The following is a 218339-nucleotide window of genomic DNA, read 5'->3' as shown; positions in this document are numbered from 1 at the left end:
CAGCGCGAGCGCGGCGAAGGCCGCAAGTGCGGCCGCCTGCACGGGGAGCACTCCCGGTCGGCGGAGCTCCCCGCGCAGCGCGCCGAAGGCCAGGTAGCACACGGGCATGACGACGAGGAGGCTCGCCGGGAACTTCAGGGACGGGGCGCCGTCGACGAAGGTGACGGCCACCAGCGCCAGGCCCAGCCAGGTGGGCCAGCGGAGTACGAGCGCTCGCAGAACGCGTGAGGGGCGGCCCGGCGCGGTGGCGCTGCCGGCGGTCACCGGGGTCGTCTCGGCACGGCTGCCGCAGGTACGGTCGGTTGTCATGCTGGCTCCAGGGCGGGACGGCGGGAACGTGGTGCGTCACGTGCACTGTCCCGCCGGACCGGTGGCCCACGCTCGTCCCGGCCGCAGCCATGTCCCGAACCTTGGGGTACCGGTCCTTCCGGCATAAGGTCTCCGGTATGACGGTTCGGCGGATGGTGGTGGTCGGTTACGACACGGCCGAGTTGCTCGACATCGCCTGCGTGACCACCACCCTCGCCATGGCGAACCGGCTCGGCTCCCCCGCCCGCCCGTACGACGTGGTCCTGGCGGCACCGGGAGGCGCGCCGATCGTGTGCGGCTCCGGACTCACTCTCCACGCCCAGGAGTCACTGGAGCGACTCGTCGGCCCGCTCGACACCTTGATCGTCTCGGGTGGCGTGCGGTTCGAGAAGGCTGCCGCCGACGCCCGGCTCGTGGGACACGTCCGCCGGCTCGCCACAGAGAGCCGGCGGGTGGCCTCCGTGTGCACGGGAGCGGCGGTCCTCGCCGCGACCGGGCTCCTGGACGGCCGTCGCGCCACGACCCACTGGCGGTTCGCGGCCCGGCTCGCCGCGAGCCACCCGGAGATCACCGTGGACGCGAACCCGATCTACATCCGCGACGGTGACGTCTGCACCTCGGCGGGCATCACCGCCGCGCTCGACCTCACCCTCGCGCTCATCGAGGAGGACCACGGCGCCGAGCTGGCCCGCCAGGTCGCGCGCGATCTGGTGACCTACCTGCAACGCCCGGGCAACCAGGCGCAGGTGAGCCTCTTCACCGCCGTTCCCCCACCCCGTGACGACCTGGTACGGCGGCTCGTCGACCACATCAGCGGCCACCCGGACGGCGACCTCAGCACCTCGGCGCTGGCCGCTCTCGCGGGGGTGACCCCGCGCCACCTCACCCGTTTGTTCCTGGAACACCTCGGTGAGGCGCCCGGCCGGTTCGTACGCCGGGCCCGCGCCGAGGCCGCCGCGCAGCTCCTGGCGACGACCGCGCTGCCGATGGCGAGCGTGGCCGCCAGGTGCGGCTTCGGCTCCGCCGAGACCCTCCGACAGGCCTTCACCAGCCGTTACGGCATCCCCCCGTCGCGGTACCGGGAAGCCCACACCACGCGCCGGCCGTCGCACTGAAACCGGCCGTGACACAGCGGGCTTGAGGGGCGGGAACCTCAGCACGCCCCGTCGTACGCGGCTGCGCCCCGTTGCCCATGCGGCAACGGGGCGCAGCCGAGACCGGCGGCGAGGGGCGCGGGTCAGACGGCGCCCCGCCAGGAGCCGGTTTCGCGGCCGCGGTCCTCGATGTACTCCTTGAACCGCTTCAGGTCTCCGGTGATCTGCCGCTTGACGAAACCGAGCTTGTCGCCGACGTTCTCGGCGAAGCCGTCCGGGTCGTAGTCGAGCTGCAGCATCACCTTGGTCCGGACATCGTCGAGGCGGTGGAAGGTGACCACCCCGGCCTGCTTGACCTCCCCGCCCAGGGTCGTCCACGCGACCCGCTCGTCGGGGATCTGCTCGGTGATCTCCGCCTCGAACTCCCGGGTGACACCGCCGACCTTCGCCACCCAGTGCGTCATGGTGTCCGTGCGCTGGTCGATGCGCTCCACACCGTCCATGAAGTTCGGGAAGGTCTCGAACTGGGTCCACTGGTTGTAGGCGGTGCGCACGGGGACGTCGACCTCGACGGACTCTTCGACCTTCGACATGTCACAACTTCCCTTCTGTTCGAGGAGGCCGGCTCGCGCGGTGCCCGGGCCGGCCCAGGGGCTTCGACCCCTGTCCGCGCCCATGCCCGGGTGCATCGACTCCATGCGGGCGGTGACGTCAGCCGCCCACGTGGATGCCGGGGCGGCGGTCGGGGTCGGGTTCGTGGCTGCGGATGATCTCGCGGGTGACGGGCGCGGTGTCGCCGCGGCCGAGGAGGAAGTAGCGGAACATGTGCAGCAGGGGGCTTCCTTCGGCCCAGGCGAAGTAGCAGTGCGGTTTGACACCGGTGGTGTCGCGCAGTGCGAGGAGGATGGCCGCGATGGCGTTCGGGGCGGCCGGCGCCTCGGCGCGCAGGATGCGGTAGGGGCCGACCTGAACGCCCTGGACGGTGAGGGTGTCGCTGAAGTCGGACGGGTCGACCACGTCGATCTCGAGGAACAGTACGTCGGCGCGGCCGGGAACGGGGTTGGTGCCGCGCTGTTCGTGCTCCTTGGCCGAGTACTCGGCTTCGTCGCCGGCCTGACGGCGGTTGGCGATGATGTTGATGGCCTGGTCGTAGGCGAGGGTGTCGGTGAGGAAGCGGCGTGCATCGGCGTCGAAAACGATGCGGTCGGCTCGCAGTTCTGTGGTGCGGGAGACGCGCGAGATGAGGGAGACGACGATGATGCCCAGGATGAACAGGCCGGAGATGGCGATGCCGTCGGGTTTGTCGACGATGTTGGCGACCAGGGCGTAGAAGAGGATCCCGGTGAGCAGCGCGAAGCCGACGGCCGTCGCGCGCTTGCGGCGGCGTACGACCGAGACGGTGACGGCGAAGGCACCCGAGACCATCATGGCCAGGATGCCGGTGGCGTAGGCGCCGGCCTGCTTGTCCACGTCCGCGTCGAAGGCGAGGGTGATGATGACGCACAGGGCGGTGTAGACGATCACCACGGGGCGTACCGCGCGTCCCCATTCGGGGGCCATGCCGTAGCCGGGAAGGTAGCGCGGGACGATGTTGACCAGCCCCGCCATCGCCGAGGCGCCGGCGAACCACAGGATCAGGATGGTGCTGATGTCGTAGACGGTGCCGAACGCCTCCCCGACGTGCTCGTGCGCGAGCCAGGCCAGCGCTCGGCCGTTGGCCGCGCCTCCCGGTTCGAACTGCTCGTGGGGGATGAGGAGGGTCGTCACGAAGCTCGCGGCCAGCAGGTAGACGCTCATGATGAGCGCGGCGGTGGTCAGCAGCTTGCGGGTGTTGCGGATCCGCGAGCGCAGCCGCTGCTCTTCGTCGTCGCCGTCGGCGGCCACGAGCGGCATCATGCTGACGCCGGTCTCGAATCCCGAGAGGCCGAGGACCAGCAGCGGAAACGCCAGCAGCGCCGGCCCCGCCAGATGGCCGAAGCCGCCTCCCCCTTCGGTGAGGGCGTCCATCCAGGCGGACCACACGGAGGGCGTGCTGAGCACTTCCGCGAGGCCGACGCCGATGACCACGGCGTTCAGCGCGAGGAAGACGGCCACGAGGGGGATGGCCACCTTGACCGCCTCGCTGAACCCCAGGAGGAACACCCCGCCGAGCACGAGCAGCAGGACGACGGTGAGGGCCACTTCGTGGCCGTGCAGGGCCTGGGGGAAGAACGGGTTCTCCACCACGTGCACGGAGGCGTCCGCGGTGGACAGGGTGATGGTGATGATCCACGAGGTGGCGACGAACCCCAGCAGGACCAGTACGAACAGCTTGCCGCGCCAGAAGGGCAGCAGGTCCTCCAGCATCGCCACCGACCCGGCGCCGTGCGGACTCTCCTTGGCCACGCGCCGGTACATCGGCAGCATGCCCAGGAGCGTCAACGCGACGATCAGCAGCGTCGCGAGGGGCGAGACCGCCCCTGCCGCGAGCGCGGCGATGGCCGGTACGTAGGCCAGGCTGGAGAAGTAGTCCACGCCGGTCAGGCACATCACCTTCCACCAGGCGTGCGGCTCCGCGTGCGCCTCACCGGCCGCCGGCCCGACCGGCTGCACCTGATGGCGCAGCATCCACCGCGCCAGGCCACCGGTCGGCTGGGTACGGAGGGCCGGGGTGTCCACCACCTCCGGCACAACCGGTCCGTTCACGTCGTCGTTCATGTCCCCCATCACTTCCACTCGCTGCGCAGCGCTCTCGCACACCGTCCGCGCCCACCACAGGACGCGATCACTGAGTATGCGGCTTCCCGCCACCGCCACCGTCTATCACCAGCAGAAACACACCGCAGCATCGGCGCCGCGCCCGCGTTCGCGCCGGGGGCGGCGCCCCGACGGGGGCCCGGGCCCCTGACCTGCGCCGGGTGCCTCACCGCCGGGCAGCGCTCCTATGCTGGTGAACGTGGGCAGTGAGCCACGGACGACGGCGGCGCAGCCGGCCCTCCGCACCGTCCGGCAGGCGCGGAACGCGATCGCCCGGGAGGCGTGGGGGGAGGCGTACGCCCTGCTCGGCGGCGTGGCGCCGGACCGGCTGGCCCCCGACGACCTGGCCGCGCTGGCCGACGCGGCCTGGTGGACCGGCCGGGTCGAGGAGTCGATGGCCGCGCGGGCCGCCGCGTACGCCGGCTACGCGGCCGCGGGAGCCGCCCGGCGGGCCGGGTACTGCGCCTGGATGATCTTCTACGAGTGCCGGCTCGCCGGACGGACCGGGGCGGCGGCCGGCTGGCTGCGCCGGGCCCGTCAACAGCTCCGCGGCGAACCCGAATGCGTCGAGCAGTGCTTCCTGGCCTGGGTCGAGGCGCGGGAGGCCCAGGAGCGCGGTGCCTTCGAGGAGGCGACGGCCTCCGCCCACCGGATGGCCGCCGTGGCCCGCAGGTGCGGCAGCCCCGACCTGTACGCGTTGGGCCTCGAGGCGCAGGCCGCGGTCCTCCTCGCGCGGGGGCGGGTCGCCGACGGGCTCGGGGTGCTCGACGAGGCCATGTGCGCCGCCGCGGCCGGGGAACTCAGCTCCTTCTTCACCGGCTGGGTCTACTGCCTGGGCCTGCAGCAGTGCATGGCGTGCGCGGACTTCGGGCGGGCCGCCGAATGGACCGAGGCCGCCATGGCCTGGTGCGCCTCCATGCCCCACGAGAACAACTTCCGGGGCCTGTGCCGCGTCCACCGGGTGGAGGTGCTGGAGCTGCGCGGCGCCTGGCCGCAGGCCCTGACCGAGGCCGAGCGGACCTGTGCGGAGCTGCTGCCGAACGAACCGCGGATCGCCGCCGAGGCCTGCTACCTCACCGGCGAGATCCAGCGGCGGCGCGGCGCGTACCCGGAGGCGGAGGCGGCCTACGCCCGGGCACACGAGCTCGGCCGCGATCCGCAGCCGGGGCTTGCCCTGCTCCGGCTGGCGCAGGGCAAGGCCGAGGCCGCGGCCTGCGCCCTGTGGCTGCCCACCAGGGCGGCGCGCGCACCGCGCGAGGCCGCCGATGCCGCCGATGCCGTAGATGCCGTCGAGGCGGGCCGTACGGCCGAGGGCGGCGACCCGGGGCGGCCTCTCGAACGGTGCCGGCTGCTCGCCGCCCGCACCGAGGCGGCCCTCGCCCTCAACCGGGTCGACGCGGCCCGAGAGGCGGCCCAGGAGCTGGCCCGCCTCGCCGACTCCTGGCAGCGGCGGTGCGCCTCCGCCGCCACCCCCGTGCACGCCGGCGCCGCTGCGGCGGGCGGCGCGGTGGCCTTCGCCGAGGGTGACCTGGCCACCGCCCTGCCGCTGCTGCACCGGGCACTGGCGCTCTGGCTGGAGCTGGTGGTTCCGTACGAGGCCGCGCAGGTGAGGATGACCCTCGCGGCCGCCGACCGGGCGGCGGGCGACCTGGACGGGGCCCGCATGGAGCTGCGGGCCGCGCAGGCGGTCTTCGAGGGGCTCGGCGCCGTGCCGGACGCGCGGCGGGCGGCAGCCCTCCTCGCCGGGACGGCAGAGTTCCGCGCCGGGGAGCTGACCGCACGGGAGACCGAGGTGCTGCGGCTGGTGGCACGGGGCGGAACGAACCGGTCCATCGCCGCCCAGCTGACGATCAGCGAGCACACCGTGGCCCGCCACCTGAACAACATCTTCGCCAAGCTCGACGTCTCGTCCAGGGCGGCGGCCACCGCCTACGCGTACACGCACGGCCTGGTCTGAGCGCCCGCCGGTCCCGCATGGGCTGTTCCGCCCACGGCCCGCTCACCCGAAATGGGTGGTTCCGGCGATGCGCGGCCGCCCGCCCGGCGCCTACAACGGAAAGCGGACCAGGAGACAACAGAAGGCACACGAACGAAGGCAGGTGGCGGCCATGACCACCAGCACCAGCACCAACCCCGGAACCAACCCCGGAACCGCCATGGTCGCCCCGCCGGTGGAGCACCTGCGCGAGAGCGTCCGCGGCGCCGTCACGACACCCGCGGACCCCGGCTACGAACAGGCCCGCAAGGTCTACAACGCCGTGCACGACAAGCACCCCGCGGTCGTCGTCAGCGCAGCCGACGCGGGCGACGTGATCGAAACCGTCGGCTTCGCCCGCGAGCACGGCCTGACGCTCGCCGTGCGCGGCGGCAGCCACAGCGTGGCCGGCCACGGCACCTGCGACGGCGGCGTGGTCCTGGACCTCGGGCGGATGCGCGGCATCCGGGTCGACCCGCAGACCCGCACCGCCCGTGCCCAGGGCGGATGCACCTGGGGCGACTTCAACCACGCCACCCACGCCTTCGGACTGGCCACCACCGGCGGGGTGGTCTCCACCACGGGGATCGGCGGCCTCACCACCGGCGGCGGCATGGGTTACCTCGCCCGGCGCTGCGGCCTGGCCTGCGACAACCTGATCTCCGCCGACGTCGTCACGGCCGACGGCAGCTTCCACGTCTGCACCGAGGACCGCGAAGCGGACCTGCTGTGGGGGCTGCGCGGCGGAGGCGGAAACTTCGGAGTGGTCACGTCCTTCGAGTACCGGCTGCACCCGGTGGCCGACATCCTCGGCGGCCCGACCTTCTACCCCCTCGACGGCGACGTCATCCGCCGCTACCGGCGGCTGATCGAGGACTCGGCGGACGAGCTCGGCGCCCTGCTGGTGGTGGGGCTCGGCCCACCGGTCCCGTTCCTGCCCGAGCGCTGGCACGGGCGGCCGCTGTGCGGCGTGATCGTGTGCTGGACCGGCCCCGAGGACCAGGACGACCGGGTGCGGGCCATGCTCGCGGAACTCGGCCCGGTGCTGGGGCAGTACGTCGGCCGGATCCCGTACCCCGTGATCAACACGCTCTTCGACGAGCTGGTGCCGCCGGGCCTGTTCCACTACTGGAAGGCGACGCTCAGCGAGGACCTGCCCGACGGCGCGATCGACGTGCACGTCGAGTTCGGGGCCACCACCCCGTCCATCCAGAGCGTCACCACCGTCTTCCCGATCGACGGCGCGTGCGGACGGGTGGGACCGGCGGACACGGCGTTCTCCTACCGCGGCGCCCGGTTCTCGACCGCGCTCAGTCCCACCATGACGACCCGGGAGGGCATCGACGCACAGAGGCAGTGGGTCCGCGACTACCACGCGGCGCTGGAGCCGTACTCCGCCGAGGGCGGCTACGTGAACTTCATGGACGGCGACGACCAGGGCAAGGTCCGCGCCAACTACCTGGACAACTACGTACGTCTGCGCGAGCTGAAGCGCCGCTACGACCCGGACAACCTGTTCCGCCTCAACCACAACATCGCCCCTTGAGGTGTCCGGTCCGGCGGGGACCGCATGCGGCAAGGGCCGCGTGCGGTCCCCGGAGCGGGGGCAACGTTCGTCGTCGCGCCCCTAGGAGGCGGCGAGGGCCTCCAGGGCCGGGACCGTTTCGGCCGGCGTCGGCAGGGCGGCGTTCTCCGCCCGGAGGCGGGCGGCGGCCTCGCGCAGGGCCGGGTCGGTGATGAGGCGGGTGAGGAGCGCGGCGTCGACGTCGTCGGAGGCCGAGCGCAGGGCGGCGCCGGTCGCCGTGAGGGCGTCGGCGTTGGTGAAGTGGTCGGCGCCCTGCGGGAGCAGGAGCTGGGGCAGGCCGGCCTGCAGCGCGGTGAGCAGGGTGCCGGAGCCGCCGTGGTGGATCAGGGCGTCGGAGGCGGTCAGCAGTTCGGCGAGCGGGATCCAGGGCAGCGGGCGGACGTTGTCCGGGAGGGTGCCGAGCGGGGTGAGGTCCGCGTCGCCGACGGCGAGCAGGAACTCGGCGTCCACCGAGGCCGCGGCCTCGATCAGGCGGATGATGGCGCGGACGCCGTCCATCTCGGTGAGCACGGTGCCCAGGGTGACGGCGACGCGCGGGCGGGTGCCGCGGCGCAGCAGCGCGGTGGGGACGGTGCCGCCGCCGTTGTACGGGAGGTAGCGCATCCGCAGGCCGCCCGGGTCGCCGCCGAGCGAGGCCGGGACGATGTTCAGCGCGGTGGGCGCGGCGGGGCCGGCCACCCCGTGCTTCTTGTACACCTCCGTGAAGTGGGCGGCGAGCCGGGTGACCATGTCGAGGCCGGAGCTGACGCCGAAGTTCTGGATCACCGAGGGGATCTTGAGCTTGGCCGCGACCAGCGGGGCGGAGGCCTGGAAGGAGTCGTAGACCAGCAGGTCGGCGCCCCAGCTGTCCGCGGTCTCCAGCAGGCCCTCCACGGTGGCGCGGGAGACGAGGGCGAAGATGCGGGCCGCCCGGTCGAGGATCTGGTCCGGGGTCAGTTCGGGGGAGACGTAGCGCACCTCCTCGCCGGTGGACTGCTCGAACACCTCGCGGATGGTGCGGCCGTCGCCGATCTCGACGATCGGGAAACCTGCCTGGCGGAGCTGGTTCAGCGGCTGCGAGCTCGCGAACAGCACCTCGTGGCCGGCGGCGCGCAGGGCCTGCGCCGTCGGGATCATCGGGAAGAGGTGGCCGGCCGCCGCCGGGCCGGTGAAGAGAATGCGCACGGTTTCTCCTTGCAATGGTCTGCCGGTGGAGCACGAGACATGCGGGCTCGCCCCTGTCCCCTCTGGTGAACCGGCGGGAAGTCGCGCCGTGTTCCCCGAAGAGGGTCGATAATCGGACGTTCTGGTACGGGCATTGTCGGACATGGCGCGATGTGTACCTCGTGGAGCCGACGGTGCCCGGGGGGAACTGCGTCATCCGCCGGTGCGAACGGGTTCCACCTCGTCGAGGAACTCGGAAACCCGGGCGTTGAAGGCGCTCACGGGGATGCCGTGTGCGGCGCCGGGGACGATCTCGGTCCGCACGTCCGGCATCAGGCGTCGCGCGCGGGCCTCGGCGCGGCGGGAGTCCATGACGCGGTCGGCGCCACCCAGGACGACGAGGGCGGGCACGGCGACCGAGCGCAGCTCCTCATCGGTCATGCGCTGCGGCTGCGGCAGCCGGATCCTGAACCCGCGGATCGCCTCCAGTGACAGCCGCGCCCCCACCTCGGCCTCCTCGGGGGCCGCGCCGGTCTCGCCGATGAGGCGGGTGAACCAGCGGCGCTGGAGGTTCTCGGAGCCGCTCGCGAAGGCGGCGACGGCGCCCAGCAGGAAGCCGGGCTTGAGCGGGGCCAGGGCCCGGGGCGGTTCGTACACCGCGACGGAGGCGACCCGCTCCGGGGAGCGTACGGCGTGCCGGAGCGCGACCGCACCGCCGTAGGAATGCCCGATCAGGTGCACGCGTTCCAGGCCCAGTCCGGAGAGGGTCTCCTCCAGCCAGACGGCCGTATCGGCGGCGTCGCCGATCTCGCGGCTCTGCGTGCTGTATCCGGGCTCGCCCACTCGGTCGACGGCCAGCACGCGGCGCCCTTGCCGGGCCAACGGGGCGACGTGCGGGGCCCATTCGGCGGGTGTCGCGCTCTGCCCGTGCAGGAGCACCACGGGTATCCGGTCACCCGCACCGTGGACGTGGACCCGGGTCCTTCCGAAACCGGTCGGGACGTCCCGCTCCTCACGCGGCTCGGGCCAGTACTCCATCGCCCGGTCGTAGGCGGTCAGGACACGCGTCCGCGCAGCGTCGTCGGTGAAGCAGCCGATCCGTCCGGTCATCGTTCGCCCTCCCCTGTCCGGCGGCCCGTGCGGCCCCCCGCGGATTCGATCTTCGCACCGGCCGACCGGGGCCGGTCCGCCGGGGGCGGGAAGCCCGGTCCTACCACTCCCAGCGCACCTCGGGCCGGTAGGGGTGGCACGCCCGCAGGCCGAGGTGGGGGGCCGGCAGCGCCAGGTCGTCCTGGTGGAGGCACCGGTCGCCCGTTCCGATCCTGCCGTCGGCGTCGTGCCACCAGATCTGGCCTTCGGATCCGTCGCAGGACGAGACGCCGAGCCTCGGGGTGGCGGTGAGGCAGGCGCCGGACGCGGCGGCGATGACGGTGCCGCCCACGAAGGTCCACCGCTGGGCCGGGCCGCCGTCGCAGTCCTCCGTCGTGACCGCGCCGGCCGCGGCGGCCGGGCGGACGTCGCGCGCGAGACAGCGCTCGACGGCGGTTTTCGTACCGGTACGGCCCATCGCCGACATGATCTCCCCGGGGCGGGGACGCCGGTGCACCCTGCGGTGCTCCCTCGCCATCCACTGCCGAAGGTTCCAGCCAAGGGGCCGCCCGGACGGGCAGGGCGCCGTGAGGCACCCCGCGTAGGCCGTGTAGGCGTCGTACACGGCCCGTTTGTCGCTTCGCTGCCGCGCCGTCAGGTTCGACGGAAGCACCCGCAGGCCATATCCGACGTAGGGCGAGACGGCGGGGCGGGCGGGGGTGCGGAACGCGGCCCTTCTGAAGAACCGCCCCGTGATCTCGTGGTCGCTGTGATCTGCCGGATGCGGCGGGCCGACCCCGAGCGTGGCGCTGTCGTAGTCGAGCGTCAGGACGCGTTCCGCCTTCCGCAGCGCGAGCAGGTCGGCCAGCACCGCGGTCAGCTCCTGCGCCGTGTAGGACTGCGTGCCGTCCACCGGCCTCATCGTGCCGATCTGGCCGCGGAACAGCTTCAGCAGGCTCTGCCGCGCGTACTGCGGGCTGCCGGTGCCCTTCGGGAACCCGTCGGGCAGCCGGAGGAAGACGAGCCGTACGTCGGGCCGGCCGGTGAGGACGACGGACACGAGGCTGCGCCCCCGCACGGTGAGATCGGCCCGGCGCCAGCGGTCGGGGAGCCCCGCCATCCTCGCGTAGGCCGCCCGCAGCCCCTGCTCCCGGCGCCGAACGTAGGAGTCGCCGGTGAACGGGTGCCCGGCGTCGCCGGCCGTCAGGTACACCGTGCCGACGGAACACCCGGCGCGTATCAGCCGCTGGGTCTCGGGGCCCATGAAGAGCAGGTCGTCGTCCTGGTGGGCCACGCCCAGCAGCGTCGGCCGGCACCCGGTGTCCGGCTCCGCGCCGCCCCGGAGCGCGGCGGGCCGCACCCCGTGGGCGTGCCCGGCCCCCGTCTGCAGGAACGGAGCGATCCCCCCGAGTACGACACCCAGCGCCACCGGGAGCATCCGCCAACGCAGCCGCCGCGCCCTCCGCGCTGCGCGGTCCGGGCCGTCTCGCGGGCCCCCGCACGTACTGCTGCGGAGTGGCTCAGACCTCACGCCGGACCCCTTCGGTGGACTCGTCGCTCCACTCGCCCATGCGGCACCGGGCGTTCCCGTTGTGTGTGATGTGTCCGACGCTACGAGCGGGAACGGCTCGGCTGCCACCCGGGCGCGGCCGTTCGGCGGACGGGCGGTCCGTGTCCGGCGGTGCGGGCGTACTCCGTTCGGCGGCCTCGCAGCACGTTTCGTTCGAACGATTGGGAACAGACGCGCTCCTGACGCCGATACCGAAGGAGCGCGCGATGCCGAAGTCTTTCCACCTCCCGGGCCCTGCGCACAGGCACTGGGCCTGGCAGTCCGATGCCCTCTGCCGGGAAGTGGGATCCGAGCAGTTCTTCGGCCCCTGGAACGAACCGCGCAGGGACCGTGAGCAGCGCGACGCGCAGGCCAAGGAGCTGTGCGCGTCCTGCCCGGTGCGGAAGGTCTGCCTGCGGCACGCGCTGCTGACCGGTGAGCCCTATGGCGTTTGGGGTGGCTTGACGGCCAAGGAGCGTCGGCGGCTCCGGAGCGACGTGTAGCCGAAATCCCGGGGCACGCAGGCGCGTACGCAAGAGCGAGAGAGCGAGAGAGGCGGAGAGATGGAGATTTCCGGACTGATCAGCGCCCTGGTCATCGGTGTGATCATCGGTGTCCTGGGCCGGCTCGTGCTGCCGGGCAGACAGCGGATCGGGGTGCTGTGGACCATCGTCGTCGGTATCGCTGCCGCCCTGGTGGGTACTGCTCTCGCCCGCGCCATGGGCGTGGGCTCCACGGACGGGGTCGACTGGCTGGAGTGGCTGATTCAGATCGCGCTCGCCGCCCTGGGTGTGGCGGCGCTCTCCCGGGCCAAGGGCCTGCGATGAAGCGAGCCGCTGTCGGGGGGAGCCGCCTGCCGCGCAACATACGTCCGCCGTCGGGCAGTTGGTTCCGGCGCCGGCCTGTTTGAGGCACGGACGGACGGACATACGCGCCAGGAGGAAGTCATGGCCAACGCACGTGACGAAGAAGAAGAGAAGAAGGCGGGCGAGAAGCAGCCGCTAAGGGCTGCCTCGGTGATCAGAGCCGCGATGGAGCAGCTCTCGGAGCTGCTGTCGCAGCCGGCCGAAGGAGTCAGTTCCTGCGAACGCGGCGAGGACGGTGCCTGGCAGCTGTCGGTCGAGGTCCTCGAACTGTCCCGCGTTCCGGACACGATGAGCTTGCTGGCCTCCTACGAGGTCGAGGTCGATGCCGAGGGCGAGCTCATCGGCTACCGGCGCACCCGCCGTTACGAGAGGGGTCGTGCGGATCGCCGCTGACGTGGCGGTCCCCCCATGTCCCGGCCCTGTCCCCAAGAGACGAAAGGGATCCGGAAGTTATGACTGTCGTTCCTGCCCAGCCCGCTCCGGCCGCCTCGGGCGGCGGCTCCAGCGGCCTCTACGACGTTCTCGAACTGGTCCTTGACCGCGGCCTGGTGATCGACGCCTTCGTGCGCGTCTCGCTGGTCGGCATCGAGATCCTCAAGATCGACGTGCGCGTCGTCGTGGCGAGCGTGGACACCTATCTTCGGTTCGCCGAGGCGTGCAACCGCCTCGACCTGGAAGCCGGACCGCGCAAGAGTCCGGGCCTGCCCGACCTGGTGGGCGAGGTCACCGAATCCGGGGCGCGCGGAAAGACGAAGGGCGCGCTGAGCGGCGCCGCGCAGACGATATCGGACGCCTTCAGCCAGGCCCGCGAGGAGGCCTCGGAGGAGAAGACGGAAAGCCGGCCCCGCAGTCGGCGCACCACCGCCCGCCGGGAGGAGAAGGAATGAGCACCTACGTCTACGGCATCACCCGCGCCGATCGGAACCTGCCCGCGCCCCTCGAAGGGATAGGGGAGCCACCGCTGCCCGTGCGTGCGGTGCGCAGCGGGAAGCTGGTGGCGCTGGTCAGCGACGCGCCCGCCGAGCTGAAGGCGAAGCGGCGGGACCTGCTCGCCCATCAGCGGGTGGTGATCCAGGCGGGCGGGGGCGGACCGGTCCTGCCCTTGCGGTTCGGCGGGGTCTCCCCCGATGACGACACGGTCACCTCCGTCCTCGAGCAGCGGCAAGAGCGCTATCTGGAGCGGCTGGCGGAGCTGGAGGGCAAGGACGAGTTCAACGTCAAGGCGTCACACGAGGAGGAAGCCGTCCTCTTCGCCGTGGTCAGCGCGGACCCGGAGCTGCGCAGCCTGCACCAGGCCAACCGGGCGGCCGGTGGCGGGACGCACGAGCAGAAGCTGGCGTTCGGTGAACGCCTGGCCCGGGCCGTCTCCGTACAGGAGCAGACGGACGCCGCGCTGGTCGAGGAGACGCTGCGCCCGTACGCGGCAGCCATGAGGCACGGCCCCGAGGGAACGGGCTGGCTGGCGAACCTGTCCTTCCTCGTGGCGCGGGAGCAGCGGGACAAGTTCCTGGAGGCGGTGCGCCGCCTCCACGAGCAGCACGAGCACCTCCGGATGCAGGTGACGGGGCCGCTGCCCTCCTACAGCTTCGCGGATGCGGAATAGCCGTGGGTCTCCTCAAGGAGGTGCTCCTGCTGCCCGCCGCCCCGATCCGGGGAACCGCCTGGGTGCTGCAGCAGGTGGTCGCCGAGGCCGAGCGGCAGTACTACGACCCGGCCCAGGTCCACAGGGAACTCGCCCGTCTGGTCTCCGCGTTCGAGGCCGGCGAGATGGACGAGGCCGAGTTCGACCGCCGGGAGGACGAGCTCCTGGCACGACTGGAAAGCAGGACGCAACCGCGATGAACAACCGTGTGACGATCGGCCTGGCCGTGGGTGCGGGGTACCTGCTGGGGCGCACCGGGAAGGCGAAGCTCGCCTTCACCGTGGGAACCCTGGTCATGGGCAGGAAACTCAAACCCGACGCGGAGGCCCTGGCTTCGTTCCTGGGCGGCCGGCTGAAGGACCATCCGCAGTTCAAGGAGATGCGCGAGCAGCTGCGCGAGGACCTGCGGGGGGTCGGGTCCGCTGCGGCGGGCGCGCTGGTGGACCGGCAGCTGGAGGCGGTCGCCGACCGGCTGCACAACCGGACCCGGAGTGTGCAGGACCGTCTGGCGGGGGTCGCCCCCGGCAGGGGTGATGACGGTGACGGCTCCGACGAGAGCGCGGAGCAGACCGGGAGCCGGCCGAAGAAGGCCGCGGCGCGGCGGCCCGCCGCGAAGAAGTCGGCGTCCCGGTCCTCGGCCGCCTCCCCCCGGCGCGCGGGCGGCAAGGCCCCGTCGGCCGGCGCGTCCGCCGACGGATCCGGGGGAAGCGGAACCAGCCGGCGCCGGGCCGCCAAGCGGACGGGCGGCGGCCGTGGCGAAGGGAGCGACGATGGCTGAGCCGACGTCAACGCTCACCAGGCTCAAGGACAGCCCCGCTGCCGACCGGGTCAAGGAGGAGCTGGAGGCGTACCTCATGGCCCAGGCGGAACGCCTCCTGGTCGGCGCGGGAAGGAGCCTCGGCCGCTCCGCCGCGCACCTGAACGACATCGCCGACGGCACGAGCCCCGGTCTGAGGTCCCTCGCCCTGGACGGTGCCCGCAAGATCGCCCAGGGGAAGGGGCCCGTCCGCGCTGCCGTCGAGCTGGGGGCCAAGCGCCTGAAGGACGGGGCCGGCCGCGCCCTGAGCCGCCGGCTGGGGAGCCGGGGCGAAAAGGGTGAAAAGGGCGGGAAGGATGGGAAGGGCGGGAAGGGCAGCAGCAGGAACCCCACCGTCATCCTGGAATCGGTCGATGTCGGGGTGGATGTCCGGGACGCCTACAACCAGTGGACCCGCTACCGCGACTTCCCCGCATTCGCCCGGGGCGTCACGAGCGTCTCCCCCACCGGCGACACGACCAGTGACTGGAACGCCAAGGTCTTCTGGTCCAGCCGCTCCTGGACCGCGCACGTCACCGAGCAGGTCCCCGATGAGCGCATCGCGTGGACCTCGGAGGGCGCCAAGGGCGCGACGCGGGGGGTGGTCACGTTCCACGCCCTCGCGGACGGCCTGACGCGGGTACTCCTCGTTGTCGAATACCACCCGCGGGGACTGTGGGAGAAGACGGGCAACCTGTGGCGCGCCCAGGTCCGTCGGGTCCGTCTGGACCTGAAGAACTACGCCCGTTTCCTCGCGCTCGAGGGAGAACAGCCCGACGGCTGGCGGGGCCGGATCGAGGACGGCGAGGTCGTCACCTCCCACGAGGACGCCCTCGCCGAAGAGGACGAGGGCGTGGAATTCGAAGACGAGGCGTACGACGACCCGGACGACCCGAACGACGTGCCCTACGGGGACGACGGCTTCGAGGACGTCGAGGACCCGGAGGACGAGGAGGGCTACGACCCGGATGACGAGGTGGAGGCCTACGACGAGGAGACCGACGCCGAGGACGCCGAGCCCGAGGACGCCGAACCCGAAGAGGCACCGGCGGGCCGCCGCGGGGGGCGTCGCCGGTCATGACCATGCCCTCCGGCCTGCCGCGGCCCTACGACGACGGCTCCAGCGCCAACCTCGCCGACATCCTCGAGCGGGTCCTCGACAAAGGTGTCGTCATCGCAGGCGACATCCGTATCAACCTGCTCGACATCGAACTGCTCACCATCAAGCTGCGCCTCGTCGTGGCCTCGGTGGATCGGGCCAAGGAAATGGGGATCGACTGGTGGGAGCAGGACCCGGCCCTCTCCTCCCAAGCCCGTCGGCGCGAGCTCGGCCGGGAGAACGAAGAGCTTCGGCGGCGCGTCGCGGAGCTCGAAGAACGTCAGGAGCGGGCATGAGCGGGCCGCAGTTGTTCTACGTGTACACCGTCGTCGAATCCGGGGCCGCCACACCGGACACCCGTGAGATCGGTGGTCTCTCGGGCTCGGGCGTCACGGTGGTGGACGACGGTGTGCTGGCCGCCGTGGCCGAGCCGGTCGATCCCGCCGAGTACGGCGAGACCGCGCTCCCCCGACGGTTGGAGGACCTGGACCGGCTCACCCATCTCGCCCGGACCCACCATCAGGTGGTCGCTGCCGTCGGGGGCTCCGTCACCACGGTGCCGCTGAGACTGGCGACCGTATGCCGGGGCGAGGAGGGTGTCCTGCGGCTGCTGGCCGAGGGGCGCGAGCGGCTCTCCCACGCCTTGGCACGGGTGGCCGGTGCCGAGGAGTGGGGAGTGAAGCTGTACTCGGCGGACTCCGCCCCGGCGGCGACCACCGCTCCCGCCCCCGACCGGCCGGGCACGGCGGCCGGTCCGCCCGAGGGCGGCACGGGGGCGGGGTCGGGGCGGGACTACCTGCGCCGGCGCCTCGGCGACCGCCGCCGCCGCGAGGAACGAGCCGGGCTGGCCGCCGCGACAGCCGAGCAGCTCCATCGGCAACTGGCCGCGAGGGCGTCCGGGTCGGTGCTGCACGCTCCGCAGCAGGCCCAGCTGTCCGGGAGTCCGGACACCAACGTCCTCAACGCCGCCTACCTCGTTCCCCGGGACGCGCGCCAGGCCTTCCTGGACACCGTCCCCGGCCCCGCCGACCTCCCGAGCGGTCTGCGCCGCGAGATCACCGGACCGTGGGTCCCCTACTCCTTCACCCAGGCGGCCGCCGACGACCCGCACGGGCAGGAGCGATGACCGGCGAAGAGGTCGCCCTCGTGGACCTCCTCGACCGCTTGCTGGCCGGAGGGGTGGTCCTGGCCGGCGACATCACCTTGAGCATCGCCGACATCGACCTCGTCCGCATCGACCTCAAGGCCCTCATCAGCTCGGTCAACGACGCCGTGCCCTCCCCCTGGAAGCAGGTGAGCGCGTGAGCACCCCACGACGAGTGGAGCTCGACCCCGATACCGTCGAACGCGACTTGGCCCGGCTGGTGCTGACCGTCGTGGAACTGCTGCGGCAGCTCATGGAGCGTCAGGCCCTGCGCCGGGTCGAAGTCGGCGATCTGACGGAGGACCAGGAGGAACGGCTCGGTCTGACCCTCATGCTCCTCGAAGACCGCATGGAACTCCTGCGGACGCGCTTCGGCCTGGAGCCGGAGGACCTCAACCTCGATCTCGGCCCGCTCGGCAAACTTCTCCCGTGAACGCGATTACCGCACACGGATCCGGCTACACGCGCTACATGACTGCATCAGAGAAGCCCGACAACGCAAAGACCACCGGCGGCAGTTCGCGTTCGTCTTCCAACGGGACGACCACCCGCGGGCGCGCCACCGGCGCCGCCCGGGCCGCGACCGGTTCCGCGGCCGACGCGAAGGAATCGGTGACCGGCTCGCTGACGGCCCTGCCCGCCCCTCTGGCCGAGAAGACGCTCGCGGCCGCCCAGGCCGTACGGGGCACCCTCGGCAACCTCGGAGGGGTGTGGGCGGTGGTGAAGGCCCGCAAGGCGGTCACCGCCATCACCGCCGGGGGCACGGCGGCCGTCCTCACCGGCACGTACGCTCTCGGCCGCCGGGCGGGGCTGCGCCGGCGCGGTCCGCTCTCCCGGCTGACCGGCGGCCGTATCTGAGTCCGGCCCCTGCCGGGGGACCTCAGCGCACCTCGAGGACCACGAGGCAGGTGTCGTCCGCGAAGTCCCCCCGCGGGTAGAGCTCCATGACCGAGTCCAGGATGCGCTGGGCGCCGAGGCCCGAGCAGCTCTCCAGGCGGCGGCGCAGCGTGGCGATGCTGTCCGTGATGTCCTCGTCCCGGCGCTCGATGAGGCCGTCGGTGTACAGCAGCAGGACGTCGCCCGGCCGCAGCTCGACCCGGGCCGTCGCGTACCCGTCCCCCGGCAGCAGGCCCAGCAGCGGCCCGCGGTGCGATGTGTCCAGGGTCGTCGCCGTACGGCCACGGAGCAGCAGCGGCGGTGGATGGCCCGCGCAGGCCCAGGTCAGGCGGCGTCCCTCGTCGATGTGCCCGATGATGGCGGTGGCCGTCTCGGCGGTCGGGTCGGCGCAGATCAGCTCGTTCAGCCAGGTGGTGAGGTCTCCGGCGTCCGTACCGGGCGTATGGGCGAGACCGGCCAGTGCGTGCCGCTGCTGGGCCATCCGTGCGACCGCCCCCAGGCCGTGCCCGCACGCGTCGCCGACCGCGAGCAGGATGCGGCCGTCCGGAAGCAGCCGGCACTTGTACCAGTCGCCGCCGACAGCGGCGTCCGGCTCGGCCGGCAGGTAGGCCGCCGCCACGATGTACCCCCGCTCCGCGAGCTCGGAGGAGTGGGTGGGCAGGAGCGCCTCGCGCAGCGCCGCGGCGACCCGGTGCTCGGCCGCCGCCTCCTCGCGGAGGGTCTCGGTCTGGCGCCGGGTGGCCGCGAGCCGCTGCCTGCTGCGGACCTGCGGGGTCAGATCCCGCGCGATCAGGTACAGCGCCCAGGGCAGCCCGTCGGTGTCGATCACCGGCCGGCCCACGACGTGCAGGTGGCGGACGTCGCCGTGCACGCTGAAGCGGATGTCGGTGCCCGGTGGCTCCTCGCCGTCGAAGAGAGCCCTCAGCAGCCGGCCGAACCGGGGCACGTCCTCGATGAGCACCGCGTCGCACAGTTCCGTGAGGGTCATCCGGCCCTCCGGCCCGGTACGGAAGATCGCTGCGAGCCCGTCCGACCAGGTGGTGGTGCCGGCGAGCAGGTCGAAGTGGCCCCAGCCCATGGTGGCGATGTACTGGGCCTCGAGGGACATGAGCTCGGTGTGCGCCCGCGCGGGCCGCCAGGTCGCGAGCACCTGGCCGCCGCAGGAGGCGGCGTCGTACAGCAGCGTCGTACGGTGCAGGCGGCCGCTCTGCCATTCGGTGTAGTCGACGGCGTGTGCCTTGAGGGCGCGGCCGGTGTGCAGGACGCCCGTGAGGGCGGCGAGCAGACCGGCTCCCTCGGCGCCGGGTCGCGCCGCCAGCAGCCGCTGGCCCACCTGCCGGTCGGGCGGGTCCAGCCACTCCGCGGACCGCACGTGGTTCCCCGCCCGGACGATGAAGTCGACGGTACGGTCGTCGCCGTCCCGGACGGGCTCCAGCAGCGCGGCCGACACGGGGATGGCGGGCAGCGTGGCGCACACGCAGGCCCAGGGATCGTGCTCCGCGGAGGCATCGACGCACGAGTGCCCGCGCTCTTCGCTGCCTCCGCAGGCACAGGCCTGCGGCGGGGGCTCCTGCCCCTCGGGCACCGGGCCGGGCGTGTCGGGGGCCTCCCGCCGGACCCCGGCACTTCGGCTCGCCGCCGCCCGCAGCGCGGCCACCTCGCGTGCGATGAGCAGTTTGAGTTCCTGGGGGTCCCCGGGAACGGCCGGACTCATCAGGGGCCCGCCTTCCGGCTGGATCGTCCTCCGGGCAGGGCGGATGTCGTGGGTCGTCCGGTGGGGGGCACACAGCCATGCTGCTGGCAGGAAGCGGATGCCGCACGCGGGAATCCGCCAGTCGGATGTGACGCAGTGCACACCGGGAGCTGTTTGGAACGCCCCGGGCCGGACAGACGCGGACTGTCGGCGCGTTGTCCCTTTGAGCGGTGTGGCAACCGGCGAAATCGGTGGCCCCACGCGGTTCTCGTTCCCCCCGGGACCGCGTGCGGCCACCGCTCTGTCCCCGGCGGGCAGCCGCTACCCGGGGAGGCGGAAGCCGTTGAAGAGGCCGTCCATGCCGCGCAGGGCCAGGCGGTCGGGGACGGCGCGGACCGCGAGGTCGCGGGCGGCCGCCGCGAGCGGGTTGCGGAGGGCGCCCAGGCGGCCGACCCGCCGGGCGCGGACGCGTACGGCATCCGTGCGGTCGAGGCGGGCGGCGGTGTACGCGGCGAGGGCGGCCGGGACGGAGTCCGCGTTCTTCACGTTGTTCGCGCTGTCTGCGCTGTCTCCCGGTGGAAGCAGATGGGCGAGGACGACCGCGTCCTCGATGGCCTGGCAGCCTCCCTGGCCGAGGTTGGGGGCCATGGCGTGGGCTGCGTCGCCGAGCCAGGCGATCCGGCCGTGGTGCAGGCTGGGGAGCGGGGCGGCCAGGTCGTAGAGGTCGTTCTGGAGGACGTCGGCGGGGTCGAGGCGGCTGACTCGGTGCAGCAGGGCCGGGATCGGGTCGTGCCACGAGCCGAAGCGGCGCCGCAGTTCGTCCCGGGGGTCGGCCGACCGGGTGCCGGCCGGGACGACTGCGGTGGCGTAGAGGTACAACCGTCCGTCGGAGAGCGGCGTGACGCCGAACCGCCGGCCCCTCCCCCAGGTCTCGCTCATGGCCGATATCCCGAGGTCCGGCGCGTGTACGAGGGTCCGCCAAGCGGTCTCGCCGAGGTAGTGCAGGCCGGCGTGGGCGGGGAAGTACGCGCGGCGCAGGGCGCTGTTGATGCCGTCGGCGGCGACGACCAGGTCGGCGGAAAGGTCCGGGCCCCCTTCCGTACGGACGGTGGGGCAGCCCGCAGGGTCGTCGACGGCGGTCACGGCGGTGCCGAACCGGATGGCCCCCGGGGGCAGGGCGGCGGCCAGGGCGGCGGTGAACTCAGGGCGCGGGACGGCGATCGGGGCGGTGCCGTACCGGACCGCCATGTCCGCGGTGCCGGACCGGGTGAGCCACCGGCCGTCGGAGCGGCGCACGCCCATCGTCGCGGGTATGGCGCTGCCGGCAGCGCGGGCGGCGTCGACACCGATGGCATCGAGTGCGCGCAGGGCGTTGGGGGCGAGGCCGATACCGGCACCGGTGGTGGGGGCTTCGGGGGCGCGTTCGCAGACGGTGACGCGCCAGCCGCGGCGATGCAGTGCGAGGGCGGCGGTGAGGCCACCGATACCGGCCCCGGCCACCACGGCATGACGTTCGGGCATCAGCACCTCTTCGTTCGGGTCGGGTCGGACACCACCCTCTACGGCGCGCCTCACCCTACGCCGCCGCCCGCTCGGGCCCTCGGCCGGGTGACCGGGCGTCAGGAGGCCGCTGCCGCGGGCGTTCGGGCGGAGGCGGGTTCCCGGCCCGCGGTCCGGGCCGGGGGCCTGCCCTTCATCAGCGGTGCGGTGGCCAGGGCGCCGGCGGCGCCGAGGGAGGCGCTGCTCATCCGCCGGTCAGGGCGGGGATCGTCGCGAAAAAGAGGACCGGCAGGACGGCCGCGCCGGTGAGCTGGAGCAGGGTCTGCGCTGCCCCAGCCGGTCTCCGGAGCGCGGCCGACTCGCCGTGGCCGGGGCGGCGTCAGCCGAGGGCGCCGAGCAGCTCGTTGCACGCCTGCTGGCAGGAGCGGCACGCCTCCGCGCAGATGCGGCAGTGCTCGTGCATGTCCGCGTGGCGGCCGCACTCGTCCGCGCAGGCTCCGCAGGCGGCGGCGCAGGCGGTGAGGATCGCGCGGGTGATGTTGGCGTCGTAGCCGGTGTGGCGGGAGAGGACCGACGCGGTGGCGCCGCAGATGTCGGCGCAGTCCATGTCGGTACGGATGCACTTGGCAAGGTCGCCCACCATGCCCTCGCTCAGGCAGGCGTCCGCGCACGCGGTACAGGCCTGGGCGCAGGCGATGCACTCCTCGATGCAGCGGGTGAGCTTGCGCTGGTCGACGTCGCCGAGGTCGGCGGGGTAGGTGGCGAGCATGTTCTTCACGGTGCTGGACATCGCGGCAGCCTCCTTTGCGCCGCGGGCGGCGGGCCGGGCGGCCGCGCCTGGAAGAAACCCCCGGCTTGCTGCGGCTCACCACCAGCGTGGCGCCAAAACGCGCCCGGGGCACCCCAGGGAGACGAGGTGCCCCGAGCGGAGGCGCGGCGCGGTGTGCGCTGGCTGTCGACGGGTGGGCGGTGGGTACCGGCGGTCGGTGCCGGTGGTGGGCGCGGAGCACCAGCCCGGGCGGGGCGCGGCCCCGGTGTGTCAGTGGCCGGCGCGGAAGGAGCGCAGCCGCAGGCTGTTGCCGACCACGAAGACGGAGGAGAAGGCCATGGCCGCTCCGGCGATCATCGGGTTGAGCAGTCCGGCCGCGGCGAGCGGCAGGGCGGCCACGTTGTAGGCGAAGGCCCAGAACAGGTTCGTCCGGATGGTGCCGAGGGTCTTGCGGGCCAGGCGGATGGCGTCGGCCGCGGCCCGCAGGTCGCCGCGGACCAGCGTCAGGTCGCCGGCTTCGATGGCGGCGTCGGTGCCGGTGCCCATGGCCAGGCCCAGGTCGGCATGGGCGAGGGCGGCCGCGTCGTTGACGCCGTCTCCGACCATCGCCACGCTGCGGCCCTCGGCCTGCAGCCGCTTGACGACGTCGACCTTCTCCTCGGGCATGACCTCGGCGATGACCTCGTCGATGCCGACCTCTGCGGCGACGGCCCGGGCGACGGCCCGGTTGTCGCCGGTGAGCAGGATCGGGGTCAGCCCGAGGGCCCGCAGGCGGCGGATCGCCTCCGCGCTGGTGTCCTTGACGGCGTCGGCGACTTCCAGGACGGCGCGGGCCCGCCCGTCCCAGGCGACCGCGATCGCGGTCCGGCCGGCCGCTTCGGCGGCTGCCTTGGCCCGCGCCAGGGCGGTCGGCAGGTCGATGGCCCACGCGGCGAGGAGCTTCTCGCGGCCGACCAGCACGGCGTGTCCCTCGACGATGCCCTGGACGCCGAGGCCGGGGACGTTCGCGAAGTCCTCGGGGGCGGGCAGCGAACCGGCCTTGGCGGCGGCGCCGGTGGCGACGGCCTGGGCGATCGGGTGCTCGGAGGCGTGCTCCAGGGCGCCCGCGAGGCGCAGTACCTCGGTTTCGTCCTCGCCGTCGGCGGTGTGCACGGCGAGCAGGGTCATCTTGCCGGTGGTGACGGTGCCGGTCTTGTCCAGGACGATGGTGTCGACCTTGCGGGTGGACTCCAGTACCTCGGGGCCCTTGATCAGGATGCCGAGCTGGGCGCCGCGGCCGGTGCCGACCATGAGGGCGGTCGGGGTCGCCAGCCCCAGGGCGCAGGGGCAGGCGATGATCAGTACGGCGACGGCGGCCGTGAACGCGGCGGTCAGGCCGGCGCCGGAGCCGAGCCAGAAGCCGAGCGTGGCGAGCGCGAGGGCGATGACGACCGGCACGAACACGGCGGAGATCCGGTCGGCGAGGCGCTGGGCGGCGGCCTTGCCGTTCTGCGCGTCCTCCACCAGCTTGGCCATCCGGGCCAGTTGGGTGTCGGCGCCGACTCGGGTGGCCTCGACGACCAGGCGGCCGCCGGCGTTGAGGGTGGCGCCCGTGACGGTGTCCCCGACGGTGACCTCGACCGGGACCGATTCTCCGGTCAGCATCGAGGCGTCCACGGCGGAGGATCCCTCGACCACGATGCCGTCGGTGGCCACCTTCTCCCCCGGGCGGACCAGGAAGCGGTCACCGGCCCGGAGTCCGGCGGTCGGTATGCGTTCCTCGCGGCCTGCGCGCAGGACGGTGACCTCCTTAGCGCCGAGTTCCAGCAGTGCCTTCAGGGCGGCGCCGGCCTTGCGCTTGGAGCGGGCCTCGAAGTAGCGGCCGGCCAGGATGAAGGCGGTGACGCCCGCCGCGGCTTCGAGGTAGATGTTCCCGGCGCCGTCGGTACGGGCGATGGTGAGGGCGAAGCCGTGCGTCATGCCGGGGGTGCCCGCGGTGCCGAAGAACAGCGCCCACAGCGACCACAGGAACGCGGCCGACGTGCCGACGGAGACCAGGGTGTCCATGGTGGCCGCCCCGTGCCGGGCGTTGGTGAAAGCGGCCCGGTGGAACGGCCAGGCCGCATAGGTGACCACCGGCGCGGCCAGCGTGAGGGAGAGCCACTGCCAGTACTGGGTCTGCAGGGCCGGGACCATCGCCATGGCCACGACCGGTACGGAGAGCAGGACGGCGGTGATCAGCCGCTGCCGCAGCGGCCGCAGCGCGTCCGCCTCCTCGGGCGCGGCACCGGCAGGGCCGGATCCGGGAGCGGTGGAGAGGCCGGTGGAGACGGGGGCGGGCTCTGCGGCGGTGTAGCCGGTGGCCTCCACGGTGGCGATGAGGTCCGCGACGGAGACGGCGCCGCCCCGGTAAATAATCTTCGCCTTTTCGGTGGCGTAGTTGACGCTCGCCTCGACACCGTCCATCCGGTTCAGCTTCTTCTCGATGCGGGCCGCGCAGGAGGCGCAGGTCATCCCGCCGATGGCGAGTTCGACCTCGGCACTGCCGGGAATCGTGGTCGTCATCACTGCTCCTCGAACGGTGGAAACGATGGGAAACGCGCCGGACCCTCGGGCCGGCCGGCCGACGGGCCCGGCGCGGTTGCGCGGTGGGACTCAGGCCGCCCGGCCGGTCAGTTCGTAACCGGCCTCGTCGATCACCTTCGCCAAGAGGGCGTCGTCCGGTTCGCCGGCCGTGGCCACGGTGACCTGGCCGGCTGCGAGGTCGACCTCCACCGAGACGACACCGGCGAGGGCGCCGATCTCCCGGGTGAGGGTCGCCTTGCAGTGGCCGCACGTCATGCCGGCGACGTCGTAGACGGTGGCGGTCGCCTGCGGTGCGGTCAGGGTCCCGATGCCGGCAACGGGGGTCGCGGTGGTCGAGCAGGTGCCTTCGGTGGAGCAGCAGGACATGGCGGGGACCTTCCGTAGAGTCTCGATACCCTGGGGGGGTATCTCGGTTGACGCCTCAAGGTATACCCCCTACCCGTATTGTTGGCAACTCCCGACGCACCTCTTGCCAATACCCCCCAGGGGTATATGCTCGGCCGAGACGTGGGCTCACCGGCCCACCACACCAGAGGAGTTGCCATGAACACCGCCCTGAAGATCACCGCTTTCGCGGCCGCTCTCACCGCGTCCTTCGGCGCCGCCTACGGCATAGGGGCGGCAGCAGGGCCCGACGCGACGGCCGCCCGGGCCGCCACGCACTCCACGCACCCCGCAGGCGCCGCACGGCAACCCGGCGACCTCGAAGCAGGCGGGGAATCACCCGCCGGCGGACTCCAGGTCTCCGAAGCCGGGTACACGCTCGACCTCCGCACCCCGCGCCTGAACGCGGGACAGCCGGGCGAACTGCGCTTCGTCATCCGCGACCGGACGGGCGGGCCGGTCACCGACTACCGGCGCGAGCACGACAAGGAACTCCACCTGGTCCTCGCCTCGCGCGACCTGGCGACCTACCGCCACCTCCACCCCACCCGGGCGGCCGACGGCACCTGGAGCACACCGGTCGCCCTCCCCGCCGCCGGCGACTACCGCGTCTTCGCCGACTTCACCCCCGCCGGCTCGGACGCCCGGAACCTCACCCTCGGAGCGGACCTCGCCGCCTCCGGCCCCTACCAGGCCGCCGCCCCGTCCCAGCCCGTACGCACCACCACCGTCGACGGCTACACCGTGGCCCTCGGCGGCGACCTGCGGCCCGGTGCGCCGGGAGAGCTCACGCTGGAGGTGAGCAAGGACGGCCGCCCCGTCACCGACCTCCAGCCCTACCTCGGCGCGTACGGCCACCTCGTCGCCCTGCGCGCCGGCGACCTCGCCTACCTCCACGTCCACCCGAACGGCGCGCCCGGGGATGGCGCCACCCGGCCCGGCCCCGGCATCTCCTTCACCGCGACCGCCCCCAGCCCGGGCACGTACCGCCTGTTCCTCGACTTCCAGCACCAGGGCACCGTCCGCACCGCGGCGTTCACCCTCGACGCGGGCCCGACCACCGCCGCCGACCAGCCGCGAGAGCCGCGCCGGCCCGAACCGGCCCAGGCACCGGACAGCCACCGCCACTGACGGCCTGGGCCGTCGGGAGGTGATGCGGGGTTCACGAGCGTCGCGAGCATCGCACCGTCGCTTCGGCCGGCGCAGTGGGCTGCCGGTCTTTCAAAATGCCGGCTACAGGCGGCTCCCGCATGATGACTGCTGTGTACGACACGCACAGGGGACCGATCGCGCTGTCGGTCGTGGTTCCCATCTTCAACGAGGAGGAGGCCCTGCCCGCTCTGGCGGCGCGGCTCCGGCCGATCCTGGAGGGGTGCCGCGAACCGTACGAGGTCGTCGCCGTGGACGACGGCTCGACCGACGGCACACCCGGCCTGCTGGAGGACCTGCACACGGTCTGGCCCCAGCTGCGCGTCGTGACCCTCCGGCGCAACAGCGGCCACCAGGCCGCCCTCACGGCCGGGTTGCACCGCGCCCGCGGCGCCTACGTGATCAGCATCGACGCGGACCTCCAGGACCCGCCGGAGGTCATCCCCCACATGGTCGCCCTCGCCCGGGGAGACGGCCTGGACATCGTCTACGGCGTCCGTGACGACCGCTCCACCGACACCGGTTTCAAACGCCGGACGGCCGCCGTGTACTACTGGCTGATGCGCCGCCTGGCGGGCTCTTTCGTGCCCGCTCACGCCGGTGACTTCCGCCTGCTGTCCCGCCCCGTGGTGGACACGCTCAAGGCCCTTCCCGACCAGCAGCAGGTCTACCGGCTGCTGATCCCCTGGCTCGGATTTCCCAGCGGACAGATCACGTACCACCGCGCGGAGCGCGTGGCCGGCACCACGAAGTACCCCCTGCACAAAATGATCCTGCTGGCGTCCGACAGCGTCACCAGTTTCTCGGCACTGCCGCTGCGCCTGGCGACGGCGATCGGCGGCGCCAGTCTCGTCGTCTGCCTCGCTTTCCTCGTCTGGGTCCTCGCCGCGCACGCCACGGGAAGCACCCTGCCCGGCTGGACCTCTCTGATCATCACGGTCCTTTTCTTCGGAGCCGTCCAGCTCTTCTGCCTGGGAATGCTCGGTGAATACGTGGCCCGCATCTACACCGCGCTCCAGGCACGGCCGACCTATTACGTCGCCCGCGACACCGACGAAGAAAAGTGTTAGCAGGTACCCGTCGTCACACCAGTACCCCGGCGAAAAACATCGCCCCCAGAAGGGCATATTGCATCGCGCAGCACACCAGCAACGGCACCTGGACCCAGCGGGGCATGTGCCTGACCCAGATGAGCCCGACAAACATCTGCGCATGATTGCGATACCACGACTTTTCCGCGCCCGCGAAGAACGGCAGCAGGAAAATGCCCACCGTCAGGATCAGGGCGGCCCATTCCTCGACGTCGAGCCGATGGTTCCGGACGAGTCGAACCGCGGCGGTCGCGAGGACGAGCAGGACGAAGGCGGTGTTCAGCCAGAGCTGGGGCCTGTGTGCGGCGAGGCTGTGCTCCATCAGCCACGACAGGTGCCCTTGGGGCTTGTACCAGTCGCTGAACGGAAAAGCGTACGCCTTCCTCATCTCGTCGAACGGCTGCCGCAGGTCGCCCTGCCCGTAGCTGGATCTCTGGATGATCTCGTACGCGTCCCAGTGGCCCGTCGCCTGCCATGCCATCCACTTGGCCCACAATACGCCGCAGCCGGCGAGAGCCGCCGTCGCCACGGCTTTTGCAATCCTTACCGGCCATGTGTCCCTTTGCCACGCGAAGAGCGCGCTCAACAGCAGCATGCCGACCGCGACAGCGCCGACGAGATGGCTGGAGACCGCCACGAAACCACCGGCAGCAGCGATCGCCCAGGAACCGCGTTTCACCCCGGCGATACAGACGAGCAGCCCCAGCGTTCCGGCGGCGATCGGGAACATCGCATGGAAATAAATACCGCCCGGAAACACCGTACCGATGGCGAGGGTGAGGCCGGTGGCCCAGGTGAGCCGGGCGCCGAGCAACCACCACAACACCGCGAACATGCCGAACAACGACAATTCGGTGACGACGACGGCAGCTGGCTCATAGGAGAGTCCCGTGGCGGAAACCGCCCGGACCGCCATGGGGTACGCGGGGAACCAGGCGGCGTTCCCGCACATGACATCGGGAAAGTTCGCGTAGCGGTCCCGGCACCGGAACATCTCGTAGCCGGTCCTGGCGATGGAGAGGTAGTGCCCGGAATCCCAGCGATGGCGACCCGCCGTGGACCAGAAAGCCACCTTCGATCCATCACCGGCGACGGACTCCTTCGCGACCATCCAGGTGAGGAGGTTCGCAGCCAGCCAGGCGACCACCGGCGGAAGCACGTCGCGGCGCCGACCCCGGCGCGCCGGCCGAGCGGTCGGGTCCGCCACCGCGGCCTCAGGCATCGGGCACCGCGCCGCTCACCGGCCCGGGACCGGCAGCGCTCGCCGGCTTCGCCTCGCTGTCATTGCGGGATGCCACGGGCATGGGGAATCCGATCATCTCCAGCTCCGCGATCGTCTCGTCGGTGAGCCAGCGCCGCGCTTCACGCCCAGTCTGGCGAACGCCTCGCGGAGCTGCACGCGGAAGTACTCCGGCGGCCGACCGCTCCACTCCTGCTCGCGGTGTCCCCCTGCCGGAGTACTCGCCCCCGGCAAACCGCGCCTACGGAACCGGCCCGGGCACCCTGCGGGCGTCCCACCCGGAAAGTATGATCAAGGAATGTCTGACATTACCGAGACCACGCCCGGATGGCTGACCACGGACGAGCTGGAAACGGCCCGGGCCCGGATGCCCATCCTGTACGTGGAGGCCGTGCCCGTGCGCGTGGACGACAGCGGCGAAGTCTCCAGCATCGGGCTGCTGCTGCGCATCGGTCCGGACGGAACGGTCAGCCGAACCCTCGTATCGGGCCGCGTCCTGCACCACGAGCGGGTCCGCGACGCGCTGCTGCGCAACCTGGAGAAGGACCTCGGCCCGGTGGCACTGCCACGCGTCCCCGCCTCCCTCCAGCCGTTCACGGTCGCCGAGTACTTCCCCACGGCGGGCATCACCTCCTACCACGACCCGCGCCAGCACGCCGTGTCCCTCGCCTACATCGTCCCGGTGACCGGCGACTGCCGCCCGCGGCAGGACGCGCTGGACCTGGTCTGGTTCAGTCCGCAGGAAGCGGCCTCCCCCGCCGTACAGAGCGAGATGCCGGGCGGGCACGGGGTGCTGCTGAAGCAGGCCCTCGCGCACGTGGGACATACGTACTGAGCGAGTAACGGCACGGGCCCGAGATCGACCGTGACGCTTGTTCATCACAGTCGTTGAAGCCGTAGGTCAGCGAAGTGCACAAGACCCCGAGCAGGTCTCGGGGTCTTCGTGTGTGCGGGGTCCCGGCCTACGACGCCGCGCCGCCGAGGCCGGCCGCACCGGGGCCCCGGCAGTCACCTCGGGCCGGCCGGCGGATACCAGGCGGGCCACGGCGGAATCTGCGGTGCACGGCGCTTGCGGGCTTCGCGCATGAGGAACGTGGCTCCCGAGACGAGTGTCGCGGTGAACGACAGCACCACGATGGCCGGCCGCCAGAGGTTCGGGCCGATCACGGCCAACCACAACGCCGCAGAACCCCCAGCCAGCAGTACCAGCAAGGGAATTCTGGCCACGTGCGGCAACCTGCCGCTCACCAAGGCGAAGACGCACCCGAGCACCGCACCGGGCGTGACGACCACGAAGAGGCCGACGATGAGAAAGACGAACGCGGCAATGATCATGTTGCACTGACCTCCTGGTCGCATGGCGAACCCGCCACGAGGGCGCACGGATTCACATCCGCGTCGCGTCCGCAGGTTCTTCCCGGCGGCCATACTGCCAGAGTGTTTGAACGCGTTCAACGCCACCCCGGCCTGGCACGTCCCTCGCGCGGCGCCCCCTGACGGAGGGGAGCCATCCAGCCAATCGAATGGCATGCTCCTGACATTTCAAGGTCCTTGTGGCACGTTCCGTGCGTGCCCTGATCCGGGCACTCAGCCCTCCCCCGGTCATCGCCGCGGCCCTCCGCCCCCGCCGACCGGGCGCACGCCGGCGCGGCCCGCCCCAGGCCTCGCTTTACCCCACAAGGACGTGGCAAAGAGGAGCGACATGAAGAAGTTCTCGACATGGCCGGGTGTCACCGCCCTGGCGGCCGCGCTGGTCGTCGGCGGTTCGACGGCGGCGGTGGCCCTCGGTCCCACCGCGGACCAGCGGGTGGACGGCGTGATCGTGGTCGCGGGCAACACCTGCACCTGGAGCAACGCCCGCACCAGCGCCAGTCCGCCGAGCGCCCTGACCGTCGACCGCACCAGCATCAACGCGCCCGGCGGCAACCTGGCGTGCAGCGGCGGCATCACCGCCACCCTCAACAACGACCCGGCCTTCACCTTCGACGACGCCGGCGGCACCGCGAAGACGGACGCGATCGACATCTCGGGCAAGCAGAGCTTCATCTCCTGTCGCTTCAAGGCCGTGAACATCGTGTGGAACCGCGACGGATCCACCCGCAAGTACGTCAACCAGGCCTTCACGGCGACCAAGGTGTCGGGGAGCTTCCTGTGCCCCGGCTCCGTGACCACGGCCGCCGGCGAGGCCTCCATGCTGTTCCACTGACGCCGCTCGCGCCGCAGCCCCGCAACGGGCTGCGGCGCGTTCCGAGATCGGAGATCACGTTCCGACGAGCAGGCGGCGGCCCCGCCGGAGGCCTCACCCGGCGTCGAAACCGGCCCAGCGTCCGAGGGCGAACCCGCCCGCTTCCCGGCGGACTTCCACGGCACCCGCGCCGCCGAAGTGGGCGGGGACGAGCAGTTCGCGTTCGGCCGCGGCACGTTCGAGGATGCGGCGGCGGCTCGCGGCGGCCTGCGCGGCGTCCAGGCAGAAGCAACTGTTGCTGTCCGGGTCGAGGATCTGGACCGGGCTGTGCAGCAGGTCACCGACGAAGACGGCCCGGTCGGAGCCGGAGGCGAGGCGCAGCACGGACGAGCCGGGCGTATGGCCGGGCGCGGACTCCAGGGTGAGGTGCTCGTCGATGCGGTGGACACCCTGCCACAGCACGGCCTGGCCGGCCCGGTGGACGGGGGCCACGCTGTCCTCGTAGATGAGCCGGTCGTCCTCGCGAAGGCCGTTCCCGTAGCCGTTGTCCGGGCCGAAGTGGGTGTCGTCCTCGGCCGGGATGAGGTACTGGGCGTTCGGGAAGGCCGGCACCCACTGGTCCTCCTCCCCCTCGACACCGACGGTGTTCCAGCCGACGTGGTCGCCGTGGAGGTGGGTGTTGACGACCACGTCCACGTCCTCGGGCCGGACGCCGAGACGGGCCAGCCGGGCCGGGAAGTCCCCCTCGCGCCGGTGGAACAGCGGGGAACCGGGCCGCTCGCGGCCGTTGCCGACGCCGGTGTCGACCAGGATGGTCCGGCCGCCGCTGCGCAGGACCCAGGTCTGCAGCGCGACCACGGCGAGGCCGGTGTCCGTTTCCAGGTGGTGCGGCGCCAGCCAGTCCTCGTTGTCCGTCCACGTCCCGGCCGCCGCGTCGGGGACGAGGTCGCGGGCCGGGACGAAGGCCCCCTGCCACTCCGTCACCCGGCTGATCTCGACATCGCCCAGGACGATGGTGTTCACCGGTGCCTGTGCCTGTGCCTGCGCCTTCTTGCTCTGGTTCGTCATGAGTTGGACTCTAGGAAGGGGGAATGAGCACCTCAATGCCTGCTTCACTCAGGTGAATACGCAAGGCTCTCACTCCCGCGCCTTCGCGATACTCTGCAGCGATGGACGTGGTGAGCGACGCGATCTCCGCCGTACGTATCGGGCAGCCCTCCTCCAACCGGGTCCAGGCGGACGGGAGTTGGTGCGTGCGCCTCGCGCCGTACGACGGCGCGGGCTTCCACGTGGTGCTGGAGGGCAGCTGCTGGCTGCTGCCCGACGGCGGTGCGCCCCTCGTCCTGGGCCCCGGGGACGCGGTGCTGCTGCCGCACGGGGCGGGGCACGTGATCGCCGACTCCCCCGCCGGCCCCGCGGCCGTGGCGCGGGCGGTGTCGTTCGAGGGCTGGGCCGACGGGAAGTTGGCCGGGCGGCCCCCGGCCGGGTCCGGTGGGGTGCGGATGCTGTGCGGGAAGTACCGGCTCGACCGCAGCCGGGTGCATCCGCTCATGCTGGAGCTGCCGCAGGTGGTCCATCTGCCGAACCGGGTGGGCAGTCATCCCGAACTGCGCTCTGCGATAGAGCTGTTGGGGCGCGAGCTGGACGCGCGGGGACCGGGGTCCTGCATCGCGGTCCCGAGCCTGCTCGACCTGCTCCTCGTCTACATGATCCGGGCCTGGATGACGGAGGGCTCGGCCGGTGTCTGGCCGGCGGCCCTGGGCGATCCCGTGACGGCGACCGCCCTGCGCGCCCTGCACACGGATCCGGCCGCGCCTTGGACCAACGACCTGCTGGCCGCCGAGGCGGGCGTGTCCCGGCCGACGCTGGCGCGCCGGTTCGGCTCCCTCGTCGGCCGGTCCCCGATGGCGTACCTCACCTGGTGGCGCCTGACGTACGCCGCCACCCTGCTCCGCGACACCCCCGACTCCCTCGCCACCATCGCCCGCCGGGTCGGCTACGGGACCCCGTACGCCCTCTCGCACGCCTTCAGCCGGGAGTTCGGGACGACGCCGGGGCGCTACCGCGCCGGGCGGCGGTGACGCGGCAGGCGAGCCCCGTGTCAGTGCCGCCGTCTAGGCTGACCGGATGAACGCGATAGAGATCGTTGCCGAACGAGGCGAGTGGCGTGGCGGGTTCGAGGAGCGGGTGCTCGCCGGATACCGGGCGGCGGGGTGTTCCGAGCCGCTGGCGCGGGCTCTTCTGGAACGGGCGGTCACGGGGATCGACGGCTGGACGGTGGCCACGGACGGCACCGGGTGGATCGCGGTCGGGGTGGCGGAGGACAACGGGGCGACCGTGGGACGGATCCACGACCTGACCGTGCCGCACGGGCGCGAGTGGGCCGAACGGTGGTGCGCCGAGCACGGCGCGCAGCGGGTGGAGGTCCGGCTGACCGGTGGACCGGGTGTGTTCGCCGACTACCCCGTGCGGGGACAGAACCGGATGCGCGCCGCGGCCGAGCGGCCCGAGCTGCCGCCGGGCCTGACGGTCCGCAGGCTCACCGAGGAGGAGTACCCGGGCTGGTACGCCGCTGAGGAGGCGGCCTACATCGCGGACATCGTCCGGGCCGGAGCCCTGACCCCGGAGCAGGCCAAGGCGAAGTCCGATCAGGACTTCGCCCGGTACCTCCCGCAGGGTTACCGCACCCCGGGTCACGCCTTCTACGCCATGGAGGCCGAGGGGCAGGTCGTCGGCACCGGCTGGGTGAACCACGGGTTCCTGCCGGGCGTGACCTTCGGCTTCTCGCTGGATGTGCACGAGGAGCACCGCGGCAAGGGGTACGGCCGGGCCGCGATGGCCGTGGGCGAGTGGGCCACCCGGCAGGGCGGCGACGAGGCGATGATGTTCAACGTCTTCGGCGGCAACGAGGTCGCGATGAGGCTGTACGACAGCACCGGCTTCGCCGTGCTGGACGAGTACCGCTCGATCGACCTCGTCTGAGCTGCCGCGTGGCACCGCCCGGGGCGCGGCACCGTCCGGGGCGGGCGCCGAGCCCGCTGCTCAGCCCGCGTGCCCGGATGCACGGTCGCCGGTTCGGCCCGGCCGGTCCTCGGTCCACGGGCGGAGCTTCTCCGGGTTGCGGATCGCCCAGATGTGCGTGATGCGGCCACCGGTGAGGCCGAACGCCGCCACGGTCGCGGTGGTGCCGGAGTGCCGGGCGACCAGGCCCGGCCGGCCGTTGACCGTCCGCTCCAGGAGGGTCAGGCCGGGGGCCTTGCCGGCGATGTGGATCAGGTACTGGGCGATGCGCTCGCCGCCCTCGACGGGGCGGAGGGCGGCGCCGACCAGTCCGCCGCCGTCGACGGTCATCGTGGCGTCGGGATCGAGGAGGTCGACGAGGGCCCTGATGTCCCTGACCTCCCACGCCTCCTTGAAGCGCCGCACCAAAGCGGCCTGCCCGCCCGTCGCGGCCGCCGGCTGCCGTGCGGCGCGGGTGCGCCGACGGGCCGAGGAGGCCAGCTGCCGGCAGGCCGCCGGTGTCCGGCCGATGATCCCGGCGACCTCGGTGAAGGGGTACCGGAACACGTCGTGCAGGATGAACGCCACGCGTTCCGCCGGCGTCATCGACTCCAGTACGACGAGGAAGGCCATGTGCACCGACTCGTCGAGGGTGACCCGGTCCGCGGGGTCGGCCGGTTCGGCGCTGCCGCCGCCGGCGGGCCCGCCGATCCATTCCGTACGGTCGGGCAGTGGCTCGGGAATCCATTCGCCGACGTAGCGCTCGCGCCGGGCGCGCGCGGAGCCGAGCAGGTCCAGGCAGATGCGGCTCGCCACCGTCGTCAGCCAGGCGCCGGGCGACTCGACGGCCTCCTGCTGCTGTCGCGACATCGCGTACCAGCGGGTATAGGTCTCCTGCACGGCGTCCTCGGCCTCGGCCAGCGAACCGAGCAACCGATAGGCGAGGCCGGTCAGTTGGCGCCGCTCACCGAGGATCACGCTCAGGGCCGGCTCGCACCGGTCGTGGCCCGGCTCGGCTTGGGTGCTCATGGTGGCGGCCGCTCCCGCTTCTTCTCGTTCGTTCCCGGCTCCCGCCGCTTCGGCGGGAAGAGCGCGCTTCGCCTCACATTTCGCGGGCCTGCGTCGTCGGACTGTCGAGACAGTACCGATCCACCGCCGCGAGGCAGAAACGGGGACCGCATCATGGTCATACGGGCAAAGGCAGAACGGCGCAGCCGCACGTTCCTTCAGGTCGCGATCGCGCTGCAGACCCTGGGCATCTTCTTCCAGGCGGTCACCGCCGGGCTGCTGCTGGCCTCGCCCCACGGCGAGGTGCTGCACGGTGTCGGCGCCCGCGTGATGTACGGCGCGTCGATGCTGTACGTCCTGGCCGCGATCCTGGCGTGGCGGCCGGGCGGCGGGTCCCCGCGTCCCGTCCTGTACGCCTCCGGCTTCCTCGTGCTCGCTTCGGTGCAGGTGGTGCTCGGTATCGCGCACGTGGTGTCGCTCCATGTACCCCTGGGTGTGCTGATGTTCGGACTGAGCGTGTCGGCTCTGGGCCACGCGCTGTCCGGCCGCTCGTCGCTGCGCGGCGCGGGTACCCGCGCGTAGCCCCGGCCCGGGGCGGGACCGGCCTCCGCACCGGGGGTCAGGGGGTGGCCGAGACGCGGAGCAGGTTGTGGTCCGAGACCGCCGTGTCGAGGGGGAGGGCGTCGGCGGCGGCCGCGCGGAAGTGAGGGGCGCCGAGGAAGACGTAGTCGAGCTTCTTCGCGCCGAAGGTCGTCTCGCCCGACCGGCAGGCGGACGTGGTGGCGGGCGGGCAGACGACGGGGTCGAAGAACTCCGGGTCGCTCTCGTCGGCCTCGGTGAAGAGACCGTCGGCGCCGTCCCCCCGCTCCGGCCGGTAGAAGCGCGACAGGGTGGCGGTGCGCGGGGAGTGGTTGAAGTCCCCGCCGAGGACGACCGCGAAGCCGTCGCCGAGCCACCGGCGGGCCTGCGCGGCAAGTCGGTCCGCCTCGGGCACCGCCAGGGTGCCGTCGTCCCAGTACAGGTGCACCGAGCAGGACCAGGTGGGCCTGTCCGCCAGGTTGGCCAGGGCGCACGGCACCGTGATCGGCTCGCGCTCGCCGCCGACCGTCAGGTCGAGCGCGGCCGTCGCCGAGACCGGGCCGCGCACGAAGACGGCGTTCCCGTAGGCGTGGCCCTCGCAGATGGCCGGGTTCCCGGCCGGGAGGGTGGCGGAGTGGAACCCCGCGAAGCCGAGCGGGGCCAGCCGGTCGAGGAGCGCGCGGTGCTGGTGCTCGCACACCTCCTGGAGGAAGAGCTGGTCGGCACCCCAGCCGCCCGGATCGGCCTCGGCGGCGACGGCCGCGATCCGGCGGGCCGGGTCGTAGGGGGCACGGGAGCACATGTTGCCGCAGATGTTGTAGCTGGTCAGCCGCACCGTCCCGGCGGCCGCGACGGCGGCGGCCGGAGCCGCCGCAGCGGGCGGTCCGGGCGGGGCGAGGGCGCAGAAGGCGGCGGCGACGACAACGGCGAGGAGGGCCAGGGTGACAGGGGCTCGGCGCACACCCGTGATGCTTCCCGCGGGTGCACCGCCCACGCCAACTCCGGTCGCTTGCAGGGAAGAAGACCCTGCCGGACATGTTCGCAGTAGCTAGTGCTGCTCCGCGGAAGTTCGTGGAGGGGTGTTGATCACGCTGTCTTGAGCGGGGTGCCGTCGTAGGTCCAGCGGTAGGGCTTGGCGGTCTGGTTGTGCCCGATGACGTGACTGTCCATCTTGTCGATCAGGTCGTCGCGACTGGCGAAGTTCCCGTGTCGGAGGACGCGACGGGCCAGGGCGGAGAAGAACAGCTCGACCTGGTTGAGCCAGGAGGCGTGTGGCGGTGTCCAGTGCACGTGCCAGCGCGGGTGGGCGGCGAACCATGCCTTCGTGTGCTTGGCGGTGTGGGATGGAGCCGTTGTCCAGCACTGCATGGATTTGCTTGCTCGGGTCGATCACCGCGTCGAGACGGTCGAGGAAAGCGGTGAAGGTGGCCGCATCGTTGCGGACGATGGGCTCGGTGAGTACCTCGCCGGTGGTCACGTCGAGGGCGGCCACGATCGAGGCAGTGCCGTGCCGGTGGCACTCGAACTCCTGGCGGACAGGGGTGCCGGGACAGGCTGCGCTGGTGGGGTGCTTGCGCGAGCGGGCGGCGATCGCGGTCTTCTCATCGACCGACAGCACCACCGCTCCGGCGGGCGGGGTGCGATACAGCTGGCAGCCGCGGCCCGGTCCCAGAAGTCGGGGGTGTCGCGGCGGGTGAGCCAGCCGCGCACCCGGTGCGGTTTGAGGTCCAGGTCCGCAAGGATCCGCCCGACCTGGGATGCGGAGATCGCCGCGAACACGGTGCCCGCCACCCGCGCGGCGATCGTGCGGTGGGACCACGTCGATTCCGGGTGCGGTGGCGCGCTGGTGGCGGCGGCCACCACCGCCACGCGAACCTCGCACCCGTATGTCCTGGGCCGCCCCGACCGCTTCGCGTCCTCGAGCCCGTCCGGGCCGCCGACGGCGAAGCGGCCTCGCCACTTGCGCGCCGTGTTCACCGAGATCTCCAGCTCCCGCGCGATGGCACCGTTGGCCAGCCCGTCCGCCGCTGCGAGCACGATCCGTGCTCGCAGGACCTGCCGGATGTGCGCGGTCGCCGATGCCGCCAGCTTCTCCAACCGCGCCCGCACCGGCTCGGTGAGCTCCACCGCGACCGCCCTCACCCCCGTCATCGGCCCCACCCCCTCCACCACCGACCGAGACGGTGATCATGGCGCAGGGTGGCAGAAGCCTGCAGGATGGGACCGTGCCGAAGAACCCGCCGCCATCGATGCAGGTCTCACTGCGTCAGCGTCTGAACGATCACGCCCGCGCCCACTGGCCGCAGTTGACCGGCGTAACGGTCCGCTACCGGGCAGGATTCGCCCACGTCGCAGGGGAACTGCCCGACGAGGACCCACTGCCGCTGTGCCGCCTGCGTTTCACAGGCGTCCTGCACACCTGGGGCTTCGCGCTCTACCTCGCCAGCCGTGACGGCTACGAGGACAACATCCTGCCCAGCGGCTCACCGGCGGGATCTCCCGAGGAAGCACTGGACTGTGCCTGCGCTCTGTACCTCGGCAACCCCACTGGGCGGATCCTGCCCGCCCCATCGACCCCGGCGCTCCAGTCATGAAGCTCCCCGCGCTGCCCGCAGGGGTCACGTGGCACGACACGGACACGGCTGTCTTCCCCTACGCGGCCCGGGTCGAAGGACGTTGGTGGGTCCTGCGGCTCAACGACTTTCCCGAGCATCCGCTCTATACCCTGTTCATCGACGCACAGGTCATCGGTGACATGGACGACGACCCGGACGCCTGGCGGTCGCTGTCCCGGGCAACTCTCCCCGTCCTCACCACACCGGACCGTACGGAGATCCTCCGCCTCATGGCCGGCCTCGGCCCTTACGGAGCCGAGGCCGGCACCCCGTGCACGGGCGACTGGTGCACCTGCAGCATCCTCACCGACGAATACGCCGCAAGGCCCAACACCCCTCCACGAACTTCCGCGGAGCAGCATTAGGGGTGTCTGTCCATGGGCCGTGTGCTTGGTCGCCGGCCGTGAGCTCCGTCGCGTCGGGCCTGGTTCAGGAAGTCGATCACTCGCGCCTCCGAACGGAGAATCCGCTCTCGCTGTTCAGGAGGAAGAGAGGCGAGGAGGTCGACCAGGACTCGCTCCCGAGGGACATGGACCATGTTGCCGGAGTAGATCCTGCAACCCGCACACCAGGCGAGTCCGATGCAGCGCTCGAACATCGAGGACGCGGGCGGATGGAAGCGATGGCGGTACGAACGGACGGGCGTTCCGCAGGCGGCGCAGACTCGTCGACCGCCGTCGGGAATCGTGGGCCAGTTCCCGACCTTTTGCCAGGGCTGTCGCCCGGCCGGTGCTCTTCACGTCGTCATGCGAGCATTCTCCCTCACAGAGATCCGCCAGACACAGCCGTCCGGGCATCAGTCCACCGCAGAGGTCCCCCCTTGTGGCCCGCGTTCACGGAATCCGCCCACACCTACCGGCTGCACGAGCTAGGTACCGCCCCGCCCCCGGCCGGCCCGGGCCGGCGGGTCGGTGCGGGTCGACAACGACGCGTGCCAGCCCGGGGGTTCGGTGCGCGGTCCGGGGGTGGCGCGGCGGCCTCCCGTGGCGAAGAAGGCCGACAGGGGGAGCGTGGCCGCGCCGACCGTGACCGCGTCAGCGCCCAGCGAGCCGAGGCCCACCGTGACCCGGCCGGCGGGATGGCGCAGGGCGTACCGGGTCGCGTGCTCACGGACCGAGGGCAGGAGGTGCGGGCCCAGCAGCAGACCGGCCCAGCCGCCGATCAGGATGCGCTCCGGCCGGAACAGGTTGATCAGGTCCGACAGGCCCGCGCCCAGGTACTCCGCCGTCTCCTCCAGGAGCTCCAGGGCCACCGGATCCGCCGCCTGCGCCGCCGCGAGGAGTTCCGAGAGCGCTTCCTCCTCGTCCGGGGCCGCGGGGCCCGCAGGGCCGCCGCCCCGCTCCGTCCACCGGGCGAGCAGCGACTCCGCGCCGGTGTAGGCCTCCAGGCAGCCCAGGGCCCCGCAGCGGCAGCGGCGGCCGCGTACCGAGACGGTCAGGTGGCCCCACTCCAGGGGGGTGCCCTCGGTGGTCCCGCCGTCCGGCGAGCCGCCGGTGATCAGGCTCGCGCCGACGCCGGAGCCGAAGAGGACGACGACCGCGTCCCGGGCCCCGCGCCCGGCGCCGAACCACATCTCCGCCTGGCCGAGCGTCCGCGCGCCGTTGTCGATGAGGTACGGGACCTCCGCGGGCAGCGCCCCGGTGGACCGCAGCAGCCGCTCCAGCGGGACCGCGTCCCAGCCGATGGTCTGCCCGTGCACCACGGCCCCGCCCGGCGCGTCGCGGTCGACGATGCCGGGCACGCCGACTCCGACACCGAGCAGCCGGTCCGTGCCGACCCCTGCCTCGGCGAGCACGGTGGCGATGCCCTCCCGGATGTGGTCGACGATGGGACCGACGTCGTAGCAGCCGCGCGGCAGCAACGGCTGCTCGGTGCGGGCCAGTTCGGTCAGGGTCAGGTCGAACAGCTCGACCCGGACCCGGGTTTCGCCGACATCGACGCCGATCAGGTGGGCGCTGCCGGGGGTGACGCGCAGCAGCGTGCGGGGACGGCCTCCGTCGGAGTCCACGACCCCGGCCTCCTCGAGCAGTCCGTCCGCGACGAGTTCGCCGACGACGTTGCTGACGGACCCGGAGCTCAGACCGGTCGCCGGCCCGAGTTCCTGACGGCTCATCGGGCCCCCGAAGTACAGCCGTTGGAGGACGGCACTGCGGTTGCCGCGCCGCAGGTCCCGTACCGTGCGTCCGCTACGCCCTGTGGTCATCTGGCCCCTTCCGCCGTCACGTTCAGCGTGACACCGCTCGCAACATACCCTTGCGCGACCTCTTGACGCGACCCTTCCGCACGGCTTAACTCACGTCCTAAATTAAGGCCTGGAAGCAGGCGGTTCCCGCGGCCCCGCTCCACCGGTCATCCGGCCCGATCCGCCCACCGGCCTTCCCCCGCCCCCTCGAAAGGGAACCGAGCCGCCATGCGCAGAACCAGAACCGGTGCCGCAGCCGCCCTCGCCACCCTGCTCGCCACCGCCACCGCGTGCGGCGGCGGCTCCGCCGACAGCGGCGGCGGCTCGAACACGGCCCCCCGGGAACTGACGTACTGGGCCTCCAACCAGGGCGCCGACATCCCCGCCGACCAGGCCGCGCTCGGCCCGGAACTGAAGAAGTTCGAGGAAGAGACCGGCATCAAGGTCAAGCTCGAAGTCATCCCCTGGTCCGACCTGCTCAACCGGATCCTCGCCGCCACCGCCTCCGGCCAGGGCCCCGACGTCCTCAACATCGGCAACACCTGGTCCTCCTCCCTCCAGGCCACCGGCGCCCTGCTGCCCTGGGACGCAGAGAACTTCGAGGCCATCGGCGGCAAGGACCGCTTCGTGGCGTCCGCCCTCGGCTCGGCGGGCGCAGCCGGCCGGGACCCGGCCGCCGTCCCCCTCTACTCCATGTCCTACGCGCTCTACTACAACAAGAAGATGTTCAAGGAGGCGGGCATCGAGAAGCCGCCGGCCACCTGGGACGAGATGGTCACCGTCGGCCGGAAGCTGAGCAGGGACGGCACATGGGCCCTGGGCGCGGAGGGTTCGAACCCCAGCAACAACATCCACCAGGTCTTCGTCCTGTCGCAGCAGCACGGCGCGTCCTTCTTCGATGCCGCGGGCAGGCCCACCTTCGACACCCCGGGCAACGTCGACGCCGTCAAGCAGTACGTCGACCTGATGGCCAAGGACAGGATCATCGCGCCCGGCAACGCCGAGTACGACAAGAACCAGTCCCTCCAGGACTTCGCCGGCGGCAAGACCGCGATGGTGCTGTGGCAGAACGCGGCGAGCTCCTTCAAGGCCCACGGCATGAAGGAGGGCGACTGGGGCACCGCACCCGTTCCCGTCCCGGCCGGCGGCGTCCCGGGTTCCGGCAAGAACGTCAACTCCATGGTCGCCGGCATCAACCTGGCCGTCTTCAAGAACACCGACAACCTCGACGGGGCACTGAAGTTCGTGAAGTTCATGACGAGCGACGAGGAGCAGAAGATCCTCAACCGGACCTACGGTTCCATCCCGCCGGTCAAGGCCGCCCAGTCCGACCCCGCCTTCGCGAACGAGGACCTCGCCGTCCTGCGCACCACCCTCGCCACCAGTGCCGCCCCGCTCCCCCAGGTCCCCGAGGAGTCGCAGTTCGAGACCGCGGTGGGCACGGCCGTCAAGGAGCTCTTCGCCGACGCCGCGGCCGGCCGCCCGGTGACCGCCGAATCGGTCAGGGCCAGACTCACCAAGGCCCAGCAGATGATGGCGGGTTGAGGCATCGGACATGACCTCCGTGCCCACGGCCCGCCGGACCGCCGTGCCCTACCTCCTCCTGCTGCCCGCCCTGCTCCTCGAACTGCTGATCCACCTCGTCCCGATGGTGACGGGCATCCTGATGAGCTTCCGCAAGCTCACCCAGTTCTTCCTCCGCGACTGGAACCGGGCGCCCTGGACGGGCTTCGACAACTACGGCCTCGCCGTCGACGTCAACCGGCCCGCCGGCCGGGCCCTCCTCGATTCCTTCGCCACCACCTGCCTGTTCACCCTGCTGTCCGTGGGCCTGTGCTGGCTGCTGGGCACCGCGGCGGCCGTGTTCACCCAGCACGGCTTCCGCGGGCGCGGCTTCCTGCGGGCCCTGTTCTTCGTCCCCTACGCCCTGCCCGCCTACGCGGCGGTGATCACGTGGGCCTTCATGTTCCAGCGGGACAACGGCCTGGTGAACCACGTCATCCACGACCAACTCGGCCTCGGCGGCGCCGAACACACCTTCTGGCTGCTCGGCGACAACAGCTTCTGGGCCTTGCTGACCGTCTCCGTCTGGAAGAGCTGGCCCTTCGCCTTCCTCGTCGTGACCGCCGCCCTCCAGAACATCCCCGCGGACCTCTACGAAGCCGCCGCGCTCGACGGCGCCGGCATCGGGCAGCAGATCCGCCGGATCACCCTGCCCTCGCTCGGGGCCGTCAACCGGGTCCTGGTCCTCGTGCTGTTCCTGTGGACCTTCAACGACTTCAACACCCCCTTCCTGCTCTTCGGCAAAGCGGCCCCCGCGGCCGCCGACCTCATCTCGATCCACATCTACCAATCGAGTTTCGTCACCTGGAACTTCGGCACCGGCTCGGCCATGTCGGTCCTGCTGCTGCTCTTCCTGCTCCTCGTCACCGCCGGTCACCTGCTCCTGACCAGCCACGGCCGGAAGGACGCCGATGCCCGCTAGTACGCCTTCCTCGCGGGCCGCCCGCCGCACCCGCGGCCCGCTCGACCCGCCCGCCTCCTTCCGTGCGCTGCGGGCCGTCTTCCTCACCCTGCTCGCCGCCTTCACCCTGCTGCCGGTCTTCGTGATGGTGACCAGCTCCCTCAAGCCGCTGCAGGACGTTGCCGGACGGTTCCGGTGGATCCCCAGCGGGCTCACGCTGCGCCCCTACGTCGACATCTGGCACACGGTCCCGCTCGCGAAGTACCTGGTGAACTCGCTGATCGTGGCCGGCAGCGCCACCGTCGCCTCCGTCGTCATCGCCGTCTTCGCGGCGTACGCCGTCAGCCGGTACCGCTTCCGCGGCAGGCGCCTGTTCACCGTGACCGTGCTGTCCACCCAGATGTTCCCGGGGATCCTCTTCCTGCTTCCGCTGTTCCTGATCTTCGTGAACCTCGGCAACGCCACCGGGATCGCCCTCTACGGCTCCCGCGGCGCCCTGATCCTCACCTACCTGACCTTCTCGCTGCCCTTCTCCATCTGGATGCTCATCGGCTACTTCGACTCGGTGCCGCGCGACCTCGACGAGGCGGCCACCGTCGACGGCTGCGGCCCCCTCGGCGCCCTCCTGCGCGTCGTCGTCCCCGCCGCCGTGCCCGGCATCGTCGCCGTCGCCGTCTACGCCTTCATGACGGCCTGGAGCGAGGTCCTCTTCGCCTCCGTCATGACCAACGACACCACCCGCACCCTGGCCGTCGGCCTGCAGGGCTACTCCACGCAGAACGACGTCTACTGGAACCAGATCATGGCCGCCTCGCTCGTCGTCAGCATCCCCGTCGTCGCCGGATTCCTTCTGCTGCAGAAGTACCTGGTGGCCGGACTCACGGCAGGAGCCGTCAAATGACCCTCTCCGGAACCCTCCCCGCCAGCGGTGCCGACGCCCTCGACCTCGCCGCCCTGCCGCGTGACTTCCTCTGGGGCACCGCCACCTCCGCCTACCAGATCGAGGGCGCCGTCGCCGAGGACGGCCGCGCCCCCTCCATCTGGGACACCTTCTCCCGCACCCCCGGCGCCATCGACGGCGGTCACACCGGCGACACCGCCTGCGACCACTACCACCGCTGGCCCGAGGACATCGCCCTGATGCGCGAGCTCGGCACCAACGCCTACCGGCTCTCCGTCGCCTGGCCGCGCGTCGTACCCGGCGGCGACGGTCCCGCCAACGCCAAGGGCCTCGACTTCTACGACCGCCTCGTCGACGGGCTGCTGGCCGCCGGGATCCAGCCCTCCGTCACCCTCTACCACTGGGACCTGCCGCAGGCCCTCCAGGACCGGGGCGGCTGGCCCGAACGGGACACCGCCGAGCACTTCGCCTCGTACGCGGGGCTCGTCGCCGCGCGCCTCGGTGACCGCGTCACCCAGTGGGCCACCCTCAACGAGCCGCTGTGCTCCGCGTGGATCGGCCATCTGGAGGGCCGGATGGCCCCCGGACTGACCGACCTGACCGCCGCCGTGCGCGCCTCGTACCACCTCCTGCTCGGCCACGGCCTGGCCGCCCGCGCGGTCCGGGCCGCCGCGCCCGCCGCCCGGATCGGCATCGTCAACAACCTCTCCCCCATCACACCCGCCACCGCCTCCGCGGCCGACCTCGCCGCCGCCCGCCGGATGGACGGCCACGTCAACCGCTGGTGGCTCGACCCCGTCCACGGCCGCGGATTCCCCGACGACATGCGGGAGGTCTACCGGGTCGACCTCCCCGAGCGCGCCGGCGACGCCGGGACCATCGCCGCCCCCCTCGACTGGATCGGCCTCAACTACTACTTCCCGCAGGTCGTCGCCGCCGACCCGGAGGGCCCCGCCCCCCACGCCCGTCAGATCGCCCGCCCCGGCGTCCCGCGCACCGGCATGGACTGGGAAGTCGACGCCGACGGCCTGGAGACCCTGATCATGCGCCTGCACCGGGAGTACGGCCCACGGCCCATCCACATCACCGAGAACGGCTCCGCCTACCCCGACGCACTGGCCCCCGACGGCACCGTCCACGACCCCGAGCGCACCGCCTTCCTCACCTCCCACCTCGCCGCCTGCGCCCGGGCCGCCCGCCGGGGCGCGCCGGTGGCCGGCTACTACGCCTGGTCGCTGCTGGACAACTTCGAGTGGGCCTACGGCTATGACAAGCGGTTCGGGCTGGTCCACGTCGACTACGCCACGCAGCGCCGCACCGTCAAGTCCAGCGGCCGGCACTACGCCGGGATCATCGCCGCCCACCGGGCCGGCTGACCTCCTCCCCCCCGGACGGCCCGGAAGGCGCGGGGCGGCTTGCGGCCGCCCCGCGCCTTCCGGTTCCACGGTCAGAGGGTCACGGGATCACGGGGTCACGGCGTCACGGCGTCACGGGTAGAAGACCACCGTGGAGGGCGTGGTCGAGGTGCCGGAGGTGGGCGCGCCCGTGCCGTTGACCACGTGCTCGTACTGCCCGTTGCCGCCGAGCGAGACGACCAGCAGGTCGTGGAACCTCACGCCCGGCTTGACCGGGACCTCGAAGCCGTGGTCCTGGCGGATCGTCGGGTCGACGTTGTAGTAGCAGTAGCTGCCCAGGCCCCAGCCCTCGTGGACGGAGACCGAGTCGGCCACCTTGTAGGCCGCGAAACCCTTCACGGAGCCGTTCTGGACCGCTGCCTGATCGGGGGCGTCGTACGCCTTCTCGTTCTGGAAGAAGATCGTCCGGCCGCGTTCGCCGTTCCACTCCACGTCGTACTTGTTGAAGTGCTCGACGAAGAGCCCGGTGGCCAGTACGTCGTCGCCGTTGACCCGGAAGCCGTAGTCGGAGCGGTTGGTCTCCCAGCCCACCCCGTCGCCGTGGTCGGCCCGCCAGATCCAGGTGTGGTCGACGATCGTGTCGTGGCTGTTGACGACCATGCCGACCGTGGCCTTGCCCGGACCCGCGCCGCCGACGCGGATGAAGACGTCCTGGACGGTCGTCGGATCGGCCGCGTGGTCGCCGGCGGCGCCGGCCGGGCCCACCTCCAGCAGCGTCGGCGAGTTGACCGGTCCCGCGTCGATCAGGAGACCGGCCAGCCGGACGCCGTCGACATCGGCGACCCTCATCGCGGTCACGCCGTTGTCCGGGACGATGGTGGCCAGGCCGAGACCGAGGACCACCGTGCCGGGACGGTTCACCTGCAGGGTCCGGTCGACGTGGTAGACGCCCGGGGTGAACAGCAGGTTCAGGCCTTGGGTCAGCGCCTGGTTGATCGTCGCCGCGCTCGCGCCCGGCTTGACCACGTAGAACTGGTTGAGCGGGATGGAACTGCCCTTCGGGGCGGTGCCGTTGCCCCAGGAAGTGCCGCGCGCGTTGACGCGCTTCGCCGGGACGAAGACCTTGTAGTCGGCGCCGTCGAGGTAGAGGAAGGGCTTCTCACGGGAGACCGGCGTGGTGTCCAGGGTGGTGTACGGCGGATTCGGGAAGCCCTGGGCGGGTGCGCCCGGGGTGCCGGAGAAGACCTGGTTCCAGACGCCGTTGGACCAGCCGCCGATCGAACTGTCACGGGTGTACCACTGCTGCTGCGAGTAGTTGCCCACCTGGCCGTCGATCTTCGAGTCGGCGATGTAGCCGCCGGAGGCCCAGCCGTAGCCGTTGGGGGCAAGGTTGAGTCCGCCCTTGACGTGCATGCGGCGGAACGGCGCGGCCTGGGAGACGGCCCAGCGGTCGGTGCCGCTGACGGGATTGAGGGCCAGGTTCTCGGCGGAGCGCCAGAAGTTCTGGGTGGCGTTGCCGTTGAACCAGCCCGCGTCGACGGTGACGTCGCCGTTGATGGTGGTGTCGTCGGGGTTCAGGCCGAGACCGGAGACGGCGGTGTAGAAGCCGATCTGGGCGTTCAGGCCGTTGTAGGTACCGGGCTTGAAGAGGAACTGGTAGCGGCCTGAGCCGAACTGCGCGGACTCCTGCTGCCGGAAGACCTGGTCCAGCCTGGCCTGGATGTCGGGGGTGGAGGGGTCGAAGACGATGACGTTGGGGCCGAGGTCGCCGCCGCCGGGGAGGGCCGGGCCGGTGCCCGTGGTTCCGTAGACCTGGAACTCCCAGAGCGAGTAGCCCCATTCGGTGGCGCGCTGGGTGCCGTGGACCCGCACGTAGCGGGCGGTACCGCTGATGTCGAGGGTCTGGCCGCCGCCGGTGGCGCTGGTCGTGGAGTAGGCGGTGGTCCAGTCGGTGCCGTTCTGGGACAGCTCGATCCGGTACGCCGTCGCGTAGGCGGTCTCCCAGCGCAGCAGCACCTGGGTCAGCTGGGCGGGGGCGCCGAGGTCGACCTGTATCCATTGCGGGTCGGCGAACCGGCTCGACCAGCGGGTGCCGTTGTCGCCGTCGACGGCGGCGGAGGCCGGGGTGCCGGCGCCCTCGGTGCTGGAGGCGGTGGCGGGTTTGCCCTGCGAGAGCAGGACGGGGGCCGCCTGCGCGGTGGTGCTGCCCGGCAGCAGCACGAGGAGGGCGGCGACCAGGGCGGCGGCGAGGGCCGCCGCCAGGGATCGTGGCGGAGGGGAGGAGGCAACGGGCATGTGGGGGCTCCTGACGTCTTGGATCCGGGGGGATCGAAGCGTGAGTGAACTGCCCGTCAGGGAGGCCGTCAAGGGTTCCGGCGTTCATGAAACGAACGCCTGGCGGTGCGTCATGCACCGCGCAGCGCTGTGAACTCGGAGTTTCTTCAATCCTTGTGAAAAGTGTTGACGGAAAAATCCGTCAGCACTGTACTGGGGATCCCTACCGCCGCTCAGCCCAGCTGCGGCCACCGCGCCACTGACAGGCGAAGCAGGGGACGAGGGTTCAGGAACTGGCCCGTTAGGGAACGTCGATACCGCGATGCGTTCGATGCTTGACGCCGAAACCCGCCGCCGCGCCGACGGCCACCAGCGCGGCGGACCACGCCAGCCGGGCGTGCCGGGACGCCCAGGCCTGGGCGGAGCGCGGGTGGGAGCGCGCGTCGAACTCTCCGTGCGCCCCGAAGTCGCGGGCGGGTGAGCCCGCGCCGTCCAGCGGGCGCCAGAGGTTGGACGGGCGCCCGGGCGGCGCGGGCGCGTCGGTCTGCTGGGCGTCGTAGCCCGTCCGGGCCAGGTAGCGGTCGAGCAGCCCGGCCGCCACCCGGTTGGCCAGCAGCGTGGCGAGGGTCGAGGCGCCGACGTAGTACTGCTTGCGCCCGGGATGCGCGGCGGCGTGGACGACGGCCCGTGCGGCCACTTCGGGCTGGTAGATCGGCGGGACCGGCTGCGGATGGCGGGGCAGCCGGGAGAGCACCCAGGAGAACTGCGGGGTGTTGACGGCCGGCATCTGCACGACGGTGATGCGGACGCGGCTGCCGGCGTGCAGCAGCTCGGTGCGCACCGAGGAGGTGAATCCGTTGACCGCGTGCTTGGCGCCGCAGTAGGCCGACTGCAGCGGGACCGACCGCTCCCCCAGCGCGGAGCCGACCTGCACCACCGTGCCGCGGTCGCGCGGCACCATCCTGGCCAGGGCGGCCCGGGTGCCGTTGACGTAGCCGAGGTACGTGACCTCCGTGACGCGGCGGTACTCCTGCGGTCCGATCTCGGCGAACGGCGCGAACACGGAGACGAACGCGACGTTCACCCACACGTCGATGGGGCCGAAGACCCGCTCCACCTCGTCCGCGGCGGCCTCCACGGCCCGGTCGTCGGCCACGTCGGCCGGCACGGCGAGCGACCGGCCGCCGAGCTCGCGCACCTCGGCCGCCGCGGCCTCCAACCCGGCGCGCCCGCGGGCGATCAGCGCGACGCGGTCGCCCCTGCGGGCGAACTCCCGGGCGGTGGCCCGGCCGATGCCGCCGCTGGCCCCGGTGACCACCACGGTCCTGGCCGCGCTCTGGGTCATGGGTGCCGCTCCTCCCGCCGACGCTCGCGTCACAACTCCCGCAGGGCGGGCAGCAGTTCCTTCTCCGCCCAGTGCAGGAACGGCTTCTGCTGGTCGCCGCCGATCTGGACCAGGGCCACTTCCGTGAAGCCGGCGTCCACGTAGGCGCGGACGGCTTCGACGACTGCGGCCGGATCGTCGCCGCAGGGGATGGTGTCCGCCACGTCCCCGGGGCGGACGTGTTGCGTCGCCGCGGCGAAACCGCCGGGTCCGGGAAGTTCGGCGTTGACCTGCCAGCCGCCCACGGACCAGCGGAACTGGTCGTGGGCGCGGCGTACGGCCGCCTCGCGATCGGGGTCGAAGGAGACGGGCACCTGCCCGAGGCACGGTTTGCCGGCACCGCCGTGCTCGCCGAACGCGGTGACGATGTCGCGTTCGGGCTGGACGGCGACGAGCGCGTCGCCGTACCGCCCCGCGATCTCGCAGGAACTGGCACCGGACGCGGCGATGGCGAGCGGCGGGGGCGTGTCGGGAAGGTCCCACAGCCTGGCGTCGTCCACGTCGAAGTGCGTGCCGTGGTGGGTGACGCTCTCCCCGTCCAGGAGGGCGCGCACGATCCGCACCGCCTCCTCGAACCTCTCCAGCCGTACCTGCGCCGCCGGCCAGCCCGCGCCGACGATGTGCTCGTTGAGGTTCTCACCGGATCCCAGCCCGAGCCGGAAGCGCCCCTGGGCGAGGAGTTGCATCGTGGCCGCCTTCTGCGCGACCACCGCCGGGTGGTAGCGGAAGGTCGGGCAGGTCACGAACGTCATGAGGGGGATCCGGTCGGTGGCCTGCGCGGCGGCGCCGAGGACGCTCCACGCGTACGGAGAGTGGCCCTGGGAGTCGAGCCAGGGGAAGTAGTGGTCCGAGGTGACGGAGAAGTCGAAACCCGCGCGCTCGGCGCCCACGACGTGGTCCACCAGGTCCCGCGGTCCTGCCTGCTCGGTCATCATCGTGTATCCGATCTGCACCATGTCCCGCTCCTTGCCGTTGGCGCCCGCCCGAAACACCCGGTCTTGGGTGGGGCTGCCGCGAAAGTCGGGCTCCTGTGGCCGGGAAACGACGTTTAAGCCTCCGCTGACCGTGCAGGCGCGGTGAGGACACCATCCATCACCCGAGGAGGAGCACAGTCATGACCGACGTCTCGCGCCTGCCGGGCCGAGCGGAACACGAATGGGCGTGGCAGGCGGCGGCAGCCTGCCGGGGCGCGGGGTCGGAGTGGTTCTTCCACCCCGAGGGCGAACGCGGCGAGGAACGCTCCGTCCGTGACGAGGCGGCCAAACGCATCTGCGGCTGGTGCCCGGTGCGCGACCAGTGCCTGCGGCACGCGCTGCGCGTGCAGGAGCCCTACGGAGTGTGGGGCGGGCTGACCGAGGAGGAACGCCGCCGGGCCCTCGCCTCGACCCGGGTGAGCGCCGGGGCCTGAAGCTGCACGGCGGACCGGAACCGCCGGGGCGCCTCGGACACCGCCGCTGCGCGTGATCGCCACCGGCCCGGGCACGCCCACCACGGCGTCGGACCCGGGCGGCCGCCGCCCCCAATTATCTTGACGTCAAGATTTACTTCGGGCAGGCTACTGCCGAAGTATCTCGACATCGAGATACTTGGTGCGGGGGAGCGGAGGCCCGGGATGTGGCGGCGGGGTACGGGGGACGGGAAGGGCCGGACGGCGGGCTCCGGGCTGGTGGCACAGTTGCGCAGGCCCCCGGGAGGCCGGGACGCGCGGATCATGCTGCTCGCCCAGCTGCTGGACCGGACCGGTACCGGCGTATGGGCCGCGTCCTCGGTCCTCTTCTTCACCTTCGTGGTCGGACTCGACGCCCGGCAACTGGGCCTCCTGCTGGGCGCGGCCGCGGTCGCCGGCATCGCCGGCTCGCCGCTGGCGGGCCACCTGGCATGCCGCTTCACCGTCCGGTCGCTGCTGATCGGCTGTCACGTCCTGCGCCTCGGCACGCTCTGCGTGCTGCTCGTGGCCACGGACTTCCGGGTGCTGCTCCCCGTCGTCGCCGTCACCTGCCTGGGCGACCGGGCGGCCAAGACCCTGGAGATGCTGTTCGCCACCCGTGCGGCGGGCGACCGGCGCGCCACCTACCAGGCTTTGTCGCGCAGCACGGCGAACGCCGGCTACGCACTCGGCGCGGGCATCGCGGCGGCCGGCCTGGCCCTCGACACCCGCGGCGCCTACCACGCCCTGATCCTGCTCAACGCGGCGTCCTTCCTGGCGGCCGCGGCGCTGGTGTGGCGCACCCGGGAACCGCACGGCCACGGCCGCGTGGCGGCGCGGGCCGGTGGCACCGGGGCAGGGCAGACGGAGGAAGTACCGGGGACGGAAGGGCCGGTGACGGCCGGCCGGCAGACCGCGACGAGCCCGTGGCGGGACCGCGGCTACCTCCGGTTCGTCCTGCTGGACATCCCGATGAGCCTGGACGACTCGATCCTCAATGTCGGCCTGCCGCTGTGGCTGGTGGAACACACCGGAGCGCCGCACGCGCTGGTCCCCGGCGTCCTGATGGTCAACACCGTGCTGGTCGTCGTACTCCAGTTGCGCGTCTCGGCGAAGGTGCGGGAGCCGCGCCAGGCCGCGGCCGCGGTCGTCGCGTACGGGCTGACGATGCTCGCCTGCTGCACCGTCCTGGCCGCCAGCACGGGCGCCGGCGCCTGGGCCGCTTCCCTCGCCCTGCTCGCCTCGGCGGCCCTGGTCACCGCGGCCGAGCTGATCCGCTCGGTGAGCTCCTGGGAGCTGGCCGTCTCCCTCGCTCCCGCGGCGGCGAAGGCCTCGTACCTGGGAGTGGCGGGCATGTCCCAGTCCGTGCAGAAGGCGGTCGGGCCGCTGCTGCTGACCGGCGCGGTCATGGCCGCCGGGCCCGCCGGCTGGCTCGTGCTGGGGACGGCGGTCGCCGGGCTGTCGCTCGTCCAACGGCGTGCCAGTCTGGGCCGGTTGGACGCGCTGCGCGCCCCGGACGGCTCCGCCGCGCCGGTGCGGGCAGGGGTTCCGGTCGAGTCGGAGGGGTCCGGCCAGAGGTCAGCGGCGGGGTGACCACAGAGCCGTCAGGCGCCCGCTGCCGGGGGTCAGGGCCCAGCCTCCCGGCAGATCCACCACCACGACCCCCGAGGTCGGGAAGCCCTCGCCGAGCTCCTCCAGCAGGTCGGCCGGGCCGGAGCCGCACAGGCCGCGGGCCAGCTGGTGGATGCCGGGATTGTGGCCGACCAGCATCACGCTGCCGAGGCCGGCCGCCCGCTCCGCCAGCACGGTGACCAGGACGTTCAGTTCCGCCTTGTAGAGCCTGCCGTCGTAGACGACCGACGGCGGGTCCGGCAGCGCCGGTGCCAGCAGCTGCCAGGTCTGGCGCGTCCTGCGCGCCGGGGAGCACAGAGCCAGGCCGGGCTCGAAGGGGGACTCCGCCAGCCAGCTGCCCGTCCGGGGCGCGTCGGCCCTGCCGCGCTTGCTCAGCGCACGCTCGAAATCCTCGACGTCCACGTCCTTCGGTACCGCTTTGGCGTGACGTACCAACAACAGTCGGCACCCGGCGGTCACTTCGGAGACCGAGGACGTCGTGTGGGGCGCGGGGCCCGAGGGCATGGCCGCCTCCTTCGCCGCAGGGGTACGGGTACACCGTCATGGTGCGGTGAGCCCGGAAGGTACGCACCCGCAGGTCCGGGTGCGGGGCTACGCTCCGAACAATGGAACGCGCAGAAGTACTCAAGCGAGTGATCGGCATCCTCACCGAAGCCCAGGAGATCCGCAGGGCCGTCGAGACGGGGCAGAACGGCACCGACGACGGCGAACCCGGCGACCTCGGGGAGCGGGCCACGGCCACAGTGGCCACGACGCTCCTCAACGAGATGCTGCCGTCGATCAGCGTGCCGGCCGACGCGTCTCCGCAGGAGGTCGCGGCGCTGGTGGCGCAGGCCCTGGGGCCGGCCCTGCACACGATGGTCTCCGGGTTCAGCCTGGCGTTCACCAGCCTCGCGATCGCGCACGACAGCGGCCGGACGGACGTGTCGGCGATCGAAGTCCTCCAGGAACTCGCCCTCGAGGTCGAAGCGGGGACCTACGACGAGGGTCCGTAGCACCGCAGCCCTCCGCGAACCGCCGCGAACCGGAACGGAACGGGACGGGACGCGGGCCCCGGGGCGCAGGCCCCGGGGCGCCGTCGGTCAGCCCGCGTCGTCCCGCTCGCGGGCCATCTTCCGCTCCTGCATCCTCCTGAGGTCCTCGGGGCTCTTGCCCGCGACCGGCTTGCTGGCCCCCGGGTGTACCGGGTCCGGGCCGGGGTGCTCCGGCATGTGCTCCTCCAGGCCCTTGCCCTGCTCCTGACCCTTGTTCTTCTCGTCCTTCATGGCTTGCGCTCCCTCACAGCTCGCATCGAGAGGACCCTCCGGTTGCTCCTGGGCCAGTCGGTCCTCCTCAGGTGATCAGGTGATGGGTTCCGGGGCCGGTACCGGCCCGGGCAGGGGGCCCGGCTGGGGCTGCGGCCCGGGGTTCGGGGCGGGCGGCGGTTCGGGATCGGGCTCGGGCTGCGGCGGGGCCGGAGGAACCGGATCCGGGCCGCCCGGCCCCGGTACGGGGCCCGGCAGCGGGCCCGGCCCCGGACCGGGGCCCGGCCCGGGCGCCGGGGTGGGACTGGGAGGGACCGGGTCGTTCGGCGGAGTCCCCACGGCTTCTCCTCTCCGCCCCGGTTCGGGGCGCGACGGCCCCGACCAGGGGCGCGATGTCTCCTGCCGCGCGTGTACCCGCCCCGCGGAGCCGTAGACGGATCCGGTGCAGTCCGTTGCCCGCAGCCGCGCCCGGGGGCGGAGGAAGATCCGCTCCGGAGTGCGTCATCCGGGGCCGTCCCGGGAAGGCGTCCCCGCATGCCGGAAATGATCAGCAGCCTCGCCACCCGTGTCGCACGCCGCCGCCGCGAGCCGGTCGCCGTCCAGGCCCTGCGGTCCACCGCGGCGGCCGTGATCAGCTACGTGGTCGCGCTCCGCCTGAGCAGTGAACCGAATCCGCTGACCGCCCCCCTGACCGCCCTGCTCGTCGTCCAGGTCACTCTGTACTCGACGCTGACCACCAGCATCCGCCGGGTGAACTCCGTGGTCGTCGGCGTCCTGATCGCGATCGGTTTCAGCGTGCTGGTGGGTCTCACGTGGTGGAGCCTCGGCCTGCTGATCCTGGCCTCCCTGGTGGTGGGCCACCTCGTACGCGTGGACGAGTTCGTCCCCGAGGTCGCGATCAGCGCCATGCTCGTCCTCGGCGTCACCCAGGTGGCGAACACCGCCTGGGACCGGGTCCTGGAAACGGTCATCGGCGCGGTGATCGGGCTGCTGGTCAACCTGCTGGTGGCGCCGCCCGTCTGGGTCGGCCCGGCGGGCACCGCGATCACCGATCTGGCGCTGCGCATGAGCCGGCTGCTCGACCACCTCGGCGAGGAACCCCTCGGGCCGGCGAAGGTCGAACAGGCCGCGGCCCGGCTCCACGAGGCACGTCGGCTCGACAACGACATCGCTCAGGTCGACGCCGCCCTCCGGCAGGCCGAGGACAGCCTCCGGCTCAACCCGCGGGTCAAGGAGGGCCTGCTCTTCCGGCTGGTGCTGCGCACCGGCCTGGACACCCTGGAGATCTGTGCGGTGGTGCTGCGCGTGGCCTGCCGGACGCTCGCCGACCTGGCCAGGGCCCGTCCGCAGGACCCGCTCTTCGACACCGGGACCGCGGCCGCGCTGCGGGAGGTGCTGCGCCACACGGCGATCGCCGTGGAGAGCTTCGCGCAGCTGATCACCGCGCAGGTCAGTGCCAACGCGGAGGAAGCGGAGGCGCGCCTGACCGGTGAGCTGGCGGTGGCCCGGGCCCACCGGGACCGGCTCGCGGACCTGCTGCTGGCCGCCGCCCGGGAGGATCCGGCGCACTGGCAGCTGCGCGGCGCGCTGCTCAGCGAGATCGACCGGGTCCTCGACGAGCTGGACGTCGACAAGCGGTCGCAGCGCCTGCTGGAGGAACTCGACCGTCAGGCCGCCCGCACGCACCGCCGGGGCGGCCTGCGGGGGCGCCTGTGGGAACGGTTGCGCGGGCTGCCGAAGTGAGGGCGGCGCGTGCGTGCCGGCTCGCCCGCGTGGCGGGTAGGCGCCCCCGTGAACGGGGCTGCGGGACGGGCTGGGCCGCCCCGGACTTCCAACCCACCTCCTCGGCAAGGACGCGCTGATGGACCCGACCCGGGCGATGGCCCGCCGCATACTGCGCGAGTACGGCGAGACGTACGCGCACGAAGCCGGCATCCGGCTGCGTGACACCCCGGCTCCGCTGTACCAGCTCCTGGTGCTGTGCGTGCTGCTGTCGGCGCCGATCCGTGCGCGGACGGCGGTCGCGGCGGCCCGGGAGCTGTTCGCGGACGGGCTGCGCACGCCGCGGCGGATGGCGGATTCGGACCGGCGGCAGCGCGTCGCCGCGCTCGGTCGCGCGCATTACCGGCGGTACGACGAGAGCACGGCCACCGCGCTGGGAGACGGGGCACGGCTCCTGCTCGAACGCCGGCACGGCGACCTGCGCACCCTCCGGGACGAGGCCGGCGGCGACCCGGCCCGAGTACGGGAACTGCTCCAGGAGGTACCGCGGATCGGGGCCACCGGCGCCGACATCTTCTGCCGCGAGGCCCAGGCCGTCTGGCCCGAGCTGCGCCCCTTCGCCGACGCGCGGGTGCGCGAGGCGGCGGCCGGAGTCGGCCTCCCCCACACGGCCCGCGCGCTGGCCGGGCTCGTCCGGCCGGGCGAGTTCGCCCGGTTCGCCGACGGGCTGGTCCGCATCGGCCTGACCCCCGACGCGGCCGACCGGCTGCGCGCGGCCTGACGGAGCCCCGCGACCGGACGCCCCGTGGCACCCGGGCCGGCGCGGCGGCACACTGAAGCTCCACGCCCCGCCCCGCCGCCCGTTCAGGAGTGACGACGTGCCCGTCCCGATCATCCTCGACTGCGATCCCGGACACGACGACGCCCTCGCGATCATGCTGGCGGCCGCCGACCCGGCCGTCGACCTGCTGGCGATCACCACGGTGGCGGGCAACCAGACGCTGGACAAGACCACGCTGAACGCGCGGCGCGTCTGCACGGTCGCCGGGATCACCGGGGTGCCCATCGCGGCCGGCTGCGACCGGCCGCTCGTCCAGCCGCTCGGCGTCGCGGCCGACGTGCACGGCGTCTCCGGCCTCGACGGGCCCCTGTTCCCCGAACCCACCGTCGGCGTGGTCCAGGAGCACGCGGTGGACCTCATCCACCGGCTGCTGGCCGGGCACGCCGAGCCGGTCACCCTCGTGCCGACCGCTCCGCTCACCAACATCGCCCTGCTGCTCACCCGTTATCCGCAGGACGCCGCGCGCATCCGCGAGATCGTGCTGATGGGTGGCTCGACGGAGCGCGGCAACCGCACCCCGGCCGGGGAGTTCAACGTCCTCACCGACCCGGAGGCCGCCGACATCGTCCTCCGCAGCGGAGTGCCCGTCACCCTGTGCGGCCTGAACGTCACCCACCAGGCGCTGGCCACGCCCGAGGTCGTCGCCCGCTTCGAGGGCCTGGGCACCCCGCTGGGCCGCACCTGCGCCGAACTGCTGACCTTCTTCGCGTCCACGTACCGCACGCTGTGGGGGTTCCCGAGCCCGCCCCTGCACGACCCGGTCGCGGTGGCCCGGGTCATCGATCCCGAACTCGTCCACTGCGTCGACGCGAACGTCGTCGTGGAGCTGAACGGCCGCTACACGCGCGGCGCCACCGTCGTGGACCTGCACGGCTCGACGGGCCGCCCGGTCAACGCCCGGGTCGCGATGACCCTGGACGCCGAGCCGTTCTGGGACCGCATGGTCGCCGCGGTCCGCCTCCTCGGAGCCCGTACGCAGCCGGCGGACCGTCAGCAGCCCTCGTAGGGCCCCGGAAGGGCGGTGGCCCGGCCGGGACCCCCGGCGGTCCTCGGCACCACCACCGGCCGCGTGGGCGCCCGCCGGGCCGTGCGTGGGGGAAGGTGGGGTTATGGTGCACGTACTGGGCAGCAGGATCCTGCTGCGCCCCACTGACCCCGAGCGCTCACGCGCCTTCTACGGCGACACCCTGGGCCTCGCCGTCTACCGCGAGTTCGGAACCGGGCCCGAGCGCGGCACGGTCTACTTCCTCGGCGGCGGCTTCCTGGAGGTGTCGGGCCGCGCCGAGGCACCGCCCGCGCCCGGGCTGCGGCTGTGGCTCCAGGTCGCCGACGCGCAGGCGGCGTACGAGGAGCTGCGCGGCCGGGGCGCGGAGGTGCTGCGGCCTCCGCTGCGCGAGCCCTGGGGCCTGATCGAGATGTGGATCGCCGACCCGGACGGCGTGCGGATCGCCGTCGTCGAGGTGCCGGCCGACCACCCGCTGCGCTTCCGCGAGTGAGCGGCGCACGGCGCGGTCCGGCGGGGTGGCTCTATCCAGAGGGGCACCCCCACGCGCACCTGGCACCGCTGCTGTTGGTGCTGACCTTCGCCAGCGGCCTGGTGGACGCGGTGAGTTTCCTCGGGCTGGGGCGGGTGTTCGTGGCCAACATGACCGGCAACGTCGTCTTCCTCGGCTTCGCGCTGGCCGGTACCGGCGGGCTGTCGGCTCCCGCTTCGGCGACGGCCCTGGCCGCGTTCACGGGCGGCGCGCTGCTCGGCGGCCGGTGGCGGCGGGACACCGGAGCGGCCCGGCTCCTCAGTCCCCTGGTGGCCGGGCAGGCGGGCCTGGTCGGCGTGGCCCTGGCGGCGCAGGCCTGGGGCCTCGGCCGGTACGCCGTCCTCGTACCGCTGGCGGCGGGAATGGGGCTGCAGAACGCGGTGGTGCACCGGCTCGGCGTACCGGACCTGACCACCACCGTGCTGACGCGGACCCTCACGGGGCTGGCCGCCGACCCCCTGTACCCGGCCGCGCTGCGGCGGGGCCTGTCGGTGGTGGCCCTCGCGTGCGGGGCGCTCGCGGGCGCCCTGGTCCACGCCGGTCCGGGGCCGGTCTGGGTCCTGGGGGCCGTGCTGGTGCTGCTGGCGGCCGTCGGGGTGGCGGCATGCAGGAGCGGCCGGAGCGCCGTGTGAGCGCCTGCCGGCTCTGCGCGGCCGGGGGTTCGGGCCCGGAGGGTGTATCCGCGAAGCCGCCGGGCAGGCGGGCCATGACAGACACCGTTCGATGGAGGGAGCTGTTCATTCATGTCCGAGAACGTCTGGGCCTACCGCGTCACCGTCGGCCGCATCGCCGATGTGGACCTGTCCGGCTACAAGGTGGAGGCGACCGACGGCAGCATCGGCAAGGTCGACAAGCACTCCGACGAGGCGGGATCCGCCTACCTGGTGGTGGACACCGGACCGTGGATCTTCGGCAAGGAGGTGCTCCTCCCGGCCGGCACGGTCATCGGCATCGACGGTGAGGAGAAGAAGGTCCACGTCGGACTGACGAAGGAACAGATCAAGAACGCGCCCGAGTTCGTACGGGACAAGCACCTGCACGACGAGCACTACCACCAGCAGCTCGGCGGTTACTACGGCATCCTGCCGCCGCTCTGACCCTCGCGCTCAGCGCCGCCCGGTCCGCGGTGTGGGGACGCCCGCACCGCGGACCGGTCCGGTCCGAGTCGCCCCTCAGCCGCCGCTGTCGATGCCGGTGACGGCCGGCGGGCCCAGAGGCGCGTCCCGCTCCGCGAGTCCCGCTTCCGCCAGGGCCGACGCGGTGATGTGGACGGCGGCGTCCTCGGCCCGGGCCCGGTCCGGCGCCTCGACCTCGAGCCGGACGCAGAACGTGCCGTCCTCGTTGACGGTGAGCAGGTCCAGCTCCTCCGCCTCTCCCAGGTCCGAACGCGCGGGGTCCGCCGGACGCAGCCGCTGGGCCAGCTCGGCCCGTACGGCGGCCGGTACGGCGGTGAGGAACGTGCCGGGAACGGTGATCACATAGGCAGTCACTGGCGACTCCTCGTAGGTCGGCTTGCGTACGCATACCCTGTGCCCCGGTGCGCACACCGGGCGCCGCGCCGCGGCCATACGGGACGCCTGCCCGGAATGCCGGGCACGACACACGGCGGGCGCGCCGGCAGCAGTCGTACGCCCGCACCGAAGGCCCGGTCCAGGCGGGCCGTCGCGGTCCGTGTGTGACCGAATCCGGCGGGTACACGCGGGACATGACCGTGCAGAAGACACCCGTGATTTCACTCGACTGCGCCGAGCCGGAGACGCTCGCCCGCTTCTACGCCGAACTGCTCGACGCGGAGATCAGGCCCGGACCCACCGCCGACGACGTGGAGGTCGTGGGGGCGGCGGGCGTCAGGCTCGCGTTCCGCCGTGACCTCGGCTTCGCCCCGCCCAGTTGGCCCCGCCCGGAGGATTCCCTCCAGGCCCACCTGCGGATCCAGGTGGCCGCCGCCGACCTCGACGAGGCCGAGCGGGAGGCGGTTTCGCTCGGCGCCCGCCCGGTCGGTACCGACACCGACGACGGGCCCCGGCCGGTACGCCTCCTCAGCGATCCCGCCGGCCATTCCTTCGCCCTGGCCGCGACCGGCCCCGCCGGCGAGCCCGGACCGGCCACGGGGTGAGATGCCGCCCGCCTGCCGGGCCCGGCCGTGCCCGGCCCGTACGGTGGCGGGATGGAGCAACGGATCAGCCTGATCACCCTGGGCGTCGCGGACCTCACCCGCGCCAAGGACTTCTACGCGGCGCTGGGTTGGCGCGGCACCGAGGTCGAGGAGACCGTCTTCCACCAGGCGGGGGGCCTGGCGCTGGTGCTGTGGGACCGCCGGAAACTGGCTGCGGACTGCGGTCTCGCCGACGTTCCGGACGCCTCCCACGCCCCGACGGCCGGCTTCGGCGGCATCGCCCTGGCGCACAACGTGCGTACGGACGCCGAGGTCGACGCCCTCCTCGACGCTGCCGAGCGGGCCGGCGGCACCGTCACCCGGCCCGCCGCCGTCAACGCGATCGGCTTCTACTCGGGCGTCTTCACCGACCCGGACGGGCACGCCTGGGAAATCGCCCACAACCCCGGTTTCACCCTGGCGGAGGACGGCTCCCTGATCCTGCCCGACTTCGGCGCACACCCGCAGGCGGACGGGCGGCCGAGTTGAGGGGATTGCCGGGCTCGTCCCTGTGTCGACCCTGCGGGCTTCCTTAAGGGAACTTGAAGAACGCCTCCAGGCGTCCCTTTTCGCTGGTCACCGGCCTAGGCTCGGGCGGACTCCCCTCGTCCCCCTCTCCTGTGAGGTGTTACCGGCATGAGCCGCAGCCGAACTCCCGAACCGCCGTCCCGCGTCGAGGCCCGACGGCGCAAGACCGTACGGACGCGGATCGTGCTGTCCGTCACCGCGGCGGCCGCGGCGGTGGCGGTGGGCGTCGCGGTGGCCGACTCCGACGGCGATGCCCGCGCGGACCGGGCCGGCGGCGCGGCCGGTACGGCCTCCGGGAAGGCGGGCGCCTCTGACGGGACGGGGGCGGCGACCCCCACGCCCGCCGCCTCCGTCCCTTCCACCGCCGCCGCTTCGGCCACGACGAGCCCCGCTCCCTCCGGCACGCCCGACGCCTCCGCCCCGGCATCCGCGGCTGCCAGCGAGCCCGTGGCCGCGGAGAGCAGTGCTCCGGCCAAGCCGGCGTCGTCCCCGGCCGGCAAGCCCACCCGCAAGCCCACCACCGCGACGGGCGGGGGCTCCGGCGGCACCGTCGACGGCAGCGCCGAGTCCGCGGTCCTGGCCCTGGTCAACAAGGAGCGGGCCGCCGCCGGGTGCGGCCCCCTGACCGTGAACGCCAAGCTGAGCGCCGCCGCTCGGACGTACAGCGACACGATGGCCCGCAGCGGCGTCATGTCCCACACCGGCCCCGACGGGTCCACCATGACCAGCCGGGTGGAGGCCGCCGGTTACGCGTGGTCCGGCCTCGGAGAGAACATAGCCCGCGGCCAGGCCGACGCCGACGCGGTCATGAACGCGTGGATGAACAGCTCGGGGCACCGGGCGAACATCCTCAACTGCAGCTTCAAGGAAATCGGCATAGGCGTCCACAAGGGCGACGGCGGCCCGTGGTGGACGCAGGACTTCGGAACCCCGAGGTAGCCGGACCCCGCACAGCCCCCCGCCGGCCGCCGCTCCTCCCCCACGGGCCGCCGGGCGGGCGTCCACGTCCTCCGACCCGCTCCCGGGTACGGGGGACGTCGGCGTTCCCGGGCGGGGTTCGCCGGCACCCGGGGGGCGCCCGTGACGGGCCGGTCCGCGCATCGGCCACTATGGGCCCGTGCCCCGAATTCCGCGCTACCTGCTCATATGGCTGTCGTGCACGGCCACCAGCGTGACGGCCGTGCTCGCCACGGTCCAGTTCGTGGTCGGTTCGACCCGGCATACGCCCCCGGTCGCCCGGTCCGCCCCGGCGGTCATCGACACGCCGCCGGCGTGGCAGGCGGCGCAGAGCCCCTCGCCGGGGCCGCCGTCGCCGAGCGCGAGCCCGTCGCCCACGGCGTCGCAGCGGCCGTCCCCCTCCTCCGTCGCCCCCACCCCTGCCAAGGCCTCGCAGGCCGGCCCCCGGCCCACCGCACCGAAGACCGCAGTCGACTGCGAGGACGGCGGAGCGGGCCTGCACACCGTCCCCTCGCAGGGCGGCAAGGCCACGGTGAGGTACGGGAGCAGGGGGGTGTGCCTGATCTCCGCGATCCCCGCCCTCGGGTTCAAGGCCACCACCTCCCAGACTTCGGCCGACACCCTCACGGTCACGTTCACCAGCACCGGCCACCGGTCGGTCATCACCGCGACGATCGACCCGGGCGCGAAGGCGAGTGTCCGCGAGTCCTCGTTCTGAGACCGGGCCACCCCGGCCGTTCCGGCCGATCCGCGCCGCTCGGCCACCCCGGCCCCTTTTGCTGCATTCACCGCCTTGTGGGCGCTGATGGACGAAGCTCCGCCGAAGCGGAAGGTGAGCTGTTCCTTAGGGCAACCTCAAGATCACGCCGAGACGGTTCCGGCGGCCCGGCGCGGTCCTATGCTCGCGTCAGCCGAGCGGCCCTCGGCGCCGGGGCGTGACACCCCGGCGGACCATCGGGCCGCCCGCTTCGACCGAGCCGGGGGGCTTCCTGCCCGTCCCGCAGTCCGCAACCGTGCCCTGGGGTGTCTTCGCCATGAGTCCTCGCATGCTCCGACCCGTCCGTGCCGACCGCCGTACGCCGCCGCCCCGTTCCCCGGCGCCGCTGGGGGCGCGGCGGCCGCTGGTCGCCGCGGCCGTGGTCGCGGCGGGGCTGACCGCCGCCTGCGGGCCCTCCTCCCAGCCCGTCGGGTCGGCGTCCGCCGCCGGCGCGTCCTCGCCGGCCCTTCCCTCGGGGACGGCGTCGGCGACCGCCTCCCCCGAGGCGTCCGCGAGCGCGTCCGTACCGGCGTCCGCATCCGCCACCGCCCTGCCCGCCTCCTCGCCCACTCCCCCGCCGGCCAAGACCGGTTCCGCCGCCCCGACGGGAACGGCCGCCAAGCCGTCCCGTACGTCCGCCGCCCCCGGACCGGCCCGGATACCGGGTCCCGGTTACGACGGTTCCGCCGACGCGCAGAAGCTGATCGACGCGGCGCTGCGCGCGGCCGCCTCCGACGGGCGGATGGTGCTGCTCGACTTCGGCGCGAACTGGTGCGGCAACTGCAAGGCGGCCGACAAGGTGTTCGGCCAGTCGCAGACGGCGGCGATCCTGGGGTCCTCGTACCACCTGGTCAAGGTGGACATCGGCGGCAACAGCGCCGCCAATTCGGCGCTGTTGCGCAAGTACAGCCCCTCGGGCGGGACCTACACGATGCCGGTACTGGTCGTGGTCTCGCCGTCCGGCACGGTGCGCACCGACACCCATGTGACGGGCAATCCGTCCCTGACCCCGGAAGGCATCAACTCCTTCCTGCGGCAGTGGGCGTCATGAGCCGGCCCATCCCCGAGGGGCCCGGGCGCGGGCGGCGCTCGCCTGTCTTCGCGGGCTTCACCGCCGCCCTCGTCTCCTTCGTGTCCTTCGCCGCACTCGCGGCATGCGGAGGACCACCCACCGCCGGCGGCGGCCGCCCCGTACCGACGACGCACTTCACCGAGAACGGGGTCACCGTCACGCTCTCGGTCTCCGACTGGCATGCCTCGCGGGGCACCCTCACCGCGGTGTTCACGCCCGAGGGCAAGGGCTTCCACCTCTACAGCACCGATCTGCCGCCCACCGGCATCGAGGGCGTGGGCCGACCGACCGCGATGGCCGTCACCGGGGCCCTCAAGGCGGAGGGCGGGCTGACCGCCGCCGCGGACGTACGGTCGATCAGCCTGCCCGGCGTCGACGCCCCGGTCCCGGTCTACCCGGACGGACCGGTCACCACCACCCTGCCCGTCCGCGCCGACGCCGACGGGGAGGCGACGGTGCTGTTCGGCTACGCGAGCTGCAGCGCACGGGACGGCTGCACCATTCCCGTCGCCGACCGTCCCGTGCACCTGAGCATCACCGGCGACGGCCCGGTGTTCGACTCCCCCTAAGGTGTCCCCATGCCGAGCGTCCTGATCGTCGAAGACGACCCCAGCATCCGCCAGTCACTCATCGAGGTCCTGGCGGAGCACGGGTTCGCCGTACGCAGCGCGGCCGACGGGTTCGGCGCGCTGCGCGAGGTCACCCAGAGCCCCTTCGACGCCGTGGTCCTCGACCTGGGACTGCCGGATCTGGACGGAGGGGACGCCCTGCGCATGATCCGGGGCATATCCTCCGTACCCGTGCTGGTGGCCACCGCCCGCGACGACGAGACGGAGATCATCAAGCTCCTCAACGCGGGCGCCGACGACTACCTGGTCAAGCCCTTCTCCGGGGGGCAGCTCATCGCGCGTCTCTCCGCCGTGCTGCGGCGCACCAGTCACCTCCCCCCTGCCGGCACCCCGGCGGGTGCTGCGGTGGCTGCGGCGTCGGAGCCGCTGCGCGCCACGACCGTGGGCGAGTTGACGGTGGACCCGGGCGCGCGCAGCGCGTACCTGGCCGGGCGGGAGCTCCGTCTCACCCGCCGGGAGTTCGACCTGCTGGCGTTCCTCGCCCACCACTGCGGTCAGGTCGTCTCCAAACGCCGTCTGCTGACCGAGGTCTGGCGCGAGCCGTACGTGGACGACCAGACCGTCGACGTACACCTGTCGTCCCTGCGTCGCAAGCTCGGGGAGCGGGCGGCGGCCCCGCGCTACCTGCTGACCGTCCGCGGCGTCGGCATCAAGCTGGTGGCACCGCGTTGAGGCGCTCACTGGCCGGAGTGGCGCTCGCCGTGACCTCCATGGTCGCCCTCTCCTTCCTCATACCGCTGGCCGCGCTGGTGATGTCGCTGGTCAAGGAGCAGGGCGTCACCGCGGCCGAGCAGCGGGCCGCCGCCCTGGCCCCCGTGCTCACCCTCACGACGGATCCGGCCGCCCTGCGGGAATCCGCCGCGAGCCTGGACGCGGCCGAGCACCTGGTCGTCCATCTGCCGGGTGCCGGGGCCCTCGGCAGCTCCAGGGCTCCGGCGGCCCTGCTCGAACGGGCGCAGCGGGGACGCGAGTCCATCTCCCAGGAGATTCCGGACGGCTGGATATGCCTTCAGCCGGTGGTGCTGCCCGGCGATCAGGTCGCCGTGATCGAGAACTTCGTCCCCGAGGCGGAACTGACCCGCGGGGTCAAGGAGTCGTGGGCGGTCATGCTGTTCCTCGCCGTGGGGCTGGTCGGCGGTTCCGTACTGGTGGCCGACCGCCTCGGCGCGAAGGTCGTCAGGTCCTCCAAGAGGCTCGCGCGGGCGTCGCGCGCCCTCGGCGAGGGCGACCTGGACACTCGCGTGGAGCCCATGGGCCCCAGGGAACTGCGCGACGCCGGAGTCGCCTTCAACGCGATGGCCCACCGGATGACGGAACTGCTCGCCGTCGAACGCGAACTCGTCGCCGACCTGTCGCACCGGCTGCGCACACCGCTGACCGCCCTGCACCTGGCGTCGGAGCGCATGGCCGGCACGCCCGAATCGGCCAGGGTCGAGGCGGCGGTCGGCGAACTGGAGGCCGAACTGCAGGCCATCATCGCCGCGGCGCGCACCCCGCTCGCCGTGGGCCCCATGGGCCAGGGCCTGCTCGGCACGGATCCGCCCGCGGGCCGGCCCAAGGCCGGCGCGGGTACGTCGGGTCCCCGCTGCGAGGCGGCCGACGTCGTCCGGCGCCGCACCGCCTTCTGGACGGTCCTGGCCGAGCAGCAGAACCGGGTCTGCTCCCTCGACCTCACCCAGGAGCCCACGGCGGTCGGGTTGTCCGACGACGACATCGCCGCCGTGGTGGACGCGCTCATCGGCAACGTCTTCCGCCACACCGCGCCCGGGACCCCGTTGGCCGTACGCGTCGCCCGCACGGCCCAGGCCGTGGAGCTGGTGGTGGAGGACGGCGGCCCGGGCATTCCCGACCCGGACCGGGCCCTGTCGCGCGGCAGCAGCACCGGTTCCACGGGGCTGGGTCTGGACATCGCGCAACGGGCGGCCGGCGCCACGGGAGGCTCGATGCGCATCGCCCGCGGCCCGTTGGGGGGCGCGCACATCACCGTGACGTTCGCCCTGGCCGCACCGGCCCCCTCCGGGCGCAGGCCGCGCAGACCCCGCACCGCCCGCCGCCGCACGGCCTGGCCGCTCAGTCGACGAGCACTCCGGGGTTGAGGATGCCGCGCGGGTCGAGCGCGCCCTTCGCGGCGCGCAGTGCCAGGGCGAAGGGGTCGGGGCGCTGCCGGTCGTAGTCCGGGCGGTGGTCCCGGCCGACGGCGTGGTGGTGGGTGATGGTGGCCCGGTGGCGGTGCAGGACCTCGCTCGCGACGGCCTTCAGGTCGTCCCAGACGGCGACCTCGTCGCCGGGGCGACCGGCGGCGAGCACGGTGAAGTAGGGGGCCGCGCCGTCGGGGTAGACGTGGGTGAGCCGGCAGTTGACGGTCGCGGGGTGCCCCGTGGCCTCGAGCGCCGCCGCGCCCACCTCGGTGCGTACCGCTGCGATCAGGGCCGGGATGCGGTCCCACGTGGCCGCCGTCTCGAAGGTCTCGGCGACAGCTCCCATCCTGGCCAGCCCGTCGCGGAGGTAGGGCATCCGCAGGAAGGCGGAGCGCCAGGCGGTCACGGCGGCGTCGGCCCGGCCGGCTTCCGCGCCGCCGCCGGCGGCGCTGCTCGCGGCGCCGCTCCCGCCGCGCCGGCCACCGTGGACACGGGCCAGGTCGACGGCCTGTTCGAGCCGGTCGGTGACGGGCGCGTCCGCCGACTCGAACCCCAGGACGAGTACGGCCGATCCGTCCTGCGCGGCGCCGGAGAGCGCCGCCTCGCCGGCGTCCAGCAGGCGGCAGTTGGCGGGGGCGAGGTCGGACTGCGCGAGGTCCCGGACCGCCCGGAGCGCGTCGTCGAAGTCGGTGAAGGCCAGTGCGGCGGACGCCTTGTGGCCGGGGCGTCGCTGAAGGCGTACCCATGCCTCGGTGATGACGCCGAGTGCTCCCTCGGAGCCGAGGAACAGGCGGTCCGGGGAGGGGCCCGCGCCGGAGGCCGGCAGCCGCCAGGAGGCGCTGGTGCCCGCCGGGGTGACGACGCGCAGGGACTGGACGAAGTCGTCGATGTGGGTCCGGCCCGTCGCGTAGTGGCCACCGGCGCGGGTGGCGAGCCAGCCGCCCAGCGTGGAGAACTCGAAGCTCTGCGGGAAATGACGCAGGGTGAGGCCGTGGGGGCGCAGCTGGTCCTCCAGGCTCGGACCGAGCGTCCCTGCCTGGACGCGGGCGGCCCGGCCGACGGTGTCGACCTCCAGTACGCGGCTCATGGCGGTCAGGTCGAGGGACAGCACGGCGCGATGGGCGTCGCCGCGGTACTCCACGCCGCCGGTGACGGAGGAGCCTCCGCCGTAGGGGACGACGGCGACCTGCCGCTCCCCCGCCCAGTCCAGCAGATCGGCCACCTCCCGATCGTCCCCGGGCCGGGCGACGAGGTCGGGGATGCGGCCGGGCCTGCCGCGCAGGGCCCGTGCGATGTCGCGGTACGCCTTCCCCATCGCGTGGGCGGCGCGGTCGTCGGGGTCGGCGGTGACCAGGTGGGCGAGGCTCGGCGGGGGCTGGACGGCCGGCCCGTCGATGCGCAGGTCGCGGACGCGCGGCACGGGCAGCGGGCGGGCGAGGGTGCCGGGGAGCAGGGCGCCCATCGCGGTGCATTCGGCGTCGTCGGGATGTGCGTCCGCCCAGCCCCAGCCCCACCAGGAGCGGGTGCGGGATGCGGGGTGCGTCGTGGTGCCGGCCATGGGTGCGCTCCGGAGGTCGGGGAGGACAGGAACTTACCTAGCGGTAAATTACTATCTGGTAAGATCAACGCATGGCAACCCCCCGCTCGAAGGCCGGCACCAAAGGCGTCCCGCAGCACCAGCGCAGGCAGCAGATCCTGGCCGCCGCCACGCAGGAGTTCGGCACGAGCGGATACGCGGGCGCGTCGCTCACCGCGATCGCGGGGCGCGTCGGCGTCACCAAGACACTGCTGCACCAGTACTTCGGGACCAAGGAGGAGCTGTACGTCGCCTGCCTCGTCCCCGTCGGGGACCGGCTCCTGGGCGCCATCCGGGAGGCGATGGGGCAGGGCGGAACCACGCCGGACACGCCCCTGCGGGTGCTCGACGGCATCTTCACCGCCCTGGAGGGCCGGCGCGAGGCGTGGTTCGTGCTCTACGACACCTCACTGCCCCCCGGCGGCGAGGCCGCCCGGCGCGCCGCGGAGTACTGGTCGGCCATCGACCGGCTGGCCGCCGGCGGCACCGCCGACCTGCTGCGCGCGACCGGATCCGGCGACCCGCTGGACGCCGACGCCCTGACCTGGGTATGGCGGGACCTGGTGGCCACCCTCGTACGGTGGTGGGTGAAGCACCCCGAGCAGTCCCCGGCGGCCATGACGCAGCGCTGCGCCCGCCTGTTCGCGGCAGCGGCCGCGCTCACGCCCGGCCCCGCCTCCTGACCCTCAAGACACCCCCTACTCGCCCCGCGCGGCTTTCGCGGCCTTCAGCTTGCGCCAGACCGTGCCCAGGGCCTCCAGGTCCTGCGCGTCCAGGAGTTCCGTGAAGACCGGCGCCAACGCCTCGCGCCGCGTGGCGTCCGCCGCGGCGAAGACCGTACGCCCGGCCGGCGTGAGCGAGACCTCCACCGACCGCGCGTCGCGCGCCGACGGGGTGCGCTCCACCAGGCCGCGGGCCTGAAGGGCGTCGACGACCCGGGAGACCTGGCTGCGGCTGAGCAGCGTGCTGTTGCCGAGGACGGAGGCGGGCACGGGGTCGGGGCTTGACGCCAGCCACAGCATGACCTCGAACCAGGACACGGGCAGGTCGTGGGCCTTCACGAGGGCCTTGTCGACGCGGTCCGTCATCGTCGTACCGGCCCAGACGAGCCCGTAGAAGGCGTAATCGGCCGCCGGCATCTCGGCCTCTGTGAGCTTCTTCGGCATGCCGCCCAGTCTAGGGGTTGCGTGCGCACGCACATAAATTTAAAGTGTGTGTGCACGCACATACATCTCCCCTTCTTGCGAGGTCCTCATGTCCACCACTCCCGCCACCGCTCTGCGTACCGTCCTGATCACCGGCACCTCCTCCGGCATCGGCCTGGCCGCCGCCGTCGCCGCGGCGCGGGCCGGCTGGCGCACCGTGGCCACCCTGCGCGACACGGGCCGGGCCGACGCCCTGCGCAAGGCCGCCGCCGAGGCGGGCGTCGAGATCGACATCCGCCGGCTCGACGTGGTCGACGAGGAGTCCGTCGCCGCCGCCGTGAACGGCGTGATCGCCGACTACGGCCGCCTGGACGCCGTCGTGAACAACGCCGGCGCCGGCCACCTCGGCACACTGGAACTCGAATCGGTCGCCGACGTCCGCGAGGTCACGGAGGTCAACTTCTTCGGCGTCCTGAACGTCTCCAAGGCCGCGCTCCCCCACCTGCGGGCCACCGGAGGCCGTCTGATCACCGTGACCAGCGTCGGCGGCGTCATCGGCCAGCCCTTCAACGAGGCCTACTGCGCGGCCAAGTTCGCGGTGGAGGGCTACATGGAGAGCCTGGCCCCCGTCGCCCGTACCGTCGGCGTGAGCGTGTCCGTCGTCGAACCGGGCGCGGTGGCGACCGAGTTCGTCAACAACATCGGGCTCGACCTCGACGCCCGGATCGCTGCGGCCGGACCGTACACCGACGCCCTGAGCCACTACATCGACCGCACGGTCGGCCAGTTCCAGGGCGACGCCGCCCAGACGCCGGCCGGCGCGGCCGAGGCCGTCATGGAGGCCCTGACCGCCGACCGCCCCGCCTTCCGCCTTCAGACCTCGCAGTGGGCCCGCGACTTCACCGGGACGAAGCTGGCCGACCAGGACGGCGAGGCCGTCCTCGGCATGACGGGAACCTGGGTCGCCTGACCGGCCCGCGGGATATTTCGCCGTTCGCCGAAATCCTGGGGCATCCTGGAACCATGAACGAGTCGCACCCCGAGCCGCCGGCGGACGCCCCGGCCCCCGCTGCCCGCCTGGCGGCCCTCGCCGCCGCCCTGGCCGACGAGACGCGGGCCGCCATCTGCATGACGCTGCTGGAGGGGCGCGCCTGGACCGCCGGCGAGCTGGCCCGGATCACCGCGGTGGCACCGTCCACGGTCAGCGGCCATCTGACCCGGCTGATCGAAGCGGGCATCTGCGTCACGGAACGGCAGGGCCGGCACAGTTACGTGCGCATCGCGGACGCCGCGACCGCGCGTCTCGTCGACGAGCTCGCCTCGTACGCGATTCCGGACCGGGACGCCGCGCACACGGTGCCCCTGGTCGCCGCACCGGACCCGCTGGCGCGGGCCAGGACCTGCTACGACCACTTCGCCGGGCGGTTCGGGATGGCGGTGACCGACGCCATGGAGAGGCGCGGACTGCTGAGCACGGAGGGCGTCTTCGAGCTGACGCAGGACGGTCGGGCCTGGTGCGCCGAGGCGGGCGTCAGCCTCGCCCACGAGGGGCGCAGGCCGCTGGCGAGCTCCTGTCTGGACTGGACCGAGCGCCGGCGCCACCTGGGCGGGGTGACCGGGGCGCGACTGTGCGCGCGGGCGCTGGAAGAGAAGTGGGTGGTCCGTCCGGCGGGCGGCGGGCGGGGGCTGGAGGTGACCGGGGCCGGCGAGCGGGCTTTCGCCGGCCTGCTGGGGCTCACGCCGGAGGCGTGGAACTGAGCCGCAGCGGCCGTGGCCCGCCGGACCGCATCCCGGTCATTATTTCGGTCGACACCGAAATGTTGCGCCCGTAGGGTGGGGGGATGACCTTCCGCTCGAGTCCCCTCCCGCCCGGCGTCCTCACGGTCGGCGCCGTTTCCTTCACGGTGTTCGCCTGGGCCTCGGCCTTCGTCTCCATCCGCAGCGCGGGCGCCGCCTACTCCCCCGGCGCCCTTGCTCTCGGCAGACTCCTGGCCGCCTCGCTCGTCCTCGTCGTCCTGCTGCTGGTCCGCCGCCAGGGCCTGCCGCCCCGCGAGGCCTGGCGCGGCATCCTGGTGTCCGGTGTGGTGTGGTTCTGCGGCTACACGGTCGCGCTGAACTGGGGTGAACGCCTGGTCGACGCGGGCACGGCCTCCCTGCTCGTCAACACCGGGCCCATCCTCATGGCCCTGCTCGCCGCCCGCCTCCTCGGCGAGGCGCTGCCGCCGCGGCTGCTGGCGGGCATGGCCGTCTCCTTCGCGGGCGCCGTCGTCGTCGGCCTGTCGATGTCGTCCGGGGAGAGCGGCTCCACCTCGGTGCTCGGGGTCGTCCTGTGCCTGCTCGCGGCCGTCGCCTACGCGTCCGGCGTCATCGCCCAGAAGCCCGCGCTCTCCTACGGCACACCCCTGCAGATCACCGCGTTCAGCTGTCTGACGGGAGCCGTGGCCTGCCTGCCGTTCTCGGGGCAGCTGCTCGCGGAACTGCCCGGGGCACCCGTGTCCGCGACCCTGAACATGGTCTACCTGGGCGTGGTGCCGACCGCCCTGGCGTTCACCACGTGGACCTACGCCCTGGCGCGGATGCCCGCCGGCAAGCTGGGCGCGACGACCTACGCCGTCCCCGCCATCGTCGTCCTGCTGAGCTGGGCGCTCCTCGGCGAGGTGCCCGCATGGCTGTCCCTCCTCGGCGGGGCACTGTGCCTGGCCGGAGTCGCCGTGTCCCGGTACGCGCCGCGCTCGTCGCGAACTCCCGTTGACGACAAGCGACTTCCCGCGGACAGGCCCTGACCGGATCGGCCCGTGTCCGCTTCCCGAACCGACTCCTCCCACGAAAGGCACTCCCCCATGAAGATCCTCACGGTCGGCGCCGGCGCCGTCGGCGGCTTCTTCGGCGCGCGGCTCGCCGCGGCGGGCCGCGACGTCTCCTTCCTCGTCCGCCCGGCGCGCGCGAAGGCCCTCGAGGCCCGCGGGCTGCGCGTCGAGGGCCAGGGCGAGAAGCTCCACCTCGCGCCGAAGCTGGTGACGGCCGACGCCCCCGGCGGGCCGTACGACCTGGTCCTGCTCTCCGTGAAGGCGACCGCCCTGCACACGGCCCTGGCGGACATCGAGCCCGCCGTCGGCCCGGACACCGCGGTGGTGCCCCTGCTCAACGGCTTCGCCCACGTGGACGTGCTCGTCGAGCGCCTCGGGGCCGCAGCCGTCCTCGGCGGCGTCGCGAAGGTGGTCACCACGCTGAACGCGGAAGGCGACATCCTGCGCATGGCTCCGCCCGCGGTCATCCTGACCGGCGAGATCGACGGCCGCGCTTCGGCGCGCGTGGACACGATCCGCACGCTCCTGGCCGACGCGGGCATCGACTCGCCCGAGACCGAGGACATCGTCGCGGCCATGTGGCACAAGTGGGTGTTCATCTCCACGCTCGTCGCCCTGACCTGCCTGATGCGCGGCACGGTCGGGGAGGTGAACGCCGTCCCGGGCGGAGCGGCCCTGGGACCGGCCCTGCTCTCCGAAGCCGCAGCGGTGGCCCGGGCGGCCGGCCACCCGGTTCCGGACGCCGAACTGGCCTTCACCACGGCGACCGTCACGACGCCGGGCTCCCCCCTCACGCCGTCGCTCTACCGCGACCTCGTCGCCGGGGCGCCGACGGAGGCCGACCACGTCCTGACCGACCTCACCGTCCGCGCCCGCGCGATGGGGGTGCCCACGCCGCTGCTCGACCTCGCCGCCCTGCACCTGCGCGTCCACGAGCACCGCCTCGCCGCGCAACGCCCCTGAGTCCCGCGGTACGCAGGCCAACGGCCTCGTCAGGCCGGGTGGCCTGCGTCCAGGTCCCGTACCTCCCGGTACCGGAGCAGCGGCGGGGGCGGGCCTTCGGCCGGCGGGCACACGGCCACGGGCTCCAGGAGGAAGCCCATGTGGTCGCCGCCGTCGATGCGGGCCCTGATCCGGCCGGTGAACCAGGTGTGCACCTCGTTCAGGACCGGACTGCCCTGCTCGCCCGGTTGCCAGCCGACGCGCGCGAACTTGTCGACGTCGTCGCCCGTCTCCTCCCCGAAGAGCTCCGCCAGCGCCCGCTGGTCCCGGCGGAGCAGGTGCACGGTGAGGTGGTCCGCCTCGCGCGCGACGCGGTAGGTGCGGTTGGCGACCGACAGCCAGACGGCGAAGGCCGGCGGGTCGATGGAGCACTGTGAGGCGAAGCCCACCAGGCAGCCCGCCCGCTCGTCACCGGACGCCACCGTGACCACGTACATCGGACCGTCGAGTCCGTCGGTGAAGGGGTCCAGGTCCGTCACGGTGTCTCCTCCCGTTCGCTCGGCCGGCCTCACGGCTCCGACAGGGGTGTGCGCAGCGCACTGCGCCCCTGGTCCCACGCTTCGCGGATGTGGGCCGCGAGGCGGTCCTCCAGCAGGACGGTCGCCGCGCACCCGAACGCGACGTCCGCCTCCAGGGCGGGCTCGTCGGCCAGGAGGCCGCCGATGACCTCATGGCGGACGACCTGTTCGTGGACCGCGTCGGCTTCGACGTGCTCGGCGTAGAAGTGCTCGGCGGCCGGCCCCGCTCCACAGCGCCGCAGCGCCTTGGCCAGACGCCTGGAGCCGGGCGACGAGGTGACCTCGACGTACGCGAAGTGGCCGACGAGGGCGCCGCGCAGCGCGCGGTGGAGCCCGAAGAGGGACATCAGGTTCACGGTCGCGAGGAGGGGGGCCGGCGCACGGTCCAGATAGCGGCCGTACTCCGGATCCAGCTCCAGGTCGCCCATCAGGTCCGCGAAGAGCCGTGCGTGGATGCGTTCGGCCCGGCCGGCGCCGAACTCGTCGTACTCGATGGCGACCATGGCGGCCTTGGCCCGCCCGGTGAGCCGGGGGATGACCCAGGCGTGCGGGTCGGCCTCCTTGAGGTGGTACAGGGAGCGCAGAGCCGCGTACTCGCGCAACTGCCAGAGCCGGCCCTCGGTTTCGAGGTGGTGGCTGAGGCTGCCGGAGAGGTCGACGGGCTCGACGAGGAGCGGGGCGAAGGCCTCCTCGACCGACCGGGGAGGGTCGGGCAGATCGGTGCGCAGGGCGTGGAGGAAGCGGGTTTCGAGCGCCTGGCGGAGCCGCAGCAGTTCCGGGTCCCATTCCCGCTCGTCGTCCACGCCGTCGAAGCCGCGGTAGTGCAGCTCGTAGAGGAGGTAGAGGGCGAGCTGGAGGTCCTCGCCCCACGGATCGGCCTTCAGAACGGACCCCATGGCGTACACGGGCGGGCCGCCGGACCGCAGGGCCCGCACCACGGCGTCGGACAGCTCGCCCCGTCCCTCGACCAGGCGGGGACCGGCGGGGGGCGCCACCGTGCTCGGGCCGGCAGGGGTCATCACGGGTTCCTTTCCTCGGGCGGCGGGGTGACTCGCTCGCGACGGCGGTGGCTGGTGTCGCACCAGGGGTAGGCACGGCTGCGACGGCAGGTGCACACCGCGACCATGAAGCGGTCGGACCGGGCGACCGTCCCGTCGTCCAGGACGATCTCGACCGGGCCCTCCACCAGGACCGGGCCCTGCGGGTCCACGGACACCCGGCGGGCGCCCGCCGGCGCGGAGGAGGCCCGGTCGGGGGCGCTGTCAGAGGTACTGGGCACGGATGATCACCAGCTCTTCCCGTTCCTCGGCTTCGGCCGCCAGTCCCCGCCGCTCCAGCCAGGCCCGTCGCGACCGCAGGACGGGGCCCCAGGGCACGGAGGTCCTCGCCGTGACGTCGGCGGTCAGCCCCGCCCCGGTCAGCAGGTCCACGGTCGTTCCGGCTCCGCACATCCCCGAATGCACCATGAGCAGGACGCCTCCGGGGCGGAGCATGGCCGGGGCGCTCGCGCAGATCCGGTCGATGACGTCCCGCCCGTCCGGGCCCGCGTCCCAGGCCCGCTCCGGGCCGCGCGACGGCAGCCCGTCCCCGGGGGCGGGCACGTACGGCGGATTGGCGACGATCAGGTCGAAGCGGCGCCCGGCGGTTCGTGCGGCGAAGTCGCCGTGCAGGACGTTGAGGGGCAGTCGCCGGTGCAGGGCGTTCAGCCGTGCGGTGACCACCGCGCGCCAGGAGACGTCGACCGCGGTGACCCGCGCTCCCCGGCTCGCGGCGTGCAGGGCCAGCGCACCGGTGCCCGTTCCGATCTCCAGGGCGTCCGTGCGGTGGTCCACCTCCTCCAAGGCGAGGGCCTCGGCGAGGAAACGTGTGTCCGCCTGCGGCTGGTAGACACCCGGGAGCGCGAGCAGGCCTGCGGGCAGCGGCATGCCCAAGGTCAGAGCCGTACTGGACACCTGCTACCTCCGCGATCATGTGCGGTCCCCTGCGGTGGGCCGCGGACGTGGACGACGACGCTGGGCGACTGCCCCAGCCTGAACTCCCCAGACGGAAAGCTGCCGATCTTCGGAGGATCCCACGGAGGCTTGAGCCCTGGACTGGAGGAAAATACGAGCGATGCCGGCGCACCGGTGGACTCTGCCCGGTGCCCCGCCGAACGTGACCCCTTCGGCCGGGCCACCGCCGAGGATTCCGCCGCTGTTTCTGTCACACGATCGGATGTCGTTACGGCCCCATCCGGTGGGACACGCCCCGACTCCCCCTCCCCCGGGGCCGGAGGCGTGCAAGGTGGGCCCACCTTTCGGCGCCCCGGCACCCTCCGCCGGCGCGCCCGTCGAGCAACGGAAGGGCCTGTATCCGATGGCGATGCCGATGGCGAGGACTCTGCTGCCCGCCCTGCTCTCCCTGGCACTGACGGGTGTCCCCGCGGTGCTCCCGAACGCCGAGGCAGCCGTGGCCTACGACGGCCAGACACGCCGCGAGACCGCCCTGTTCAGCGTGAAGTCCACCAACAACGCGGCGGCCCAGGCCTTCACGGTCTCCGGCACCCGGCTCTCCCGGGTCAGCGTCTACCTCGCCAGCGGCGCCTCGACCGGGACCGTGACCGCCCAGATCCGCCGGGTCCGCACCGACGCCGGGTCGGCGGTGGCCTCGCGGACCCTGAACCTGGCCACCCTGGGCGGAGCCGGCGCGGGCTGGGTCGAATTCCCGGTCAGCGCCGACGTCACGGCGGGCGCCACCTACTACCTGTTCCTCCAGGCGACCACGGCGGAGAGCAAGCCCATCGCCTGGTACGGCACCCGGCAGTCGGTACCGGGCTCGCTCACCAGCTGGAACTACGACCGGGCGTACTGGGGCGGCTGGCACGCCGACAGCTCCCGGCTGGCCTTCCACGTCAACCCCACCGGGAACGAGCGCTGCGGGGAGACGCAACCCTGCTACGTGCCCACCTCGGCGCTCGCCGCCCGTACGTCGGGGCTGCTGACCAACCGGGTGGCCACCGAGGCCGTCCTGCCGTCCTTCGCCGTCGGCGCCTCCTACGTCGACGGCAGCAACGTGCTGCGGCTGCCGTCCGGCCGGTGGCGGTACCTGCCCGCCGGCGCCTCCGCTTCCACCGTGGTCTCGGCGGACGACCCGGGCGCCCTGGCGCAGATCGGGGAGAGCCGCGCCTGGCTGGACTCCGGCCGGGTCCCGGGGACCACCGCCGCCCGGCGGGCCGCGACGCAGCGCGCCCTGCTGTCGATGCGGGCACTGCTCAAGCCCAACGGCGCGTTCGCCGCGGGGTGGTCGCCGGCGTGGGAGTACTCCTGGCCGCGGGACGGTGCTTTCGCGGCGGTCGCGTTCGCCGTCACCGGGCACGACGAGGAGGCGTACCGGATCCTCGACTACGACGCGCGCACCCAGCGGGCCGACGGGACCTGGGAGGCCCGTACCAAGCTGGACGGCAGCGGACCGCCCGACGGCCGCAAGTGGCAGCTGGACGGCAACGGCTGGGTGCCCTGGGCCACCTGGCAGTGGTACCAGGCGGCGCCGCAGGACGGGCGGGACGAGCGACTGCACGCGCTCTACCCGATGGTGCGCAAGGCGGCCGACTACGCCGCCCGCTCCCTCGGCCCGAACGGGCTGCCGCCGGCGTCCCCCGACTACTGGGAGCTGGACACCGCGACCACCAACATCGGTACGGCCGCCCCGCTCCTGGCCGGGCTGAACGCCTCGGCCGACCTGGCGGCCCGGCTGGGCATGTACGGGGACGCGGAGCGCTGGGGGGAGGCGGCCCGGCGGCTGTCCGCCGGTATCGCCGACGCCTTCGCCCCGCTGGGCTACCAGCGCACCATCGACGGCCGGCACGGCCGGGACAGTGCGGTGGCGTTCATGGCGCCCCCGTTCAACGCCGCCCCGCCCGGCCTGGGCGCGGCGCTGAACTCCACCTTCACGGCGCTGCGGCTCCCCAACGGCGGTGTCTCCCCCGGCAACGACCCGGATTTCAGCTGGGGATCGTACGCGTGGACGGCCAGTACCTCCTTCTTCGCCCTCGCCTGGTCGGGTACGGGCGAGCAGGAGAAGGCGGGCCGGGTGCTGGACTGGGTCCTGTCGAAGCGGAACGGGCTGGGCGAACTCCCGGAAACCGTGAACGGGGCCGGGCTGCCGTCCTCGGTCGCGCCCCTCGGCTGGACGGACTCGCTGGTCGTGCTCACCGCCCTGGCGCTGGAGGGCTCGCCGCAGCCCACCCCGCCGGCGCCGTCCGGCGGGCGATGAGAGACCGGGCGCCGCTCAGCGGCGGTGGATGCGGTCGACGCCGTACCACCGCGAGACGCAGGCGGCGACCCAGTCGCGCGCGTAGGCGGAGGTGAAGAAGGGCTCGGCGAGGCCGCCGGTGTACAAGGGCCGGTAGCCCACGTCGCGGGCGCCGCGGGCGGACTCCGCGCGGATGCGGGAGTCCTGGGCGTCCCAGGCCACGGCGTGGGTGACCGTGTCGGTGGTGAGGCGCTGGACGCTCGGGACGAGGGCCGCCAGCGTGACCAGCACCAGGACTCCCGCCCCCACGGCGGCCGGGCCGGTGTGGCGGCGGCGGGCCGGGAGACGGCCGGCCGCCCACTGGCCGAGCAGCGCACCGTAGGCGCACAGTGCCAGGTCCATCAGCACGAGGTGGCTGGTCCACGTACGGGCGTACGTCCAGCCGCTCGGGCCATAGCCGCTGCGCAGGCCCACGACCACCGCGAACGACCCGAGCGCCACCACGGGTACGGGGAGCAGCAGCAGGGCGAGCGCCGTCTTGCGGGGCACGGGCGCTCGCCGTCCCCGTCCGCGTCCGGCGGGTGCGGCGAGGCAGAGGCCGAGCAGGACGCCGACGGCGGCGGCTCCGAGGTGGGCCCACTGGCCGGCGATCGCGTCCCACATGCGCAGCCAGTCCCCGGCGGTGCCTCCGAGCTCGCCCGCCGAGAGCAGGGACTCCTTGGCCGGCTGCTGCGCCCGGCGCCACCGGGCACCCGGGGAGGTGTAGAGCACGACCAGTCCGCAGACGAGGCCGGAGCAGTAGCACAGGCACCAGGTGAACGGGTGCCACGTCCGGGCCAGTCGCAGGCGGGGAAGGGCGAGCAGGCCGGCCGCGGCCGCGAGCAGGCCGCTGACGAGCGCGAACGGCTCGCTGAGCGTGCCGAGCACGCAACCGGCGAGCAAGGCGGAGGCGAGGCCGGCCCGGCGCGCGCCGGGGCGGGGGCTGCGGGCGGTCCGGATGCCGAGCAGGAGCGTCCACAGGCCGATGACACTGGGGATGGTGTGGGAGATCGTTGCGGGAGCCCACAGCAGCACCTGGTAGCTGCGCGGGCCGCCGTAGTAGAGGAGCGCCTGGACGACCAGGGCGCAGGCGACCAGGGCCGGCAGGGCGGACGGCCGGGGCGTGCCGCCGCGGAAGCGGATGAACTCGCGGCCCAGCAGGACCAGTCCGGCCGTGAAGGTGACGGCGATGACGGTGGGCAGGACCTTGGGTCCGGCCAGTCCGTCGCCGTAGATGATCCCGCTCAGCAAGGCGTTGGCGATCCGGCCGTTCTGGGTGGTGTAGAAGTCGGCCGTGATGCCGCCGACCCCCAGGTCACGGGCCTTCCAGGCGACGCACCAGTCGTCGGAGGTGGGGCGTACGTAGAGTCCGAGGAAACACCCGACGGCGATCAGGCCGCCTGCGGCCACGGCGAGGATCGCGGCCACGGCCGGCAGCAGCCCCCGGAGCGCTCCGGGGGGCCGGGTCCCGGGCCGCCCCTCCTTCCCGCCCTCCGGCCCGCCCTCCGTCCGGTCCGCGCGCTCGCCTTCCGTCGCAGCAGTTCTCATGCACCAACCCTTTACAGCGAGGCGCAGTGGGATGACCTGACGATATGTCCGCCGATGGGGCACGGCCACTCGGCGGCCACCGGCGGGACACGGGTGCTCCGCTGGGGGGCGGCGGCCGGATCACCCGGGCGGTGGCCCTTCCGTGGCAGGGTCCGCACGGCTCTTCCAGGATGGGGACTCCGACGGAAGGAGTGGCGTTGTCCACGATCCTGCTCGTCCGCTGGGCGGTCGTCGCGGCGTCCCTGGCGGCCTCCGCGTTTCCCGTCCACGCCGCCGATCACCCCGCCGGCCGGTCCGCCGGTGACGAGCGGCCCGTGCTGTTCGTCAGGCCCCTCGGGCACTACGGCCGCGGCGAAGCGGAGGGCCTCTATCCGCCCGTGTCGCTGCTCGTCGCGCCCACCGTCGGCCTGCTCTCCAACGCGAGCGCCGCCGAGGGCATCTCGCCGTCCACCGCCCAGGGCTCGCGGTACGTCGCGCGGAGCAACGTACTGCGGTTGCCGTCCGGCCGCTGGAAGTACCTCCCCGCGGGCCGGACGGCCTCGGCCGTGGTGGACCCGGACGATCCGGCGGCCTGGCAGCAGATCGCGGAGAGCCGCGCCTGGCTGGCGTCCGGCAAGGTCCCCGGCAGAACGCCCGAGCAGCGGGCGGCGGCCGAGCGGGCGCTGCTGGCGATGCGCGCCCTGCTGCAGCCCAACGGGGCCATGGCGGCGGGGTGGACCCCGGGCTGGAAGTACAACTGGCCGCGCGACTCCAGCTTCGCCGCGGCCGCGTTCGCGCACACGGGCCACGACGCCGAGGCCTACCGGATGCTCCGCCACAGCGCCTCCACCCAGCGCGAGGACGGCACCTGGGAGGCACGGACGAAGCTCGACGGATCCGGCCCGCCGGACGGCAGACGGTGGCAGCTGGACGCCAACGGCTGGGTGCCCTGGGCCGCCTGGCAGTGGTACCGGACCGCGCCGCAGGCCGGCCGGGGCGAACGGCTGCGCGCGCTCTACCCGATGATCCTCAAGGCGGCCGACCGTGCGGCGGCCTCGCTGGCCGCGGACGGATTGCCCCCGGGCTCCCCCGACTACTGGGAGCTGGCGACGGCCACCGCGAACATCGGTACGGCGGCTCCCCTGCTCGCCGGTCTCAACGCGGCCGCGGACCTGGCCGTCGAGGCGGGCCGGCCGGACGACGCCCGGCGCTGGGCCGGTGCCGCGGGGCGTCTCTCGTCCGGGATCGCCGCGAAGTTCGCGCCCCTGGGCTACCAGCGCACCGCCGACGGACGGCACGGGCGCGACAGCGCGGTGGCGTTCATGGCGCCGCCCTTCAACGCGGCCCCGGCGGACCTGCCCCGGGCACTGGACACCACGTACGACGCCCTGCTGCTGCCCAACGGCGGCCTGACCCCGGGGAACGACCCCACGGCTCCGTGGGGCGGGGCCGCCTGGACGCCCAGTACCGCCTTCTTCGCGCTGGCCTGGGCCGGTACGGGGCAGACGGCGAAGGCCCGCGGGGTCCTGGACTGGGTCCTCGCCAAGCGCAATTCGCTCGGTGAGCTGCCGGAGAAGGTGGACGACGCGGGCCGGCCCGCGTCGATCGCGCCGCTGGCCTGGACGGGCGCCATCACGGTCCTCTCGCTCGTGGCACTCGACGGGACGGCCCTTCCCACCCCGCCCTTGCGGCGCTAGGTCCCGTCGACCCGGCCTGATCGGCGAAACAGCCCCTGGAGGCCTGAGGGCCGCCGGGTCAGACGGGGTCCGTCGCCCCGTCGGCCGGCGGCGGGGCGGTGCGGACGCGCTGCAGTGCGGCGAGGAGGCGCTCGTACGCGCGCCGCTCGGCCGCGACCGCGCGCCGCAGCGGCGGGTGGTGCGGATCGCGCCGTGCGCGGGCCTGCCCGGCTGCGGTGGCGCGGAGGGCCCGCGCCCGGTCGAGGGCGCTGACCGCCTCGGCGCACCGGGGGTCGAGGAGCCGGTGGTCCAGGACCTCGGCGAGGGCGAGGTCGGCCAGCGTGCCCAGGCGGTCGAGCGCGGCGGCGCAGGACGCGGGCGCCGACTCGTCGCAGGGCGTCTCGAGGGCCCGGGAGAGGGATCCCAGCCTCGCGTGGAGCTCCGGGTAGCCCCAGGCGGGCGCGGTGTCGTTGCGGCAGGCGGTGGCCAGGGCCGCGAGGGAGGCCACGGAGGCTATGGCGCGCAGGGTGCCCGTTCGCACGCACCGGTGGGATATGCGGAAGGGGGTCACGGGAAGCCCGATCGTCCGTTGGTCGGTGTCCGGCCGCCGTCGGCATGCGAAGGGGCCGGGCCGCCATCGTCACCCGTCCCGACCCGCGCGGCCACCCGGAGGCTCCGGCAGGCGCGCACGCCGCCGGGGCGGCGCCGACCTACGGCAGCGGCGCGACCGTCGAGGGCGGGACCGCCCGGTGCCACGGGGAGGCGGCCCCGCTGCCGGAGTGCTCGGATCCGGCCGCAGGAGCCGCCGTGACGACGTGCAGCTCGGCGTCCAGGCCGAGGGCCGCCGCGAGGGACGGACCGCCGGCCGGTGCGGCCAGGCCCGCAGGGGCGCCGGTGTACAGCATCTGGGACTCCTGCCAGGACGGCGGGCCGTCCGTGTCCGCCATTCCGATCGTGCCCGTGCCGGCGCGGCCCGCGAGCAGGTGGCCCGCGACGCCCACGGCTCCGTAGCCGGCCTCGCCTCCCGCCTCGGCGACCGGGGTGAACCCGGGCGCGGCGCCGCCCGCGGTGGCGAGGGTGGTCAGCACGGTGCCCGTGCCGGGCCGGCGGAAGTACAGGCGTACGCCCTCGCCCTCCGGGCTCGCCGAGAGCACGCCGGTGGTCTGCGGCAGCGCGCTCTGCACCGGGTCGCCGAGCGGCCCGCCGGGGGTCCGCTCGACCCAGGCCAGCACGGATCCGGTCGTCGCCGCGTACACGTGGCGCCGCCCCGACGCGTCGGTCGCGGTGACCGGGTCGCCCTGGAGACCCGCGCCGCCCAGGTCCCGCCACGCGCCGAACCCGCCGCCCGGGGTGTCCTGCGCGCGGGCGCGCAGGGTGCGCCGGGAATCGCGTACGTACACCGTCATCCGGCCGGTGCCGTCCACGGCGACGGCCGGTCCGCTGATCGCCGAGGTCACGGAGCGGTCGGCCTGGTCCGGACTGCCCAGCGACTGCCACGGCCCGAACAGCCCGTCGGGGGCGTTCTGGACGGCGTACACGAGGTCCCGGCCGTACTCCTTCGGGGCCGTGCCGAGCGTGGTGCGGGTGGCGAACACCGCGATCCTGCCGTCGGGGAGGCGGGCCGCCGTCGCCCCGGTGTCGAGGCCGGTGCCCGGGAGGAAGCGCGGGCCCTGCCAGGTGCCCTTCGGGCCGCTGCGCGACCAGTAGGCCATCCGGCCGTCCAGCACGGCGAAGGCCCACAGCCGGCCGGCCACACCTTCGGTCATCCAGGAGGTGCTGTCGCCGCGGCCGTAGCGGATGGTCTGGCTCCAGCCGGCTCCGGTGGGCCGGGTCGCGGTCTTGCGGTCGCCGCATCCGGCCGGGCTGCCGCACCAGTCCTGGTGGTCCGTCCAGGCGTAGGTCTTGAGGTAGCCGAGCTTCTCCTCGGCCGTCCGCGGGTCGAGCGTCGGGGGCAGCGAGCTGTTGGGGTAGCTCACGTAGTTCTGGACCGAGAAGTGCGGCCGGTCCGCCGACCGCGCGTAGCGGGCGGTGGCGGCCTGGACGAAGCGGGCGCCGTACATGTGGTCCTGGTGGTCCAGGAAGGCTCCGCTCTTCTCGGAGCGGCCGGGGGTGGGGTCCTGCGTGCGTATCGCGGTCGGCGCGTACATGCGGAACACCTGCGCTATGGCCTCTATCGCCTGGTCCCGGGTGTACGAGAACACCTGCTTGACCGGCGTCCCGGAGGTCAGTTGGGCGCCCAGGGCCGGTATCCGGCCGTCCCACAGGCCGCGCAGGCTGTCGGGGTTGTCGTCGGAGATGCTGCGGGCCTCGCGCAGCTGCATCCACACCAGATTGACCTCGGGCCTGGCGACGAGGACGTCCACCTCCGCGCTGCCCCCGCCGGCGGTGGGGACGGCCGTCCGCTTCCAGGCGCTGGTGCGGACTCCGGTGGCCATCTCCGCGTAGGCGGCCCGGATGCCGTTCTGCCGGGCCTCCGCGTAGGCGGCCCGGTCGGCGGGGCGCGCCGTGTCCTCCAGGTGCGGGCTGTGGGCCTCGTTGCGGCCGTCGGACTCGCCGGAGGTCAGGTAGACGGTGGTGACCTTCACGCCCGTCGATATGGAACGGCTCACATCGGGGTTCATGAAGAACAGGTCGTCGTCGGGGTGCGCGACGACCTGGAGGACGGAGCCCTCGGTGACGCTCGCCGGGACGGCCGCGGCGCGAGCGGCCGGCGACCGCTCGGCCTCGTCCACGTAGGCCCAGGCCGTGACACCGGCGACGCCGACGGAGAGCACGGCGAGCGAGGCCGCGAGGCGGGTGCGCCTGGCCAGGGACATCTGAAACGCCTTGAGGATCGGTCCGGTGCGGGAAATCCGCTGGGGAGTCAGTCGGTGTCCCGATGGCTCCACTGCTTCCGGAGACGACCGGCCGCCGATTATGCCTCACGTGGATCCGGCTGACACACCATCAAGGCGAATACGGGAGCGAATTGCCGCAAATAAGACATATCGCCAACTTACGCGCATCTACTGCCTTTTGAGGCGGTGTAACGGCGGGTCCACTCAGACCGGACCCGGATAATGGCACGACGCCGGGCCTATGCGAGACGGGGAGAAGAAGAGCCATGACGCTGAAGGAGGGCCAGCGGGTGAAGCTGGCCGCGGACATCGGGCTGACGGATGCGGTGGCGATGGCGGAGGGCCCCGCGACCCCGGCGGGGGCCGTCGCCGGGTTCCTGTCCTTGGCGGCCGGCACCGAGGGCACGGTCGAGAGGGTGGCCGAGGACCGGAATCCGGGCGAGGAGGTCCGCGAGTACGAGCGTCTCAAGTCGCTCCTGGATTCCTTCGGCCCCGACATGCCCCCGGAGAGCAGGCGACAGCTGGAAGAGAAGGTCGGCTCCCTGGAGCCCGCTTGGACCGCCTACCAGGAGAACGGGCCGCGCGTGACGGCGCGCGTCCGCTTCGACAACGGGTTCATCCTCGACGGCGCGCACGAGGACGTCTTCACCCCCGCCTGACCCCGGGGCATCCGACCCGCCGGCCCGGGGTAGACGCAGGCCGCGGGGTGCGGTCCTGGCCCTGATGGCTGCGACGGGGGCCGCATCCCGTCCGGCCCGCGCTCACCGCCGCCACGGAAGCGGCGGGCGCCGGGCACAGCGGCTACGCGAAAGACGGTGAGGGCCATGGCGCGTCCGGTGTGGGCGGGGGTTCTGTCGTTCGGGCTGGTCAGCCTGCCGGTCGGCCTCTACACGGCGACCGACAGCCACACGATCCACTTCCACCAGCTCCAGCGCGGCACCTCCGACCGGATCCGCAACCGGCGCGTGAACGAGCGGACGGGGAAGGAGGTCGGGCTCGACGACATCGTCAAGGGCTTCGACACCGGCGACGAGTACGTCCTGGTGGAGCCCGAGGAGCTGGACGACATCGCGCCCGGGCGCTCCCGCACCCTGGAGATCAGCGGGTTCGTCGACCTCGACCAGGTCGATCCGATCTTCTTCGACAAGACCTACTACGTCGGCCCGAAGGGCAAGGAGTACGGCAAGGTGTACGCCCTGCTGGAGAAGGCCCTCGCGAAAGCGAACCGGGCGGGCGTGGCGACCTTCGTCATGCGCGGCCGCGAATACCTAGTCGCGCTGAAGGCCGAGAACGGCCTCCTGACCCTCCACACGCTGCACTGGGCCGACGAGATCCGCGACCCCTTCGACGAGGTCCCCGACCTCCCCGAGAAGACCCGGGTCAGCGCGGGTGAGATGCGGATGGCCGAGCAGCTGATCGGCGCGCTGTCCGTGGACTGGGACCCCGAGGCGTTCCGCGACACCTTCCAGGAGAAGGTCGCCGCCCTCATCGAGGCGAAGAAGGCCGGCGAGAGCGTCGAGAAGGCCGAGCCCCCGGCCAAGGCCACGGGCTCCGTCGACCTCATGGAGGCGCTGCGCGCCAGCGTCGAGCGCGCCCGCAGCCCGAAGGACACCCGCGAGAAGGCCACGACGGCCTCGGGGAAGCGGGACGAGAAGCGGGACGAGAAGCGGGGCGGGAAGCCGTCGGGGACCAAGAAGCGGGTCACCTCCACGAGCGAACCGCTCCATGCCCTGACCAAGGCCGAGCTGTACCAGAGGGCCGCCGCCGCCAACCTCCCGGGCCGCTCGACCATGACCCACGACCAGCTCGCCGAGGCCCTGTCCGCCGGATCCCGGCGGTCCGGCAAGCGGTGAGGCCTGCCGGGCGGGGCCAGGGCCTGTCGTCAAACTCCCGTCTCGCCCGGAGGGCGGCCACGCGGCGTCTGGCGCGCGCTCTCGGCGTGCCGGGGGGAATCCCTCGTACTGGACGTCCGCGGAAGCGGCCCCGCGCCCTCGCCGTGAGACCGGCTCAGGCTTCCAGCCAGGCGCGCAGGAGGGACTCACGCACGCGCTCTTTCGGGGTCGTCTCCAGACCGTGCTCCCGGCCCCACGCCTCAATGGTCCGCGGGTCCGCCGTGCCTGCCACGAAGCGGGCGAGCAACTGCTGGGAGAGCGCCGTCTCCTCGGGTCCGTAGCCTCCGGAGGCCGCGGCGTACACCGTCACCTCTTCGTGCGCGTCCTCCGTCTGCAGGCGCAGCGTCATCTCGGGCGGCCGCTCTCCGGTGAAGGCGCCGATCGCGGCCGAGACCACCGATCCGACGAACTTCGAGGCGCGGCCCGACGCGCTTGCGGCGGGCACGTCCTCGACAGCCGCGGACCGCAGTCCCTCCCAGGACCACGTCCGGCGGCCGTCGGGGCCTTCGGCTTCCAGCCCGTCGGAGGTCAGCCGGACGAAGCTGCCCAGGGCGGACGGGGGCGACCCCACGTACACCGCGTCGGGAGTGACCCAGAACAGTCCGACCATCGCCACGAACGCACCCGCTCTCGCCGTACCGGCGGGCCCCGCGGGCCCGGCCCGTCACTCGTACCGGCCCTCCGGAAGGGAACGCCGCAGACACGCCGACGAGGGGCGGCCGGGTGCGGTTCCGCCCCCCACAGAGCGGAACCGCCCGCGCAGCGGCGAGCCCTTTGCCCGGTTTGTGAGAACCATTACGTTCTCGCCCGAATGGCGGACTTCCAGGGTCATCATGGGTGACCGGAACTGTCATCTACGCGCCCCTGCCGCGGCCCGCGAGCCGCCCGGCGACCGTCGGCGCCACAAGGAGAGACGTGCGACCTGCGGGCAGCTGGACGGGTAACTGGCGGATCGCGTTGCCGGTGGCGGGAGGTGCGGTCGTCCTCGGACTGGGCGGCCTCTACGTCGCCGGGCTGGCGGTCGGCGACGACGTCGCCTCCGGGACCCGGGTCCTGGGCGTGGACATCGGCGGCATGAGCCGGGCGAACGCGGAGAGCACGCTGGCCCGGGAGCTCGGACCGCGTGCCGGTGCGCCGATCCCGGCGCGGATCGGCGACCGCGTCGAGCAGATCTCCCCCGCCTCCATCGGCCTGTCCCTGGACGTCGCCGCGACCGCCGACCGCGTGGCCCGTACGGGTCACGGGCCGGCCGGTGTCATCAGCAGGCTCTTCGCCACCGGGGACCCGGACGCCGAGCCCGTGATCCGGACGGACGAGTCGACCGGCCGCGCAGGGGTCGAGCACCTCCGCGCGAGCACCGGGCAGCAGGTCCGCGACGGCTCCATCGCCTTCGACGCCGGCAGGCCGAAGGTGGTCGCGGCCCAGGACGGCGTCACCCTGGTCCAGGACGGGGCCCTCGACCTGCTCCGGAAGGCCTACCTGCGGCCGCGCCCGGACGCCGGGCCGGTCGTGCTGCCCGTTCGGCGCACCGAGCCACGCGCGGGGGCGGCCGAGACGGGACGGGCCCTGCGCGAGTTCGCGGAACCGGCGGTGTCCCGGCCCGTCACCCTCACCGTGGCCGGCACGCGCATCCCCGTCAGCCCCGTCGTCCTCGGCGAGCACCTGAAGATGCAGCCCGACTCCGCCGGCCGCCTCGTGCCGAGCCTGGACTCCGCCGGACTGCTCGCCGACCCCGCCGTGGCCGATCCGCTCGGGAAGGCCACCGAGCCGCCGCGCGACGCGGTGCTCGGCGTCGCGCCGGACGGCCGCGTCGTGGTCAGGGAACCGGGCCGCGCCGGCCGGCACGTCACCCGGGAGGCCCTCGGCCGGGCGGTGATGCCCCTGCTGACCCGCTCGGGCACCGACCGGAGCGCCGAGGTGGCCACCACGGTCATCCAGCCCGGGCTGAACGAAGCCGAGGCCCGGCGCCTCGGCATCAAGGAGAAGGTCTCCTCCTTCACCGTCCAGTTCCCGGCCGCCCCGTACCGGTCCACCAACATCGGCCGTGCCGTGGAACTGATCAACGGCTCCGTGGTCATGCCGGGGCAGGAGTGGAGCTTCAACCGCACGGTCGGCGAGCGCACCAAGGAGAACGGCTTCGTCGACGGCATCATGATCAACGACGGCCGGTACGTGAAGTCGCCCGGCGGCGGCGTCTCCGCGGTCGCCACCACGATGTACAACGCCATGTTCTTCGCCGGCCTCAAGCCCCTCGAGCACGGGGCGCACTCGTTCTACATCGAGCGCTACCCGGAGGGCCGCGAGGCCACCGTCGCCTGGGGCAGTCTCGACCTGCGCTGGCTCAACGACTCCGGTCACCCCATCTACGTCCAGGCGCAGTCGACCGACACCTCGCTGACGATCACCCTCCTGGGCACGAAGAAGTACGACGAGATACGCGCCACCAAGGGCCCGCGCACCCACGTCACCCAGCCCGCCAAGCTCACGGCCACCGGTCCGGAGTGCGAGGTCCAGACGCCTCTGGAGGGCTTCGACGTGACCGTCGGCCGGATCTTCGTCAAGGACGGCCGTGAGGTCAGGCGCGAGGAGCACACCACCCACTACACCCCGCGCGACGAGGTCGTCTGCGAGCCCGGGACGGCGCCCGGCACGGCGCCCGGCGCCACGCCGTCCCCGGCGGCGGACGCCCCGGCCACCGCCGCCGGCGCCGAGCTCCCGGCGCAGGGCCGGTAGGAGCAAGAAATCGTCACCTCAGGTGACCGTCGGAACGCACACGCGCCCGCCGGGCGCCTGTGAGCGCCGGAAGTGCTACAACTGGGGACGTGACCACCCTTCCTCGCCACCCGTACCGGGCCGTTCGGTGCGGTCACCCCTGAGCAAGGGATTCAAAAGCGTCGCCGGACAGGTGTTCGTCCTTCAGGTGGCGATCGTGGTGTTGCTCGCCACCGGTGCGCTCGTCGCCCTGCTCCTGCAGTCCCGTCACGATGTCGAGCGGGAGGCGCGCAACCGGTCGATCGCCGTCGCCGAGACCTTCGCCCACGCCCCCGACGTCCAGGAAGCGCTGCGGACGCCCGATCCGTCCGCCATCCTGCAACCCCTCGCCGAGGTCACCCGCAAGGCCGCCGGGGTGGACTTCATCGTGGTGATGGACACCCACGGGATCCGCTACAGCCACCCCCAGCCCGACCGCATCGGGAAGCGCTTCGTCGGCACCATCGAACCCTCGCTCGCCGGCCGGGTGCACACCGAGAGCGTCGACGGCCCGCTGGGCCAGGAGATCCAGGCGGTGGTGCCGGTCACGGCGCCCGACGGCCGGGTCGTCGCGCTGGTGTCCGCGGGTCTGACCGTGGAGCACGTCACCGGCGTACTGGACCGCCAGTTCCCGGTCATCCTGCTGGCCATCGCCACCGGCCTGGCCCTGTCGACCGCCGGCACGGCCCTGATCAGCAGGCGGCTGCGCCGCCAGACCCACGGGCTCGGCACCCAGGAGATGACCCGGATGTACGAGCACCACGACGCGGTGCTCCACTCCGTCCGCGAAGGGGTGCTGATCACCGACGGCGACGGGCGACTGGTCCTGGCGAACGACGAGGCCAAGCGGCTGCTCGGACTGCCCGAGGGGGCGGAGGGCCGCCGGATCGGGGACGTGCCGGGCCTGGACAGCCGGATGGCCGACCTGCTGCTCTCGGGCCGGGTGGCCACCGACGAGGTCCTGGAGGCGGGCGACCGGCTGCTCGTGGTCAACCAGCGGCCCACCCACCCCCGCGGCCGGGCCGAGGGCGCCGCCGTCACCATCCGCGACTCCACCGACATGCAGGTGCTCACCGGCCGCGCCGAGGCGGCCCGCAAGCGCCTGAGGCTGCTGTACGACGCCACTGTGGACATCGGCACCACCCTCGACGTGACGCGGACCGCCCAGGAGCTCGCGGACGTCGCCGTACCCCGGTTCGCGGACTTCGTCACGATCGACCTGGCGACCCCGGTGCTCGACGGCGACGAGCCCGGTGCCGACGCCGACATGCTGCGCACCGCGGTCAGCGGCATCCGCCCCGACCACCCGCTCTACCCCCTCGGCCGGCTGATCGACTTCAAGCCCTCCACCCCCCAGGCGCGCGGCTACGGCACCGGAGAGGCCGAGCTGGTGCCCGACCTGGCGGACGCCCCGGGCTGGCGCGCCCAGGACCTCCAGCGGGCCGAGGCCATCCTCGCCTTCGGGATCCACTCGCTCATCGCGGCCCCGCTCAAGGCCAGGGGCGTGGTCCTCGGAGTGGTCAACTTCTGGCGCGCCGCCAAGCCCGAGCCCTTCGACGAGGACGACCTCTCGCTTGCCGAGGAACTCGTCGCCCGCGCCGCCGTGGCCATGGACAACGCCCGCCGCTACACCCGCGAGCACACCCTCGCCGTCACCCTCCAGCGCAGCCTGCTGCCGCGGGCCCTGCCCGAGCAGAGCGCCGTGGACGCGGCCCACTCCTACCTGCCCGCGCAGTCCGGGGTGGGCGGGGACTGGTTCGACGTGATCCCGCTGCCGGGCGGCCGGGTCGCGCTGGTCGTGGGGGACGTGGTCGGGCACGGCCTGCACGCGGCGGCCACCATGGGGCGGCTGCGTACCGCGGTGCACAACTTCAGCTCCCTCGACCTGCCGCCGGAGGAGATCCTCGCCCGCCTGGACGACCTCGTACAGCGCATCGACCACGACGACGGGGACGACACGGACGGCGGCGTGCTCGGGGCGACCTGCCTGTACGCCGTCTACGACCCGGTGTCCCGCAACTGCGCCCTGTCCCGGGCCGGCCACCTGCCCCCGCTGGTGGTCGCCCCGGACGGCAGCACGCACTTCGTCGACCTGCCGGCCGGCCCGCCGCTCGGGCTGGGCGGCATGCCCTTCGAAACCGCCGAGCTGCACCTGGCCGAGGGCAGCCAGCTCGTCATGTACACGGACGGGCTGGTGGAGCAGCGGACGCGGGACATCGGCGAGGGGATGGAGCTGCTGCGCTCGGCGCTGGCCCACCCCGGCCGGGACCCGCACGAGAGCTGCCGGGCCGTCCTCGCCGCCATGCTGCCTTCGCGGCCGACCGACGACGTGGCGCTGCTCATCGCCCGGACCAGGACCCTCGGCCCCGACCGGGTGGCGCAGTGGGACGTACCGTTCCAGCCGAGCGGGGTCGGCGTGGTGCGCAACCTCGCCGCGGCGAAGCTCGAGGAGTGGGGGCTGGACGAGCTCGCCTTCACCACGGAGCTCATCCTCAGCGAACTGATCACCAACGCCGTCCGGCACGGCAGCGCGCCGGTACGGGTCCGGTTGCTCCACGACCACGTGCTGACCTGCGAGGTGTGGGACGGCAGCAGCACCGCCCCGCACCTGCGGTACGCCGCCACCACGGACGAGGGCGGCCGCGGGCTGTTCCTGGTGGCACAGCTCAGCGAGCACTGGGGTACCCGGTACACCCCCGAGGGCAAGGTGATCTGGGCGGAGCAGCCGCTGCCCGGTCCCTCGGGCGGCGTACCCCCGGAGGTCGACGGGGAGCCGGGACCGTAGCGTGAAGGCGTGCGCCCCCCGCGCCCCCTCTCCGCATCCGTGACCGCGGTCGCCGTCGCCGTCGCCGTGCTGTGCGCGAGCGCGACGCCCGGTTGCTCGCCGCCTCCTCCGCAGCGGGCCCGGGTTCCCGTGCGGGCCCCCTCACCGGTGCTCGCGGCGGAGGTCACGGACCCGCCCCCGGCGAAGCTGGGCGCGAGCATCCGGGCCGGTTGCCCGGTCCCGGCGGAGCGGCTGCGGCTGATCCGGATGAACCACTGGGGCTTCGACGGCAAAGTCCACCGCGGCGAGCTGATCGTCCACCGGGACGCGGTGAAACCGCTGCTGTACGTCTTCGGCCGGGCCTTCGAGGCACGCTTCCCGATCCGACGGATGCGCGTGGCGGCCGCGTACGGCGGCGACGACCGCGCGGCCATGGCGGACGACAACAGCTCCGCCTTCAACTGCCGGCCGGTGACCGGGGACCCCGGGAGGCAGTCGCGGCACGCGTGGGGCCTCGCCGTGGACATCAACCCGGTGGAGAACCCGTACGTGGACGTGCACGGGCTCCTGCACCCGGCGGCCGGCCGTCCCTACCTGCGCCGGGACCCGCTGCGCCCCGGGATGATCGCGGAAGACGGGGTCGTCGCCACCGCGTTCCGCCACGTCGGCTGGTACTGGGGCGGCCGTTGGTCCAACCCGGACTACCAGCACTTCTCGTCGGACGGCGCATAGGCGGTCTCCGACAGCGGTTCGGGCCGGCAACGCGGTCGCCGGCCTTGCGCCGCCGAGGGCCCCGCCGGTGTGCTGATCGGCGGGGCCCTCTTTCGCGGTCGGTCATCGGCTCCTCAGGGGGTCTCACCCCCTCGCGGCCGCTTTCGGGCCATCCGGAACCAGGCCGCCGTCGACAGGGTGCGGGGGGCGGATCGCGGAAGCGTCACCGCGCCGGTGGCGCCGGGCGGGCCGGGCCACGGGGCCTCGACCTCGTCGTGGAGGGCGGTGGTCATCGTCGAGGCGTGGGCTGCGCTGGTGGTCACGCGTACGGCTCCTGCCGAAATGGCGGCCGCGAGGAGGGAGGAGCGCTGCAGTCGGGTCATGGGCCTCTCCTGAGGGTGCGGGGGGTGCGGGGGACGGATGGCCGTTCCCCGGGACTGTGACTCCGGCGGCCTGCGTAGCCCGGAGGGTTGCGCCGGTGGGGCTGGTGGGGTGTGGCCTCGTGAGTCCATTGGGCCCCGGTGCGGGGCACTGCGTCACGCCACTGGACCTCGGGGCTTGACGGGCCGCGGGACCTGTCCGATCCTTCGCGCGGCAAGCCCGGGGGGCGCGGGAGCTGTGACCTCTGGCACCTCCCCTTGCCCTGGGGAGGAAGGGCTACCTAACTTGCATGTCATGGCTTCCGTTTCCCCCACTCCCGACACCCATCCGGACGAGTCCGGACCGGTCGATTTCGCCCTCGACCTCACCTCGCACGAGGCGCTCCGGCGGGTCCACGTCCTGGAGGCCATCGGCCCCGACTGGGACCCGATCGCGGTGCTGAGCGGGGAGGAGGCGGCGTACGACCTGCTCTACTCCGGGCTCGACGCGGAGCAGCAGCGCCTGTACGAGGAACTCGTGGCGGCGGGCGTGCTGCCCCGGCGAGGGGGCGGCCTTGCTGCCGCTTGATCCGCAGGCCGACATCGGGCGCCGGGCGTGGGTGGCCTGCCCGAGGTGTGACGACAGCCGTGGCTGCGAACCGTGCGGGGAGAGCCGTGCGTGCTCCGACCACTGGCGTTACATGCTGTCCCACACCGGCAGCCTCCTGCACCTGCAGTGCCCTTCCTGTACCCACGTCTGGGTGCACGAGAGCGGCTTCGGCGCCACCCGCTCCCTGTGGGACCGGGTCGTCAGCGGGTGGTCGCGCCGCTGAGGCCGGACCCGCGGAGCGGCCTCGTAGGCCGTCGGGGGCTTCGGGCCCGGGATGTGCGCCCTGCGGAACCGGGTCATCATGGCGGAAGCGGCCGGGCCCGCCTGCGGGGGCCCGGCACGAGAGGGACGGACCCCACGTCCCGGTCGGGAGGCGCAGCGTGGAACTGGACGAGTCGCGCAGGGCCTGGGCCGCGATCGCCACTGTCATCGCCGTCATCCTCGCGAACCTCCTGGCGATCATCCTGATGAACGCCCTCGGGCGGTGACCGGGTTCGCGCAGATCCGTGGCACCGCGGGTCAGAGGTTCTGGATCGGGACCGGGTGCGGGGTCGGGAGCGGAAGGGGGGACGGGTCCAGCCGGCCGGGCCTGTGCTCGCAGTACACCCTTCGCTCGTAGAACTTGCAGCCCGGCATGTTCTTCACGTCCTGAGGCGCGCCGCCCTTGCCACTGCCCGGGTCCTTGCCGCTGCCCGGGGTCTTGCCGCTGCTCCGGGCCTTGCCCGGCTCTCCCACGGGACCGCCCTTCACGTGTTCCCCGGGCTCCGCCCGGACCCGGTCCTCAAACGCCGGACGGGCTGAAAGGAGGCCCCGGCCCCGCGAGGCACGGTCATGCCACCACACCTCGGGGCTTGACAGGCAAGGGCCTCGTCGCCCCCGCGCCGCGGGACGGTCCGGTGCCGCCGCTCGGGGGAACACGCGTCCCGGGCCCGCCTGAGGACCGGCCGTGCCGGGCTCCGAGCTGGTTGGGTGGGCCGATGAAGTACTTCGTGACGGTACGGGCGAGCCAGGCGGACTACGACGCGATGGAGGGGAAGGAATCGCTCACCTCCCCCCGGTGGGGCCCTGACGAGATCACGGCCATGGTCGCCTTCATGAGCGAACTCAACTCCGAACTCGCCGCCTCCGGAGAACTCCTGGACGCGCAGGGGCTCACGGCACCCGCCGAGGCCCGGTTCGTCACCGGTTCTCCCGGCCGCGAACCGGTCGTCACCGACCATCCGTACACCGACACCGACGTGCTGACCGCGGGGTACTGGCTGCTGGAGTGCTCGGACCTGGACCGCGTCACCGAGATCGCGGCCCGGATCACCCAGTGCCCGGTGCCGGAGGGCTCCGCCGAGTACCCGGTGGTGATCCGCCCGGTCGGCGAAGCCCCGTCGGCATGAGCGCCGCATGAGCGGCAATCCCGACGACGCCCCGGCTCCCCCGCCCGCCGGTCCGGGGAAGGGGACCGCCGCCGGGCGCCCGGAGGTCTCCCGCGAGGAGTTCGACGCGCTCTTCGAGGCGGTCCGTACGTGGGGCCGGTGGGCCTCGGCCGAGCGCGGCGCCTGGAACGGGGTGACGGCGCGCCACGTACAGCGGGCCGCAGCCCTCGTCCGGTCCGGCACGGTCGTCCCGATGGGGCGGCCCTGGGACACCGTGGCCGGGCCGGACAATGCGAAGCCCGCGCTGCACTACATGTCCGAGCTCGGCGAGGGGGAGGCCTCGGAGCCCTCCACCTACAAGGACTTCCTCGGGGTGGACTATCACGGCAAGGGCGTGAGCCACCTCGACGCGCTGTCCCACATCGCGTACCGGGGGCAGCTGTACGACGGGCGCCCGGCGCGGGAGGTCATCGGGGCCGCCGGCGCCCGCTTCGGCGGCGTGTCGGCCCTCGGCGCCCTGGTGACCCGGGGCGTGCTCATCGACCTTCCCGCCGTCCTGGGGCTCCCGTGGCTGGAGCCGGGGCACGCGGTGCGCGCGCAGGACATCGTCGCGGCCGAACGGGCCCTCGGCGTGACGATCGGCGACGGCGATGCGGTACTGCTGCGGACCGGCCATTTCCGCCGCCGCCGGGAAGCCGGCCCCTGGAACCCCGACGCGGCGAGCGCGGGCCTGCACGTGGACGCCGTGCCGTTGCTCGCCGAGCGGGCCGTCGTGCTGCTCGGCGGCGACGGGGACAGCGACGTACGGCCTTCGCCCGTCGAGGGCCTGCGGTCGCCCGTCCACGCGCTCGCCATCGCCGGGATGGGGGTGCCGCTGCTGGACAACCTCGACCTCGAACCGCTGTCCGCCGCCTGCGCGGAGGCCGGCCGTTATGCGTTCATGCTCGTCGTGGCGCCGCTGAACGTCCCCGGCGGGACGGGCTCGCCCGTCAATCCGGTCGCGATTCTCTGAGTCGAAAAGTAGAAAATCGGAGGAATATACTCAAATCGGATGAAGCGCGATTATTCCGGTGAGGGAAGTGGTGCAGATGGGGGTCGTGTCGCACCACATCGGCCCCGTGCGCTCCCGTGACCGGTTCCTGCACGGCGACTCCGTCGAGTCGGTCCAGGCGAGCGTGAGAAGTCCGATCCTGAGCTCGTGGGAACGCAGCCGGCTCCTGGGCCTGTCACCGGACCAGTCCGAGCTCCCCTTCACGCAGGACTTCGAGGCGGACGGCCGGATCGTCCGCGCCGCCGAGCCCGTGCTCGACCGGCTGGAATCCATTTTCTCGGGCCGTCAGATGAACATCTGCCTCGCGGACGGCCACGGCACGGTGCTCCAGCGCCGCTTCGGAGACAGGTCCATGGTCCGGCACCTCCCCGCGATCCAGAGCGTCCCCGGTTTCGTGTTCGCCGAACGGTACGCGGGGACGAACGGCATCGGCCTGACCCTCGCCGAACGGCGGCTCTGCCAGGTCTACGGCGCCGAGCACTTCGCCGAGCGGTCCCAGTCGAGCGCCTGCACCGCCATCCCGGTCCGCGACCAGCTGAGCGGGCACATAGAGGGCGTCCTGTGCCTCGGTTACCCCCACACCGATGCGGATCCGGCCCTGGTCCCGCTGGTGCGCAGGGCGGCCGAGGCCATCGAACGACGGCTGATGGAGCAGAGTTCGGCGCGCGAGCGCGGCCTGCTGCAGGCGTACCTCGACGCCGGAATCCGTGCGCACGCCGGCGAGGGCGCGGGGAACGACTACGTCCTCGGGATGGACGAGCTGTTCCAGAGCGACCTGGACCGGACCGACGAGATGCTGCTCAAGCAGAAGGCCACGGAGCTGATGTCCGCGGCCCACCGGGCTGCCGCCGAGGTGTCCCTGTCCCACGACCGGCAGGTCACCCTCGTGAGCCGGCCCGTGACCAGCCCCTCCGGAGTGGAGGGTGTCGTCGTCGAAGCGCTCCTGCCCGGCGACTCGGAGCGGCACGCCCCCGCCCCGCCGGGCCGCCTCCACCCGCCCCCGGCGCAGGCCGGCGCGTCCGGCACGCCGGGCAGCGCCTCCGTCCCGGACTCCCCCACCGGCTCCGCCGAGGGCATGGTCCGGGGGCTCGTGCTCGTGGGCGAGCCGGAGGTCGGGAAGTACGCCATCGCGGCGCGACGGCGCCTGGAGTTGCTGGCCGAGGCCAGCAACCGCATCGGCACCACCCTGGACGTGACCCGCACCGCCCGGGAACTCGCCGAGACAGCGGTACCCCGCCTCGCCGACTTCGTCACCATCGACCTGCCCGAGGCCGTACTGCGCGGCGAGGAGTCCGCCCACCCCACCGCCGAAATGCACCGTACGGTGGTCCACGGCATCCGGGACGACTGCCCCTTCTACCCGGTGGGCTCGCACATCGCCCTTCGCCCGACCACCCCGCACATGCGTTCCCTGACCACCGGGCAGCCGGTGCTGGAGCCCGACCTGAGAGCCGCCCTCGGCTGGATCGCGCAAGATCCCGAGCACGCCGAACTGCTCCTGGCCCACGGCATCCACTCCCTCATCACCGTCCCCCTCCTCGCACGCGGCGTCATGCTGGGCATCGTCGGGTTCTACCGTTCCCAGGACCCCGCCCCGTACGGAGACGACGACCGCTCGCTGGCCCGGGAACTCGCCGCCCGCGCGGCCCTCTGCATCGACAACGCCCGCCGCTACACCCGCGAACACACCCTGGCCCTGGCCCTGCAGCGCAGCCTGCTGCCGCGCGGCCTTCCCGAACAGGGCGCCGTCGAGGTCGCCCACCGCTATCTGCCCGCCGAGTCCGGGGTGGGCGGCGACTGGTTCGACGTCATCCCGCTCTCCGGCACCCGCGTCGCCCTCCTCGTCGGCGATGTCGTCGGTCACGGCCTCCACGCCGCCGCCACCATGGGACGGCTGCGCACCGCCGCCCAGACGTTCGCCGAGCTGGAACTCGCCCCCGACGAGCTCCTCACCCAGCTGGACCACCTCCTGATGCGCCTCGACCGTGAGGCGGACCTGGAGAATCCGGCCTTCGGCAGCGCCGGCATCGTCGGCGCCACCTGCCTGTACGCCATCTACGACCCCACCTCGCAACGGTGCACGATGGCCCGGGCCGGCCACCCTCCGCCCGCGCTCGTCCGGCCCGACGGCCACGTCACGTTTCCCGACCTGCCCGCCGGCCCTCCCCTGGGCCTGGGCGGGCTGCCCTTCGAGTCGGCCGAGATCCCCGTCCCCGAGCACAGCAGGCTGGTCCTGTACACCGACGGGCTCATCAAAGAGCGCGACGGTGACGTCGACGTGGCCCTCGCCGATCTGCGCCGCGCCCTGGCCCACCCGGACCGCGACCCCGAGGACACCTGCCGGGCGATCTTCGACGCCATGGCTCCCGACCACCCCGCCGACGACATCGCACTCCTGGTCGCCCGCACCCACGCCGTGCCCGCCGACCGGATCGCCGCCTGGGACCTGCCCTCCGACCCGGCCCGTGTCTGCGACGTCCGGGCGGCCGCCATGGGACAGCTGGCCCGGTGGGGCCTGGAGGAGTCCGCTTTCGCCGTCGAACTGCTGCTCAGCGAGCTGGTCACGAACGCCGTCCGCTACGGCACCGGGCCCATCCGGGTGCGCCTCATCCGCGATCACGCCCTGATCTGCGAGGTGTACGACAACAGCAGCACCGCCCCGCGCATGCGGCATGCGGCCACCACCGACGAGGGCGGCCGCGGCCTGTTCCTGGTCGCGCAGCTGGCCCGGTCCTGGGGGACCCGCTACACCCCCCACGGCAAGGTCATCTGGGCCGAGTGCGCCGTGGACGGCCTGCCGGTGTGACCCGCGCGCCGGGCGTTCGGGCGTGGTAAATACCGGAGATACAGGGTCAGATCGGCATAGAATCCCCCTTGCAGTCGGGAAGAACTCGGAGGCCGACCCCCGGAGAAGTCTGTGCATGACGCTCCCGACCCCTCGACCAGCGACCCCCTCGTCCGCATGCGCGGCCTCGGCAAGCGGTTCGGCGGCACCCTCGCGCTGGCCTCGGTCGACCTCGACATCCACCGGGGCACCGTCCTCGCCCTGCTCGGTCCCAACGGAGCCGGGAAGTCCACCCTCATCAAGGTGCTCGCCGGGGTCCACCACGCCGACGAAGGCGAAGTGACGGTGGCCGGGCACCCGCTCGGCTCCCACGAAGCCACCCGGAAGATGTCCTTCATCCACCAGGACCTCGGTCTCGTCGAGTGGATGACGGTGGCCGAGAACATCGCCCTGGTCACCGGCTACCCGCGCCGCTGCGGCCTGGTGTCCTGGCGGCGGACCCGGGAGCGCAGCGCAGCCGCCCTGCGGATCGTCGCCGGGCACCTGGACGCCGACGCCCGGATCGCCGACCTGGCCCCCGCCGAGCGTTCCCTGGTCGCCATCGCCCGCGCCCTGGCGACGGAGGCCGAGCTCATCGTCCTCGACGAGCCGACCGCCACCCTGCCCGCCGCGGACTGCAGCCGGCTGTTCGGCGTCCTGCACGCCCTGCGCGACCGGGGGCACGGGATCCTGTACGTCAGCCACCGGCTCGACGAGGTGTACCAGGTCGCCGACGCGTTCGCCGTCCTGCGGGACGGCCGGCTGGTCGACCGGGGTCCGCTCACCGGCCACAGTCCGGCCCGTCTGGTGCGGGCCGTCGTGGGCCGTGAACCGGCCGGCCACGCGCCCGTCGCCGTCCCCGCCGGCGGCCCGCCGCGCCTGAGTCTCGACGGCGTGCGCACCGCCTCCTGCGGACCGGTCAGCCTCGACCTGCGGGCCGGCGAAATCCTGGGCCTGGTGGGCCTGACCGGCGCCGGCCACGCGGACCTCGGCCGCGCCCTCGCCGGGGCCCGGCCGATCCTCGGCGGGCGGGTGCTGCTCGACGGCCGTCCGTACCACCCCCGTACGGTCTCCGGGGCAGTCGACTCCGGCGTCGGTTTCGTCGCGGCCAACCGCCAGGAGGAGGGCTGCGCCCCGGAGCTGACCGTACGTGAGAACTTCTTCGCGAATCCCCGCGCGGTGGGTGTGCCGGCGTGGCGCTGGATCCGCCCGCGGCGCGAGCGCGCCGAGGCCACCGCTCTGATCGACCGGTTCTCGGTGCACCCGCGTGACAGCGAGGTGCCCATCGCCACCCTGTCCGGCGGCAACCAGCAGAAGGTCATGGTCGGCCGGTGGCTCCGGGGGACGCTGCGCCTGCTCGTACTCGAAGAGCCGACCGCCGGCGTGGACGTCGGCGCGAAGGAGACGGTCCACCGGCTGCTCGACGAGGCGCTGGCCCGCGGCCTGGCGGGTCTGCTGGTCTCCACCGATTTCGAAGAGGTCGCCGCCGTGTGCCACCGCGCTCTGGTGTTCGTCCGCGGGACGGTGGGCGCCGAACTGACCGGCGGTGCCCTCTCGGTCACCGAACTGACCCGGAGCGCCTCGGCCATGCCCCCCGTCACCGGAACCGCGACGAGCCGATGACCACCCCTCCCCCGCACCGATCCCTGCCGGCGCGCCCGCACGGGCACCTCATCGGCACCTACGGCCTCCTCACCCTGGCCGCCCTGCTCTTCCTGGTCTTCTCCCTCGCCCTGCCGGGGACCTTTCCCACGCGGGACAACATCACCTCGATCCTCTCCAGCCAGTCGATCCCCGCCCTCCTGGCGCTGGGCGCGACGATCCCCATCGCGTCCGGCAAGTTCGACCTGTCCCTCGGCTACGGGCTGGGACTCGCGCACGTCCTGGTGATGCAGCTCATCGTCAACGAGGGCTGGCCCTGGCCCCTCGCCTGCCTCGCCGTGCTCGCCGGAGGGGCGGTGGCCGGCGCGCTCAACGGCGTCATCGTCGAGTTCGGGCAGATCGACTCCTTCATCGCCACGCTCGGCACCGGCAGCCTGATGTACGCCGCCACCGGCCTGATCACCGAGGGCGGTCGGATCGTCCCCGGCCCGGACGGCCTGCCCGCCTCGTTCACAGGCCTCTACGACGCCCGGTTCCTCGGCCTGCCGGTCCCCGCCTTCTCCGTACTGGCCGTCGCGGCCGTCCTCTGGGTGGTGCTGGAGCGGCTGCCGTTCGGCCGGTACCTGTACGTCATCGGCTCCAACCCGCGCGCCGCCGGGATCATCGGCATCCCCACCCGTGCCTACTCCGTCCGCGCCTTCGCCGGATCGGGTCTGGTCGTCGGGTTCGCCGGTGTGCTGCTCGCCGCCCAGCAGCAGATCGGCAACCCCAGTGTCGGGCTGGAGTACCTGCTCCCCGCCTTCGTCGGCGCCCTGCTCGGGTCGACCACCATCAGACCAGGCCGCCCCAACGCGCTCGGCACCCTCGTGGCCGTCGCCGTGCTCGCCATCGGCCTCGCCGGGATCGGCCAGTTCGGCGCCCGGTTCTGGGCCACTCCGCTCTTCAACGGCGGCACCCTGCTCATCGCCGTCGGCCTGGCCGGCTATTCCGCCCGGCGCCGTCTGCGCGGCGGCGCCACCGCGTCCCGCCGGTCCACCGCCGGGGCATCCGCAGCGCCCCCGAAGGACAGTCCGCGCTAGATGACCTCGCCCACCTTCGTACGCGCACCCGCGTCAGGAGCACCGTGTACTCGAACCGCAAGACCACCGTCACCGCCGCGGCCCTGCTCGCGGCAACCGCCCTGGCCGCCGGCTGCGGGCGGGGGCCGTCGACCGGCACCGGGCCGGCGAGCGCCGGTTGCCCCACCGTCGTAGCGAAGGCCGCGGCGGCCGTCCAGCAGGCCGAGCGGACCGAGGGGTCGTGGACCGGCCCGACCAGCGGTCCCGCGGCGGTTTCCGGCAGGACCGTCGTCTACGTCGCGCAGACCATGACCAACCCCGGCGTCGCAGGCGTGGCGCAGGGCGTCGAGGAAGCCGCGAAGGCGATCGGCTGGGACCTCCGGGTGATCGACGGGGAGGGCACCCCCGCCGGTATCCAGGCCGCGCTCGGCCAGGCGATCACCCTGAAGCCTTCGGGCATCGTCATCGGCGGCTTCGATCCCCGTCTGACCTCGCAGCAGGTGGCGCGGGCCCGCGCCGCGCGGATTCCGCTCATCGGGTGGCACGCGGTGGATGCCCCGGGCCCGAGCGAGAACCCCCGGCTCTTCACCAACATCACCACGAAGGTGGAGGACGTGGCGAAGATCAGCGCGGACTGGATCATCGCCGAGTCCAACGGGAACGCCGGAGTGGTCCTCTTCACCGACGACTCGATCCCCTTCGCCAAGAAGAAGTCCGACCTGATCAAGAGGCAGCTCGCGACCTGCTCCGGCGTGAAGCTGCTGACGTCCGAGAACATCCCCATCCCGGACGCGAGCAGCCGCACCCCCCAGGCGGTCTCTTCCCTGCTGTCCCGCTTCCAGGACGAGTGGACGTACTCCGTCGCCATCAACGACCTCTACTTCGCCGACGCCGCCCCGGCCCTGCGCGCCGCCGGCAAACCGGGCTCCGGACCGCCCTTCAACATCGGCGCGGGCGACGGAGACCCGTCCGCCTTCCAGCGCATCGACAGCGGGCAGTTCCAGGCCGCCACCGTCCCCGAGCCGCTGTCCCAGCAGGGCTGGCAGATCATCGACGAATTCAACCGCGCGTTCGCCGGCCGCCCGGCCGGCGGCTACGTCGCCCCGGTCCACATCGCCACGTCCGACAACAGCGCCGACACCACCTCGTGGGATCCGCCCGGTTATCGCGAGGCGTACCGGAAGATCTGGCACCGGTAGTGACCGGACGGGGCGCGGTGCGGTGCCGGCCCGGGCGGGGTTTGTATCGGGCGGGTATCAGGGAGCGCTTCGTTGTCCATCGGATCTGCGCCCCGGGCCATGTCGGCCGTACGACGGGCCGGCTCGGCCCGGCGTCTGCCCTATCGTTCCTTCCAGGTCGCCGGCCGCGCGTGAGCGGACACGGGACCCGTGCCCGCCACCCGTCCGAACAGGAGTCGTCCGCCCGTGTCCTGGTCCGCCCCGGCTCCGGCCCCTCCGCCCACCGTGCGCGTGCTGCTGGTGGAGGACGACGAGCTGATGCGCCGTTCCTTCACCGTCGCCCTCGAGCGCTACGGCTACCGGATGACGGCCGTGGCCGACGGACTGGCGGCGCTGGAGCTCTTCCGCGAGGAGAGCTTCGACCTGCTGATCCTGGATGTGATGCTGCCCGGTCTGGACGGGATCGGCTTGTGCCGCAGGGTCCGGGAGACCAGCCTGGTGCCGGTCCTGATGATGTCGGCCCGCGGGGACGGGCTCGACGTCGTCGCCGGTCTGGAGGCCGGAGCGGACGATTACGTGGTCAAGCCCGTGGACACCTACGTGCTCGTGGCCCGCATCCGTTCACTGCTGCGGCGGGCGACCTACGCGCCCGTCCCGGGATCCGTACCTGAACAAGCCGCGGGCGACGCGTCGTCACCGTCCGGGGGCGACCTGCTGGTCTTTGGGGACCTCACCATCGACACCGGCGGCCTGGAGGTGTCCGTCTCCGGGAAGCCGGTGGCGCTGACCCCCACCGAACTGAAGCTGCTGCTGGAATTCGCCGCGCACCCGGGCATCGTGCTGGAGCGGCACACCCTGCTGCGGGACGTGTGGGAGTACGGCTGGGACGGCGACAGCCGGGTCGTGGACCTGTGTGTCCAGCGGCTGCGCGGCAAGCTGGGCCGGGACAGGATCGAGACGGTCCGCGGCTTCGGCTACAAGCTCAGGCGCTGAGACCGGTGGGCCCGTTCCACGCGCCGCGGCCGGCTGCCCGTGTGCCCCTGCGCTGGAAGATCGCCGCGCTGGCCGCCTCCACGGCCTGCCTCGTGGCGGCCGCGGTGGGCGTGCTGGTCCACCTGTGGACGGCGCACGACATCAGGGACCGGGCCGAGGCCCGCGCCTTCAACACCGTGTACTCGGCCATGGACATCTACCGGCGCACCGGAGCGCCGCCGGACGGTGCCGAGCTCGATCCCGCCGCGCTGCCCGCCGTACTGCGCCACCCGGCCGACAACGCCCGGCACACCGCCCCCGACGGGCGCGTCAACGGCAACGTGGGCCCGAGCGTCTGGGCCGCCCAGCGGGTCGGCGGCCCGGGAAGCCCGGTGCTGGCCGTTCAGATCAACATGGGCCCGGAGCTCTACGGGCTGCGCCGGCTGGACGTCAGCATGGCGGTGGCCTCGCTGGTGGCGCTCACGGCGGCCACTCCCATGGCGGTCTACGGGGCGGGACTGCTCGGCCGCCGGCTGAGGCGGGTCTCGCAGACCGCGGGCCGGATCTGCGCCGGTGACCTCGACGCCCGGACCGGGCCCACCAAGGGCCGCGACGAAGTGGCCGACATCGCGGCCACCGTCGACCTCATGGCGGACAGCCTCAGCCGGCGCCTGCGCACCGAGCGCCAGTTCACCGCGGACGTGGCCCACGAGCTGCGCACCCCGGTCGGCGGTCTGCTGGCCGCCGCCGACCTGCTGCCGAGCGGTGACACGGAGGATCTGCTGCGGGGCCGGGTGCGGGACCTGCGCGGTCTGGTCGAGGACCTGCTGGAGATCTCCCGGCTCGACGCCGGCGTGGAACAGCCGGTCCGCGCGCGCGTGCCGCTCGGGGCGGTCGTCGCCGAAGCGGTCGCGCGCACCGGGCTCGACACCGAGGTCGTCATCTCCCCTGAGCGGCCCGCGCCGCACGGGGAGGAGGTGGAGGGGGCGGAGGCGGAGGCGGAGGCGGAGGCGGAGGCGGCCGCGTCGGCCGTGGAGACCGACCCCCGCCGTCTCGAACGCATCGTCGCCAACCTCGTCGTCAACGCCCACCGGCACGGGGACGGCCCGGTCCGGGTGACCGTCGAGGGCCGTACGGTCGTCGTACGGGACCACGGGCGCGGCTTCCCCCACGACCTGTTGCGCCACGGACCCCGCCGCTTCCACACGGGCGCGAAGGAACGCGGCTCGGGCCACGGCCTCGGCCTGACCATCGCACTGGGCCAGGCCCGGCTTCTCGGGGCGGAGCTGCGCCTGGACAACGCCCCGGACGGCGGCGCCGTCGCCACCCTGCGCCTGCCGGCCGCCTGACCGGTCCCGCCCACCCCTACGCAACCGATACGAAGCGGAGCGGAGGCCGATACCCGGCGGCCGGGGCTCCGATGCGTTCTCCGGACAGTCTTCGACGTGCACCTTCCGGCACCCGAAGAGGAGTCCCCGTGACCGCCGAACCCCTTGGCACCCGCACGCCGTACCCGACCGGCAGGGCCGCGGCCGCCGCCGTCACCGATCTGTCGAAGGTCTACGGCAGCGGCGACACCCGTGTCGTCGCCCTGGACCGGGTCAGCATCGCCTTCCGGGAGGCCGAGTTCACCGCCATCATGGGCCCCTCCGGGTGCGGCAAGTCCACCCTGATGCACTGCGCCGCCGGGCTCGACTCGTTCACCTCCGGATCCGTACGCATCGGCACCACCGAACTGGGCACGCTCGACGACCGCGGGCTCACCCGATTGCGCCGCGACCGGGTCGGGTTCATCTTCCAGGCGTTCAACCTGCTGCCGACGCTGACCGCGCTGGAGAACATCACGCTGCCGCTGACCATCGCCGGCCGCCGCCCCGACCGGCAGTGGCTGGACCGCGTGGTCGCCATGGTCGGCCTCTCCGAGCGGCTCGGCCACCGGCCCGGACAGCTGTCCGGCGGGCAGCAGCAGCGCGTCGCGGTGGCCCGGGCCCTGGTCTCCCGCCCCGCGATCGTCTTCGGCGACGAGCCCACCGGCAACCTCGACTCCCGCGCCGGGGCCGAAGTCCTCGGCTTCCTGCGCGACTCGGTGCGCAGGCTCGGCCAGACCGTGGTCATGGTCACCCACGACCCCGTCGCCGCGGGCTACGCCGACCGTGTCGTCTTCCTCTCGGACGGCCGCCTGGTCGACGAGATGACACACCCCACCCCGGACCGGGTGCTGGACCGGATGAAGGCGTTCGACACCCGCTCACGCACCAGTTGAGCGTCTCTCGCCCCGCCCCGCCCCGCCTCTCTCGCCCCGCCTCACCTCGCCTCGCCTCGCGTCGCCACCGCACCAGTCGTCCCGCTCGTATCCGCCGAGCCCTCTCCCCAGGATCCGCACCCCCATGTTCCGTACCGCCCTGCGCAACGTATGCGCGTACAAGGCCCGCCTGCTGATGACCGCGTTCGCGGTCATGCTCGGCGTCACCTTCGTCTCCGGCAGCCTCGTCTTCGGCGACAGCCTGCACCGTGCCACCACCGCCCGGGCGACCGAGGGCTACGAGCGCATCGCCGTCAACGTCGCGGCAGACGGCCCTCCCGCCGGCGGCAGCGGCGGACCGGCCGGCATTGATGCCCCCACCGTGGCCGCCCTGGCCGGGCTCCCCGGCGTCGCCGTCGCCGCGGGCCGGGTCGACGGTTTCGCCGCCGTCGCCGATCGCGACGGCCGGCTGATCGGCCACGGCCCGTCGCACCAGGGCGGCAACTTCGCCCCGGGAGCGGACGGCACGGACCCCGCCTACCGCTTCACCCGGGGTTCCGGCCCGACCGGCGACGGCGCGATCGCCCTCGACGAGACCACCGCCGCGCGGGGCGGCTACCGGGTCGGTGACACCGTACGCGTCGGCACGAACAGCGGCGCCGCCTCCTACACCCTCAGCGGGGTCTTCCGCACCGACGGGACACGACTGCCCTCCGGGGGCAGCCTGACGCTGTTCGCCGGCGCCACCGCCCAGCGGCTGTTCCTCCAGCCCGGCCTCTTCCGGCACGTCGAGCTCACGGCCGCACCCGGCACTCCCCCGCACGAGCTCCTCGGCCGGGTCGAAGCGGTGCTGCCCCCGGGCACCAGCGCGGTCACCGGGGACCGGCTGGCCCAGATCGCGTCGAACCTCGCCACCACCGACGGCGACACCATGAGCCAGATCCTGGTGGGCTTCGGCGCGGTCGCCCTCTTCGTCGCCACCTTCCTCATCTCCAACACCTTCACCATGCTGGTCGCCCGGCGCACCAGGGAGTTGGCCCTGATGCGGGCCGTCGGCGCCTCGCGCAGGCAGGTGCGCCGCACCTTGCTGGCCGAGTCCCTCCTCGTCGGCGCGATCGCCTCCGCGGCCGGCCTCGCCGCCGGCACCGGGGTGGCCGCCCTGCTGCGGACGCTCCTGGCCCCCGCCGACGCCCCGGCCGGCCCGCTGGTCCTCACGCCGGGCACCGTGCTCACGTCCCTGCTGGCCGGCACCGCCCTGCCCGTGCTCGCCGCCTGGCTGCCGATCCGCCGGGCCATGGCCATCCCGCCCGTCGCCGCGCTCAGCGCCGCCGAGCCGACGGCGCCCGCGCGCGCCGGCTCGCTGCGGGACGGTCTCGGTGCCGCGCTGGTGCTGACCGGCACCGCCGCCGTGGTGTACGGGGCCCTCACCACGGGGAAGGACGCCCGGACCGTCATCGGGCTCGGTGCGGCGCTCGCCCTGAGCGGCACGATCGGCCTGATCCCGTTGCTGTCCCGGCCGTTCGTCGCGCTGCTGCGGCCGCTGCTGACCCGCCTCCACCCGGTGTGCGGCGACCTGGCCGCCCGCAACACCGTGCGCGACCCGCGGCGCACGGGCGCGACCGCCGCAGCGCTCGCCATCGCCCTCACCCTCTCCTCGGGCCTGTCCGTCCTCGGGGCCTCCGCCGCCCGCTACCTCGACCGCGCGACCACCCACGACTTCACCGCCGACTACCTGGTCGAGGCCGCCGAGGGCGGCATGCGGATGACCCCCGCCACCGCGGCGGCCCTCAAGAACCTGCCCGGCGCCACCTCCAGTCCGCTCAACCAGTCCACCGACTACCGCCTGGCGGGCGTCCCCTCCGTCCTGACCGGCGTCGACCCCGCCACCATTGGACGGCTGCTGCGGTACGACGTGGTCGAGGGCTCTCTCGACTGCCTCGCCGAGGGCCGGATCGCCGTGGCCGACTTCAAGGCCAGGGAGGCCGGCTGGCACGTCGGCCAGACCCTCCCCCTGCAGCGTCAGGACGGCCGGCCCGACAGCGTCACCATCGGAGCCGTCTACCGGGCGGACCCGCAGAGCAACCTGCTGCCGAGCATCACCGCTCCCGACTCCCTCGTCGCCCGCCACGACCCGGCCCCGCACACCGCCGCGGTCCTCGTCGCCATGGCCGGCGGGCCCGGCCGGGCCGCGCTGCGCGAGGTCACCCACGCCCTCGGCGACAACCCCGCCCTGGCCGTCCTCGACGAGGCGGGCCTCCGGGCCCAGGACAGCGGCGGCATCGGCGACCAGCTCAACGTCTTCTACGCCCTGCTCACCATGGCCCTGACGATCGCCGCACTGGGCATCGCCAACACCCTCGCGATGTCCGTCCTCGAACGCCGCAAGGAGATCGGCATGCTGCGCGCCCTCGGCCTCGATCGCGCCGGAGTGACCCGGATGATCCGCCTGGAGGCCCTGCTCCTCGGCGGCCTCGGCGCGACCCTCGGCACGGCCATGGGGGTCTTCCTGGGCTGGGCGCTCGGCCGCACCCTCCAGGAAAACGTCGTGGGCTACACCCTGGTCGTCCCCTGGGGCCGCCTCGCCCTCGGCGTACTCATCGCCCTGGCGGGCGCGTTGGCCGCCTCCCTCTGGCCGGCCCACAGGGCGGCCCGCGTCGACATTCCCGCGGCGACCACGGCCCCATGACCGGCCGCCCGTGAGGGGCCGGTCCGGCCTACGCCGCGCAGAACTCGTTGCCCTCCGGGTCCTGCATGACCCACCAGTGCCCGGCAGGTCCCTTGTCGAACTCGCGGACGCGGGTGGCCCCCAGCCCCTCCAGCCGGGACACCAGCTCGCCGAGGCCGCCGGGCTCGCTGTGGACGTCGATGTGCAGGCGGTTCTTGCCCGCCTTGCGCTCGGGCACGTCCTGGAAGAGCAGCCGCCGGCCGCGGCCGACTCCGCTGGTCGGGTCGAACGGGTCCTCGGGATGGCGGATCGCGGCGTAGCCCCGGAAGGTCTTGCGCCCGCGGTGCCGGGCGACCGCCTCCGCGCCGATGTGCCCGGCGGCGAGCAGCTGCTCGATGAGCGCGCTGGGGTCTTCCACCTCGTACTCCAGGGCCGCGGCCCAGAAGTCGGCGAGGGCGGGTGCGTCCGTACTGTCGATGACCAGCTTCCAGCTCAATGCCATGGAGCCAGTTATATCGGGCGGCTACGGCTGAGGGCCGCCGCCCGGGCGGCCTGGCCGCCCCTTGAAATACTCCGGCCATGGATACGAGGGCGAATATATGGGCGCTGCGTTCCGCGGAACCGGCGGACGTCGAGGCGATCGCGGAGCTGCGGGCCACGGTGATGCGGTCGGATCTGGAGCGGTTGGGACGGTTCGACGAGCACCGGGTCCGGCAGCGGCTGCGCGATTCCTTCTCCCCTCGGCACACGTCGGTCATCGTGGCCGACGGCGTCTTCGCCGGCTGCGTCACCCTGCGCCCGGCCGGGGACGGGAGGTGGCTGGAGCACTTCTACCTCGCCCCGCTCCTGCAGGGCCGGGGACTCGGATCGGCCGTGCTGCGAGCACTGCTGGAGCGGACCGACGCCGACGGCGTGCCCGTCCGCCTGAACGTCCTCCAGGGCAGCGCCGCCCGGCGGCTGTACGAGCGGCACGGGTTCACCGTGGAGGCTCAGGACCCGATCGACGTCTACATGGTCCGCCGGCCGAACACGGGTGTCCGGGGAACGTGAACGGAGCGTGGTGGGGCCGGACGGGGCTGGGCGAGCAGTACGGCAGAGATGATCACCAGGATTCCGAACAGCTGCGGAATCGAGAGCGTCTCGTCGCGGAACAGATAACCGAGGACGGTCGCGACGATCGGACTGCCCAGGGCGAGGAAGGAGACCGCCGGCGCGGGCAGCCTCTCGATCCCGCGGAACCAGATCGCGTAACTGACCACGGCGCCCAGGGACATGAGGTAGGCGAAGCCGATGATGTTGGTTCCGGTGACGGTGGCCGGAAGTCCCTCGACGGACAGGGTGAAGGGCAGCGATACGAGGCCGCCCGCGGCCAACTGCCAGCCGGTGAAGGGGAGGAGCCCCACGCCGTCCGGGCGTCCCCAGAATTTGGTGAGGGTGATACCGAAGGCCAGACAGGCCGCCGCGCCCAGTGCCGCAGCCACGCCGACGGCGTCCAGTGCCACCGTTCCCTTGAACAGGAGCAGTACGACCCCGACGGCTCCGAGGGCGCAGGCCGCCACCTGCGCGGGCCGGATGGTGTCCCCCATGAGCAGCGCCGCCAGGAGGAGTACGAGCATCGGCTGCACCGCCATGATCATCGCTGCGGTGCCGCCCGGCAGGCGGTAAGCCGCCGCGAACATCAGGAAGTTGAACGCCCCGATGTTGAGCGTTCCGAGCGCCAGGGACCGCCACAGCCACATCCCGGTCGGCAGCACGCGGGCGAAGGCGAGCAGGATCAGTCCTGCGGGAAGGGTCCGCACGGTGGTGGCCAGCAGGGGGCGGTCCGGTGGCAGCCACTGGGTGGTGACGAGGTAGGTGCTGCCCCAGATCGCCGGTGCCAGTGCCGTCACGGCAGAGGTCAGTAAGGGCCGGTCGCCGGTCATGCCGCGTGAGATGATTTCCATGGAAGACAGATTAGTTTCCATGGAAGAGATTGGTCAATCCATGTCCCATGACGCCGAGTTCCCCTTCCCGCCCGACGAGGCCGGTGAGCCTGCCGGGGCCGACGCGGTCGATCGCATCGTCGGCCAGTGGCGCCGGGAGCGGCCCGACCTCGACGCGAGCCCGGCGCACGTGATCGGGCGCATCAGCCGTTTGCACTGGGCGCTGGAGGATGGGCTGTGCCGCGTATTCGAGCGGTACGACCTGGGCAGGGGCGAGTTCGACGTGCTCGGCACACTGCGCCGCTCCGGCGCGCCCTTCGAGCTGACCGCCGGTGAGCTGCGCGAGTCGACGATGGTCACGTCGGGGGCCGTGACCAAGCGCGTCGATCGCTTGGAGCGCGCCGGTCTGGTTGTTCGCCGAGCGGCCGAGGACGATGCGCGGGGCCGGCTGATCCGGCTCACCGACCGGGGGCGAGAGCTCATCGACGAAGTGGTCGCAGAGCATTTCCGGAACGAGACGCGGCTGCTGGGCGGGTTGTCCGAGGAAGAGCGGAGCAGCCTGACGTACCTGCTGCGCAAGTTGGGGCGCACGCTCCCGAGGGACTAGGAGTTGTCCGGCCGATCATGTGCTGCCTCGGGTCCGGGTCGTTGATGTGGACATGGGGCGGGGTGATCTGACAGATGCCGAGTGGGAACGGCTGGAGCCGTACCTGCCGGTGAGCAACAGACGATGCGGCCGGTGGCGGGATCACCGGCAAGTGATCGACGGGATTCTGCACCGGGTCCGGACCGGCGTTCAGTGGCGTGACCTGCCAGAACGGTTCGGCCTGTGGTCACTGGTCATCTGGCCGCGTGCGTGACCCCTCGACAGGTCCAGGCCGCTGGTCGACACCGCGGCTGAGCCAGGACTTCTCCAGCTCCGACAGAGGCGGCTCGGGCACCGGGCCGGTGTCGTCGTAGACGGCGATCGGGTCATCCGGGGCTGACCACGAGCCGACCGTCACCAATCGGTAGACGAACTCCCCACCTCCAGGAGCCGGGACCGTGACGGCTGCCGGGGCCGGCGGCCCGGGCACACACCTGCCAACGTCATCGGCGTACGGCCCGCCACCGAAGAGCGCATGCATCCAGCCCCGCGGTGGCGTTCCACTCAGATCGAAGACGTCCTCCATGCCCTCCCCTTCAACGCGGCGAGCGTAGCCGAAGAAGGTTGGAAGATCTCGATCTCAAGATCGCCCGGACAACTCTTGGGCGGTGCTCCTGCCGTCGCTGCGGAGGTGGCCGGCCGGCTCCGGGGCACCGGGCGGCCACCTCCGCGAGCGGTTTCAGGAGATGGTGAGGAACCGGGCGATGCTCGGTACCCCCTGCGCGTCGAGGGCGAAGAGCATGTAGTTCCCCGGCAGTACCACCCCGGTGTCGGCCGGTATGGACACCGTGTACACGCCGTCTGCCGTGGCCGTGGAGGCGAGGGGGACCCGTCGCTGGTCGTTGTCGGTGGAGTGGGTCGCGGCTGCGGCCCGCATCAGGACGAAGGACGCCACCGGGGCCTGGGTGGTCACCGTGAGCGATGTGCCGGGGGCGGCCCGGGGCGGCACGCCTCCCGTGATGGCGGGGCGCGGCTTCGGCGAGCCGTCCGCGTTCAGCAGGTACGGCGGGGTGAAGACGGCCCCGTCGGCGTGGTTGGTCGCGCAGTCGCCGCACAGGCCCCCGCCGCCGGAGAAGATCCGCCCGTCCGGCAACAGGTTGGCCACGCTGTGATAGTTGCGCGGGATGGCCATGGTGGCGAGCGGGGTGAAGCTGCCCGTCGTCGGGTCCCACAGTTCGGGGGCCAGGACCGAGGTCGCGTCGCTGAAGGGGACCGGATAGGCCTGCCCGCCGAAGACGGCCACCTTGCCGTCGGGCAGGACGACGCTGTTGCTGAAGGCGCGGGCGTGCTCCATGTCGCCCGTGCGGGCGGCCTGGACCTGGCTGCCCGAGATGCTCACGGTGTACGCGCGCCGGGTGGCGGGGGTCTTCTCGTAGGCGGGTGAGCCGCCCAGGGTGAGCAGTTTCCCGATGTCGTACGAGACGGCGTTGCCGGTCATGGCGTCCTGGCTGTCGGCCCGGGTGCCGGCCGTGGTGATGCCGCCCGTGCCGCTGGTCGAGATCCAGTTCATCTGCTTGCTCGGGCCCAGTTGCAGCACCTTGCCGCCCGAAGTGGCGTGCAGCCACATGTGGTTGTCGGCCCGGTAGGGGCCGGCCGGGTCGGCCGTCAGCGCCGGGACGGCGGAGACGCCCGGGAGTTTGCGCCAGGTACGGGTGTCGGGCGACCAGACCTCGCCGGCCTTGTCGCCGGCGCCTCCGCTCCAGGATCCGCCGAGGACGAAGGCCTCACCGGTGGAGAGCAGCGTCATGGCCTGGTAGCCGCGGGCGATGTTCATGCTGGTGGTGGCGGACCACTCGTCGGTGGCGGGGTCGTAGATGCTCGCCTTCTCCGCGTTGCTGCCGCCGGTGACCAGGACGCGGCCGTCGGCGAGCATGGCTATGCCGGGACAGAACATGTCGTGGCCGGTGTTGTCGATGCGGCGCTGGGTGACCTTGCCGGTCTTCAGGTCCAGGATCGCGGTCTGGGTGTAGCCGTTGCTGCCGCCGAAGCGGTCGAGCGCGTACGCCGACCAGGCGAGCAGCTTGTCGCCGGGCAGGGCGGCGGTGGCGACGGGCACCAGGGGGAAGCCGGTGATCCGGTCCCAGGCGCCGTGGGCGGCCGGACTGGCCGGTCCGCTCAGGCGTATCTCGGCGGCCGAGGTCCACGGCCCGCGGCCGCCGGCTTCGGTGGTGACGGTCAGCCGTACGTAACGGGCGTTCTCGGTACGGGTGAAGGTGGCGGTCTTGACGGTGTCGTCGTCGCGCCAGGTGCCCGCGGCGACCGGCGCCCCGAACGTCGTGCCGTCGGTGCTGGTGGTGACGGTGTACGCACCCGCCCTGCCGTTGACCCCGTCCCTGCGGGGGTGGTAGACGAGGGCGGAGACGGCCGTCGTGCGGTGCATGTCGATGGTGATGCTGTGCGGCAGCGGGGCGGGGGTGCCCGTCCACCGGCTGTGCCAGAGGGTCGCGGCGTTGCCGTCGAGCACGTTGGCCGCGCGCCCGTTCTCGCCGCCGGTCTCCTCGTCGCTCGCCGTGGCCGTCCACCCCGTCCGCGACAGGTCGACGGTGGCTGCCGGGGTGCCGGGGTCGCCGAGCAGGTCGATCTCGGCGGCGGAGGTCCACGGCCCGCGGCCGCCGGCCTCGGTGAGCGCCGTCAGCCGTACGAACCGCAGCCCTTGGGGGGCGAACCCGAGCGTCTTGGCGCTGCCGTCGTCCGCGAGCGTGCCGGAGGCGACCGGGTTCCCCCAGTTCCGGCCGTCCGTACTGACATGGATGCTGTACTCACCGACGCGCCCGTTGGCCCCGTCCGCGCGGGGGCGGTAGACGAGCGCGGAGACGACCGCCGTGCGGTGCATGTCTACGGTGATGCTGTGCGGCAGCGGGGCGGCGGTGCCCGTCCACCGGCTGTGCCAGAGGGTCGCGGCGTTCCCGTCGAGCACGTTGGCCGCGCGGCCGTTCTCGCCGCCGGTCTCCTCGTCGCTCGCCGTGGCCGTCCATCCGGTCCGGTCCAGGACCGGAGCAGTGGGTTCCATGGCGTTCGCCGGCGCGATGCCGTGATGCGGCGCCTGCTGCGCCGTCTGCTGGTCGAGGGGCACGGGTGCGGGCCGGGGCTCCGGGGCCCGGCCGGCCGCTTGCGGGGCCGTGACGCCGAGCCACGGCATCAGCCCGAGCAGCAGCGAGCCGAGGCCGAAGGCTATGAGCAGGTGGGAGCGGCGTAGCACGCGGGGTAAGGCGAGGAAGCGTCGCCTGTACTGCAATCTGACCTCCTGGGGCGAACTGGCGTACGCGATCGAAGATAGGTCAGGACGGCAGTAACTCACCTAAACGGTCTGAGAGTTGGCGTGAAGCAGCGTGGTCGGCCGGTGATGCGGGGAGGACGGGCGGGCGTTGGGCAGCCCCCGGTGCAGCGCCCCGCCGGTCCGGCATTCGGTGCCTGATCGGCGGCGGCCGCGTACGCGAGCCCTCGTCGATCGTTTGACCGGGCAGCCCCGTGGAACCGCCGAACGGAGTCCGCCCCTTGATCGCAGTCGAACTCGACCCGCCCGCGCGCCCCCTCCCCCCGCTCGGCACGGACGCGGCGGCGGCCGCCGTCGGACGGCGGCGCCTCGACCGCCGCGTTCCCCTGATCACCACGGCGCTCGTGCTCCCCCTGTACGCCCTGTGGGCGGGGGTCCTCGCGACGGGCGGCGGGGACCTCGCGGCGCAGGAGGCATGGGCCGGGTTCGCCGCGCGCCACCCCGGGTCCGTCTACAACCTGTCGTGGTACGGAGGTCTGCACACGGGCGGCTACAGCCTGATCTCGCCCTACCTGATGGCGGCCTTCGGGGTGGTCCCCGTCACCGTGGCGAGCGGGCTCGTGTCCACCTGGCTGGCGGGCCGGCTCTGGGCGGGCTCGGGAGTCCGGCGTCCCGAGTGGCCGGCGGTGCCGGCCGCCCTGATGCTCTGGTGCCAGGTGGCCTCGGGGCGCTCGACGTTCATGCTGGGCGTCGCCTTCGGGCTCGCCGCCGTGCTGGCGTTCACGAGCGGGCGCCGCCGTACCGCGCTCACGGCCGCCTGCGCGGCGCTGACCGCGATGGCGAGCCCCGTCGCCGGCCTGTTCCTCCTGCCGGTCGGTGCGGCCGGTGCGCTGGAGCGCCGGTGGGCGGGGGCGGCCGCGATCGTGTTGCCTCCGGTGGCCGTTCTCGGTGTGACCGCGTGGCTGTTCCCCTTTCACGGCGACCAGCCCATGCCCCTGGTGCGGCTCTGGCCACCGCTGCTCATGGCCGCGGCCGTCGCCCTGGCCGCTCCGCCCGCGTGGCGGATCGTGAGATGGGCCGCGGGGGCGTACATGATCGGAGTCGTGCTCGCCTGTCTGATCCCCTCGCCGGTGGGGACCAATGCCGAGCGGCTCGCCAATCTGGTGGCGCCGCCCGTGCTGCTCGCCGCCGTGATGACGGTGCGCGGCGCGGGCGGGGGCAAGGCCGTGCGCCGGCTGCGTTCCTGTCGGCGGGGTTCCGCGGTGGGCGCCCTCGTACTCTCCCTGGCCTGGGTGGGCGGCAATACGGTGGCCCATGTCACCGACACGGCGGCCGTGCCGCGGTGGGCGGCGGACACCGGTGGTGTCGTCGGCGCCCTCGCCCGGCTCGGCGCGGACCGCACCCGGGTGGAGGTGGTCATGGCCCGCAGCCACCGCGAGGCCGCGGTGCTGGCGCCGTACGTCAACCTGGCGCGCGGCTGGAACCGGCAGGCCGATGTCGAGCGCGGGCCGCTGTTCTACGACGGGTACGGCGGGGCCGGCGTGCGGGCCGGAACGTTCACTCCGGCCGCGTACCGCGCATGGCTCGACCACTGGGCCGTCGGTTACGTCGTCCTCCACAAGGGCCCGGTGGACGCCGCCTCGGAGCTCGAATACGCGCTGGTGACGAGCGGGCCCCCGTACCTCGAAACGGTGTGGCGGGACGAGAACTGGCGGATCTACCGGGTCAAGGACCCGGTGCCCTTGGTGGACCCGCCCGCGTCCGTGGTGAGCTCGGACAGCGCCGAAGTCGTCGTACGGATGCCCGTGCCCGGAACCGTCACGCTGAGGATCGCCTACTCGCCGTGGCTCCGGGCGGAGGGTGGCGGCTGCCTGGCGCCGGCCGGCGGCAGCGGGCTCACCCGGCTCACCGTGAGCCGGCCGGGAGACGTCACCGTCGGCTCCTCGTACGGGATCGGGGTGCGCCGGTGCGGCGGCTGAGGACCGGGCCCGCCGTCAGGCCGGTGTCGGCCCGGCTCGCTCTCGTCTGCGTCCGCCACCACCGGATCGTCCTGCTGCTGTGGCTGGTGCTCCTGGGGGCGGGCCTGGGGGCGGTCGGCCCCGTGATGGACCGGCTGGACCGGCATCCGTGGAGCGTGGCGGCCCACGAATCGGTCCGGGGAAACCGCCTCCTGGACCAGGGTCGCTCCTTCGGAGGGCAGATCGACGCGGTGGTGGCGGGCGCGCCGGTGGCGGATCCCGGATTCCAGCGGGAGTTGGGCGCCGTACGGCGCGACGTGTCCGCGATCATGGGCGTCCTGTCGGTGACTGCGCCGACCGGGCACACGGGCCAGGCAGGCCAGGCAGGCCAAGCGGACCAAGGTGGGCACGCCCCCGGCGTCTCCGCCGACGGAAACGCGGCGCTGATCTCCGTCCGGCTGGCGCGGACCCTTCCCGACCGGGCCCGGGAGAACGCGGAACGCGCCGTCGAGTCCCGGCTGCGCCGGATCCCGGACGCCCTCCCCGCCCTGGAGGTCACCCTCGGTGGCAGCGACCGGGCGCGCCGCGCCGTGGCGGCCCAGTCGCTGGCCGACACCAGACGCAGCGAGATGATCACCCTGCCGGTGACCCTGGCGGTGGTCTACGTACTGTTCGGCGGCCTCGTCGCGGCCTCGGTACCGGTGGTGGCGGCCGTGTGCACGGTCGGCGCGGGGATGCTCTGGCTGCTCCTGCTCTCGCGCTGGTACGACCTCACCTCCCCGGCGCTCTCGACGACCACGATGGTGGGGCTGGGCCTGGCCATCGACTATGCACTGCTCACGGTGGGCCGGTTCAGGGAGGAGCGGGCCGCGGGACACGACGTCCCGGAGTCCGTCGTGCGCACCATGGGAACCGCGGGCCGGGCGATCCTGTTCGCCGCGCTCGTCGTCGCCGCCGCCCTCTGCGGGCTGGCCGCCTTCCCGAGCGAGTTCTTCGCCGCGATCGGCCTGGCCGCGGCGGGAACCGTCGCACTGTCCCTCGCCGCCGCGCTGACCCTGACCCCGGCGCTCCTGGCGGCCTTCCCGAAGCGGATCGGCGCGTGCGCCGCCCCCCGCACCGACTCCGGCGGGTTCGCCCGGCTGGCCCGCTGGACCCGGCGGCACGCGCTGCCCGTCGCGCTCGGCGTCGGGGTGCTGCTGCTCGCCTGTGCCACGCCCTTCCTCCGGGTGCACCTGGTCAGCCCCGTCGGGGAGCGTCAGCTCCCGCCCGCGGCCGAGGCCCGCCGCTATGCCGACGCCGTGGCCGAGCGGTTCCCGCAGCACCGCGCGGACGCGGTGGTGGTCGTGGCCCGCACCGAGCCGGGCCGCCTCACGGCCTGGGCGGACCGGTTCGCGGACCGTTCCGAGGTCGAGGCGGTGGGCGGGGCCACGCGCGCCGGGCCCGGAGTCGCGGTTCTCCGTATCGTGCCGAAGGCCACGGCCGCGGGCGAGGACGCTCCCGCCGACCGGCTGGTCCACCGCATCCGGTCGGAGCGGCCGGCCGGATTCCCGGTCTGGGTGACGGGACGCAACGCGCTCGACATCGACTTCCGGGCAGAGGTCGTCGACCACGCACCGCGGGCGGCGGCGCTGATCGCCCTGACCACCTTCGTCCTGCTGCTGGTCATGACCGGTTCGGTGCTGCTGCCGCTCAAGGCCATCGTCATGAACACGCTGTCGCTGGGGGCGTCGTTCGGCGCCCTGGTCCTCGTGTTCCAGGACGGCTGGGGCGCCGGGTTGCTGGGGGTGCACACCCTGGGCGGGCTGGGGTACTGGCTGCCCGTGGTGGTGTTCGCGCTGGCTTTCGGCCTGTCGATGGACTACGAGGTGTTCCTGCTGTCCCGCATCCAGGAGTGCCACGACTCCGGCCTGGACAACGACCGCGCCGTCGAGGTCGGAGTGCAGCGCTCCGCCCGGATCATCAGCTCCTCCGCCGCGCTGATGTGCATCGTCTTCATCGGTTTCGCCACGGGTGAGCTGATGGTGATGAAGCAGCTGGCGACGGCCCTGGCCATCGCCGTCGCGGTGGACGCCACCCTGGTCCGCTGCCTGCTGGTGCCCGCCACGATGACACTGCTGCGCAACGCCAACTGGTGGGCGCCCTCGGGCCTGCGGCGGGCCGTCGGCATGACGGCCGGCGGGGCGGGACCCTCACTGCCCCCGGAGCGGACGGGCACGCTCCGGGAGGTGCCCCCGCGCCTCGCCGAGCGGTTGTAGCGCCCGGCCGCGCCGGCCGCCGGTCACCACCAGTACGCGGGGTACCTCGGCGCCTTGCGGCGGACCCGGGAGGCGGCGTATCCGGTCAGCACGAGCAGGACGGTGGAGCCGAACAGCAGGGGTACGAAACGGCCGGCCGCGGGAGTCTGCAGGACGACGACCACGGCGGTCGCGACGCCCGGTGAGTGCGGGGTACGGGCCGCCATGTTCACCGCCAGGGTCAGGCCCGCCGCCGCGGCCGCCGCCCAGGCGCTGCTGCCCGCGACCGCCAGGACCGCGTAGCCCAGGGCGCAGCCCACCAGGTGGCCGACGACGACGCTGCGCGGCTGGGCCAGCGGCAGCGCGGGGGCGCTGTGCACGAGTGCGGCGCTCGCCGCCAGCGGCGGTATCAGCACGGGCTCGTGCAGCATCGCGCCGATCGCGACGAGCCCGAGCAGGACCGCGGTCGCCGCGCTGACGCTGTGGAAGGCGGCCGCCGGGGTCGGCCGGGCCGGCGCACGGCCGGTCACCCTGCGTCGCCGCTCCCCCTCGGGTGCGGGCCGGGCGATGACCGCGGGGCCGGCGGCGGCACCCGCGGCCGGAGCATGTGCAGGAGAGGGCGGAGCGGACGGTGACGCGTCGATGATCATGAATGTGGGACGTTTTCCAGGGCAGGCGGCAGGCGGTCCGGGCCAGGTGCGGCCGGCCGGTCCGCTATGACCCTATCTGCCACGTGTTCGAGGACCGCCCCCGGGGGTGCATCCGGGGCCTCGGCCTCCGCCCCCGGGCGCTGCCGAGCACGGCTCGGGCCGTACGGCTACCGGGCGGACGGCGTGTTCATCAGGTAGTCGCAGGCGAGGTGGTCTCCGGTGACCGGGGCGCCCTCGACCGAGCTGCGGTCGTGCGTGACGGTGACGACCGTGCGGGCCGTGGCGCCCACCGAGACGTCGAAGGTGGCGCCGTGGCCCGGGACGGACCGCAGGACCGCTCCGGGCAGAGCCGCGGCCAGGGTCAGGACGGGACGCTCGTAGAGGGGGTCGTGGGTGATGACGGTCGGGCCGGTCCGCGGCGGCGTTCCCTGGGGGACTGCGACGTCCTGGACGAGGAAACCGTTGCGGCGCAGTGCCGCCGCGACCTCGGCCTCGTCGACCCTGACCTGCAGCGTGGAAGGAGGCTGGGAGACGGGAACCCCGCCGGGAGGCCGGATGCGCGGGTCACCGGTGAAGGGACGGTCGGCGCGCAGGGCGGCCCACAGGGCCTCGGAGCGGTCCTTGTCCCACACGAGGGTGGATCCGACGCCCGGCACGCGGTGATCGAAGTCGGAGATGGGCACGGTCATGAACTCGGTCTGGCCGGCGCTCAGCCGGCCGAGGGCCAGGCCGATGCGGACGAGGTCGCCGAGGCCGGTGTTCTCGTCGGTGGTGACGGACTGCAGGAGGGTGTGGGCGGTGCGCGCCGCGGCGGCCGGGTCGGCGAGCGCCTTCTGCGCGGTGAGGCGCGAGAGCATCTCCCCGACCAGCCGCTGCTGGCGCCGGACCCGCCCCAGGTCACCGGAAAACGGGGTGATGTGGCGGGCGCGGACATAGCGCAGGGCCACGCGCCCGTCGAGGTGGTGGGTTCCGGGTGCGAGTTCGAGACCCGAGTTGAAGTCGCTCATGGGCTTGTCGGTGCACACCGTCGCCCCGCCGAGACGGTTGACGGTGGTCTCGAAGCCGCTGAAGTCGGTCTGGAGGTAGTGGTCGACGTGCAGTCCGGTGGCCTGTTCGACCGTGCGCACCGTCAGGGGGCCGCCGCCCAGCGCGAACGCCCCGTTGATCTTGCCGAGGCGGCGGGGCTGCCCGGTCGTGGCGTACTCGGTGTAGGAGTCCCGGGGGATGGACACGACGCTCGCCCGTCGCGCGTCCGCGGACAGGTGCACCAGCATCATGACGTCCGTGCAGTTGCAGCCCTTGCCGCCGACGTGGAGGCGGTCGATCTCCGCCTTGGACAGGCCGGCGCGACTGTCGATGCCCACGACGAGGATGTTGGTGCCGCCGGGGTGGGACGAGGACCCGGAGGGCGCTCCGCTCCCGGAGGACCCCGGCTGGGCCCACAGCGGCGGGCCGGCGGTGAGCGCGGCGAGCAGGGCGGTGGCGACCAGGAGGCGACGCATGAAGGCTCCTGACACGGGTGGGGTCGGTGAGGATTGCAGACGATATGACGATATGCGGCGGTCGTCGGGGGACGGCTCGGACACGCGGGGGACGGCCCGGACCCGCGGCCGAACGGTCCGTTCAGAGGAACGCGATCACGCGTACGGGTGCGCCCGGCAGGCGACCATCCGGCGCAATGACGCCCCGCCGGGCCGACCGGTCCTCATTCAAGGCCCTTGTAGCGGGCAGCAGTTGTGCGGCCGCGCCTTGGGCCCCCTCTTCACGATCGGGTAGATTCCGACCCACTGATTCCAATTCAAACGGGGCTGACGTGGTGGAGCTGACGGGGAGCGGGGCCGAGCCGCTGGAGGCGGAGGATCCGCGCCGGATCGGGTCGATCCCGCTGGCGGGCCGGCTCGGGGCCGGCGGGATGGGGCGGGTGTACCTCGGGGTCCGGGAGGGCCGGTACGTCGCCGTCAAGCAGCTGCTGTCCTCCGTCGTCGGCGAGGACCCGGACTTCCTGCGCCGTTTCGGACACGAGCTGGACAACCTGTCCCGACTGCCCGCGGAGGCCACCGCGCCGCTGCTCGCCAGCGACCGCACCGCACGGCCCCCGTGGTTCGCCACCGCGTACATCCCCGGGCTCACGTTGCGGGAGGCCGTCGAACTGCACGGCGGCCCCCTGCCCGCCCAGGCCCTGTGGCTGCTGCTGCGGAAGGCCGCGGCGGGCCTGGCGTCGGTGCACGCGCTGGACATGGTGCACCGGGACCTCAAACCGTCCAACGTCATGCTGACCCTCGACGGGCTCACCCTGATCGACTTCGGCGTCGCCCGGGCCGCCGAGCAGAGCCGGCTGACCCGGACCGGGATGGTCGTGGGCACGCCCGCCTACATGGCGCCCGAACAGGCCTCGGGCAGGCGGCGGTTGAGCGGCGCCACCGACGTGTTCGCGCTGGGCTCCGTCCTCGCCTACGCGGCGTGCGGCCGCCCGCCCTTCGGGGACGAGTCGGGGCACGGGGTGCTGTACCGCATCGTCCACGAAGAGCCCGATCTGGAACCGCTGCGGGAGCTGGATCCGGATCTCGCCGAGGTCGTCGCGACCTGCCTCGACAAGGATCCCGAGGGCCGCCCCACCGCGGCCGAACTCCTCGAACGGGCCGCGCGGCAGGGCCCGGTCACCGCTCCTCTGTGGCCGGAGGCCATCACCGGGCGGCTGACCGAGCGGGCCGCCTTCGCCGCGAACGTGCAGGAGATCGACGAACGGACGCTGCCGCTGACCGGCGGAACGCCGGAACCGGAACCGGAACCGGAGCCGGAGCCGGAGCCGGAGCCGGAGCCGAAGAAGGATCCCCTGCCCGAACCCGCCGCCGGGGCCGGGGCGCAGGTCCGTCCGGCACCGCCCGAGCGGGCGGAACGGCGCCGCCGCACCCGGGTCGTCCTCGCCGTCGTCCCCGTCGTCCTGGTCGCCGGAGGCACGACACTGGCCATCCAGCACCTGCCGTACACCTCTTCACCCCAGGCCAAGGAGCAGGCCGCCCCGTCCGGCTCGGTCGCCGCGCCGGCCGCGCCGGGGCCGTCGACGGCGGGCGCAAGCCCGTCGGGCGCCGCGTCCCCCGGGGAGTCTGCGGTCCAGGGCAAGCCCGAGGAGAACGCCGGGGTCCAGGGCCAGGGAGGACCGGGCGGACAACCGGCCGCGGCCGCCGGGGGCAGCGGGACGGGCCCGGGCGGGCCGGGAACGGGTACGGGTACCAACACGAGCACCGGCACCGGCAGCGGCACCCCGGGCGGCGCCGGCGGCTCGGGCCCGTCCGGCGGGACGTCCACGGCCCCCAAGCCCCCCACGACTGCCCCCGCCTCGGGCACCTACCGTTACAGCAACGGCAACAACGGCAAGTGCATCACCCAGGTCTACGGTTCCTCGGACCACGGCGAGTGCGGGGACGCGAGCGCCCGCTGGACCGTCCAGAGCAGGTCCGACGGCAGTTTCAAGCTCGTCAACCAGCAGAGCCGCCAGTGCCTCTACTCCAACGGGCTCGGCCAGGCCGTCTTCGTGGGCGACTGCGCCCAGGACATCGGCCGGCTGTGGCGTACGGGCTCGGGCGGCAGCCTCCGGAGCGAATACGGCGGCGGCTGCCTCGACCTGGGCATGAGCAGCGGCCTGGTGACGAACACGTGCGGCGGGCAGGCGTCGCAGCGCTGGACGAGGCAGGCGGCCTGAAGCTCCGTCCGGTGCCCTACGCGCGGCCGGCGGTGAGCCGGTCGCCGAGCGGGCTGCGCCGGTAGAGGACCTGGCGGCCGTGGCGGGCCCGGGTGACCAGGCCGGCGGCGTGCAGGACGCGCAGGTGCTGGGACACGGCGCTGGGGGTGACCCGTAGGCGGCGGGCGAGTTCGATCGTGGCCAGGGGTTCCGCCAGCATGCCGAGCAGCCGGGCCCTGGGGGCCCCGAGGAGCGGTACGAGGGCCGATCCGGCCTCGGGGGCGGAGGGATCTGCGGGATCGGAGGGATCAGTGGGACGGGCCGGGCCCGGGGCTGGTTCGGGTCCCCAGAGCGTCGCCACGCCGCGGCTCGGGTAGAGCACGTGGGGCGGTTCCTCCGGGCCCACCGGCGGCGCGGGCTTGTGGGCGAACACGGAGGGCACCAGCAGAAGTCCCCGGCCGGACGCCTTCGCATGGAACCCGAGGATGGTCCGGTGGATGCGCAGGACGCCCCGGGAACCGTCGTCCTCCCAGGTCAGTTGGGGGTGCATGTCGGCGAAGAGCAGCCGGGCGCCGCCGCGGGCCAGTTGCCGTGCCCGGTAGGTCATGTCGGCCTCGGCCACGAGCCGGATCTGCGGCCAGACCGGCTGGACGGCGATCTCCCAGTACCGGTGCAGGAGTTCGCAGAGGCTGTCACGCAGCGCGCAGACGGCCGCGTCCTCGGCGCCGGCCGCCGCGCGCAGGGGCGCGGGCAGCGGGTCCGGCGCGTGCGCGGCCAGCAGGTCGCGGCGGACCAGGCCGGGCGGCGACCGGCGGACGACGGCCAGTTCTTCCTCGAAGGACGGCTCGAAGCGGGTGGGCCTGGGGGTCAGGAAGTCCGGGAGGGTGAGACGGTCCGCCACCAGCGACATGAGCAGGCCGGTGTCCAGGCCGCCGAGCCGGGCGAGTACGGACCTGCGCCACGGCAGGTGCAGCGCCGACAGACCCGGATCGCGCAGCACGCGCAGGCTCAGCATCGTCTCGCCGAGGGGAGAGACGGCGAACCGCGTGTGCGCGAGGTCCTCCACCCCGAGCTCGAAACTGATCATTAAGCCGTACGCTACATCAATTGGCAGGGCGCGGGCGGTGCCGTGGACTTCCCTCCATGACATCCACGACCTCCATGGCATCCCCAACGCACGTGCACAGCAGGCCCTTTGAGGTGGCCGGATGAGCCGTCGACTGGTGCTGGTGCTGGCCGTGACCTGTGCGGTCGCCGTGGGCAACCTCTACTTCCCGCAGGCCATCGGTCCGCTGATCGCCGCCGGGCTGGACGTCCCGGCCGGCTCCGCCGCCCTGGTGGTGACCGCCACCCAGATCGGCTACACCGCCGGGATGGTCCTGCTGGTGCCGCTCGGCGACCGGATCCGGCACCGTCCGCTGCTGGTCGTCCTGCTCGCCCTGACCGCGCTGGCCCTGCTGGGCGCGGGCTGCGCCCCGTCCCTGCCGCCGCTGGTCGCCGCGAGCGCCCTGGTCGGGCTGACCACGGTGGCCGCGCAGGTCATCGGCCCGCTGGTGGCCGGCCTGGTGGCGGCCGACCGCCGGGGGCAGGCGATCGGCACGCTGATGAGCGGATCGACCGGGGGCATGCTGCTGGCCCGTACGTTCAGCGGGACGCTCGGCGAGTGGCTGGGCTGGCGGGCCCCCTATCTGGTGGCCTCGGCCGTGGCCCTGGTCCTCGCCGTCGTCACGGCGTACGCGGTTCCCGCCACCACCCCGGCCGCCGCCCGCGAACCGTACGCCCGGTTCCTGACCGAACCGTTGCGCCTGCTGCGCTCCGAGCCGGAGCTGCGCCGCTCCTGCTTCTACCAGGCCGCCGCCTTCGGGGGGTTCTCGGCCGCCTGGACCAGTCTGGCCCTGCTGCTGACCGGCCCTGTCTACCGGCTGGGTGCCGAGGCCATCGGCCTGCTGGCCCTGGTCGGCGCGGCCACCATGCTGTGCACCCCGCTCGCCGGGCGCCTCGTGGACCGCCACGGCCCGGGCCCGGTGAACCTGGTCTCCCTGCTCGGGATCCTCGCCTCGGCCGGGGTCCTCCTGGCGGGCGGCCTGGGCGGCGCTGCGGGCCTGGCCGCGCTGACCGTGGGCACCCTGCTGCTGGACATCGCCATGCAGAGCGGCATGGTCGCCAACCAGGCGCGGGTGTACGCCCTGCGGCCGGACGCCCGGAGCCGGCTCAACACCGCCTACATGACCTGCGCGTACCTGGGCGGAACCGCCGGCTCGTGGCTCGGCGTCCGCGCCCACACGGCCTTCGGCTGGGCTGCGGTGTGCGGGCTGATCGCCCTGCTCGCGGCGACCGCCCTGGCCCGCCACGTGCTCCCGCGCCACCGGCGTCCACCGGGCCCGACAGCCGGCCGGGAGGCGCGCCCGGCACGGGTTTCCTTAGCGGAACGTTAGATCTGGGCGGCGGCCCTTGTCCGGGTGTGCCGGCGGACGCATGCTCTGGGAACTTCCCCAGTCACGGGGGTGCTGGGGAAGGTCTTCGTCCCGCATCAGGGACTCCCGTCCGTCTGGAGCCGCCATGTCCTCGTCCGCCGTCACGCCCGCGCAGCCACCCGGTGACGAGCGCAAGAAGCGCCGTCTCGCTCTGATCGGCGGGTCGCTGGGCAATCTCGTCGAGTGGTACGACTGGTTCGTCTACGCCAGCTTCGCGATCTACTTCGCCGACTCCTTCTTCCCCGGCGACAACCCGACCACGCAGCTGATGAACACGGCGGGGATCTTCGCGGTCGGCTTCCTGATGCGGCCCGTCGGCGGCTGGATCCTCGGCCGCGCCGCCGACCGGCGCGGCCGCAAGAGCGCGCTCACGCTCACCGTCACCATGATGTCGGTGGCCGCCCTGCTGATCGCCGTCGCCCCGACCTACGGACAGGCCGGCTACTTCGGCGCCCTGGTGCTGCTGCTCGCGCGGCTGCTCCAGGGGCTGAGCATCGGCGGCGAGTACGCGGCCAGCGCCACCTATCTCACCGAGGCGTCGGCCCGCAACCGGCGCGGACTGGGCTCGTCCTTCCAGTACGTGTCGATGACCTGCGGCCAGCTGCTGGGCCTCGGCATCCTGATCACCCTCCAGCACACGCTCAGCACCGCCCAGCTGGAGAGCTGGGGCTGGCGCATTCCGTTCGTGTTCGGAGCGCTGTTCGCGGTGGTCGTCTTCTGGCTGCGGCGGCGGCTCCAGGAGACCGACGCGTTCAAGGAGCAGCAGGCGGACGAGGGCGCCGGGGACGACAGCACGCGCGGCACGCTCAAGGCCCTGTGGGAGCACCGGCGGCAGGCCGGCCTGGTCATGGCGCTCACCCTCGGCGGCACCGTGGCCTACTACACGTACACCACGTACCTGACGAAATACCTGGTCGGCAGCGCGGGCATGGCCAAGACGACGGCCACGCTGGTCAGTTTCACCGCCCTCGCCCTCTTCGCCGTGCTCCAGCCCTTCGCCGGGATGCTGTCCGACCGGATCGGCCGGCGCCCGCTGCTGATCACCTTCGCCGTGGGCTGCACCGTCGGCACCTACCCGATCATGACCGCCCTCGGTTCGGCCTCCTCGTACTGGTCCGCGCTGGGGTTGTCCCTGCTGGCCCTGGTGATCGTCACCGGCTACACCTCGATCAACGCGGCGGTGAAGGCCGAGCTGTTCCCGACCCGGGTGCGGGCCCTGGGCGTGGCCCTGCCGTACGCGATCGCCAACGCGCTGTTCGGCGGCACGGCGGAGTACGTGGCGCTGTGGTTCAAGAGCGGCGGCCACGAGAAGATGTTCTTCTGGTATGTCTCCGGGTGCGCGCTGGTCTCCCTCGTGACGTACGTCCTGATGCCGGACACCCGCGACGCCGTGCTGAGCCGCGCCGAGGCGAAGGAGCACGGGCACGGCAAGGACGGCGGGGGCGCGTCGGCGGCGGCTCCTGCCGAGGCCGTGCGCTGACCGTGCCGGTACCCTGTCTCGCGGCACGGTTCAGGGCAGGGGGCACGGGGAGGCTGTCGATGCACGCGCTTCTCGTCGAGGACGACGACCGCATGGCCCAGGCGCTCGGCACCGCCCTCGCCCAGCGCGGGCACACCGTCCGCCGGGTCGCCCGGGCCCAGGACGCGCTGCGGCACGTGCGCGAGGCCGAGTTCGTCCTGCTCGATCTCGGCCTGCCCGACCTGGACGGGATCGAGCTGCTGCGGCGGCTGCGCACCGTCTGCGACGCGCCGCTGATCGTGGTGACCGCGCGCTGCGAGGAGCGCGACATCGTACTGGGGCTGCGGGCGGGCGCCGACGACTACGTCGTCAAGCCGTTCCGGATGGCCGAGTTGATGGCCCGTATCGACACCGTACGCCGCCGCACCGACATGCCGTCGGCGCGTTCCGGCGGCGGCCTGCCGGAGGCCGGCCCTCGGGAGCCGGTCCGCGCGGGAGACGTCGAAGTCGACCTGGCGGGCCGTACGGTCACCGTGGCGGGTGGTGAAGTCCGGCTGACGCGCCGCGAGTTCGATGTGCTCGCCCACCTGGCCGCCCGCCCGGACGAGGTCCATGCGCGCGAGGAGATCCTGGACCGGATCTGGGGTGACGCCTTCCTCGCGGCGTCCCGTTCCCTGGACGTGCACGTGGCGGGGATCCGGGCCAAGACCGGCCGCTCCGAACTGGTCCGCACGGTCCGCGGGTTCGGCTACCAGCTCGGCTGTCCCACCCCGCGCGAGGAGCGGGACGGCGGGCCGTGAGGCGCAGGCTCCTCGCCGTGCTGATGGTGCTCATGGGGGTCGCGGCGCTGCTGCTCTGCCTCCCGCTGGCCGACGCCTACGCGCGGGGCCGGACCGAGCACCTGCTCCTGCAGCGTCGCTCGGAGGCCGTACGGTTCGCCGACCTCGCCGAGCGGATGCGCACCGACGCCGACCGGGCGGAGCTGTCCGCCGAGATCGGCCGGTACGCCCAGCTGTACGGGGCCGGGGTGGTGGTCGTCGACCCGGCGGGGACGCCGGTCGCACGGGCCGGCACGGGACCCGATGCCGTTCCCGGCTCGAAGACCGCCTCCGAGGCGGCGGACTCGCTCCGCCGGGCCCTCACCGGCCGCTCCACCGACCGGCTGCCCACCGTGCGCCCCTGGGGCCCGTCGACCGTCGTGCTCGCGGAGCCGGTGGGCCGGGACGAGCGGGTCAGCGGGGCCGTGCTGATGTCCGTACCGACCGGCGCGGCCCGCCGGGACGTGACGGTGCGCTGGTCGCTGATCGGCGCGGGGGCGCTCGCCGCCTTCGCGGCGGCGGCCCTGGTCGCGGCGGGGATCTCGCGCTGGCTGATGCGCCCGCTCCTCGACCTGGACCGGGCGGTGGAGGGCCTGACCGCCGGAAGTCTCCAGGCACGGGCGGTCTCGGGGACCGGGCCGCCGGAACTGCGCCATCTGCGGCAGCACTTCAACGCCATGGCGGAGGCGGTGTCCGACTCGATCGGCCGCCAGCGCGACTTCGTCGCCGACGCCTCCCACCAGCTGCGCAATCCGCTGGCGACCCTGGTGCTCCAGCTGGAGAACGTGGAACCGTACGTCACCCCCGGACCGGGCCGCGCCGAGCACACCCGCGCCCTGGACGAGGCGGAGCGTCTGGAGGAGCTGCTCGACGGCCTGCTGGCCCTGGCACGGGTGGAAGCCGGAGCGGCGGAGCCGGCCGAGCAGGACGTGTCGCGGGCCGTCCGGGAACGGGTGAGGGCCTGGACGCCGGTGTTCCGCGACGCCGGTCTGGCACTGGAACCGGCGGCCTCGGGCCCCGCGGAGCAGGGGCTGCGGGCGCGGGCGCTGCCGGACGCGGCGGGCCGGATCCTGGACGCGCTCCTCGACAACGCCGTGAAGTTCGTGCCGAGCGGCGGCCGCGTGGAGGTGAGCGCCACGCGCGGGGCGGACGGCTGGGCCGTCGTCCGGGTGGCCGACGACGGCCCGGGCGTGCGCGAGGACCAACTGGGGCTCCTGCTCAGGCGTTTCACGCGCTCGCCCGAGCACCAGAACGTGCGCGGCAGCGGGCTGGGGCTGGCCATCGCCGACGAGATCGCCCGGATCAGTGGCGGCCGGCTGGACGTGGCCGGCAACACGCCCCACGGGCTGGTCGTGGAGCTCCGCCTGCCGCTCGCACCCCCGCTCGTCCCGTGACCGCTCAGCCGTAGACCGAGCGGTAGTACGTGACCGCCCCCGGGTGCAGCGGCACCTTCCCGGTGGAGATGGCGAACCGGGGCTCCAGGCGGGCCCCCGCGGTCACCTCCCGCAGCAGGTCGCGCCAGCGGTCGAACACCACCTGCAGCAGGGTGCGCACGGCACCGGCCGGTACGTCGTTCCGGGCGAGGAGGTAGTTGCCGACCCCGATGGTGCCCACCGGCTCGGTGAGTCCGTAGACACCCGCAGGAAGGGTGACGGTCGTGTACACGGGTCCGTGGCGCTCCCGTAGCGCGGCGACGTAGCCGTCCAGCGCCAGGAACCGCAGGGGCAGCTCGCCCGCCAGCCCGGACAGCGCCGGGGTGGGCACGCCCCCGGACCAGAACAGGGCGTCGACCGCGCCCCCGCGCAGGGCCAGCACCGATGCGGCGAGGCCCAGTTGGCGCTCGTCCGCCGGCGGGGGGCCGCTGCCCGGCCCGGCCGCCCGCAGCACCCGTCCCGCGAGCACCTGCACCCCGGAGCCCGCCGCGCCGGCCGCGACCGGACGGCCGGCCAGGTCGCCCACCGAGCGCACCGGTCCGTCCGCCGGGACGAGGAGGTGCGTGTAGTTCACGTACACCCGGGCCAGGGCCGTCACGGCGGCCGGCCGGGGGAACGACTCGCGGCCCAGCACCGCGTCCTCGGCGGTGTCCGCCATGGCCAGCGCCAGCTCCACGGAGCCCTCGTCCAGCTTCCGCAGGTTGTTCACGCTGGCCGCGGTGCTCACCGGAACGATCTCCAGCCGGGCGCCGCTCACGGCGACGGCCTGGGCCAGGGCCTGGCCGAACGCGTTGTACGGGCCGCCCTCCGGCCCCGTCGCGAGCCGCAGGCGCCGCACCGGGCCGGAGTCGGTCGAGCATCCGGCCAGCGCCGCGGCGGCCGCGCCGATCGCGCCGAGTCCGGCGCCCATCGCGCGCCGGCGGCTCACCCCCGCGCCGGGCACGCTCACTCGTAGCGGTGGAGCAGCGAGTCCCGTTCGTGCTCGCGGATCTGTTCCAGCGTCAGCTCGGGGAGGTTCAGGTGGGAGAGGGTGACCTCGGCGGAGCTCGGGACGGCGTCCTCGGCGAGCCACTGCTCCGGCTTCCAGGCGTTGCTGCGCAGGAAGGCCTTCGGGCAGTGCTGGTAGACCTCCTCGACCTGCACGACGATGGCGGTGCGCGGCGGCTTGCCCACCGCGTGGAGCTGCTCCAGCAGGCGCGGGTCGGCCGAGACGCACGCCTTGCCGTTCACGCGCAGGGTGGTGGACCGGCCGGGGATGACGAAGATCAGACCGGCCCGGCCCGTTTCGACGATGTTGTGGGAACTGTCGAGCCGCTTGTTGCCGGTGGCGTCGGGGATCGCCAGGGTGAACTCGTCCAGGACGGAGATGAAACCGGCGGGACCGCCCCGGGGGGTCACGTCGCAGGTGCCGTCGGCGCCGGCGGTGGCGACGAAGACGAGCGAGGACCGTCCGATGACGGCGCGGGCGACGTCGTGGATCCGGTCCACGGCCTTGCGGCGGACCAGCTCGCTGGGGTCCTCGTAGAGTTCGCGCAGCTGTGCCGTGTTCTGGACGGCGGTGGACTGCAGGGCGTCGAATATGCGGCCGTTCGGCAGCGAAGTGGCTGTCACGTGCACGAAATCTATACGACGGTCCGGGCTCGTTCGAGGGCCGGGCGGCCGGCGATGCGGCCCCGGTCAGGCGGTGAGGAACTCGCGGAGGTCGATGATCTCGTAGCCGGCGGACAGGGCCGCGTCGATGATCCGGGGCAGGGCTTCGGCATCGGTGACGGTGCCGTCCCCGTCGCTGCCCACGTGCATCTGGATGATCGCGCCGGGACCGAAGGCGTCGACGGCCCGCCGGACGGCGACGTCCGCCGTCACGCCGCCCTCCGGGCCGAGGTAGCCGTTGGTGTCGGTGGTGAACTCGATGACCGCGTAGCCCAGTTCGTTGACGTCGGCGATGGAGTCCTCGGCGGTGGCGCTGTAGGGGAAGCGGAAGAAGGGCAGGGGCTCGGCCCCGGAGGCCGTACGGATCGCCGCGTCGGCCCGGCGTACCTCTTCGGCCCGTTCCCCGGTGTCGAGGTCGTCGAAGAAGGGGTGGCTGTGCGAGTGGTTGCCGAGGCCGTGGACGGCGGCGATCGCACGGAGGGCGGCCGGGTGGGCCTCGGCGAACCGACCGGTCGGGAAGAAGGTGGCGGGCAGCGCGCGTCGCCGCAGTTCGGCGAGGACGGTGTCGATGCCGCTGTCGTCCCACGCGGCGTTGAAGGTCAGTGCGATGACGTTCCGGGAGGTCGGCAGCCGGCGGATCTCGGTGCCGAGGAGCGAGGCGGGCGGGCGCGGACCGCCGTCCCTCCCGGATGCGGCCGGCTGCCGGCCGGGACGCCGCGGTGCTGCCGCGGCTCCGGCGCAGGGAGTCAGGCCCAGGGCCACCAGCGCCGCCATCGCCGTGCGACGTCCGACATCCACCACCGTCACTCCCTCCGCCGCGGTCACCGGTCCGCCACGACTATGCGCGTGCGGTCCGGGCAGCGCGCGCAGCCCGCGCCGGGCACCCGGGTGACGCCCCGCGCCGGCATCCGGGTGACGCCCCGTTGGCACGAGGTCCGTGCCGGAAGGAAGGCCTGCTCAGCGGTCTGCGAGCACGGCCCGGATCACGTGCCGGGCGTTGCGCGCCATCGCCGGGTTCGTCTCGCGGTAGTGGGGCAGGGCGATCAGCGCCTGCGAGAGCGTCCGGGCCCGGCCGCGGGTCCAGGTCGCGTCGTCCACGTCGAGCGCCTCGCGGAAGACCTTCCGCGCGTCGGCGGGCAGCAGGTTCCAGGCGGGGAACAGATCGCAGGCCGGATCGCCCACGCCCATGCACCCGAAGTCGATGACCGAGCTCAGCCTGCCGGCGCGCACCAGCAGGTTGCCCGGCATCAGATCGGCGTGCAGCCACACCGGCGGCCCGTCCCAGGCCGGGGCGCGCAGGGCGTCCTGCCATACGGCGGCCACGGCATCGCAGTCGACTCCCTCCTCCGGGATCGCACGCAGTGCCTCGATCGCCGCGCGCGTCGGGGTGTCGAGCGAGGCGAGCGGCCCGCCGCGGTAAGCCGCCGGCGCCCCCGGCAGGGTGATGTCGCGCATCCGCGCCACGAAGCCGGCCAGATCGCGGGCCAGCCGCACGGGCTCGCTCAGCGCGCCCGCCTCGGGGTTTTCGCCCGCCTGCCACCGGTACACCGACCAGGGCCACGGGTACCCCTCGGCGGGCTCGCCCGCCCCGAGGACCTCGGGGACGGGCGTGGGCAGCAGGGGAGCGAGGCGGGGCAGCCACTCCTGCTCCCTCACCACGTCCGGGGCCCCGCCCTGCGCCAACGGCAGCCGGACGACCATGGCGTCGCCCAGCCGGTACATGGCGTTGACCGTCCCGCCGGAGGGGAACCGCTCCACCGGCAGTCCCGCCCACCGGGGGAACTGCCGGGCGACCAGCCGCCGTACGAGGTCGTCGTCGACGGGGTGCGCGCCGGAATGCGCGTGCCTTGTGCTCATGGGGCGCCATCCGACCGCCGGACGCCGGCGGGCGTCAAACGCTTTTCGCCCCGCTCACGTGGCGGGAGGTCGCGTGGTGCCGGGGAGGCAGGTCACCGCCGGGTTGTAGGTCTCGTACTGGCCCCGGGGGTTCTTCTTCCACAGCCACAGGTGCAGGGCGTAGTGGATCGGCTGGCCTCGGAAGTTGCCGGGCCGGGGGCCCTTGAACGGGACGCCGAACAGGGAGGGCCGGTCGTCGTCGGTCGCCAGGTCCTGGTCGCGGTCGTAGACCAGCCATTGGACCCCGACCAGGCGTTTGCCACCGTGTCCGTCGTCCTCGTAGAACAGCGCGGCGGGCTTGGCCGGGTCGAGTGAGTTGTCGTACGCGTGGTTGAAGTGCGGGTAGCCGAGCGCGCCCGATCCGGCCCGGTCGGCGACGCAGTACTTGTCCGGTACGTAGCCGTCCCGCACCGCGGTCTCGTGCTGCTGGTACCGGGCGGTGGCCCGGTAGACGAGGGCGCGGCCCGAGGCGGACCTGCCGGGTCCGTCGTGGGGGGCGGGGGTGGCCGCGGGGGCCAGGGCGAGCGAGGCGGCTGTCGTGAGGACCAGGGCGAGCGTACGGACCATGCGCTGACTCCTTGCGGCGTGGGCGGCGGCACCGGCAGCCTTCCCCCGGCGCCGCGGGCCCGCCACACGGCCGGACCGGACGGCGGACGCGGTCTCACTCGATCGAGCCAGGAGTGGTTTCGCGCTCCGCTCCGCCAGGGAACCGGTGTGTCCGCAGACCGCGAGTGCCACGGAGGGTGCGGAACATGACGCAGGAGAACGCGGCCCCGGACGGCGGGCCGGCGCTGCACGAGATCGTGGCGGCGGTGGCCGCCGGCGCGCCGGAATACCGGGCGTGCCCCCACCCCGTCTACGCCGCACTGCGCGAGCAGGCCCCGGTGTGCCCGCTGACGCCGCGGCACGGGGTCGACACCTATCTCATCACCCGCTACGACGACGCCCGGGACGCGCTGTCGGACCCCCGGTTCAGCAAGAACATGCGCGGGGCCCTCGACACCTACCACGCGGTGTACGGCAGCTTCTTCGACGCGCTCGACGACAACGTGCTGTTCTCGGACCCGCCCCGGCACACCCGTCTGCGCCGCACCCTGCGGAGCGCCTTCACGCCCCGCCGCGTGGAGGCGATGCGGCCGCGCATCACCGAGATCGCCGAGGGCCTGCTGCGGGAGTGCGCCAAGAGCAGGACCGTCGACCTGATGTCGTCGTTCGCCTTCCCGCTGCCCATCGCGGTCCTGTGCGAGCTCATGGACATCCCGGAGGAGGACCGCCCGGAGATCCTGGGACAGTTCTCGGTGGTGACGCGCGCCCGGTTCGACCCCGGGATGCGGGCGGAGCTGCAGGCGGCCCAGGAGTGGCTCCAGGGCCGGCTGGCCCGGCTCGTCTCGTACACGCGCGAGCACCCGTCGGACTCCTTCCTCAGCGACCTCGTCCACGCGGAGGAGGGTCTGGACGACGCGGACCTCGTCTCGTCGCTGTGGGTCCTGTTCTTCGCCGGGCACAAGACGACCGCGTACCAGATCGGGAACTCCGTCCTCGATCTGCTCCTGCACCCCGATCAGCTGGAGAAGGTCCGGCGGGACCCGCTGCTGATCCCGCGGGCCGTCGAGGAACTCGTACGGTTCGAGGGATCGGTGGAGACGTCGACCTTCCGGTACGCGGCCGAGGAGGCCGAGATCCGCGGGACGGTGATCCCCAAGGGCTCGCTCGTGCAGATCGCCATCTCCTCGGCGAACCGGGACCCGGAGAAGTTCGACTCCCCCGATGTCCTGGACGTGACGCGCGAGGGCCTGCACGGAATGCACCTCGGCTTCGGACACGGCACGCACTACTGCCTGGGGGCGCCGCTCGCGCGGCTCGAACTCGAGATCGCGCTCTCCTGCCTCCTGCGCGCGTTCCCCGGCATGGAGCCGGTGGACGCGGAGGAGAGCAAGGGCGCGTGGCTGAAGGGGCCGGTGGCGGCCTTCCGGGGTCTCGAACGGCTCATGCTCGTCCTGGACCCTTCACGTCCGGACGACGACCTCGCGCCCATGGCCTCCGTGGCGACCGGAAAGTAAACCAACCCGACGGACGGTGGATTCGGCATGCCGGACTCTTCGCATACCTCCCGACTGAGCCTCCTGGGAACACCGGAGGAGGAGCCCCGGATCTCCTTGGTGCGGGAGGACTCCGCTCCGGAACCGGCCGAAAGGCACGCGGCCCAGTCGAAGATCGACATGCACCACCACTTCTGCGCCCCGGAATGGCGCGAGTGGGCCGAACGGCACGAGCTGATCAACCCGCAGCAACTGCCGCCGTGGGCCAAGCTCGACGCCGAGGCCCCGATCCGCTTCATGGACCGGGCCGGTATCGCGACGGCCGTCCTCAAGCCCATGCTGCCGGCGCGCTACCGTTCCTCGGCGCAGCTGCGCGAGGCCATCAACATCACCCTGCAGTCGATGATCGAGGTGGCGACCTCGCATCCGGGACGGTTCGCCTTCTACGTACCGCTGTTCCTGGACGACCTCGACGCGTCCTCCTGGGCCGTGCGGCGCGGGCTCGGGCAGCTCGGGGCCGTCGGGGTGAACGTGACCGCCAACTATGGGGGTGTCTACCTCGGGGATCCGGCGTACGACCGCGTGTTCCACGAGCTGAACGAGCTGTCCGCGGTGGTCGACACGCACCCGCACAACCTGCCGGGCGGTCCGCCCGGCGCGGCGACGGTTCCGGGCATTCCGAACTTCATGTGCGACTTCCTGCTGGACACGACACGGGCCGCCGTGAACATGATCAGCAAGAGGACGCTGGACCGCTTCCCGGACATCTCGGTGATCCTGCCGCACGCGGGCGGGTTCCTGCCGTACATCGCGACGCGCCTGCAGGCCCTGGGGCGGTTCTGCGACCCGCCGATCGACCCGGCCGCCGTCCGCGACCACCTGCACCGCTTCTACTACGACACGGCCGGCCCGATGGCGGCCGCCGCGACCCTCCTCGCCCACGTACCCGCCGACCACGTCCTGTTCGGCACCGACTGGCCGGCCGCCCCCGCCGATACGGTCATGGACCTGGCGCTCCCCGCCCTCGACGCCGATCCGGCCCTCACGGCGGAGCAGCGTCAGGGGATCTACCACGACAACGCCCTGCGCCTGATCCCGCAGCTGGCGACCGTCTGACGCCCCGTCCACCCCGTCCGCCCCGTCCGCCCCGCCTGGAGCGGCGGGGCGGACGGCGCGCCGGCGGCGCTAGCGCGTCAGGAGTGCGGCCGTGATCGACTGCGGTACCGCCGCGAGGGGCGCCGGGCGGGTGGTGAAGGTGCCGCGGCCCTGGGTGCGGCCGCGCAACCGGGACGCGTAGCCGAAGAGTTCGGCCAGCGGAACGGCCGCGGTGATCACCGCCGTGCCGGAACCGGTCGTGGACCCCGACACGCGCCCGCGCCGGGCCGCGAGGTCACCGAGGACTCCCCCGACACCGTCCTCCGGTACCGTCACCGTGACCTCCACCACCGGCTCCAGCAGCTCCATCGCGCTCGCGCGCAGCGCCTCGCGCAGCGCGAACCGGCCCGCCGCGCGGAACGCCATCTCCGAGGAGTCCTTGGAGTGGGTCGCCCCGTCGGTGAGCGTGACCCGCAGGCCGGTCACCGGGTAGCCCCCGAGGGGGCCCTCGGCGAGGGCGTCGCGGCAGCCGGCTTCCACGGCCCGTGCGTACTCCTGGGGCACGCGGCCGCCGACGACCGTCGAGCGGAACTCGAATCCCACCTCCTCCAGCGGTTCCACATCGATGACGACATGCGCGAACTGACCCGCGCCGCCGTCCTGTTTGACGTGCCGGTAGACCAGGCCGGTCACCCCGCGCACGACGGTCTCCCGGTAGGAGACCTGCGGCCGGCCGACGACGACCTCCACTCCGTGGGCCCGGCGGATCTTCTCCACCGCGACCTCCAGGTGGAGTTCGCCCATCCCCGACAGCACGGTCTGGCCCGTTTCCGGGTCGGAGCGCACCGCCAGCGAGGGATCCTCCTCGGCGAGCCGCGCCAGCGCGGACGAGAGCCGGCCCGTGTCACTGGTCCGGAGAGCCTCGACCGCCACCGAGACGACCGGCTCGGCCACGGAGGGCGGTTCGAGGAGCAGCGGCGCGCCGGGTGCGCACAGGGTCGTACCAGCCCGGGCGGCCTTGAGGCCGATCACGGCGACGATGTCACCGGCGACCGCCTCCTCCCGTTCCTCGTGGCGGTCGGCCTGGACCCGCAGGATCCGGCCGATCCGCTCGGTGCGGCCCGTACCGGCGTCGAGTACGGTCGCGCCCTTGCGGAGGGTGCCCGCGTACACGCGCAGGTAGGTGAGGCGCCCGGTCGGCGTCGCCGTCACCTTGAAGGCCAGGCCGGTGAACGGCTGCGCCGGGTCGGGTGCCCGTTCCTGCTCCACTCCGTCCACGGTCCCCCGTACGGGAGGCATGTCGGCGGGCGACGGCAGGTAGGCCAGGACGGCGTCCAGCAGCGGCTCGATCCCGCGGTTGCGGTACGCGGAGCCGCACAGCACCACCACGCCGTGCCCGGCGAGGGTCAGCTCCCGCAGGGCCCGGGCCAGGGTAGGCCCGGTCAGCGCGCCCGCCGCGCAGAACTCCTCCAGCGCCTCGGGATGGAGCTCGGCCACCGTCTCCTCCAGGAGCCGGCGGCGGCGGTCCGCCTCCTCCCGCAGCGGCTCGGGGACCGGCTCCGTCCCGTACGTGTCGGAGCCCGGGTGCCAGACCAGTGCGCGCATGCCCAGCAGGTCGACGACGCCGGTGAAGCCGTCCTCCCGCCCGATGGGCAGCTGGACGACCAGGGGAACGGCGCCCAGCCGCTCCCGGATGGAGGCGACCGCGGTGTCGAGGTCGGCGCCCGCCCGGTCGAGCTTGTTGACGAACGCGATCCGCGGGACGCCGTACCGGTCCGCCTGGCGCCACACCGATTCGCTCTGCGGCTCGACGCCGGCGACGGCGTCGAACACCGCGACGGCCCCGTCGAGCACCCGCAGGGACCGCTCGACCTCGTCGGAGAAGTCGACGTGTCCCGGGGTGTCGATGAGGTTGACGCGGTGTCCGTCCCAGGTGCAGCTGACGGCCGCGGCGAAGATGGTGATGCCGCGGTCGCGTTCCTGGGCGTCGAAGTCGGTGACGGTCGTTCCGTCGTGGACCTCTCCGCGCTTGTGGATGGCGCCGGTGGCGAACAGGATGCGTTCGGTGATGGTGGTCTTGCCGGCGTCGACGTGGGCGAGGATGCCCAGGTTGCGGACGGCGGTGGGGGAAGTGGTGGCGAGCGGTCGGTTGTTGGTGCGCATGGCCCGAGGCCTTTCGAATGCCGAGTGAAGAGGGCAGCGCGATTGCCGGACGGCAGGTCCGTCGCCCCTGCCACCGGCCCCGTGGCGCGGCTCCGCCCGGGGAAAGGCCCGGGCGGGCGGCGGCGCAGAGGGAACGGCAGGGACGGAACGGGACCCTAGAAGTGCGTCCGTGGCATGCGGTGACGGCCGCGCAGCCGGCACCGCTCGCCGCGAGACACCGGGATCACGTCGTACCGGGACGGGGGAACGAAGGCGATGGTGCGGTCGGTGCGCATGGCCTGGTTCCCCTTCTCTTCGTCAACTCCGCATGAGGCGCGCGGTGCCCGGTGGGCAGCGCGTGTGGCGAGTGTAGGGAGCGGAGCCGGTCCGGGGCACGGGATTATTCACTCCGCAGCGTTCGCGTGGAGCGGGGGCGGCGGACACGCCGGGGCGTCCGATCCCGTAGGCTCGGCGAATGGCGAAGTACTTCGATGTGCATCCTGAGAACCCCCAGCCCCGCACCATCGGCAACGTGACGAACAGCATCCGCTCCGGCGGGCTGATCGCGTACCCGACGGACTCCTGCTTCGCCCTGGGGTGCCAGGTGGGCAACCGCGAGGGCATCAGCCGGATCCGGTCGATCCGCGAGCTCGACGACCGCCACCACTTCACCCTCGTGTGTCAGAACTTCGCGCAGCTGGGCCAGTTCGTGCACGTGGACAACGACGTGTTCCGTGCGATCAAGGCGGCGACGCCCGGCCCCTACACCTTCATCCTGCGGGCCACGGCGGAGGTGCCGCGCCAGCTCCAGCACCCGAAGAAGAAGACGGTCGGCGTCCGGATCCCCGACCACGTGGTCACCCAGGCCCTGCTCGCCGAGCTCGGTGAGCCGCTGCTCTCCAGCACGCTGCTGCTGCCGGACGAGGAGGAGCCGATGACCCAGGGCTGGGAGATCAAGGAACGGCTCGACCACCTGGTGGACGTCGTCCTCGACTCGGGGGACTGCGGCACCAGGCCGACCACCGTCATCGACTTCTCCGGCGGCGAGGCCGAGATCGTACGCCGGGGCGCGGGCGACACCGCTCGCTTCGAGTAGTCGCGTACCCCGGTCGGACCCCGGTGCCGCGTGGTGCGGCTCGTCAGGGGCGTCCATGGGGCACGTTGGTACGCGACAACGGGGACCAGGAGGTACGTGGTGGGCGAAGACGACGAGGATCGCTACGAGCTCGTGTTCGAGGGCGCCGAACTCGGGGCGGAGGACGCGGAGACCGTCGTCGTCCGGCGCACCGAGCAGTCGGGCCCGGGTGGCCATCCCGTCTACGCCGACGAGACCGGCATCATCCGCGCGGAGATCAGCGACCAGGACGAGGTCCGGATGCTCGCCTCGGGCGCCCACCAGGCCCTCCCCCGAACCGTACGGGCGCGCCGGCCGGACTCGTCCTGACCGGGCCTATGCCGGGTGGCCGGCGCCGTCGGTGTGGTCGGCCTGGGTGGAGAACTTGTTGAGGAAGACGTCGTACTGCCCGTCGGGACGGCGGGTGAGGGTGGCGCCGTCCTGCCAGACGCCGTTGTCGTCCCACCACTGGCTGCCGTACGGATCGCCCTGGTTCTGGTGGATGTTGTGCATGCCGAGGCCCGCGTCGAAGGGCTCTCCGAAGATCATGATCGGACGGCCGGGCAGGAGGATCTCCTCGAGGGCTTCTGTGGCCTCCAGGGTGGATCCCGAGATCCAGGGCCGGGGCGGGTCCAGCCGGGCCAGGAGGTGCTCCAGCCAGGCCGGCGGGCGGCGTACGAACAGGCAGCCGGTGCGGTCCGCGAACGCGGGGTGCCGGAGGTAGTCGATGGCGCCCGAGCCCGAGGTCATCGCGAGCTCGTGGAATCCGGGCGGAAGCGGCGACGCCGGTTCGAGCACCGAGGCGGCCAGCGTGAACACCTTCCACTGGACGCCGGTGGCGGACTGTTTGCTGTCCACGTCGACGGCGCACCGGTACCTCCCGGCGGGCGCGTCCACCTCGAGGTTGACGTGGAACCAGCGCCCTTGTGCGTCGGGCTGGTCGCGGAAGTGCCGGTGCAGCGTTCCTGACAGCACTCCGTAGGCTTCGAGCGGCATGCGCCCAGTCAACCACCGGGCGCGGGCGCGGGTCCCTGACTCGCCGGGAACTGCGCCTCGGCGGTCCGGTGGTCGAGCGGTGGGTGGTCGGTGTGGACCGTGGCCGCGGTCAGCCGCGGGACGGCGTGGATCAGGGCGTGCTCGGCGGCCACGGCCAGCTCGTGCGCCTGGACGACCGTCAGGTGCGGGGCGACGACGATGTCCGTTTCGGCGCGCAGGGTGTGGCCGATCCACCGCATGCGCACCTGGCCGGTGCCCAGTACGCCGTCCACGGCGCGCAGCGCGGCCTCGGCCGTCTCGACGAGGGCCGGGTCCACGGAGTCCATCAGACGGCGGCACACCTCGCGGGCGGCGTCGCGCAGCACCAGCAGGATGGCGGAGGCGATCAGGAGGCCGACGAGCGGATCGGCGGCCGGCCACCCCAGGGCCGCGCCCCCGGCTCCGAGCAGGACGGCCAGCGACGTGAACCCGTCGGTACGGGCGTGCAGTCCGTCGGCGACGAGCGCGGCCGAGCCGATCCGGCGGCCGGTGCGGATGCGGTAGCGGGCGACCCACTCGTTGCCGGCGAACCCGATCAGGGCGGCCGCGCAGACCGCCCCCAGATGGGTGACCTCGCGGGGGTGCAGCAGCCGGTCGACGGCCACGTAGCCGGCGGCGACGGCGGAGGCCGCGATGGTCGCCACGATGACGATGCCGGCCAGGTCCTCGGAGCGGCCGTAGCCGTACGTGTAGCGGCGGTTGGCCGCCCGGCGGCCGAGGACGAACGCGATCCCCAGGGGTACGGCGGTCAGGGCGTCGGCGGCGTTGTGGACCGTGTCGCCCAGCAGCGCCACCGAACCCGACAGGCCGACGGTCACGGCCTGGAGGAGGGCGGTCACGGCGAGGACGGCCAGGGAGATCCACAGCGTGCGCATCCCTTCGCGGGACGTCTCCATCGCCGCGTCGACCTTGTCGGCGGCGACGTGGCTGTGGGGCCGGGACGCGTGGCGGTGGCCGTCACCGTGGCTGTGGGGGTGCGGGTGCGGGTGCGGGTGGGGGTTGTCGTGGGCGTGGGTGTGTGCGTGTCGGTAACCCTCCATGGGACCCACCGTGGCACACGGATCCGATTGCGGCTACCACCGTCATACCCCCTGTGGCCAGGTGCGATGCGCTCGCAAGTGCGCCTGTGGAGCGCTAGGCTTCGCGCCGCGCGGCACACGGTAAAACAGGTAGGGAGAACAGTGTTTGAATCGGTGCAGGACAATCCGTACCCCGACAGCCACGTCCTCGGTGCGGGGCCGGATCCACATCCGCTGCTCACGCCGGTGCTGCCGCTGCTGGGGCGCTGGCACGGGCGCGGGGAGGGCCGGTACCCCACCCTGGAACGGGACTTCCGGTACGAGCAGGAGGTCACCTTCAGCCACGACGGCCGGCCCTTCCTGCGGTACGAGGCCCGGGCGTGGCTGATCGACGAGTCGGGTGCGCCCGTGCGGCCGGCGGGGCGTGAGGCCGGGTGGTGGCGGGTGACGCCCGACGCGTCGCTGGACGTGGTGCTCGCGCACCCCACGGGCATCGTCGAGACGTATGTCGGGCGGGTGTCCGGTACGGAGATCGAGATCGAGACCAAGGACGTGGCGCTGACGCCGCTGGCCAAGGAGGTCACCGCCACCCGGCGCCATTACGCCCTGCGGTCGGGTGAGATGACGGTGACCCACGACATGGCCGCCGTCGGCCAGCCCCTGCAGCACCACCTCACGACGCACCTGCGCCTGCGCACGGACTGAGGGCGGACGGGCGTCACGGGTAGGCGGGGTCCGGTCTGCCGCGCGTATGGCGGCCCCTGCCATACGCCGGTCGCGGACTGTGGTGTCCGCGCACGTGGGCTGCCGGGTCGTGCGTCTCTTAGGTTCCGGCCATGACGAGCGAACTTCACGTGGATCCCGCCGCCCCGCCGGACCTGTCGGGCCGCACCGCTCTGGTGACCGGGGGCGGCAGCGGCATCGGCCGGGCCTGCGCGCGGGCTCTGGCCGGGGCGGGGGCCCTCGTGCACGTGGCCGACATCGACGCCGGCGCGGCCGAGGACGTCGCGAAGGCGGTCGGCGGCCGGGCGCACGTGGTGGACCTGGCCGACGCCGAGGCGGTCCGTGCGCTGCCCGGCGAGGTGGACATCCTGGTCAACAGTGCCGGGTTGCAGCACGTGGCGGCGATCGAGGACTTCCCGCCGGACCGCTTCGAGCTGATCCAGCGGGTGATGGTCACCGCGCCGTTCCTGCTGCTCCGCCACTGCCTGCCGCACATGTACGCGGGCGGCTGGGGGCGGGTGGTGAACATCTCCAGCGTCCACGGACTGCGGGCCAGCGCCTTCAAGTCCGCGTACGTGGCGGCGAAACACGGGCTGGAGGGCCTGAGCAAGGTCGCGGCCCTCGAGGGCGCCCCGTACGGGGTGACCAGCAACTGCATCAGCCCGGGTTACGTCCGCACTCCGCTGGTCGAGCGCCAGATCGGCTCCCAGGCCGAGGCCCACGGCATCGCGCCCGAGGACGTCGTGGCCGACGTGTTGCTGAAGCGGTCCGCGATCAAGCGGCTGATCGAGCCGGAGGAGGTGGCGGCGGTCGCGGTGTGGCTCTGCGGCCCGCACACCGGCTACGTCACCGGCTCGTCCATCCCCCTGGACGGCGGGTGGGGCGCTCACTGAAGACCGCTGATCTGCCACAGCTGGTACGCCGAGCCGTTGGCCGGCTGCTGCGTGACGAGGGCTCCGTCCGCGGCGGAGGCGGTGGTCAGCAGGAGGGCGCTCTTCTTGTTGGTCACCGCGTGGCCGCCGGAGCCGGAGTCCGGGCCGGTGATCTTCCAGCGCTGGCTGTCGCCGCCGGTGCAGGTGGCCTGGACCACGGCCGCGCCCGCGGCGGTGGAACCGCCGGCGACGTCCGCGCACAGCTTGGACGAGCCGTTGACCAGGGTGTAGGCGCCGTCGCCGTTGAGGGTCAGCAGCCACTGCTGGTTGGGGCCGCCGTGTGGTGTCCAGGTGATCAGCCGGGTGCCGGACGTGCTGGAGCTCGCCGGGTCGTCGAGCGCCTTGCCGGCTGCGGTCAGGGTGCGGGTGCCGCTCAGCTGGTCCCCGTACGCCTCGAATTCGTAGAGGGAGTAGCCGTAGGCGGTGCCCCGCTGGGTGCCGAGGACGCGGATGTGGCGGCCCGACCCGGTCAGACCGGTGAGGTCCTGGACCCCGCCGGCGCCGGTGGTGGTGGAGTAGACGGTGCGCCAGGTGGTGGCGTCGTCGGAGAGCTGGATCTGGAAGGACTTCCCGTACGCCGCCTCCCAGCGCAGGACCACGCGGCTGATGCTGTGGGTGGAGCCGAGGTCGACCTGGAGCCACTGCGGGTCGCCGTAGGCACTGGACCAGCGGGTGCCGGGGTCGCCGTCGGTGGCCGCGGCCGCCGGGAAGTCGGCCGTCTCGGTGCTGGAGGCGGTGGCCGGGCGGCCCAGGGCCAGGTTGCCGGGCCGGCCGGCTCCGGGCCATGCGGGGTTGTGACCCACGGCGGAGGCGATCGGGGTGAACGCGGCGTAGGTCGCGGTCAGCTTGGGTGAACCCCAGGTCTGTTGCGCAAGGGCGCGCAGCGGGTACATGATCCCGGCCGCGATCTGCCCCTCGGTCTCGGCGGTGGGGTTGTCACACCAGACGTGGAGCACCGAACCGGGGTTCTTCGCAGGGTCGGACAGGGTGTTGCCGCCCTCGAAGCGGTCCGGGGTCCAGGTCTCGTACATCCACTTGGTGTCGGGCTTGGCGCCGCCGAGGACGTAATAGGTGGGGGTCCAGGACTCGTTGGCGACGATGTGGCCGGCGTCGGCCAGCTGCTGGGGCGTGAGGCCGTAGGTGTACCAGTACTCGACGACGATGCCGGGGTGGGGGCGCAGCGTCCCGTCGCCGGCTTTGATGCCGTCGTTCCACATCCGGGTGGTCTTGCCGCCGGCCCGCACCAGGTCGTCCGCCCAGTTCACGAACCCGTAGTAGGTGTCCTTGGCGGTGGCGTTCGCGCCGTAGTGGGCGCGGGCGTAGCTGAGCAGCTGCGGGTACTTGGCGTAGTCGGTGACGTATTCGTCGGCGCCGATGTGCCAGTACGGGGCCGGGAACAGCGGCAGGTACTCGTTGATCAGGTCCTTGATCAGGGCGTAGGAGGCGGGGAGCGAGAGGTCGATGAAGTCGGGGCTGACCGCGCCCGAGCTGCTCTTGAGCTTGAGTTCGGGGTGGGCGGCGAGGACCGCGTTCATGTGCCCGGGGGTGTCGATCTCCGGGACGATGGTGACGTGGTACTTCCGGCCGAGCTCGACCAGGTCGGCGATGTCCTGCTTCGAGTAGTGGTCGGTGGAGACGATCTCGGGGTGCGTGGAGCTCTCCAGGCGGAACCCGTAGGTGTCCGACAGGTGGAAGTGGAAGGAGTTGAGCTTGAGGTAGGCCAGCTCCTTGATGTGCTGCTTGAGCCAGTCGACGGTGAAGAACTTCCGGCCCTGGTCGACCATGAGTCCGCGCTCCGCCTTGGCCGGCCAGTCCACCGCCGTGCCGGCCGGCATTGAGGAGGACTGCTTCAGGAGCTGGAGGACGCTGCGGGTGCCGTGGAACGCGCCGGTGTCCGTGCCGGCCCGGATGGTGAGGGCCTCCGCGACGCTCATCCGGTAGCCCTCGGCGGGGAGGCCCGCTTCGCCGAGGCCGAGCCCGATGTCGCCCGCGGCGGGGGTCCCGGTGACGACGGCCACGCTGCGCCCGGTGAGGTCGCCCAGGTCCTGGGCGAAGGTTGCCGCCTCGTCGGCGAGTTGGGTGGTGTGGGCGGGGTCGACGACGATGCGGCCGGTGGCGCCGAAGGTGTACGTACCGGTGGCGGCGGTCCATTGGCGGAGGGCCGGGACGGTCTGCGGCGGCCCCGCGGCCGCATGCGCGGGGCCGGCGGAGACGCCGCCGGGCAAGGCCAGTGCGAACACCGCGCAGGCGGTGGCGATCAGCGAGCGGAGCAGACGCATGGCTGCCTCCAGCCGGGTGTGGCCGAGCGGGGCGTGTGAGGGGGCACCAGTGCAGCGCAGCACCGACTCCGTGTCAATAGATGCTCGAAAAGGCTACTGCACACGCATGAACACGCATGAACACGCACGATCCCGGTTCCGGACGGCCTCACAGCGCCCTCCGACATCGGACCGGCTACGGCGCGTTCCGGTTCATGGGGCAGGATGACAGCCCGGTTCGGATGCGTACGCACGTACGCCGAACGGGGTTCCGCACAGCACGATCTGACAGGTGACAAGGTGACGACACAGCACATACGACGGCCTGCGACGCCCCTCGCCGGATCCCCGGCCCTCCGCCGCCCGGAGGGGGTCCGTTGAACCGGGACCTCGTCCTGCACGACTGGGTGGTGGCCGCCATCGCGCTCGCCGCGGGCCTCGCGGCCGGGCTGCTGCTGCGCGCGGTCCTGCGGTGGCTGGGCAAGCACGCGAGCCGGACGGCGTGGAGCGGGGACGACGTCATCGTCGACGCGCTGCGCACGGTCGTGCCCTGGGGCGCCGTCATCGGGGGTGCGGCCGTCGCGGCCTCGGCGCTGCCGCTCACGGAGCGGGTGACGGAGGTCGTGAACCACACGCTGACCGCCGTGCTCGTGCTCATCGCCACCGTCACCGCGGCCCGGGTCGTCGCGGGGCTCGTGCAGTCCCTGGCGCAGTCCCGCACGGGGGTGGCCGGATCGGCCACCATCTTCGTCAACATCACGCGGATCGTCGTCCTCACCATGGGCGTGCTCGTCGCGCTCGAGACCGTCGGCGTGTCCATCGCACCGCTGCTCACCGCCCTCGGGGTGGGCGGTCTCGCGGTCGCCCTGGCGCTCCAGGACACCCTCGCGAACCTCTTCGCGGGGGTGCACATCCTCGCCTCGAAGACGGTGCAGCCCGGGGACTACATCCGGCTCAGCGGCGGCGAGGAGGGGTACGTCGTCGACATCAACTGGCGCAATACCGTCGTGCGCAACCTGTCGAACAACCTGGTGATCATCCCCAACGGGCGGCTCGCGCGGACGAACATGACCAACTTCTCGCAGCCGGAACAGCAGCTGTCGATACTCGTCCAGGTGGGCGTCGGCTACGAGAGCGACCTGGAGCACGTCGAACGCGTGACCCTCGACGTCGTCGACACGGTGATGGCCGACGTCACGGGCGGGGTCGCCGATCACCAGGCCGCCGTCCGCTTCCACACCTTCGCGGATTCCCGGATCAACTTCACCGTGATCCTCGGCGTGGGCGAGTTCAGCGACCAGTACCGGATCAAGCACGAGTTCATCAAGCGCCTGCACCAGCGCTACCGGGCCGAGGGCATCTCCATCCCGGCCCCCACCCGGACGGTCTCGGTCCAGCCGTCGGGCTCCGCACCGGTCCCGCAGCAGCGCGGCGGAGCCCACGGGGGGATCCTGGAAGCAGCCGGCAACAGAGGTACCGGGGTGTGAGGAGGCGCGCGATGACACACGCCGAGGAGTGGACGGTGGGCGTCCACCTGACCGAGGAGGACGGCACGACCAAGGCCCGGGCGGTGCTCGACACCGGGAAGACGACGTTGGTCGGCCGGGGCAGGGCGCGCTGCAACCCCCAGGACGTGGAGGTCCCCGCGATCGGTGACGAGCTGGCGGCAAGCCGGGCGATGCGGGACCTGGCGGGCCAGCTGATGCGTGCCGCCGACCGGGACCTGGCGGCGGTGGGTGCCGTACCGGAGCAGCCGCGCACCGGTTACGGCTGGCCGGAGGACCTGGGGCCGGACAAGTAGGACGCGGGGGCCCAGGGGGCGACCACGCAGGGCGCCCGACTGCTGACAGTGGGCAGCGTCGGGCGCCCGGTCACGCGTGGTGGCGCACCGATGCGCGTGGGGGTACGAAGCGGATCACGGCAGGGGATGCACACCACCGACACGATTGGTCCAGACCTATTGACGGCGGGTGATCCGGAGGAATAGGTTCCCGGCCAGAGGGCGGTCACGGCGCCAACTGCCGTCCGCCTTCGCGGCATTCGGGCATCCATTGCAGCCGTCGTTCGCTCACGCCTGGCTCGGCCTGGCCTGGCCTGGCGCGATCCCCGTTGACCACGAGGTCACCGAATCCGGGCTCCGCGCTGCCTTCCTCTCCCCCCACGGAGGTCTTCCTTGCGTACCCGCACCCACACCCTCACCCGTCTGGCCGGAGGCCTCGGCGCCGCCGTCCTCGGCGCGGCCGCCGTGCTGACCGCTCCCGGCGCGGCGTTCGGCGCCAACCTCCTCACCAACGGCGACTTCGAGTCGGGCACGCTGACCGGCTGGTCCTGTACCGGAGGGCTGGGCTCGGTCGTGAGCTCGCCGGTGCACGGCGGCGGGAAGGCGCTGGCCGGCGCGGCCAGTGCCAGTGACAACGCCAAGTGCACCCAGACCGTCTCGGTGCGGCCCAACACCACCTACACGCTGTCGAGTTGGGTACAGGGCAAGTACGTGTACCTCGGCGTCACGGGCGGCGCCTCCACCTGGACCTCTGGCTCAGCCGGCTATTCCAAGCTCACCGTCTCCTTCACCACCGGCGCCGCCCAGACCAGCACCGAGATCTACCTCAACGGGTGGTACGGCCAAGGCACTTACCACGCCGACGACATCAGCCTGGACGGCCCCGGCGGCGGCACGGACACCACCGCCCCCACCGTGCCCGGCGGTCTCATTTCCACCGGCAAGACCTCCTCCAGCGTCTCCCTGTCCTGGTCGGCCTCCACCGACGACGTCGGCGTCGCCGGCTACGACGTCTACCAGGGCGGCAGCAAAGTGGCCACGTCCACCACCACGAGCGCGACGGTCACCGGACTGGCCGCCGACACCTCGTACGCCTTCACCGTCCGCGCCCGTGACCTGGCGGGCAACACCTCCGCCGCATCGGGCCCCCTCACGGTCACCACCGACTCCACGACCACTCCCCCGGCCGGCTTCAAGCAGGCCGCCCCCTACCTCTACCTCGGCTGGGGCAACCCGCCGAGCGCGACGACGGTGATGAACGCGACCGGCGCCAAGTGGTTCACCATGGCGTTCATCCTCTCCTCCGGCGGCTGCAACCCGGCCTGGGACGGTCAGCGCGCCCTCACCGGCGGCGTCGACCAGAGCACCGTCAACGCGATCCGCGCGGCCGGCGGCGACATCGTTCCTTCCATCGGCGGTTGGCAGGGCAACAAGCTCGGCCCGAACTGCGCCACCCCCGAAGCCCTGGCCGGCGCCTACCAGCAGGTCATCAACGCCTACGGGCTCAAGGCCATCGACGTCGACATCGAGAACACGGACGAGTTCGAGAACGCGGTGGTCCAGGACCGCATCCTCGGCGCCCTCAAGATCGTCAAGCAGAACAACCCGGGTCTGAAGACCATCCTCACCTTCGGCACCGGCACCACGGGCCCGACCTCGTGGGGCAACCGCCTGATCGAGCAGGCCAAGGCGCTGAACGCGGGCATCGACGTCTTCACCATCATGCCCTTCGACTTCGGCAACGCCTCCACCGACATGTACGCCAGTACCGTCAGTGCCACCGAAGGCCTCAAGGCCAAGCTCAAGTCCACCTTCGGCTGGGACGACGCCACCGCCTATGCGCACATCGGCATCTCCGGAATGAACGGCATCAGCGACACCCAGGAGACCACCACCGTCCAGAACTGGACCGACATCCGCAACTGGGCCAACTCCCACCACATCGCCCGCCTCGCCTTCTGGTCGGTCAACCGCGACCGAGGCTGCCCGGGCGGCGGCCTCCAGGAAACCTGCTCCGGTATCGCCCAGAGCGACTGGCAGTTCACCTCCATCACGGCCGGCTTCACCGGCTGAACCGGGCCGGGGGCGACCCGTTCGGCTACTTCAGGTACGGTCCGGCGGTTCCGGTCCGCCCCGGCCCGTTCAGGACGTACACGCGCGGGTTGCCCTTGCCCGGGGCCGGGGCGCTCAGGGTGCCGTCACCGACGGTAATCCTGGGGACGGAGTGGTTCATCCGCCTCGGCGCCGGGCCCGGGCGCGGTGGACGGCCGGGGGATCCGCTCGCCTGAACTTCCTTTCTGGTCGCGGCCGGTGGCCCGCGGCGCGGAATCCCTTGGGCCCGTGGGACCCCCCTGCGGCATACTCCGGAAGGGGAGACGGAACGCGCCTCTCGGCCGTGGGCCGAGGAGCCGTCACGGAAAGGTGCGGACCGGCCGCGGCAGGGGGGTGGGCGCTCGTGATGGGTGGTTACGCGGACGACTGGACGGCGTTGCTGTTCATGCTCGTCCTGTTGTGGTGGGTATGCGGGCCGTTCGTGATGGCCGGGCTCGGCGTGTGGTGCGGGCGGGCCCGGGGCGGGTCCCGCACCAAGGCGCGGATCGCTTCCTTCGCGGTGCCGGTGGCCGTGATGGCGGCGCCCGTGATCGCCAGGTTCAAACCGGACGACGTCATGCCCAGCAGGGGCGACGTGATCGGCTTCTTCGCCGTCGAACTCGGTCTGCTCACGGTCCTGCCCTGGCTGCTGGGGTACGGCGCGGTCCGGTTCCGCGCCGCGCGGCCCAAGGGATGAGGTCCGGCCGCGGGGTTCAGCCGTTCAGGGAGGTCATGAGCTCAGGCGCGTACCGGTCCCCCGCGACCACGCCGTGCGGCGCGACGGCGTCGATGGAGGCCAGGTCGGCGTCGGTGAGCGTGACCGCGGTCGCGGCGACGTTCTCCTCCAGGTAGCGGCGGCGCTTGGTCCCGGGGATCGGCACGGCGCCCATCCGCAGGGTCCAGGCGAGCGCGAGCTGCGAGGGGGTGACCCCCTTCTCCGCGGCGAGCCGGCGGACCCGGTCGACGACGGCCAGGTTGGCGGCGAAGTTCTCGCCCTGGAAGCGGGGGTCCGTGCGCCGGAAGTCGTCGGCGGCGAAGTCGTCCGGGCTGGTCACCGCCCCGGAAAGGAAGCCTCGGCCGAGCGGGGAGTAGGCGACGAGGCCGATCCCGAGCTCGCGCAGCGTGTCCAGGACGCCGTCGTGCTCGATGCCGCGCTCGAAGAGGCTGTACTCGGTCTGTACGGCGGCCAGCGGGTGCACGGCGTGGGCGCGGACGATGGTGGCCGCGGCGGCCTCGCAGATCCCGATGTGGCCGACCTTGCCGGCGGCGACCAGCTCGGCCATGGCGCCGACACTCTCCTCGATCGGCACGTTCGGGTCGACGCGGTGGAGGTAGTAGAGGTCGATGTGTTCGGTGCCGAGGTGGCGCAGCGAGCGGTCGGCGGAGCGGCGGATGTACTCCGGAGTGCCGTTGTGGCCCCGGAGCTCACCCCCGTCGGTGAACTCGACGCCGGTCTTCGTGGCGACCACGGCCGCGTCGCGGCGGCCGGTCAGGGCCTTGCCGAGGAGCTGCTCGTTGCGGAAGGGGCCGTATCCCTCGGCGGTATCGAGCAGGGTCACGCCCAGTTCCAGGGCGCGGTCGATGGTGGCGAGGGACTCGGTTTCGTCGGTGGCTCCGTAGTGGGCGCTCATGCCCATCAGGCCGAGGCCTTCGGCGCCGACCGCAAGGCCCTGACCGCCCAGTGCGCGCATCTCCATGATGTCCGTCCTCCGTGGAAGCAGTAAGTAACTAACTGGATAGTTCGAGTCTGGAGCACGAGTGCGCGGGATGTCAATAACTAGATAGTTACTTGCTAGGGTGGCTGCCATGGCACGGGATTCCAGCGCAACGAAGGCACGGCTGCTCGACGCGGCCTTCTCCGAGTTCGCCGCGTACGGCATCGCCGGGGCGCGGGTCGACCGCATCGCGGAGGCCGCCCAGGCGAACAAGCGGCTCATCTACGTCTACTACGGCAACAAGGAGCAGCTCTTCGACGCCGTGCTCCAGCGCGCGCTGGAGACGGGCTCGGAGTCGGTGCCCTTCGACGCGGAGGACCTGCCGGGGTACGTCGGGGCCGTCTTCGACCACCTCGTGGCACGACCGGACCTGATGCGGCTGGTGCAGTGGAAGCAGCTGGAGCGGCCGGGCATCACCGAGGCCGAGGCGGAGTCCTACCGGGGCAAGCTCGCGGCGGTGGAGCGGGCACAGGCGGCGGGGCTGATCGACCCCGGCCTCGACCCGGCGGACTTGCTCACGCTGGTGATGGGCCTGGCGCAGGCGTGGACGGGCGCGGCGGGCGTCGCGGCGTCGGACGGCACGGCGCCGGAGGGCGCGGCGTCGGACGGCACGGCGTCGGACAGCGCGATGCCAGGTGACACCCCGGCGGTCGGCACCCCGGCGGTCGGCACCCCGGCGGTCGCCACCCCCGCAGGCGGCCCGGCCGTCGCCTGGTCCCCCGACCGGTTGGCCCGCCACCGCGAGACGGTGGTCGAATCCGTCCGCCGCCTGATCCGGCCGGCATAGGAGGTCTCCTACCCCGGCGCCGGCCCCGCCGGGGTGGGGCCGACCGTGTACCCACTTGTCCCACACGCGAGGTGTGAGATCCGCTCCGACGGGTTATCCGAGGGGAGGTACATCCGCATTCCGTGACAAAGGGGCAGCAGTGGAAGTGGCGCGTTCAACCCCGGAGACCCGCTCCCGTGTCCGGCTGCACGTCAACGGCGAGCAGTACGAACGCGACGTGGACCACCGGGTCACCCTCCTGGACCTGCTGCGGGAGCACCTCGGCCTGACCGGCGCCAAGAAGGGCTGTGACCACGGGCAGTGCGGCGCCTGTACCGTCCTGGTCGACGGGCGGCGCGCCAACAGCTGCCTGCTGCTCGCCGTCGCGCAGGACGGCACCCGCGTCACGACCGTGGAGGGGCTGGGCGACGGCGCGCGCGGACCGCACCCCTTGCAGGAGGCCTTCCTCGAACGGGACGCCTTCCAGTGCGGCTACTGCACGCCCGGCCAGCTCTGCTCCGCCGCCGGCCTGCTCGCCGAGGCCGCCGCCGACCCCCGGTCCGCGGACCTCAGCCGTGACGGGATCGCCGAGGCGATGAGCGGCAACCTGTGCCGGTGCGGGGCCTACCCCCGCATCGTGGACGCCGTCCGGGACGTGGCGGCGGGCTCCCGGGGCGCCGCCCCCGAGGGGGTGGTCGCATGAAGCCGTTCGCGTACGTGCGCGCCGCCGGCCTGCCGGAGGCCATCGCCGCCCACGGCGCGCGGCCCGGCTCCCGCTACCTCGGCGGCGGCACCAACCTCGTGGACCTCATGAAGCTGGGGGTCGAGGCCCCCGACACGGTCGTCGACCTCACCGGGCTGCCGCTCGGTTCCGTCGAGGAGACGCCGGGCGGCGGGCTGCGCATCGGCTCGGGGGTACGCAACAGCGACCTGGCGCTCCATCCCCTCGTCCGCGCCCGCTACCCCGCCCTCTCCCAGGCGCTGCTGGCCGGCGCCTCGGCCCAGCTGCGCAATGTCGCGACCACCGGCGGCAACCTGCTGCAGCGCACCCGCTGCCCCTACTTCCAGGACGTGGGCACCCCGTGCAACAAGCGGGAGCCGGGCACCGGCTGCGGAGCCCGCGACGGAGTCCACCGCGATCACGCCGTACTCGGCCACTCCGCGCAGTGCATCGCCACCCACCCGTCCGACATGGCCGTGGCGCTCGCCGCGCTGGACGCGGCCGTCGAGCTCCAGGGCCCGAACGGCGCCCGTACGGTCCCGGCCGCCTCGTTCCACCGGCTGCCGGGCGAGCACCCCGAACGCGACACCGTCGTGGAACCGGGCGAGATCGTCACCGCCGTCATGCTTCCGCCGGAGGGCGCCGGCCTGCCTTCGCGCTACCGCAAGGCACGCGACCGCGCCTCGTACGCCTTCGCGCTCGCCTCCGTCGCCGCCGTGCTCGACGTCGCCGACGGCCGCGTGCGCCATGTCGCGCTCGCCTTCGGGGGGCTCGCCCACCGGCCCTGGCGCGCCACCGCCGCCGAGGAACGGCTGCTGGGTCAGGCCCCCACCGAGGGGGCCGTACGGGAGGCCGTCGAGGCCGAACTCGACCGGGCGGAGCCGCTGCGCGACAACGCCTTCAAGGTGCCCCTCGCCCGCAATCTCGCCTGCGACGTGCTGAACTCCCTCGTCCTCGGCGTCGGTCCCTGAACGGCACCGACCGGCCCTGAACGCCCCTCCGCCCCCACTCCGTCCCGGATCGCGAGGACCCCGCCATGGTCTCCAGCACCGTCACGCAGGCACCCGCCCTCGGCACCCCCACCACCCGCCGCGAAGGCCGGGAGAAGGTCACCGGAGCGGCCCGCTACGCGGCCGAGCACGCCCTGCCGGACCGGGCGTACGCCTGGCCGGTGCCCGCCACCGTGGCCCGCGGGCGGGTCACCGCCGTCGACACCGCCGGCGCGCTGGCGCTGCCCGGGGTCCTGGCCGTCCTCACCCCCTCCGACGCGCCCCGGCTGGGGCCCGCCGACGACCCCACCCTCCTCGTGCTCCAGGATCCCGAGGTTCCGCACCGCGGCTGGTACGTGGCCCTGGCCGTCGCCGAGAGCCCGGAGGCCGCCCGGGCCGCGGCCGCTGCCGTCCGCGTCAGCTACGACACCGAGCCCCACGACGGCGTCCTCCACGCCGGCCACCCGGACGCCTACACCCCCGAGCAGGTCAACGGCGGCTACCCCGCCCACCGCGAGAAGGGCGACGCCGCCGCGGCATTCACGGACTCGCAGGTCCGGGTGGACTGCGCGTACGCCGTACCGCCGCTGCACAACCACCCCATGGAGCCGCACGCCGCCACCGCCCACTGGGACGCAGACGGCGGCACCCTCACCGTGTACGACTCCAGCCAGGGTTCCGGACTGGTGCGCTCCACCCTGGCCTCCCTCTTCGAGCTGCCCGAGGACCGGGTCACCGTGGTCTCCGAACACGTGGGCGGTGCCTTCGGCTGCAAGGGAACCCCCCGCCCGCACGTCGTCCTCGCCGTGATGGCGACCCGGCGCACCGGCCGTCCCGTCACCCTCGCCCTGCCGCGGCGCCACCTCCCGGCGACCGTCGGCCACCGGGCGCCCACCCTGCACCGCGTGCGCCTGGGCGCCCGTACGGACGGCACGCTCACCGCCCTCGCCCACGAGGTCACCACCCACACCTCCCGCGTCCGCGAGTTCGTCGAGCAGGCCGCCGTGCCCGCCCGCGTCATGTACGCCGCGCCCGCCCACCTCACCACCCACCGCGTCGCCCCCCTCGACGTGCCCACGCCCTCCTGGATGCGGGCGCCCGGCGAATGCCCCGGCATGTACGCCCTGGAGTCGGCGATGGACGAGCTGGCCGACGCCCTCGGCATCGACCCGGTCGAGCTGCGCATCCGCAACGAGCCCACCGCCGAACCGGACAGCGGCCACCCGTTCAGCAGCCGCCACCTGGTGGAATGCCTGCGCGAGGGGGCCGCCCGCTTCGACTGGGCCGCCCACCGCACACCCCGCCGGGACGGCCCACTGCTCATCGGTACCGGGGTCGCCGCGTCCACCTACCCGGTGTACATCGGGCCCTCCTCGGCGCGGGCGCACGCCCTGCCCGACGGGACGTACGTCGTCCAGACCAACGCCACCGATCTCGGTACGGGCGCCCGTACCGTCCTGGCGCAGACCGCGGCCGACGCACTACGGGTCCCCCTGGACCGGGTGACGGTGGAGATCGGGCACTCCGCGCTGCCGCAGGGCTCGGTGGCCGGCGGCTCGGCCGGCACCGCCTCCTGGGGCTGGGCGGTCCACGACGCCTGCACGAGTCTCGTCGACCTCCTCGCCCGCCGCTCGGGCCCGATCCCCGAGACAGGGGTGTCCGTCCCGGCCGATACGACGGCCTCCGCCAAGCAGAAGTCCCCGTACGCCCGGCACGCGTTCGGCGCCCAGTTCGCGGAGGTGCAGGCCGACACCGTCACCGGCGAGGTCCGGGTGCGGCGGCTCCTGGGCGTCTTCGCGGCGGGCCGCATCCTCAACCCGCTCACCGCCCGCTCCCAGTTCGTCGGCGGCATGATCATGGGGCTGGGCATGGCCCTCACCGAACACAGCACCGTGGACCCCGCATTCGGGGGCTTCGTCGAGAACGACCTCGCCTCCTACCACGTCCCGGCCCATGCCGACGTGCCGGACATCGAGGTGCACTGGCTGGACGAGCACGACAAGCACCTCAATCCGATGGGCAGCAAGGGCATCGGTGAGATCGGCATCGTCGGCACGGCGGCGGCCATCGGCAACGCCTTCCACCATGCGACCGGCCGCCGGATCCGCGAACTCCCCCTCACCCCGGACCGCGTCCTGACGGCCCTCGGCTGAGGAAGGAGGGGCCGTGACCAGCCCGGCCTTGCCCTATGCGTCCAATGGACCCATGATATGGGTCCGACGGACGCACAGGAGAGCAAGGCGGAGGCGTGGACCAGGCGACGAGCATTCCCGGATCCCCCACCTGGTGGCAGGCCCGGTACGCCGAACGTGACCGGCGCAGGCCCCGCGAGGGCGGGCTGACGCTCGGGCGGATCACCGCGGGCGCCCTTGAACTGGCGGACCGCGAGGGCCTGGAGGCGCTCACGATGCGGCGGCTCGGCGAGCACCTCCAGGTCCGCCACACCTCCCTCTACCGGCACGTCGCGAGCCGGGAGGAACTGCTGATCGCGACGGTCGACCACATGCTGGGCGAGATCCGGCTCCCCCCGCTCGAGGAGGACTGGCGGGCCGGACTGGAGCGGGGCGCCCGGGAGTTCCGCCGGGTCCTCGCCGCGCACCCGGCGCTCGTACCCCTGCTGACCGCCGGCCAGCTGCTGGGGCCGCACGCCCTGCGGGCCCGCGAGCACGCCCTCGCCCAGCTCCTCGCCCACGGGTGGACCCCGCGGTCGGCCGTCCACGTCTACCTCACGGTCACCCACTTCGTGATCGGCGCCGCCGTACTCGACGCGGGCGGCGCGGCCCGCACCCCCGACCAGCGTGCCGCGATGGCCGACCTGTTCGCCTCCCTGTCCCCGCGCACGCACCCGGTCGTCCACCGCCACGCCGGCCTGCTCAACTCGCCCGATCCCGAGGCCGAGTTCGAGTTCGGACTGCGGACGCTGCTGCTCGGACTGAGCCACCTGCACGCCGAGGAGGTCCCGTCATGACCGCCGGACGCGTCCTGCCGCCCCTGCGCCGCTGGACCGAGGGCGGCAGCACCCTGCAGATCGGCGGTCACGCGGTCTTCGTACGCCAGGACGGGCCTGTCAGCGGCGCGCCCGTCACTCTCGTCCACGGCTTCCCGACCTCGTCCCACGACTGGGCCGCCGTCGTGCCGGCGCTCGCCGCGGCCGGGCTCCGGGTCACCACACTGGACCTGCTCGGCTTCGGGGAGAGCGACAAGCCCCGGCGCCACCGCTACTCGGTGCTCGGCCAGGCCTCGCTGGTCGAGGAGGTCTGGCGCCGGCTCGGGACGGGCAGCACCGCGCTGGTCGCGCACGACTACGGGGTGAGCGTCGGGCAGGAGCTGCTGGCCCGCGACCCGGCCCGGATCACGCGCATGGCCTGGCTCAACGGCGGCCTCTACCCCGATCTGCACCGTCCCGTGCCGGTCCAGCGCCTGCTGCACGGCCCGCTCGGTCCGCTGCTTGCGCCCCTCACCACGCAGCGGCGGTTCGCGGCGACCCTGCGGGCCGTACTGGGCCGTCCGGTCCACGACGAGGACCTTCGCGACCTGTGGGCGTCCGCGTCCCGCGCCGGTGGCCACCGCCTCGCCCCGCGTCTGCTGCGCTACATCGACGAGCGCCGGGTGCACGCGGCGCGCTGGACCTCGGCCCTGGAGGGATTCGCCGGGCCCACGCTGTTCGTGTGGGGGCCGGCCGACCCGATCAGCGGGGCGCACGTACTCCCCCGGATCCGGGCGCGCATGCCGGGGGCGCGGGTCGTGGAGCTCGCCGGGCCCCCGGCCGCCGGGCACTACCCGCAGCTGGAGGATCCCGGGGCGGTGGCGGAGGCACTCACCGGGTTCCTGGCACCCTGAGGCGGCATGCGTGGGGGGCGACCGGATCCCGGCCGCCCCCACGTACACGCGTCACGTGCGCCGGCTGCCGGCGCCGCGGGATCAGCGCGCCGCGCCGAAGTCCTGCGTCCAGTACTGGCCCGGCTGCGCGAGACCGATGCCGATCTCCTTGAAGGAGCAGTCGAGGATGTTCCGCTTGTGGCCCGGGCTGTTCATCCAGCCCTCCATGACCTTCGCGGCGGTGCTGTAGCCGTAGGCGACGTTCTCGCCGTACGTCCTCCACTCGTACCCCGCGCGGGTGATCCGCTGGCCCGGGTCGGAACCGTCGGAACCGGTGTGGGACATGTTGCTGTGGGCGGCCATGTCCGCGCTGTGGTCCTGCGCGGCCTTCGTGAGCTTCGCGTTCACGGTGAGCGCCGGGCAACCGGCGGCGGCGCGCTCCTGGTTGACGAGGGCGAGGACCTCGGCCTGGGCTCCGGAGGGCGCCTCGGAGGCGTCCGGTGCGGTGGGCGCGGCGGGCGCGGTGGGTTCCGCCGTCTCGGCGGGCGGCTCCACCGGCTGCTGCTGCGGCGCGGGGGGCGCGGTCTCGACGGCCGGCTCTGCGACCGGTTCCCCGGGTGCCCCGGGGTCGGCCACGGGGGCCGCGGGGTCGCCCGCCTGCACCGGGGCCTCCACGGGCGGCTGCCAGCCGGTGCCGCCGGAGCCGGCGCCCTGCCAGTGACGACCGTCGTACGGGGACGCGGCGGTCCGTACGGGGTCGGAGCCCTCAGGGCCCAGGCACGCCATGGCGGCGGTGGGCAGGCCCACGATCGCCAGCGCCCCGACGGCGACGGCTATTTTCCGGTGGTGCGTCTTCTTACGGTGCTTCTTCATGCGGGACCTCACTCGGTGATCGCGAAGCTCCCGGCGCCGGACCGCGAGGGCGCCGGAGGAGCCGCCATTCTTAAGAGCCCGTCGACGGGCTGGCAAGCGGCCCCTCCTGACCGCGCAGGCGTCCCGGCGTCCCGCTTGAATCGGCCGGAAGATCGTGCATGTCCCCCCATCCGCCGTTCCGGCGGGAGGCTGACGCACGGCCAGGACCCCCCTGCATCAGCGGCGTTGGGAGAGGCAAAACAGGAGGCGGTCATTCCGTTTCTGGCGGAGGGCGGCATGTCCACGCAAAATTGGTACAAATATCGACATGTCGAGGACGGACGATCTCCGCAAGGCCTCCCGGACCGGCGCATGCGACGTGACGCATCTCACGGTTTCCGGAGGGAACCGGAACAGGGAGCACCGTCTCACCCGGACGCCCGGCCCGCGGGGCACGTCAACGGCGGGGCACGGAACACCGATGACCGGACGAAGTCCTTCGCGGTCCAGATCGAATGCGAGGACGGGGGCGTCACGTTGGCCGACCCCGTGGTGATGACGGTCCCGGACGTGGCCGGAAGGGCACAGGAGAGGGCACTGCACGCAGGACGGGACGCACAAGCCGTCAGGCACGGTATCGGCGCAGATCGGCACCGCCCTGCGCTACTGAGGCGCGGTGGCCGTTCCGCAGACGCAGGTCACCGCCCGGGTCGCGGTGACGGACGGGCGGCGCGTAACGGCCCTTCCGGCTCGACACGGGCGGTGACGGAGCACGCGTCCGGCATGGACCGGACCCGGTGGCCGGCCTTCAGTCGCCGGACTTCTCCCGGCGGGGCTCCCCTGCCTGGCCGGTCGCCTCTCCCGGGCGGTCCAGCCGGCTCGCCTCGTCGGTGTCCGCCGCCCGGACGGGCGGCTCGTCCTTGCCGGCAGCCGCGGGCCGGCGTGTCACGTGCGGGGCGCGGCGGCGTTGCTCGTCGTCGTGGCCGTGCAGGGGGGCGCCTCCGGCGCCGCCTTGGTCGTCCATGACCTTCCTCCTTGTGCGTCGTGTCCTGCCCGCCCTGCGCGTGCCCGGACACCGCCGTGGAAAACCCGCGGCACCGGTGGGGGCGCGGGACGCGATCGATCGGTTGGACCCGTGGCGACCGGGTACCCCTTCCAGGAGGGGTGACCACCTGGTCCGCACCCCAGAAGAGGAGGAGCGGTTCCATGCACTCGTTTGCCATACCGCTGATCCCCACGGAGGAAGGCGGACTGCTCATCCCGGCCGAGCAGGTGACGGCCCTCTTGCGGGGGGTGGCCGCCGACTGGGCGACCGCGATAGAGCTCGAATCGCCGGAAGCAGACCCCGAGACGGTGCTGGCGATGACGGAGGCCCTGACCCAGCTCGCCGACCAGATCGATGCGGAGTGCATCGCCTGCGCCTCGCGGCCGGAACAGGGCTACTGAAGCGTCGCGCGCGGCCGCCGCCCGCTCCCCGTCCGCGGCCGTCGACGACGGTGGACGGGGGTGGACGACACTGGAAGGGTGAACGTACCGGCGCCCCTCCCCCTCGAGCATCTGCGGGAGCAGCTCGGCAGCATGCTCTTCGCCCGCGTCGCCGGGCCCGCGGGGCCGGAGAACCGTGCCCGGATCCACTTCACGCCCGGCCCTCGCTGGTTCGGCCCCGAGCGCCCGATCCGCAGGGTGCACGGGGACGCCTCGATGTTCATCGGCGGTCTGAGCGCCTTGCTGCTGCAGTCGCTGCACCCGCTGGCCATGGCGGCCGTGGCCGCGCATTCCGGTTACCGCGGCGATCCCTGGGGCCGGCTCCAGCGCACCAGTACGTTCCTCGCCGTCACCACCTACGGGACGGCAGAGGACGCCGAACGGGCGGTCGCCCGGGTGCGGGCCGTCCACGAGCGGGTGGCCGGGGTCACCGAGGAGGGCGAGGCGTACCGGGCGGCGGATCCGCATCTGCTGGAGTGGGTGCACGTCGCCGAGGTCGAATCGTTCCTGCGGGCGCACCAGCGCTTCGGGGCCGCCCCGCTGGACGGAGCCGGCTGCGACGGCTACCTCGCCGACGCCGCCCGGGTGGCCTTGGCCCTCGGGGCCGTGGACCCGCCTCGCGACCGGGCGGCACTCGCCGAGCGGCTGGCGGCCTACCGGCCCGAGCTGCGCAGCACCCGGGAGGCCCGCGAGGCCGCGCGCTTCCTGCTGCTGCGGCCGCCGCTGCCGCTGGCCGCGCGGGGCCCGTACGCCGTGCTGGCGGCGAACGCCGTCGCACTGCTCCCGCCGTGGGCCCGCGAGCTGCTCGGCCTCCCCTCCCTGCCCCTGGTGGAGCGGATGTGCGTACGGCCGGCCGGACACGCGCTCACCGGAGCGATCCGGTGGGCCCTGCACTCGGGGCCCCGCGCCTGAGGACCGGCGCGGAGGGCTCTGGTTTTGGTTCCGCGGCGGCAGGGAAGACGCCGGATGCCGCCCCGCGGTCACGAACGCGGGGCGGACCAGATCCCACGGAGGTGGTGGCGATGGGCCCCAGCCCGGGCAGGGACACGGAGGCGGACACCGGCCCGGCGCCCGCCGCGGCCGCCGGACAGGAGTACGACGCGAGCCCCTATCTCCCGTCCCGGGGCGGCCTGCCGAGCCTGCGGCGGGCGGCGGCCGGGTGCAGGGGGTGCCCGCTCTTCGCGGATGCCACCCAGACCGTGTTCGGCAGGGGACCGGCCGGCGCCCGGCTCATGCTCGTCGGCGAGCAGCCGGGCGACCAGGAGGACCGGGAGGGCGAACCGTTCGTCGGGCCGGCCGGACGGCTGCTGCGCAAGGCGCTCGACGAGGCGGGGCTCGGGGACGAGGAAGCGTACGTGACCAACGCGGTCAAGCACTTCAAGTTCACGACGGCCCCGCGCGGCAAGCGCCGTATCCACAAGGCACCGAGCCTGCGCGAGATGACCGCCTGCCGGCCCTGGCTGGCGGCGGAACTGCGGCTGGTCGACCCCGAGATGCTGGTCGTCCTGGGTGGCACGGCCGGCAAGGCGCTGCTCGGGTCCTCGTTCAGGGTGGGCGAGCGGCGCGGCGTGCTGCTGCCGATGCCGCCGCTGCCCGGCGGGGAGACGGCCGCGGGGCACGGGCAGATGCTGGTGACGGTGCACCCGTCCTCCGTGCTCCGGGCCGACGACCGCGAGTCCGCCTTCGCGGGCCTGGTCGCCGACCTGTCCGTGGCCGCCACCGCGCTGGAGTGAGCCCCGGGAGGCGGCGCCCGGTCAGCTCGGCCGGGTCCGGCTCCCTGCTCGCGGCCGGACCGGACCGGCCGGGTCGAGCAGGAGCAGCACCGCCGCCTCGATCTCCCCGTGGGTGGCGGGATGCCCGTACTCGACGTCCTTGCCGAGCCGGTCCAGGGCCGGCTTGACGGTGATTCCGTTCTCGAAGAGCTCGAAGAGCTTCGGATGGATGTACGAGGCCCTGCAGACGGCCGGCGTGTTGCCGAGGTAGCCGCTCACCTCGCGCACCGCCCGGGCCACGGCCCTCGTGCGCCGGACCGGGGAGTCGCCCGCGACGTCGACGGACACCGCCAGGGCGACGGCCGCCAGGACGGTCGCGTGCCAGGTCCTGAAGTCCTTCGCCGTGATGTCCGTACCGGACATGCTGCGCAGGTAGTCGTTCACCTCGTCGGCGTGCAGGTCCCGCCACGTCCGCCCCTGCCGGTACACGAACAGCCGGGATTCGCCGTCGCGGCGGCGCAGCAGGGCTCTGACCACCTCGCAGGCCGCGGGGTCCAGGAGCGCGAGGGCCTGCTCCTGGCCGGACTTGCCCGGATAGCGGAAGCAGACCGCGCCGTTGCTGCACGCCGCGTGCTCGCGCAGCAGGGTGGTCAGCCCGTAGGCCTCGTGGTCCCTGCGGTACGCCTCGCCGCCGACCCGGAAGAATCCGAGGTCGAGCAGGCGTGCGGCGCACGCGAGCACCCGGTCCCTGCCCAGCCCGCGGGTGGCGAGGTCCCGTTCGACGCCATCGCGCAGTCGGGGCAGTCTCCTCGCGACGTCGAGGACGTGCTGGTGCTTGGCCGCTTCCTGCTGTTCCCGGAACCGCTGGTGGTAGAGGTACTGCCGGCGGCCGGCCGCGTCCGTGCCCATGGCCTGGATGTGGCCGCCCGGCCACGGGCAGATCCACACGTCGGTCCACGCCGGGGGGATCATCAGGGACCGCAGGCGTGTGCGCTCCGCCGGATCGCTGACGGACTGCCCCGCCGGATCCAGGTAACGGAATCCCCGGCCGTGCCGTACCCGGGCGTATCCGGGCCGATCGGGCCGGCTCGTGCGCAGCCGCATGGCCCTCCTGTCGCCACGTGTGTCCCTCACCGCCTGCCCGGTTCACCGGCGTGTAGTCCGGTGGTGGACGGGGCGCGTCACCGTGGCGTTCGACGGTGGGCGCTGCACGGTGGCGCTGCACGCCGGGGAAGGCATCCGCCGACTGGCGGGGTGTGGGGTGGGAGATGCCGGGCAGGGGCTTCTACACGAAGAAAGAGAGAGAACCCTCGTTCGGAGCTCCGATGACTCCCACCCAGCACCCGCAACGCCACCTCGACCTCCCGTACGACGTCAGCGCCGCAGGCCGGGCCCGTGATGCGACGTCCCGGTTTCTGCACAGCGCCGGCGACCGCGGCGAGCCGGTGGCCCCGGCGGCCGTGGACGTCGCCGTGCTCGTCGTGACCGAGCTCGTCACCAACGCGGTCCGGCACACCGACGGCCCGTGCAGCCTGGACCTCGTCCTGCACGAGGGGCTGCTCGACATCGACGTCACCGACACGAGCTCTGAGCTGCCCGAGCCCCGGCCACCGCACTTCAACGGCAGTGGCGGCTGGGGATGGATCCTCATCCGCCACATCGCCCGCGATGTCACCGTCACCCCAACGCCCGACGGGGGCAAGCGAGTTCACACCTGTATACCCGTAGCGGCGTGACGGGCCCGCGTCGGCGCCACCGTACGGACAGGAGTGCGGGCCGCCCGGCGCCGATGCGGTCGTACAGCCGGAAGGAGCAACCTCGTGGAACGCAACGCAGCCGAACGCGGCAGCGGGGCACCCGACCCCACCACCATGTACCCCCAGCCGGACTTCCCCCCGCAGGAACAGGAGCCGCCCGGGGCCACCCGGCCCATGGAGCCGGTTCCCGACCACGGCGAGGGCTCGTACCGCGGCAGCAGGCTGCTCCTGGACCGCAAGGCGGTGATCACGGGTGGCGACTCGGGCATCGGCCGGGCGGTGGCGCTCGCCTATGCCCGGGAAGGGGCCGACGTCCTCTTCACGTACCTCGCCGAGGAGGCGGAGGACGCCGAGCAGACCATGCGCCTCGTGGAGGAGGCCGGCCGCAAGGCCGTGGCCGTGCCCTGCGACCTCCGGGAGGAGGAACAGTGCCGCACGGTGATCGACCACGCGGTCGCCGAGTTCGGCCGCATCGACGTCCTGGTGAACAACGCCGCCTACCAGATGGCCCAGCCGGAGGGGATCTCCGCCATCACCACGGAACAGTTCGACCGGGTGGTGCGGACCAACCTGTACGCCATGTTCTGGCTCTGCCGGGAAGCCCTCCCCCACATGAGCGCCGGTGCCAGCATCATCAACACGACGTCCGTGCAGGCCTACAAGCCGAGCCCGCCGCTCCTCGACTACGCCATGACCAAGGGCGCCATCGTCACCTTCACCCAGGGCCTGGCGCAGATGCTCGCCTCGGACGGGATCCGGGTCAACGCCGTGGCCCCCGGACCGGTCTGGACCCCGTTGATCCCGTCGACGATGCCGGACCCCACGGAGTTCGGCAAGCAGAGCCCGCTGGGGCGGCCCGCGCAGCCGGCGGAGATGGCTCCCGCATACGTGTTCCTCGCCTCGTCCAAGGCGAGCTACATCACCGCCGAGATCCTGAACGCGACCGGCGGGACACCGCTGCCCTAGCCAGGGGATCTTGCGGATCAGGCCGCCGGTCCGGCGGCGGCTTCGGCTGCCGCCCCGGCTTCGGCTCCCAGACGCTCCAGAAGCGCCGCCCGGTGCAGCTCGGCGATCGGCGCGAGGAGGTCGGGATGGCGCAGCAGGGCGGCCGCGTGGCGGTCGTCTTCCCCAGGCTCGGTCAGGCGGCGGAAGGCCACCGCCACCGTGTCGGCGCGCTCGGTCGACGCCAGGGCGTGTGCGGCAACGGCCAGGGCCGGGGCGCCGAGCAGGCAGGCCGCCCAGCTGACGACGACCTCGTCGACCCAGGTGCGCCACGCGCTCTGCGCCTGTTCCTCGTCCGGGACCGCGCGGGCGTCGGCCGCGTCGGCACCGGTGATCCAGTCGAGCCGGTGCGAGCCGCCCGGCCCCGACAGGGCGACGAGCTGCGCGTCCAGCTCCGTGGGATACCGCAGCCAGGCCGCGAGCGTGACGGCCTGGCGGGCCTGTGCCTCCGCCAGACTGCGCTGGAGTGCCCCGCCGCCGGGCGGGTAGGCGCGGGTCAGCCAGTGCGTCGTCGCCGCTATGAGCGGGGACAGAGAGCGGTCTGTGGGCACTGGCGACCATCCGGCAGGTTCGGGGTTCGGGCAACTCGGGGAAACGAGAACGCCACCGTAACGGCCCTGTCGCCCGAATTGGAATGGGATGGCCGGAATCGTTGCGCACACCACCCGCCACCGAATTGAGGAGGACACGCCATGGGACACGGCGGTGACGTCATCGCAGAGCTGACCACCGACCACCAAGAGGTGGAGGATTTCTTCAGGGAGATCGAGGGACTGCCCATCGGAGACCCCCGCAGGAAGCATTGTGCGGACAAGGCCACCATCGAGCTGGTCCGGCATTCCGTCGCCGAGGAGGCCTACCTGTATCCGGCCGTCCGCGAGCACCTGCCCGACGGGGACGCCATCGCGGACAAGGAACTCGAAGACCACGCCGCGGCAGAGCGGATCATGAAGGACCTGGAGGGGTGCGAAGCCGACGACCCCCGGTTCGATTCCCTGGTCACCAAGCTGATGACCGAGATCCGCGAGCACATCGCCGAGGAGGAGGGCACCCTCTTCCCCCGGCTGCGCGCCATGTGCTCGGCGGAGACGCTCTCCGAACTCGGCGACAAGGTGCGCACGGCCAAGAAGACCGCGCCGACCCGCCCGCACCCGTCCGCCCCGGACAAGCCGCCGGCCAACAAGCTCCTCGCCCCCGGAGTCGGCCTCGTCGACCGCCTCCGCGACATGATGAGCGGCCGCGGCAAGGATTCCTGAGCCACGCGCGGCGGCCCCGGTCCGTTCCCCGTGGGGAGCGGGCCGGGGCCTTCCGCGTCACGACGGGAAGGTGACCTCCTCGGCAGAGCGGATGTCCGCCGCCATGTTGGTCTGCATCATCCGCAGCGCCGCGTCGGCCAGGTCCTCGTGGATGTGGGCGACCGCGTCCCGTACGACGGTGACGTGCAGGTGGCGGATGTGCGCGTCCAGCGCCGAGTAGAGCACGCACTGTTCCGTGACCTGCCCGCACAGGATCAGGTGGTCCACGTCCAGCTCCCCGAGGAGATAGGCGAGCGGGGTCTCGTAGAAGATCGAATGCCGCGCCTTGACGATGAACAGCGAGTCGCGGTCGGGGGCGACTGGCTTCACCAGGTCCGCGTGCGGACCGGCGAGGGCCGTCTCCAGGATCTCGCCGTGGTGGGAGCGCCACTCTCCGAAGTTGTCGTTCACGTAGATCACCGGGCCGCCGTGACGGCGGGCGCGGTCCAGCAGGGACCGCACGCCGGGCAGGGCCTCCCGTACGGCGGGCAGCAGGAGCTCGGCATCGTCATGGTCATAGGTGTTGATCATGTCGATGACCACCAGGGCGCTGCCGGCCACTGCCCTCAGCTCCGCCCGGTCGTCGGGCCGGGCACCGCCCGCGCCCCGGCCCGCGGGGCGAGCCCGGCCTGAACCGTACGACACCCCCTGGCGCCTACGACCGTCATCCCACACCTCCGGAGCTGGCCGGTACGCCGTCGGAGCGGCGCTGATCACCCGGCGCCTGCCCCGTTCCCGTCACCCCACACCCGGGCCGCCGTGCCCGGTGCCGGGACCTGACGGTTGGGGCGCCACCCGCTGGGCAGGCGCCCTCCGTGACACGCGCGCACGCGTGCGGGAGCGGGCCGGGCCACGCCCCGGCCGGTCCGGCCGCTGCCGCGGGATCGGAGCGTGAACCGTGGGGACTTCCAGCGGGGACGTCTTCGGCGCATGCTGCTGGGTCAGCCTGATGGCCCGGGACCTCGACGCGGCGAAGGAGTTCTACGGCGCCGTTCTGAGCTGGGATTTCCGGCCGGCGCGGCTGAGCGAGGCATTCGTCGTCGCGGAGCTGGACGGCGTGCCCGTGGCGGGCATCGGAGCTCTGGCGACCCATCTGGCGGTACCGGTGGCATGGACGGTGTACTTCGCCGTCGACGACGCCGACGTGGCGGTCGACCGGGTCCGCGAGCGCAGCGGCACCATCGCGGTGGGCCCGGTGTCCTTCACCTCCGGGGGCCGCGGAGCCCTGGTCGCCGACCGGGACGGCGCGTCCTTCGGCATCTGGGAGGGGCCGGTCTCCGCCGACTGGCGGGTGGGCACGGGTCATGCACCCGCCTGGCTCGAACTGCGGACCCGCGACGCCTTCGAGGCCGCGATGTTCTACGGGGAGGTGCTGGAGTGGGCCACCGGCCGGCCGGGCTGCTGCGAGGTGGCCTACGAGGAGGACCAGGTCGTCCTGCGGGAGGCGGGCGAGCCCGTCGCGCGCCTGAACAGCGGTCCGGTCGACACCACGGCCCCCGACCCGCACCTGCAGCCCCGCTGGCACGTCCACTTCCGCGTTCCCGACCTCGAGAAGGCCATCGAGACGGCCGAGGCACACGGCGGCATGGCCCTGACGGCCCTCGCCTCGAACGAGACGGAGCGCTGGGTGACCCTGCGCGACCCCGACGGGGCGATCTTCACACTCACCGCCGACCGCACCGGCGGCTGACCCGGCCGCCACCGGCCCGCCCCGTCCGCCCCGTCCGCCCCGTCCGCCGGACTAGGCTTCGGTGCTCCCGGATTCCTCGTCGGGCTCCTCGACGATGTGCATGGCGGCTTCCTCCGCCGAGGCCGCCCCGCCGTTCACCCCCACGTCGTGGGCCACGACGGAGATGTGGCGCGAGGGGGCGGTCTCGTCCGAGGGCGCCAGCCGGCCGGCGCGTACGGGACCGGAGTGCGGGCCGTCGCCGGTCTCGTCGGCGAACTCCTCCCAGGTCCCGACGTCATCGGGCCCGGGCTCGGGAACCTCACGGGCCAGACGCTGGTCCAGGGTCTCCCCGGTGTGCCGTCCCGCGGCGGTGGTGGCGGGGTCGTTGACCGCCAGTGGCCGCTCGGGCGGCGAGTAGCCCGTGTCCAGGGTCTCGTCGAGGCCGGGCTCGTCCAGGGCGTTTTCCATGTCGGGCACCGACTCGCCCGGCTCGTCGCCCTCGTGCGGTTGGTAGACCTCGTCGCCGTGCGACTCGGTGTTGCTCATGGCGCCTCCCTGCCTCAGAGGTCCATCACTATGGCGAAGACGAGGAAGAACAGGGCGCAGAGCACCACCAGCACGACGATGATCGCGAGCGGGCCCCGGACCCACCCCCGCTTGAGCGGCCGGTGGGGTCCGGCGCCGCTGGCGGTGCTCGACTCCCCCGGCGGCGTCTCCCCGGGCGGAACCCCGCCGCCCGGTTCGAGTCCTGGTGTCACATCGGGATCGGGGTCCGGATTGCTTTCCGGGTGGTCTCTGTTCATACCTGGCGGCTCCCCGTGATGGGCCGTGTCATGCATGCCGGGGCCGATCGCCGCGCACGGCGACGTACCCCTTCTTCGGGGCTGCTCCGGCGTATGCCCGGCCGGAGCCTGGGTAGGCGCATCGAAGTACCCAACGAACCCGAACGCGAAAGGCGCATCGTCATGACCACGGCGCGAGACATCATGACTCCGGAGCCCGAATGCATTGACGCCGACTCGACTGTTCTGGAAGCGGCCAAGCTGATGGCACGCCTCGACGTCGGCGCACTGCCGATCTGCGGCGCCGATCACAAGCTGAAGGGGATGCTCACCGACCGCGACATCGTCACCAAGGTCCTCGCCGTCGGCAAGGACCCCGCAGAGTGCAAGGCGGGCGAACTCTCCCAGGGCGAGGCCGTCACCATCGGCGCGGACGACGACGCCCAGGAAATCCTCCACACGATGGCCCAGCACAAGGTACGGCGCCTGCCCGTGATCGACGGTCACGACCTCGTCGGGATCGTCGCCCAGGCGGACGTCGCCCGTGCCCTGCCGGACCCGAAGGTCGGCGACCTCCTCGAGGCGATCTCCGGCTGACCGGCCCGAGGGGTGGTCTCCTGACTCGGCCGGGCGTCTCGACGCCCGGCCGGGTCAGCTGCCCGCGGGACGCCGGACCCCCCTCTCGCCCTGGTGCGAACGCAAGGTCAGCGTCCGAGGGCGCTCTTGAGCTGCGCCTTGTTCATCGTCGAGCGGCCCTCGATGCCGCGCTTCTTCGCCTCCTCGTACAGCTCGTCGCGCGTGCGCTCGGTGGATCCGCCGCCGCCGGACCCGCCCCCGGACTTCTGGCCCCCGCGCTGGGAAGCCGACTTGCCCTGGGTGGAACTGCGGCTGGACGACTTCGCTTCGCCGGACTGGGCGCGCTCCTTGTTCACCGTACGGCCCGCCATCTCCTTCGCGCGGCCTTCCGACATGCCGCGCTTCTCGCCGGACTCCTTGATGTGCTCGTACTGGCGCTCACGCTTCCCGCTGGAACCTCGGGGCATCACGTTCTCCTTCACCATCGCAGGGGGTTGCACCCTTCATGCTGCGAGCACGTGCTCCCGCCCGCACGCCGACCACGTCCATCCGCGTGCGCGGCACCCGGTGAGCGGGCGGTGTGCAGGTGTCAGCGCAGGCGCCCGGGGCTCCGTGCGCGCGTACCCACCCCGGCCAGGGGTAGGCGGCCGGTATGAACAGTTCGCGTCCTTTGGCCGTGGTCACCGGCGCTTCGAGCGGAATCGGCCTCGAGCTGGCCAGGGAATTCGCCGCGCGGGGCCACGATCTCGTCGTAGCCGCCGAGGACGAGGCCCTCCACGAGGCAGCCCGGCGGCTGGGCTACTACGGGGCCCGGGTCCGGGCGGTGCGCACGGACCTGGCCACCTACGACGGGGCCGAGTCCCTCGTCCACGAGGTGCGCGCCGAGCACCGGCCGGTGAGTGCCGTGGTCCTCAACGCCGGTATCGGCCAAGGCGGTTCCTTCCTGGCGACGGACCTCGCCGACCTGGGGCGGGTGATCGACCTCAACATCAGCTCGACCGTCCACCTGGCCCGCCGGCTGCTTCCGGACATGGCCTCGGCGGGCGGCGGCCGGCTGCTGATCACCTCATCCGTCGCGGCGGAACTGCCCGGACCGTTCCACGCCGTCTACAACGCCTCCAAGGCGTTCCTGCACTCCTTCGGCCTGGCGCTGCGCGCCGAGCTGGCGGACACCGGGGTGACGGTCACGGTGCTCCTCCCCGGAGCGACCGACACCCGCTTCTTCGTCCGGGCCGGTCTGCTCAACACGCGGCTCGGACGGTCGAGGAAGGACGACCCCGGGCTGGTGGCCCGCCAGGCGTACGAGGCCCTGATGGCCGGCCACGCCCAGGTGGTGGCCGGCTCCCTGCACACCCGGGCCCAGGAACTGGCGACCCATGCGCTGCCGGGCTCCGCGAAGGCGGCCCTGCACCGGCGCTGGGCCAGGCCCGGCGGAAGCAGGAGCCATCTCTGAGCCGCCGGGCACGCCTCGCACGGCGCGCGAGGCGCCGAAGCAGACGGCGGATCCCCGGCGTGATCACCGCCCGGGAGGGTAGGGGCAGGACTCGGGCGGCGCGAGACCCGCGCCCCAGGCCGCGTGTGAGGACCATGACATGGAGTGGGCTTCGTGGACGACCGTCGGGGTCTTCGCCGGCCGGGGCGGCGTGGCGACGGTCGAGGCTGGGATCATCAGTGGCGAGATCGACATCCACACGACGTGGGCGGTCGGGGAGGCCAACGTAGCCGTCCAATACCGGGGCGGCTCGCACTGGTTCACCCTCACGGGCAGCCCGGTGCCGTGCCCTTCCGCCGACGCCAGCAGGCTGCTCCACGATGCCGTGGTCGAAGCCGTGCGCGCCGGCGGCGCGGCGACCGTGCCGGTCTGACCCGGAACCCGGGCCCCGAGCCGGCGCCCGGCGGCGCTCAGCCGGGGCCGGGCGCGGTGGCCCGTACGGTCTCACGCGTCCCGGACGGCGGCAGACGGTGAGCGGCCACAACTTCCTCGGCGGCCAGGACCGCGCCGTGGGCGCTGCGCTGCCCCATCAGCACGCACAGCCGGTACGCGGCGTCCTCGAGCTCCGTGCGCAGTGCGGGATCCTCCGGTGCGGCCAGGGTGCGGCGGCGTGCAGCCCGGAGGTGGTCCAGGTGCCGGCGCAGGACGGGCGGCGACGGCAGCAGCCCGGCGGTCGCCGGGCCGAGCGGGCTCGGCGGGGTCTTGGCGTGGCCGATGGCGGTGCGCAGGGCCTGCTCCAGTACGGGGTCTGCCGCGTCGCAGTGGCTGCGCAGGGCGAGGGCGGTCTGCGTCATGCGCGGGAGTGTGACGCCGGCCGCGCGGGCCGCGTTCGCCAGGATGCGGCGGGCGGCCTCGGCGGTGCAGGGCACCAGCGCCATCACGATCCCCGTCGCGCACCCGGACGTGTCCTGGTCCGGGCCGGTGGCCGGTGCGGCGTCCGCGCCGGCCGGGTGGAGGTGGGGCGCTGCCGAGTGCGTCATCCGTCCGCTCCTTGACTGTCCCCTACCGGGCGGTACGGGGGGTGAAGCCGCTGTCTAACACCTCGGTACGCGGCCTCGGCGCGACACGCGGCGCGCCCGGGGGCGCGTCCCCCGATCGGGGTCACCGGGGCTCGGCCGTTGACCCCTCGGGGTGACGCTGCGGCTGGAAGTGCTCATCCGGCAGCAGCCGCGTCAAGGGCGCCGCCAGCGGTCGTCCTCCAGGTGGGAGCCTGCCATCGGGCCCATCCGGAGCATCCCGCCGTCGACGGCCCAGGAGGCTCCGGTGACGTACGAGGCGTCCTCGCCGGTGAGGAACGCGATGACCGCGGCAACCTCGCGGGCGTCTCCGGGCCTGCCCAGCGGGACACCGGGCCGCGGTTCACGCCGGACGTCCCGGTCCTCCTGGCCGGTCATCGGGGTGGCGATCTCCCCGGGGGCCACGGAATTCACGGTGATGCCGTACTCGGCCAGCTCCAGCGCCATCACCTGCGTGAGCAGACCCAGCCCGCCCTTCGCGGCGCAGTAGGGCGCCGACCCGACACGGGGCTGGTGTTCGTGCACGGAGGTGACGTTGACGATCCGGCCTCCGGCACCCTGGGCGATCATGCGCCGCGCCGCGCGCTGGGAGCACAGGAACGGCCCTACCAGGTCGACGTCGAGGACCGCGCGAACGGTGTCGAGGTCGAGGTCCAGGAAGGGGGTCGCCGTCCCGGTTCCGGCGTTGTTGACCAGCACGTCGATCCTGCCCAGCTCCTCCGCGAGCTGGTCGATCACGTCCGCCGCCGACGGCAGGCGGGTCAGGTCGAGGTGGGCGACGACGGCCCGCCGCCCGTGCTCGCGGACCTCGGCAGCGGTGTCCTGCGCCCCCTTTTCGTCGGTGTGCCAGGTGATCCCGACGTCCATGCCCTCCGAGGCCAGCCGGACCGCGGTGGCCCGGCCGATGCCGGAGTCCGCCCCGGTGACCACGGCGGCCGCAGGTCCGCGTGCTCCGTCGCTGGAACCGGTCATGGCAGCGCCTCTCTCCCGTGGGATGCCGGCCCCGGTCGAGGCCTGCTCCGCGCTGCTACCCGCCCGCCGCGCGGGGATGTCCCCCCGTACGCACCTCACCCGCCGGCCGCCCGCTGTGGGCCCGGCGGGTGAGGTGCGGCAACCGGTCCGTCCGCCTCGTGTACGGCGGCAGGATCAGGTGTGCAGGCGGCTGTTGGTGCCGTCGTGGCCGTCGGCGCTCTCGTCGTCGAACCAGTAGTCGCCGGCCGCGAGGTAGCGGAAGACGTGCGTGCGCTCGCCGGGAAGGGCCACGGTGACCGCCCGGCTGCCGTCCTTCCGCGGCCGCAGTTCGTGGACGCCGGGCTTCCAGTCGTTGAAGTCACCGACGACGCTGACCGGGCCGGGCGGGGTGTCTGCCGGAAGGACGAAAGTGATCTCGGTGCGGTCCTTGCGGCGCTTGCGTTCCAGCACGGAAGCCTCCTGTCGGTGGTACGGGTCGGGGCTCATCCTGCTGCCCGGGCACGCCCGCCGCACGGCGGCGCAGCGGCGGACCACCCGAGGGGGTGAGCGGCACCGTGGCGCAGCGGGTCCGGACCGTGCCGGTTTTGCCTCCCCACGGGGGGTACACGCGGGACATGGGCGTCGCCGAGACCGAGCGGGGAAGCGTTCGGGGGGACAGCCGAGGCGTGCGGTCCAGCCCCGGTCCGGCCCCCGGATCCCTCGACGGGCCGGTGGTGTCGACCATGGGCGTGGAGGAGGAGTTCTTCCTCGTCGACCGGCTGACCCGGGAGCCGGTGGCGCGCGCCGGCCCGGTGATCCAGGCCGCCGCCCCCGTGCTCGGTGACCTGGTACAGGACGAGTTCTACCGCTGCATGGTGGAGGTCTGTACGCGGCCCTCTGCCTCCGCCACGGATCTGCGGGCCCAGCTCGCCGCCCTGCGGGCGACCCTCGTCGGGGCGGCGCGCGAGGCGGACTGTGCGCTCATGGCCTCGGGCACGGCGGTCGTGCCGCCCCGGGAGCCGGTTCCCGTCACGGACACACCCCGCTACCGCCGCATGGCGCAGCGGTTCGGGGCCCTGGTCGACGGCGGCCTGAGTGTCGTCTGCGGTTGTCACGTTCACATCGGCACCGCCGACCGCGCCCAGGCCCTCCTCCTGGCCAACCACGTCCGCCCCTGGCTTCCGGCTCTGCAGGCCCTCGCGGTGAACTCGCCCTTCTCGGGCGGGATCGACAGCGGCTTCGCCAGCTGGCGCTGCCTGGAATTCGGCCGCTGGCCCACCGCCGGCCCCGCCCCCCTGCTGGACACCGCGGCGTACGAGGACACCGCCGATGCCCTGGTCTCCTCCGGCATCCTCATGGACCGGCGCATGATCTACTGGTTCGCCCGCCCCTCCGAGCACCACCCCACCGTTGAGTTCCGGGTCGCGGACACCAGTGCGGACCTCGACACCACCGTCCTCGTCGCGCTGCTCCTGCGCGGCCTGTGCGCCGCCGTCCTTTCCCGGGCGGAGGCCGGCCGGCCCCCGCCCGCGATCGGGGCGAGGCAATTGCGCGCGGCCCACGGTTACGCGGCGCGGTACGGGTCCGGGGGCCTCGCCCTCGATCCGTTCACCGGCGAGGAAGTGCCCGCGCAGGCCCTCATCGGCGCCCTGGTCATGGCTGCCGCGCCGGGCCTCACCGCCGCCGGTGACCTGGACGAGGTCGACCGCCTCCTCACCGCGCTGCGCCAAAGGGGCAGCGGTGCGGACCGCCAGCGCGCCACCTTCCACCGGACGGGCCGCCTGCGCGGCGTCGTCGACCACCTGACCGAAGTCACGGCGCGCGCGTGACCCGGTGTCTGGTGGAACCTTGAAGGGGTACACGCACCAGGCAGCACGCAGCACACGTCACAGGGCCGGAGGAGGTGGGTCTGGTCATGGACGGAACCGGACTCTCACGTCAGGAACAGCTGATCCTGACCGCGATCGAACGGGAATTGTGCGGTGACCGCCGGCTGGACCGCAGACTGCGGACCATGGCCCGCCGGTCCATGCCGCTGGCAGCCGCCCGGGGCCTGCTGCGCCATGTCCCCCTCGGCGGAACCGTCGCCGTGCTGGCGCTGCTGTCCGTGACCCTCTTCCAGTCGGCCGCCGCCAGCTCCTCACCTGCGCTGATCTGGGCTTTCGCCGCCGTGTGGGCGTGCACGCTGGTCGCGATGCTCCTCTTGGTGCGCCGCTGGTGCCGCGGGTACCGCCGACGGGGGCGGGAGGGGCGTCGGTCATGATCCGCGGTACGGACGCCGATACGGGACAGCCGACCCATCCCTTCCCCCCGGGCCCGCCGCCGTATCCGGCGCCGCCCACGCACCCGTTCCCCGTCGACCCCCACTCGCCGGAGCCGAAGCCGCCGCCGGAGCCGGAACCGGACCGTGAACCGCGGCCGCAGCCCCCGCCCCAGCCTTCGGGGGCCGCGGTGAGGGCCGTCGACGGCCGTGCCCAGGGACATCGGGCCGCAGCCGGCTACGCGGCCAGCGGCGCGGTGGCCATGCCGGCGCCCTCGCGCAGGCCCGTCAGGAAGGACTCCACGGCCTCGACGGCCGTGTGGCGGGGCTGCCAGTCCAGCTCGATGCGGGCCCGTGAGGCGTCCATCAACGGCAGGCGCAGGACGGCGTCGAACAGGTCGGGTGAAGCGGGGACGAGGTGGAGCCGCCAGGCGGCGGCCAGGGCCGCCCGGACCGGCGCCGTCGGCAGGGGCAGCCGGCGGGCGTGCAGCAGCCCGGCCAGTGCCTCCGCGTCGATCGGAGGGTCGGCAGCCAGGTTGAAGGGGCCGCTGACGTCCCGCGTGACGGCAGCCAGGTAGGCGGCGGCGGCATCGTCCGTGTGCAGGGCCTGGAAGCGCAGGCCGGTCATGTCGGGGACCGCCGGGATCAGTCCGGGCCGCACGAGCCGGCCCGGCAGGAACCGGCCAGCGAAGATCCTGCGCTGTTCGGAGGCGGAGGTGCGCTTGAAGAGGAACGCCGGTCGCATCCGGACCACGCGCATCTCGGGGTGGGACTGCTCGAAGGCGTCGAGGACCCGCTCCAGATAGGCCTTCTCCCGCGTGTACGCGGCCTGGGGCCAGCCGTGGGTCGGCCACGATTCGTCGACCGCGCCGTCCTTGGGGCCGGGCGAGTACGCGCCGACCGAGGAGGCGTGGACCAGCACCGGCACGCCCGCGGCGGCCGCGGCTTCGAAGACCCCCACGCTGCCCACGACGTTGGTCTGCCAGGTCTCGGCCGGGTGGTGGGTCGGCTGGAACTTCCACGCGAGGTGGATCACCGCGTCGGCTCCGGTGAACAGGGGCACCAGGTCCGGTCCGTGCTCTTCGATGTCCACGGCTGCCCAGGTCGTCTTCGCGGGGCTCCAGTGGGGAGCCCGGCGGGCGAGGCCGAGGACGGAGTCCACGGCCGGGCTGTCGGCGCACGCCTGCACCACGCTGGTGCCGACGTTCCCGGTGGCACCGACGACCACGACCCGCAGGCCGTCAGCGCCGGGCCGCGGGAATGCGGAGCGGTTCATGGCTCGGTCCTTTCGCGTCGAGTGGCCGGACGAGGGGGTCTTACGGTCAGGCCGGGCTCCCCTGGTCGGGCGGCTCCTCGACGTGCTTTCCCCGGTCGCGGCCCTCTGCCGTGCGGCGCTGTGCGTCGGTGTTCGGGCTGAGGGCGTCGCCGGAACCGCCGTCGTGCGAGCCGGGCATGACCGCGTCCTCCGCCTCTCGGCGCGCTGCGCGGTCCCCGCTTTCCCCGGGGGCCTTGGACGGCGGAGTCGGCTTGCGGTGTTCCTTCTCGCTCATGTCGTGCTTCCTTTCGCTCGCTCCGGGCCGGTGGCGTTCCACACGGCCCCGGGCTCCTCTCGCACGGGGGCGGCTACCCGCCCACCCGCACGTCACTCCCGGGGGGCTCCCCTCGTACACGAGGAGCGCCTGCCCGGCGGTGGGCGCCGCATGCCTGGGTGGACGCCGGCGGAGTCCCGGCCGGGCGGGACCGCTCGTACGGGGGGTGCACGACGCCGAATAGCGGGTAAGCGCGGGTCATGATCGCTTCCCATCACCTCATCGCGGCCGGGTACTCCCCGTCCCTCTTCCTGATCCTGGCGGGCGTGGTCGTGGCCGCGCTCCTGATCGCGGCGTTCTGGTACGGCACTCGACGCACCGCGGCCCGCAAGGACCCCGGCGCGCAGCCGCCGGACCAGAGCCCTCCTGCCCGGGCGCGTCAGGAGTCCTGGCAGACGCCCGACGAGGCGGACCCGCCCCGGCGCCCTTGAGCGATTCGGCGTACGGCTCATCTCCGTCGTCATTCCGGAGCAACCCGCGGCCCGGTACGACGGATCCGCCGGCGCGGGCGGGTACACGGTTGACCGGACGGCACGGGCCGTCCGGCAATGCCGACAGGGAGGAAGCCTGTGGACGGGATCGTGCTGCTCAAGGAAGACCACAAGACGGTGGAGAAACTCTTCAAGCAGTTCGAGAAGGCCGGTGACGACGCCCACGCCGAGAAGCGCAAGATCGCCGATCAGGTGATCGAAGAGCTGACCACCCACGCCTGGATCGAAGAACAGATCTTCTATCCGGCCGCCCGTGAGGCCGCCCCCGACACCAAGGACCACGTCCTGGAAAGCGTCGAGGAGCACCACATCGTGCTGTGGATGCTGTCGGAGCTGAAGGACCTCGACGCGAGCGACGAACGGTTCGACGCGAAGATGAGCGTTCTCATGGAAAACGTCCGCCACCACGTCGAGGAGGAGGAGAAGGAGTGGTTCCCCGACGTCCGCAAGGCCATGGGCCGCAATCGGCTCGTGGAACTCGGCGAGCGGATGGAAGCGGCCAAGAAGACGGCTCCGGGCCACCCCCTGGACGTTCCCAGCGCCGAGGAATAGCCGGGAGTCGGCGGCCGGAAGAAGTCCGGCCGTGACCGTGCGGCGTCAGCGGTCCGCGCCGGGCGGTTCGACGCGCGGTCCGCGCCGGGCGGTTCGAGGACCTCACGGGGCCTCCTCGCGCTTCCACCCCCAGGCCGTGAGCATCCCCGCTGACAGCGCGGTGCATGCGGGTGAGTTCAGGTACCGGACGGCCTCGTCGATCCCGGCGTCGTCGACGAGCCCCGTCGCCACCATCGCCTCCCGGGCCCGGCCCCAGGTGTCGGCCCAGAACCTGCTGATCGGGCTGCCGGGCTCGAGGGGCGGTACGTGGATCTCGGCCGCCACCGGCTCCAGTCCTGCCGCGCGCAGCAGCTCGGGGTGGCGCGGCACCCGCGAGACATCGGTGCCGATGCTGTCGCCCAGCCCCTGCCACATGGCCTGCATGGCGCGGGTGTAAGGGGTGACGGGGGCGAGCTCCGTCGTCAGGTCGACCGCGTCGCTGACGACCAGGACCCCGCCCGGGGCCACGAGACCGGCGAGCTTGGTGACCATCCGGTCCGCGGCCGGCAGGTGCATGAGTACGAACCGGACGTGGACCAGCCGGAACGCCCCCGGCGAGAACGCGTCGGCGGTGACGTCCGCCTCCAGCGCGGTCAGTCCGGGCACCGGGTGCGCGGCGAGGAACCGTACGTCGCGGTCCACCGCGAGGACGGACTCGACGCCCGCCTCGGCGAGCAGCCGCCGGGCCACCGTGCCCGTCCCCGCCCCCACGTCCAGGCACGTCCAGCCGGGGCCCGCGCCCAGCAGTCGCAGCCGGGCCATGGTCGTCTCGTCATAGGCGAGGGCCCCGAGGTCGATGCGCTCGTCCTCGCCCCGTTCCTCGGGACGGAAGACCTGCTCACCGTAACGACCGTGCCCGGGAGCCCGTCCGCCGTCCGACGGAGGATCTACGCCGGTCATGTGGCCATTGTGGCAAGCGAAGGCGGAATCCGCCTCGGCTGCCGCGTACGCCGCTTCGTACGGCGGGTGCGGGCGGCACGCCCAGGAGCCTTGCGGCGCCGGGGCCGTGCGGCGAGCGGCGAGCGGCCGGAAGTCCTCGCCGTCAGTCCGCCGTCCGGTTGAGGAAGTGGAAGCCGGGGCGGGGGTGCATCAGGAAGTCGTGGTGCGAGATGTTCCAGGCGTAGGCACCCGCGAGGCCGAAGGCCACCCGGTCGCCCGCCCGCAGCCCGGCCGCCGGGACGTGGCGGGCCAGGAGGTCCTTGGGGGTGCACAGCTGGCCCGTCAGGGTGACCCGCTCGTCGCCGGCCGCCGGTCGCGGCCAGGGGTGGGGCCAGGTGTCCACGGGGAGGACGGAGCAGGGCTGGTCGTGGCCCTTGGTCGCCGGGGTGCGCAGATGGTGGGTGCCGCCGCGGACGACGGCGAACTCCTCGCCGTGGCTGCGCTTGACGTCGAGGACCTCGGTGGCGTACCAGCCGCAGTACGCGGTCAGGGCGCGGCCCGGTTCGATGCGCAGGGTCAGGTCGGGGTGCGCGGCGGTGAGGCGGGCGAGACCCCGGCCGTACGCGGTCCAGTCGAAGCGCTCCTCGGGGGCCGCGTAGTCGACGTTCATGCCGCCGCCGACGTTGACCTCCGCGAGGCGGATCCGGTGGCGTGCGGCCAGAGCGGCGGCCCAGGCCACGACGGACTCGGCCACGGACAGCTGCTCGGCGGCGTCGAGACCGCTGGCCAAGTGGGCGTGGACGCCCCGCAGTTCGAGGTGGGGGCAGCTGCCGTCGGTCAGGAGGCGGACGGCGGTGTCCGCGTCGGCGGGATCGAGGCCGAAGGGGGTGGGGCGGCCGCCCATGGCCAGCGAGCTGCCCGCGAGCGAGGCGGTGGACAGGGGCAGGTTGAAGCGGAGCAGGACGGCCACGCCCGTGTCCGGGGCGGTGCGGGCCGTCAGTTCGGACAGCACGCGCAGCTCGTGGACGCTCTCGACGTGGAAGCGCCGCACGCCCCGTTCCAGCGCGTCGCCGATCTCGGCCGGCGTCTTGCCGGGGCCGCCGAAGGCCGTCGGGCGGCCGGGGACGGCCTTGGCGACGTGGGCGAGTTCGCCGCCCGAGGAGACCTCGTACCCGTCCACGTACGGGCCGAGCGCGGCCAGGATCTCCGGCTCGGGGTTGGCCTTGGCGGCGTAGTACAGCTCGACGCGTTCGGGCAGCGCCGCCCGTACCGACGCGGCGTGTTCGCGCAGGGCCGCCAGGTCGTAGACGTAGGCGGGCAGTTCGGCGTCCGGCAGGGCCAGGATCCGGTCGCGTACGGAGGCGGTGGGTGCGGTCATCGGGCGCTCCAGGTGTTCCGGTCGTGGGCCGCTTCCGACAGCACGTCCTCGGCGAGGGGGGAGGGCAGCCTGACGTAGCCGGCCTCGCGGTCGGCCTTGCGCTCCCAGCGGGTGAGCAGGTTCGCCTTGGCCGGCAGCGGCACCCCGGCGAGCAGCGCGGCGAGCCGCGGCGGGCAGCCGTGTCGGTCGGCGTACGTCTGGAGGGTGGCGCGGACCTGGGCCCACAGGGCGGCTTCGGTGCGCGGGTGCAGATCGGCGAGCGCGGCGAGCATTTCGGCGACGTGGTTGACCAGCAGGCAGTACACCACCCGGTCCCAGCCGCGTTCCGCGTCGTACGTCATGGGGGCGGCCACCTCGGCGGGCAGCGCGGCCAAGGCGGCGGCGTGGTGCTCGGGAAGGAGCTTGGTGCCCTCCAGGTCGCGGAAGAGCACCTGGGCCGGCATGCCGTCGTCGTCGACGCAGACGATGACGTTCTGCAGGTGCGGTTCCAGGACGAGGCCGTGGTCGAAGTAGGCGGCCAGCACCGGCGGGACGAGCAGCTTGAGGTACGCCGCCCACCAGTCGAGCGTGGTCTGCGGCCCCGCCCCGTCGAGGAGGAGCGAGAGGTGGCCGGGGCCGGTCGGGTACTCGTCGGCGACGGCGGCCGCGAGCAGCGGGGTCGTGCCCGGCAGGAGCTGCCGGGACAGGCCTTCCCGGACGATCACGCCGAAGCCCTCCAGCAGCGCGCGGTCGGGGGTCCCGTCGGGGCCGGGGAGGGCGAGGCTGCGGTAGGCGGGCTCGCGGAGCATGGCGCTGCCGGGGAAGCGGTCCGCCAGGTCGGTCAGCGCGGGCGCCAGCATGCGGGTCAGGGCCACCGCACCCGACAGCTCGTAACTGGCGTTCTTGCGCAGGCAGTTGGTGATGCGGACGTTGAGGCTGAACTTGAGGAAGGTCTCGCCGTCGTACAGCGTGCGCACGGATGCGGTGGCGGCGAACGGCTTCCCGAGCGGCCCCAGGTCCAGGACGTCGCCCCGGTCGAGGGCCTCCCTCAGTGCGGGGTGCTCGCGCAGCATCTCGTACTGCCAGGGGTGCGCGGGCAGCAGCCGGTAACCCTCGGGCAGGTCGGCGCGGACGCGGTCGAGCGGTTCGGCCGCGCCGTCCTCGACGGTCTCCTCGGCGATCAGATCGGCGCGGACGGCGAGGTGGCGCAGCGGGAAGGAGGCGCCGGCCTCGGGGGCGTACGACAGCCAGGACGCGGCGTCGCCGGTACGGGCCTTCGGGGTCGGGTGGAAGCGGTGGCCGAAGAGCAGGGACTGCTCGGAGGCGATGTAGGTGGCGAGCCCGTCTCCCCCTGCCGGCACCCGGGCGGTGGACCCGGCGCGCGCGGCGAGGCCGGCGGCGACGGCCGCGTGCCCGGAGGCGACCTGGTCCAGGAACTCGTCGTTGCGCACACCGGTCCGCAGCGACAGCTCGTCCTGGGTGTACTCGGCCAGGCGCTGCCAGTCGATCTGCGCCCAGACGGGACCGCGCTGCTCCAGCACCGGGCCGGTGAACCGGTGGGCGCCCAGCAGGGAGGTGCGGCGCAGGGCGACGCGCAGCAGCACGCCGCGGCGAGGCAGGCGCACCAGCAGGTGGGAGCCGGTGACGGAGCTCTGGTGCTCCGGGCCGGACACTTCGCGCAGCAGGCAGTTGAGGAGGGTGTGGGCGACGACGTCGTCTGCGCTCGGCAGGCCCGTATGGGCGGCGGCCGCGGGAGCGGCGGTGGCGAGCGACTTGTTCAGCGGGGGCATCAACGGCTCCAGCGAGTACGGAGGGTGCGGAGACTGCAAGCAGAAGGGGGAAGGGCGAGGACGCCTCCGGCGGCCACCGCGACCACGGCGCCGGTCAGCACGGGCGCGACCGGGCCGAACTGGCTGGTGCCCACGGCGGCGGCGATGCCGGCGACGACGGCGCCCGCTTTGGAGAAGAACTCCAGCGATCCGAACATCCCGCCGGGTTCACGGCCCTTGGCACAGTCGGCGGCCAGCACGGACAGGCAGACGAGGCCGAGGGTCAGGCCGGCACCGAGCAGCAGTCGTACGGCGGTCAGGGTGGCCAGGCCGTCCGCGACGCCGTGCCCTGCCAGGCCCAGCGCGATGCAGGCGAAGCCGAGTGCGAGACCGAGGCGGGGGCGGCGGTGGAAGACGGAGTGCACCTTCATGGCGGTCAGCAGGTAACAGAGGTGCGGAAGGGCGAAGAACACGCCGGAGAGGACCGGGGAGGTCCCGGGTATGCGCTCGTCCATCAACCGGATCAGGTAGGGGAAGGAGATGACGGTGGAGAAGACGAAGGCGAACTCCAGGGCGTACAGGGCCCGCAGCCGCGCCGTCGGGGACGCCGACGGCACGGGCCCCGGCTCGGCGGCTCCGTCCGGGCCCGCCGTGTCCGCTCCCCCCGCCGCCTGCTTCACCGTGCGCGACTCCGGGAGTGCGGCGATCAGCACGGCCGCGGTGAGCGGAAGGACCGCCAGCAGCCCGTACTGGCGGTGCGGGGACAGCCAGGGCGACAGCGCGCCGACGACGACGGGGGCGAAGACCAGGGCCGCCCGCGCGGCGCCCTGCATCAGGGTGAGCGCCTTGGACAGCTCGGGGCCTTCCAGCGCCGCGCCGAGGTAGCCGTTGGACGCGGCGAACGTGCCGCCGAGGATGCCCTGGAGCACCAGCGCCGCGGTGAAGGTCGTGAGGGAGTCGGCCCACCCGGCGAGCAGGAACGACACGGCGAGTCCGAGCTGGGCGCGCAGCAGCAGCCGTTTGCGGCCGAACCGGTCGGCGAGCCGTCCCCACAGCGGGGCTCCGAGCGCGGCGAACACGGTCGGGACGACGTACAGCACGCCCGCCCAGCGGGCCGTGGCGTCGCCGAGCCCGGGAAGGATCTCGGTGAGGTACGGGGGGAGGCCCAGGGCGGCGAAGGAGGCCACGAAGTAGCACCCGGCGACGGCGTGGACCTGCCGGCGCCCCAGCGACGGGCGCGGCGGGGTCGCCGGAACCGGCACCGCCCTCGGTCCGCTCTCGTTGGCAGCGGTGACGGTCATCTCGGGTCCCTCGCTCTCCGCAGGTAGTTCGGGCCGGTGGTGTAGTGCTTGTTGATGTCCGCGGCGCCCGAGCGTTCCTTGGTGAGCAGGGTTCCGGCGGTGACCATCGCCTTCACCGGCAGCTCGTGGGCGTCCAGCACCGCGGCGCGCAGGATCGCGCCCGGTTCCCCGGCACCGGTGCCGAGCCGCTCGACGGCTTCGGCCAGCCGGTCGCGTACGAGCCCGGTCAGCGTCCGCAGCGGCGCGCGGCCGTGCCGGGCCAGCCCGAAGGCGTACGCGCCCGCGCACAGGTGGAGGGTGATCGTGGTGAACAGGTCGGCGACGGCCCGGTCGTCCTCGCCGAATATCCGGGCGTCGTCGAAGGCCGCCGGGTCGGGGGCGTCGCCGCCGAGCGTCTCCCGCATGCGGCGGGTGTTGATGCGGGGGCCGTCGTTGTCCTTGAGCAGCAGCCGCAGGCGGGTGCCGCCGTCCGGGGTCCGGTCGAACACCAGGGAGACGTTCTGCTGGTGGGACTCCAGGGCGATGCCGTAGCCGAAGAGCGTGGTCTGCCAGTCGAAGAGGAGCGTGAGGCAGGCGTCGAGGAGGGCGACCGGGTCGCCGCCGTAGAACCGCTCGGCGAGCCGGTCGATCAGCAGCCGGCCGCCGGGGGCCTCGCCGAGCAGCGCGGCCATGGGAAGGACCACGGCGTGGTCGAGGCCTGCCGGGTAGCGGCGGCACAGGACGGCGAGGAGTTCGTGGCCCGCGTGGGCGTAGACCGTCTCGTCGGCGTGCAGGACCGTGTCCTTGAAGCGCGGCTCGCGGGCGATCACCGTCTCCAGCAGGAGCTGGCCGGCCGCGCCGTCCACGAGGGTGCCGGGCTTGATGGTCCGGCGGTTGCGCAGCCCCAGGCTGGCGGTGGCCAGCGGCAGTTTGAGGTGCAGGGCCGGGTCTGCGGTGAGGGCGACCGTACGCATCGACAGGGTCGGTACGGCCTCCAGATACGGGCGGTCGGCGAGGACCGCCTCGCCCTCCAGGCCGGCTTCGCGCAGGGCGCCGCGCAGCGGGGCGCCCAGGGTGAGGGGGTGGACGGGGAGCGCGAGGTGGCTGTCGGACAGCTCCGCCAGGCCCAGGTCGGCCGGGGAGGGCCAGTGCGCGGGCAGCGGCGCGGCGCCGCCGTGGACGGTGAGCGCCCGCCGGGGCACGGCGAGCCAGCGCAGGCCGAAGCGAGGGTGGAACTCCGGGGCGTAGGCCCGGAGTTGGGCGTCGTCCAGCCCGGAGCGGCCGCGGGCCGTGGGGTAGACGGGGTGGTCCAGGCGGGCGGCGAGCGTGTCGTGGGCGAGGCCGCCGGCGAGGCCGGTCCAGTCGGCGGGCTCGGCGCCGTGGCGGGCCGTCAGGGCGTCGGCGACCTCGGCGGCGGTGCGCTCGTGCAGCCGCATGGTCGCGAGGGTTTGGCGGCACTCTTCGGTGAAGGCGTCGAAACCGGCCCGGTCGGCGGGGTCGGCGAGCGCGCCCAGTGCGCCGAGGACGGCCTCGCAGTCGGTGAGCTCGGCGGTCTCCTTGGCATCGACGCCTTCCGACTCCCGTACCAGGAGCGGGAGACGGGCGGCGTACCGGCTCTGGAAGCCGTCCTCGGCGACCGGCAGCAGGAGGGCGCCGCCGTCGCCCGTGGCGAGCCGCAGCCACGGGCCGCCCGCCCGCTCGACGACGGTGGAACGGGTGCGCAGGCCGACGACGTCCTCGCGCAGGAGGGCGCTCAGGACCCGCAGGAGCAGGGCCCCTTCGACAGGATCGGCGGCGGTGTCGGCGGCGGCGAGGGCGCCGGCCCCCGAGCCCGCCACCGGATCGAGGGTGGACGCCTGCGTCACGGCGTGATCTCCCAGCGCCGGCCGGCGAGGAAGTCGGCGACGACCCGGTCGACGGTCCCCTGGTCGGTGCCGGTGGCCCGCAGGACCCCGAGGTAGTCCCGGTTGGTGTGGTACAGCTCGTGCGTCTCGCCCACCTCGCGCAGGGGCCGGTAGGCCAACGTCACGCCGTCCACGGTCAGATCGGTGGCGGCGGGCGCGGCCGTCAGCGTGCCCGCGCGCTGGGCGCACGGGTAGTCCAGCCGGGCGGCGCCGTCGTCGCGGGTACCCAGGTCCGCGGGCAGCGGCTCTCCGAGGTGGGTGCGCAGGACGAGTTCGAAGAGCGGGATCCCGAGCAGTTGGGCCAGCAGCAGGTCGCACTGGTCGCCGATGGCCCGGTAGTTGACCTCGATGATGCGGGCGCGGCCCTCGTGCACCACGAACTCGGTGTGGCAGATGCCGAAGCCGATGCCGAGGGCGTCGAGCTGGGCGTTGATCTGGGCGACGACCGGTTCCGGATGCGCCGGGACGAAGGTCAGCCGCTCCTCGATGAAGTACGGGGGTGCGGAGAGTTCGGTGTGGAATCCGCCCAGGACGTGGCGGGTGGTGCCGTCTCCGAGCGTCTCCAGCGTGTACAGCTCACCGGCGAGGTACTCCTCGACGACCAGCGCCACCCCGGGCCGCCGCGCCTGGATCTCCTTGCAGCGCAGCACCAGTTCCTCGGGCCCGTCGACCAGGACCACGTCCTCGCTGGCCACTCCCTCGCGCGGCTTGACCACGCACGGGTAGGGCACGTCGGCGCGGGTCAGCTCGGCCGGGTCGTCTCCCGCGGCGAGCTCGGTGGACCACACGGAGTCGGCGCCGGTCGCGGTGAGGTGGCGGCGCATGTGCGCCTTGTCCTTGGCGCGCAGCGCGGCCTGCCAGCTCTTGGCCGGGAGACCGAAGTAGTCGGCGGCCAGGGCGGCCTGCGTCTGCAGGTGATCGCTGTTGGTGAACACGGCGTCAGGCGTGTGGTGGGTCGATATCCGGGTGATGACGGCGCGGAAGTCGCGTACGTCGCACCGCAGGACCTCGATGTCCGGGTAGGTCCGGCGGTGGGCCTCGGGCTGGTCCGTGAGCAGGGTGACGTCGAGACCGAGCCGGGCTGCGGCGGGGAGGAAGCCTTCGGTGACCGAGTCGGTGGGGTTGAGGGCGAGCAGATACAACCGCATGGGCGGCGACCCCTTCCGAGTCGAGGAGGTGGCGAACGGCAAGGCACGGGTCCGGACGGCACGTCGACGGACGGCCGAAAGATCCGTTACAGCTTAGGTTAGGCAAGCCTTAGCGAATAACTCAAGCCCTGTCTCACCCATTTGACGCGTCCCCGATTGATCACATCTGATCACAGAAGCTAAGGTAAGGCTTACCTGCTCTTCTTGTTCTTCCTGTTCTTGGTGGCTCGATCCCGCACCGCACGCCCGTGAAGGAACACCGATGACCACGACCTTGGACGCCGCGGCGGCCGGCACCGCAGCGAGCGGGGCCGGCGCCCTCGCCTCCCTCTACCTGCGCCTCGCCGGTTCGTGCGAGGCGCTGAGCGTGCGGGTGGCGGGCGTCGACGGCACCCCGTCGACGGCGGCAACGACCGTGACGGCAACGGGCCCGACAGGAACGGGCGTGACGGGGACGAGCGTGACCGGAGCCGACCTGGCGCAGCGGCCGGAGGCGCTGGACGCCTTCGTCGACGCCGAATCCGCCCGCATCCGGGAGCAGCACGGGCACACCCCCCGCCGGGAGGTCGCCGCCTCCCGCGCCCTGCACGACTACCTCTGGTCCGTCAGCCTGCTGATGAGCGGCGCCTGGTACCTGGAGCGGCGCGTCCCGCGCATCCGCCCGGCGGACATCCGGCTGGACCTCGCGACGACCGTGTTCGAGGTGACCGCGGGCTCCCGGTTCGCCTGCCTGCCCGGCGATCCGGCGGCGGACTCCCCCTCACCGGGCGTCCGCGTGGTCGCCGACGAGGAGGCGCTGCGCGCGGAGTTGCGGGCCGCCGTCGTGGACCACATGCGTCCGCTGCTCACCGCGATCGGCCCGTACGCCCGGCGCGGGCCGCGCGCCCTGTGGGGCATGGCGGCGGACGACCTGATCTCGGGCATCTGGTACCTCGGGCGCGTGCTCGGGCAGGAGGAGCGGGCCGTGAGCGCCGCGACCGGCCTGCTTCCGACGGCCATGGCGCCGTTCCCCGGCGCCGCGGACTTCCGCCGGCTGTCGGGCCGCGAGGGGCGGCAGTACCCGACCCGCACGCGGCTCGGATGCTGCCTCTACTACGCCCTCGACGCGGCCCTGCCGTGCGGTACGTGCCCGCGCACCTGTGACGCGGAGCGGCTCCGGCGGCTGGAGGGCTGAGGTCCCTTCTCCCGCCGACGGCCCCCGGGAACGACCGCGGGCCGGCACCTGAGGCGTACGGGTTCGTACGTCTCCGGTGCCGGCCCGGACGGGTCAGCCGCAGGTCACTTGGCGGGGTCGACCTTGAAGGTCTTCGCCAGGTCGTCGAGGACCATGTCGGCGCCCTGGAGCGAGACGGAGGTCATCCACGTGGCGTCGTCGACCTCGTGGACGTTGCCCTTCTGCACGGCGTTCAGGCGCTGCCACAGCGGGTTGGCCATGAACTTCTTCTTGCGCTCCTCGCCGCCCGAGAAGCTCGTCAGGAAGATGTGGTCGGCGTCGGCCTGCTGGATCTGCTCCTCGCTGATCTCGATGTTGAACTTCTCGGTGTCGCGCTGGTTCTCCGGCCGGGTCAGGCCCATGTCCGCCAGGATGATGCCGCTGAAGGTCTTGGGGAGGTAGATCCGGGTGGGGCCGTCGACGAAGCGCGTGAGGGAGATGGTCGGCTTGCCGCCTTCGCCGCTGCCGCCGCCCTGGGCGTTGATGGCGGCGCCGATCTTCTTGGCGCGGGTCTCGTACGCCGTGAGCTTGGCCTTGGCCTTCTCCTCCTGGCCGAGCGCCGTACCCAGGAAGGTGACGTTCTCCTTCCAGATCGGGCCGGTCGTCTTGACGAAGACGGTCGGGGCGATCTTGCTCAGCTGGTCGTACAGGTCCGCGTGGCGGACGGTCGCCGAGACGATGAGGTCCGGCTTGAGGGCCGCGATCGCCTCGAGGTTGGGGCTGTCGAGCGGGCCGACGTCCTTGGTGTCCTTCACCGCGTCACCGAGGTAGGCCGGGAAGCCCTTCTGGTCGCGGTAGGAGCCGATGCCGCCGACCAGCGGCGCGTCCAGTGCGACGACGGCCTCGACCAGGCTGTTGTCCAGCGCCACGACGCGCTTGGGCTTGGTCTTGACCTCGGTGGTGCCCTTGTCGTGCGTAATGGTGCGCGGGAAGCCGGAGTCGGCCGCGGCGGGCTTCGCCGAGCCGTCGGAGGCGTCCTTGCCGTCACCACTGCCGCCGCCACAGGCCGCCAGCGAGAGTGCCAGGGCCGTCGTGAGGACGGCAGCGGCGATCCGGCCGGGCCGGCGGCGCTGAGCAAAGGTGTTCATCGGGTCTCTCCAAACGAGATGGCAGCACGAACGGTGGAACTTAGGCAAGGCTTACCTGCGCGAGCGCTGTGAGAATAGCTGCTCTCCGTGGCCGGATCCAGCCCGGGGGTGAGCACCACATTCGGTTAGGCATCCCTTACCTTGTGAACGTGACCCTCAAGCCCGTCGACGCAGGGGCGGTTGATGCCGCCGCCCACCGCCCCGCCCCACCACCACCCGCACCACGGCGCGTTGCCACCCGCGCCACCGTGACGGCCGTACTCCTCACGGCCGTTCTCGCCGCCGTCTGCGCCTCGCTCGCCATCGGCACCAAGGCCGTACCGCTCTCCGACGTGCTCACCGCGCTGGGCGGAGGCACCGAGGGCGACGCCGTGGTGATCCGCGAACTGCGCATGCCGCGCACCTTCCTCGGCCTCCTCGTCGGCATGGCGCTGGGGGCGGCCGGAGCCGTCGCGCAGGACATCACCCGCAACCCGCTCGGCGATCCCGGCCTGATCGGCATCAGCGCCGGCGGCGCCTTCGCGGTCGCCGCGAGCATCGGAGCGCTGGGTCTGACGAGCCCGTACGAGTACATCTGGTTCGCCTTCCTCGGCGCCGCGCTGGCCGGAATGCTCGCCTACGCCGTCGGCGGAACCGGATACGGCGGGGCCACTCCGGCCAAACTCGCCCTCGCCGGGGCGGCGGTCACCGTACTGCTCGACGCGGGCACCAACACCCTCGTCCTGCTGGACGTCCGCACCCTGGACCAGTACCGCTTCTGGGCGGTCGGCTCCCTCGCCGGCCGGGAGGCCGAACTGGGCCTGCAGCTGCTGCCGTTCGTGGGCGTCGGGCTGCTGCTGGCGCTCGGGCTCAGCGGCCGGCTCAACGCCCTCGCGCTGGGCGACGACCTCGCCAGCAGTCTCGGTACGAAGGTCAGGACGACCCGCGCGCTGGGCGCCGTGGCCGTCATCCTGCTCGCGGGCGCGGCGGTTGCCGCGGCGGGCCCGGTGACCTTCGTCGGCCTGGTCGTCCCGCACGTCGTACGGGCCTTCACGGGCCCCGACGCCCGCTGGCTGGTGCCCTGTTCGGCGCTCGGCGGCGCGGCCCTGATGCTGACCGCGGACGTCGTCGGGCGGATGGTCGCCCGTCCCGGCGAACTGGAGGCCGGCGTGGTCACCGCGCTGCTCGGCGCCCCCTTCCTCGCCTACCTCGTCAAGCGGGGCAAGCTCAAGGAGCACAGCCGATGAGTCTCCTGAGGTTCGAGAGCGGGCCGATCGGCCTCGCCGTGCGGCCGCGCGTCGCCGTCACGGTCCTCGCCCTGGCCGTCACCGGGTTCGCGGCGCTCGTGTTCTCGGTGTCCCTCGGCACCTACGCCATCCCCGTCGGCGACGTGCTCGGCGCAGTGCTCGGCACCGGCGACGGCGCCGCCGACCTGATCATCCATCAACTGCGGCTGCCCCGCGCCCTGACCGCGCTCCTGGTCGGCGCGGCCTTCGGACTCGCGGGAGCCGTCTACCAGGCCGTCACCCGCAACTCCCTGGCCAGCCCCGACCTCATCGGCATCGCGGCCGGCTCCGGAGCCGGCGCGGTCACCGCCATCCTGATCGGCGGGGTCACCGCCGCCGGTGCCGGCACCTTCGGCGCCGTGCCGTTCGGCGCCCTCGCCGGCGCCCTGCTCACCTCCGCCACCATCTACCTGCTCGCCTACCGCGACGGCACCATCACCGGCTACCGCTTCGTCCTCGTGGGGCTCGCCGCGAACGGCGCCCTCCTCGCCCTCACCCGCTGGATGCTGGCCCGCGCCGACATCGACCAGGCCTCGCGCGCCATGGTCTGGCTCACGGGCAGCCTCAACGGCCGGGGCTACGAGCACGTCCAGTGGTCAGGGCTCGCGCTCGTGGTCCTGATGCCCCTGACACTGGCGCTGGCCCGCCCCTACCAGCTCCTCCAGTACGACGACGACACCGCGCGCAGCCTCGGCATCCCGCTGCGGTACTCGCGGATCGCGCTGCTCGTCCTCGCCACCTGCCTGACCGCCCTGGCCACTTCGGCCGCCGGGCCGATCGCCTTCGTCGCGCTCGGAGCACCGCAGATCGCCCGCCGCCTCACCGGCACCGCCGGAATCCCCCTGGTGACCAGCGCGTTCACCGGCGCCGTCCTGCTCATCCTCGCCGACCTGGCCGGCCGCCTCGTCCTGGCCCCGACCGAACTGCCCGTCGGCGTCCTCACCGGCGCCGTGGGCGCCCCGTACCTGCTGCTGCTCCTCGCCCGGGCCAACCGGGCCGGAAAGGGAGGCTGACATGACCGCCCCACCGACCGCCCCCGTGACCGACACCGACAGCAGCACCGCCGGCGGCGGCGGTATCCGTCCCGCCGCGCTGCACGGTTCCGGTCTCCGCCTGGGTTACGGCGACCGGATCGTCGCCGAGGACCTCGACCTGCCGATCCCGGCGGGCCGGATCACCGCCCTGGTCGGCCCGAACGCCTGCGGCAAGTCGACCGCGCTGCGCGCTCTGGCCCGGCTGCTCAAGCCGGCCGACGGCACCATCCTGCTGGACGGCGAGGACATCGCCTCGCTGTCCGCCCGGGACTTCGCCCTGCGCCTCGCCCTGCTGCCGCAGACCCCCAGCGCGCCGGACGGCATCACCGTACGGGACCTGGTGGCCCGCGGTCGTACGCCTCACCAGCGCTGGTGGCGCCAGTGGTCCTCGGCCGACGAGACCGCCGTGGACGCGGCCCTCGCGGCCACCGGCTCGGCGGAACTCGCCCACCGGTCCATCGACGAGCTCTCCGGCGGCCAGCGCCAGCGGGTGTGGATCGCGATGGCACTGGCCCAGGACACCTCGGTACTGCTGCTCGACGAGCCCACCACCTACCTCGACCTCGCCCACCAGGTCGACGTGCTCGAACTGGTCGCGCAGCTCAACCGGGCGGAAGGCCGCACGGTGGTGATGGTCCTGCACGAACTGAACCTGGCCTGCCGTTACGCCGACCACCTCATCGCGATGCGCGACGGCCGCGTCGTCGCCGCCGGGCCGCCCTCGGAGGTCGTCACCCCGGAACTCGTCCACGAGGTCTTCGCCCTGCGCGCGGCGGTCATCGAGTGCCCCGTGGCGGGCACCCCGCTGGTCATCCCCGAGGGGGGCCGCCGCACCGAGATCGTCTGAACGGGCCTCACCCGACCGGCCGATTCCGGGGGACGCCCACCGGCTGCCGCCCGGGCCCGGGCGGCAGCCGGAGTCCCCGGCGCCGGCGTGTCCGCCGCTCGCGCCGCGGAGCGGTCCGCCGCGGCGCCGAGGTGCGGACCGCCGCTCCCGGCGCCAGGATGGGCGCGACCCCGTATACGCCGACAGGAGGCTCCCGTGCTGGAACGCAAGCGGCGCAAGGACGGCACCGAGATCACGTTCGTGATCCCCGCCGACACCCCACCCGGCCCGGTCAGCGTCGTGGGCGACTTCAACGACTGGCGGCCCGGCGCCCACGAACTGCGCGCCCGTGAAGACGGCACCCGCGCGGTCACCGTGGCGCTGCCCGGCCGGAGCACGCACGCCTTTCGTTACCTGGCGGCCGGGGACTACTGGTTCAACGACGAGAGCGCCGACGGCCACGACGGCACCAACAGCCGCCTGCAGACCTGAAACGGACCCTCCGCCCTACCGCGCGGAACCACGGACAGCGGAGCGTGAGCGTGGAGATCTCGACGAGGGAAGTCTTCGGCGCTCCCTGCTGGGTCAACCTGATGGCGCGCGACCTGCACGCGGCGCAGCAGTTCTACGCGGCGGTCATGGGCTGGCATTTCCGGCCCGGCCGCCTCGGGGAGTCGTTCACCATCGCCGAGCTGGACGGCGTGCCGGTGGCGGGCATAGGAGAGCCGTCCGGGCAACTGGCCGGGGCGGCGTGGACGGTGTACTTCGCCGTCGAGGACGCCGACGTGGCCGTGAGCCGTATCCGTGAGCGCAGCGGCACGGTCGCCGTCGGGCCGGTCTCCTTCGCCTCCGGCGGCCGCGGGGCGCTCGCGGCCGACCGGGAGGGAGCCTCGTTCGGGATCTGGGAGGGCTCTGTCCGGTCCGACTGGCGGGTGGGCACCGGCCATGCGCCGGCCTGGCTTGAACTGCGTACGAGGGACGCCTTCGACGCCGCGATCTTCTACGGCGGAGTGCTCGAGTGGGCCACCGGCCGCGAGGGGTGCTGCGAGGTCTCGTACGAGGAGGACCAGGTCGTGCTGCGGCAGTCCGGAGAGCCGGTGGCCCGCCTGAACAGCGGCCCCGTCGACGCGGCCGCCCCCACCCCGCAGGCCCGGCCCCGCTGGCACGTGCACTTCCGGGTGCCCGACCTGGACGAGGCGATCGACGCGGCCACCGCGTTCGGCGGACGCACCGTGTCGGCGGTCGCCTCGAACGCCACCGAGCGGTGGGTCACCCTGGAGGACGCCGAGGGGGCCCTGTTCACGCTGAACGCGGCCCAGCCGCCCTCTGCCTGATCCGGCGCGCGCGCCGGCCCCGCAGCGGTTCCCGCCCGGGTTCGACCGGCGGCAGGCGGGCATGCGCGAGGTGAAACCGACACGTGACGCCCGTCGGCGTCTTCACGGCACGGAGGAGGTGCGCCGATGGACGGCGCGGACGACGGCCGACCGGAGGTCCGGCGGCCCCGGATGCAGCACGAGGGCGGCACCGCGGACGAGCACGGGCGCAAGCCCGGGGCCCCGTCCCGGACGGGCACCGGGGCCCAGCCTCCGGCGGATGCGGAGCGGGTCGACAGCGCCAACGAGAGCCGGACCAGGAAGGCCCACCTCCTCGGGCCTGACGCAGCCGGACGGCCCGCCGGCACCGGGGACGAGGAAGACGACCTGCCCCTGTGACGGTCCCCGCCCCCGTGCCGGCCGGCACGGGGGCGGGGACCGTCACAGGGACAGCGGGCCGGCGCGGGGCGCGGAGAGCTCCGGGCCTGCGGGCCGCCGGTCAGGCGCGGGCCCGGCTGCGGCGCACCAGCAGGAACACCAGCAGGACGGCGCCGGCCGCGAGCAGCCGGGTCCGGTTGGCCCGTGCGGCGGCCGCGGCCTGCCCGGCCCGTTCCCGTACCGGGTCGGGTGTCTTCTCGGAGGCCAGCTGTCCGGCATGGGCCGTGGCGGCGCGGAGCTGCCCGCCGGCGTGGGACGCCTTCTCCGCGACCGGGGCGGGGGTCTTGTCCCGCACCACATGGGCGGCGTGTTCGACCTTCTCCCGGATCTGCCCCGTGACCAGGGCGGCCTTCTCCGCAGCCTGCTCCTTGACCGCTGCCGTCTTCTCCCGAGCCTGCTCCTTGACCGCCGCCGTCTTCTCCCGAGCCTGGGCCTTGACGTCGGCCTTCGCCGCCAGCGCCTCGACGGTCTGGCCGAGCTCTTCGCGGGTGTGTTCGACCTGTCGGCGCAGTTCGTCGGGGGTGGGAGCGGATTCGTTGTGGGGCTCGCTGTTCATCGGTGTGCCTTCTCCTTGATCTCGGCCACATCAGCCTTGACGCTGTCGATGGTCTGCCGGGGCGCGGGCGCGCCGGCCTTGGCGATCTGCTTCTTCCCGGCCATCGCGACCACGGCGGCGGTGACGGCCAGCACCCCGGTGACGATCAGAGCCGAGGCCCACACCGGCAGCACCAGGGCCAGGGCGGCGATACCGGCCGCCACGAGGGCCTGAGCCGCCAGGATGCCGAGGAGTCCGGCTCCGCCGAACAGGCCGCCGCCGGTCCCGAACCTCTTCCCCTTCTGCGTCATCTCCGCCCGGGCGAGCCGCATCTCCTCGCGCACCAGCTCCGAGATCTGCTGTGACGCCCGTGAAACCAGCACCCCCACCGAGTCATCGGCGGCACGGGGTCGTTGCTCCGTCGTACTCACGATTCGTCCACCTCATCCTTGGCTTGATCAGTCGCGACGATGCGCGTCGCGTGGTCGTCCCGTCACGCCGCGCCTACCCGGCAATCGGAGGGGCACCCGCACCGGTCCCACCCCGTCCAGTCCGTCCGGGAACAGCCGGCGTTCACTCCATGCGGTGGCGCTCCTCGGCGCTCCACGCCCTGGTATCGCGGGGCTCCACGTAGGGCTCCTCGTCCTCGGGGAGGCCGCCGGCGATCGCGCGCTGACGCACCAGCTCCGCGTCGAACTCCAGTCCGAGGAGCACGGCGAGATTCGTGATCCACAGCCACACGAGGAAGATGATCACACCCGCGACCGTGCCGTACGTCTTGTTGTAGGAGGCGAAGTTCGCGACGTAGACCGCGAAGGCGCCCGAGGCGATCATCCAGATCACCAGGGCCAGGAAGCTGCCCGGGGTCACCCATTTGAATCCCCGGCCCTTGGCGTTCGGCGCCGCCCAGTACAGGATCGCGATCATGATCGTGACGAGGAGCACCAGCACCGGCCACTTCGCGATCGACCACACGGTCAGTGCACTGTCGCCGATCCCCAGGGCGGCTCCTGCCTGCCGGGCGAGGCCTCCGGTGAAGACCACGATCAGCGCACTGGCACAGGCGAGGACCACGAGCGTCACGGTCAGCGCGAGGCGGAGCGGCAGGACCTTCCACACCGGCCGGCCCTCGGGCACGTCGTAGACGGCGTTCGAGGCGCGGATGAACGCGGCGATGTAGCCGGAGGCGGACCACAGCGCCACCGCCAGCCCTGCGATCGCCACCACCGACCCGACACCGCTGCGTCCCTGCAACTGCTGCACCGCATCACTGATCACGTCCCGGACAGATCCGGGAGCCAGCTTCTGCAGGTTTTCCAGCACCCGCTGTGTCGTCGACTCACCCGCGATGCCCAGCAGGGACACCAGGACCAGAAGGGCCGGGAACAGTGCCAGCACCCCGTAATAGGTCAGGCCCGCGGCCCGGTCGGCCAGCTCGTCGTCCTTGAACTCCTTCACCGTCCCGCGCAGCACGGCCCCCCACGACTTCTTCCCCAGGTCGGAGGGCTGATCGGGGGCCCGCTCCTCCGCCTCTTCCGGACGCGCACCGGCCTTGTCCCCGGTGTGCGGACGATCGCCTTCGCCACCGTGGTCTGCCTTCGAGTTGGGTCTCATACCCTTGCGGCTTTCCGCCTCCGCGGCACTTATGCCCGCACGACCCGCGCGCCCTGTGAACTGCCCGCGACCGCCTCGGGACGGTCAGCGCTCAGCCGATGCTCCACGACCAGGTGCCATCCGCGCTGATCAGGCAGGCGAGGACGACCAGGTCCGCGATGCCGAGCACGAGGCCGAGCCGGGCGCGGCCCGGGCGGTTCGTCCCGCGGCGCAGAGCCAGTGCGGCGAGAACGATCGCGATCGGCCCGAGGACCATGTTCATCGCGAGCAAGCCGACCAGCCCGAGGACGAACGAGACGACGGCCATGCCGTCGGCGTCACGGGCGGCGGTGGAAGGAAGGGCCGTGCTGCGCGTGGTCATGAGGAGGCCTCCCCCTTGCGGATGCGGCGATGGTGGTGGCCGGACCGGTACTCCCGTAGCGCGAACACCACCAGCCAGCAGGCGATCGCGGCCGTTGCGGCGAGGCTCACGGAGACGGGCACGTGCGCCACGGTCCCGAGGACCATGCCCAGCAGCATGAGGGCCGCTACGAGGAAGAGCATCTGCATCCTCCAAAATAGGTGACAGTTGTGCACTGACTGCTCAGTCTAATTGAGGCGTGCCGACTCCGCGGATCCAGGGGGTTAACTTTTCGTCATGAGCCAGATCTCCGGCGTCCGCCAGGCCCAACGCCACAGAACTCGCCGAGCGCTGATGGACGGCGCCCTGTCCCTGTTGGAGGAGAAGAGTCTGAGCAGCCTCGGCCTGCGGGAGGTGACCCGCGCCGCGGGCGTCACCCCCACCGCCTTCTACCGGCACTTCCGCGGTGTGGAGGAGCTCGGCATCGCACTCGTGGACGAGGCGCTGCAGAACCTGCACAGCACGATGCACTCCACCCTCGCCACCTCGGGTGACGGTGAGCAACGGATCGGGGCGGCGGTCGAGTTGATCGCCGAGCTGGTGCGCACGTATCCCGCGCACATCCGCTTCATCGTGAGAGAGCGGCACGGTGGAGTACGCAGGGTGCGGGAAGCGGTGGCCGCCCAGCTCGACGCGTTCGCCGAAGAAGTGGCCGAAAACCTGGGGGCCGACCCGCTGGGCCGGGGCTGGAGCCCGGAAGACCTGCTGATGCTGGCCCGCCTGTACGTCGACCACATGGTGATGACGGCGTCCGCATACCTGGCCGCGGCGCTGGAGGACAACGAGTGGGCCGCCGTCACGGCCACCGCACACCGCCAACTGCGTCTCATCCACACCGGTCGCGTGCACTGGGGTGCCGAACAACACTGAGCGGCCGCCGACAGGTGCCCGGGAGTGGCGGCCATGATGCCGGGCGAGGCAGGCTGTACTCATGAGAGCGCCCTTGCGCTCGCCCCTTGGACCGCGAGCCGACGGCCACCACCAGGTCCTCTTCGTCTTCGCGGAGTGCGTGCCTTTCGCGATCGCCCTGCTGGTGCTCCTCGTCGAGCTCACGCCCCTGCACGTCCTGTACACCGGCCCCCTGCTGGTGGCGACGCCCGCTCTGGCAGCGGTGACGATGGGCCCCAAGGGCACGCTGGCGGCGGCGGGGGTGGCCGTCGGTGTCAGCGTGACCACCGCCACCCACAACCACGCCTGGGGTGGCCAGCAGGTCTACACGAACTTCCTCGCCCTGTTCCTGGTCTCGGTGGCGAGCTTCATGATCAGCCGCGCCGCGCGCACGCGCAGGGAGAACGAGCTCAACCAGGTCCGCCGGATCGCCACGGCCGCCCAGGAGGTCCTGCTGCGACCGGTGCCGGACCGGCTGGGCCCCGTACGGGCGGCCAGCATGTACCTGGCGGCCGAGACCGGCGCGCAGATCGGCGGCGATCTGTACGACGTGATCCAGACCCGGTACGGGGTCCGGATGATCGTCGGGGACGTCCGGGGAAAGGGGCTGCCCGCCGTACGGGCCGCCGCGGTCGTGCTGGGTGCCTTCCGGGAGGCCGTGCACTACGAGGACGACCTGGTGGAGGTGATCAGCCACTGCGGAGCGGCCCTCCGGCGGGACGCGGTCGTCACGGGCATGGTCGGCGGTGACGAGGCGGTCCTGGAGGGATTCGTCACCGCGCTCGTGGCCCAGATCCCGGACGGCCCTCACGTCGAGGTGATCAACCGGGGCCACCCACCGCCGCTTCTGCTGCGCGACGGCTCGGTCCGGTCCCTGACGCCCTCCGCCCCCCTGCCGCCGCTCGGTCTCGAGGAGTTCCTCAGCGGTCCTCCCGGGCGGGCGGAGAGCTATCCGTTCGTGCCGGGGGACCGGCTGCTGTTGTGCACCGACGGCGTCATCGAGGCCCGCGACCGGGACAACACCTTCTACGACCTGGCCCGGGCCATGACGGCGATGCGCGACCACCCCCGGGAGACGTTCCTGGAAGGACTGCGCGAGGGATTGCTCCGTCACACCCAGGGCCGCTTGGCGGACGACGTGGCGGTCGTCGTCCTCGACCGCGAAGACGGCCCGCACCGGTCGGCCGGCGATCCGGCGTAGCCCGCGGCAGGCCCCTGATCAGCGAGGAGGTGGTGCAGGCAGTGACCAGTCAGCGCTTTGCGTTCTGCGGGGCCGAACTCGCCGCCGTCTACGTGGTCGCCGACCAGGGCAGGGAACTCCACCTGGCCGAGCTGACCGGGAACCGGGGCGTCCTCTACGGACTGCCCGCGATACTCGCCCTGGCCGGCCATTCGCCCGCCGCCAATGCCGTCCGCTCCGGCCGCCCTCTGTGGCTGACTCCCAAGGAACTCGCCACGTTCATCGAGGACGATCCCCACCACTTCCCCACCCGTGTCCGGGGCGGCGCCCCCGACACGCCGGCCACGATCTCGCTGGGCGCGCTGCCGCTGGGACACGGCGACCACGAGCTCGGCTGCCTGATCGTCGCCGGGGAGACCGGGGACGGCTTCAGCGCCGACGACCGCAGCCTCCTGGAGCTCTACGCCGATCAGGTGGCCGCCGGACTCGAATCGGTCGCCGCCCGCTTCGCAGGGCGCAAGGCCCCGCAGGCACATCTGGGCCGGTCCCTGGTGCCTGACCAGGGCGGCGCGTTCATCGTGGAACTGAGCACCGGCCGCATGGAGGCCCACGCGCACGTGCTGGAACTGCTCGGTGTGCCTGCCGAGCAGTTCGACGGGCGGGTGGAGACCCTGCTCGCCTGCGCCGTGCCCGACGACATGCCCGCACTGATGTCGATCGTGGAGCCGGACCGGCCGGACGACGCCGGACAGCAGCTGGCGTTCCGTATCCGCCGCCCGAACGGCGAACTGCGCTGGCTGGGGCTGCGCTGCCGGGTGGAGCTGGACTCCGCCGGCATCCCGCAGCGCGTCCTGGGCGTGGTGGCCGACGCCACCTATCTGCGCCCCAGCGCCGACGAGGTCTCCCTCGTGCAGCGGCTGTCGGCCACGCTGGCCGGAGCGGCGACCGTCCGGGAGGTCAGCCGGCTGGTGATCGCCGCCCTGCGCGAGCCGCTCGGCGCCTCCCGGATCGCGGTCGGCGAACTGGAGCCCGAGCGGCTCGTGGTCACCGCCCTCGACCCTCCCGAGCCCGATGCCTGGCCCGAGGTCTGGCGCTCGGAATGGCGGTCCGAGTGGCCCGACGCGTCGCTCGGCGACCTGCCCACCCTGCAGGGCGCGCTGCGCGGGGGTCATATGAGCCTGTGGCCGCCGGGCGCGGCTCTCGAACCGGGTCTTCTGGGCATCGGGCCCGGTGGGCTGGCGGTGCTGCCCCTGCCCGCCGACGGCCGGGTGGTCGGGGTGTGCCTGGTGGGGTGGGACGTGGAGCACCGGTTCGGGCCGGAGGAACGGTCACTGCTGACCGCGGCCGCGGGGCTGGTGGGCCAGGCGCTGGTGCGTGCCCACGCACTGGACGCGGGCCACGAACTCGCCACCATGCTCCAGCGCAGTCTGCTGCCCCGCAAGCTCCCGGAACTGCCGGGCGGAGTCGCTGTCGCCCGCTACCTGCCGGCGACGGCGGGACTCGAGGTCGGCGGCGACTGGTACGACGTCATTCCGCTCAGGGACGGTCATGTGGCGTTCGTCATCGGCGACGTACAGGGGCACAGCGCGGGAGCCGCCACCATCATGGGCCAGATGCGTACGGCGGTCAGGGCCTACGCGGTGGAGGGCCACCCGCCCGACGTGGTGGTCGCGCGGGCCAACCGCCTGCTCGTCGGCATGGAGACCGATCTCTTCGCCACCTGCTCGTACGTGGACTTGGACATGGAGGAGGGCATCGCCAGGATCGTACGGGCCGGCCATCTGCCGCCGGTACTGCGCCATCCCGACGGCATCACCGAGGAGATGGCCGTCGAAGGCGGCCCACCGCTGGGGGTGCTCGCGGAAGCCGAATTCCCCATGACCGAGGCCGGACTCGTCCCCGGCACCCTGCTCGTCCTGCTGACGGACGGCCTCGTCGAGTCCGCCAGGCTCCCGCTGGAGGAGGGCATGCGGCGGGTGTGTGACGTGCTCTCCGCGGCCGAACCGGCCGACGTGGGGCGGGTCGCCGACGAGTTGGTCGTCGGTGTGGGCCGTCGCGACGACGACGTGGCGCTGCTGTTGCTGCGCTACGACGGCACCCGGGGCCGGCCGTTGCGGAGCCACTGGACGGTGTGGCGGCTGCCCAACGCGGTCTTGCACGCCCGCCGCTTCACCGCGCGCACCCTGCGGTCCTGGGGAGTGGCGGAGGAACTCGACTCGGCCCTGCTGGTCGTGTCCGAGCTGGTGACCAACGCCATCGCGCACACGCAGGGCGAGGTGGGGATGGAGCTGACCCTGTCGGCGGACCGGCTGCGCATCGCCGTGAACGACGCGTCGCCGCGCAGCCCCGTCAAACCGGTGTGGGTGAGCTGGGAGTCGACCGGCGGTCGCGGGCTGCTCATCGTCGAGGCGACGGCGATGGCGTGGGGTTCGGTGCCGCTGAGCGGTGGCAAGCAGGTGTGGGCCGAGATCGCCTGGCACCGCGAGAGCGGCCGGCAGGCCGGGTAAGGCCCCCCGCGCCCGTCGCCGGACCGTGTGACCCCTAGGGGGTGTCTTACGGATCAGGCCGCGCGAGCCCGGCCTGATCCGTAAGACACCCCCTAGTCCGCCGCCTTCTGCTGGAGGGCGCTGTAGGCCAGCTGGAGGGCGTCCGCCCCCGCGAGCACGGTAAGGAGCCCGGTGACGGCCCTCACCCGGCGTGGCCACAGCAGGTGGGCGCCGGTGAAGGTGGTCGCCACCCAGACCCCGACGCAGAACGGGCACGTGACGAGGGCGCCCACGGTGCCACGCACCCCCGACTCGGTCCGCGACTCCTCCGTGACCTCCGACGGCCCGGCCGCCTCCTTGAACCGGGTGAACGGCGCACGCAGCGGGCTCGTCACCACGCCCTTGCTGAGCAGCCTGCTGAGACGGAAGGTCGCCACCGCCGTAAGGGCCACGTCCCCGGCACGGAGCCCGCCCGGCATGCTGCGCCCGTATCGGCGCAGCACAGCCGTCCAGGCGGTGGTGTACAGGCCGAAGGCGACCATCGAACCCGTGTAGCCGGGCAGCTTGTGCTCCTCGCCGCCGCCGTAGCCTTGCAGCAGACCGGTGAGGGGCTTGTGCCGTCGGCACGGCTCAGGGGTGTTGTCCGCGGGGGCGCCGGTCACCTCGGCGGACGCGCCGGAGGGGCCGGCAGGAAGCGTGCTCTTGCTGTTCACTACGTGCCTTTCGAAGGAACGTCTGCGAGCCGAGCCGCCCGGAACACGGTGAGGTGGTTCCGGGCGGCGATGGCGTGGTGGTCCGAGCAGGCCGCGGGCCCCGCGTTCACGTCGTCAGTGGGTTTCGGGCATGGGGCGGCGTGCGCCGGGGCCGTGGCGGTTGCTGTCGCCGCGCGCGGCTGAGGCCGCGGCGAGGGCGAGCAGGGTGGCGAGCACTCCGGTGATGAGGTTGCTGGTGATGGAGCGGGTGTGGGCGACGTCGCCGGCGACGACCCAGGGGGCGATGCAGGTCCAGATACCGATGGCGGCTGCGGCCCAGGCCATGGAGTGCGTCCGCTCGTAGGAGTTGCCGAGTCCGCCGAGCAGGAGCATGTAGGCGATGCCGGCGATGAGGTTGGTGACGGCCAGGGTGCTGAAGCCGTTGAAGCCGACGATCCAGGGTGACGCGGCCAGGTAGAGGCCCGTGAGCAGGGCCAGGGCCTCGACCATCTGGGCGCGGGGCGTGGCGGCCGCGCGGTCGTGGCGGGCGCGCAGTTCCATCAGGTCGGGGTGCTCCTCGATGGGTGCGCGGTGGGTTGACGCCATGGTGACCTCCAGAGAATCGGTGGTGACCCGCCCCTACCCACTAAGCGGGCGTGCACTGACAAATCGGACGGCGATTGTGGCGCGTGCTCTTCTTACCCTCCAGGAGGGATCTGAGGGGATCGGTCAAGGCCGTGTGGTGGTGAGACACACACTGCCGGGGTTGATTGTGATGTCGGGCCACATATGCCGCTGACCTGCGGACTTCTACGTTGTGGCGACACCGATCGTCTCCGCATACCCCTGGAAGTGGTGTTCATGGCCTCCCCCGAGACCGCTCCCCGAACCGCCGGATCCATCAAGAGAGTCGTCGCCGCCAGTCTCGTCGGGACCACCATCGAGTGGTACGACTTCTTCCTCTACGGTTCCGCCGCCGCCCTGGTGTTCAACAAACTGTTCTTCCCGTCCAGCGACCCGCTGGTGGGAACCCTGCTCGCCTTCCTGACCTACGCGGTCGGCTTCGCCGCGCGGCCGCTGGGCGGGATCGTCTTCGGGCACTACGGCGACCGGATCGGCCGCAAGAAGCTCCTCGTCCTGAGCCTGCTGATGATGGGCGGCGCGACCTTCGCGATGGGCCTGCTGCCCACGCACGCCGCCATCGGGGCCGGCGCACCGGTCCTGCTGACCGTGCTGCGCCTGGTCCAGGGCTTCGCGCTCGGCGGCGAGTGGGGCGGGGCCGTCCTTCTCGTCTCGGAACACGGCGGCGACAGGCACCGCGGGTTCTGGGCCGCCTGGCCGCAGGCCGGCGCGCCCGGCGGGAACCTGCTCGCGACCGGTGTGCTGGCGCTGCTGGCCGCCGTGCAGTCCGACGCCGCGTTCCTCGCCTGGGGCTGGCGGATCCCGTTCCTGCTCTCCGGTGTGCTGGTCGTGGTCGGCCTGTGGATCCGGCTCTCCGTCTCCGAGTCCCCGGTCTTCCTCGAAGCACAGCGCAAGGCGGCGCAGGAGGCCGCGGCGGGCATCAAGGAAAAGCCTCCCGTCGTCCGGGTGTTCCGCGAGGGGTGGCGCCAGGTGCTCACCGCGATCGGCACACGGCTGGGCGAGAACATCTCGTACTACGTCCTCACCGCCTTCCTGCTCGTCTACGTCACCTCCCACCTCGAGCTCCCGAAGAGCGACGCGCTGAACGCCGTACTGATCGGCTCGGCCGTGCACTTCGTCGCCATCCCCCTGTGGGGCGCCCTCTCGGACCGCATCGGCCGCCGCCCCGTCACCCTGATCGGCGCGGTCGGGATGGCCGGCTGGGCCTTCGCCTTCTTCGCCCTGCTCGACACGCGGTCCTTCCCCGTCATCGCCCTCGCGGTCACCGTCGGACTCCTGCTGCACGGTGCGATGTACGGTCCCCAGGCGGCCTTCATTTCCGAGATGTTCGACACCAAGGTCCGCTACTCCGGCGCCTCGATGGGATCCCAGCTCGCCTCCATCATCGGCGGTGCGCTCGCGCCGATCATCGCCGTCGAACTCCTCAAGGACTACGGCTCCTCCGTCCCCGTGTCGGTCTACCTGTGCCTCGCGTCGGCGGCCACCGCCCTGACCGTCCTGGCGGCCAGGGAGACCCGCGGGCGCGACCTGGCCCAGGACGGTCCGGTCCCCGCCGTACCGGCGCACGTCCACGGACGGCCCGGCTCCGTTCCGCTCGGCGGCTGAGCGGACCACCGCCGTATGCTCCCCACCGTGACAGCCACCGGTACCCCCCGCCCCCGGCCCGCCGGTCCGCGGCGCCTCCTGGACCTGCTGGCCCAGGGGGCGCCCGCCGAGGAGTTCGCGCGTACCGCCGCCGAGGCCGAAGCGGCGGGTGCGTCGGCGAGTGAGCTGGCCGCGCTCGCCGAGGCCACCGAGGTGGCCCTGCGCATCCGCCGCACCCTCAGCCAGCACCGCCGCCGCGAAGCCCAGCTCACCGCGCTGTTCGACACGGCCAGCGACCTGGCGGCCCTGCGCGATCTGGACGCCGTGCTACGGGCGATCGTGCACCGGGCCAAGATGCTGCTCGGCACCGACGTCACCTACCTCTCCCTCAACGACGAAGCCGCCGGCGACACCTACATGCGCGTCACCGACGGCTCCGTCGCCGCCTCCTTCCAGCGGGTGCGGCTCGGCATGGGCGAAGGACTCGGCGGCCTCGTCGCCCAGACCGCACGCCCCTACGCCACCGGCGACTACCAGGCCGACGGCCGCTTCCACCACACCGGCGCCATCGACAGCGCCGTACGGGACGAGGGGCTGCGCGCGATCCTGGGCGTACCGCTGCGGGTCGGCGCCCAGGTCATAGGCGTGTTGTACGCCGCCGACCGCACTCCCCGCGAGTTCACGCCCGACGAGGTCGCGCTGCTCTCCTCCCTGGCCGACCACGCCGCCATCGCCATCGACGGCGCGCGGCTGCTGGAGGAGACGCGGACCGCGCTCGTCGACCTGGGTTCCGCCACCGCGACGATCCGGGCCCAGAGCGAGGCCCTGCGCCGCGCCGAGCAGGCCCACGACCAGCTGACCGACCTGGTGTTGCGCGGCGGCGACGCCGGAGGGGTGGCCGGGCGGCTCGCGGACCTCCTGGACGGCGGCATCCTGATCCACGACGCCGAGGGCGCCGAACTGGCCCGTACGGGGGCGCGGCCCCTGCCCCCGCCCGCCGCGGCCGTCGCCGCCTCGCGGGCCGGGGGCCGGGCGGTGCTGCTGGACGGGACGTGGGTGTGCGCCGTGCTGGCCGGTCCCGAGCTGCTCGGCAGCATCCTGCTGACCGGCCGCCCGGACCTCGCGGACGCCGACCGGCTGCTGTTCGAGCGCGCCGGTGTGGTCACCGCGCTGCTGCTCCTGCTGCGCCGGTCGGTCGCCGAGACCGAGGACCGGGTCCGCGGGGAACTCCTGAACGACCTGCTGTCGACCGGCGGGGACCCGGGCAGCCTGTCGGCGCGCGCCCGCAGGCTGGCCGTCGATCTGGACCGCCCGTACGGGGTGTTCGTGGCGCACGGCGAGACCGCGGACCGGCAGCGGCTGCTGGCCGCGGCCACGCGCAGCGCCCGGGCGCGTGACGGCCTCGCGGGGCTCCATCACGGGCAGGTGGTGGTCGTGGCGCCGGCCCAGGATCCGGGGGCGGCCGCCCACGCCCTGGCCGCCGAGCTCGGCCAGGCGGCGTCGGCCGAGGTCACCGTCGGCGCGGCCGGTCCCGTGTCGGGTCCGGCCGGCCTGCCGGCGGCGCACGCCGAGGCCCACCGCTGCCTGTCCGCGCTGCGCGCGCTGGGCCAGAGCGGCCGCGGGGGCGCCCTGTCCGACCTCGGCTTCGTCGGCCTGCTCCTCGGCGACCAGTCCGGGGTGGCCGAATACGTACGGAGCACGCTCGGTGCCGTACTGGACTACGACGCCGCGCGGGGCACCGATCTGACGGGCACGCTGGAGGCGTACTTCGCCCAGGGCTCGAGCCTCACCAGGACGAAGGCGGTGCTGCACGTCCACGTGAACACCGTCGTCCAGCGCCTGGACCGGATCGGCCGCCTCCTGGGCCGGGACTGGAACGCCCCGGGCAGGGCGCTGGAGCTCCAGCTCGCGCTGCGTCTGCACCGGCTGGCCACGGCCACGACCCGCTGAAATTCCGCCAGTTCCACAAAATGTTGACGCGCCTCTATCGGAAAGCCCTTCGGCTGTCCGACGATCCGGGTATCCTCCCCCGCTCTCATCTGACGACCCGTCGGAGCGGGGAAGGGCGAACCGACCCGTGTTCGTTGGGAGGCACTACGTCATGCGATCCCTCGGAGACTGTCCCGGCGGCGCCTCGCCCGCCGCACCCGCCCCCACAGCCGCACCCGCCCCCGTACCCACGCCGCCCCTGCGTGCGCCCAGCCGCAGGGGCGTTCTGACCGGCCTCGGCATGGCCGCCGCCGCGCCGTTCGTCCTCGGCGCAGGGCCGGCGCGGCCGCCGGCCGCGGCGCGGACCACGCCGGCCGGGCAAACCGCTCGGACCACCGTCCTCAGGAACGCCGCGCTCGTCCTCACCATGGACCCCGCCCTCGGCGACGGCCCCCTCGGCACGGTCGCGAACGCGGACGTCCTCATGCGGGACGGCGCCGTCGCAGCGGTCGGCAGACGCCTGCAGGTGCCGCCGGGCGCGCAGGCGGTCGACGCCACCGGCAAGCTCGTGATGCCGGGCTTCGTCGACGTCCACACCCACCTGTGGCAGTCGTCCATGCGCGGCGGCTGCGCCGACCGCGACCTCTTCGGATGGCTCGCCGACTGCAACTGGACGACGTTCTCCCGCATTTCGGCGGCGGACATGTACCGCTTCGTCCGCCTGGGCGCCCTGGACTCGGTGCAGTCGGGCGTCACCACGCTCGTGGACTGGGTCGACGCCCTCCCGTACGACACGACGGTCCAGTACGTACGCGCCCTGGCCGACACCGGCGTCCGCTTCACCTACGCGATGTTCCAGTCCGAGCGGGAGGCCGCGCTGATCCCCCGGGTGAAGCGGGAGCTCCTCGACCCGGTGCCGCTCGCCTCCGCCCAGGTGGCCACGCACGCGGCGCGGGCCATCCAGGGCATGAACCGGCTCCACTGGGAGATCGCCCAGGACCTCGGCGTGATGCTCAACAGCCATGTCCTCGAACGCTCCGAGCAGCGCGCGGACGACCCCCTCGGCGTGCTGACCGACATCGGCGCGCTGGGCCCCCGGCTGCTGATGAACCACGCGATCCACCTGACCGACGCGGAGATCGCCGCACTCGCCGAGCACGACGTACGGGTCGCGCACTGCCCGCTGAGCAACATGCGGCTCGCCTCGGGGATCATGCGGCTCCCGGACCTGGCCCGGCACGGGGTCAAGGTCGGGCTCGGCCAGGACGGCGGCACCAACGACAGCTCGGACTTCTTCGCCCTCATGAAGACGGCCATCGGACTCCAGCGGGCACGCGCGCTGGACGCTTCGGTGTTCCCCCAGGTCCAGGACGTACTGAGGATCGCCACGCTGGGCGGCGCCGAGGCGATCGGCAGGGCCCACGAGGTCGGTTCGCTGACGCCCGGCAAGTTCGCCGACGTCATCGTGCTCGACCCGGCCGCGCTCAACTTCGCGCCGCGCTTCGACTGGGTCGGCCAGCTCGTCTTCAACTCCCGTCCGGAGAACGTCCACGCGGTCTTCGTGCACGGCCGGCCCCTCAAGCTCGACGGGCGCCTCGTCGACGTGGACCCCGACCGTGTCGTACGGGAGGCGGAAGCCGCCGCCGGGCGCCTGCGGGCCGCCTCCTGACGGCGCCCGGCCTCGACGTCAACGGGTGAGCGCGGTCGCCAGGAGCGGATAGTCGAGGACCAGGCCGTCCTCGTCGAACTCGACGTCGCTGCGGAAGTCGCCGGACTCGTAGCGGATGCGGGAGCCGTGTCCGGCGCGGGCCACAGGCGTGTACGTCTGCCGGCTCGCGGTCACTTCGAGGCCGGGCACGGCGACCCAGGCCATCAGGAAGGAGCGCGGTGCGGTTCCCTGCTGCCGGTGCAGGCCGTGCCGCAGTACGGGCATGGTGTTCGTCAGGGGACACAGGCCCAGGTCGCAGTCGAGGGCACCGTCGAGATCGGGGCGGTGCTCCCCGTCCACCGTCCAACGGCCCGCGTCGTTGCGCAGGTCGAGGATGCGGGTCTGGGCCGCGGTCTCGACGGTGACGTGCAGGCGCGAGGTCACGTACGCGTCCACGGTCTCGAGCGTGTAGGGGACCCAGTACGGCTCGGCGACCAGGCCCACGGCCCGGCCCCGCGCCGTGAGCCGGCCTTCGGCGAGGTCCGCCCAGGCGGTCGAACAGCCCCCGCTCGGCAGGATCTCCCAGGTGCGGACGAGGGTGCGGCTGCTCATGCGGGCGACCCTACTCGGAGTCGTCGCGGGCGAGGCCGAGAGCCACGTCCTGGAGGATCTCCTCGGTCGACGGCTCCGCGTCCGTCTCGTCGTAAGCGTTCGCGATCGACTCGAACGCGAGGATGAAGCCGCTGATCAGGGCGCTCAGGGGGTCCGAGAGCTGGTTCAGGAGCGACAGGCCGACCTCCTCGGGGCCCGCCCACGCCGGAACGACGAACTCCGAGGGAATCACCTCGCCGAGCAGTTCGGAAACGAAGCCGGGCTCCTCTCCACCGCGCAGGGCGGTGAGCGCGGCGATGGCCTTCAGCTTGATCTCGTTCTCGGTCATCCTGCGAGCGTAGGGGACGCCCCCTGCGAGCGCGGTGCGTGGACCGCGCTCAGCCCGGGTGCCGTGTCGTCGTGGCCGCGAGCCGGTCGACGACCGCTTCCAGGCATCCCGTACGCCGGTACAGCGCGCGCTGCCATGCCGCCCCGTCCCCGCGGGCGGTGAGGGGGGCGAGGAGGCGCCGGACTGCGGCCAGGTCACCGGCCGCCTCCAGGCCGGGGCCGGCCCGGCGCAGGAGTGCGGAGGTCAGGGTGCGGGCGGGCACCGTCTCGCCGGTGAAGGGGTCGAGGGCCTCGCCGCAGTGCCCGTAGTGGGCGGCGTAGCGGTGTGCCGCCCACAGCCGGGCCGCCGGAACCTCGGGCGGCGGTCTGCCGCGGGGGCCGCACTCGCCCAGCACGGTCGCGCAGAGCCCCCGGATCAGCAGGGCCAGCAGGACGGTGGTGTCCAGCTCCGCGTTGACGTCGGCGACCCGGATCTCGAGGGTCGGTACGTGTTCGGAGGGGCGGGCGAACCAGTAGATCATCTTCCGGTCCAGCAGGATCCCGGACCGGACCAGGGCGTCCGCGGTCCGCTCGTAGCCCTCCGCGTCGAGTTGCGGGGCGGGCCCCGCCGTCGGCCAGCGCCCGAACACCACCGACCGCCAGCTGGCGCATCCGCTGTCCCGGCCCCCGCCGAAGGGGGAGTTCGCCGCGAGGGCCTGGAGGGCGGGGAGGTAGGGGCGGACCCGGTTGGCGAGCTCCAGGGCGCGGGGGCGGTCCAGGGTGCCGATGTGCACGTGGCAGCCGCACACGATGCCGAGCCGCCCGTCCACCAGGGCCCCGTAGTACCGGGCCATGCGCTGGTAGCGCGGGTCGTCGGTCACCGGGACCGGGTCGGCGGGCGGCACCACGGCCGTACCCACGGCGACGAGCAGGCATCCCGCGTCCCACGCCGCCCTGGCGGCGGTGGCGCGCAGGGACAGCAGCTGCTCGCGCAGCTCCGCCCCCGAGCGGGTGGGCGTCGTGCAGAACTCGATCTGGCAGCTGTAGAACTCGGGCTGCGCCTGGGGGCCGAGCAGCTCCGCGACCGCGTCGAGCACCTGCGCCGCGCGGGGTACGGGCGCGCGCGTGGAGCGGTCGACGAGGAAGAACTCCTCCTCGACCCCCATGGTGAGCTCCGTGGCGCTCGCCGTCATGGCGGGCCGCTGCCCTGCCCCTGATCCGCGCCCTCGCCGACCCACACCTGGGCGGGACGCAGCAGCTGACGCCCGACCCGGTACCCGCACCGCACGACGGCGGTGCAGACGGGCCGGCCCTCGGCCGTGGCGCAGACGACCCCGCCGACGGCTTCGTGGCGGGTGGGGTCGAAGGCTTCGCCCACGACGGCGAAGGCCTCCAGGCCGAGGGCGCCGAGCTGGGCGTCCAGTGTTTCGGCCACCGTCCGCAACCCGTCGTGGAACGGGTCTTCCTCGCGAGCGCGTTCCACGAGGTCCAGTACGGGGAGCAGGGTGCGCAGGACGTTCGCGACGGCGACCTCGCGGACGGCGAGCCGGTCCCGCCGTACGCGCTTGCGGTAGTTGTCGTACTCGGCCATGAGGCGCTGGAGATCGGCGGTGCGCTCGGCGAGCCGCTCGACGGGGCCGGCGGCCTCGCCGCCGGAGCCGGTCGGGGGGCCCTCGGACACGCCGGCCGGGCGGGAGCGGTCCGGGCCGGGGTCGCGGCCCGGGTCGCCCGGCTGGAGGACCAGCGGGCCGTCACCCCGGCGGCCCCGGACGACGGAGAGGGTCGGCTGCCCGCGCCGTGCGGATCCGCTCGGCCTGTTCACTGCCCCTCGCCCTTCCGTGCGTCGTCGTCGACGATCTCGGCGTCGACGACCTCCTCGTCGGCGCCCGCTGCGGACCCGCCCGGTCCGCCCGGTCCGCCCGGTCCGCCGTCGCCGGCGGTGGCTCCCGCGTCACCCTCCCGTGCCGCCTGGGCGTAGAGCGCCGAACCGATCTTCTGGGCGGCCTCGCTCGCCCGCTGCGTCGCGGTGCGGATCGCGGCCGTGTCCTCGCCCTTGAGGCTCTCCTTCACCTCGGAGACGGCGGCCTCGACCTCGCTCTTGAGGTCGGCCGGCACCTTGTCCCCTTCGTCGCGCAGCAGCCTCTCGGTCTGGTAGACGAGCTGTTCGGCCTGGTTGCGGGTCTCGGCGGCCTCCTTGCGGCGCCGGTCCTCCTCCGCGTGCTGCTCCGCCTCGCGGACCATGCGCTCGATGTCGTCCTTGGCGAGCGAAGAGCCACCGGTGACGGTCATCTTCTGCTCCTTGCCCGTGCCGAGGTCCTTGGCCGTGACGTGCATGATGCCGTTCGCGTCGATGTCGAAGGAGACCTCGATCTGCGGGACGCCGCGCGGGGCCGGCGGCAGGCCGGTCAGCTCGAACATGCCGAGCTTCTTGTTGTACGCCGCGATCTCGCGCTCACCCTGGTAGACCTGGATCTGCACCGACGGCTGGTTGTCCTCCGCCGTCGTGAAGGTCTCCGACCGCTTGGTCGGGATCGTGGTGTTGCGCTCGATGAGCTTGGTCATGATGCCGCCCTTGGTCTCGATGCCGAGGGACAGCGGGGTCACGTCGAGGAGCAGGACGTCCTTGACCTCACCCTTGAGGACACCGGCCTGCAGGGCGGCGCCGATGGCCACGACCTCGTCCGGGTTGACGCCCTTGTGCGGGTCCTTGCCGGTGAGCGACCTGACCAGCTCGGACACCGCGGGCATGCGGGTGGAGCCGCCGACGAGGATGACGTGGTCGACGTCGGGCACTTTGATCTTCGCGTCCTTGACCGCCTGGTGGAAGGGGGTCTTGCAGCGGTCCAGCAGGTCCGCGGTCAACTCCTCGAACTGGGCGCGGGTGAGCTTCTCGTCCAGGTGCAGCGGGCCGTCGGCGGAGGCGCTGATGTAGGGCAGGTTGATGGTCGTCTCGGTGGCGGAGGACAGCTCGATCTTCGCCTTCTCGGCCGCCTCGCGCAGACGCTGGAGCGCCATCCTGTCCTTGGACAGGTCGATCCCGTACCCGTTCTGGAACTTCTTCACGAGGTGGTCGACGACCCGCTGGTCCCAGTCGTCGCCGCCGAGGTGGGTGTCGCCGTTGGTGGACTTGACCTCCACCACCCCGTCGCCGATCTCCAGGAGCGAGACGTCGAAGGTTCCGCCACCGAGGTCGAAGACGAGGATGGTCTGGTCCTCTTCCTTGTCGAGGCCGTACGCGAGGGCGGCGGCCGTCGGCTCGTTGACGATGCGCAGCACTCTGAGCCCGGCGATCTCGCCGGCCTCCTTGGTGGCGGTGCGCTGCGAGTCGTTGAAGTACGCCGGTACGGTGACCACCGCGTCCGTGACGCTCTCGCCCAGGTAGGCCTCCGCGTCGCGCTTCAGCTTCTGGAGCACCCTGGCCGAGATCTCCTGCGCCGTGTACTGCTTCCCGTCCATGGTCCCGTTCTCGGGGAAGCGCCAGGCCGCGTCGCCCATGTGCCGCTTGACGGAGCGGGCGGTGCGGTCCACGTTCGTGACCGCCTGGCGCTTGGCCAGCTCCCCGACGAGCACGTCGCCGCCGCCCTTGGCGAAGGCGACGACCGAGGGCGTGGTCCTGGCCCCTTCGGCGTTCGGGATGACGGTCGGCTCGCCGCCCTCCAGCACGCAGACCACGGAGTTCGTCGTTCCCAGATCGATGCCGACTGACCGGGCCATTTTCAGCCTCCAGTCCCTGCGGTCTCTCCCTACCTGTGGGCTGCCCCGGACGGGGGCCCGCTATGCGCGGACGCCGGGGGTCCCACCCGGTGCCAGCGCGGTGGTGATCACCAGGGGCGGCTGCGTCCGCTCCGCCGTCCAGTCGCGGCTGCGCACCAGGTCCGGGTCGGCGACCGTGAGTGCCTCGTCCACGGTCGGGCGGTGCCGCTCCACGTCCTCGAAGCCGGCGCGCTCCAGCAGGGGCGGGAGGATCCCGACGGGCCAGGCGTGGTTGCGCACCTCCTGCCAGGTCCCGTCCGTACGCCGCAGCCACACGGTCAGCGGCTCCCCCGGCCCGTACTCCTCGCCGGGGGCGCCGATCCGCAGCGAGGCGTAGTCCTGTCCGGCGCAGGCGGGGTCGGTGGTCAGCAGGACGAGCGGGGCGCCGGGCCGCAGCAGCCGTCGGATCTCCCGGAACACCCCGAGCACGGCCTCCTGCGTCGGCAGCGACGCGAGCACGTGATTGCACATCACCGCGTCGGCGCAGCCGTCCGCCAGGTCCGTCACCCGGCCGTCCTCGATCAGGTGGTACCGCGTCACCGCCGCCCCCGAGGCGCGGGCCAGCTCCAGCATCTCCGGGGAGGTGTCCACGCCCCACACCTGGGCCCCGAGCCTGCGGGCCGCGGCGTCGGCCACCTTGCCGGGCCCGCAGCCGTAGTCCACCAGGACCTGGCCCTCGCCGATGCGGGGGGCCAGGGCCCGGAAGACGAACGGGTAGCCGAGCAGCCAGTCGGTGGCGGCCTCCACGGCCGCGAAAGCCCGGGCACCCTCAGGTCCTGACCAGTCGCTCACAGGCCCCACTATCGACCCGCCGCGGCCGTGCGGAGGGCTACGACACGACCCGGCGCGGCGGGCCGGGCGCCGGGTCCCGCCGGCGGCCGTTCAGGTGGTCGGCTGCAGCCGGGACGGGGAGGGCGGGGTGGCGTGGGGGTGGGCGCCGCCGGCCGCCAGGGCGCTGCCCGCCAGCCAGGACCGCCAGTCCATGTTCCAGTCGCCGAATCCGTTGGCGAAGGGGGGCATCTTCTCCCCGCCGCTGTTGACGACTTCGACGATGTCCCCTTCGCGGACGGTCTCGAAGAACCAGGCCGCGTCGGGGGTGCTCATGCCGGTGCACCCGTGGCTGACGTTCTCCGCGCCCTGCGCGGCCACCGACCAGGGCGCGGCGTGGACGTACTCGCCGCTCCACGTCACGCGGGTCGCGTAGAGGACGGGCAGGTCGTAGAACTCGCTGGTGCCGCGCTTGATCCCGACGGTGTCCCCGCGCATCCGGACCTTGGGCTCCTTGCGCAGGACGACCTTGATGCCGGACCGGGTGCGGAAGCCGGCCTTTCCGGTGGTGACCGGGATCGTCCTGATGATCCGTCCGTTGCGGCGAACGGTCATCCGGTGGGCGGCGGAGTCGGTGAGGGCCTCGATCCGGTCGCCGACGGTGAACTCGATCCCGTCGGACGGATCTCCGGAGCCCTGCTCCCCGTCCTCCGCCCCGTCGAGGGTGCTACGCACGCGGACCACCGTGTGGGCGGGCCAGTACGTACGCGGCCGGTAGTGCAGGGTCGAGTCGTCGACCCAGTGCCAGGCGCCCTCGACGTGCGGCTCGGAGGTCACCTGCAAGGCCTGCTCCACGCGGGCGCGGGCCAGGTGGTCGGCGGCCGGCACCGGGTGGCTGAGGTCCGCCGTGACGATCTCGCCCGCGCCGTACGTGCCGGGGCGGGGCCCGAACTCGGCCGTCAGCCCGCCGCCGTCCGCCGCCGGCGGAGCGGTCCTGAACGCCATGGTCACACCGACGGGGGTCCCGGCCGCGTCCTGGGCGCCGACCTGCACGGTGTAGGTCTCGCCCGCCCGCAGCGGTTCGGTGTTCCGCCAGTTCCCGCCGTCCGGGCCGAGTTCGCCGGCGAGCCGGCGGCCGTGCGCGTCGCTGACGGTCACGTCGGTGAGGCGTCCCCGGTCGGCGAGGGCGATCTCCAGCGGCGCGTCGGCGTCCGTGGGCAGTGCGGCGGCGCGGGCGGCACGGGCCGCGTCGCCGAGGGCCGGCTCCCGCAGTACGGCTCCGCTCCCCCGCGAGGTGGCCCGTACCCGCTGCTCGCGCCAGGCGGGGCACTGCCCGGCCCGGAAGGTGGGTACGGCGCACAGCCCGGACGCCGCTGCGTGGACGCCCTCGTCGAGAGCCCTGCCCACCAGCAGGGTGACCGCCGCTTCCCGTGGCCCGCCGCCCGGTTCGCGCTGCGCGGCGTCCGCGTCGTGCGCCCGGCCCGGCGCCGCCGCGACCACCAGCATGGCCCCCGTCACGGCGGCCACCACGCCCCACGCCTTGCTCAGGTGCTTTCGTTGTGCCTGTGGCATGACCACACAGCCCTCCCGGATTTCACACGGCCCGTTGGGAGCATCAAAACGATCGGGAGCCAAAATGATGATCATGAACTCGGCTCTGCGGCCGAACGGGCACCCCAAGAGAACTCGTACGGAGCACACCGGCCCTGCCGTGGCCCCGGACAGTGCGTCCATCCCCGTCCCCCGTCACGCCAGTCCGTAGCGCCGGGCCGACTCCTCTTCCTGTGCGAGGCGGCGGAGTGCCTTGAGGACGGGCTCGAAGAGGATGGTCGCGGCGACGGCGGTCTCGACCTTCTCCGCCTCGGACGGGTGCGTCTCCACGAAGTCCAGGTCCCGCATGGCCGCTTGGTGCATCAGCCGGGCGTACGGGGCCATCAGTTCGGCGTCCCAGGAGTAGCCGAGCCGGATCAGCGTGGCCACGGCCACCACCAGCGAGCGGTGGACGGGCGAGAGCGCGCCCAGCTCACGGGCGGTGGACCAGCCCAGCATGTCCAGCAGCCGGTCCACCTCACCGCGCGCGGCCGCCGTGGCCTCGTCCTCGTCGTCGGGTCCGGGCTCCTGGGGACCGCGGGCTGCTCGGCCACATCCTGCTCACCGCTTCGCCCCGGACGTTCTACGTGGTCCAGTACTGGGAGTCGAAGGAGAAGCTCTACGCCTACGCCGCGGCCCCGGACATGTTCCACCACAAGGCGTGGTCGATCATCAACCGCAAGGTGCGCGCCGGCAAGCTGCGGGGGTACGTGGGGCTGTGGCACGAGGCGTACGTCGTGCCAGAGGGCTCGCACGAGTCGATCTACTTCGACATGCCGCCCTTCGGACTCGGCGCGGCCACCGGGGTGCTCCCCGTCGAGGCGCGCGGCCGCCGCGCGGCCGACCGCTTCGCCCACCGCCGCGACCCGGCGACCGCCGGCCCGCAGGAGGCCGCCGGCTAGGGGATGCCTTCCGGCATATCGACGGCCGCATCCCGGAGTCCGGGCCCCGCCACCCCCTCAGAGCCGCTCGACCACGGCCCGCAGCGCGTCCATGACGAAGGTGCGCCAGCCCTTTCCCATGATCGTGCGGGCGGCCATCTGGGCCGGGTCGTCCGGGTCGAAGCCCTCGTGTACGAGGAAGAGCCGGGTGCCGCGGCCTTCCGGTTCGAGGGTCCAGGTGATCGTCCAGTCGGCCGTGTTGCCCGCGGAGGCGTCGGCGTCGCGCCAGCGGACCGACAGCATGCGCCCGGTCTCGTAGGCCAGGACCTCGGCCTCGGTGGTGCCGGAGTAGCGGGTGTTGGGGCGGGGCAGTGTGGTCATGGTGTACCGGTGACCGACCTCCAGGCGGAAGTCCGAGGCCATCAGCCACTGGGCGATCAGCTCGGGTTCGGTCAGGGCGCGCCACACCTTCGCGGGCGGGTGCGGCAGGAACTGGTCGACCCTGACGGTGGTGAGGTCGTCGTCGGGCGCGGGGCCGGGGTGGGGGCCGGGTGCGGTGGTCATGCCTCATCGTCGGGCATGCGGTCGAGGAGTTCGCCGAGGTCCTTGAACCGGTCGCGCCAGAACCGCTCGTAGGGGTGGAGCCAGTCCTGCACGTCGGCGAGCGGCGCGGCCTCCAGGCGGTAGATCCGCTGCCGGCCGGCGCGCTCCTCCGAGACGAGCCCGGCCTCCCGCAGCACCTTGAGGTGCTCCGAGAGGCTGGGGCGGCGCATGTCGAAGTGGTCGGCGAGGGCCTGGACGGGCTGCGGGCCGCGCTCGCGCAGCAGCCGCAGGACTTCACGGCGGGTGCCGTTGGCGAGCGCGGCGAACACGCGGTCCTCGGCGGCACCCGTCGTGACCATGGGACTAGAAGCCTTCCTTCTCCGTGAGCAGCATCAGGCCGTTGCCGTCGGGGTCGCGGAAACCGGCCATCCGCCCCCAGGGGGCGTCGTCCGGCCCTTCGACCTCGACTCCGGCCGCGGCGAGCCGGGCGCAGTCGGCGTCGACGTCGGCCGTGACGAACATGATCCCCCGGGTGGAGCCGGGCGTGAAATCGCCCATCCCCGGGCCGGAGAGGGTGAAGACGGTCTGCGCTCCCTCGGGGGCGACCTGGAGCCAGCGCAGGGGACCGACCCGGCGGTCCGTCCGCACCTCGAAGCCGAGCACGTCGGTGTAGAAGGCGAGGGCGCGGTCCTGGTCGGCGACGGGGAGGGTGACAAAGGAGGCGTGCGTGATGTTCATGCCACCCACGATAGGTAGGAGATTTCCTACATGTCAAACGTAGGAAATCTCCTACCTATCCTCGCCCGGCTCGCCGCCCCGCACCGCTGCCCGGCGCGCACGTGCGACCCCCGGGACGCCGGGAGGAGGATGGGAAGGGGACCGCGGCGGAGAACGGAGTGATCATGTTCCAGGACACCAAGGCGTTCAGCGGCTTCTCGGTGGACGACGTCGGGAAGGCCAAGGAGTTCTACGGCGGCACGCTCGGCCTGCGCGTCTCGGAGGGCGACGGCATGCTGTTCCTCCACCTCGGCGGCGGCGGCACGGTCCTGCTCTACCCCAAGGACAACCACCGGGCAGCGGACTTCACGGTCCTCAACTTCCCGGTCGCCGACGTGGAGAAGGCCGTCGACGACCTCACGGCCCTCGGCATCACCTTCGAGCGCTATCCGGAGTTCGACGCGGACGAGAAGGGCATCGTCAGGGGCGATGGCGGGATGCCCTCGATCGCCTGGTTCAAGGACCCCGCCGGCAACGTCCTCTCGGTGCTCGACGAGTCGTCGAACTGACCCGGCGCCGACCCCTCGCCTGCGCGAACCGGCCCCCGGGCCGCTCGCGGGCGCGCATACTCGGAGCATGGCTGACACCACCACAGTCGAGCTCGACACCGAGGTCCACGACCGGCTCACCGCGCTCGCCGCGGCCCGTGGCCTGAGCCTGCCCGCCTACCTGGCGGAATTCGCCGCCGCCCAGGAGAACGAGGCGGGGCTGGCACGCGCCGCCCGCGCCTTCGAGGAGGCGGTGGCCCGGCCCGGCTTCCGCGAGGCCTTCGCGCGCGACTTCGCGTGAGCCGCGGGCCCGCCGGCCCGGGCCGCGGTCGCCGTCATCGCGTACGTCAGTGGCCGCCGCGCGGCTCCGTGCAGCCGCCTTCCATGTACACCCCGTGGGCCTCGACCTTGGCGGGGCTGCCGAACCACCCCGTGACGCACGGCCCGGTGCCCGGCACCAGGTAGGAGAAACCGAGCGCGCCGCCGGTCCGGTAGACGCTCCCGTTCACGGGCTCGTAGCCGAGCCGCGTCAGCGCGGCCACCAGCTCCGCCTCGGTGGCCGGCACCGTGACGCCCGGTCCGGTCAGCGCCTTCTTGATGCGCTGCGCGTGCGCGTCGCCCCGGCAGCGGGCCTCGCCGGTGAGCGGGCGCTTCTGCTTGAAGGCGTTGTTCTCCGCGTGCTTGGCGGCTTCGGGGTCGGTGGGCAGGGGGGCCGGCCCGCCGGAGGAGCCGGCCGTGGCCGGCCCCGATCCGGCGCAGCGCGCCGCCACCTCCGGGAACGCCTCGTCGTGGGCCGCCCGGGCGGCTGCCGCCGCGGCCGAGGGGTCGGGCGCCGGAGAGGTGAGCACCGGTGGCGCCGAGGGCGTACCGGCGGTGTCCCCGGCGTGCGTGGCACCGCACGCGGTCAGCGCGAACAGCCCCGCGACCAGAGCGGTGACCACGGGGGCCTGGCGGTGCCTGGGTATCACTGCGGTCTCCAATTCCCTTACGGGCTCGGCAGGACCGCCGATTATGCCGGTGGGAGGCGCGAGGGGCCGCAGCGGGCGCCGGTGAGATCACATTGACGGAATCGTTCCGCTTAGGGCAGCCTTACCTTCGCTCACGCTGTGCGGCGTGGGCCCACCCTCCCGTTCCCGCCATCGGAGCACCATGTCCACAGCAGATGTCACCTCGGTCCCCCGAAGATCGGCGCAGCCCGCCGATCTGCTCAGGGTCCCGCTGTGGTGCGCTCCCACCCTGGCCTCCCTCTCGGTGTGCGCGGCGTGGGCGGCCAGCATCTGGGTGGCCGTCCATCTGCGCGCCGACTCCACGCTCCACATGGCGGCGCTCTTCGTCCACCTCGCCTGTCTCGTCGTGGGCTTCGGCGCGGTGCTCGCCATCGACTACTACGGCCTCCTCTGGCTCAGCGGCCGCAAGGCCCTGAGCGAGGTAGTCGGCTCCACCGCGCCCCTGCACCTGCCCGTATGGGCGGGCCTGGGCGGCCTCATCGCCAGCGGCGCCTTCCTCCACCCCGACCTCTCCAACCCGCTCACCTGCGTCAAGCTCGGCCTGATCCTGGTCCTCGCCCTGAACGGCGTCCAGGCCGGCGTGCTGCACCGGCGGCTGGCCGCCCTCGACGGCCGGCCCGCCACCCGCCCGCTCCTGGTCTGGGGCGCCGTGTCCGCGAGCGTCTCGCAGGTGGCGTGGTGGGGCGCCGTCGCCATCGGGTTCCTCAACAGCCGGCGCTGACCGTCCCGGAACCGGAACCGGAACCGGCACCCGCCGCCCGCGCCCGCCTGCACCCGCACGGCCGACAGGCTGGGTCGGCGAAAGCTACTTATGCTCGGAGAAGGGGCTGCTCAGGCCCCCGGAGGGCGGCTGTCATGACCGAGCCGAGCGAAGCGGTCCAGGCGGACCGCGCCCTGAAGGCCAAGCACCGCACGATGTGGGCACTGGGCGACTACCCGTCGGTCGTCTCCCACGTCATCCCGGAACTGGGCGCCCTGCTGGCCCGCGAGTGCGGGGTGCGGCAGGGCGACCGCGTGCTCGACGTCGCGGCGGGCTCCGGCAACGCGGCGATTCCGGCCGCCCTGGCCGGGGCCGACGTGGTCGCGTCCGACCTCACCCCCGAGCTGCTGGAGGTGGGGCGGCAGCTGGCCGCCGTACGGGGCGCCCGGCTGGAGTGGCGCGAGGCCGACGCGGAGTCGCTGCCCTTCGCGGACGGCGAGTTCGACATCGTGATGTCGTGCGTCGGGGTCATGTTCGCCCCGCACCACCAGAGCGCCGCCGACGAGCTGGTGCGCGTCTGCCGCTCCGGAGGCACCATCGGGCTGGTCAACTGGACTCCGCAGGGCTTCATCGGCCGCATGTTCGCCGCGATGAAGCCGTACGCGCCCCCGCCGCCGCCCGGGGCGCAGCCGCCGCCGCTGTGGGGGGACGAGGAGCACGTCCACGAACTGCTCGGCGACCGCGTCACCGACGTCGACGCGCGCCGGCAGACCGTACGCGTGGACCGCTTCGCGCGGCCCGAGGACTTCCGCGAGTTCTTCAAGGCCTGCTACGGGCCGACCATCGCCGTGTACCGGAGCCTCGGCGACGATGCCGAGCGGGCCGCCGCCCTGGACGCCGACCTCGACGCCCTCGCCGGTGAGTACCTGCGGGACGGCGCCATGAAGTGGGAGTACCTGCTGCTCACCGCCCACCGTCAGGGCTGAGACCACGCCCCGCCACCACGGTCAGTCCGCCGCCGGATGGGCCTCCGGGTGGGCGTCCCACCAGGCCCTGTGGAAGGCGTTGTTGTCCACGTTGGCCAGATAGGCGCCGGCGGCGGCGCGGTAGAGCAGCCGCGCCTGCCCGGCCGAGACCCCGGAGCGGTTCCAGGCCAGGCGGATCCGGCCGGTGATGGGCGCGCCGACGATCGGGCGCATCACCGTACCCTCCGCCGGCGGGGCCGTCGGCTGGCTCAGCGAGATCGCGCGGCCCGCCGCGATCAGGTCGTAGTGCATCTTGCGGTCGGTGATCCGGTAGCGCAGTGACGGGCTGAACCCGGCCTGCGCGCAGGCGGCGACGAGGGCCTCGGGACCGCCGTCGTCGTCCTCCACCAGCGTCATCCACGACTCGCCGGCCAGGTCGGCGAGGTCTATGCGGTCCAGTGCGGCGAGGGGGTGCTTCGCCGACAGCCGGATGCAGAACGGCTCCTTCGACACCAGCGTGCGCGCGTGGACCCCTTCGGGGAGCGGCACCTCGTGGTCGTTGACCTCGCCGTAGACGATGGCGTCGTACCGTCCGGCGCCGAGCATCCGGGCGAGCGCGGTGACCGAGTCCTCCAGGTCCACGGTGATCTCCCGACCGGACATGGACAGGTCGGTCCGGGCGAGCAGTCCGTCGAGCAGGACCAGGAGGATGCAGCCCAGCCGCAGCGGGGTCCCGGTGGAAAGGGCGCGCGCCTCCGCGCCGAGGGCGTCCATCTCGCTGAGTACGCGGCGCGCCTTGGCGAGCACGAACTGGCCGAGCGCCGTGGGCTCCACCCCGCTCCTGCCGCGGACGAAGAGTTCCCCGCCGGTGACCCGCTCGATGCGGCGCAGCTGGGCGGAGAGTGCGGGCTGGGACACTCCGAGCCGCCGCGCCGCGCCCCCCAGGCTGCCCGCCTCCGCTATCCGGCAGACGGCTTGCAGATGCCTCAACTCCAGCTGCATCCGGGCAGCGTACGCAGCGCGCCGCGACGGCACCATAACGCGGGCCTTATGCCTGCCGGGATGTCCCATTCCCGTCATGTCCACGCTCATACTCGGCCGCGAACGAACACTCACTCCCCAACCCCCCACGATCGGAGTGGACGTTGCAGCCCACCAGATGGACGGCGGCCGTGGCAGCGATGGCGCTGACCGCGAGCCTCGCCGGAGCCCTGGCCGGGACGGCATCGGCGGCGCAGCAGGCGCAGCCCGCACCGTCCCCGAAGGACACCCCGGCCGCGCGCGCGGTCGCGGCCGCCGACCAGGCCGTCAACAGCGGTCTCGACTCCCTGGTCAACTCCTCGCAGGAGCGCTACGAAAGACGCCTGGTCACCCCCTGGCTGAAGGACCTCTACTCGGTGGCGTACGAGCGCAGCTACCGCGGCCTGCCGGTCGTCGGCGGCGACGCGGTCGTGCTCGCGGACGGCGAGGGCAGGGTACGCGCCCTGCAGTCCGCCTCCTCCGTACGGATCGACGTGGCCACCCGGGCCTCGGTCGCCGCGAAGGACGCCGAGTCCGTCTCGCGGGCGAAGCTGGCCTCGGTCGACAAGGTCGAGAGCAGCCGGCTCGTCGTACGGCTCAAGGACGACAAGCCGGTCCTGGCCTGGGAGACGGTCCTGTCCGGCCGCACCAAGACCGCGCCCAGCAAGCTCCACGTCTTCGTCGACGCCCGCACCGGCGCGTTCCTGGACAGCTACGACGACGTGGTGGCCGGCACCGGCAACAGCAAGTGGAACGGGCCCGGCCCGCTCACCATCGACACCACCAACTCGGGCTCCACGTACACGCTGCGCGACCCGAACCGGACCGGCCTGAGCTGCGCGGACTACAGCAGCGGCACGGTCTTCACGAAGTCCTCCGACTCCTGGGGCACCGGCAACCCCACGAGCAAGGAGACCGGCTGCGTGGACCTGATGTTCGCCGCGCAGAAGCAGTGGGACATGCTCGGCCAGTGGCTGGGCCGCAACGGCGTCAGCGGCAACGGGCGCAGCTTCCCGGGCAAGGTCGGTCTGGGCGACCTGAACGCCTACTGGGACGGCAGTTCGGTCACCATCGGGCACAACAGCGCCAACGAGTGGATCGCCGGCGTGGACGTGGTGGCCCACGAGTACGGGCACGCCATCGACAGCAACACCCCCGGCGGCACCAGCGGTCAGGAGGCCGGGCTCGGCGAGGCCACCGGTGACATCTTCGGCGCGCTGACCGAGGCGTACATCAACGAGCCGGCCCCCTACGACACCCCGGACTACACGGTCGGCGAGGTCATCGACCTCCAGGGCCGGGGCCCGATCCGCAACATGTACAACCCGCCGGCCGTCAACAACGACCCGGCCTGCTACAGCTCCGCGATACCCGGCACCGAGGTGCACAAGGCCGCGGGCCCGCTGAACCACTGGTTCTACCTGCTGGCCGAGGGAAGCAACCCGGGCGGCGGCAAGCCGAGCAGCCCCACCTGCAACCAGTCCACGGTGACCGGGGTGGGCGTCCAGAACGCCGGCAAGATCTTCTACGGCGGCATGCTCCTCAAGACCAGCAGCATGTCGTACAAGAAGTACCGGACGGCGACGCTGAGTTCGGCCAAGTCGCTGGACACCACGTGCGACCTCTTCAACAAGACGAAGGCCGCCTGGGACGCCATCAGCGTGCCCGCGCAGTCCGGTGACCCGACGTGCACGCCGAGCGGGCAGAACAACGACTTCTCGATGG

General features: G+C 73.1%; 220 protein-coding genes and 3 pseudogenes (2 of these 223 running past the window's edge). 129 read left to right on the top strand and 94 right to left on the bottom strand.

The features are described 5' to 3' along the window. Positions 1–309: the 5' portion of a hypothetical protein gene (locus ACIP5M_RS07575; protein WP_401193197.1), read on the bottom strand. It extends 177 nt beyond the left edge of the window; 309 of the gene's 486 nt are visible here — the first part of the coding sequence; the start codon lies at positions 307–309; the stop codon falls past the left edge of the window. Positions 310–446: 137 nt separating this feature from the next. Between ACIP5M_RS07575 and ACIP5M_RS07570 the strand changes: the two genes are divergently transcribed. After that, positions 447–1424: a GlxA family transcriptional regulator gene (locus tag ACIP5M_RS07570; protein ID WP_401193195.1), complete on the top strand. Its 978-nt coding sequence runs from the start codon at positions 447–449 to the stop codon at positions 1422–1424. A gap of 122 nt (positions 1425–1546) precedes the next feature. Here the strand turns inward: ACIP5M_RS07570 and ACIP5M_RS07565 are convergent, their stop codons facing one another. Then, the gene (locus ACIP5M_RS07565; protein ID WP_401193193.1) at positions 1547–1996 is read right to left on the bottom strand and encodes an SRPBCC family protein; all 450 of its coding nucleotides are present in this window, start codon (positions 1994–1996) and stop codon (positions 1547–1549) included. A gap of 118 nt (positions 1997–2114) precedes the next feature. Then, positions 2115–4100, bottom strand: a complete 1986-nt coding sequence (locus ACIP5M_RS07560; protein WP_401193190.1) for an amino acid transporter — start codon at positions 4098–4100, stop codon at positions 2115–2117. Between the two features lie 226 nt (positions 4101–4326). On the opposite strand from ACIP5M_RS07560, the gene ACIP5M_RS07555 reads away from it, so the two are divergent. Together ACIP5M_RS07555 and ACIP5M_RS07550 are read left to right on the top strand one after the other, a co-directional pair. Then, a complete protein-coding gene (locus ACIP5M_RS07555) occupies positions 4327–6096 on the top strand; it encodes a LuxR C-terminal-related transcriptional regulator (protein WP_401193188.1) in 1770 nt (589 codons plus the stop codon). Between the two features lie 199 nt (positions 6097–6295). Next, positions 6296–7660, top strand: a complete 1365-nt coding sequence (locus ACIP5M_RS07550) for an FAD-binding oxidoreductase (RefSeq protein WP_401193573.1) — start codon at positions 6296–6298, stop codon at positions 7658–7660. 81 nt (positions 7661–7741) lie between these two features. Here ACIP5M_RS07550 and ACIP5M_RS07545 read toward each other — a convergent pair whose 3' ends face one another. The 3 genes from ACIP5M_RS07545 to ACIP5M_RS07535 all read right to left on the bottom strand — a co-directional run bounded on the left by ACIP5M_RS07545 (position 7742) and on the right by ACIP5M_RS07535 (position 11360). Beyond that, a complete protein-coding gene (locus ACIP5M_RS07545; protein ID WP_401193185.1) occupies positions 7742–8863 on the bottom strand; it encodes a nucleotide disphospho-sugar-binding domain-containing protein in 1122 nt (373 codons plus the stop codon). A gap of 192 nt (positions 8864–9055) precedes the next feature. Beyond that, positions 9056–9952: an alpha/beta fold hydrolase gene (locus tag ACIP5M_RS07540; RefSeq protein WP_401193183.1), complete on the bottom strand. Its 897-nt coding sequence runs from the start codon at positions 9950–9952 to the stop codon at positions 9056–9058. A 100-nt stretch (positions 9953–10052) separates the two neighbouring features. Beyond that, positions 10053–11360: a PIG-L family deacetylase gene (locus tag ACIP5M_RS07535; protein ID WP_401193180.1), complete on the bottom strand. Its 1308-nt coding sequence runs from the start codon at positions 11358–11360 to the stop codon at positions 10053–10055. A gap of 347 nt (positions 11361–11707) precedes the next feature. Between ACIP5M_RS07535 and ACIP5M_RS07530 the strand changes: the two genes are divergently transcribed. The 13 genes from ACIP5M_RS07530 (at position 11708) to ACIP5M_RS07470 (ending at position 17885) form a co-directional block, all read left to right on the top strand. Beyond that, a complete protein-coding gene (locus ACIP5M_RS07530) occupies positions 11708–11983 on the top strand; it encodes a WhiB family transcriptional regulator (protein ID WP_401193178.1) in 276 nt (91 codons plus the stop codon). A gap of 60 nt (positions 11984–12043) precedes the next feature. Further along, positions 12044–12307: a GlsB/YeaQ/YmgE family stress response membrane protein gene (locus ACIP5M_RS07525; RefSeq protein WP_401193176.1), complete on the top strand. Its 264-nt coding sequence runs from the start codon at positions 12044–12046 to the stop codon at positions 12305–12307. Positions 12308–12427: 120 nt separating this feature from the next. Then, a complete protein-coding gene (gene gvpO, locus ACIP5M_RS07520; protein ID WP_401193173.1) occupies positions 12428–12739 on the top strand; it encodes a gas vesicle protein GvpO in 312 nt (103 codons plus the stop codon). Between the two features lie 59 nt (positions 12740–12798). Further along, positions 12799–13233 carry a gas vesicle structural protein GvpA gene (locus ACIP5M_RS07515; protein ID WP_401193170.1) on the top strand — a complete coding sequence of 145 codons (435 nt, stop codon included), beginning with the start codon at positions 12799–12801 and terminating at the stop codon, positions 13231–13233. Further along, positions 13230–13949, top strand: a complete 720-nt coding sequence (locus ACIP5M_RS07510) for a GvpL/GvpF family gas vesicle protein (RefSeq protein ID WP_401193167.1) — start codon at positions 13230–13232, stop codon at positions 13947–13949. Before ACIP5M_RS07515 ends, ACIP5M_RS07510 begins: the two co-directional genes overlap by 4 nt. A 2-nt stretch (positions 13950–13951) precedes the next feature. Further along, complete coding sequence (locus ACIP5M_RS07505) at positions 13952–14188, top strand: gas vesicle protein GvpG (protein WP_401193165.1); 237 nt, start codon at positions 13952–13954, stop codon at positions 14186–14188. Then, the gene (locus ACIP5M_RS07500; RefSeq protein ID WP_401193162.1) at positions 14185–14766 is read left to right on the top strand and encodes a DNA primase; all 582 of its coding nucleotides are present in this window, start codon (positions 14185–14187) and stop codon (positions 14764–14766) included. The genes ACIP5M_RS07505 and ACIP5M_RS07500 overlap by 4 nt, the downstream gene beginning before the upstream one ends. Continuing rightward, positions 14759–15865 (top strand): SRPBCC family protein, encoded by a 1107-nt coding sequence (locus ACIP5M_RS07495; RefSeq protein ID WP_401193160.1) that lies wholly within the window; start codon positions 14759–14761, stop codon positions 15863–15865. The genes ACIP5M_RS07500 and ACIP5M_RS07495 overlap by 8 nt, the downstream gene beginning before the upstream one ends. After that, a complete protein-coding gene (locus ACIP5M_RS07490; protein WP_401193158.1) occupies positions 15862–16179 on the top strand; it encodes a gas vesicle protein in 318 nt (105 codons plus the stop codon). Before ACIP5M_RS07495 ends, ACIP5M_RS07490 begins: the two co-directional genes overlap by 4 nt. Beyond that, entirely contained in the window at positions 16176–17009 is an 834-nt protein-coding gene (locus ACIP5M_RS07485; RefSeq protein ID WP_401193156.1) for a GvpL/GvpF family gas vesicle protein, read from the top strand. Before ACIP5M_RS07490 ends, ACIP5M_RS07485 begins: the two co-directional genes overlap by 4 nt. Further along, the gene (locus tag ACIP5M_RS07480) at positions 17006–17188 is read left to right on the top strand and encodes a gas vesicle protein (RefSeq protein WP_401193153.1); all 183 of its coding nucleotides are present in this window, start codon (positions 17006–17008) and stop codon (positions 17186–17188) included. The genes ACIP5M_RS07485 and ACIP5M_RS07480 overlap by 4 nt, the downstream gene beginning before the upstream one ends. Then, positions 17185–17460: a gas vesicle protein K gene (locus ACIP5M_RS07475; RefSeq protein ID WP_401193151.1), complete on the top strand. Its 276-nt coding sequence runs from the start codon at positions 17185–17187 to the stop codon at positions 17458–17460. Before ACIP5M_RS07480 ends, ACIP5M_RS07475 begins: the two co-directional genes overlap by 4 nt. Before the next feature lie 38 nt (positions 17461–17498). Then, positions 17499–17885, top strand: coding sequence for a hypothetical protein (locus ACIP5M_RS07470; RefSeq protein ID WP_401193148.1), 387 nt, complete (start codon positions 17499–17501; stop codon positions 17883–17885). A gap of 22 nt (positions 17886–17907) precedes the next feature. On the opposite strand, the gene ACIP5M_RS07465 is transcribed toward ACIP5M_RS07470, so the two are convergent. The 6 genes from ACIP5M_RS07465 to ACIP5M_RS07440 form a co-directional block, all read right to left on the bottom strand. Then, positions 17908–19638, bottom strand: a complete 1731-nt coding sequence (locus ACIP5M_RS07465) for a PP2C family protein-serine/threonine phosphatase (RefSeq protein ID WP_401193146.1) — start codon at positions 19636–19638, stop codon at positions 17908–17910. Between the two features lie 300 nt (positions 19639–19938). After that, positions 19939–21138, bottom strand: coding sequence for an FAD-dependent oxidoreductase (locus tag ACIP5M_RS07460; RefSeq protein ID WP_401193143.1), 1200 nt, complete (start codon positions 21136–21138; stop codon positions 19939–19941). Positions 21139–21236: 98 nt separating this feature from the next. After that, positions 21237–21365, bottom strand: coding sequence for a hypothetical protein (locus tag ACIP5M_RS07455; protein WP_401193141.1), 129 nt, complete (start codon positions 21363–21365; stop codon positions 21237–21239). A gap of 131 nt (positions 21366–21496) precedes the next feature. Next, positions 21497–21907, bottom strand: coding sequence for a four-helix bundle copper-binding protein (locus tag ACIP5M_RS07450; protein ID WP_401193138.1), 411 nt, complete (start codon positions 21905–21907; stop codon positions 21497–21499). A gap of 249 nt (positions 21908–22156) precedes the next feature. Then, a complete protein-coding gene (locus ACIP5M_RS07445; RefSeq protein WP_401193135.1) occupies positions 22157–24430 on the bottom strand; it encodes a heavy metal translocating P-type ATPase in 2274 nt (757 codons plus the stop codon). Between the two features lie 90 nt (positions 24431–24520). Further along, positions 24521–24817 (bottom strand): heavy-metal-associated domain-containing protein, encoded by a 297-nt coding sequence (locus tag ACIP5M_RS07440; RefSeq protein WP_401193133.1) that lies wholly within the window; start codon positions 24815–24817, stop codon positions 24521–24523. Positions 24818–24994: 177 nt separating this feature from the next. Between ACIP5M_RS07440 and ACIP5M_RS07435 the strand changes: the two genes are divergently transcribed. Together ACIP5M_RS07435 and ACIP5M_RS07430 are read left to right on the top strand one after the other, a co-directional pair. Continuing rightward, positions 24995–25966: a hypothetical protein gene (locus ACIP5M_RS07435; RefSeq protein WP_401193131.1), complete on the top strand. Its 972-nt coding sequence runs from the start codon at positions 24995–24997 to the stop codon at positions 25964–25966. A gap of 122 nt (positions 25967–26088) precedes the next feature. Then, entirely contained in the window at positions 26089–27054 is a 966-nt protein-coding gene (locus ACIP5M_RS07430) for a glycosyltransferase family 2 protein (protein WP_401193571.1), read from the top strand. Positions 27055–27067: 13 nt separating this feature from the next. Here ACIP5M_RS07430 and ACIP5M_RS07425 read toward each other — a convergent pair whose 3' ends face one another. Next, entirely contained in the window at positions 27068–28297 is a 1230-nt protein-coding gene (locus ACIP5M_RS07425; protein ID WP_401193128.1) for a hypothetical protein, read from the bottom strand. Positions 28298–28622: 325 nt separating this feature from the next. Here ACIP5M_RS07425 and ACIP5M_RS07420 point away from each other — a divergent pair, with 325 nt between their 5' ends. Then, on the top strand, positions 28623–29150 hold the full coding sequence (locus tag ACIP5M_RS07420; protein ID WP_401193568.1) for an NUDIX hydrolase family protein: 528 nt from the start codon (positions 28623–28625) through the stop codon (positions 29148–29150). A gap of 173 nt (positions 29151–29323) precedes the next feature. Here ACIP5M_RS07420 and ACIP5M_RS07415 read toward each other — a convergent pair whose 3' ends face one another. Then, positions 29324–29650 (bottom strand): hypothetical protein, encoded by a 327-nt coding sequence (locus tag ACIP5M_RS07415; RefSeq protein WP_401193125.1) that lies wholly within the window; start codon positions 29648–29650, stop codon positions 29324–29326. A gap of 367 nt (positions 29651–30017) precedes the next feature. Here ACIP5M_RS07415 and ACIP5M_RS07410 point away from each other — a divergent pair, with 367 nt between their 5' ends. Then, entirely contained in the window at positions 30018–30521 is a 504-nt protein-coding gene (locus ACIP5M_RS07410; RefSeq protein WP_401193123.1) for a hypothetical protein, read from the top strand. A 93-nt stretch (positions 30522–30614) separates the two neighbouring features. Here ACIP5M_RS07410 and ACIP5M_RS07405 read toward each other — a convergent pair whose 3' ends face one another. Continuing rightward, on the bottom strand, positions 30615–31568 hold the full coding sequence (locus tag ACIP5M_RS07405) for an MBL fold metallo-hydrolase (protein WP_401193121.1): 954 nt from the start codon (positions 31566–31568) through the stop codon (positions 30615–30617). 101 nt (positions 31569–31669) lie between these two features. Between ACIP5M_RS07405 and ACIP5M_RS07400 the strand changes: the two genes are divergently transcribed. Together ACIP5M_RS07400 and ACIP5M_RS07395 are read left to right on the top strand one after the other, a co-directional pair. Then, a complete protein-coding gene (locus tag ACIP5M_RS07400; protein WP_401193119.1) occupies positions 31670–32581 on the top strand; it encodes an AraC family transcriptional regulator in 912 nt (303 codons plus the stop codon). Positions 32582–32627: 46 nt separating this feature from the next. Next, positions 32628–33482, top strand: a complete 855-nt coding sequence (locus tag ACIP5M_RS07395; RefSeq protein WP_401193117.1) for a GNAT family N-acetyltransferase — start codon at positions 32628–32630, stop codon at positions 33480–33482. 60 nt (positions 33483–33542) lie between these two features. On the opposite strand, the gene sigJ is transcribed toward ACIP5M_RS07395, so the two are convergent. Further along, positions 33543–34529, bottom strand: coding sequence for an RNA polymerase sigma factor SigJ (gene sigJ / locus ACIP5M_RS07390; RefSeq protein WP_401193114.1), 987 nt, complete (start codon positions 34527–34529; stop codon positions 33543–33545). 153 nt (positions 34530–34682) lie between these two features. On the opposite strand from sigJ, the gene ACIP5M_RS07385 reads away from it, so the two are divergent. Further along, entirely contained in the window at positions 34683–35090 is a 408-nt protein-coding gene (locus ACIP5M_RS07385; protein WP_401193112.1) for a hypothetical protein, read from the top strand. A 37-nt stretch (positions 35091–35127) separates the two neighbouring features. Here the strand turns inward: ACIP5M_RS07385 and ACIP5M_RS07380 are convergent, their stop codons facing one another. From ACIP5M_RS07380 to ACIP5M_RS07370, 3 genes are all read right to left on the bottom strand, one after another. After that, positions 35128–36048 carry an endonuclease/exonuclease/phosphatase family protein gene (locus ACIP5M_RS07380; protein WP_401193109.1) on the bottom strand — a complete coding sequence of 307 codons (921 nt, stop codon included), beginning with the start codon at positions 36046–36048 and terminating at the stop codon, positions 35128–35130. Positions 36049–36173: 125 nt separating this feature from the next. Continuing rightward, complete coding sequence (locus ACIP5M_RS07375; protein WP_401193107.1) at positions 36174–36455, bottom strand: transposase; 282 nt, start codon at positions 36453–36455, stop codon at positions 36174–36176. A 105-nt stretch (positions 36456–36560) separates the two neighbouring features. Then, complete coding sequence (locus ACIP5M_RS07370; RefSeq protein ID WP_401193104.1) at positions 36561–37238, bottom strand: helix-turn-helix domain-containing protein; 678 nt, start codon at positions 37236–37238, stop codon at positions 36561–36563. Between the two features lie 74 nt (positions 37239–37312). Between ACIP5M_RS07370 and ACIP5M_RS07365 the strand changes: the two genes are divergently transcribed. Continuing rightward, positions 37313–37681, top strand: coding sequence for a hypothetical protein (locus tag ACIP5M_RS07365; protein WP_401193102.1), 369 nt, complete (start codon positions 37313–37315; stop codon positions 37679–37681). Further along, positions 37678–38067 carry a hypothetical protein gene (locus tag ACIP5M_RS07360; protein ID WP_401193099.1) on the top strand — a complete coding sequence of 130 codons (390 nt, stop codon included), beginning with the start codon at positions 37678–37680 and terminating at the stop codon, positions 38065–38067. Before ACIP5M_RS07365 ends, ACIP5M_RS07360 begins: the two co-directional genes overlap by 4 nt. 503 nt (positions 38068–38570) lie before the next feature. Here ACIP5M_RS07360 and ACIP5M_RS07355 read toward each other — a convergent pair. After that, on the bottom strand, positions 38571–39905 hold the full coding sequence (locus ACIP5M_RS07355) for an ROK family protein (RefSeq protein ID WP_401193097.1): 1335 nt from the start codon (positions 39903–39905) through the stop codon (positions 38571–38573). A 207-nt stretch (positions 39906–40112) separates the two neighbouring features. Here ACIP5M_RS07355 and ACIP5M_RS07350 point away from each other — a divergent pair, with 207 nt between their 5' ends. The 4 genes from ACIP5M_RS07350 to ACIP5M_RS07335 are packed head-to-tail and all read left to right on the top strand — an operon-like array spanning position 40113 to position 44625. Further along, positions 40113–41429, top strand: a complete 1317-nt coding sequence (locus ACIP5M_RS07350) for an ABC transporter substrate-binding protein (RefSeq protein WP_401193094.1) — start codon at positions 40113–40115, stop codon at positions 41427–41429. A 10-nt stretch (positions 41430–41439) separates the two neighbouring features. Continuing rightward, positions 41440–42369, top strand: a complete 930-nt coding sequence (locus ACIP5M_RS07345; protein WP_401193092.1) for a carbohydrate ABC transporter permease — start codon at positions 41440–41442, stop codon at positions 42367–42369. After that, positions 42359–43249, top strand: a complete 891-nt coding sequence (locus ACIP5M_RS07340) for a carbohydrate ABC transporter permease (protein ID WP_401193089.1) — start codon at positions 42359–42361, stop codon at positions 43247–43249. Before ACIP5M_RS07345 ends, ACIP5M_RS07340 begins: the two co-directional genes overlap by 11 nt. Then, on the top strand, positions 43246–44625 hold the full coding sequence (locus tag ACIP5M_RS07335; RefSeq protein WP_401193086.1) for a GH1 family beta-glucosidase: 1380 nt from the start codon (positions 43246–43248) through the stop codon (positions 44623–44625). The genes ACIP5M_RS07340 and ACIP5M_RS07335 overlap by 4 nt, the downstream gene beginning before the upstream one ends. Before the next feature lie 111 nt (positions 44626–44736). Here ACIP5M_RS07335 and ACIP5M_RS07330 read toward each other — a convergent pair whose 3' ends face one another. The 3 genes from ACIP5M_RS07330 to ACIP5M_RS07320 form a co-directional block, all read right to left on the bottom strand. Next, the gene (locus ACIP5M_RS07330) at positions 44737–46899 is read right to left on the bottom strand and encodes a discoidin domain-containing protein (RefSeq protein ID WP_401193083.1); all 2163 of its coding nucleotides are present in this window, start codon (positions 46897–46899) and stop codon (positions 44737–44739) included. A 280-nt stretch (positions 46900–47179) separates the two neighbouring features. After that, positions 47180–48223: an SDR family oxidoreductase gene (locus ACIP5M_RS07325; RefSeq protein WP_401193081.1), complete on the bottom strand. Its 1044-nt coding sequence runs from the start codon at positions 48221–48223 to the stop codon at positions 47180–47182. 29 nt (positions 48224–48252) lie between these two features. Further along, complete coding sequence (locus tag ACIP5M_RS07320) at positions 48253–49218, bottom strand: TIGR03557 family F420-dependent LLM class oxidoreductase (RefSeq protein ID WP_401193078.1); 966 nt, start codon at positions 49216–49218, stop codon at positions 48253–48255. Between the two features lie 158 nt (positions 49219–49376). Between ACIP5M_RS07320 and ACIP5M_RS07315 the strand changes: the two genes are divergently transcribed. After that, the gene (locus tag ACIP5M_RS07315) at positions 49377–49670 is read left to right on the top strand and encodes a WhiB family transcriptional regulator (RefSeq protein ID WP_401193075.1); all 294 of its coding nucleotides are present in this window, start codon (positions 49377–49379) and stop codon (positions 49668–49670) included. A gap of 303 nt (positions 49671–49973) precedes the next feature. Then, entirely contained in the window at positions 49974–51281 is a 1308-nt protein-coding gene (locus ACIP5M_RS07310; RefSeq protein WP_401193073.1) for an MFS transporter, read from the top strand. Here ACIP5M_RS07310 and ACIP5M_RS07305 read toward each other — a convergent pair. Then, a complete protein-coding gene (locus ACIP5M_RS07305; RefSeq protein WP_401193071.1) occupies positions 51267–51824 on the bottom strand; it encodes a SixA phosphatase family protein in 558 nt (185 codons plus the stop codon). The two genes, ACIP5M_RS07310 and ACIP5M_RS07305, sit on opposite strands and share 15 nt — an antisense overlap. 101 nt (positions 51825–51925) lie before the next feature. Here ACIP5M_RS07305 and ACIP5M_RS07300 point away from each other — a divergent pair, with 101 nt between their 5' ends. Next, positions 51926–52315, top strand: coding sequence for a hypothetical protein (locus ACIP5M_RS07300; protein ID WP_401193069.1), 390 nt, complete (start codon positions 51926–51928; stop codon positions 52313–52315). Positions 52316–52402: 87 nt separating this feature from the next. Here ACIP5M_RS07300 and ACIP5M_RS07295 read toward each other — a convergent pair whose 3' ends face one another. Continuing rightward, positions 52403–52585 carry a hypothetical protein gene (locus ACIP5M_RS07295; protein WP_401193067.1) on the bottom strand — a complete coding sequence of 61 codons (183 nt, stop codon included), beginning with the start codon at positions 52583–52585 and terminating at the stop codon, positions 52403–52405. A 513-nt stretch (positions 52586–53098) separates the two neighbouring features. Here ACIP5M_RS07295 and ACIP5M_RS07290 point away from each other — a divergent pair. From ACIP5M_RS07290 to ACIP5M_RS07265, 6 genes are all read left to right on the top strand, one after another. Next, positions 53099–54307: an aromatic acid exporter family protein gene (locus tag ACIP5M_RS07290; RefSeq protein ID WP_401193064.1), complete on the top strand. Its 1209-nt coding sequence runs from the start codon at positions 53099–53101 to the stop codon at positions 54305–54307. A gap of 118 nt (positions 54308–54425) precedes the next feature. Continuing rightward, positions 54426–55067 (top strand): endonuclease, encoded by a 642-nt coding sequence (locus ACIP5M_RS07285; protein ID WP_401193062.1) that lies wholly within the window; start codon positions 54426–54428, stop codon positions 55065–55067. Positions 55068–55164: 97 nt separating this feature from the next. Continuing rightward, complete coding sequence (locus ACIP5M_RS07280) at positions 55165–56133, top strand: nucleoside hydrolase (RefSeq protein WP_401193060.1); 969 nt, start codon at positions 55165–55167, stop codon at positions 56131–56133. A gap of 103 nt (positions 56134–56236) precedes the next feature. Continuing rightward, positions 56237–56623 carry a VOC family protein gene (locus tag ACIP5M_RS07275; protein WP_401193057.1) on the top strand — a complete coding sequence of 129 codons (387 nt, stop codon included), beginning with the start codon at positions 56237–56239 and terminating at the stop codon, positions 56621–56623. Next, positions 56620–57294 (top strand): YoaK family protein, encoded by a 675-nt coding sequence (locus tag ACIP5M_RS07270; RefSeq protein ID WP_401193055.1) that lies wholly within the window; start codon positions 56620–56622, stop codon positions 57292–57294. Before ACIP5M_RS07275 ends, ACIP5M_RS07270 begins: the two co-directional genes overlap by 4 nt. A 111-nt stretch (positions 57295–57405) precedes the next feature. Then, positions 57406–57759 carry a PRC-barrel domain containing protein gene (locus ACIP5M_RS07265; protein ID WP_401193052.1) on the top strand — a complete coding sequence of 118 codons (354 nt, stop codon included), beginning with the start codon at positions 57406–57408 and terminating at the stop codon, positions 57757–57759. Positions 57760–57834: 75 nt separating this feature from the next. Here ACIP5M_RS07265 and ACIP5M_RS07260 read toward each other — a convergent pair whose 3' ends face one another. After that, on the bottom strand, positions 57835–58152 hold the full coding sequence (locus ACIP5M_RS07260) for a hypothetical protein (protein ID WP_401193049.1): 318 nt from the start codon (positions 58150–58152) through the stop codon (positions 57835–57837). A 215-nt stretch (positions 58153–58367) separates the two neighbouring features. On the opposite strand from ACIP5M_RS07260, the gene ACIP5M_RS07255 reads away from it, so the two are divergent. From ACIP5M_RS07255 to ACIP5M_RS07220, 8 genes are all read left to right on the top strand, one after another. Next, entirely contained in the window at positions 58368–58778 is a 411-nt protein-coding gene (locus ACIP5M_RS07255; protein WP_401193046.1) for a VOC family protein, read from the top strand. Positions 58779–58829: 51 nt separating this feature from the next. Continuing rightward, a complete protein-coding gene (locus ACIP5M_RS07250; RefSeq protein ID WP_401193044.1) occupies positions 58830–59306 on the top strand; it encodes a VOC family protein in 477 nt (158 codons plus the stop codon). A gap of 147 nt (positions 59307–59453) precedes the next feature. After that, a complete protein-coding gene (locus tag ACIP5M_RS07245; RefSeq protein ID WP_401193042.1) occupies positions 59454–60284 on the top strand; it encodes a CAP domain-containing protein in 831 nt (276 codons plus the stop codon). A gap of 178 nt (positions 60285–60462) precedes the next feature. Next, a complete protein-coding gene (locus ACIP5M_RS07240; protein WP_401193039.1) occupies positions 60463–61020 on the top strand; it encodes a hypothetical protein in 558 nt (185 codons plus the stop codon). Between the two features lie 328 nt (positions 61021–61348). Beyond that, positions 61349–62110, top strand: coding sequence for a thioredoxin family protein (locus ACIP5M_RS07235; protein ID WP_401193037.1), 762 nt, complete (start codon positions 61349–61351; stop codon positions 62108–62110). Next, entirely contained in the window at positions 62107–62700 is a 594-nt protein-coding gene (locus ACIP5M_RS07230) for a hypothetical protein (RefSeq protein ID WP_401193035.1), read from the top strand. The genes ACIP5M_RS07235 and ACIP5M_RS07230 overlap by 4 nt, the downstream gene beginning before the upstream one ends. 9 nt (positions 62701–62709) lie before the next feature. After that, positions 62710–63432, top strand: a complete 723-nt coding sequence (locus ACIP5M_RS07225) for a response regulator transcription factor (protein WP_401193033.1) — start codon at positions 62710–62712, stop codon at positions 63430–63432. Further along, positions 63429–64856, top strand: a complete 1428-nt coding sequence (locus ACIP5M_RS07220; protein ID WP_401193031.1) for an ATP-binding protein — start codon at positions 63429–63431, stop codon at positions 64854–64856. The genes ACIP5M_RS07225 and ACIP5M_RS07220 overlap by 4 nt, the downstream gene beginning before the upstream one ends. Here the strand turns inward: ACIP5M_RS07220 and ACIP5M_RS07215 are convergent. Beyond that, positions 64831–66456 carry an FAD-binding oxidoreductase gene (locus ACIP5M_RS07215; RefSeq protein WP_401193028.1) on the bottom strand — a complete coding sequence of 542 codons (1626 nt, stop codon included), beginning with the start codon at positions 66454–66456 and terminating at the stop codon, positions 64831–64833. The two genes, ACIP5M_RS07220 and ACIP5M_RS07215, sit on opposite strands and share 26 nt — an antisense overlap. A gap of 71 nt (positions 66457–66527) precedes the next feature. Between ACIP5M_RS07215 and ACIP5M_RS07210 the strand changes: the two genes are divergently transcribed. After that, positions 66528–67157: a TetR/AcrR family transcriptional regulator gene (locus tag ACIP5M_RS07210; RefSeq protein WP_401193026.1), complete on the top strand. Its 630-nt coding sequence runs from the start codon at positions 66528–66530 to the stop codon at positions 67155–67157. A gap of 15 nt (positions 67158–67172) precedes the next feature. Here ACIP5M_RS07210 and ACIP5M_RS07205 read toward each other — a convergent pair whose 3' ends face one another. Then, entirely contained in the window at positions 67173–67640 is a 468-nt protein-coding gene (locus tag ACIP5M_RS07205) for a MarR family winged helix-turn-helix transcriptional regulator (protein ID WP_401193023.1), read from the bottom strand. 88 nt (positions 67641–67728) lie between these two features. Here ACIP5M_RS07205 and ACIP5M_RS07200 point away from each other — a divergent pair, with 88 nt between their 5' ends. From ACIP5M_RS07200 to ACIP5M_RS07185, 4 genes are all read left to right on the top strand, one after another. Continuing rightward, positions 67729–68589: an SDR family oxidoreductase gene (locus ACIP5M_RS07200; protein ID WP_401193020.1), complete on the top strand. Its 861-nt coding sequence runs from the start codon at positions 67729–67731 to the stop codon at positions 68587–68589. Between the two features lie 53 nt (positions 68590–68642). After that, positions 68643–69377, top strand: coding sequence for an ArsR/SmtB family transcription factor (locus ACIP5M_RS07195; protein ID WP_401193017.1), 735 nt, complete (start codon positions 68643–68645; stop codon positions 69375–69377). Positions 69378–69460: 83 nt separating this feature from the next. Next, positions 69461–70402 (top strand): DMT family transporter, encoded by a 942-nt coding sequence (locus ACIP5M_RS07190; protein WP_401193015.1) that lies wholly within the window; start codon positions 69461–69463, stop codon positions 70400–70402. A 57-nt stretch (positions 70403–70459) separates the two neighbouring features. Beyond that, entirely contained in the window at positions 70460–71389 is a 930-nt protein-coding gene (locus ACIP5M_RS07185; protein ID WP_401193012.1) for a 2-dehydropantoate 2-reductase, read from the top strand. A gap of 29 nt (positions 71390–71418) precedes the next feature. Here the strand turns inward: ACIP5M_RS07185 and ACIP5M_RS07180 are convergent, their stop codons facing one another. From ACIP5M_RS07180 to ACIP5M_RS07165, 4 genes are read right to left on the bottom strand one after another with little or no spacing between them, the layout of a single operon-like run. Then, positions 71419–71907, bottom strand: a complete 489-nt coding sequence (locus ACIP5M_RS07180; RefSeq protein WP_401193009.1) for a flavin reductase family protein — start codon at positions 71905–71907, stop codon at positions 71419–71421. A gap of 29 nt (positions 71908–71936) precedes the next feature. Continuing rightward, positions 71937–72965, bottom strand: coding sequence for an iron-containing redox enzyme family protein (locus ACIP5M_RS07175; protein WP_401193006.1), 1029 nt, complete (start codon positions 72963–72965; stop codon positions 71937–71939). Then, positions 72965–73225: a CDGSH iron-sulfur domain-containing protein gene (locus ACIP5M_RS07170; protein WP_401193004.1), complete on the bottom strand. Its 261-nt coding sequence runs from the start codon at positions 73223–73225 to the stop codon at positions 72965–72967. Before ACIP5M_RS07170 ends, ACIP5M_RS07175 begins: the two co-directional genes overlap by 1 nt. Further along, positions 73209–73871 (bottom strand): HemK2/MTQ2 family protein methyltransferase, encoded by a 663-nt coding sequence (locus ACIP5M_RS07165; RefSeq protein WP_401193565.1) that lies wholly within the window; start codon positions 73869–73871, stop codon positions 73209–73211. Before ACIP5M_RS07165 ends, ACIP5M_RS07170 begins: the two co-directional genes overlap by 17 nt. A gap of 442 nt (positions 73872–74313) precedes the next feature. Between ACIP5M_RS07165 and ACIP5M_RS07160 the strand changes: the two genes are divergently transcribed. Continuing rightward, on the top strand, positions 74314–76197 hold the full coding sequence (locus ACIP5M_RS07160; protein ID WP_401193001.1) for a hypothetical protein: 1884 nt from the start codon (positions 74314–74316) through the stop codon (positions 76195–76197). A gap of 15 nt (positions 76198–76212) precedes the next feature. Here the strand turns inward: ACIP5M_RS07160 and ACIP5M_RS07155 are convergent, their stop codons facing one another. Then, complete coding sequence (locus ACIP5M_RS07155) at positions 76213–77763, bottom strand: DUF6056 family protein (protein WP_401192998.1); 1551 nt, start codon at positions 77761–77763, stop codon at positions 76213–76215. Positions 77764–77960: 197 nt separating this feature from the next. Between ACIP5M_RS07155 and ACIP5M_RS07150 the strand changes: the two genes are divergently transcribed. Then, a complete protein-coding gene (locus tag ACIP5M_RS07150) occupies positions 77961–79439 on the top strand; it encodes a hypothetical protein (RefSeq protein ID WP_401192996.1) in 1479 nt (492 codons plus the stop codon). Between the two features lie 58 nt (positions 79440–79497). On the opposite strand, the gene ACIP5M_RS07145 is transcribed toward ACIP5M_RS07150, so the two are convergent. Both ACIP5M_RS07145 and ACIP5M_RS07140 read right to left on the bottom strand, forming a co-directional pair. Then, the gene (locus tag ACIP5M_RS07145) at positions 79498–79959 is read right to left on the bottom strand and encodes a hypothetical protein (RefSeq protein WP_401192993.1); all 462 of its coding nucleotides are present in this window, start codon (positions 79957–79959) and stop codon (positions 79498–79500) included. A gap of 169 nt (positions 79960–80128) precedes the next feature. After that, a complete protein-coding gene (locus ACIP5M_RS07140; protein WP_401192990.1) occupies positions 80129–82234 on the bottom strand; it encodes a PIG-L family deacetylase in 2106 nt (701 codons plus the stop codon). A gap of 287 nt (positions 82235–82521) precedes the next feature. Here ACIP5M_RS07140 and ACIP5M_RS07135 point away from each other — a divergent pair, with 287 nt between their 5' ends. Further along, entirely contained in the window at positions 82522–82914 is a 393-nt protein-coding gene (locus ACIP5M_RS07135; RefSeq protein ID WP_401192987.1) for a hypothetical protein, read from the top strand. 165 nt (positions 82915–83079) lie between these two features. Beyond that, the gene (locus tag ACIP5M_RS07130; protein ID WP_401192984.1) at positions 83080–84108 is read left to right on the top strand and encodes a Ku protein; all 1029 of its coding nucleotides are present in this window, start codon (positions 83080–83082) and stop codon (positions 84106–84108) included. Positions 84109–84262: 154 nt separating this feature from the next. On the opposite strand, the gene ACIP5M_RS07125 is transcribed toward ACIP5M_RS07130, so the two are convergent. Then, positions 84263–84763, bottom strand: coding sequence for a hypothetical protein (locus ACIP5M_RS07125; RefSeq protein WP_401192982.1), 501 nt, complete (start codon positions 84761–84763; stop codon positions 84263–84265). A 299-nt stretch (positions 84764–85062) separates the two neighbouring features. Here ACIP5M_RS07125 and ACIP5M_RS07120 point away from each other — a divergent pair, with 299 nt between their 5' ends. The 3 genes from ACIP5M_RS07120 (at position 85063) to ACIP5M_RS07110 (ending at position 90394) form a co-directional block, all read left to right on the top strand. Then, the gene (locus tag ACIP5M_RS07120) at positions 85063–86880 is read left to right on the top strand and encodes a VanW family protein (RefSeq protein ID WP_401192979.1); all 1818 of its coding nucleotides are present in this window, start codon (positions 85063–85065) and stop codon (positions 86878–86880) included. 172 nt (positions 86881–87052) lie between these two features. After that, on the top strand, positions 87053–89683 hold the full coding sequence (locus ACIP5M_RS07115; protein WP_401192977.1) for a SpoIIE family protein phosphatase: 2631 nt from the start codon (positions 87053–87055) through the stop codon (positions 89681–89683). A gap of 9 nt (positions 89684–89692) precedes the next feature. Next, positions 89693–90394, top strand: coding sequence for a M15 family metallopeptidase (locus tag ACIP5M_RS07110; protein WP_401192975.1), 702 nt, complete (start codon positions 89693–89695; stop codon positions 90392–90394). Positions 90395–90507: 113 nt separating this feature from the next. On the opposite strand, the gene ACIP5M_RS07105 is transcribed toward ACIP5M_RS07110, so the two are convergent. Further along, a complete protein-coding gene (locus ACIP5M_RS07105) occupies positions 90508–90756 on the bottom strand; it encodes a hypothetical protein (protein ID WP_401192973.1) in 249 nt (82 codons plus the stop codon). 292 nt (positions 90757–91048) lie between these two features. Between ACIP5M_RS07105 and ACIP5M_RS07100 the strand changes: the two genes are divergently transcribed. Together ACIP5M_RS07100 and ACIP5M_RS07095 are read left to right on the top strand one after the other, a co-directional pair. Further along, positions 91049–91321, top strand: a complete 273-nt coding sequence (locus ACIP5M_RS07100; RefSeq protein ID WP_401192970.1) for a DUF6400 family protein — start codon at positions 91049–91051, stop codon at positions 91319–91321. Next, the gene (locus ACIP5M_RS07095; RefSeq protein ID WP_401192968.1) at positions 91308–91565 is read left to right on the top strand and encodes a hypothetical protein; all 258 of its coding nucleotides are present in this window, start codon (positions 91308–91310) and stop codon (positions 91563–91565) included. Before ACIP5M_RS07100 ends, ACIP5M_RS07095 begins: the two co-directional genes overlap by 14 nt. Before the next feature lie 296 nt (positions 91566–91861). Here ACIP5M_RS07095 and ACIP5M_RS07090 read toward each other — a convergent pair whose 3' ends face one another. Continuing rightward, positions 91862–92077, bottom strand: a complete 216-nt coding sequence (locus ACIP5M_RS07090) for a hypothetical protein (RefSeq protein ID WP_401192965.1) — start codon at positions 92075–92077, stop codon at positions 91862–91864. Positions 92078–92319: 242 nt separating this feature from the next. On the opposite strand from ACIP5M_RS07090, the gene ACIP5M_RS07085 reads away from it, so the two are divergent. The 10 genes from ACIP5M_RS07085 (at position 92320) to ACIP5M_RS07040 (ending at position 106322) form a co-directional block, all read left to right on the top strand. Next, on the top strand, positions 92320–92730 hold the full coding sequence (locus tag ACIP5M_RS07085) for a YciI family protein (protein WP_401192963.1): 411 nt from the start codon (positions 92320–92322) through the stop codon (positions 92728–92730). A 7-nt stretch (positions 92731–92737) separates the two neighbouring features. Further along, the gene (locus tag ACIP5M_RS07080) at positions 92738–93721 is read left to right on the top strand and encodes a cyclase family protein (RefSeq protein WP_401192960.1); all 984 of its coding nucleotides are present in this window, start codon (positions 92738–92740) and stop codon (positions 93719–93721) included. A gap of 76 nt (positions 93722–93797) precedes the next feature. Then, complete coding sequence (locus ACIP5M_RS07075; protein ID WP_401192957.1) at positions 93798–96566, top strand: SpoIIE family protein phosphatase; 2769 nt, start codon at positions 93798–93800, stop codon at positions 96564–96566. A gap of 156 nt (positions 96567–96722) precedes the next feature. Further along, positions 96723–98207 (top strand): sugar ABC transporter ATP-binding protein, encoded by a 1485-nt coding sequence (locus ACIP5M_RS07070; RefSeq protein WP_401193563.1) that lies wholly within the window; start codon positions 96723–96725, stop codon positions 98205–98207. Next, positions 98204–99265 carry an ABC transporter permease gene (locus ACIP5M_RS07065; protein ID WP_401192955.1) on the top strand — a complete coding sequence of 354 codons (1062 nt, stop codon included), beginning with the start codon at positions 98204–98206 and terminating at the stop codon, positions 99263–99265. The genes ACIP5M_RS07070 and ACIP5M_RS07065 overlap by 4 nt, the downstream gene beginning before the upstream one ends. Positions 99266–99309: 44 nt before the next feature. Beyond that, on the top strand, positions 99310–100443 hold the full coding sequence (locus ACIP5M_RS07060) for a substrate-binding domain-containing protein (protein WP_401192953.1): 1134 nt from the start codon (positions 99310–99312) through the stop codon (positions 100441–100443). A gap of 297 nt (positions 100444–100740) precedes the next feature. After that, the gene (locus tag ACIP5M_RS07055) at positions 100741–101415 is read left to right on the top strand and encodes a response regulator transcription factor (RefSeq protein ID WP_401193560.1); all 675 of its coding nucleotides are present in this window, start codon (positions 100741–100743) and stop codon (positions 101413–101415) included. A 41-nt stretch (positions 101416–101456) separates the two neighbouring features. Continuing rightward, the gene (locus ACIP5M_RS07050) at positions 101457–102743 is read left to right on the top strand and encodes an ATP-binding protein (RefSeq protein ID WP_401192950.1); all 1287 of its coding nucleotides are present in this window, start codon (positions 101457–101459) and stop codon (positions 102741–102743) included. 71 nt (positions 102744–102814) lie between these two features. Beyond that, positions 102815–103657 carry an ABC transporter ATP-binding protein gene (locus ACIP5M_RS07045; protein ID WP_401192948.1) on the top strand — a complete coding sequence of 281 codons (843 nt, stop codon included), beginning with the start codon at positions 102815–102817 and terminating at the stop codon, positions 103655–103657. Positions 103658–103781: 124 nt separating this feature from the next. Next, on the top strand, positions 103782–106322 hold the full coding sequence (locus ACIP5M_RS07040; RefSeq protein WP_401192945.1) for an ABC transporter permease: 2541 nt from the start codon (positions 103782–103784) through the stop codon (positions 106320–106322). Between the two features lie 28 nt (positions 106323–106350). Here ACIP5M_RS07040 and ACIP5M_RS07035 read toward each other — a convergent pair whose 3' ends face one another. Beyond that, positions 106351–106803, bottom strand: a complete 453-nt coding sequence (locus ACIP5M_RS07035; RefSeq protein WP_401192942.1) for a VOC family protein — start codon at positions 106801–106803, stop codon at positions 106351–106353. 77 nt (positions 106804–106880) lie between these two features. Between ACIP5M_RS07035 and ACIP5M_RS07030 the strand changes: the two genes are divergently transcribed. After that, positions 106881–107351, top strand: coding sequence for a GNAT family N-acetyltransferase (locus ACIP5M_RS07030; RefSeq protein WP_401192939.1), 471 nt, complete (start codon positions 106881–106883; stop codon positions 107349–107351). On the opposite strand, the gene ACIP5M_RS07025 is transcribed toward ACIP5M_RS07030, so the two are convergent. Further along, positions 107309–108223, bottom strand: a complete 915-nt coding sequence (locus ACIP5M_RS07025; protein ID WP_401193558.1) for an EamA family transporter — start codon at positions 108221–108223, stop codon at positions 107309–107311. The two genes, ACIP5M_RS07030 and ACIP5M_RS07025, sit on opposite strands and share 43 nt — an antisense overlap. Positions 108224–108263: 40 nt before the next feature. On the opposite strand from ACIP5M_RS07025, the gene ACIP5M_RS07020 reads away from it, so the two are divergent. Together ACIP5M_RS07020 and ACIP5M_RS07015 are read left to right on the top strand one after the other, a co-directional pair. Continuing rightward, positions 108264–108830: a MarR family winged helix-turn-helix transcriptional regulator gene (locus tag ACIP5M_RS07020; RefSeq protein ID WP_401192936.1), complete on the top strand. Its 567-nt coding sequence runs from the start codon at positions 108264–108266 to the stop codon at positions 108828–108830. Between the two features lie 52 nt (positions 108831–108882). Beyond that, positions 108883–109056, top strand: a pseudogene (locus ACIP5M_RS07015) (transposase); the annotation flags it as partial. 492 nt (positions 109057–109548) lie between these two features. On the opposite strand, the gene ACIP5M_RS07010 reads toward ACIP5M_RS07015, so the two are convergent. After that, complete coding sequence (locus tag ACIP5M_RS07010; protein WP_401192933.1) at positions 109549–112104, bottom strand: discoidin domain-containing protein; 2556 nt, start codon at positions 112102–112104, stop codon at positions 109549–109551. A gap of 260 nt (positions 112105–112364) precedes the next feature. On the opposite strand from ACIP5M_RS07010, the gene ACIP5M_RS07005 reads away from it, so the two are divergent. After that, positions 112365–114062, top strand: a complete 1698-nt coding sequence (locus ACIP5M_RS07005; RefSeq protein ID WP_401192930.1) for a hypothetical protein — start codon at positions 112365–112367, stop codon at positions 114060–114062. Then, positions 114050–116296, top strand: coding sequence for an MMPL family transporter (locus ACIP5M_RS07000; RefSeq protein WP_401192927.1), 2247 nt, complete (start codon positions 114050–114052; stop codon positions 116294–116296). The genes ACIP5M_RS07005 and ACIP5M_RS07000 overlap by 13 nt, the downstream gene beginning before the upstream one ends. 23 nt (positions 116297–116319) lie before the next feature. Here ACIP5M_RS07000 and ACIP5M_RS06995 read toward each other — a convergent pair whose 3' ends face one another. Further along, positions 116320–116805 carry an HPP family protein gene (locus ACIP5M_RS06995; RefSeq protein ID WP_401192924.1) on the bottom strand — a complete coding sequence of 162 codons (486 nt, stop codon included), beginning with the start codon at positions 116803–116805 and terminating at the stop codon, positions 116320–116322. A 287-nt stretch (positions 116806–117092) separates the two neighbouring features. Further along, complete coding sequence (locus tag ACIP5M_RS06990; protein WP_401192921.1) at positions 117093–118427, bottom strand: LCP family protein; 1335 nt, start codon at positions 118425–118427, stop codon at positions 117093–117095. Between the two features lie 311 nt (positions 118428–118738). Here ACIP5M_RS06990 and ACIP5M_RS06985 point away from each other — a divergent pair, with 311 nt between their 5' ends. Continuing rightward, entirely contained in the window at positions 118739–120625 is a 1887-nt protein-coding gene (locus ACIP5M_RS06985) for a protein kinase (RefSeq protein ID WP_401192918.1), read from the top strand. A 16-nt stretch (positions 120626–120641) separates the two neighbouring features. Here the strand turns inward: ACIP5M_RS06985 and ACIP5M_RS06980 are convergent, their stop codons facing one another. Then, complete coding sequence (locus ACIP5M_RS06980) at positions 120642–121691, bottom strand: ArsR family transcriptional regulator (RefSeq protein WP_401192915.1); 1050 nt, start codon at positions 121689–121691, stop codon at positions 120642–120644. Positions 121692–121812: 121 nt separating this feature from the next. On the opposite strand from ACIP5M_RS06980, the gene ACIP5M_RS06975 reads away from it, so the two are divergent. The 4 genes from ACIP5M_RS06975 to ACIP5M_RS06960 all read left to right on the top strand — a co-directional run bounded on the left by ACIP5M_RS06975 (position 121813) and on the right by ACIP5M_RS06960 (position 126749). Beyond that, entirely contained in the window at positions 121813–123039 is a 1227-nt protein-coding gene (locus ACIP5M_RS06975; protein ID WP_401192912.1) for an MFS transporter, read from the top strand. A 124-nt stretch (positions 123040–123163) separates the two neighbouring features. Continuing rightward, complete coding sequence (locus tag ACIP5M_RS06970) at positions 123164–124558, top strand: MFS transporter (RefSeq protein WP_401192909.1); 1395 nt, start codon at positions 123164–123166, stop codon at positions 124556–124558. Positions 124559–124617: 59 nt separating this feature from the next. After that, a complete protein-coding gene (locus tag ACIP5M_RS06965; RefSeq protein ID WP_401192907.1) occupies positions 124618–125337 on the top strand; it encodes a response regulator transcription factor in 720 nt (239 codons plus the stop codon). Then, positions 125334–126749: an ATP-binding protein gene (locus ACIP5M_RS06960; protein ID WP_401192905.1), complete on the top strand. Its 1416-nt coding sequence runs from the start codon at positions 125334–125336 to the stop codon at positions 126747–126749. Before ACIP5M_RS06965 ends, ACIP5M_RS06960 begins: the two co-directional genes overlap by 4 nt. A gap of 4 nt (positions 126750–126753) precedes the next feature. Here ACIP5M_RS06960 and ACIP5M_RS06955 read toward each other — a convergent pair whose 3' ends face one another. From ACIP5M_RS06955 to ACIP5M_RS06935, 5 genes are all read right to left on the bottom strand, one after another. Continuing rightward, complete coding sequence (locus tag ACIP5M_RS06955) at positions 126754–127737, bottom strand: TAXI family TRAP transporter solute-binding subunit (RefSeq protein ID WP_401192902.1); 984 nt, start codon at positions 127735–127737, stop codon at positions 126754–126756. Beyond that, the gene (locus ACIP5M_RS06950; protein WP_401192900.1) at positions 127734–128399 is read right to left on the bottom strand and encodes an MSMEG_1061 family FMN-dependent PPOX-type flavoprotein; all 666 of its coding nucleotides are present in this window, start codon (positions 128397–128399) and stop codon (positions 127734–127736) included. Before ACIP5M_RS06950 ends, ACIP5M_RS06955 begins: the two co-directional genes overlap by 4 nt. A 66-nt stretch (positions 128400–128465) precedes the next feature. Next, a complete protein-coding gene (locus ACIP5M_RS06945; protein ID WP_401192897.1) occupies positions 128466–129236 on the bottom strand; it encodes a polysaccharide deacetylase family protein in 771 nt (256 codons plus the stop codon). Between the two features lie 159 nt (positions 129237–129395). Then, the gene (locus ACIP5M_RS06940) at positions 129396–130295 is read right to left on the bottom strand and encodes an aminoglycoside phosphotransferase family protein (RefSeq protein WP_401192895.1); all 900 of its coding nucleotides are present in this window, start codon (positions 130293–130295) and stop codon (positions 129396–129398) included. A gap of 54 nt (positions 130296–130349) precedes the next feature. Continuing rightward, a complete protein-coding gene (locus ACIP5M_RS06935) occupies positions 130350–130901 on the bottom strand; it encodes a hypothetical protein (protein WP_401192892.1) in 552 nt (183 codons plus the stop codon). Between the two features lie 185 nt (positions 130902–131086). Here ACIP5M_RS06935 and ACIP5M_RS06930 point away from each other — a divergent pair, with 185 nt between their 5' ends. Next, positions 131087–132394 (top strand): cytochrome P450, encoded by a 1308-nt coding sequence (locus tag ACIP5M_RS06930; protein WP_401192890.1) that lies wholly within the window; start codon positions 131087–131089, stop codon positions 132392–132394. Positions 132395–132421: 27 nt separating this feature from the next. After that, positions 132422–133489 carry an amidohydrolase family protein gene (locus ACIP5M_RS06925; RefSeq protein WP_401192887.1) on the top strand — a complete coding sequence of 356 codons (1068 nt, stop codon included), beginning with the start codon at positions 132422–132424 and terminating at the stop codon, positions 133487–133489. Positions 133490–133558: 69 nt separating this feature from the next. Here the strand turns inward: ACIP5M_RS06925 and fusA are convergent, their stop codons facing one another. Beyond that, on the bottom strand, positions 133559–135631 hold the full coding sequence (gene fusA, locus ACIP5M_RS06920) for an elongation factor G (protein WP_401192884.1): 2073 nt from the start codon (positions 135629–135631) through the stop codon (positions 133559–133561). Between the two features lie 454 nt (positions 135632–136085). On the opposite strand from fusA, the gene ACIP5M_RS06915 reads away from it, so the two are divergent. Then, positions 136086–136706, top strand: a complete 621-nt coding sequence (locus ACIP5M_RS06915; protein WP_401192881.1) for an L-threonylcarbamoyladenylate synthase — start codon at positions 136086–136088, stop codon at positions 136704–136706. 99 nt (positions 136707–136805) lie between these two features. Then, positions 136806–137054, top strand: coding sequence for a DUF6296 family protein (locus ACIP5M_RS06910; RefSeq protein ID WP_401192878.1), 249 nt, complete (start codon positions 136806–136808; stop codon positions 137052–137054). Between the two features lie 6 nt (positions 137055–137060). Here ACIP5M_RS06910 and ACIP5M_RS06905 read toward each other — a convergent pair whose 3' ends face one another. Both ACIP5M_RS06905 and ACIP5M_RS06900 read right to left on the bottom strand, forming a co-directional pair. Then, the gene (locus ACIP5M_RS06905) at positions 137061–137720 is read right to left on the bottom strand and encodes a DUF2278 family protein (protein ID WP_401192876.1); all 660 of its coding nucleotides are present in this window, start codon (positions 137718–137720) and stop codon (positions 137061–137063) included. A gap of 8 nt (positions 137721–137728) precedes the next feature. Further along, the gene (locus ACIP5M_RS06900) at positions 137729–138799 is read right to left on the bottom strand and encodes a cation diffusion facilitator family transporter (RefSeq protein ID WP_401192874.1); all 1071 of its coding nucleotides are present in this window, start codon (positions 138797–138799) and stop codon (positions 137729–137731) included. Positions 138800–138940: 141 nt separating this feature from the next. Here ACIP5M_RS06900 and ACIP5M_RS06895 point away from each other — a divergent pair, with 141 nt between their 5' ends. Both ACIP5M_RS06895 and ACIP5M_RS06890 read left to right on the top strand, forming a co-directional pair. Further along, complete coding sequence (locus ACIP5M_RS06895; RefSeq protein WP_401192871.1) at positions 138941–139483, top strand: FABP family protein; 543 nt, start codon at positions 138941–138943, stop codon at positions 139481–139483. Positions 139484–139614: 131 nt separating this feature from the next. After that, positions 139615–140394: a 3-hydroxybutyrate dehydrogenase gene (locus tag ACIP5M_RS06890; RefSeq protein ID WP_401192869.1), complete on the top strand. Its 780-nt coding sequence runs from the start codon at positions 139615–139617 to the stop codon at positions 140392–140394. On the opposite strand, the gene ACIP5M_RS06885 is transcribed toward ACIP5M_RS06890, so the two are convergent. After that, positions 140388–142712, bottom strand: a complete 2325-nt coding sequence (locus tag ACIP5M_RS06885; RefSeq protein ID WP_401192867.1) for a family 20 glycosylhydrolase — start codon at positions 142710–142712, stop codon at positions 140388–140390. The two genes, ACIP5M_RS06890 and ACIP5M_RS06885, sit on opposite strands and share 7 nt — an antisense overlap. A 356-nt stretch (positions 142713–143068) precedes the next feature. Between ACIP5M_RS06885 and ACIP5M_RS06880 the strand changes: the two genes are divergently transcribed. The 4 genes from ACIP5M_RS06880 to ACIP5M_RS06865 all read left to right on the top strand — a co-directional run bounded on the left by ACIP5M_RS06880 (position 143069) and on the right by ACIP5M_RS06865 (position 147259). After that, a complete protein-coding gene (locus ACIP5M_RS06880; protein WP_401192866.1) occupies positions 143069–144178 on the top strand; it encodes a mechanosensitive ion channel family protein in 1110 nt (369 codons plus the stop codon). Positions 144179–144189: 11 nt separating this feature from the next. Then, on the top strand, positions 144190–144492 hold the full coding sequence (locus ACIP5M_RS06875; RefSeq protein ID WP_401192863.1) for a DUF1876 domain-containing protein: 303 nt from the start codon (positions 144190–144192) through the stop codon (positions 144490–144492). Positions 144493–144864: 372 nt separating this feature from the next. After that, a complete protein-coding gene (locus tag ACIP5M_RS06870; protein ID WP_401192860.1) occupies positions 144865–146544 on the top strand; it encodes a carbohydrate binding domain-containing protein in 1680 nt (559 codons plus the stop codon). Positions 146545–146929: 385 nt separating this feature from the next. Then, positions 146930–147259 (top strand): hypothetical protein, encoded by a 330-nt coding sequence (locus ACIP5M_RS06865; protein ID WP_401193556.1) that lies wholly within the window; start codon positions 146930–146932, stop codon positions 147257–147259. A 16-nt stretch (positions 147260–147275) separates the two neighbouring features. Here the strand turns inward: ACIP5M_RS06865 and ACIP5M_RS06860 are convergent, their stop codons facing one another. Beyond that, the gene (locus ACIP5M_RS06860; protein WP_401192857.1) at positions 147276–148259 is read right to left on the bottom strand and encodes an aldo/keto reductase; all 984 of its coding nucleotides are present in this window, start codon (positions 148257–148259) and stop codon (positions 147276–147278) included. A 109-nt stretch (positions 148260–148368) separates the two neighbouring features. On the opposite strand from ACIP5M_RS06860, the gene ACIP5M_RS06855 reads away from it, so the two are divergent. The 6 genes from ACIP5M_RS06855 (at position 148369) to ACIP5M_RS06830 (ending at position 154593) form a co-directional block, all read left to right on the top strand. Beyond that, the gene (locus tag ACIP5M_RS06855) at positions 148369–149064 is read left to right on the top strand and encodes a TetR family transcriptional regulator (RefSeq protein ID WP_401192854.1); all 696 of its coding nucleotides are present in this window, start codon (positions 148369–148371) and stop codon (positions 149062–149064) included. Positions 149065–149209: 145 nt separating this feature from the next. After that, positions 149210–149746 (top strand): (2Fe-2S)-binding protein, encoded by a 537-nt coding sequence (locus tag ACIP5M_RS06850; protein ID WP_401192851.1) that lies wholly within the window; start codon positions 149210–149212, stop codon positions 149744–149746. Next, positions 149743–150735 carry an FAD binding domain-containing protein gene (locus ACIP5M_RS06845; protein WP_401192849.1) on the top strand — a complete coding sequence of 331 codons (993 nt, stop codon included), beginning with the start codon at positions 149743–149745 and terminating at the stop codon, positions 150733–150735. Before ACIP5M_RS06850 ends, ACIP5M_RS06845 begins: the two co-directional genes overlap by 4 nt. A 65-nt stretch (positions 150736–150800) precedes the next feature. Beyond that, positions 150801–152906, top strand: a complete 2106-nt coding sequence (locus ACIP5M_RS06840; protein WP_401192847.1) for a xanthine dehydrogenase family protein molybdopterin-binding subunit — start codon at positions 150801–150803, stop codon at positions 152904–152906. 95 nt (positions 152907–153001) lie between these two features. Then, positions 153002–153721 (top strand): TetR/AcrR family transcriptional regulator, encoded by a 720-nt coding sequence (locus tag ACIP5M_RS06835; protein WP_401192845.1) that lies wholly within the window; start codon positions 153002–153004, stop codon positions 153719–153721. Then, entirely contained in the window at positions 153718–154593 is an 876-nt protein-coding gene (locus ACIP5M_RS06830; RefSeq protein ID WP_401192843.1) for an alpha/beta fold hydrolase, read from the top strand. Before ACIP5M_RS06835 ends, ACIP5M_RS06830 begins: the two co-directional genes overlap by 4 nt. 81 nt (positions 154594–154674) lie before the next feature. Here ACIP5M_RS06830 and ACIP5M_RS06825 read toward each other — a convergent pair whose 3' ends face one another. Next, positions 154675–155445 carry a CAP domain-containing protein gene (locus ACIP5M_RS06825; protein WP_401192841.1) on the bottom strand — a complete coding sequence of 257 codons (771 nt, stop codon included), beginning with the start codon at positions 155443–155445 and terminating at the stop codon, positions 154675–154677. A 787-nt stretch (positions 155446–156232) separates the two neighbouring features. Beyond that, positions 156233–156448 (bottom strand): hypothetical protein, encoded by a 216-nt coding sequence (locus ACIP5M_RS06820; RefSeq protein ID WP_401192839.1) that lies wholly within the window; start codon positions 156446–156448, stop codon positions 156233–156235. A 182-nt stretch (positions 156449–156630) separates the two neighbouring features. Between ACIP5M_RS06820 and ACIP5M_RS06815 the strand changes: the two genes are divergently transcribed. The 3 genes from ACIP5M_RS06815 (at position 156631) to ACIP5M_RS06805 (ending at position 158642) form a co-directional block, all read left to right on the top strand. Continuing rightward, the gene (locus tag ACIP5M_RS06815; protein ID WP_401192836.1) at positions 156631–156870 is read left to right on the top strand and encodes a DUF6213 family protein; all 240 of its coding nucleotides are present in this window, start codon (positions 156631–156633) and stop codon (positions 156868–156870) included. Positions 156871–157002: 132 nt separating this feature from the next. Further along, entirely contained in the window at positions 157003–157821 is an 819-nt protein-coding gene (locus ACIP5M_RS06810; RefSeq protein ID WP_401193554.1) for an oxygenase MpaB family protein, read from the top strand. A gap of 110 nt (positions 157822–157931) precedes the next feature. Beyond that, entirely contained in the window at positions 157932–158642 is a 711-nt protein-coding gene (locus tag ACIP5M_RS06805; protein WP_401192834.1) for a UdgX family uracil-DNA binding protein, read from the top strand. 21 nt (positions 158643–158663) lie between these two features. On the opposite strand, the gene ACIP5M_RS06800 is transcribed toward ACIP5M_RS06805, so the two are convergent. After that, positions 158664–159725: a DNA topoisomerase IB gene (locus ACIP5M_RS06800; protein WP_401192832.1), complete on the bottom strand. Its 1062-nt coding sequence runs from the start codon at positions 159723–159725 to the stop codon at positions 158664–158666. Between the two features lie 221 nt (positions 159726–159946). Between ACIP5M_RS06800 and ACIP5M_RS06795 the strand changes: the two genes are divergently transcribed. Beyond that, on the top strand, positions 159947–160357 hold the full coding sequence (locus ACIP5M_RS06795; RefSeq protein ID WP_401192829.1) for an ATP-binding protein: 411 nt from the start codon (positions 159947–159949) through the stop codon (positions 160355–160357). A 135-nt stretch (positions 160358–160492) separates the two neighbouring features. Then, positions 160493–161344, top strand: a complete 852-nt coding sequence (locus ACIP5M_RS06790; RefSeq protein ID WP_401193552.1) for an SDR family oxidoreductase — start codon at positions 160493–160495, stop codon at positions 161342–161344. Positions 161345–161361: 17 nt separating this feature from the next. Here ACIP5M_RS06790 and ACIP5M_RS06785 read toward each other — a convergent pair whose 3' ends face one another. Then, positions 161362–161931, bottom strand: a complete 570-nt coding sequence (locus ACIP5M_RS06785) for a hypothetical protein (RefSeq protein WP_401192827.1) — start codon at positions 161929–161931, stop codon at positions 161362–161364. Positions 161932–162072: 141 nt separating this feature from the next. Here ACIP5M_RS06785 and ACIP5M_RS06780 point away from each other — a divergent pair, with 141 nt between their 5' ends. Next, positions 162073–162636 (top strand): hemerythrin domain-containing protein, encoded by a 564-nt coding sequence (locus ACIP5M_RS06780; RefSeq protein WP_401192824.1) that lies wholly within the window; start codon positions 162073–162075, stop codon positions 162634–162636. A 57-nt stretch (positions 162637–162693) separates the two neighbouring features. On the opposite strand, the gene ACIP5M_RS06775 is transcribed toward ACIP5M_RS06780, so the two are convergent. Next, positions 162694–163236 (bottom strand): isochorismatase family cysteine hydrolase, encoded by a 543-nt coding sequence (locus tag ACIP5M_RS06775; protein WP_401192822.1) that lies wholly within the window; start codon positions 163234–163236, stop codon positions 162694–162696. A gap of 388 nt (positions 163237–163624) precedes the next feature. Between ACIP5M_RS06775 and ACIP5M_RS06770 the strand changes: the two genes are divergently transcribed. After that, positions 163625–164365, top strand: coding sequence for a VOC family protein (locus ACIP5M_RS06770; protein ID WP_401193549.1), 741 nt, complete (start codon positions 163625–163627; stop codon positions 164363–164365). A gap of 51 nt (positions 164366–164416) precedes the next feature. Here ACIP5M_RS06770 and ACIP5M_RS06765 read toward each other — a convergent pair whose 3' ends face one another. After that, the gene (locus ACIP5M_RS06765) at positions 164417–164890 is read right to left on the bottom strand and encodes a DUF5709 domain-containing protein (protein WP_401192820.1); all 474 of its coding nucleotides are present in this window, start codon (positions 164888–164890) and stop codon (positions 164417–164419) included. Positions 164891–164904: 14 nt separating this feature from the next. Further along, complete coding sequence (locus tag ACIP5M_RS06760; protein ID WP_401192817.1) at positions 164905–165147, bottom strand: DUF6480 family protein; 243 nt, start codon at positions 165145–165147, stop codon at positions 164905–164907. A gap of 162 nt (positions 165148–165309) precedes the next feature. Here ACIP5M_RS06760 and ACIP5M_RS06755 point away from each other — a divergent pair, with 162 nt between their 5' ends. After that, the gene (locus tag ACIP5M_RS06755) at positions 165310–165723 is read left to right on the top strand and encodes a CBS domain-containing protein (protein ID WP_401192815.1); all 414 of its coding nucleotides are present in this window, start codon (positions 165310–165312) and stop codon (positions 165721–165723) included. 107 nt (positions 165724–165830) lie between these two features. On the opposite strand, the gene ACIP5M_RS06750 is transcribed toward ACIP5M_RS06755, so the two are convergent. After that, entirely contained in the window at positions 165831–166169 is a 339-nt protein-coding gene (locus ACIP5M_RS06750; protein WP_401192813.1) for a plasmid stabilization protein, read from the bottom strand. Positions 166170–166354: 185 nt separating this feature from the next. Between ACIP5M_RS06750 and ACIP5M_RS06745 the strand changes: the two genes are divergently transcribed. Together ACIP5M_RS06745 and ACIP5M_RS06740 are read left to right on the top strand one after the other, a co-directional pair. Further along, positions 166355–167155, top strand: coding sequence for an SDR family NAD(P)-dependent oxidoreductase (locus ACIP5M_RS06745; RefSeq protein ID WP_401192811.1), 801 nt, complete (start codon positions 166355–166357; stop codon positions 167153–167155). A gap of 139 nt (positions 167156–167294) precedes the next feature. Next, the gene (locus ACIP5M_RS06740) at positions 167295–167567 is read left to right on the top strand and encodes a hypothetical protein (RefSeq protein WP_401192808.1); all 273 of its coding nucleotides are present in this window, start codon (positions 167295–167297) and stop codon (positions 167565–167567) included. Between the two features lie 37 nt (positions 167568–167604). Here ACIP5M_RS06740 and ACIP5M_RS06735 read toward each other — a convergent pair whose 3' ends face one another. The 3 genes from ACIP5M_RS06735 to ACIP5M_RS06725 form a co-directional block, all read right to left on the bottom strand. Beyond that, positions 167605–168174 carry a DUF5133 domain-containing protein gene (locus tag ACIP5M_RS06735; RefSeq protein ID WP_401192806.1) on the bottom strand — a complete coding sequence of 190 codons (570 nt, stop codon included), beginning with the start codon at positions 168172–168174 and terminating at the stop codon, positions 167605–167607. Between the two features lie 192 nt (positions 168175–168366). Continuing rightward, entirely contained in the window at positions 168367–169182 is an 816-nt protein-coding gene (locus ACIP5M_RS06730) for an SDR family oxidoreductase (protein WP_401192803.1), read from the bottom strand. A 174-nt stretch (positions 169183–169356) separates the two neighbouring features. Beyond that, on the bottom strand, positions 169357–169632 hold the full coding sequence (locus tag ACIP5M_RS06725; RefSeq protein ID WP_401192801.1) for an isoamylase early set domain-containing protein: 276 nt from the start codon (positions 169630–169632) through the stop codon (positions 169357–169359). 215 nt (positions 169633–169847) lie between these two features. Between ACIP5M_RS06725 and ACIP5M_RS06720 the strand changes: the two genes are divergently transcribed. Next, entirely contained in the window at positions 169848–170990 is a 1143-nt protein-coding gene (locus ACIP5M_RS06720; protein ID WP_401192798.1) for a glutamate--cysteine ligase, read from the top strand. 86 nt (positions 170991–171076) lie between these two features. Beyond that, complete coding sequence (locus ACIP5M_RS06715; protein WP_401192796.1) at positions 171077–171424, top strand: hypothetical protein; 348 nt, start codon at positions 171077–171079, stop codon at positions 171422–171424. Between the two features lie 235 nt (positions 171425–171659). Here ACIP5M_RS06715 and ACIP5M_RS06710 read toward each other — a convergent pair whose 3' ends face one another. After that, entirely contained in the window at positions 171660–172697 is a 1038-nt protein-coding gene (locus tag ACIP5M_RS06710) for an NAD-dependent epimerase/dehydratase family protein (protein ID WP_401192794.1), read from the bottom strand. A gap of 46 nt (positions 172698–172743) precedes the next feature. Next, the gene (locus ACIP5M_RS06705) at positions 172744–172971 is read right to left on the bottom strand and encodes a hypothetical protein (protein ID WP_401192791.1); all 228 of its coding nucleotides are present in this window, start codon (positions 172969–172971) and stop codon (positions 172744–172746) included. Positions 172972–173210: 239 nt separating this feature from the next. Between ACIP5M_RS06705 and ACIP5M_RS06700 the strand changes: the two genes are divergently transcribed. Together ACIP5M_RS06700 and ACIP5M_RS06695 are read left to right on the top strand one after the other, a co-directional pair. Then, complete coding sequence (locus tag ACIP5M_RS06700) at positions 173211–173441, top strand: DUF6479 family protein (protein WP_401192789.1); 231 nt, start codon at positions 173211–173213, stop codon at positions 173439–173441. Positions 173442–173579: 138 nt separating this feature from the next. Next, positions 173580–174053, top strand: coding sequence for a hemerythrin domain-containing protein (locus ACIP5M_RS06695; RefSeq protein ID WP_401192786.1), 474 nt, complete (start codon positions 173580–173582; stop codon positions 174051–174053). 102 nt (positions 174054–174155) lie between these two features. Here ACIP5M_RS06695 and ACIP5M_RS06690 read toward each other — a convergent pair whose 3' ends face one another. From ACIP5M_RS06690 to ACIP5M_RS06665, 6 genes are all read right to left on the bottom strand, one after another. Next, positions 174156–174992 (bottom strand): class I SAM-dependent methyltransferase, encoded by an 837-nt coding sequence (locus ACIP5M_RS06690; protein ID WP_401192783.1) that lies wholly within the window; start codon positions 174990–174992, stop codon positions 174156–174158. A gap of 142 nt (positions 174993–175134) precedes the next feature. Further along, positions 175135–176349, bottom strand: coding sequence for a type III PLP-dependent enzyme (locus tag ACIP5M_RS06685; protein ID WP_401192781.1), 1215 nt, complete (start codon positions 176347–176349; stop codon positions 175135–175137). Further along, positions 176346–178118, bottom strand: a complete 1773-nt coding sequence (locus ACIP5M_RS06680; protein ID WP_401192778.1) for an IucA/IucC family protein — start codon at positions 178116–178118, stop codon at positions 176346–176348. The genes ACIP5M_RS06685 and ACIP5M_RS06680 overlap by 4 nt, the downstream gene beginning before the upstream one ends. After that, positions 178118–179398: an MFS transporter gene (locus tag ACIP5M_RS06675; protein ID WP_401192776.1), complete on the bottom strand. Its 1281-nt coding sequence runs from the start codon at positions 179396–179398 to the stop codon at positions 178118–178120. The genes ACIP5M_RS06680 and ACIP5M_RS06675 overlap by 1 nt, the downstream gene beginning before the upstream one ends. After that, positions 179395–181215 (bottom strand): IucA/IucC family protein, encoded by a 1821-nt coding sequence (locus tag ACIP5M_RS06670; protein WP_401193546.1) that lies wholly within the window; start codon positions 181213–181215, stop codon positions 179395–179397. Before ACIP5M_RS06670 ends, ACIP5M_RS06675 begins: the two co-directional genes overlap by 4 nt. Before the next feature lie 23 nt (positions 181216–181238). Then, positions 181239–182429: an acetyl-CoA carboxylase biotin carboxylase subunit family protein gene (locus ACIP5M_RS06665; protein WP_401192774.1), complete on the bottom strand. Its 1191-nt coding sequence runs from the start codon at positions 182427–182429 to the stop codon at positions 181239–181241. 262 nt (positions 182430–182691) lie between these two features. Here ACIP5M_RS06665 and ACIP5M_RS06660 point away from each other — a divergent pair, with 262 nt between their 5' ends. After that, positions 182692–183603: an iron-sulfur protein gene (locus ACIP5M_RS06660; RefSeq protein ID WP_401192772.1), complete on the top strand. Its 912-nt coding sequence runs from the start codon at positions 182692–182694 to the stop codon at positions 183601–183603. A 104-nt stretch (positions 183604–183707) separates the two neighbouring features. On the opposite strand, the gene ACIP5M_RS06655 is transcribed toward ACIP5M_RS06660, so the two are convergent. Continuing rightward, positions 183708–184730, bottom strand: a complete 1023-nt coding sequence (locus ACIP5M_RS06655; protein WP_401192770.1) for an ABC transporter substrate-binding protein — start codon at positions 184728–184730, stop codon at positions 183708–183710. A gap of 149 nt (positions 184731–184879) precedes the next feature. Between ACIP5M_RS06655 and ACIP5M_RS06650 the strand changes: the two genes are divergently transcribed. The 6 genes from ACIP5M_RS06650 (at position 184880) to ACIP5M_RS06625 (ending at position 189567) form a co-directional block, all read left to right on the top strand. Continuing rightward, positions 184880–185956 carry a FecCD family ABC transporter permease gene (locus ACIP5M_RS06650; RefSeq protein WP_401192767.1) on the top strand — a complete coding sequence of 359 codons (1077 nt, stop codon included), beginning with the start codon at positions 184880–184882 and terminating at the stop codon, positions 185954–185956. After that, positions 185953–187008, top strand: coding sequence for a FecCD family ABC transporter permease (locus tag ACIP5M_RS06645; protein WP_401192764.1), 1056 nt, complete (start codon positions 185953–185955; stop codon positions 187006–187008). Before ACIP5M_RS06650 ends, ACIP5M_RS06645 begins: the two co-directional genes overlap by 4 nt. Before the next feature lies 1 nt (position 187009). Continuing rightward, positions 187010–187876 (top strand): ABC transporter ATP-binding protein, encoded by an 867-nt coding sequence (locus ACIP5M_RS06640; protein WP_401192761.1) that lies wholly within the window; start codon positions 187010–187012, stop codon positions 187874–187876. A gap of 195 nt (positions 187877–188071) precedes the next feature. Then, complete coding sequence (locus ACIP5M_RS06635) at positions 188072–188347, top strand: isoamylase early set domain-containing protein (protein WP_401192758.1); 276 nt, start codon at positions 188072–188074, stop codon at positions 188345–188347. Positions 188348–188397: 50 nt separating this feature from the next. Continuing rightward, entirely contained in the window at positions 188398–189189 is a 792-nt protein-coding gene (locus ACIP5M_RS06630) for a VOC family protein (RefSeq protein WP_401193544.1), read from the top strand. Between the two features lie 126 nt (positions 189190–189315). Further along, the gene (locus tag ACIP5M_RS06625; protein WP_401192756.1) at positions 189316–189567 is read left to right on the top strand and encodes a hypothetical protein; all 252 of its coding nucleotides are present in this window, start codon (positions 189316–189318) and stop codon (positions 189565–189567) included. Positions 189568–189667: 100 nt separating this feature from the next. On the opposite strand, the gene ACIP5M_RS06620 is transcribed toward ACIP5M_RS06625, so the two are convergent. The 5 genes from ACIP5M_RS06620 to ACIP5M_RS06600 form a co-directional block, all read right to left on the bottom strand. Beyond that, positions 189668–190162: a DUF3618 domain-containing protein gene (locus tag ACIP5M_RS06620; protein ID WP_401192754.1), complete on the bottom strand. Its 495-nt coding sequence runs from the start codon at positions 190160–190162 to the stop codon at positions 189668–189670. Further along, positions 190159–190572, bottom strand: coding sequence for a phage holin family protein (locus ACIP5M_RS06615; protein WP_401192752.1), 414 nt, complete (start codon positions 190570–190572; stop codon positions 190159–190161). Before ACIP5M_RS06615 ends, ACIP5M_RS06620 begins: the two co-directional genes overlap by 4 nt. Positions 190573–190714: 142 nt before the next feature. Then, positions 190715–191755, bottom strand: coding sequence for a YihY/virulence factor BrkB family protein (locus ACIP5M_RS06610; RefSeq protein ID WP_401192749.1), 1041 nt, complete (start codon positions 191753–191755; stop codon positions 190715–190717). Positions 191756–191846: 91 nt separating this feature from the next. After that, a complete protein-coding gene (locus ACIP5M_RS06605) occupies positions 191847–192116 on the bottom strand; it encodes a DUF4190 domain-containing protein (protein WP_401192747.1) in 270 nt (89 codons plus the stop codon). Beyond that, positions 192113–192298 carry a hypothetical protein gene (locus ACIP5M_RS06600; RefSeq protein WP_401192745.1) on the bottom strand — a complete coding sequence of 62 codons (186 nt, stop codon included), beginning with the start codon at positions 192296–192298 and terminating at the stop codon, positions 192113–192115. Before ACIP5M_RS06600 ends, ACIP5M_RS06605 begins: the two co-directional genes overlap by 4 nt. Before the next feature lie 94 nt (positions 192299–192392). Between ACIP5M_RS06600 and ACIP5M_RS06595 the strand changes: the two genes are divergently transcribed. The 3 genes from ACIP5M_RS06595 to ACIP5M_RS06585 all read left to right on the top strand — a co-directional run bounded on the left by ACIP5M_RS06595 (position 192393) and on the right by ACIP5M_RS06585 (position 196730). Continuing rightward, complete coding sequence (locus ACIP5M_RS06595; RefSeq protein ID WP_401192743.1) at positions 192393–193025, top strand: TetR family transcriptional regulator; 633 nt, start codon at positions 192393–192395, stop codon at positions 193023–193025. A 61-nt stretch (positions 193026–193086) separates the two neighbouring features. Beyond that, entirely contained in the window at positions 193087–194244 is a 1158-nt protein-coding gene (locus tag ACIP5M_RS06590) for a PP2C family protein-serine/threonine phosphatase (RefSeq protein ID WP_401192740.1), read from the top strand. A 41-nt stretch (positions 194245–194285) separates the two neighbouring features. Next, complete coding sequence (locus ACIP5M_RS06585; RefSeq protein ID WP_401192738.1) at positions 194286–196730, top strand: SpoIIE family protein phosphatase; 2445 nt, start codon at positions 194286–194288, stop codon at positions 196728–196730. 92 nt (positions 196731–196822) lie between these two features. Here the strand turns inward: ACIP5M_RS06585 and ACIP5M_RS06580 are convergent, their stop codons facing one another. Then, the gene (locus tag ACIP5M_RS06580; protein WP_401192735.1) at positions 196823–197422 is read right to left on the bottom strand and encodes a DUF1360 domain-containing protein; all 600 of its coding nucleotides are present in this window, start codon (positions 197420–197422) and stop codon (positions 196823–196825) included. A 114-nt stretch (positions 197423–197536) separates the two neighbouring features. Beyond that, the gene (locus tag ACIP5M_RS06575; RefSeq protein ID WP_401192733.1) at positions 197537–198007 is read right to left on the bottom strand and encodes an SPW repeat protein; all 471 of its coding nucleotides are present in this window, start codon (positions 198005–198007) and stop codon (positions 197537–197539) included. Between the two features lie 255 nt (positions 198008–198262). On the opposite strand from ACIP5M_RS06575, the gene ACIP5M_RS06570 reads away from it, so the two are divergent. From ACIP5M_RS06570 to ACIP5M_RS06560, 3 genes are all read left to right on the top strand, one after another. Then, positions 198263–199648: an MFS transporter gene (locus ACIP5M_RS06570; RefSeq protein ID WP_401192731.1), complete on the top strand. Its 1386-nt coding sequence runs from the start codon at positions 198263–198265 to the stop codon at positions 199646–199648. Between the two features lie 15 nt (positions 199649–199663). Further along, the gene (locus ACIP5M_RS06565) at positions 199664–201577 is read left to right on the top strand and encodes a helix-turn-helix domain-containing protein (RefSeq protein WP_401192729.1); all 1914 of its coding nucleotides are present in this window, start codon (positions 199664–199666) and stop codon (positions 201575–201577) included. 151 nt (positions 201578–201728) lie between these two features. Next, positions 201729–203225, top strand: coding sequence for an amidohydrolase family protein (locus ACIP5M_RS06560; RefSeq protein ID WP_401192726.1), 1497 nt, complete (start codon positions 201729–201731; stop codon positions 203223–203225). Between the two features lie 18 nt (positions 203226–203243). Here the strand turns inward: ACIP5M_RS06560 and ACIP5M_RS06555 are convergent, their stop codons facing one another. From ACIP5M_RS06555 to ACIP5M_RS06520, 8 genes and pseudogenes are all read right to left on the bottom strand, one after another. Further along, the gene (locus tag ACIP5M_RS06555) at positions 203244–203816 is read right to left on the bottom strand and encodes a putative glycolipid-binding domain-containing protein (RefSeq protein ID WP_401192724.1); all 573 of its coding nucleotides are present in this window, start codon (positions 203814–203816) and stop codon (positions 203244–203246) included. Positions 203817–203826: 10 nt separating this feature from the next. After that, the gene (locus ACIP5M_RS06550; RefSeq protein WP_401192722.1) at positions 203827–204144 is read right to left on the bottom strand and encodes a hypothetical protein; all 318 of its coding nucleotides are present in this window, start codon (positions 204142–204144) and stop codon (positions 203827–203829) included. Positions 204145–204193: 49 nt separating this feature from the next. Further along, entirely contained in the window at positions 204194–205315 is a 1122-nt protein-coding gene (locus tag ACIP5M_RS06545) for a glutamate--cysteine ligase (RefSeq protein ID WP_401192719.1), read from the bottom strand. Further along, positions 205312–205944 (bottom strand): nucleotide exchange factor GrpE, encoded by a 633-nt coding sequence (gene grpE / locus ACIP5M_RS06540; protein WP_401192717.1) that lies wholly within the window; start codon positions 205942–205944, stop codon positions 205312–205314. The genes ACIP5M_RS06545 and grpE overlap by 4 nt, the downstream gene beginning before the upstream one ends. Next, the gene (gene dnaK / locus ACIP5M_RS06535) at positions 205941–207836 is read right to left on the bottom strand and encodes a molecular chaperone DnaK (RefSeq protein WP_401192714.1); all 1896 of its coding nucleotides are present in this window, start codon (positions 207834–207836) and stop codon (positions 205941–205943) included. Before dnaK ends, grpE begins: the two co-directional genes overlap by 4 nt. A 60-nt stretch (positions 207837–207896) precedes the next feature. Beyond that, positions 207897–208667: a class I SAM-dependent methyltransferase gene (locus tag ACIP5M_RS06530; RefSeq protein WP_401192712.1), complete on the bottom strand. Its 771-nt coding sequence runs from the start codon at positions 208665–208667 to the stop codon at positions 207897–207899. 90 nt (positions 208668–208757) lie between these two features. After that, entirely contained in the window at positions 208758–210215 is a 1458-nt protein-coding gene (locus tag ACIP5M_RS06525; RefSeq protein WP_401192709.1) for an Ig-like domain-containing protein, read from the bottom strand. Positions 210216–210389: 174 nt separating this feature from the next. Beyond that, positions 210390–210767, bottom strand: a pseudogene (locus tag ACIP5M_RS06520) (transcriptional regulator); the annotation flags it as partial. Here ACIP5M_RS06520 and ACIP5M_RS06515 point away from each other — a divergent pair. Next, positions 210764–211135: pseudogene (locus tag ACIP5M_RS06515) on the top strand (monooxygenase family protein); the annotation flags it as partial. The pseudogenes ACIP5M_RS06520 and ACIP5M_RS06515 sit on opposite strands and share 4 nt — an antisense overlap. A gap of 57 nt (positions 211136–211192) precedes the next feature. On the opposite strand, the gene ACIP5M_RS06510 reads toward ACIP5M_RS06515, so the two are convergent. The 3 genes from ACIP5M_RS06510 to ACIP5M_RS06500 are packed head-to-tail and all read right to left on the bottom strand — an operon-like array spanning position 211193 to position 212395. Continuing rightward, complete coding sequence (locus ACIP5M_RS06510; protein WP_401192707.1) at positions 211193–211678, bottom strand: SRPBCC domain-containing protein; 486 nt, start codon at positions 211676–211678, stop codon at positions 211193–211195. Then, on the bottom strand, positions 211675–212016 hold the full coding sequence (locus ACIP5M_RS06505; RefSeq protein ID WP_401192704.1) for an ArsR/SmtB family transcription factor: 342 nt from the start codon (positions 212014–212016) through the stop codon (positions 211675–211677). Before ACIP5M_RS06505 ends, ACIP5M_RS06510 begins: the two co-directional genes overlap by 4 nt. A 4-nt stretch (positions 212017–212020) precedes the next feature. Beyond that, positions 212021–212395, bottom strand: a complete 375-nt coding sequence (locus ACIP5M_RS06500) for a glyoxalase superfamily protein (protein ID WP_401192702.1) — start codon at positions 212393–212395, stop codon at positions 212021–212023. Between the two features lie 164 nt (positions 212396–212559). Here ACIP5M_RS06500 and ACIP5M_RS06495 point away from each other — a divergent pair, with 164 nt between their 5' ends. Both ACIP5M_RS06495 and ACIP5M_RS06490 read left to right on the top strand, forming a co-directional pair. Next, positions 212560–212943, top strand: a complete 384-nt coding sequence (locus ACIP5M_RS06495) for a VOC family protein (protein WP_401192700.1) — start codon at positions 212560–212562, stop codon at positions 212941–212943. Between the two features lie 67 nt (positions 212944–213010). Further along, complete coding sequence (locus tag ACIP5M_RS06490; protein WP_401192697.1) at positions 213011–213223, top strand: antitoxin MazE7; 213 nt, start codon at positions 213011–213013, stop codon at positions 213221–213223. A 46-nt stretch (positions 213224–213269) separates the two neighbouring features. Here ACIP5M_RS06490 and ACIP5M_RS06485 read toward each other — a convergent pair whose 3' ends face one another. After that, positions 213270–213890 carry a hypothetical protein gene (locus ACIP5M_RS06485; RefSeq protein ID WP_401192694.1) on the bottom strand — a complete coding sequence of 207 codons (621 nt, stop codon included), beginning with the start codon at positions 213888–213890 and terminating at the stop codon, positions 213270–213272. A 181-nt stretch (positions 213891–214071) separates the two neighbouring features. Between ACIP5M_RS06485 and ACIP5M_RS06480 the strand changes: the two genes are divergently transcribed. Next, positions 214072–214650 (top strand): hypothetical protein, encoded by a 579-nt coding sequence (locus ACIP5M_RS06480; RefSeq protein ID WP_401192692.1) that lies wholly within the window; start codon positions 214072–214074, stop codon positions 214648–214650. Between the two features lie 134 nt (positions 214651–214784). Beyond that, positions 214785–215615, top strand: a complete 831-nt coding sequence (locus ACIP5M_RS06475; RefSeq protein WP_401192690.1) for a class I SAM-dependent methyltransferase — start codon at positions 214785–214787, stop codon at positions 215613–215615. 21 nt (positions 215616–215636) lie between these two features. On the opposite strand, the gene ACIP5M_RS06470 is transcribed toward ACIP5M_RS06475, so the two are convergent. Next, complete coding sequence (locus ACIP5M_RS06470; RefSeq protein ID WP_401192687.1) at positions 215637–216596, bottom strand: LysR family transcriptional regulator; 960 nt, start codon at positions 216594–216596, stop codon at positions 215637–215639. Between the two features lie 170 nt (positions 216597–216766). On the opposite strand from ACIP5M_RS06470, the gene ACIP5M_RS06465 reads away from it, so the two are divergent. Further along, positions 216767–218339: the 5' end (the start) of a M28 family peptidase gene (locus ACIP5M_RS06465; RefSeq protein ID WP_401192685.1), read on the top strand. 1910 nt of this gene lie beyond the right edge of the window; only the first 1573 of its 3483 coding nucleotides appear in the window; its start codon is at positions 216767–216769; the stop codon falls past the right edge of the window.

Source organism: Streptomyces sp. NPDC088762, assembly GCF_044750905.1.
GTDB lineage: Bacteria > Actinomycetota > Actinomycetes > Streptomycetales > Streptomycetaceae > Streptomyces.
This window is presented reverse-complemented; position numbering and strand designations above follow the sequence as displayed.

Excerpts from the sequence above, each read along its gene's own strand:
- ACIP5M_RS06605 (WP_401192747.1), bottom strand. The coding sequence starts at position 192,116 with ATGACCACGCGCAGCACGGCCCTTCCTTCCACCGCCGCCCGTGACGCC.
- ACIP5M_RS07275 (WP_401193057.1), top strand. The coding sequence starts at position 56,237 with ATGGTGCACGTACTGGGCAGCAGGATCCTGCTGCGCCCCACTGACCCC.
- ACIP5M_RS06830 (WP_401192843.1), top strand. The coding sequence starts at position 153,718 with ATGACCGCCGGACGCGTCCTGCCGCCCCTGCGCCGCTGGACCGAGGGC.
- ACIP5M_RS07310 (WP_401193073.1), top strand. The coding sequence starts at position 49,974 with ATGCTGCTCGCCCAGCTGCTGGACCGGACCGGTACCGGCGTATGGGCC.
- ACIP5M_RS07245 (WP_401193042.1), top strand. The coding sequence starts at position 59,454 with ATGAGCCGCAGCCGAACTCCCGAACCGCCGTCCCGCGTCGAGGCCCGA.
- ACIP5M_RS07495 (WP_401193160.1), top strand. The coding sequence starts at position 14,759 with ATGGCTGAGCCGACGTCAACGCTCACCAGGCTCAAGGACAGCCCCGCT.
- ACIP5M_RS07560 (WP_401193190.1), bottom strand. The coding sequence starts at position 4,100 with ATGAACGACGACGTGAACGGACCGGTTGTGCCGGAGGTGGTGGACACC.
- ACIP5M_RS06770 (WP_401193549.1), top strand. The coding sequence starts at position 163,625 with ATGGCCCGGGACCTCGACGCGGCGAAGGAGTTCTACGGCGCCGTTCTG.
- ACIP5M_RS07325 (WP_401193081.1), bottom strand. The coding sequence starts at position 48,223 with ATGACCCAGAGCGCGGCCAGGACCGTGGTGGTCACCGGGGCCAGCGGC.
- ACIP5M_RS07080 (WP_401192960.1), top strand. The coding sequence starts at position 92,738 with ATGAGCGGCAATCCCGACGACGCCCCGGCTCCCCCGCCCGCCGGTCCG.
- ACIP5M_RS06795 (WP_401192829.1), top strand. The coding sequence starts at position 159,947 with ATGACTCCCACCCAGCACCCGCAACGCCACCTCGACCTCCCGTACGAC.
- ACIP5M_RS07210 (WP_401193026.1), top strand. The coding sequence starts at position 66,528 with ATGGCAACCCCCCGCTCGAAGGCCGGCACCAAAGGCGTCCCGCAGCAC.
- ACIP5M_RS06815 (WP_401192836.1), top strand. The coding sequence starts at position 156,631 with ATGCACTCGTTTGCCATACCGCTGATCCCCACGGAGGAAGGCGGACTG.
- ACIP5M_RS07340 (WP_401193089.1), top strand. The coding sequence starts at position 42,359 with ATGCCCGCTAGTACGCCTTCCTCGCGGGCCGCCCGCCGCACCCGCGGC.
- ACIP5M_RS06500 (WP_401192702.1), bottom strand. The coding sequence starts at position 212,395 with ATGAACATCACGCACGCCTCCTTTGTCACCCTCCCCGTCGCCGACCAG.
- ACIP5M_RS07555 (WP_401193188.1), top strand. The coding sequence starts at position 4,327 with ATGCTGGTGAACGTGGGCAGTGAGCCACGGACGACGGCGGCGCAGCCG.
- ACIP5M_RS07460 (WP_401193143.1), bottom strand. The coding sequence starts at position 21,138 with ATGCCCGAACGTCATGCCGTGGTGGCCGGGGCCGGTATCGGTGGCCTC.
- ACIP5M_RS07035 (WP_401192942.1), bottom strand. The coding sequence starts at position 106,803 with ATGGCATTGAGCTGGAAGCTGGTCATCGACAGTACGGACGCACCCGCC.
- ACIP5M_RS06480 (WP_401192692.1), top strand. The coding sequence starts at position 214,072 with ATGTCCACAGCAGATGTCACCTCGGTCCCCCGAAGATCGGCGCAGCCC.
- ACIP5M_RS07515 (WP_401193170.1), top strand. The coding sequence starts at position 12,799 with ATGACTGTCGTTCCTGCCCAGCCCGCTCCGGCCGCCTCGGGCGGCGGC.
- ACIP5M_RS06715 (WP_401192796.1), top strand. The coding sequence starts at position 171,077 with ATGGACGGAACCGGACTCTCACGTCAGGAACAGCTGATCCTGACCGCG.
- ACIP5M_RS07295 (WP_401193067.1), bottom strand. The coding sequence starts at position 52,585 with ATGAAGGACGAGAAGAACAAGGGTCAGGAGCAGGGCAAGGGCCTGGAG.
- ACIP5M_RS06840 (WP_401192847.1), top strand. The coding sequence starts at position 150,801 with ATGGTCTCCAGCACCGTCACGCAGGCACCCGCCCTCGGCACCCCCACC.
- ACIP5M_RS06550 (WP_401192722.1), bottom strand. The coding sequence starts at position 204,144 with ATGACCGAGAACGAGATCAAGCTGAAGGCCATCGCCGCGCTCACCGCC.
- ACIP5M_RS07235 (WP_401193037.1), top strand. The coding sequence starts at position 61,349 with ATGCTCCGACCCGTCCGTGCCGACCGCCGTACGCCGCCGCCCCGTTCC.
- ACIP5M_RS07530 (WP_401193178.1), top strand. The coding sequence starts at position 11,708 with ATGCCGAAGTCTTTCCACCTCCCGGGCCCTGCGCACAGGCACTGGGCC.
- ACIP5M_RS07425 (WP_401193128.1), bottom strand. The coding sequence starts at position 28,297 with ATGCCTGAGGCCGCGGTGGCGGACCCGACCGCTCGGCCGGCGCGCCGG.
- ACIP5M_RS07065 (WP_401192955.1), top strand. The coding sequence starts at position 98,204 with ATGACCACCCCTCCCCCGCACCGATCCCTGCCGGCGCGCCCGCACGGG.
- ACIP5M_RS07435 (WP_401193131.1), top strand. The coding sequence starts at position 24,995 with ATGAACACCGCCCTGAAGATCACCGCTTTCGCGGCCGCTCTCACCGCG.
- ACIP5M_RS07190 (WP_401193015.1), top strand. The coding sequence starts at position 69,461 with ATGACCTTCCGCTCGAGTCCCCTCCCGCCCGGCGTCCTCACGGTCGGC.
- ACIP5M_RS07465 (WP_401193146.1), bottom strand. The coding sequence starts at position 19,638 with ATGAGTCCGGCCGTTCCCGGGGACCCCCAGGAACTCAAACTGCTCATC.
- ACIP5M_RS07450 (WP_401193138.1), bottom strand. The coding sequence starts at position 21,907 with ATGTCCAGCACCGTGAAGAACATGCTCGCCACCTACCCCGCCGACCTC.
- ACIP5M_RS07335 (WP_401193086.1), top strand. The coding sequence starts at position 43,246 with ATGACCCTCTCCGGAACCCTCCCCGCCAGCGGTGCCGACGCCCTCGAC.
- ACIP5M_RS07385 (WP_401193112.1), top strand. The coding sequence starts at position 34,683 with ATGGTCATACGGGCAAAGGCAGAACGGCGCAGCCGCACGTTCCTTCAG.
- ACIP5M_RS06750 (WP_401192813.1), bottom strand. The coding sequence starts at position 166,169 with ATGCCCCGAGGTTCCAGCGGGAAGCGTGAGCGCCAGTACGAGCACATC.
- ACIP5M_RS06610 (WP_401192749.1), bottom strand. The coding sequence starts at position 191,755 with ATGAGACCCAACTCGAAGGCAGACCACGGTGGCGAAGGCGATCGTCCG.
- ACIP5M_RS07415 (WP_401193125.1), bottom strand. The coding sequence starts at position 29,650 with ATGATCATTGCCGCGTTCGTCTTTCTCATCGTCGGCCTCTTCGTGGTC.
- ACIP5M_RS06595 (WP_401192743.1), top strand. The coding sequence starts at position 192,393 with ATGAGCCAGATCTCCGGCGTCCGCCAGGCCCAACGCCACAGAACTCGC.
- ACIP5M_RS06555 (WP_401192724.1), bottom strand. The coding sequence starts at position 203,816 with ATGAGCAGCCGCACCCTCGTCCGCACCTGGGAGATCCTGCCGAGCGGG.
- ACIP5M_RS06600 (WP_401192745.1), bottom strand. The coding sequence starts at position 192,298 with ATGCTCTTCCTCGTAGCGGCCCTCATGCTGCTGGGCATGGTCCTCGGG.
- ACIP5M_RS06645 (WP_401192764.1), top strand. The coding sequence starts at position 185,953 with ATGAGTCTCCTGAGGTTCGAGAGCGGGCCGATCGGCCTCGCCGTGCGG.
- ACIP5M_RS06860 (WP_401192857.1), bottom strand. The coding sequence starts at position 148,259 with ATGGAGATGCGCGCACTGGGCGGTCAGGGCCTTGCGGTCGGCGCCGAA.
- ACIP5M_RS06575 (WP_401192733.1), bottom strand. The coding sequence starts at position 198,007 with ATGGCGTCAACCCACCGCGCACCCATCGAGGAGCACCCCGACCTGATG.
- ACIP5M_RS07265 (WP_401193052.1), top strand. The coding sequence starts at position 57,406 with ATGTCCGAGAACGTCTGGGCCTACCGCGTCACCGTCGGCCGCATCGCC.
- ACIP5M_RS07410 (WP_401193123.1), top strand. The coding sequence starts at position 30,018 with ATGAAGAAGTTCTCGACATGGCCGGGTGTCACCGCCCTGGCGGCCGCG.
- ACIP5M_RS06925 (WP_401192887.1), top strand. The coding sequence starts at position 132,422 with ATGCCGGACTCTTCGCATACCTCCCGACTGAGCCTCCTGGGAACACCG.
- ACIP5M_RS06690 (WP_401192783.1), bottom strand. The coding sequence starts at position 174,992 with ATGACCGGCGTAGATCCTCCGTCGGACGGCGGACGGGCTCCCGGGCAC.
- ACIP5M_RS06805 (WP_401192834.1), top strand. The coding sequence starts at position 157,932 with ATGGGCCCCAGCCCGGGCAGGGACACGGAGGCGGACACCGGCCCGGCG.
- ACIP5M_RS07540 (WP_401193183.1), bottom strand. The coding sequence starts at position 9,952 with ATGACCGGACGGATCGGCTGCTTCACCGACGACGCTGCGCGGACGCGT.
- ACIP5M_RS07045 (WP_401192948.1), top strand. The coding sequence starts at position 102,815 with ATGCGTTCTCCGGACAGTCTTCGACGTGCACCTTCCGGCACCCGAAGA.
- ACIP5M_RS06980 (WP_401192915.1), bottom strand. The coding sequence starts at position 121,691 with ATGATCAGTTTCGAGCTCGGGGTGGAGGACCTCGCGCACACGCGGTTC.
- ACIP5M_RS07140 (WP_401192990.1), bottom strand. The coding sequence starts at position 82,234 with ATGTCCCTGGCCAGGCGCACCCGCCTCGCGGCCTCGCTCGCCGTGCTC.
- ACIP5M_RS07215 (WP_401193028.1), bottom strand. The coding sequence starts at position 66,456 with ATGGCCGGCACCACGACGCACCCCGCATCCCGCACCCGCTCCTGGTGG.
- ACIP5M_RS07355 (WP_401193097.1), bottom strand. The coding sequence starts at position 39,905 with ATGACCACAGGGCGTAGCGGACGCACGGTACGGGACCTGCGGCGCGGC.
- ACIP5M_RS07300 (WP_401193069.1), top strand. The coding sequence starts at position 51,926 with ATGGAACGCGCAGAAGTACTCAAGCGAGTGATCGGCATCCTCACCGAA.
- ACIP5M_RS06545 (WP_401192719.1), bottom strand. The coding sequence starts at position 205,315 with ATGACGGCGAGCGCCACGGAGCTCACCATGGGGGTCGAGGAGGAGTTC.
- gvpO (WP_401193173.1), top strand. The coding sequence starts at position 12,428 with ATGGCCAACGCACGTGACGAAGAAGAAGAGAAGAAGGCGGGCGAGAAG.
- ACIP5M_RS07360 (WP_401193099.1), top strand. The coding sequence starts at position 37,678 with ATGAAGCTCCCCGCGCTGCCCGCAGGGGTCACGTGGCACGACACGGAC.
- ACIP5M_RS06495 (WP_401192700.1), top strand. The coding sequence starts at position 212,560 with ATGTTCCAGGACACCAAGGCGTTCAGCGGCTTCTCGGTGGACGACGTC.
- ACIP5M_RS07445 (WP_401193135.1), bottom strand. The coding sequence starts at position 24,430 with ATGACGACCACGATTCCCGGCAGTGCCGAGGTCGAACTCGCCATCGGC.
- ACIP5M_RS07155 (WP_401192998.1), bottom strand. The coding sequence starts at position 77,763 with ATGAGAACTGCTGCGACGGAAGGCGAGCGCGCGGACCGGACGGAGGGC.
- ACIP5M_RS07030 (WP_401192939.1), top strand. The coding sequence starts at position 106,881 with ATGGATACGAGGGCGAATATATGGGCGCTGCGTTCCGCGGAACCGGCG.
- ACIP5M_RS07285 (WP_401193062.1), top strand. The coding sequence starts at position 54,426 with ATGGACCCGACCCGGGCGATGGCCCGCCGCATACTGCGCGAGTACGGC.
- ACIP5M_RS07510 (WP_401193167.1), top strand. The coding sequence starts at position 13,230 with ATGAGCACCTACGTCTACGGCATCACCCGCGCCGATCGGAACCTGCCC.
- ACIP5M_RS07160 (WP_401193001.1), top strand. The coding sequence starts at position 74,314 with ATGGCGAGGACTCTGCTGCCCGCCCTGCTCTCCCTGGCACTGACGGGT.
- ACIP5M_RS07430 (WP_401193571.1), top strand. The coding sequence starts at position 26,089 with ATGACTGCTGTGTACGACACGCACAGGGGACCGATCGCGCTGTCGGTC.
- ACIP5M_RS07315 (WP_401193075.1), top strand. The coding sequence starts at position 49,377 with ATGACCGACGTCTCGCGCCTGCCGGGCCGAGCGGAACACGAATGGGCG.
- ACIP5M_RS06875 (WP_401192863.1), top strand. The coding sequence starts at position 144,190 with ATGACACACGCCGAGGAGTGGACGGTGGGCGTCCACCTGACCGAGGAG.
- ACIP5M_RS06905 (WP_401192876.1), bottom strand. The coding sequence starts at position 137,720 with ATGCCGCTCGAAGCCTACGGAGTGCTGTCAGGAACGCTGCACCGGCAC.
- ACIP5M_RS06590 (WP_401192740.1), top strand. The coding sequence starts at position 193,087 with ATGAGAGCGCCCTTGCGCTCGCCCCTTGGACCGCGAGCCGACGGCCAC.
- ACIP5M_RS07040 (WP_401192945.1), top strand. The coding sequence starts at position 103,782 with ATGTTCCGTACCGCCCTGCGCAACGTATGCGCGTACAAGGCCCGCCTG.
- ACIP5M_RS06710 (WP_401192794.1), bottom strand. The coding sequence starts at position 172,697 with ATGAACCGCTCCGCATTCCCGCGGCCCGGCGCTGACGGCCTGCGGGTC.
- ACIP5M_RS07370 (WP_401193104.1), bottom strand. The coding sequence starts at position 37,238 with ATGACGGGGGTGAGGGCGGTCGCGGTGGAGCTCACCGAGCCGGTGCGG.
- ACIP5M_RS07195 (WP_401193017.1), top strand. The coding sequence starts at position 68,643 with ATGAACGAGTCGCACCCCGAGCCGCCGGCGGACGCCCCGGCCCCCGCT.
- ACIP5M_RS07350 (WP_401193094.1), top strand. The coding sequence starts at position 40,113 with ATGCGCAGAACCAGAACCGGTGCCGCAGCCGCCCTCGCCACCCTGCTC.
- ACIP5M_RS07075 (WP_401192957.1), top strand. The coding sequence starts at position 93,798 with ATGGGGGTCGTGTCGCACCACATCGGCCCCGTGCGCTCCCGTGACCGG.
- ACIP5M_RS07105 (WP_401192973.1), bottom strand. The coding sequence starts at position 90,756 with ATGACCCGACTGCAGCGCTCCTCCCTCCTCGCGGCCGCCATTTCGGCA.
- ACIP5M_RS06965 (WP_401192907.1), top strand. The coding sequence starts at position 124,618 with ATGCACGCGCTTCTCGTCGAGGACGACGACCGCATGGCCCAGGCGCTC.
- ACIP5M_RS06620 (WP_401192754.1), bottom strand. The coding sequence starts at position 190,162 with ATGAACAGCGAGCCCCACAACGAATCCGCTCCCACCCCCGACGAACTG.
- ACIP5M_RS06865 (WP_401193556.1), top strand. The coding sequence starts at position 146,930 with ATGGGTGGTTACGCGGACGACTGGACGGCGTTGCTGTTCATGCTCGTC.
- ACIP5M_RS07400 (WP_401193119.1), top strand. The coding sequence starts at position 31,670 with ATGGACGTGGTGAGCGACGCGATCTCCGCCGTACGTATCGGGCAGCCC.
- ACIP5M_RS06915 (WP_401192881.1), top strand. The coding sequence starts at position 136,086 with ATGGCGAAGTACTTCGATGTGCATCCTGAGAACCCCCAGCCCCGCACC.
- dnaK (WP_401192714.1), bottom strand. The coding sequence starts at position 207,836 with ATGGCCCGGTCAGTCGGCATCGATCTGGGAACGACGAACTCCGTGGTC.
- ACIP5M_RS07070 (WP_401193563.1), top strand. The coding sequence starts at position 96,723 with ATGCGCGGCCTCGGCAAGCGGTTCGGCGGCACCCTCGCGCTGGCCTCG.
- ACIP5M_RS06490 (WP_401192697.1), top strand. The coding sequence starts at position 213,011 with ATGGCTGACACCACCACAGTCGAGCTCGACACCGAGGTCCACGACCGG.
- ACIP5M_RS07345 (WP_401193092.1), top strand. The coding sequence starts at position 41,440 with ATGACCTCCGTGCCCACGGCCCGCCGGACCGCCGTGCCCTACCTCCTC.
- ACIP5M_RS06825 (WP_401192841.1), bottom strand. The coding sequence starts at position 155,445 with ATGAAGAAGCACCGTAAGAAGACGCACCACCGGAAAATAGCCGTCGCC.
- ACIP5M_RS06755 (WP_401192815.1), top strand. The coding sequence starts at position 165,310 with ATGACCACGGCGCGAGACATCATGACTCCGGAGCCCGAATGCATTGAC.
- ACIP5M_RS07480 (WP_401193153.1), top strand. The coding sequence starts at position 17,006 with ATGACCGGCGAAGAGGTCGCCCTCGTGGACCTCCTCGACCGCTTGCTG.
- ACIP5M_RS07455 (WP_401193141.1), bottom strand. The coding sequence starts at position 21,365 with ATGAGCAGCGCCTCCCTCGGCGCCGCCGGCGCCCTGGCCACCGCACCG.
- ACIP5M_RS06740 (WP_401192808.1), top strand. The coding sequence starts at position 167,295 with ATGGAGTGGGCTTCGTGGACGACCGTCGGGGTCTTCGCCGGCCGGGGC.
- ACIP5M_RS07405 (WP_401193121.1), bottom strand. The coding sequence starts at position 31,568 with ATGACGAACCAGAGCAAGAAGGCGCAGGCACAGGCACAGGCACCGGTG.
- ACIP5M_RS06475 (WP_401192690.1), top strand. The coding sequence starts at position 214,785 with ATGACCGAGCCGAGCGAAGCGGTCCAGGCGGACCGCGCCCTGAAGGCC.
- ACIP5M_RS07490 (WP_401193158.1), top strand. The coding sequence starts at position 15,862 with ATGACCATGCCCTCCGGCCTGCCGCGGCCCTACGACGACGGCTCCAGC.
- ACIP5M_RS07230 (WP_401193035.1), top strand. The coding sequence starts at position 62,107 with ATGAGCCGGCCCATCCCCGAGGGGCCCGGGCGCGGGCGGCGCTCGCCT.
- ACIP5M_RS07200 (WP_401193020.1), top strand. The coding sequence starts at position 67,729 with ATGTCCACCACTCCCGCCACCGCTCTGCGTACCGTCCTGATCACCGGC.
- ACIP5M_RS07550 (WP_401193573.1), top strand. The coding sequence starts at position 6,296 with ATGGTCGCCCCGCCGGTGGAGCACCTGCGCGAGAGCGTCCGCGGCGCC.
- ACIP5M_RS07395 (WP_401193117.1), top strand. The coding sequence starts at position 32,628 with ATGAACGCGATAGAGATCGTTGCCGAACGAGGCGAGTGGCGTGGCGGG.
- ACIP5M_RS07135 (WP_401192987.1), top strand. The coding sequence starts at position 82,522 with ATGACGCTGAAGGAGGGCCAGCGGGTGAAGCTGGCCGCGGACATCGGG.
- ACIP5M_RS06935 (WP_401192892.1), bottom strand. The coding sequence starts at position 130,901 with ATGGTCCGTACGCTCGCCCTGGTCCTCACGACAGCCGCCTCGCTCGCC.
- ACIP5M_RS07055 (WP_401193560.1), top strand. The coding sequence starts at position 100,741 with ATGCGCCGTTCCTTCACCGTCGCCCTCGAGCGCTACGGCTACCGGATG.
- ACIP5M_RS07565 (WP_401193193.1), bottom strand. The coding sequence starts at position 1,996 with ATGTCGAAGGTCGAAGAGTCCGTCGAGGTCGACGTCCCCGTGCGCACC.
- ACIP5M_RS07525 (WP_401193176.1), top strand. The coding sequence starts at position 12,044 with ATGGAGATTTCCGGACTGATCAGCGCCCTGGTCATCGGTGTGATCATC.
- ACIP5M_RS06665 (WP_401192774.1), bottom strand. The coding sequence starts at position 182,429 with ATGCGGTTGTATCTGCTCGCCCTCAACCCCACCGACTCGGTCACCGAA.
- ACIP5M_RS07130 (WP_401192984.1), top strand. The coding sequence starts at position 83,080 with ATGGCGCGTCCGGTGTGGGCGGGGGTTCTGTCGTTCGGGCTGGTCAGC.
- ACIP5M_RS06730 (WP_401192803.1), bottom strand. The coding sequence starts at position 169,182 with ATGACCGGTTCCAGCGACGGAGCACGCGGACCTGCGGCCGCCGTGGTC.
- ACIP5M_RS06890 (WP_401192869.1), top strand. The coding sequence starts at position 139,615 with ATGACGAGCGAACTTCACGTGGATCCCGCCGCCCCGCCGGACCTGTCG.
- ACIP5M_RS07225 (WP_401193033.1), top strand. The coding sequence starts at position 62,710 with ATGCCGAGCGTCCTGATCGTCGAAGACGACCCCAGCATCCGCCAGTCA.
- ACIP5M_RS06900 (WP_401192874.1), bottom strand. The coding sequence starts at position 138,799 with ATGGAGGGTTACCGACACGCACACACCCACGCCCACGACAACCCCCAC.
- ACIP5M_RS07165 (WP_401193565.1), bottom strand. The coding sequence starts at position 73,871 with ATGCCGCTGCCCGCAGGCCTGCTCGCGCTCCCGGGTGTCTACCAGCCG.
- ACIP5M_RS06625 (WP_401192756.1), top strand. The coding sequence starts at position 189,316 with ATGGACGGCGCGGACGACGGCCGACCGGAGGTCCGGCGGCCCCGGATG.
- ACIP5M_RS07205 (WP_401193023.1), bottom strand. The coding sequence starts at position 67,640 with ATGCCGAAGAAGCTCACAGAGGCCGAGATGCCGGCGGCCGATTACGCC.
- ACIP5M_RS06800 (WP_401192832.1), bottom strand. The coding sequence starts at position 159,725 with ATGCGGCTGCGCACGAGCCGGCCCGATCGGCCCGGATACGCCCGGGTA.
- ACIP5M_RS06685 (WP_401192781.1), bottom strand. The coding sequence starts at position 176,349 with ATGACCGCACCCACCGCCTCCGTACGCGACCGGATCCTGGCCCTGCCG.
- ACIP5M_RS06990 (WP_401192921.1), bottom strand. The coding sequence starts at position 118,427 with ATGCGTCGCCTCCTGGTCGCCACCGCCCTGCTCGCCGCGCTCACCGCC.
- ACIP5M_RS07470 (WP_401193148.1), top strand. The coding sequence starts at position 17,499 with ATGACTGCATCAGAGAAGCCCGACAACGCAAAGACCACCGGCGGCAGT.
- ACIP5M_RS06780 (WP_401192824.1), top strand. The coding sequence starts at position 162,073 with ATGGGACACGGCGGTGACGTCATCGCAGAGCTGACCACCGACCACCAA.
- ACIP5M_RS06975 (WP_401192912.1), top strand. The coding sequence starts at position 121,813 with ATGAGCCGTCGACTGGTGCTGGTGCTGGCCGTGACCTGTGCGGTCGCC.
- ACIP5M_RS06845 (WP_401192849.1), top strand. The coding sequence starts at position 149,743 with ATGAAGCCGTTCGCGTACGTGCGCGCCGCCGGCCTGCCGGAGGCCATC.
- ACIP5M_RS06820 (WP_401192839.1), bottom strand. The coding sequence starts at position 156,448 with ATGGACGACCAAGGCGGCGCCGGAGGCGCCCCCCTGCACGGCCACGAC.
- ACIP5M_RS06760 (WP_401192817.1), bottom strand. The coding sequence starts at position 165,147 with ATGAACAGAGACCACCCGGAAAGCAATCCGGACCCCGATCCCGATGTG.
- ACIP5M_RS07290 (WP_401193064.1), top strand. The coding sequence starts at position 53,099 with ATGCCGGAAATGATCAGCAGCCTCGCCACCCGTGTCGCACGCCGCCGC.
- ACIP5M_RS07255 (WP_401193046.1), top strand. The coding sequence starts at position 58,368 with ATGACCGTGCAGAAGACACCCGTGATTTCACTCGACTGCGCCGAGCCG.
- ACIP5M_RS07570 (WP_401193195.1), top strand. The coding sequence starts at position 447 with ATGACGGTTCGGCGGATGGTGGTGGTCGGTTACGACACGGCCGAGTTG.
- ACIP5M_RS07440 (WP_401193133.1), bottom strand. The coding sequence starts at position 24,817 with ATGTCCTGCTGCTCCACCGAAGGCACCTGCTCGACCACCGCGACCCCC.
- ACIP5M_RS07500 (WP_401193162.1), top strand. The coding sequence starts at position 14,185 with ATGAACAACCGTGTGACGATCGGCCTGGCCGTGGGTGCGGGGTACCTG.
- ACIP5M_RS06655 (WP_401192770.1), bottom strand. The coding sequence starts at position 184,730 with ATGAACACCTTTGCTCAGCGCCGCCGGCCCGGCCGGATCGCCGCTGCC.
- ACIP5M_RS07305 (WP_401193071.1), bottom strand. The coding sequence starts at position 51,824 with ATGCCCTCGGGCCCCGCGCCCCACACGACGTCCTCGGTCTCCGAAGTG.
- ACIP5M_RS06675 (WP_401192776.1), bottom strand. The coding sequence starts at position 179,398 with ATGACCGTCACCGCTGCCAACGAGAGCGGACCGAGGGCGGTGCCGGTT.
- ACIP5M_RS06765 (WP_401192820.1), bottom strand. The coding sequence starts at position 164,890 with ATGAGCAACACCGAGTCGCACGGCGACGAGGTCTACCAACCGCACGAG.
- ACIP5M_RS06970 (WP_401192909.1), top strand. The coding sequence starts at position 123,164 with ATGTCCTCGTCCGCCGTCACGCCCGCGCAGCCACCCGGTGACGAGCGC.
- ACIP5M_RS07025 (WP_401193558.1), bottom strand. The coding sequence starts at position 108,223 with ATGACCGGCGACCGGCCCTTACTGACCTCTGCCGTGACGGCACTGGCA.
- ACIP5M_RS07175 (WP_401193006.1), bottom strand. The coding sequence starts at position 72,965 with ATGACCCCTGCCGGCCCGAGCACGGTGGCGCCCCCCGCCGGTCCCCGC.
- ACIP5M_RS06735 (WP_401192806.1), bottom strand. The coding sequence starts at position 168,174 with ATGACGCACTCGGCAGCGCCCCACCTCCACCCGGCCGGCGCGGACGCC.
- fusA (WP_401192884.1), bottom strand. The coding sequence starts at position 135,631 with ATGCGCACCAACAACCGACCGCTCGCCACCACTTCCCCCACCGCCGTC.
- ACIP5M_RS07375 (WP_401193107.1), bottom strand. The coding sequence starts at position 36,455 with ATGCAGTGCTGGACAACGGCTCCATCCCACACCGCCAAGCACACGAAG.
- ACIP5M_RS06930 (WP_401192890.1), top strand. The coding sequence starts at position 131,087 with ATGACGCAGGAGAACGCGGCCCCGGACGGCGGGCCGGCGCTGCACGAG.
- ACIP5M_RS07100 (WP_401192970.1), top strand. The coding sequence starts at position 91,049 with ATGGCTTCCGTTTCCCCCACTCCCGACACCCATCCGGACGAGTCCGGA.
- ACIP5M_RS06855 (WP_401192854.1), top strand. The coding sequence starts at position 148,369 with ATGGCACGGGATTCCAGCGCAACGAAGGCACGGCTGCTCGACGCGGCC.
- ACIP5M_RS06700 (WP_401192789.1), top strand. The coding sequence starts at position 173,211 with ATGATCGCTTCCCATCACCTCATCGCGGCCGGGTACTCCCCGTCCCTC.
- ACIP5M_RS07185 (WP_401193012.1), top strand. The coding sequence starts at position 70,460 with ATGAAGATCCTCACGGTCGGCGCCGGCGCCGTCGGCGGCTTCTTCGGC.
- ACIP5M_RS06505 (WP_401192704.1), bottom strand. The coding sequence starts at position 212,016 with ATGGTCACGACGGGTGCCGCCGAGGACCGCGTGTTCGCCGCGCTCGCC.
- ACIP5M_RS07250 (WP_401193044.1), top strand. The coding sequence starts at position 58,830 with ATGGAGCAACGGATCAGCCTGATCACCCTGGGCGTCGCGGACCTCACC.
- ACIP5M_RS06560 (WP_401192726.1), top strand. The coding sequence starts at position 201,729 with ATGCGATCCCTCGGAGACTGTCCCGGCGGCGCCTCGCCCGCCGCACCC.
- ACIP5M_RS06810 (WP_401193554.1), top strand. The coding sequence starts at position 157,003 with ATGCTCTTCGCCCGCGTCGCCGGGCCCGCGGGGCCGGAGAACCGTGCC.
- ACIP5M_RS07320 (WP_401193078.1), bottom strand. The coding sequence starts at position 49,218 with ATGGTGCAGATCGGATACACGATGATGACCGAGCAGGCAGGACCGCGG.
- ACIP5M_RS07330 (WP_401193083.1), bottom strand. The coding sequence starts at position 46,899 with ATGCCCGTTGCCTCCTCCCCTCCGCCACGATCCCTGGCGGCGGCCCTC.
- ACIP5M_RS07485 (WP_401193156.1), top strand. The coding sequence starts at position 16,176 with ATGAGCGGGCCGCAGTTGTTCTACGTGTACACCGTCGTCGAATCCGGG.
- ACIP5M_RS07085 (WP_401192963.1), top strand. The coding sequence starts at position 92,320 with ATGAAGTACTTCGTGACGGTACGGGCGAGCCAGGCGGACTACGACGCG.
- ACIP5M_RS06790 (WP_401193552.1), top strand. The coding sequence starts at position 160,493 with ATGTACCCCCAGCCGGACTTCCCCCCGCAGGAACAGGAGCCGCCCGGG.
- ACIP5M_RS06565 (WP_401192729.1), top strand. The coding sequence starts at position 199,664 with ATGCTCCCCACCGTGACAGCCACCGGTACCCCCCGCCCCCGGCCCGCC.
- sigJ (WP_401193114.1), bottom strand. The coding sequence starts at position 34,529 with ATGAGCACCCAAGCCGAGCCGGGCCACGACCGGTGCGAGCCGGCCCTG.
- ACIP5M_RS06470 (WP_401192687.1), bottom strand. The coding sequence starts at position 216,596 with ATGCAGCTGGAGTTGAGGCATCTGCAAGCCGTCTGCCGGATAGCGGAG.
- ACIP5M_RS06680 (WP_401192778.1), bottom strand. The coding sequence starts at position 178,118 with ATGCCCCCGCTGAACAAGTCGCTCGCCACCGCCGCTCCCGCGGCCGCC.
- ACIP5M_RS06885 (WP_401192867.1), bottom strand. The coding sequence starts at position 142,712 with ATGCGTCTGCTCCGCTCGCTGATCGCCACCGCCTGCGCGGTGTTCGCA.
- ACIP5M_RS06510 (WP_401192707.1), bottom strand. The coding sequence starts at position 211,678 with ATGACCACCGCACCCGGCCCCCACCCCGGCCCCGCGCCCGACGACGAC.
- ACIP5M_RS06940 (WP_401192895.1), bottom strand. The coding sequence starts at position 130,295 with ATGAGCACAAGGCACGCGCATTCCGGCGCGCACCCCGTCGACGACGAC.
- ACIP5M_RS07020 (WP_401192936.1), top strand. The coding sequence starts at position 108,264 with ATGGAAGAGATTGGTCAATCCATGTCCCATGACGCCGAGTTCCCCTTC.
- ACIP5M_RS06640 (WP_401192761.1), top strand. The coding sequence starts at position 187,010 with ATGACCGCCCCACCGACCGCCCCCGTGACCGACACCGACAGCAGCACC.
- ACIP5M_RS06525 (WP_401192709.1), bottom strand. The coding sequence starts at position 210,215 with ATGCCACAGGCACAACGAAAGCACCTGAGCAAGGCGTGGGGCGTGGTG.
- ACIP5M_RS06745 (WP_401192811.1), top strand. The coding sequence starts at position 166,355 with ATGAACAGTTCGCGTCCTTTGGCCGTGGTCACCGGCGCTTCGAGCGGA.
- ACIP5M_RS06705 (WP_401192791.1), bottom strand. The coding sequence starts at position 172,971 with ATGAGCGAGAAGGAACACCGCAAGCCGACTCCGCCGTCCAAGGCCCCC.
- ACIP5M_RS06570 (WP_401192731.1), top strand. The coding sequence starts at position 198,263 with ATGGCCTCCCCCGAGACCGCTCCCCGAACCGCCGGATCCATCAAGAGA.
- ACIP5M_RS06660 (WP_401192772.1), top strand. The coding sequence starts at position 182,692 with ATGACCACGACCTTGGACGCCGCGGCGGCCGGCACCGCAGCGAGCGGG.